The 230,686-nt window shown below is 72.2% G+C and carries 194 protein-coding genes and 5 pseudogenes (2 of these 199 cut by a window edge); 80 read left to right on the top strand and 119 right to left on the bottom strand.

Annotated elements, in window-relative coordinates:
- Positions 1 to 1,229 carry the final stretch of a PEP/pyruvate-binding domain-containing protein gene (locus tag O7608_RS17030; protein WP_289205516.1) on the top strand. 1,420 nt of this gene lie to the left of the window's left edge, so 1,229 of the gene's 2,649 nt are visible here — the last part of the coding sequence; its start codon lies beyond the left edge, outside the window; the stop codon is at positions 1,227 to 1,229.
- Complete coding sequence (locus O7608_RS17025; RefSeq protein ID WP_289205515.1) at positions 1,226 to 2,155, top strand: amidohydrolase family protein; 930 nt, start codon at positions 1,226 to 1,228, stop codon at positions 2,153 to 2,155. Before O7608_RS17030 ends, O7608_RS17025 begins: the two co-directional genes overlap by 4 nt.
- A gap of 47 nt (positions 2,156 to 2,202) precedes the next feature.
- On the opposite strand, the gene O7608_RS17020 is transcribed toward O7608_RS17025, so the two are convergent.
- Positions 2,203 to 3,357 (bottom strand): cytochrome P450, encoded by a 1,155-nt coding sequence (locus O7608_RS17020; RefSeq protein ID WP_289205514.1) that lies wholly within the window; start codon positions 3,355 to 3,357, stop codon positions 2,203 to 2,205.
- Positions 3,358 to 3,557: 200 nt separating this feature from the next.
- Between O7608_RS17020 and O7608_RS17015 the strand changes: the two genes are divergently transcribed.
- The 4 genes from O7608_RS17015 to O7608_RS17000 all read left to right on the top strand — a co-directional run bounded on the left by O7608_RS17015 (position 3,558) and on the right by O7608_RS17000 (position 8,279).
- Entirely contained in the window at positions 3,558 to 5,327 is a 1,770-nt protein-coding gene (locus O7608_RS17015; protein ID WP_289205513.1) for a fatty acyl-AMP ligase, read from the top strand.
- Between the two features lie 75 nt (positions 5,328 to 5,402).
- The gene (locus O7608_RS17010; RefSeq protein WP_289205512.1) at positions 5,403 to 5,594 is read left to right on the top strand and encodes a hypothetical protein; all 192 of its coding nucleotides are present in this window, start codon (positions 5,403 to 5,405) and stop codon (positions 5,592 to 5,594) included.
- 101 nt (positions 5,595 to 5,695) lie between these two features.
- Positions 5,696 to 6,295, top strand: coding sequence for a LemA family protein (locus O7608_RS17005; RefSeq protein ID WP_289205511.1), 600 nt, complete (start codon positions 5,696 to 5,698; stop codon positions 6,293 to 6,295).
- A 4-nt stretch (positions 6,296 to 6,299) separates the two neighbouring features.
- Positions 6,300 to 8,279 carry a M48 family metallopeptidase gene (locus tag O7608_RS17000; protein ID WP_289205510.1) on the top strand — a complete coding sequence of 660 codons (1,980 nt, stop codon included), beginning with the start codon at positions 6,300 to 6,302 and terminating at the stop codon, positions 8,277 to 8,279.
- 109 nt (positions 8,280 to 8,388) lie between these two features.
- Here the strand turns inward: O7608_RS17000 and O7608_RS16995 are convergent, their stop codons facing one another.
- Together O7608_RS16995 and O7608_RS16990 are read right to left on the bottom strand one after the other, a co-directional pair.
- On the bottom strand, positions 8,389 to 8,568 hold the full coding sequence (locus tag O7608_RS16995; protein ID WP_289205509.1) for a DUF397 domain-containing protein: 180 nt from the start codon (positions 8,566 to 8,568) through the stop codon (positions 8,389 to 8,391).
- Positions 8,565 to 9,419, bottom strand: a complete 855-nt coding sequence (locus O7608_RS16990) for a helix-turn-helix domain-containing protein (protein ID WP_289205508.1) — start codon at positions 9,417 to 9,419, stop codon at positions 8,565 to 8,567. Before O7608_RS16990 ends, O7608_RS16995 begins: the two co-directional genes overlap by 4 nt.
- 183 nt (positions 9,420 to 9,602) lie before the next feature.
- On the opposite strand from O7608_RS16990, the gene O7608_RS16985 reads away from it, so the two are divergent.
- Positions 9,603 to 9,974, top strand: coding sequence for a hypothetical protein (locus tag O7608_RS16985; RefSeq protein ID WP_289205507.1), 372 nt, complete (start codon positions 9,603 to 9,605; stop codon positions 9,972 to 9,974).
- Positions 9,959 to 10,591, top strand: coding sequence for a GNAT family N-acetyltransferase (locus tag O7608_RS16980; protein ID WP_289205506.1), 633 nt, complete (start codon positions 9,959 to 9,961; stop codon positions 10,589 to 10,591). Before O7608_RS16985 ends, O7608_RS16980 begins: the two co-directional genes overlap by 16 nt.
- Before the next feature lie 186 nt (positions 10,592 to 10,777).
- Here the strand turns inward: O7608_RS16980 and manD are convergent, their stop codons facing one another.
- On the bottom strand, positions 10,778 to 11,986 hold the full coding sequence (gene manD / locus O7608_RS16975; RefSeq protein ID WP_289205505.1) for a D-mannonate dehydratase ManD: 1,209 nt from the start codon (positions 11,984 to 11,986) through the stop codon (positions 10,778 to 10,780).
- A gap of 196 nt (positions 11,987 to 12,182) precedes the next feature.
- On the opposite strand from manD, the gene O7608_RS16970 reads away from it, so the two are divergent.
- A complete protein-coding gene (locus tag O7608_RS16970; protein ID WP_289205504.1) occupies positions 12,183 to 14,000 on the top strand; it encodes a carbohydrate-binding module family 20 domain-containing protein in 1,818 nt (605 codons plus the stop codon).
- A gap of 36 nt (positions 14,001 to 14,036) precedes the next feature.
- Positions 14,037 to 15,086, top strand: a complete 1,050-nt coding sequence (locus O7608_RS16965; RefSeq protein WP_289205503.1) for an LLM class flavin-dependent oxidoreductase — start codon at positions 14,037 to 14,039, stop codon at positions 15,084 to 15,086.
- Between the two features lie 183 nt (positions 15,087 to 15,269).
- Here the strand turns inward: O7608_RS16965 and O7608_RS16960 are convergent, their stop codons facing one another.
- Both O7608_RS16960 and O7608_RS16955 read right to left on the bottom strand, forming a co-directional pair.
- Positions 15,270 to 17,630, bottom strand: coding sequence for a rhamnogalacturonan lyase family protein (locus tag O7608_RS16960; protein ID WP_289205502.1), 2,361 nt, complete (start codon positions 17,628 to 17,630; stop codon positions 15,270 to 15,272).
- A 202-nt stretch (positions 17,631 to 17,832) separates the two neighbouring features.
- Complete coding sequence (locus tag O7608_RS16955; RefSeq protein ID WP_289205501.1) at positions 17,833 to 19,860, bottom strand: beta-galactosidase; 2,028 nt, start codon at positions 19,858 to 19,860, stop codon at positions 17,833 to 17,835.
- A gap of 131 nt (positions 19,861 to 19,991) precedes the next feature.
- Here O7608_RS16955 and O7608_RS16950 point away from each other — a divergent pair, with 131 nt between their 5' ends.
- Complete coding sequence (locus O7608_RS16950; RefSeq protein WP_289205500.1) at positions 19,992 to 22,298, top strand: TIM-barrel domain-containing protein; 2,307 nt, start codon at positions 19,992 to 19,994, stop codon at positions 22,296 to 22,298.
- Between the two features lie 145 nt (positions 22,299 to 22,443).
- Here the strand turns inward: O7608_RS16950 and O7608_RS16945 are convergent, their stop codons facing one another.
- On the bottom strand, positions 22,444 to 23,427 hold the full coding sequence (locus O7608_RS16945) for a carbohydrate ABC transporter permease (protein WP_289205499.1): 984 nt from the start codon (positions 23,425 to 23,427) through the stop codon (positions 22,444 to 22,446).
- A complete protein-coding gene (locus O7608_RS16940; RefSeq protein WP_289205498.1) occupies positions 23,424 to 24,482 on the bottom strand; it encodes an ABC transporter permease in 1,059 nt (352 codons plus the stop codon). The genes O7608_RS16945 and O7608_RS16940 overlap by 4 nt, the downstream gene beginning before the upstream one ends.
- A 155-nt stretch (positions 24,483 to 24,637) precedes the next feature.
- Between O7608_RS16940 and O7608_RS16935 the strand changes: the two genes are divergently transcribed.
- The gene (locus O7608_RS16935; protein WP_289205497.1) at positions 24,638 to 25,849 is read left to right on the top strand and encodes an RNA-guided endonuclease InsQ/TnpB family protein; all 1,212 of its coding nucleotides are present in this window, start codon (positions 24,638 to 24,640) and stop codon (positions 25,847 to 25,849) included.
- Between the two features lie 14 nt (positions 25,850 to 25,863).
- Here the strand turns inward: O7608_RS16935 and O7608_RS16930 are convergent, their stop codons facing one another.
- On the bottom strand, positions 25,864 to 27,546 hold the full coding sequence (locus O7608_RS16930; protein WP_289205496.1) for an extracellular solute-binding protein: 1,683 nt from the start codon (positions 27,544 to 27,546) through the stop codon (positions 25,864 to 25,866).
- Positions 27,547 to 27,881: 335 nt separating this feature from the next.
- Between O7608_RS16930 and O7608_RS16925 the strand changes: the two genes are divergently transcribed.
- The 4 genes from O7608_RS16925 (at position 27,882) to O7608_RS16910 (ending at position 35,175) form a co-directional block, all read left to right on the top strand.
- Complete coding sequence (locus O7608_RS16925) at positions 27,882 to 29,111, top strand: ROK family transcriptional regulator (protein ID WP_289205495.1); 1,230 nt, start codon at positions 27,882 to 27,884, stop codon at positions 29,109 to 29,111.
- 396 nt (positions 29,112 to 29,507) lie between these two features.
- Positions 29,508 to 32,456: a glycoside hydrolase family 3 protein gene (locus O7608_RS16920; RefSeq protein WP_289205494.1), complete on the top strand. Its 2,949-nt coding sequence runs from the start codon at positions 29,508 to 29,510 to the stop codon at positions 32,454 to 32,456.
- Between the two features lie 59 nt (positions 32,457 to 32,515).
- Positions 32,516 to 33,628, top strand: a complete 1,113-nt coding sequence (locus O7608_RS16915; RefSeq protein WP_421361549.1) for a LacI family DNA-binding transcriptional regulator — start codon at positions 32,516 to 32,518, stop codon at positions 33,626 to 33,628.
- Between the two features lie 65 nt (positions 33,629 to 33,693).
- Positions 33,694 to 35,175 carry a pyridoxal-dependent decarboxylase gene (locus O7608_RS16910; protein ID WP_289205492.1) on the top strand — a complete coding sequence of 494 codons (1,482 nt, stop codon included), beginning with the start codon at positions 33,694 to 33,696 and terminating at the stop codon, positions 35,173 to 35,175.
- Here the strand turns inward: O7608_RS16910 and O7608_RS16905 are convergent, their stop codons facing one another.
- The 4 genes from O7608_RS16905 to pyk form a co-directional block, all read right to left on the bottom strand.
- On the bottom strand, positions 35,176 to 36,081 hold the full coding sequence (locus tag O7608_RS16905; protein ID WP_289205491.1) for a sulfite exporter TauE/SafE family protein: 906 nt from the start codon (positions 36,079 to 36,081) through the stop codon (positions 35,176 to 35,178).
- A gap of 162 nt (positions 36,082 to 36,243) precedes the next feature.
- A complete protein-coding gene (locus tag O7608_RS16900; protein WP_289205490.1) occupies positions 36,244 to 36,705 on the bottom strand; it encodes an RrF2 family transcriptional regulator in 462 nt (153 codons plus the stop codon).
- A gap of 79 nt (positions 36,706 to 36,784) precedes the next feature.
- Positions 36,785 to 37,744 carry an acyl-CoA thioesterase gene (locus O7608_RS16895; protein ID WP_289205489.1) on the bottom strand — a complete coding sequence of 320 codons (960 nt, stop codon included), beginning with the start codon at positions 37,742 to 37,744 and terminating at the stop codon, positions 36,785 to 36,787.
- Positions 37,745 to 37,746: 2 nt separating this feature from the next.
- Positions 37,747 to 39,195, bottom strand: coding sequence for a pyruvate kinase (gene pyk / locus O7608_RS16890; RefSeq protein ID WP_289205488.1), 1,449 nt, complete (start codon positions 39,193 to 39,195; stop codon positions 37,747 to 37,749).
- A gap of 281 nt (positions 39,196 to 39,476) precedes the next feature.
- On the opposite strand from pyk, the gene O7608_RS16885 reads away from it, so the two are divergent.
- Positions 39,477 to 40,757, top strand: a complete 1,281-nt coding sequence (locus O7608_RS16885; RefSeq protein ID WP_289205487.1) for an endonuclease/exonuclease/phosphatase family protein — start codon at positions 39,477 to 39,479, stop codon at positions 40,755 to 40,757.
- Positions 40,758 to 40,822: 65 nt separating this feature from the next.
- On the opposite strand, the gene O7608_RS16880 is transcribed toward O7608_RS16885, so the two are convergent.
- Together O7608_RS16880 and O7608_RS16875 are read right to left on the bottom strand one after the other, a co-directional pair.
- Positions 40,823 to 41,434, bottom strand: coding sequence for a hypothetical protein (locus O7608_RS16880; RefSeq protein ID WP_289205486.1), 612 nt, complete (start codon positions 41,432 to 41,434; stop codon positions 40,823 to 40,825).
- Positions 41,431 to 42,483 carry a helix-turn-helix domain-containing protein gene (locus O7608_RS16875; protein ID WP_289205485.1) on the bottom strand — a complete coding sequence of 351 codons (1,053 nt, stop codon included), beginning with the start codon at positions 42,481 to 42,483 and terminating at the stop codon, positions 41,431 to 41,433. Before O7608_RS16875 ends, O7608_RS16880 begins: the two co-directional genes overlap by 4 nt.
- Positions 42,484 to 42,865: 382 nt before the next feature.
- Between O7608_RS16875 and O7608_RS16870 the strand changes: the two genes are divergently transcribed.
- Positions 42,866 to 43,573: a hypothetical protein gene (locus O7608_RS16870; RefSeq protein ID WP_289205484.1), complete on the top strand. Its 708-nt coding sequence runs from the start codon at positions 42,866 to 42,868 to the stop codon at positions 43,571 to 43,573.
- Positions 43,574 to 43,602: 29 nt separating this feature from the next.
- Here O7608_RS16870 and O7608_RS16865 read toward each other — a convergent pair whose 3' ends face one another.
- Both O7608_RS16865 and O7608_RS16860 read right to left on the bottom strand, forming a co-directional pair.
- Positions 43,603 to 45,336 carry a hypothetical protein gene (locus O7608_RS16865; RefSeq protein WP_289205483.1) on the bottom strand — a complete coding sequence of 578 codons (1,734 nt, stop codon included), beginning with the start codon at positions 45,334 to 45,336 and terminating at the stop codon, positions 43,603 to 43,605.
- Positions 45,337 to 45,404: 68 nt separating this feature from the next.
- A complete protein-coding gene (locus O7608_RS16860) occupies positions 45,405 to 45,581 on the bottom strand; it encodes a hypothetical protein (RefSeq protein ID WP_289205482.1) in 177 nt (58 codons plus the stop codon).
- On the opposite strand from O7608_RS16860, the gene O7608_RS16855 reads away from it, so the two are divergent.
- The gene (locus O7608_RS16855; protein ID WP_289205481.1) at positions 45,580 to 45,714 is read left to right on the top strand and encodes a hypothetical protein; all 135 of its coding nucleotides are present in this window, start codon (positions 45,580 to 45,582) and stop codon (positions 45,712 to 45,714) included. The two genes, O7608_RS16860 and O7608_RS16855, sit on opposite strands and share 2 nt — an antisense overlap.
- A gap of 409 nt (positions 45,715 to 46,123) precedes the next feature.
- On the opposite strand, the gene O7608_RS16850 is transcribed toward O7608_RS16855, so the two are convergent.
- Positions 46,124 to 46,684 carry a hypothetical protein gene (locus tag O7608_RS16850; protein ID WP_289205480.1) on the bottom strand — a complete coding sequence of 187 codons (561 nt, stop codon included), beginning with the start codon at positions 46,682 to 46,684 and terminating at the stop codon, positions 46,124 to 46,126.
- A gap of 141 nt (positions 46,685 to 46,825) precedes the next feature.
- Between O7608_RS16850 and O7608_RS16845 the strand changes: the two genes are divergently transcribed.
- Both O7608_RS16845 and O7608_RS16840 read left to right on the top strand, forming a co-directional pair.
- Complete coding sequence (locus O7608_RS16845) at positions 46,826 to 47,218, top strand: hypothetical protein (protein WP_289205479.1); 393 nt, start codon at positions 46,826 to 46,828, stop codon at positions 47,216 to 47,218.
- 17 nt (positions 47,219 to 47,235) lie between these two features.
- Positions 47,236 to 47,658 (top strand): HIT family protein, encoded by a 423-nt coding sequence (locus tag O7608_RS16840; RefSeq protein WP_289205478.1) that lies wholly within the window; start codon positions 47,236 to 47,238, stop codon positions 47,656 to 47,658.
- Between the two features lie 24 nt (positions 47,659 to 47,682).
- Here O7608_RS16840 and O7608_RS16835 read toward each other — a convergent pair whose 3' ends face one another.
- Positions 47,683 to 48,702, bottom strand: a complete 1,020-nt coding sequence (locus O7608_RS16835) for an SMP-30/gluconolactonase/LRE family protein (protein ID WP_289205477.1) — start codon at positions 48,700 to 48,702, stop codon at positions 47,683 to 47,685.
- Between the two features lie 91 nt (positions 48,703 to 48,793).
- On the opposite strand from O7608_RS16835, the gene O7608_RS16830 reads away from it, so the two are divergent.
- The 4 genes and pseudogenes from O7608_RS16830 to O7608_RS16815 all read left to right on the top strand — a co-directional run bounded on the left by O7608_RS16830 (position 48,794) and on the right by O7608_RS16815 (position 55,144).
- The gene (locus O7608_RS16830; protein ID WP_289205476.1) at positions 48,794 to 49,744 is read left to right on the top strand and encodes a LysR family transcriptional regulator; all 951 of its coding nucleotides are present in this window, start codon (positions 48,794 to 48,796) and stop codon (positions 49,742 to 49,744) included.
- 40 nt (positions 49,745 to 49,784) lie between these two features.
- Positions 49,785 to 50,135, top strand: a pseudogene (locus tag O7608_RS16825) (hypothetical protein); the annotation flags it as partial.
- 42 nt (positions 50,136 to 50,177) lie between these two features.
- Positions 50,178 to 52,073 carry a S8 family serine peptidase gene (locus O7608_RS16820; protein WP_289205474.1) on the top strand — a complete coding sequence of 632 codons (1,896 nt, stop codon included), beginning with the start codon at positions 50,178 to 50,180 and terminating at the stop codon, positions 52,071 to 52,073.
- A gap of 233 nt (positions 52,074 to 52,306) precedes the next feature.
- Positions 52,307 to 55,144: a glycosyl hydrolase family 95 catalytic domain-containing protein gene (locus O7608_RS16815; protein ID WP_289205473.1), complete on the top strand. Its 2,838-nt coding sequence runs from the start codon at positions 52,307 to 52,309 to the stop codon at positions 55,142 to 55,144.
- A 38-nt stretch (positions 55,145 to 55,182) separates the two neighbouring features.
- Here O7608_RS16815 and O7608_RS16810 read toward each other — a convergent pair whose 3' ends face one another.
- The 5 genes from O7608_RS16810 to O7608_RS16790 form a co-directional block, all read right to left on the bottom strand.
- Complete coding sequence (locus O7608_RS16810) at positions 55,183 to 56,904, bottom strand: phospholipid carrier-dependent glycosyltransferase (protein ID WP_289205472.1); 1,722 nt, start codon at positions 56,902 to 56,904, stop codon at positions 55,183 to 55,185.
- 301 nt (positions 56,905 to 57,205) lie between these two features.
- Positions 57,206 to 57,403, bottom strand: a complete 198-nt coding sequence (locus tag O7608_RS16805; protein WP_289205471.1) for a hypothetical protein — start codon at positions 57,401 to 57,403, stop codon at positions 57,206 to 57,208.
- Between the two features lie 603 nt (positions 57,404 to 58,006).
- Positions 58,007 to 58,594 carry an NUDIX hydrolase gene (locus O7608_RS16800; RefSeq protein ID WP_289205470.1) on the bottom strand — a complete coding sequence of 196 codons (588 nt, stop codon included), beginning with the start codon at positions 58,592 to 58,594 and terminating at the stop codon, positions 58,007 to 58,009.
- Between the two features lie 23 nt (positions 58,595 to 58,617).
- Positions 58,618 to 59,298, bottom strand: coding sequence for a type 2 periplasmic-binding domain-containing protein (locus O7608_RS16795; protein ID WP_289205469.1), 681 nt, complete (start codon positions 59,296 to 59,298; stop codon positions 58,618 to 58,620).
- 259 nt (positions 59,299 to 59,557) lie between these two features.
- A complete protein-coding gene (locus tag O7608_RS16790; protein WP_289205468.1) occupies positions 59,558 to 60,403 on the bottom strand; it encodes a helix-turn-helix transcriptional regulator in 846 nt (281 codons plus the stop codon).
- 227 nt (positions 60,404 to 60,630) lie between these two features.
- Between O7608_RS16790 and O7608_RS16785 the strand changes: the two genes are divergently transcribed.
- Entirely contained in the window at positions 60,631 to 61,572 is a 942-nt protein-coding gene (locus O7608_RS16785) for an SDR family oxidoreductase (RefSeq protein WP_289205467.1), read from the top strand.
- Positions 61,573 to 61,666: 94 nt separating this feature from the next.
- Here the strand turns inward: O7608_RS16785 and O7608_RS16780 are convergent, their stop codons facing one another.
- From O7608_RS16780 to O7608_RS16770, 3 genes are all read right to left on the bottom strand, one after another.
- Positions 61,667 to 63,343 carry a hypothetical protein gene (locus O7608_RS16780; protein ID WP_289205466.1) on the bottom strand — a complete coding sequence of 559 codons (1,677 nt, stop codon included), beginning with the start codon at positions 63,341 to 63,343 and terminating at the stop codon, positions 61,667 to 61,669.
- Positions 63,344 to 63,510: 167 nt separating this feature from the next.
- Complete coding sequence (locus O7608_RS16775; protein WP_289205465.1) at positions 63,511 to 64,152, bottom strand: response regulator; 642 nt, start codon at positions 64,150 to 64,152, stop codon at positions 63,511 to 63,513.
- Positions 64,149 to 66,389 carry a sensor histidine kinase gene (locus tag O7608_RS16770; protein WP_289205464.1) on the bottom strand — a complete coding sequence of 747 codons (2,241 nt, stop codon included), beginning with the start codon at positions 66,387 to 66,389 and terminating at the stop codon, positions 64,149 to 64,151. Before O7608_RS16770 ends, O7608_RS16775 begins: the two co-directional genes overlap by 4 nt.
- 132 nt (positions 66,390 to 66,521) lie before the next feature.
- Here O7608_RS16770 and O7608_RS16765 point away from each other — a divergent pair, with 132 nt between their 5' ends.
- Genes O7608_RS16765 through O7608_RS16750 form a run of 4 tightly spaced genes read left to right on the top strand, consistent with a single transcriptional unit; the run spans position 66,522 to position 69,523 of the window.
- The gene (locus tag O7608_RS16765) at positions 66,522 to 67,343 is read left to right on the top strand and encodes a S1C family serine protease (protein ID WP_289205463.1); all 822 of its coding nucleotides are present in this window, start codon (positions 66,522 to 66,524) and stop codon (positions 67,341 to 67,343) included.
- A 21-nt stretch (positions 67,344 to 67,364) separates the two neighbouring features.
- Positions 67,365 to 67,979: a hypothetical protein gene (locus O7608_RS16760; protein ID WP_289205462.1), complete on the top strand. Its 615-nt coding sequence runs from the start codon at positions 67,365 to 67,367 to the stop codon at positions 67,977 to 67,979.
- A 34-nt stretch (positions 67,980 to 68,013) separates the two neighbouring features.
- Complete coding sequence (locus O7608_RS16755; protein WP_289205461.1) at positions 68,014 to 68,490, top strand: hypothetical protein; 477 nt, start codon at positions 68,014 to 68,016, stop codon at positions 68,488 to 68,490.
- Between the two features lie 10 nt (positions 68,491 to 68,500).
- A complete protein-coding gene (locus O7608_RS16750) occupies positions 68,501 to 69,523 on the top strand; it encodes a zinc-dependent alcohol dehydrogenase family protein (RefSeq protein WP_289205460.1) in 1,023 nt (340 codons plus the stop codon).
- On the opposite strand, the gene O7608_RS16745 is transcribed toward O7608_RS16750, so the two are convergent.
- Both O7608_RS16745 and O7608_RS16740 read right to left on the bottom strand, forming a co-directional pair.
- The gene (locus O7608_RS16745) at positions 69,501 to 70,709 is read right to left on the bottom strand and encodes an NAD(P)/FAD-dependent oxidoreductase (RefSeq protein WP_289205459.1); all 1,209 of its coding nucleotides are present in this window, start codon (positions 70,707 to 70,709) and stop codon (positions 69,501 to 69,503) included. The genes O7608_RS16750 and O7608_RS16745 overlap by 23 nt on opposite strands.
- A 100-nt stretch (positions 70,710 to 70,809) precedes the next feature.
- Positions 70,810 to 71,754: an RNA polymerase sigma-70 factor gene (locus O7608_RS16740; RefSeq protein WP_289205458.1), complete on the bottom strand. Its 945-nt coding sequence runs from the start codon at positions 71,752 to 71,754 to the stop codon at positions 70,810 to 70,812.
- Between the two features lie 49 nt (positions 71,755 to 71,803).
- Between O7608_RS16740 and O7608_RS16735 the strand changes: the two genes are divergently transcribed.
- A complete protein-coding gene (locus O7608_RS16735) occupies positions 71,804 to 72,361 on the top strand; it encodes a dihydrofolate reductase family protein (RefSeq protein WP_289210926.1) in 558 nt (185 codons plus the stop codon).
- Positions 72,362 to 72,394: 33 nt separating this feature from the next.
- Here O7608_RS16735 and O7608_RS16730 read toward each other — a convergent pair whose 3' ends face one another.
- The 4 genes from O7608_RS16730 to O7608_RS16715 all read right to left on the bottom strand — a co-directional run bounded on the left by O7608_RS16730 (position 72,395) and on the right by O7608_RS16715 (position 76,043).
- Complete coding sequence (locus O7608_RS16730; RefSeq protein ID WP_289205457.1) at positions 72,395 to 73,066, bottom strand: MOSC N-terminal beta barrel domain-containing protein; 672 nt, start codon at positions 73,064 to 73,066, stop codon at positions 72,395 to 72,397.
- Positions 73,067 to 73,101: 35 nt separating this feature from the next.
- Positions 73,102 to 73,983 carry a hypothetical protein gene (locus tag O7608_RS16725; protein ID WP_289205456.1) on the bottom strand — a complete coding sequence of 294 codons (882 nt, stop codon included), beginning with the start codon at positions 73,981 to 73,983 and terminating at the stop codon, positions 73,102 to 73,104.
- Positions 73,983 to 75,110 (bottom strand): hypothetical protein, encoded by a 1,128-nt coding sequence (locus tag O7608_RS16720; RefSeq protein ID WP_289205455.1) that lies wholly within the window; start codon positions 75,108 to 75,110, stop codon positions 73,983 to 73,985. Before O7608_RS16720 ends, O7608_RS16725 begins: the two co-directional genes overlap by 1 nt.
- An 87-nt stretch (positions 75,111 to 75,197) precedes the next feature.
- Positions 75,198 to 76,043, bottom strand: a complete 846-nt coding sequence (locus tag O7608_RS16715) for an alpha/beta fold hydrolase (RefSeq protein WP_289205454.1) — start codon at positions 76,041 to 76,043, stop codon at positions 75,198 to 75,200.
- 148 nt (positions 76,044 to 76,191) lie between these two features.
- Here O7608_RS16715 and O7608_RS16710 point away from each other — a divergent pair.
- From O7608_RS16710 to O7608_RS32000, 7 genes and pseudogenes are all read left to right on the top strand, one after another.
- Positions 76,192 to 76,887, top strand: a pseudogene (locus O7608_RS16710) (transposase family protein); the annotation flags it as partial.
- Between the two features lie 198 nt (positions 76,888 to 77,085).
- Positions 77,086 to 78,015, top strand: coding sequence for an HNH endonuclease (locus O7608_RS16705; protein WP_289205452.1), 930 nt, complete (start codon positions 77,086 to 77,088; stop codon positions 78,013 to 78,015).
- Positions 78,016 to 78,143: 128 nt separating this feature from the next.
- Positions 78,144 to 78,404 carry a hypothetical protein gene (locus O7608_RS16700; RefSeq protein WP_289205451.1) on the top strand — a complete coding sequence of 87 codons (261 nt, stop codon included), beginning with the start codon at positions 78,144 to 78,146 and terminating at the stop codon, positions 78,402 to 78,404.
- Positions 78,405 to 78,424: 20 nt separating this feature from the next.
- Positions 78,425 to 79,063, top strand: a complete 639-nt coding sequence (locus O7608_RS16695) for a hypothetical protein (protein ID WP_289205450.1) — start codon at positions 78,425 to 78,427, stop codon at positions 79,061 to 79,063.
- Positions 79,060 to 79,761, top strand: a complete 702-nt coding sequence (locus O7608_RS16690; protein ID WP_289205449.1) for a hypothetical protein — start codon at positions 79,060 to 79,062, stop codon at positions 79,759 to 79,761. Before O7608_RS16695 ends, O7608_RS16690 begins: the two co-directional genes overlap by 4 nt.
- Before the next feature lie 173 nt (positions 79,762 to 79,934).
- Complete coding sequence (locus O7608_RS16685; protein ID WP_289205448.1) at positions 79,935 to 80,858, top strand: hypothetical protein; 924 nt, start codon at positions 79,935 to 79,937, stop codon at positions 80,856 to 80,858.
- Between the two features lie 288 nt (positions 80,859 to 81,146).
- On the top strand, positions 81,147 to 81,428 hold the full coding sequence (locus O7608_RS32000) for a hypothetical protein (protein ID WP_353850443.1): 282 nt from the start codon (positions 81,147 to 81,149) through the stop codon (positions 81,426 to 81,428).
- Positions 81,429 to 81,867: 439 nt separating this feature from the next.
- Here O7608_RS32000 and tnpC read toward each other — a convergent pair whose 3' ends face one another.
- From tnpC to O7608_RS16650, 4 genes are all read right to left on the bottom strand, one after another.
- The gene (gene tnpC / locus O7608_RS16670) at positions 81,868 to 83,283 is read right to left on the bottom strand and encodes an IS66 family transposase (protein ID WP_289205446.1); all 1,416 of its coding nucleotides are present in this window, start codon (positions 83,281 to 83,283) and stop codon (positions 81,868 to 81,870) included.
- 79 nt (positions 83,284 to 83,362) lie between these two features.
- On the bottom strand, positions 83,363 to 84,124 hold the full coding sequence (locus tag O7608_RS16665; RefSeq protein ID WP_289205445.1) for a transposase family protein: 762 nt from the start codon (positions 84,122 to 84,124) through the stop codon (positions 83,363 to 83,365).
- A 345-nt stretch (positions 84,125 to 84,469) separates the two neighbouring features.
- Entirely contained in the window at positions 84,470 to 84,766 is a 297-nt protein-coding gene (locus tag O7608_RS16655; protein WP_416631669.1) for a winged helix-turn-helix domain-containing protein, read from the bottom strand.
- Positions 84,767 to 84,830: 64 nt separating this feature from the next.
- Entirely contained in the window at positions 84,831 to 85,064 is a 234-nt protein-coding gene (locus tag O7608_RS16650) for a winged helix-turn-helix domain-containing protein (RefSeq protein ID WP_289205443.1), read from the bottom strand.
- Positions 85,065 to 85,336: 272 nt separating this feature from the next.
- Here O7608_RS16650 and O7608_RS16645 point away from each other — a divergent pair, with 272 nt between their 5' ends.
- From O7608_RS16645 to O7608_RS16635, 3 genes are read left to right on the top strand one after another with little or no spacing between them, the layout of a single operon-like run.
- Complete coding sequence (locus O7608_RS16645) at positions 85,337 to 85,678, top strand: hypothetical protein (protein WP_289205442.1); 342 nt, start codon at positions 85,337 to 85,339, stop codon at positions 85,676 to 85,678.
- Positions 85,675 to 86,463: a hypothetical protein gene (locus O7608_RS16640; protein ID WP_289205441.1), complete on the top strand. Its 789-nt coding sequence runs from the start codon at positions 85,675 to 85,677 to the stop codon at positions 86,461 to 86,463. The genes O7608_RS16645 and O7608_RS16640 overlap by 4 nt, the downstream gene beginning before the upstream one ends.
- Positions 86,460 to 86,993, top strand: a complete 534-nt coding sequence (locus O7608_RS16635; RefSeq protein ID WP_289205440.1) for a hypothetical protein — start codon at positions 86,460 to 86,462, stop codon at positions 86,991 to 86,993. Before O7608_RS16640 ends, O7608_RS16635 begins: the two co-directional genes overlap by 4 nt.
- Here O7608_RS16635 and O7608_RS16630 read toward each other — a convergent pair.
- Both O7608_RS16630 and O7608_RS16625 read right to left on the bottom strand, forming a co-directional pair.
- Positions 86,920 to 87,558: a TetR/AcrR family transcriptional regulator gene (locus O7608_RS16630; protein WP_289205439.1), complete on the bottom strand. Its 639-nt coding sequence runs from the start codon at positions 87,556 to 87,558 to the stop codon at positions 86,920 to 86,922. The genes O7608_RS16635 and O7608_RS16630 overlap by 74 nt on opposite strands.
- A complete protein-coding gene (locus tag O7608_RS16625) occupies positions 87,555 to 87,878 on the bottom strand; it encodes a DMT family transporter (protein ID WP_353850573.1) in 324 nt (107 codons plus the stop codon). Before O7608_RS16625 ends, O7608_RS16630 begins: the two co-directional genes overlap by 4 nt.
- Before the next feature lie 195 nt (positions 87,879 to 88,073).
- On the opposite strand from O7608_RS16625, the gene O7608_RS16620 reads away from it, so the two are divergent.
- Complete coding sequence (locus tag O7608_RS16620) at positions 88,074 to 89,159, top strand: hypothetical protein (RefSeq protein ID WP_289205437.1); 1,086 nt, start codon at positions 88,074 to 88,076, stop codon at positions 89,157 to 89,159.
- Between the two features lie 135 nt (positions 89,160 to 89,294).
- Positions 89,295 to 90,791, top strand: a complete 1,497-nt coding sequence (locus O7608_RS16615) for a cellulose binding domain-containing protein (protein WP_289205436.1) — start codon at positions 89,295 to 89,297, stop codon at positions 90,789 to 90,791.
- A gap of 61 nt (positions 90,792 to 90,852) precedes the next feature.
- Here the strand turns inward: O7608_RS16615 and O7608_RS16610 are convergent, their stop codons facing one another.
- The 7 genes from O7608_RS16610 to O7608_RS16580 form a co-directional block, all read right to left on the bottom strand.
- Positions 90,853 to 93,309 carry an ATP-binding protein gene (locus O7608_RS16610; protein WP_289205435.1) on the bottom strand — a complete coding sequence of 819 codons (2,457 nt, stop codon included), beginning with the start codon at positions 93,307 to 93,309 and terminating at the stop codon, positions 90,853 to 90,855.
- A gap of 166 nt (positions 93,310 to 93,475) precedes the next feature.
- The gene (locus O7608_RS16605) at positions 93,476 to 94,801 is read right to left on the bottom strand and encodes an ATP-dependent 6-phosphofructokinase (protein ID WP_281550542.1); all 1,326 of its coding nucleotides are present in this window, start codon (positions 94,799 to 94,801) and stop codon (positions 93,476 to 93,478) included.
- Between the two features lie 174 nt (positions 94,802 to 94,975).
- Positions 94,976 to 95,632 (bottom strand): hypothetical protein, encoded by a 657-nt coding sequence (locus O7608_RS16600; protein ID WP_289205434.1) that lies wholly within the window; start codon positions 95,630 to 95,632, stop codon positions 94,976 to 94,978.
- Positions 95,632 to 96,078: a hypothetical protein gene (locus O7608_RS16595; protein WP_289205433.1), complete on the bottom strand. Its 447-nt coding sequence runs from the start codon at positions 96,076 to 96,078 to the stop codon at positions 95,632 to 95,634. Before O7608_RS16595 ends, O7608_RS16600 begins: the two co-directional genes overlap by 1 nt.
- The gene (locus O7608_RS16590) at positions 96,075 to 98,489 is read right to left on the bottom strand and encodes a glycoside hydrolase domain-containing protein (RefSeq protein ID WP_289205432.1); all 2,415 of its coding nucleotides are present in this window, start codon (positions 98,487 to 98,489) and stop codon (positions 96,075 to 96,077) included. The genes O7608_RS16595 and O7608_RS16590 overlap by 4 nt, the downstream gene beginning before the upstream one ends.
- Before the next feature lie 183 nt (positions 98,490 to 98,672).
- The gene (locus tag O7608_RS16585; RefSeq protein ID WP_289205431.1) at positions 98,673 to 99,638 is read right to left on the bottom strand and encodes a hypothetical protein; all 966 of its coding nucleotides are present in this window, start codon (positions 99,636 to 99,638) and stop codon (positions 98,673 to 98,675) included.
- A 5-nt stretch (positions 99,639 to 99,643) separates the two neighbouring features.
- Positions 99,644 to 102,241, bottom strand: a complete 2,598-nt coding sequence (locus O7608_RS16580; protein WP_289205430.1) for an FtsK/SpoIIIE domain-containing protein — start codon at positions 102,239 to 102,241, stop codon at positions 99,644 to 99,646.
- 391 nt (positions 102,242 to 102,632) lie between these two features.
- Here O7608_RS16580 and O7608_RS16575 point away from each other — a divergent pair, with 391 nt between their 5' ends.
- Positions 102,633 to 103,643, top strand: coding sequence for a fascin domain-containing protein (locus O7608_RS16575; protein ID WP_289205429.1), 1,011 nt, complete (start codon positions 102,633 to 102,635; stop codon positions 103,641 to 103,643).
- A gap of 66 nt (positions 103,644 to 103,709) precedes the next feature.
- A complete protein-coding gene (locus tag O7608_RS16570) occupies positions 103,710 to 104,252 on the top strand; it encodes a hypothetical protein (protein ID WP_289205428.1) in 543 nt (180 codons plus the stop codon).
- A gap of 100 nt (positions 104,253 to 104,352) precedes the next feature.
- On the opposite strand, the gene O7608_RS16565 is transcribed toward O7608_RS16570, so the two are convergent.
- On the bottom strand, positions 104,353 to 105,036 hold the full coding sequence (locus tag O7608_RS16565) for a S1 family peptidase (RefSeq protein ID WP_289205427.1): 684 nt from the start codon (positions 105,034 to 105,036) through the stop codon (positions 104,353 to 104,355).
- Positions 105,037 to 105,281: 245 nt separating this feature from the next.
- Between O7608_RS16565 and O7608_RS16560 the strand changes: the two genes are divergently transcribed.
- The gene (locus O7608_RS16560; protein WP_289205426.1) at positions 105,282 to 106,025 is read left to right on the top strand and encodes a hypothetical protein; all 744 of its coding nucleotides are present in this window, start codon (positions 105,282 to 105,284) and stop codon (positions 106,023 to 106,025) included.
- A 92-nt stretch (positions 106,026 to 106,117) separates the two neighbouring features.
- On the opposite strand, the gene O7608_RS16555 is transcribed toward O7608_RS16560, so the two are convergent.
- From O7608_RS16555 to gltB, 3 genes are all read right to left on the bottom strand, one after another.
- On the bottom strand, positions 106,118 to 106,921 hold the full coding sequence (locus O7608_RS16555) for an SGNH/GDSL hydrolase family protein (RefSeq protein ID WP_289205425.1): 804 nt from the start codon (positions 106,919 to 106,921) through the stop codon (positions 106,118 to 106,120).
- A 258-nt stretch (positions 106,922 to 107,179) separates the two neighbouring features.
- Positions 107,180 to 108,664, bottom strand: coding sequence for a glutamate synthase subunit beta (locus tag O7608_RS16550; RefSeq protein WP_289205424.1), 1,485 nt, complete (start codon positions 108,662 to 108,664; stop codon positions 107,180 to 107,182).
- Entirely contained in the window at positions 108,657 to 113,291 is a 4,635-nt protein-coding gene (gene gltB, locus O7608_RS16545; protein ID WP_289205423.1) for a glutamate synthase large subunit, read from the bottom strand. The genes O7608_RS16550 and gltB overlap by 8 nt, the downstream gene beginning before the upstream one ends.
- A 145-nt stretch (positions 113,292 to 113,436) precedes the next feature.
- Between gltB and O7608_RS16540 the strand changes: the two genes are divergently transcribed.
- On the top strand, positions 113,437 to 114,483 hold the full coding sequence (locus O7608_RS16540; RefSeq protein WP_289205422.1) for a GNAT family N-acetyltransferase: 1,047 nt from the start codon (positions 113,437 to 113,439) through the stop codon (positions 114,481 to 114,483).
- A gap of 61 nt (positions 114,484 to 114,544) precedes the next feature.
- Here O7608_RS16540 and O7608_RS16535 read toward each other — a convergent pair whose 3' ends face one another.
- The 5 genes from O7608_RS16535 to trpC form a co-directional block, all read right to left on the bottom strand.
- Positions 114,545 to 115,744 carry an FAD-dependent oxidoreductase gene (locus O7608_RS16535; protein WP_289205421.1) on the bottom strand — a complete coding sequence of 400 codons (1,200 nt, stop codon included), beginning with the start codon at positions 115,742 to 115,744 and terminating at the stop codon, positions 114,545 to 114,547.
- 51 nt (positions 115,745 to 115,795) lie between these two features.
- A complete protein-coding gene (lgt, locus tag O7608_RS16530; protein ID WP_289210924.1) occupies positions 115,796 to 117,067 on the bottom strand; it encodes a prolipoprotein diacylglyceryl transferase in 1,272 nt (423 codons plus the stop codon).
- A 76-nt stretch (positions 117,068 to 117,143) separates the two neighbouring features.
- Complete coding sequence (gene trpA, locus O7608_RS16525) at positions 117,144 to 117,947, bottom strand: tryptophan synthase subunit alpha (protein WP_289210923.1); 804 nt, start codon at positions 117,945 to 117,947, stop codon at positions 117,144 to 117,146.
- Positions 117,944 to 119,191, bottom strand: coding sequence for a tryptophan synthase subunit beta (gene trpB / locus O7608_RS16520; protein ID WP_289205420.1), 1,248 nt, complete (start codon positions 119,189 to 119,191; stop codon positions 117,944 to 117,946). Before trpB ends, trpA begins: the two co-directional genes overlap by 4 nt.
- Entirely contained in the window at positions 119,188 to 120,069 is an 882-nt protein-coding gene (gene trpC / locus O7608_RS16515; RefSeq protein WP_282228184.1) for an indole-3-glycerol phosphate synthase TrpC, read from the bottom strand. Before trpC ends, trpB begins: the two co-directional genes overlap by 4 nt.
- Positions 120,070 to 120,456: 387 nt before the next feature.
- Here trpC and O7608_RS16510 point away from each other — a divergent pair, with 387 nt between their 5' ends.
- A complete protein-coding gene (locus O7608_RS16510; RefSeq protein WP_289205419.1) occupies positions 120,457 to 120,735 on the top strand; it encodes a hypothetical protein in 279 nt (92 codons plus the stop codon).
- Positions 120,736 to 120,766: 31 nt separating this feature from the next.
- Here the strand turns inward: O7608_RS16510 and O7608_RS16505 are convergent, their stop codons facing one another.
- From O7608_RS16505 to hisI, 3 genes are read right to left on the bottom strand one after another with little or no spacing between them, the layout of a single operon-like run.
- Entirely contained in the window at positions 120,767 to 121,471 is a 705-nt protein-coding gene (locus O7608_RS16505; protein ID WP_502959129.1) for a Trp biosynthesis-associated membrane protein, read from the bottom strand.
- Positions 121,468 to 123,021 carry an anthranilate synthase component I gene (locus O7608_RS16500; RefSeq protein ID WP_289205418.1) on the bottom strand — a complete coding sequence of 518 codons (1,554 nt, stop codon included), beginning with the start codon at positions 123,019 to 123,021 and terminating at the stop codon, positions 121,468 to 121,470. Before O7608_RS16500 ends, O7608_RS16505 begins: the two co-directional genes overlap by 4 nt.
- Positions 123,018 to 123,464, bottom strand: coding sequence for a phosphoribosyl-AMP cyclohydrolase (gene hisI / locus O7608_RS16495; protein WP_289205417.1), 447 nt, complete (start codon positions 123,462 to 123,464; stop codon positions 123,018 to 123,020). Before hisI ends, O7608_RS16500 begins: the two co-directional genes overlap by 4 nt.
- A 472-nt stretch (positions 123,465 to 123,936) precedes the next feature.
- On the opposite strand from hisI, the gene O7608_RS16490 reads away from it, so the two are divergent.
- Complete coding sequence (locus tag O7608_RS16490) at positions 123,937 to 124,878, top strand: superantigen-like protein SSL4 (RefSeq protein ID WP_289205416.1); 942 nt, start codon at positions 123,937 to 123,939, stop codon at positions 124,876 to 124,878.
- A gap of 40 nt (positions 124,879 to 124,918) precedes the next feature.
- Here O7608_RS16490 and O7608_RS16485 read toward each other — a convergent pair whose 3' ends face one another.
- Positions 124,919 to 125,302, bottom strand: a complete 384-nt coding sequence (locus tag O7608_RS16485) for a MerR family transcriptional regulator (protein ID WP_289205415.1) — start codon at positions 125,300 to 125,302, stop codon at positions 124,919 to 124,921.
- Between the two features lie 153 nt (positions 125,303 to 125,455).
- Between O7608_RS16485 and O7608_RS16480 the strand changes: the two genes are divergently transcribed.
- Genes O7608_RS16480 through O7608_RS16470 form a run of 3 tightly spaced genes read left to right on the top strand, consistent with a single transcriptional unit; the run spans position 125,456 to position 126,828 of the window.
- Positions 125,456 to 126,031 (top strand): TetR/AcrR family transcriptional regulator, encoded by a 576-nt coding sequence (locus O7608_RS16480; protein WP_289205414.1) that lies wholly within the window; start codon positions 125,456 to 125,458, stop codon positions 126,029 to 126,031.
- 45 nt (positions 126,032 to 126,076) lie between these two features.
- Positions 126,077 to 126,370 (top strand): YciI family protein, encoded by a 294-nt coding sequence (locus tag O7608_RS16475; protein ID WP_289205413.1) that lies wholly within the window; start codon positions 126,077 to 126,079, stop codon positions 126,368 to 126,370.
- Positions 126,367 to 126,828, top strand: coding sequence for a tetratricopeptide repeat protein (locus tag O7608_RS16470; protein WP_289205412.1), 462 nt, complete (start codon positions 126,367 to 126,369; stop codon positions 126,826 to 126,828). The genes O7608_RS16475 and O7608_RS16470 overlap by 4 nt, the downstream gene beginning before the upstream one ends.
- A gap of 58 nt (positions 126,829 to 126,886) precedes the next feature.
- On the opposite strand, the pseudogene O7608_RS16465 reads toward O7608_RS16470, so the two are convergent.
- Positions 126,887 to 127,306: pseudogene (locus O7608_RS16465) on the bottom strand (M23 family metallopeptidase); the annotation flags it as partial.
- A gap of 363 nt (positions 127,307 to 127,669) precedes the next feature.
- On the opposite strand from O7608_RS16465, the gene O7608_RS16460 reads away from it, so the two are divergent.
- The 3 genes from O7608_RS16460 to O7608_RS16450 all read left to right on the top strand — a co-directional run bounded on the left by O7608_RS16460 (position 127,670) and on the right by O7608_RS16450 (position 129,857).
- A complete protein-coding gene (locus O7608_RS16460) occupies positions 127,670 to 128,410 on the top strand; it encodes an ABC transporter ATP-binding protein (protein WP_289205411.1) in 741 nt (246 codons plus the stop codon).
- Complete coding sequence (locus O7608_RS16455; RefSeq protein WP_289205410.1) at positions 128,407 to 129,162, top strand: ABC transporter permease; 756 nt, start codon at positions 128,407 to 128,409, stop codon at positions 129,160 to 129,162. Before O7608_RS16460 ends, O7608_RS16455 begins: the two co-directional genes overlap by 4 nt.
- 80 nt (positions 129,163 to 129,242) lie before the next feature.
- Positions 129,243 to 129,857 carry a TetR/AcrR family transcriptional regulator gene (locus O7608_RS16450; protein WP_289205409.1) on the top strand — a complete coding sequence of 205 codons (615 nt, stop codon included), beginning with the start codon at positions 129,243 to 129,245 and terminating at the stop codon, positions 129,855 to 129,857.
- Between the two features lie 35 nt (positions 129,858 to 129,892).
- Here the strand turns inward: O7608_RS16450 and O7608_RS16445 are convergent, their stop codons facing one another.
- Complete coding sequence (locus tag O7608_RS16445) at positions 129,893 to 130,645, bottom strand: DUF2470 domain-containing protein (RefSeq protein ID WP_289205408.1); 753 nt, start codon at positions 130,643 to 130,645, stop codon at positions 129,893 to 129,895.
- A gap of 73 nt (positions 130,646 to 130,718) precedes the next feature.
- Here O7608_RS16445 and rpsD point away from each other — a divergent pair, with 73 nt between their 5' ends.
- Positions 130,719 to 131,330, top strand: a complete 612-nt coding sequence (rpsD, locus tag O7608_RS16440) for a 30S ribosomal protein S4 (RefSeq protein WP_289205407.1) — start codon at positions 130,719 to 130,721, stop codon at positions 131,328 to 131,330.
- Positions 131,331 to 131,367: 37 nt separating this feature from the next.
- Here the strand turns inward: rpsD and O7608_RS16435 are convergent, their stop codons facing one another.
- Together O7608_RS16435 and O7608_RS16430 are read right to left on the bottom strand one after the other, a co-directional pair.
- Positions 131,368 to 133,227: an ABC transporter ATP-binding protein gene (locus O7608_RS16435; protein WP_289205406.1), complete on the bottom strand. Its 1,860-nt coding sequence runs from the start codon at positions 133,225 to 133,227 to the stop codon at positions 131,368 to 131,370.
- Positions 133,224 to 135,161 carry an ABC transporter ATP-binding protein gene (locus O7608_RS16430; RefSeq protein ID WP_289205405.1) on the bottom strand — a complete coding sequence of 646 codons (1,938 nt, stop codon included), beginning with the start codon at positions 135,159 to 135,161 and terminating at the stop codon, positions 133,224 to 133,226. The genes O7608_RS16435 and O7608_RS16430 overlap by 4 nt, the downstream gene beginning before the upstream one ends.
- A gap of 166 nt (positions 135,162 to 135,327) precedes the next feature.
- On the opposite strand from O7608_RS16430, the gene O7608_RS16425 reads away from it, so the two are divergent.
- Positions 135,328 to 135,957 (top strand): TIGR03085 family metal-binding protein, encoded by a 630-nt coding sequence (locus tag O7608_RS16425; protein ID WP_289205404.1) that lies wholly within the window; start codon positions 135,328 to 135,330, stop codon positions 135,955 to 135,957.
- Positions 135,958 to 136,044: 87 nt separating this feature from the next.
- Positions 136,045 to 136,989, top strand: a complete 945-nt coding sequence (locus tag O7608_RS16420; RefSeq protein WP_289205403.1) for a bifunctional terpene synthase/polyprenyl synthetase family protein — start codon at positions 136,045 to 136,047, stop codon at positions 136,987 to 136,989.
- 58 nt (positions 136,990 to 137,047) lie between these two features.
- On the opposite strand, the gene O7608_RS16415 is transcribed toward O7608_RS16420, so the two are convergent.
- Positions 137,048 to 137,554, bottom strand: a complete 507-nt coding sequence (locus tag O7608_RS16415; RefSeq protein ID WP_289205402.1) for a septum formation initiator — start codon at positions 137,552 to 137,554, stop codon at positions 137,048 to 137,050.
- Positions 137,555 to 137,658: 104 nt separating this feature from the next.
- Between O7608_RS16415 and O7608_RS16410 the strand changes: the two genes are divergently transcribed.
- The 3 genes from O7608_RS16410 to O7608_RS16400 all read left to right on the top strand — a co-directional run bounded on the left by O7608_RS16410 (position 137,659) and on the right by O7608_RS16400 (position 140,207).
- Entirely contained in the window at positions 137,659 to 138,348 is a 690-nt protein-coding gene (locus O7608_RS16410) for a response regulator transcription factor (RefSeq protein ID WP_289205401.1), read from the top strand.
- Entirely contained in the window at positions 138,345 to 139,631 is a 1,287-nt protein-coding gene (locus O7608_RS16405) for a sensor histidine kinase (RefSeq protein ID WP_289205400.1), read from the top strand. The genes O7608_RS16410 and O7608_RS16405 overlap by 4 nt, the downstream gene beginning before the upstream one ends.
- Before the next feature lie 147 nt (positions 139,632 to 139,778).
- Positions 139,779 to 140,207, top strand: a complete 429-nt coding sequence (locus O7608_RS16400; RefSeq protein WP_289205399.1) for a PepSY domain-containing protein — start codon at positions 139,779 to 139,781, stop codon at positions 140,205 to 140,207.
- A gap of 103 nt (positions 140,208 to 140,310) precedes the next feature.
- Here O7608_RS16400 and O7608_RS16395 read toward each other — a convergent pair whose 3' ends face one another.
- Complete coding sequence (locus O7608_RS16395; protein WP_289205398.1) at positions 140,311 to 141,525, bottom strand: S8 family peptidase; 1,215 nt, start codon at positions 141,523 to 141,525, stop codon at positions 140,311 to 140,313.
- A gap of 301 nt (positions 141,526 to 141,826) precedes the next feature.
- On the opposite strand from O7608_RS16395, the gene O7608_RS16390 reads away from it, so the two are divergent.
- On the top strand, positions 141,827 to 143,653 hold the full coding sequence (locus O7608_RS16390; RefSeq protein ID WP_289205397.1) for an AMP-dependent synthetase/ligase: 1,827 nt from the start codon (positions 141,827 to 141,829) through the stop codon (positions 143,651 to 143,653).
- 25 nt (positions 143,654 to 143,678) lie between these two features.
- On the opposite strand, the gene yczR is transcribed toward O7608_RS16390, so the two are convergent.
- The gene (gene yczR, locus O7608_RS16385; protein WP_289205396.1) at positions 143,679 to 145,139 is read right to left on the bottom strand and encodes a MocR-like transcription factor YczR; all 1,461 of its coding nucleotides are present in this window, start codon (positions 145,137 to 145,139) and stop codon (positions 143,679 to 143,681) included.
- Between the two features lie 59 nt (positions 145,140 to 145,198).
- On the opposite strand from yczR, the gene yczE reads away from it, so the two are divergent.
- Positions 145,199 to 145,942 (top strand): membrane protein YczE, encoded by a 744-nt coding sequence (gene yczE, locus O7608_RS16380; protein ID WP_421360411.1) that lies wholly within the window; start codon positions 145,199 to 145,201, stop codon positions 145,940 to 145,942.
- Here yczE and O7608_RS16375 read toward each other — a convergent pair.
- Positions 145,884 to 147,401 carry a beta-N-acetylhexosaminidase gene (locus O7608_RS16375; protein WP_289205394.1) on the bottom strand — a complete coding sequence of 506 codons (1,518 nt, stop codon included), beginning with the start codon at positions 147,399 to 147,401 and terminating at the stop codon, positions 145,884 to 145,886. The genes yczE and O7608_RS16375 overlap by 59 nt on opposite strands.
- Positions 147,402 to 147,457: 56 nt before the next feature.
- Between O7608_RS16375 and O7608_RS16370 the strand changes: the two genes are divergently transcribed.
- A complete protein-coding gene (locus O7608_RS16370; RefSeq protein WP_289205393.1) occupies positions 147,458 to 147,934 on the top strand; it encodes a hypothetical protein in 477 nt (158 codons plus the stop codon).
- 33 nt (positions 147,935 to 147,967) lie between these two features.
- Here the strand turns inward: O7608_RS16370 and hisF are convergent, their stop codons facing one another.
- The 8 genes and pseudogenes from hisF to hisD all read right to left on the bottom strand — a co-directional run.
- Positions 147,968 to 148,750, bottom strand: coding sequence for an imidazole glycerol phosphate synthase subunit HisF (hisF, locus tag O7608_RS16365; protein ID WP_289205392.1), 783 nt, complete (start codon positions 148,748 to 148,750; stop codon positions 147,968 to 147,970).
- Positions 148,747 to 149,493 carry a bifunctional 1-(5-phosphoribosyl)-5-((5-phosphoribosylamino)methylideneamino)imidazole-4-carboxamide isomerase/phosphoribosylanthranilate isomerase PriA gene (priA, locus tag O7608_RS16360; RefSeq protein ID WP_289205391.1) on the bottom strand — a complete coding sequence of 249 codons (747 nt, stop codon included), beginning with the start codon at positions 149,491 to 149,493 and terminating at the stop codon, positions 148,747 to 148,749. The genes hisF and priA overlap by 4 nt, the downstream gene beginning before the upstream one ends.
- 26 nt (positions 149,494 to 149,519) lie before the next feature.
- A complete protein-coding gene (locus tag O7608_RS16355; protein ID WP_289205390.1) occupies positions 149,520 to 149,846 on the bottom strand; it encodes a hypothetical protein in 327 nt (108 codons plus the stop codon).
- Complete coding sequence (gene hisH, locus O7608_RS16350; RefSeq protein ID WP_289205389.1) at positions 149,839 to 150,528, bottom strand: imidazole glycerol phosphate synthase subunit HisH; 690 nt, start codon at positions 150,526 to 150,528, stop codon at positions 149,839 to 149,841. Before hisH ends, O7608_RS16355 begins: the two co-directional genes overlap by 8 nt.
- The gene (locus O7608_RS16345; protein WP_289205388.1) at positions 150,528 to 150,698 is read right to left on the bottom strand and encodes a CG2302 family histidine operon protein; all 171 of its coding nucleotides are present in this window, start codon (positions 150,696 to 150,698) and stop codon (positions 150,528 to 150,530) included. The genes hisH and O7608_RS16345 overlap by 1 nt, the downstream gene beginning before the upstream one ends.
- Position 150,699: 1 nt before the next feature.
- Positions 150,700 to 151,311, bottom strand: coding sequence for an imidazoleglycerol-phosphate dehydratase HisB (hisB, locus tag O7608_RS16340; RefSeq protein WP_289205387.1), 612 nt, complete (start codon positions 151,309 to 151,311; stop codon positions 150,700 to 150,702).
- A 95-nt stretch (positions 151,312 to 151,406) separates the two neighbouring features.
- A pseudogene (locus O7608_RS16335) lies at positions 151,407 to 152,489 on the bottom strand (histidinol-phosphate transaminase); the annotation flags it as partial.
- A 98-nt stretch (positions 152,490 to 152,587) separates the two neighbouring features.
- Positions 152,588 to 153,892 (bottom strand): annotated as a pseudogene (gene hisD / locus O7608_RS16330) (histidinol dehydrogenase); the annotation flags it as partial.
- A gap of 87 nt (positions 153,893 to 153,979) precedes the next feature.
- Between hisD and O7608_RS16325 the strand changes: the two are divergent.
- Entirely contained in the window at positions 153,980 to 154,681 is a 702-nt protein-coding gene (locus O7608_RS16325) for an LON peptidase substrate-binding domain-containing protein (protein ID WP_289205386.1), read from the top strand.
- Here the strand turns inward: O7608_RS16325 and O7608_RS16320 are convergent.
- Both O7608_RS16320 and dnaE read right to left on the bottom strand, forming a co-directional pair.
- Positions 154,596 to 155,381 carry a DUF2567 domain-containing protein gene (locus O7608_RS16320; RefSeq protein ID WP_289205385.1) on the bottom strand — a complete coding sequence of 262 codons (786 nt, stop codon included), beginning with the start codon at positions 155,379 to 155,381 and terminating at the stop codon, positions 154,596 to 154,598. The genes O7608_RS16325 and O7608_RS16320 overlap by 86 nt on opposite strands.
- 19 nt (positions 155,382 to 155,400) lie before the next feature.
- On the bottom strand, positions 155,401 to 158,937 hold the full coding sequence (gene dnaE, locus O7608_RS16315) for a DNA polymerase III subunit alpha (RefSeq protein WP_289205384.1): 3,537 nt from the start codon (positions 158,935 to 158,937) through the stop codon (positions 155,401 to 155,403).
- Between the two features lie 185 nt (positions 158,938 to 159,122).
- Here dnaE and O7608_RS16310 point away from each other — a divergent pair, with 185 nt between their 5' ends.
- A complete protein-coding gene (locus tag O7608_RS16310; protein ID WP_289205383.1) occupies positions 159,123 to 160,724 on the top strand; it encodes a glycosyltransferase family protein in 1,602 nt (533 codons plus the stop codon).
- A gap of 6 nt (positions 160,725 to 160,730) precedes the next feature.
- Here the strand turns inward: O7608_RS16310 and O7608_RS16305 are convergent, their stop codons facing one another.
- From O7608_RS16305 to mraZ, 23 genes are all read right to left on the bottom strand, one after another.
- The gene (locus O7608_RS16305; RefSeq protein WP_289205382.1) at positions 160,731 to 162,266 is read right to left on the bottom strand and encodes a MinD/ParA family ATP-binding protein; all 1,536 of its coding nucleotides are present in this window, start codon (positions 162,264 to 162,266) and stop codon (positions 160,731 to 160,733) included.
- Between the two features lie 178 nt (positions 162,267 to 162,444).
- Positions 162,445 to 163,284, bottom strand: a complete 840-nt coding sequence (locus tag O7608_RS16300; RefSeq protein WP_289205381.1) for a hypothetical protein — start codon at positions 163,282 to 163,284, stop codon at positions 162,445 to 162,447.
- Positions 163,285 to 163,341: 57 nt separating this feature from the next.
- Positions 163,342 to 164,283, bottom strand: a complete 942-nt coding sequence (locus O7608_RS16295; RefSeq protein ID WP_289205380.1) for an RluA family pseudouridine synthase — start codon at positions 164,281 to 164,283, stop codon at positions 163,342 to 163,344.
- Positions 164,284 to 164,285: 2 nt separating this feature from the next.
- The gene (gene lspA / locus O7608_RS16290; RefSeq protein ID WP_502959128.1) at positions 164,286 to 164,861 is read right to left on the bottom strand and encodes a signal peptidase II; all 576 of its coding nucleotides are present in this window, start codon (positions 164,859 to 164,861) and stop codon (positions 164,286 to 164,288) included.
- Positions 164,862 to 164,911: 50 nt separating this feature from the next.
- Complete coding sequence (locus tag O7608_RS16285; RefSeq protein ID WP_289205379.1) at positions 164,912 to 165,331, bottom strand: TraR/DksA family transcriptional regulator; 420 nt, start codon at positions 165,329 to 165,331, stop codon at positions 164,912 to 164,914.
- Between the two features lie 285 nt (positions 165,332 to 165,616).
- Positions 165,617 to 165,955, bottom strand: a complete 339-nt coding sequence (locus O7608_RS16280) for a DUF167 domain-containing protein (RefSeq protein WP_289205378.1) — start codon at positions 165,953 to 165,955, stop codon at positions 165,617 to 165,619.
- Positions 165,956 to 165,977: 22 nt separating this feature from the next.
- Positions 165,978 to 166,715, bottom strand: coding sequence for a hypothetical protein (locus O7608_RS16275; protein ID WP_289205377.1), 738 nt, complete (start codon positions 166,713 to 166,715; stop codon positions 165,978 to 165,980).
- Between the two features lie 52 nt (positions 166,716 to 166,767).
- A complete protein-coding gene (locus O7608_RS16270) occupies positions 166,768 to 167,571 on the bottom strand; it encodes a DivIVA domain-containing protein (RefSeq protein ID WP_289205376.1) in 804 nt (267 codons plus the stop codon).
- Between the two features lie 40 nt (positions 167,572 to 167,611).
- Positions 167,612 to 167,917, bottom strand: coding sequence for a YggT family protein (locus O7608_RS16265; RefSeq protein ID WP_282228229.1), 306 nt, complete (start codon positions 167,915 to 167,917; stop codon positions 167,612 to 167,614).
- Between the two features lie 24 nt (positions 167,918 to 167,941).
- Positions 167,942 to 168,655, bottom strand: a complete 714-nt coding sequence (locus tag O7608_RS16260) for a cell division protein SepF (protein WP_289205375.1) — start codon at positions 168,653 to 168,655, stop codon at positions 167,942 to 167,944.
- A 191-nt stretch (positions 168,656 to 168,846) separates the two neighbouring features.
- Complete coding sequence (locus tag O7608_RS16255) at positions 168,847 to 169,617, bottom strand: YggS family pyridoxal phosphate-dependent enzyme (RefSeq protein WP_289205374.1); 771 nt, start codon at positions 169,615 to 169,617, stop codon at positions 168,847 to 168,849.
- Positions 169,614 to 170,723 carry a cell division protein FtsZ gene (ftsZ, locus tag O7608_RS16250; RefSeq protein ID WP_282228232.1) on the bottom strand — a complete coding sequence of 370 codons (1,110 nt, stop codon included), beginning with the start codon at positions 170,721 to 170,723 and terminating at the stop codon, positions 169,614 to 169,616. Before ftsZ ends, O7608_RS16255 begins: the two co-directional genes overlap by 4 nt.
- A gap of 284 nt (positions 170,724 to 171,007) precedes the next feature.
- The gene (locus tag O7608_RS16245) at positions 171,008 to 171,817 is read right to left on the bottom strand and encodes a cell division protein FtsQ/DivIB (RefSeq protein ID WP_289205373.1); all 810 of its coding nucleotides are present in this window, start codon (positions 171,815 to 171,817) and stop codon (positions 171,008 to 171,010) included.
- A 128-nt stretch (positions 171,818 to 171,945) separates the two neighbouring features.
- The gene (gene murC, locus O7608_RS16240) at positions 171,946 to 173,376 is read right to left on the bottom strand and encodes a UDP-N-acetylmuramate--L-alanine ligase (RefSeq protein WP_289205372.1); all 1,431 of its coding nucleotides are present in this window, start codon (positions 173,374 to 173,376) and stop codon (positions 171,946 to 171,948) included.
- A gap of 22 nt (positions 173,377 to 173,398) precedes the next feature.
- Positions 173,399 to 174,505, bottom strand: coding sequence for an undecaprenyldiphospho-muramoylpentapeptide beta-N-acetylglucosaminyltransferase (murG, locus tag O7608_RS16235; RefSeq protein WP_289205371.1), 1,107 nt, complete (start codon positions 174,503 to 174,505; stop codon positions 173,399 to 173,401).
- A gap of 121 nt (positions 174,506 to 174,626) precedes the next feature.
- Positions 174,627 to 176,069 (bottom strand): FtsW/RodA/SpoVE family cell cycle protein, encoded by a 1,443-nt coding sequence (locus tag O7608_RS16230; protein WP_421361541.1) that lies wholly within the window; start codon positions 176,067 to 176,069, stop codon positions 174,627 to 174,629.
- Between the two features lie 353 nt (positions 176,070 to 176,422).
- Positions 176,423 to 177,547 carry a phospho-N-acetylmuramoyl-pentapeptide-transferase gene (gene mraY / locus O7608_RS16225; RefSeq protein ID WP_289205370.1) on the bottom strand — a complete coding sequence of 375 codons (1,125 nt, stop codon included), beginning with the start codon at positions 177,545 to 177,547 and terminating at the stop codon, positions 176,423 to 176,425.
- Entirely contained in the window at positions 177,544 to 179,019 is a 1,476-nt protein-coding gene (locus O7608_RS16220; protein ID WP_289205369.1) for a UDP-N-acetylmuramoyl-tripeptide--D-alanyl-D-alanine ligase, read from the bottom strand. The genes mraY and O7608_RS16220 overlap by 4 nt, the downstream gene beginning before the upstream one ends.
- A complete protein-coding gene (locus tag O7608_RS16215; protein WP_289205368.1) occupies positions 179,016 to 180,542 on the bottom strand; it encodes a UDP-N-acetylmuramoyl-L-alanyl-D-glutamate--2,6-diaminopimelate ligase in 1,527 nt (508 codons plus the stop codon). The genes O7608_RS16220 and O7608_RS16215 overlap by 4 nt, the downstream gene beginning before the upstream one ends.
- Positions 180,543 to 180,648: 106 nt before the next feature.
- Positions 180,649 to 182,949 (bottom strand): peptidoglycan D,D-transpeptidase FtsI family protein, encoded by a 2,301-nt coding sequence (locus O7608_RS16210; RefSeq protein ID WP_289205367.1) that lies wholly within the window; start codon positions 182,947 to 182,949, stop codon positions 180,649 to 180,651.
- 6 nt (positions 182,950 to 182,955) lie between these two features.
- Positions 182,956 to 183,531 carry a cell division protein FtsL gene (gene ftsL, locus O7608_RS16205; protein ID WP_289205366.1) on the bottom strand — a complete coding sequence of 192 codons (576 nt, stop codon included), beginning with the start codon at positions 183,529 to 183,531 and terminating at the stop codon, positions 182,956 to 182,958.
- Positions 183,528 to 184,676 (bottom strand): 16S rRNA (cytosine(1402)-N(4))-methyltransferase RsmH, encoded by a 1,149-nt coding sequence (gene rsmH / locus O7608_RS16200; RefSeq protein ID WP_502959127.1) that lies wholly within the window; start codon positions 184,674 to 184,676, stop codon positions 183,528 to 183,530. The genes ftsL and rsmH overlap by 4 nt, the downstream gene beginning before the upstream one ends.
- A 263-nt stretch (positions 184,677 to 184,939) precedes the next feature.
- Positions 184,940 to 185,371, bottom strand: a complete 432-nt coding sequence (mraZ, locus tag O7608_RS16195) for a division/cell wall cluster transcriptional repressor MraZ (RefSeq protein WP_289205365.1) — start codon at positions 185,369 to 185,371, stop codon at positions 184,940 to 184,942.
- A gap of 492 nt (positions 185,372 to 185,863) precedes the next feature.
- On the opposite strand from mraZ, the gene O7608_RS16190 reads away from it, so the two are divergent.
- Genes O7608_RS16190 through O7608_RS16180 form a run of 3 tightly spaced genes read left to right on the top strand, consistent with a single transcriptional unit; the run spans position 185,864 to position 188,575 of the window.
- Positions 185,864 to 187,084, top strand: a complete 1,221-nt coding sequence (locus O7608_RS16190) for a Mur ligase family protein (protein WP_289210919.1) — start codon at positions 185,864 to 185,866, stop codon at positions 187,082 to 187,084.
- Between the two features lie 40 nt (positions 187,085 to 187,124).
- Complete coding sequence (locus O7608_RS16185) at positions 187,125 to 187,823, top strand: type 1 glutamine amidotransferase (RefSeq protein ID WP_502959216.1); 699 nt, start codon at positions 187,125 to 187,127, stop codon at positions 187,821 to 187,823.
- Entirely contained in the window at positions 187,820 to 188,575 is a 756-nt protein-coding gene (locus tag O7608_RS16180) for a TVP38/TMEM64 family protein (RefSeq protein WP_289205364.1), read from the top strand. The genes O7608_RS16185 and O7608_RS16180 overlap by 4 nt, the downstream gene beginning before the upstream one ends.
- Here the strand turns inward: O7608_RS16180 and O7608_RS16175 are convergent.
- Positions 188,559 to 189,386 carry an NAD-dependent epimerase/dehydratase family protein gene (locus O7608_RS16175; protein ID WP_289205363.1) on the bottom strand — a complete coding sequence of 276 codons (828 nt, stop codon included), beginning with the start codon at positions 189,384 to 189,386 and terminating at the stop codon, positions 188,559 to 188,561. The two genes, O7608_RS16180 and O7608_RS16175, sit on opposite strands and share 17 nt — an antisense overlap.
- Positions 189,387 to 189,465: 79 nt before the next feature.
- Here O7608_RS16175 and O7608_RS16170 point away from each other — a divergent pair, with 79 nt between their 5' ends.
- Positions 189,466 to 189,888, top strand: coding sequence for a winged helix-turn-helix transcriptional regulator (locus O7608_RS16170; RefSeq protein ID WP_289205362.1), 423 nt, complete (start codon positions 189,466 to 189,468; stop codon positions 189,886 to 189,888).
- 60 nt (positions 189,889 to 189,948) lie between these two features.
- On the opposite strand, the gene leuS is transcribed toward O7608_RS16170, so the two are convergent.
- From leuS to O7608_RS16130, 8 genes are all read right to left on the bottom strand, one after another.
- On the bottom strand, positions 189,949 to 192,789 hold the full coding sequence (gene leuS, locus O7608_RS16165; RefSeq protein ID WP_289205361.1) for a leucine--tRNA ligase: 2,841 nt from the start codon (positions 192,787 to 192,789) through the stop codon (positions 189,949 to 189,951).
- A gap of 283 nt (positions 192,790 to 193,072) precedes the next feature.
- On the bottom strand, positions 193,073 to 193,459 hold the full coding sequence (mnhG, locus tag O7608_RS16160) for a monovalent cation/H(+) antiporter subunit G (protein ID WP_289205360.1): 387 nt from the start codon (positions 193,457 to 193,459) through the stop codon (positions 193,073 to 193,075).
- Positions 193,456 to 193,671 carry an MrpF/PhaF family protein gene (locus O7608_RS16155; protein WP_421361537.1) on the bottom strand — a complete coding sequence of 72 codons (216 nt, stop codon included), beginning with the start codon at positions 193,669 to 193,671 and terminating at the stop codon, positions 193,456 to 193,458. Before O7608_RS16155 ends, mnhG begins: the two co-directional genes overlap by 4 nt.
- A gap of 38 nt (positions 193,672 to 193,709) precedes the next feature.
- A complete protein-coding gene (locus O7608_RS16150; RefSeq protein WP_289205359.1) occupies positions 193,710 to 194,183 on the bottom strand; it encodes a Na+/H+ antiporter subunit E in 474 nt (157 codons plus the stop codon).
- On the bottom strand, positions 194,180 to 195,856 hold the full coding sequence (locus O7608_RS16145) for a monovalent cation/H+ antiporter subunit D family protein (protein WP_289205358.1): 1,677 nt from the start codon (positions 195,854 to 195,856) through the stop codon (positions 194,180 to 194,182). Before O7608_RS16145 ends, O7608_RS16150 begins: the two co-directional genes overlap by 4 nt.
- Positions 195,853 to 196,326 carry a sodium:proton antiporter gene (locus tag O7608_RS32185; RefSeq protein ID WP_502959126.1) on the bottom strand — a complete coding sequence of 158 codons (474 nt, stop codon included), beginning with the start codon at positions 196,324 to 196,326 and terminating at the stop codon, positions 195,853 to 195,855. The genes O7608_RS16145 and O7608_RS32185 overlap by 4 nt, the downstream gene beginning before the upstream one ends.
- A complete protein-coding gene (gene mbhE, locus O7608_RS16135; RefSeq protein ID WP_289205357.1) occupies positions 196,323 to 199,196 on the bottom strand; it encodes a hydrogen gas-evolving membrane-bound hydrogenase subunit E in 2,874 nt (957 codons plus the stop codon). The genes O7608_RS32185 and mbhE overlap by 4 nt, the downstream gene beginning before the upstream one ends.
- Before the next feature lie 78 nt (positions 199,197 to 199,274).
- Positions 199,275 to 199,940 (bottom strand): universal stress protein, encoded by a 666-nt coding sequence (locus O7608_RS16130; protein ID WP_289205356.1) that lies wholly within the window; start codon positions 199,938 to 199,940, stop codon positions 199,275 to 199,277.
- Between the two features lie 512 nt (positions 199,941 to 200,452).
- Between O7608_RS16130 and O7608_RS16125 the strand changes: the two genes are divergently transcribed.
- The 3 genes from O7608_RS16125 to O7608_RS16115 are packed head-to-tail and all read left to right on the top strand — an operon-like array spanning position 200,453 to position 205,299.
- Positions 200,453 to 201,520 (top strand): AAA family ATPase, encoded by a 1,068-nt coding sequence (locus tag O7608_RS16125; protein WP_289205355.1) that lies wholly within the window; start codon positions 200,453 to 200,455, stop codon positions 201,518 to 201,520.
- Between the two features lie 3 nt (positions 201,521 to 201,523).
- A complete protein-coding gene (locus tag O7608_RS16120; RefSeq protein ID WP_289205354.1) occupies positions 201,524 to 202,822 on the top strand; it encodes a DUF58 domain-containing protein in 1,299 nt (432 codons plus the stop codon).
- Complete coding sequence (locus O7608_RS16115) at positions 202,819 to 205,299, top strand: transglutaminase TgpA family protein (RefSeq protein WP_289205353.1); 2,481 nt, start codon at positions 202,819 to 202,821, stop codon at positions 205,297 to 205,299. Before O7608_RS16120 ends, O7608_RS16115 begins: the two co-directional genes overlap by 4 nt.
- 330 nt (positions 205,300 to 205,629) lie before the next feature.
- On the opposite strand, the gene O7608_RS16110 is transcribed toward O7608_RS16115, so the two are convergent.
- The 3 genes from O7608_RS16110 to O7608_RS16100 all read right to left on the bottom strand — a co-directional run bounded on the left by O7608_RS16110 (position 205,630) and on the right by O7608_RS16100 (position 208,211).
- Entirely contained in the window at positions 205,630 to 206,016 is a 387-nt protein-coding gene (locus tag O7608_RS16110; protein ID WP_289205352.1) for an SCO2097 family morphological protein, read from the bottom strand.
- Between the two features lie 264 nt (positions 206,017 to 206,280).
- Positions 206,281 to 207,465, bottom strand: coding sequence for an alkaline phosphatase family protein (locus O7608_RS16105; RefSeq protein WP_289205351.1), 1,185 nt, complete (start codon positions 207,463 to 207,465; stop codon positions 206,281 to 206,283).
- A complete protein-coding gene (locus tag O7608_RS16100) occupies positions 207,462 to 208,211 on the bottom strand; it encodes a methyltransferase domain-containing protein (protein ID WP_289205350.1) in 750 nt (249 codons plus the stop codon). Before O7608_RS16100 ends, O7608_RS16105 begins: the two co-directional genes overlap by 4 nt.
- Positions 208,212 to 208,362: 151 nt before the next feature.
- Between O7608_RS16100 and O7608_RS16095 the strand changes: the two genes are divergently transcribed.
- Together O7608_RS16095 and O7608_RS16090 are read left to right on the top strand one after the other, a co-directional pair.
- Positions 208,363 to 208,695 (top strand): PadR family transcriptional regulator, encoded by a 333-nt coding sequence (locus O7608_RS16095; protein ID WP_282228259.1) that lies wholly within the window; start codon positions 208,363 to 208,365, stop codon positions 208,693 to 208,695.
- Entirely contained in the window at positions 208,692 to 209,750 is a 1,059-nt protein-coding gene (locus tag O7608_RS16090; protein ID WP_289205349.1) for a DUF1700 domain-containing protein, read from the top strand. The genes O7608_RS16095 and O7608_RS16090 overlap by 4 nt, the downstream gene beginning before the upstream one ends.
- On the opposite strand, the gene O7608_RS16085 is transcribed toward O7608_RS16090, so the two are convergent.
- The 7 genes from O7608_RS16085 to O7608_RS16055 all read right to left on the bottom strand — a co-directional run bounded on the left by O7608_RS16085 (position 209,722) and on the right by O7608_RS16055 (position 222,088).
- The gene (locus O7608_RS16085) at positions 209,722 to 213,048 is read right to left on the bottom strand and encodes an error-prone DNA polymerase (protein WP_289205348.1); all 3,327 of its coding nucleotides are present in this window, start codon (positions 213,046 to 213,048) and stop codon (positions 209,722 to 209,724) included. The genes O7608_RS16090 and O7608_RS16085 overlap by 29 nt on opposite strands.
- On the bottom strand, positions 213,041 to 214,594 hold the full coding sequence (locus O7608_RS16080) for a DNA polymerase Y family protein (protein ID WP_289210917.1): 1,554 nt from the start codon (positions 214,592 to 214,594) through the stop codon (positions 213,041 to 213,043). Before O7608_RS16080 ends, O7608_RS16085 begins: the two co-directional genes overlap by 8 nt.
- A gap of 65 nt (positions 214,595 to 214,659) precedes the next feature.
- Positions 214,660 to 215,367 (bottom strand): DnaE2-dependent mutagenesis accessory factor ImuA', encoded by a 708-nt coding sequence (imuA', locus tag O7608_RS16075; protein ID WP_353850570.1) that lies wholly within the window; start codon positions 215,365 to 215,367, stop codon positions 214,660 to 214,662.
- 233 nt (positions 215,368 to 215,600) lie between these two features.
- Positions 215,601 to 216,053: an SAV_6107 family HEPN domain-containing protein gene (locus O7608_RS16070; RefSeq protein WP_289205347.1), complete on the bottom strand. Its 453-nt coding sequence runs from the start codon at positions 216,051 to 216,053 to the stop codon at positions 215,601 to 215,603.
- Between the two features lie 471 nt (positions 216,054 to 216,524).
- The gene (locus O7608_RS16065) at positions 216,525 to 217,145 is read right to left on the bottom strand and encodes a C39 family peptidase (RefSeq protein ID WP_289205346.1); all 621 of its coding nucleotides are present in this window, start codon (positions 217,143 to 217,145) and stop codon (positions 216,525 to 216,527) included.
- Between the two features lie 505 nt (positions 217,146 to 217,650).
- Positions 217,651 to 218,496 carry a hypothetical protein gene (locus tag O7608_RS16060; protein ID WP_289205345.1) on the bottom strand — a complete coding sequence of 282 codons (846 nt, stop codon included), beginning with the start codon at positions 218,494 to 218,496 and terminating at the stop codon, positions 217,651 to 217,653.
- A gap of 175 nt (positions 218,497 to 218,671) precedes the next feature.
- On the bottom strand, positions 218,672 to 222,088 hold the full coding sequence (locus O7608_RS16055; RefSeq protein ID WP_289205344.1) for a hypothetical protein: 3,417 nt from the start codon (positions 222,086 to 222,088) through the stop codon (positions 218,672 to 218,674).
- 100 nt (positions 222,089 to 222,188) lie between these two features.
- Between O7608_RS16055 and O7608_RS16050 the strand changes: the two genes are divergently transcribed.
- From O7608_RS16050 to O7608_RS16030, 5 genes are all read left to right on the top strand, one after another.
- Complete coding sequence (locus tag O7608_RS16050; protein ID WP_289205343.1) at positions 222,189 to 222,548, top strand: PadR family transcriptional regulator; 360 nt, start codon at positions 222,189 to 222,191, stop codon at positions 222,546 to 222,548.
- Complete coding sequence (locus O7608_RS16045) at positions 222,545 to 224,800, top strand: hypothetical protein (protein ID WP_289205342.1); 2,256 nt, start codon at positions 222,545 to 222,547, stop codon at positions 224,798 to 224,800. Before O7608_RS16050 ends, O7608_RS16045 begins: the two co-directional genes overlap by 4 nt.
- 256 nt (positions 224,801 to 225,056) lie before the next feature.
- On the top strand, positions 225,057 to 226,685 hold the full coding sequence (locus tag O7608_RS16040; RefSeq protein WP_289205341.1) for a Cas10/Cmr2 second palm domain-containing protein: 1,629 nt from the start codon (positions 225,057 to 225,059) through the stop codon (positions 226,683 to 226,685).
- Positions 226,685 to 229,180, top strand: a complete 2,496-nt coding sequence (locus O7608_RS16035) for an RAMP superfamily CRISPR-associated protein (RefSeq protein ID WP_289205340.1) — start codon at positions 226,685 to 226,687, stop codon at positions 229,178 to 229,180. Before O7608_RS16040 ends, O7608_RS16035 begins: the two co-directional genes overlap by 1 nt.
- A protein-coding gene (locus O7608_RS16030) for an RAMP superfamily CRISPR-associated protein (protein WP_289205339.1) crosses the window boundary here: on the top strand, positions 229,177 to 230,686 show its 5' portion. Its footprint extends 188 nt past the window's final position; 1,510 of the gene's 1,698 nt are visible here — the first part of the coding sequence; it begins with the start codon at positions 229,177 to 229,179; the stop codon falls past the right edge of the window. The genes O7608_RS16035 and O7608_RS16030 overlap by 4 nt, the downstream gene beginning before the upstream one ends.

The following is a 230,686-nucleotide window of genomic DNA, read 5'->3' as shown; positions in this document are numbered from 1 at the left end:
TGGCGGCGGCGACGGCGTTGACCGTACTGGCCCGGCTGGCCGACGACAGCCCCGAGGTCCGGCGGTGGCTGGCCGACGCCGGACCGACCCTGGTGCGTGCGACCGCCGATCCGGGTGCGACCGCCGATCCGGGGCCGCCGGACGCGCGGTTCGCCGCCGCGTTGGCCGACTACCGGCACCGGTACACCCACCGGACCCTCGGCTTCGACCTGACCGAACCGACCATCGCCGAACAGCCGGCGGTGCTGCTGGCGATGCTGCGGGCCCAGCTGGAGCGCCCGTACGACCTGGCGGCCCGGCGAGCGGCCGGCGACCGTACGGTGACCGACGCCCTCGCGCAGGCCCGGACCGCGCTCGCCGGGCGGTCGGCGGCCGACCGGCAACGGTTCGAGGCGGCGTACGCCGCCAGTGTGCTCAGCGGCCCGGTCCGCGACGAGAAGGCGTACCACGCCACCTCGGTCTGGGCGCTGCTGCGCTACACGGTGCGGGAGTTCGGCCGCCGCCTGGTCCGGCGGGGCGCGCTGGACCGGGTCGACGACGTCTTCTTCCTGCGCCTGCGCGAGATCCGGTCGGCGCACGGCGGCGGCGCGGCGGACGGCACCGCCGACGGCGCGGCCACCGGCACCGCCGACGGCGCGACGGACTCGTCGGCGGACTGGTTGGCGATGGTGCGGCGACGACGCGGCGAGCACGCCTGGGCGCTGGCCAATCCGGGACCACCGGCCTACGGCACACCCCCGACCGGGACCGGCGACGACGAGCCGCCACCGCTGTCGCCGGCGGCGCAGCGGGCCGCCCGGGTCGCCGGCTACGCGATGGGTCTGCTGGTCGGGCACCGCCCGCCGGCGGCGCAGGCGGACCGGTTGTCCGGCCTGGCCGCCTCGACCGGCCGCTACCGGGGACCGGTCCGGGTGGTCCGCACCCTGGCCGACTTCGACAAGGTACGGCCGGGTGACGTGCTGGTCTGCCCGGAGACCACCGCGCAGTGGTCGATGCTGTTCTGCGTGATCGGTGCCCTGGTCACCGACCGGGGCAGCATCCTGTCGCATCCGGCGATCCTGGCCCGCGAGTACCGGATCCCGGCGGTGGTCGCCACCGGCGCGGCCACCGGTCGGCTCCGCGACGACGACGTGGTGCTGGTCGACGGATCCGCCGGCACGGTGCTGCTCGACGGGTCCAGCCCGGCATCGGCGACAGCCGGTGCCGCCACGTCGGGCTCGCGGTCATGAGCGCCGGGCGCGTCGACGTGCACCATCACGCGATTCTGCCGGCCATCGCCCGGCTGATGCGCGAGCACGGTGCCACCTTCACCCTGCCCTGGTCGCTGCCGCAGACCTGGCAGGTGCTGGCGGACAACCGGATCGACGTGGCGCTGGTGTCCAACCCGATCCCGGCCGGATTGTTCAGTGACGTCCAGGTGGCGGCGCGGTTCAACCGGGCCGCCAACGAGGCGGTCGCCGAGTTCGTCGCCGCGCACCCGGGACGGTTCGGGCTGCTGGCCGCGCTGCCGATGCCGTACGTCGACGCGGCGTTGGACGAGGTGGCGTACGCCTTCGACACGTTGCGGGCCGACGGGGTGGTGCTGATCGCGCACGCCGGCGACGCCTACCTGGGTGCGCCGCTCTACGACCCGGTGCTGGCCGAGCTGAACCGCCGCCGGGCGGTGGTCCTGGTGCACCCGATGACGCTGCCCGGCGGACCGGTCGACGGCGTACCGCCGGTGCTGGCCGATTTCCTGCTCGACACCACCCGGGCGGCGATCAGTCTGATCTGGACCGAGGCGCTGGACCGCTACCCCGACATCAGTTTCATCCTGGCCCACGGCGGCGGCTTCCTGCCGTACGCGGCGAGCCGGGTCGCCGCGCTCGGCGAGGCGTTCTACGACGTACCCGCCGCGCGGGTGCGCTCGGCGCTCGGCCGGTTCCACTACGACCTGGCGCTGACCGCCCCGTCCGGCCTGCCCAGCCTGCTCGCCGCCGTCGGGCCGGACCGGATCCTGTACGGCACCGACTGGTCGGCGGCACCGGAGCCGGTGGTCGCCGCCGGTGGTCGGGCCATCGACCGGCAACTCGCGGCGCTGGATCCGGCGGCCCGCGCGGCGATCGAGCGGGACAACGCGCTGCGGCTGTTCCCCCGGCTGGGCACCACCGGGTGACCGGCCTCACCGGGTGCAGCCTCCTCAGGTGACCGGCCGCCAGCGCCTCACCAGGTGACCAGCAGCTGGGCCGGGCCCCGGGTGGCCAGCCCGGTCCACCAGCGGACCGGATCGGGACCGTCGGCCAGCCGCAGCCCGGGCACCCGGTGCAGCAGCCGGTGCAGCGCGATCCGCAGCTGAGTACGGGCCAGGGCGGCGCCCAGGCAGTAGTGGGCACCGTGGCCGAAGGTCAGATGCGCGCGGGCACCCGTACCGGCGGGCGGGCCGTCGCCGGCGGTGTCCCGGTTGGCGTGCAGGATGGACACCACGACGGCCTCACCGGCGCGGACCGTGACCGGCCCGAGCGCGACGTCGGCCAGCGCCACGCGCGGGAAGGTCATCGGGGTGGCCGGCAGTCGGCGCAGGTGCTCCTCCACGACGGCGGCCACCCGGGTCTCGTCGGGGGCGGTGCCGAGCGCCGCCGGATCCAGCAGGTGGGCCAGCACGCCGAGGCCGAACTGCCCGACGGTGGTCTCGTAGCCGGCGGTCAGCACCGCCAACGCGAGGTCGACCAGTTCGGTACGGGTCAGCGCCCCGGCGTCGTGGGCGGTGATCAGCCCGGTGAGCAGGTCGTCGCCGGGTTGCGCCCGACGCTTGTCGATCAGCCGTGACATGTACGCGTACAGCGTGAACGCCCGTCGGGCCTTGTCCCGGGCGCCGGTGGCGGTCACGTCGAACAGCACACCGGCCCACTGCTGCACCTGCGGCCGGTCGGCGGCCGGTACGCCGAGCAGGTCACCGATGACGGCGACCGGCAGCGGCACCGCCACCGCCGCCATCAGGTCGGCCGGCGGGCCGGCCGCGATCATGGCGTCCAGCAGTTCGTCGGTGAGCCGCCGCACCCGTACGGCGTCGGCGTCGACGCGGCGCGGCCCGAAGGCCGCGCTGACCTGCCGGCGGAGTCGGGCGTGGGCGGCACCGTCCATGCTCATCATCGAGCTCGGTGCCGGGTTGGCGGTGTTGACCCGGGGCGCGCCGGCGGCGGCCGCCGCGGCCCGGCTGAACCTCGCGTCGCCCAGCACCGCCCGGCCGAGCCGCAGGTCGGTGACCACCCAGACCTGATCGCCGGTGGGGGTGGACACCCGTACCACCGGTGCCGGGTCGGTGAGATCGACCAGGGCCGGGAGCGGGCCGAACGAGTCGGCCGCGGCTGTCGTGGTCACGGCGGGGCCTCCTGGGTGCCGGTGGCCCCTATCGCAACCGGCCACGCCCCAGGGCCGGTCCAGTCCGGCTCGGGGTGCGCCGCGCGGCTGCCCGGTCGAGTCCGCTGCGGGCGTCGCCACCAGTCGCCGTCGCGCCGCCCTCGAGATCCGACCGGGATGGTGCATGCAGGCCCGTCGGTCGAGTGCGAGGGAGATCCGCCGTGCGTACACCTGTGGTCGCCGAGGCGCGGCCGACCCACACCCTGGCCGGTGACCTGCTGGACCGGGCGCGCCGGCACGGTGCCCGGCACGCCGTCGAGTTCACCATTGGTGACGGCCGGTGGTCGACGGTGACCTACGCCGAGCTGGCCGGGCGGGCGGCCGCGCTGGCCCGGGTGCTGCCGGCGGCGGGTACGGGCGACCGGCCCCGGTTCGTGCTGATCATGCTGCCCAACGGGCTGGACTACGTGGTCAGCGTGTACGCGTGCCTGCTGGCCGGAGTGGTCGCCGTACCGTTCTATCCGCCGAGCGTGCTGACCGCCCGCACGGCCCGGGTGTTCAGCCAACGGCTGCAGGAGATCCACCGCGACTGCGCACCCGATGTCGTGGTGCTCGCCGAGGATCAGGCCGGGTTCGTGGCGGACGCGCTGGCCCCGGCGTACCGCGACGGGTCCGGACCGGTGCTGATCACGGCCGGTGAGCTGCCGGCGGCGGTGGACCCGGCCGGGGTGGCGGTGCGCGCGGGCGGCGCGGACCTGGCGGTGCTGCAGTACACCTCCGGTTCGACCCGGACCCCCAGCGGGGTGATGCTCAGCCACGACAACCTGGTCGCCAACGTCCGGGCGCTGGCGGCGAAGACGTCGGCGGCCGAGGGCGAGGCGGCGGTGTCCTGGCTGCCGCTGTTTCACGATCTGGGCCTGATCGGGATGCTGTTCGGCGCGGTGCACGCCGGGATGACGCTGCATCTGACCACCCCGGCGGCGTTCGCCCGCCGGCCGGTGCTCTGGCTGGAGATGATCGACCGGGCGCGGGCCTGCCTGACGATGGCACCGAACTTCGCCTTCGACCTGGCGGCGCGGGCCAGTGGCCGCAGTGACCGCCGGCTCGACCTGTCCAGCCTGCGGCTGGCGGTCAACGGTGCCGAGCCGGTGCGGCACAGCACCGTCGCCGCGTTCACGTCGGCGTTGCGCGACTGGGGGCTGCGTCCGTCGGCGGTGGTCCCCGGGTACGGCCTGGCCGAAGCGACCCTGTCGGTGACGGTGGGTGACTATCGGCGGCCGCCGCGCCTGCTGCGGGTCTGCGCCGACCGGCTGCGGCGCGACGGCGTGGCGGTGCCACCGGGCGACGATGATGCGGTCACCGTGCTGGTCGGCTGCGGGACCGACGTGGTCGACACCGAGTCGGTGATCGTCGATCCTGACCGGCTGACGCCGTGCCCGCCGGGGACGGTCGGCGAGGTCTGGGTCACCGGGCCGGGGGTGGCGGGCGGTTACTGGGGCCAGCCGGAGCGCTCGGCCGCGACGTTTCGCCCCGGGCCGGCGGACGACCGGCGACGGTTCGTCCGTACCGGCGATCTCGGCGTCAAGATCGACAGTACGTTGTACCTGGTCGGCCGGGTCAAGGACATGATCATCCAGCGTGGGGTGAACCACTGCCCGCAGGATGTGGAGTACGCGGCGGAGTGTGCCCATCCGGCGCTGCGCCCCGGCGGCACGGTCGTGTTCGGCACCGAGCCGGACGGCAGCGGCCCGGTGGTGGTCCTCTGCGAGTTGGAACGCTACCTCGGCGGTCCGGCGTACCCGGCGATCCTGGCCTCGGTCCGCGCGGCCCTGGCCGAGGAGTTCGGCCTGGACATCGCCACGGTCGGCCTGGTCCGCAAGGGCCAGGTCCCGAAGACGACCAGCGGCAAGGTCCGGCGGCGGGCCAGCGCGCAACGCTGGCGGGAGGACGGCTTCACGGTGCTGGCCCGCTCGCCGGCGGCCGTCGGCTGAGGCCGCCCCGGACCCCGTACCAAGAGGCCGGCTGCCCGCTGCCGGGAGGATTCGACCTGCCGTGGATGGGGAAGGTTGACCGACGGACGGTCCCGCTACCCGGAGGTCACCATGCGTTCTCTGCTCATCGCCGTCGCGGTCGTCGCGGTGGTCCTGCTGGTCCTCGGCGCGGTGCTGGAGGCACTGCGGTTCCTGCTGGTCCTCGGCCTGGTGGCGCTGGTGGTGGCACTGGTTCTCGGATTCGTCGGCAACCGCACCCGCACCTGAGTCGACCAGCGGAAATCACCGTTCGTGCAGGTGACGTAGGCTCGCGGGCAACAGCAGCAGGTGCGGCAGCGGCAGTGCCGGCGCGGCGGGAGCAGGAGGACATGGAACTTGTCATCGGACTTTTCTGCCTGATTTCCATCATCGTGGTGGCTTTCGGCGGGTACGCCGTGATGGTGTACAACGGCCTGGTCACCGCGCGGAACGCGTACCGCAACGGGTTCGCCCAGATCGACGTCCAGCTGACCCGGCGCCACGACCTCATCCCCAACCTGGTCGAGGTCGCCAAGGGGTACATGAAGCATGAACGCGAGGCGCTCGAAGCAGTGATCGCCGCCCGCAGCGGCGCGGTCCAGGCGCAGGGCGCCGCCACCGGTAAACCGGGCGATCCGGCCGCCATGCAGCAGCTCGCCGGCGCGGAGAACATGCTGACCCAGAGCCTGGGCCGGCTCTTCGCCCTCTCCGAGGCGTACCCCGACCTCAAGGCCAACCAGAACATGATGCAGTTGACCGAGGAGCTGACCTCCACGGAGAACCGGGTCGCCTTCGCCCGGCAGGCGTACAACGACGCGGTCATGACGTACAACAACAAGCGGGAACGCTTCCCCGGCAGCATCGTGGCGAACATGTTCTCCTTCGGCCCGGCCGCCCTGTTCGAGGTCGACGACCCGCAGCAGCGGCAGGCTCCCCAGGTGAACTTCTGACCGGATGAACTTCTTCGAACGCCAACGCCAGGTCCGCCGGGTCTCCGCCCGGCTGGTCGCACTGTTCATCGTCGCTGTGGTGGGCATCGTCGCCGTGGTCGACCTGGCCGCGGTGCTCGTCTTCGACGCCGCGTCGATGCCACCGGCCCAGCTCGCCGGCCTGCTGGTCGTGACCAGCCTGGCGACCGTCGCGGTGATCGGCCTGGCGGCGCTGGTGCGCACCGTCACGCTGCGCGGCGGCGGCGGGCGGGTCGCCCGGGAACTCGGCGGCGTGCCGGTGCCACCGGACACCACCGATCCGCAGCTGCGCCGCCTGCGCAACGTGGTGGAGGAGATCGCCATCGCGTCGAGCGTGCCGGTGCCGGAGATCTACCTGCTGCCGCGTGAGGAGGGGATCAACGCGTTCGCCGCCGGCTGGTCGACCTCCGACGCGGCCATCGCGGTCACCCGGGGCACCCTGGAACGGCTCAACCGCGACGAACTGCAGGGCGTCATCGCCCACGAGTTCAGCCACGTGGTCAACGGCGACATGCGGCTGAACATCCGGTTGATGGGGCTGCTGTTCGGCATCCTGTTCCTGGCGGTGATCGGGCGCGGGCTGCTACGCACCGGATTCGTCAGCGGCGGCCGCTCCCGCGGCGACAACAAGGGCGGCAACCCGCTGCCGCTGCTCGGGCTCGCCATGGTCGCCGCCGGGTACGTCGGTGTGCTGGTCGGCCGGCTGATCAAGGCGTCGGTGTCGCGGCAGCGCGAGTATCTCGCCGACGCCTCGGCGGTGCAGTTCACCCGGCAGACCGCCGGGCTCGCCGGCGCGCTGAAGAAGATCGGCGGGCTGCCGTCCGGGTCGGCGCTGGCCAGCCCGAAGTCCGAAGAGGTCGGCCACATGCTCTTCGGCTCCGGATCCCGGATGTCGGCGCTGTTCGCCACCCACCCGCCGATCGTCGACCGGATCCGGGCGTTGGAGCCGAGCTTCGACCCGGCCGAGTTGTCGGCGTTGGCGCGGCGCTGGGCCGCCGCACCGCCGTCCGGGCTGGCCGAGGACCGGGCGCTCGGGCTGACCGGCGGCACACTCAACGGCACCCCCGGCGGTGCACCCAACGGCCCCGGCGGCACACCCGACGGCCCCGCCGGTGCCGCGTTGCCCGCCGACGACGCCCGGGTGCCGATGGACCCGGCCCAGGTGGTCGACCGGATCGGCGCACCGCCGGCGAGCGCCTACCAGCACGCCGCCGACCTGCTCGCCCGGATCCCGCCGGAGCTGGCTGAGCAGGCCCGCCACCCGGACACGGTGGGGCCGTTGATCCTCGGCCTGCTGATGTCGGCCGACCCGCAGGTCCGCACCGGCCAGCACGCCGCCGTCGCCGCGCGGTACGGCGCCGCGCTCGCCGACGCCGCCTGGCAGGCCGGTGCGCGCACCGCCGGCCTGCACCCGATGCTGCGGCTGCCGCTGGCGGAGATCGCCTTTCCCGCGCTGGCGCAGCGGTCACCGGCCGACCGCGACGCGCTCGCCGACGCGATGGCCACCCTGATCCGGGCCGACGGGCGGATCAGCGTCTTCGAATACTGCCTGTCCCGGCTCGTCGGCGACGAGCTGCGCGAATCGCTGCGGCCATCGTCGCGGTCGGGCCACGGACGCCGTACGCTGCGCGCCAGCCAACCGGCCGTGCAGACGCTGCTCAGCGTGCTCGCCCAGGCCGGGCACCCGGATCCGGCCGCCGCGCAGCAGGCCTTCGCCGCCGGTGCCGCGCACGCCCTGCCCCAGGCATCCGCCCGGTTCACCCCGCCTGCGGGCGGCGTACTGGAGCTGGAATCGGTCTGGCCGGTCCTCGACGAGCTGCGCCCGGCGGAGAAGTCCCGGCTGGTGGCGGCGGCGGTCGCGGTGATCGGCCACGACGGGGTGATGACCGTGCCGGAGGTCGAGTTGCTACGGACGATCTGCCTGATCCTGCACAGCCCGCTCCCCCCGCTGCCGGTGCCGGCCTGACCACCACTCACCGCCGGACATGGCGTGTCCTAGGTGGGAGCCCCACCCGGCCCGTCACCGATGGGCGGGACTCCCTTAGACCTACAACCGATCACCTATTGCAGCTGGCTCAGTGTTTGGTGGGTACGTTGGTGATGAACGACCGCCAGACGGCCGGCGTGAAGGCAAGGGTGCCGCCATCGCGGTCCTTCGTGTCCCGCACGTACACCCGGCCTGGGATGTTGTCCGCCACCTCTAGGCAAGCCGTGGTGTCGGATCGGGTTGACTTGTGCCAGTTGGCACCGCTCATGTCCACTTCTCGGCCATCCTCACGATTAGTTCCCTGGTTTGCCGGCTCGAATGAGTATGCGCGCGGATGCACTCCCAGTCCCGATCAAGCTCCGCGACGTCGTCTGGTGACTCGACTACCTTGCCTCCCAGCCGACCCTCCGCGTATCCGACCCCTCTCGCTTCCACAGTGGCGATAGCGAACGGGCCGTCGAGACCAGGGTAGGCCCCGGTGGCGGTCGGCACCACATGGATGATCACGTTTGGTCGGGTCGCAGCCACAGCAAGCGCGTTCAGCTGCTCCCGCATCACATCGGCATCGCCGACCTCCCGGTGCAGGACGTTCTCGTCAAGCACTGCCACCAAGCGGCATGGCTCCGGCTCCCGGTTGAGAATCTCCTGGCGGCCCAGCCGGGTAGCGATAGCCGCATCCTGTTGAGGACCGACGACATCGTACGAGGCGAGCAACGCTCGGGCGTACGCTTCCGTCTGCAGCAGGCCCGGCACCACGAGTGGTTGGAACAGCCGAATCATGCTGGCGCGAGCTTCATAGTCCACAAACTCGCGAAACCAGACCGGGTCCTGTTCACCGACAACGAACTCTCGGTAGAACTTCATGAACGTGGTGCCGAACACCTTGTCCACCATGCCCAGGTAGTTGGGCAGGGCAGGTCGCTCGCCGCGTTCGATCGAGCCGACGTGCTTTGCGGAGAAGTGGACCCGCTCGCCCCACGACTCCTGGGTAAGGCCCATCGACTCACGCACTCGACGTAGCTCCGATATCAGATACTCGCTACCGCTCACAAGCCCTTCACTTCCCTCGGCTTCCCTCGTGATGACCAATGCGTTGGCGGCATCGGCGTCCCGCCGCACACGGGGTCACCAGACATGTTCCGCCAACCAGGATTCCGAGTCCAGGGTGGATGTGTCGACAAGTTGCCTATACAAAAGGATCTTGACTGTGCGAAGTAGCGACGCAATCGACGAACAAGCTTCAGCTGGACCTTGGAAACGCCTGCTTCGTGGGTCGATACGTGGTGCTCGGATGAGCCGGCGGTGGTCGCGGTGAAAGAGCAGTTGCGGGACCTGGCCGCCGCCGGTGGTGGGGTGCTGGTCGTCCGCCACGACGGGCAACCTCGGGTCGACCGGGTCGGGTGTGCTGCGTACCGCGATGTTTCCGGTGCGGACCCGGCGGCCGACAGCGGTAGCGGTGGTCATGTGGCGGTGCGGCCGTCGTGGTCGTGTGCCGGCTGCGGCGAGGCGTGGCCGTGTGCGGTGGCGCGGGTCGAGTTGGCGGGGGTGTTCGGGCCGGTCGCGTTGGCGACGTACGCGGTGGAGCGGATGACCGAGGCGGCGTTCGACCTGCCCGACGTGACGGCGGCGGAGTTGTTCGACCGGTTCCTGGTGTGGACGTGGCGGCCGTGCTGACCGTACGGGCCGCGACGGCCGCCGATGTGGAGCCGTTGGGGGAGTTGTTGGCGCAGGCGTGTGTGGTGGATCCGGTGGTGGCGTGGCTGATCAATGATCACGCGCTGCGGTATCTGACGATGCACCAGTTCTTCACCGCCGAGCTGGAGTTCGGCGTACGGCACGGGATCGTCGATGTGGTCGGGCACTGCGACGGGGTGGCGATCTGGTATCCGCACCCGGCGGACCGGCTGCTGGGTGCGGAGCATCAGCGGCGCCGGTTGCGGTCCTGCGGTGACCGGCACGGACCGTACGCGCACTACACGTTCACCGCCGGCCGCCTCGAACCGACCGGCCCGCACCACCACCTGGCGTTCCTGGCGGCGGCACCCTGGCTGAGACGCCAAGGGATCGGGTCGACGCTGCTGGCCGCGCATCATGCCCGGCTCGACCGGATCGGGATGCCGGCGGTGGTCGAGGCGAGCAGCGTACGGCAGCGGGCGTTCTACGAACACCACGGCTACCGCGTCGTACGGGTCGCGCACCTGCCGGCGGGCGGGCCGCCGTTGTGGGCGATGCGCCGCTCCGGCGACCCGGTCGGCCAACCGCCGATGGCCGCAGCACTGCGCGTCGGCTGACCATGTCCATCGACACCGCATCGAGGTGAGGCCTCTCCACGTCACGAGGCAGGATTGACGTGGACAGGCCTCACCTCGATGGTGGACGGCGAGGGCACATCGACACCTGGGCGGGACAGGTGGTCCCCTGGGGTGATCGGGCTGGACGTGGCCACCGGCCGCCGTCTGTGGCAGTCGCGCGCGGCGTCACCAGTTGTGCATCGACCCGTCGGTGAGGCGGTTGACCGGCAGCGACGCCGGCGCGTACGGGTAGCGCGCAGCCGCCTCCTCGTCGATGTCGACGCCGAGCCCGGGTTCCTCGCCGGGGTGCAGGTAGCCGTCGGCGTAGTGGTACGAGTGCGGGAAGACCTCGTCGGTGGCCTCGGTGTGCCGCATGTACTCCTGCAGGCCGAAGTTGGGGATGCTCAGGTCGACGTGCAGCGCGGCGGACATGCAGACCGGCGACAGGTCGGTGGCGCCGTGCGAACCGCTGCGGACGTGGTGCAGCGCGGCCAGGTCGAAGATCCGCCGCAGGTGGCTGATCCCGCCGGCACGCACCACCGTGGTCCGTACATAGTCGATGAGCTGTTCTTTGATCAGCTGCTGGCAGTCGAAGATGGAGTTGAAGACCTCGCCGACCGCGATCGGGGTGGTGGTGTGCTGACGGATCAGCCGGAAGCCCTCCTGCAACTCGGCGGGGACCGGGTCCTCCAGCCAGGTCAGCCGGTACGGCTCCAGGTCCTTACCGAGGCGGGCGGCCTCGATCGGGGTCAGTCGGTGGTGGACGTCGTGCAGCAGTTTCAGGTGCGGGCCGAACTCGTCGCGGACCGCCGCGAAGACCTGCGGGGTGTGCACCAGGTAGCGTTCGGTGGACCAGGTGGTCTCGGTGGGGATCGCCGCGTCGGCGGGCTCGTAGAACATCCGGTCCTTGCCGACCCCGTACGTCGCTGGCAGGCCGGGTACGGCGGTCTGCACCCGGACGGCCCGGTAGCCGAGGTCGACGTAGCGGGCCACCTCGGCGAGCACCTCCGGGACGGTTTCGGCATTGGCGTGGCCGTAGACGGTGACGCCGTCGCGGCAGCGGCCGCCGAGCAACTGGTAGACCGGTAGTCCGGCGACCTTGCCCTTGATGTCCCACAGTGCGGTGTCGACGGCAGCAATCGCGCTCATCGTGACCGGACCGCGCCGCCAGTACGCCCCCCGGTACAGGTACTGCCAGGTGTCCTCGATGCGGGCCGCGTCGCGCCCGATCAGGGTCGGCACCACGTGGTCGCGCAGGTAGCTGGCGACGGCCAGTTCGCGGCCGTTGAGGGTGGCGTCGCCGACGCCGGTCACCCCGTCGTCGGTGACGATCTTCAACGTGACGAAGTTACGTCCCGGGCAGGTCACGATCACCCGGGCATCGACGATCCGCATCAGCCTGACTCCTCCGCTCGGCGACGGCGTCGGCAACGGCGTCAGCTGCCGCTCGCCCGCCCGCAGAGGCTATCCGAACTCTTGACGTGGCGTTCATCTATCTCTACGTTGGCCTGCAAGAGTTTCCAGCAAGTTACAGACTTCTTGCAGCAATGGAAGTAAGGGCTTGCGGACCATCACCGCCTGGAGGAAACCCGTGCCCACCGACACCACCCGCCGACGACGGCTACTCGTCGGACTCGCCGCGCTCACCCTGCTGGTGAGCACCGCCGTCGTCACCGCCGGCGCCGCCACCCGGACCACCACCGCCGACGCCGCCCCGCAGGGCGACCGGGACGTCACGGCGGTGCTGTTCTCCTGGCGCTTCGACTCGATCGCCCGCGAGTGCCGCGACACCCTCGGCCCACTCGGCTACGGCTACGTTCAGGTCTCCCCGCCGCAGGAGCACATCCAGGGCGGCCAGTGGTGGACCGCGTACCAGCCGGTCAGCTACACGATCGCCGGTCGGCTCGGCGACCGGGCCGCGTTCAGGTCGATGGTGGACACCTGCCACGCCGCCGGGGTCAAGGTGATCGTCGACGCCGTCGTCAACCACATGAGCGCCGGATCGGGCACCGGCACCGGCGGTACGGCGTACGGCAAGTACACCTACCCCGGCATCTACCAGGAACAGGACTTCCACTCCTGCCGCAGCCGAATCGCCGACTACCGCAACCGCTACGACGTGCAGGAGTGCGAACTCGTCGGCCTGTCCGACCTGAACACCGGCAGTGACTACGTGCGTGGCCGGATCGCCGCGTACCTGTCGGACCTGCTCTCTCTCGGCGTGGACGGCTTCCGCATCGACGCCGCCAAGCACATCGCAGCGGCCGACCTGGCCGCCATCCGGTCGAAGATGAGCGACCCGAACGCCTACTGGGTCCAGGAGGTCATCCACGGCGCGGGTGAGGCGGTGCAGCCCGAGGAGTACCTCGGCAGCGGTGACGTGCAGGAATTCCGGTACGCCCGGGACCTGCGCCGAATCTTCCTCAACGAACGCCTCGCCTACCTGCGCGACATCGGCCCCACCTGGGGTTACCTGCCCAGTGGTCAGGCCGGCGTCTTCGTCGACAACCACGACACCGAACGCGGCGGTGACACCCTCAGCTACCGCGACGGCTCCACGTACACCCTGGCCAGCGTCTTCACCCTGGCCTGGACGTACGGGTCGCCGCACGTGCACTCCGGCTACGAATTCAGCGACTTCGACGCCGGCCCGCCCAACGGCGGCACCGTCACCGCCTGCTACGCCGACGGTTGGCGCTGCCAGCACAAGTGGCGGCAGATCGCCAACATGGTCGCCTTCCGCACCGCCGCGCACGGCACCGGTGTCGTCAACTGGTGGGACAACGGCAACAACCAGATCGCCTTCGGCCGGGGCAACCGCGCCTACGTGGCGATCAACAAGGAAGGCTCGACGCTGACCCGGACCTTCCAGACGTCGATGCCGGCCGGCACCTACTGCGACGTGCAGCACGGCGACCCCACCCCGGGTGGCGGCTGCACCGGGCCGACCGTGACGGTCGACGCCGCCGGCCGGTTCACCGCCAGCGTGCCGGCCAACGACGCGCTCGCGATCCACGTCGGCGCCCCGGCCGGGCCGGGCACCGGGCCGACCCCGACCCCGACCGGCAGCCCGACCCCGACCGGCAGCCCGACCAGCACGCCACCGCCGAACGGCACCAGCACGGCCGCGTTCGCGGTGACCGCCACCACCAGCTGGGGGCAGAACATCTTCGTCGTCGGTGACCTCAGCGCGCTCGGCGGCTGGGACCCGGCGCGGGCGGTGCCGCTGTCGGCGGCCAGCTACCCGGTCTGGCAGGGCACGGTCAGCCTGCCGGCCGGCACCACGTTCGCGTACAAGTATCTGCGCAAGAACCCGGACGGCACCGTCACCTGGGAGAGCGGAGCCAACCGCAGCGCCACCGCGCCCGCCGGTGGGGCGGTCACTCTCACCGACACCTGGCGCAACTGACCAGGGCGTACGGGAAGATCGCGGCCGGGTGCCGGGTTGGGCTGGAGTGTGATCGACGTACCGCTCTCCGTCCTCGACCTGGCCCCGGTCGCCGCCGGCGGCACCGCCGGCGAAGCCCTGCGGCACACCACCGAGCTGGCCCGCCGGGTCGAACAGCTCGGCTACCGCCGGTTCTGGGTCGCTGAACACCACAACATGCCGGCCATCGCCAGTGCCGCGCCACCTGTGCTGCTCGCCCACCTGGCCGCCGCCACCTCGACGATCCGGGTCGGCTCCGGTGGGGTGATGCTGCCCAACCATCCACCGTTGGTGGTCGCCGAGCAGTTCGGCACCCTGGAGGCGCTGCACCCTGGCCGCGTCGACCTGGGCATCGGCCGGGCACCCGGCACCGACCAGGCCACCGCCCTGGCGCTGCGGCGGACGATGGCCGGGCTCAACGCCGAGGCGTTCCCGCAAGAGCTGGCCGCCCTGATCGGCTACTTCCGGGGCGATCCCGGCCCGATCACCGCCACGCCGGGCGCGGGGCAGATGCCGGCGATCTGGCTGCTCGGCTCCAGCGGCTTCAGCGCCCAACTGGCCGGCACCCTCGGTCTACCGTTCTCCTTCGCCCACCATTTCAGCCCGGCCAACACCTTGGCGGCGCTGGCGCTGTACCGGCAGCATTTCCGCCCGTCGCAGTGGTTGGACCGGCCGTACGCGATGGTCGCGGTCAACGTGGTCTGCGCCGACACCGACGAGCAGGCCGAGTGGTTGTCCGGCCCGGCCGGGCTGTCGTTCCTGCGGCTGCGCTCCGGCCGGCCGGAGCCGCTGGCCAGCCCGGCGGAGGCCGCCGCCTACCCGTACACCGAACATGAGCGTGAGTTCGTCCGGCAGCGCCGCGACGGTCAGGCGATCGGTTCGCCGGACACCGTCGCCCGGGCGTTGACCGAGCTGCGCGGGCGCACCGGAGCGGACGAGCTGATGCTGACCACCCTGGTCTACGACATCGCCGACCGGGTGCGCTCCTTCGAGCTGGTCATGGCGGCGGTCGGGCGGACGGGCGTCGGTGCCGCAGGGCACCGCGACGCCGACAATGATGATCAATAGCTGGAAACAGGAGTTTCATCAGCTGGTCACCGCCGCGCGATGGTCGCCTGGCACTCTTTGAGTCAGGTGATGGTTCGACGCACGAGATCACGCGTGGGGTGGATGTCGTCGCGTCCGCCGCAGGGGGTCCGGGTTCCGGTCCCCCCTGCGGCGCATCTCGCTTCCCGTTCCCTCGCTACCCGGTCACGGCAGGTAGACGTTCGGCACCGGCGGCGTCGCCATGTTGTTGCCGATGAAGAACGACGGGTGCGGCGGCTGGTTGTAGGCGGTGTTCTGCCAGGCGACCGCGACCCGGTACTGCGGGTCGTGCATCAAGGTGTGCACGCGGCGGTCGGTGGTGTGCGGCGTGGCGTAGATCCGCAGCGCCCGGGAGTCGGACGTCCGCCAGATCACCTCTTCCCGCCAGTCGCCGAACAGGTCCGCCGACAGCGCCGGGGTGGCCTTGGTGCCGTTGTTCGACGCCACGTCGGCACCGGTGAGCAGCCGGGTGTCGCCGGAGGTGCCGTACTTGTCGATCCGGGTCTGGTCCAGCAGCTCGCGGACCGGGTCGCCGTCCCACCAGATCACGAAGTTGGCCGACGACGGCTTGCGCCCGACGTTGGCACCGGACGGCGACCGCAGTTCGCTGACCGCCGACGACCAGGACTCGGCGCCGGCGCTACCGGCCCAGATGTCCGCCGACACGCCCCGACCGTTGTCGCCGCCGGTGGCGGTCTGCCAGATGATCTGCCCGGTACGCGCGTCGATCAGCGCCGACGACGGCTTCGCCCCGTCCTCCTGGACCTTGAAGTACTCCAGCCCGGCCCGGCCCGGGTCGAGGTCACCGACGTGGCCGGCGTCGCCGTGGTTGAGGCTGGTGTTCCACAGGCCGCGACCGTTGTCGTCGATGGTGGCACCACCGAAGACGATTTCGTCGCGGCCGTCGCGGTCGACGTCGGCGATGGACAGCGAGTGGTTGCCCTGCCCGGCGTACCCGCCGTTGCCGGAGGTGTTGGAGTCGAACACCCACCGCTGGGTGAGGCTGCCGTTACGGAAGTCCCACGCGACGACGACGGTCCGGGTGTAGTAGCCCCGCGACATGATCAACGACGGGCGCTGGCCGTCCAGGTACGCCGTACCGGCGAGGAAGCGGTCCACCCGGTTGCCGTACGAGTCGCCCCACGACGACACGGTGCCCCGGGCCGGTACGTAGTTGACGGTGGACATCGCCGCGCCGGTCTGACCGTTGAACATGGTCAGGAACTCCGGCCCGGACAGTACGTAGCCCGACGAGTTGCGGTAGTCGGCGCTGGCCGAGCCGATCACCGTGCCCCGGCCGTCGCGGGTGCCGTCGGCGGTCTTCATCGCCACCTCGGCCCGGCCGTCGCCGTCGTAGTCGTAGACCTGGAACTGGGTGTAGTGGGCACCGGCCCGGATGTTGCGGCCCAGGTCGACGCGCCACAGCCGGGTGCCGGTCAGTTCGTACGCGTCGACGTAGACGTTGCCGGTGTAGCCGGACTGGGAGTTGTCCTTGGCGTTGGACGGATCCCACTTGAGCACGATCTCGTACTGCCCGTCACCGTCGAGGTCGCCGACGCTGGCGTCGTTGGCCGAGTAGCTGTACCACTCCCCCGACGGCGTGGTACCACCCGGTGGCACCTGCAGCGGCACGTCGAGGTAGCCGTTGGCGAAGGTCAGCGAGGCCGGCGACGGGGCCTGTTCGGTGCCGTCGACCACCGCGCGCACCGTGTAGCTGGCGTTCGACGCGGCACCGGGGTCGTAGTGGTTGGTCGAGCCGGTCACCGGCGATGAGGTGATCCGGGTGCCGCCCCGGTAGACGTGGAAGCCGAGGTTGGCCGGCTCGGTGCCCAGCAGCCGCCAGGAGACCAGGTTGCCGGAGCCGGACCGGACGCTGATCACGCCCCGGTCGAGCCGTTCCATCTGCTTGGCTCCCGGGCCCGGCACCGGCGGCGGGGTCGTCGGCGGTGGCGCGGTGGTCGGGGGCGCCGTGGTGGGCGGCGGTGCCGTGGTCGGGGGTGCCGTGGTCGGCGGGGCGGTCGTCGGCGGGGCGGTCGTCGGCGGGACGCCGGTGGTCGGGGCGACGCCGCCGGTGCAGGCGGTTCCGTTGAGTGCGAACGCCGTCGGGACCGGATTGCTGGTGGTCCAGGAGCCGTTGAAACCGAATTCGGTACGGGCGTTGGTGGCCAGGTTGCCGTTGTAGCTGACGTTGTCCGCGGTGATCTGGGCACCGTTGGCGACGACCGTGGCGTTCCATGCCTGGGTGATGGTCTGCCCGGCGCCGAAGCTCCAGGTCAGCCGCCAGGAGGTGAGCGGATCACCGAGGTTGGTGACGGCGACGCTGGCGCCGAAGCCGCCCGGCCACTGGCTGGTGATCCGGTAGTCGACGGCGCAGCCGGCGGCAGCAGCCGCCGAGCTGGCGACGACCGTGGTCGCGACACCGGCACCGGCGGTGAGCGCGGCCACGGTCAGCACCGCCGACAGCGACCGGCTCGACGATGATCCACGGGCAGGAGGGGACAGGGATGGCGGACGGGCACGACGCATGGAGGTCTCCGGGAGCGGACGGGCGCCACCGTCTGACGGACGGCCCGGCTGCCCGGCCGGGGTACGCCGGTGGCGCGTGCTGGATCAGGGTCGACCGGTGCGACGGTCGAGAAGGGTCGGCTCCCGTGCGGCCATCGTAGGGCAATCGCTTTCCTTCGATCAATGACCTGGTCCGAACAGCGGACCACCATTGTGAAACGGTTCAGTGCGCGCGGCGTCGGCGACGTCGCGGCGGCTGTTCCCGCAGCACCATCACCCCTCCTTCGGCGATGCGCACCGCCCCGCTGACCACCCTCGCGCTGACCAGGTCCTCGCCCCAGACGTCGACCTCGACCGGAGTGGCGCCGTGGTTGAACACGAACAGCCAGCGATCGTCGCCGGCCACCTTGCGGACAGCTTCGACCCCGGCCGGCGCGCCCGGCAGCACCGGCAGCACGCCCGCCTCGGCGGCGATCACCGCGAGCAGGTCGCGGTAGCCGTCGTCGTCCAACCGGGTGGACAGGTACCACGCCGTCCCGGCACCGACCCGGCGGCGGGTGACCGCCGGCTGGCCGGCCAGCACCCCGGCGGCGTAGCGCAGCACCGGGTCGGCGTCGGGCGCGGTGAGCCGTTCCTGCCAGAGCCGACCGGTCCGTCCGCCGGTCAGCCGTACCGTCGCCGCAGGCTCCAACGGCAGGAACTGTTCGGCCCGTACGCCGAGCAGGTCACGCAGCGCCCCGGGGTAGCCGCCGAGGCGCACCTGGGCCGCCGGATCGGCCACCCCGGACAGGTAGCTCACCACCAGATGTCCACCGTCGTGCACCCACGCGGCGACGGCATCGGCGACGGCGTCGCTCATCAGGTACAGGGCGGGCAGCACCAGCATCCGGTAGCCGGTCAGATCGAAGGTGGCCGCCGTCGGGCAGACCACGTCGGTGGTGACGCCGCACCGCCACAGGGCCCGGTACGCGGCGGCCACCTCGTCGGCGTACGAGATGTGCCGCGACGGCATGCCGGGATGCTGCAGTGCCCACCCGCTGGCGGCGTCCCAGCTGATCGCGGCGTGGGCCGCCACGGTGCCGGCGTCGGTCTCGGCCAGCCCGGTCAGCAGTTCGCCGAGGCGGGTCGTCGCCTGGAAGGTCCGGCTGTCGGCACCGGCGTGCGGGACCATCGCCGAGTGGAACACCTCCGCGCCGCCGCGCGGGGCCCGCCACTGGAAGAACATCGCGCCCCGGGAACCCCGGGCGACGTGGGCGAGACTGTGCCGCAGCATCCGGTCCGGTTCCTTGCCGGCGTAGACGCCCTCGGCGTACCGGTAGATCAGGTTCGGGGCGCTCTCCATCAGCAGCCACGGCCGGCGGCCGGCCCAGGACCGGGCCAGGTCGGCGGCGAACGCGGTCTGCTCCTCGGCGCGCCCGTCGGTCTCGCCCGGGTAGTGGTCGATGGCGACCAGGTCGACCTCGCTCGACCATCGGGCGTGGTCCACCGGCACCCAGTCGGCCAGGACGTAGTTGGTGGTCACCGGCACGTCCGGGGTGGCCCGGCGCAGCACGTCACGCTGCTCGACGTAGGCGGCGAGCAGTTCGTCGGACCAGAACCGTCGGAAGTCCAGCACCTGGGTGGGGTTGGCCAGGTACTGGGTGGCGCGGGGTACGTCGACCTGCGCCCAGTCGGAGTAGCTCTGGCTCCAGAACGAGCCGGTCCACGCCTGGTTGAGGCCGTCGAGGTCGCCGTAGCGCTCCCGCAGCCAGCGCCGGAACGCCGCGGCGGCGTGCGGGCAGTGGCAGATGGTGCCGTACTCGTTGTGCACGTGCCACATCGCCAACGCCGGGTGGTCGCGGTAGCGCTCGGCGAGCATCGTCGCGACGGCGCGGGCCGCGTCCCGGTACGCCGGGGCCGCCGCGCAGTAGGTGTCGCGGCTGCCGTGGTGCAGCCGTACGCCCTCGGCGGTGACCGGCAGCGCGTCGGGGTGGGCCAGGGAGAACCAGGGTGGCGGCGCGGCGGTGGGGGTGGCCAGCACGACCTTGACGCCGCCGTCGTGCAGCAGGTCCAGTACCCGGTCCAGCCAGTCCACGACGTACCGGCCAGGCTGTGGCTCCAGCCGGGACCAGGCGAACACGCCGACGGTCACCAGGTTGACCTGGGCCTTGCGCATCAGCGACACGTCCTCGACCCAGGTGGACTCCGGCCACTGCTCCGGGTTGTAGTCCCCGCCGTAGCAGAGTCCGTCGAGTCCTTTCGGCCAGCGCATCGGCGCTCCCTCCGGCGTTGACAGTTTGTTGGGTTACCAAAGAAACTAATTTAGCCGCCGCCGCTGCCGGCCGCTCCATCAGGGAGCGTCGCGCGCTCGCAGCGCCCTCGGGTGCCGGAAAAGGAGACCGCATGCCGTACCGTCCACCTCTGGTCCCCCACGAGACCTTCGTCGCCGACCCGCCCGACCTGCCGGTCCGCGCACCCGGCGAGCAGGGCCTGTCCGCGCTGGTACGCGCCGAGGTGGTCGGCACCGACGGCTGCGGGGTCACCTTCAAGGGCGCCACCGCCGACGGCGACTCGGTGACGGTCTCCGTCAGCGCCGCCGGCGACGGGGTGGTCCGGGTCCGGCTCAGCGCCACCCCCGACGCCCGCAGCCGCTCCGCCCGGGCGATCCCACTGGTCGACGCCCGACCGCACCCGGCGACGATCACCGCCAGCGACGACATGGTCCGCGTCGACGCCGGCGCGGTCGTCGCCGAGATCCGGCTCGACCCCTGGCACCTGCGGTTCCTCGACCCGCAGGGCCGGGTGCTGCTGAACCAGAACCGGGGCGAGCGCGACATCAGCGGCCGGTTGCGTACCCTGCCGTTCGGGCGGTCCCTGGTGGACGGGGCCGTCGCGGCGTACCACGAATGCTTCGACGCCCCCGGCGACGAACGCTTCGTCGGACTCGGCGAGAAGTTCACCCGGCTGGACAAGCGCGGCCAGCGGGCGCTGATGTGGAACTTCGACGCCTTCGGCGCGGAGTCGGACCGCTCGCACAAGAACATTCCGCTCTACCTGTCCGACCGGGGCTACGGCGTGCTGGTCGACAGCGGGATGCCGGTCGAGTTCGACATCTGCGCGTCGACGCACAGCTGCGTACAGATCCTGGTGCCGGACGACCTGATCGACTACTACGTGATCGCCGGACCCACCCCCGCGCAGATCCTGGACCGCTACGACGGGCTGACCGGCCGACCGGTGCTGCCACCCAAGTGGGCGTTCGGCACCTGGATCTCCTCCGGGTTCTACGTGGACACCCAGGAGCTGGTCCTGGAGCGGGCCCGTCGGATCCGCGCCGACGGCATCCCCTGCGACGTGCTGCACCTGGACTGCTACTGGCAGGCCGACGGCGCCTGGTCCGACCTGGCCTGGGACGCGACGAACTTCCCGGACCCGGCCGGCATGCTCGCCACCCTCGCCGAGCAGGGGTTCAAGGTCAGCCTCTGGATGAACCCGTACATCATGACCGGCAGCCCGGTCTTCGCGCAGGCCGACGCGGCCGGCTACTTCCTGCGCCGCGCCGACGGGTCGACCTACATCGCCGACGTCTGGCACGGCTCCTACCCGGTCTGCGGGATCGTGGACTTCACCAACCCGGCGGCCACCGAGTGGTTCACCGGGCTGCTGCGTGACCTGCTGCGCCAGGGCGCGATGGTGTTCAAGACCGACTTCGCCGAAGGGGTGCCGGCCGACGCGTTGGCGCACAACGGGATGACCGGCGTCGAGCTGCACAACGTCTACACCCTGCTGTTCAACGACGCGGTCGCGGCGGTCACCCGGGAGGTCGCCGGGCACGGCATGGTCTGGGCGCGTTCGTCGTTCCTCGGCGGGCAACGGCACCCGGCGCAGTGGAGCGGCGACGTCAACGCCACGTACCCGGGGATGGCCAGCACGCTGCGCGGCGGGTTGTCGCACGGGTTGTCCGGCGTACCGTTCTGGAGCCACGACGCCGGCGGCTTCCACGGCACCCCGACCCCGGACCTGTACGTACGGTGGGCGCAGTTCGGTGCGCTGTCGCCGCTGGTGCGCTTCCACGGCACCACCAGCCGGCTGCCGTGGGACTTCCCCGACGACGCCGCGCACGAGGCGGTCGAGGCGATCCGGCTGCGGTACCGGTTGATGCCCTACCTCTACTCGGCGGCGGTCGCGGCGTCGCGCACCGGCGCGCCGATGCTGCGGGCCCTGCTGGTCGACACGCCGGCCGACCCGGCCGCGTGGGGGGCCGAGTTGGAGTACCGGCTCGGCACCGACCTGCTGGTCGCCCCGATGATCAACCCGGACGGCCAGCGGCAGGTGTACCTGCCGGCCGGCGAGTGGGTCGACTACTGGACCGGTGAGACCCACTCCGGTGGGCGGTACCTGGCGGTGCGGGTGCCCCGGGAGCGGATTCCGCTGTACGTACGCCGGGGCGCGCTGATCGCCACCACCGAGGTCGGTGACGTGGTCGGAGACGGCCCGTTCACCGACGTGACGCTGGTCAGCTGGGGCGGCGTCGACGCCGAGACGGTGGTCAGCGACGTCGACGGCGACACGACGGTGCGGGCGGTCCGCGACGGCGACACGCTGCGGGTCACGGTGGACGGACCGTTGGCGGTACGCCGGGTGGAGGTCGTCGCGGTCGCCGGCACCGACGCCCCCACCACCATCGTGCTCGACGGCGTCACCGACTGAGACCGACGCCGACCCCGACCCCCATGATCCCGACGCCAACCCCCATGATCCCGACGATCTTGCGCTCATCGCGAGGATTTGTCCGAGTTGTCCATCGATAACTGCAAGATCGTCGGGATCATGAAGGGGGTGGGCGGGGTGACGGTCAGCCTTTGACGGCACCGGTGATGACACCCTTGGTGAAGTGCCGCTGCACGAACGGGAAGATGATGATCGCCGGCAGTACGGTGATCACCACCACCGCCATCTTGACCGCCAGGGTTGGCGGGTAGGCGCTGACCCCGGGGATGTTCACCGGCGCACCGGTCACCGAGGGCGACTGCCCGGCCAGGATGTAGCTCTGCAGCACCCGCTGGATCGGCCACTTGTCGTTGTCGTCGATGTAGAGCACCGCGTTGAAGTAGGCGTTCCAGTAGCCGACGGCGTAGAACAGGCCGACCACCGCGATCACCGCCCTCGACAGCGGCAGCATGATCTGCCAGAGGATGCGGAACTCGCCGGCGCCGTCGATGCGGGCCGCGTCGATCAGCTCTCCCGGCACGTTCATGAAGAACGCCCGGATGACGACCAGGTTGAACACGCTGATGGCGGTCGGCAGGATCAGCGCCCAGAGGCTGTTCTTGAGCCCCAGACCGGTCACCACCAGGTAACTCGGCACCATGCCGGGATAGATGAGGAAGGTCAGGAGGAACAGGAACAGCAGCGGGCGGTGCGCGAGGGAGTCACGGCGGGACATCCCGTACGCCGCCAGCACGGTCAGCACCAGGCTGAAGGTCGTGCCGACGACGGTGACCAGGGTGCTGACCCAGACCGCCCGGCTGATCTGGCCGCCGGAGAAGATGTTCACGTACGCCGACAGGTCGATCTCGCGCGGCACCACCACCATGCCGCCGGCGGCGTTGATGGTGTCGCGGGAGGCGAGACTGGTCACCAGGACCGACCACATCGGAAAGAGCACCGCCAGCACCATGGCGGTCAGCACGACAGCCTTGACGCCCTGGCCGACGACGCTCGGCGGTTCCTCCCAGACCGGGCGGGCCGGGGCACCCCGGCGGCGGCGCCCCGGCGGCGTACCGGCCGGGTCGGGTCCCGGCCGACGGCCGCGGATCAACTGGTTGGCGATGCTCACCTGGAATACACTCCCTGCTCGCCGAGGCGGTGCGCGAACTTGTTCGCGGCGATGATCAGGACCAGACCGATGACGCCCTTGAACAGGCCGGCGGCCGCGCCCATCCCCCACTGCTGCGGGATGATCGCCTGGTAGTAGACGTAGGTGTCGAGCACCTCGGCGGCCTGCCGGCCGACCGCCTCACGTTGCAGGATGAACTGCTCGAAGCCGACGCTGAGCGCGTCACCGAGCCGCAGGATCAGCAGCAGGACGATGACCGGCCGCAGGCCGGGCAGGGTGATGTGCCACAGCCGACGCCAGCGGCCGGCCCCGTCGGCGGCCGCCGCCTCGTACAGGTTCTGGTCGATGGCGCTCAGCGCCGCGAGGAAGATGATCGCGCCCCAGCCGACGTCCTTCCACACCGACTCGGCGGTGACCAGGACGATGAAGGTGTCCGGGTTGCTCATGATGTTGAGTGGCTGCAGGCCCGCCTCGCGCATCCGCTGGGCGAGCAGACCGGCACCGCCGAGCATCTGCATGAAGAAGGTGACCACCAGCACCCAGCTGAAGAAGTGCGGCAGGTAGACGACGCTCTGGACGATGCCGCGGATGCGGCGCGACAGGATGCTGTGCAGCAGGATCGCCAGCAGGATCGGCAGTGGGAAGAAGAAGACCAACTGGAACGCGGTGATGGTCAGCGTGTTGCGCACCGCGTCCCAGAACGCCGGGTCCCGGAACAGGGTCTCGAAGTTGCCGAAGCCGATCCACTCGCTGTAGACGAACGCCTCGAAGGCGTTGTCGCCGACCCAGGGGTTGTAGTCCTGGAAGGCGATGACGTTGCCGAGGGTCGGCAGGTAGTGGAAGACCAGGAGCAGCAGCGCGGCCGGGGCCGCCATCGCCAGCAGCGGCCAGTCGCGGCGCAGCCGGGCCCGCAGCGGCACCGTCCGTCGGCGGGTGCGGCGGCTGTTCGGGGTACGGCGGGAGCGACGGTCGCCGGCCGGGGTGGGCTGGTCCGGCGACCGCCGGCTCCGGTCGTCACCGGAGCCGGCGGTCACGGACGTCTCGACCGAGGTCATCGGATTCCTTCCGTGGATACTCCGGTCTTCAGGCCGGGCAGGAAACGGAACTCCCGCGCAGCGTGACCGGGATCGCCGGTCCGCTGCCGGGGCGGATCGGCGTCCATCCACCCGCCGCCCCAAGCCTCGCCGATCGAATCGCTAGACTGTGGACTGTGTCCAGGACCGTGAAGCGGGCGTTCAGGTACCGCTTCTACCCCACGCCGGAGCAGGCCACCGAGCTCGCCCGGACGTTCGGCTGTGTCCGGCTGGTCTACAACAAGGCCCTGGCCGCCCGCACGCAGGCGTGGACTCAACGCCGGGAACGGGTCACCTACCACGACACCTCGGCGATGCTCACGTCGTGGAAGAAGACCGACGAGTTCGCGTTCCTCGCCGAGGTGTCGTCGGTGCCGTTGCAGCAGGCGCTGCGGCACCTGCAGACCGCGTTCACCAACTTCTGGGCGAAACGGGCCCGGTACCCGACGTTCAAGTCGAGGAAGCGGTCGCGGCGGTCGGCGGAGTACACCGCCAGCGCGTTCCGCTGGCGGGACGGCCGGCTGACCCTGGCGAAGATGACCGCACCGTTGGACATTGTGTGGTCCCGGCCCCTGCCCGCTGGTGTGTCGCCGTCGACGGTGACGGTGTCGCAGGACCCGGCGGGCCGCTGGTTCGTCTCCCTGCTCTGCGACGACCGGATCGAACCGGCCCCGGCTTCCTCCGACGCGGTCGGGGTCGACGCCGGCCTCGACAGCCTGTTCACTCTCTCCACAGGGGAGAAGGTCGCCAACCCGAGGCACGAACGCCGCGACCGCGATCGGCTGGCCCGCGCCCAGCGAAACCTCGCCCGTAAGGTCAAAGGCTCGGCGAACCGGGCCAGAGCACGGCTGAAGGTGGCCCGGATTCATGCCCGGATCGCCGACCGCCGCCGCGACCACCTGCACAAACTCACCACTCGGCTCGTTCGTGACACCCAAACGATCGTGATCGAGGACCTGACCGTCCGTAACATGATGGCCAATCACCGTCTGGCCCGCGCCATCTCCGACGCGGCCTGGCGGCAGTTCCGCACCATGCTGGCCTACAAGGCCGACTGGTACGGCCGGGACCTGGTGGTAGTCGACCGCTGGTTCCCGTCGACCCGGCTGTGCTCCGCCTGCGGCGAACTGGCCGAGCGGATGCCGTTGACCGTCCGGTCGTGGACCTGCCGATGCGGGCAGACCCACGACCGGGACGTCAACGCGGCCCGCAACATCCTCGCGGAGGGGCTCTCCGTGATTGCCTGTGGAGGCGGTGTAAGACCTCACCGGGAGTCCTCCTCTCGGACGGGGCGGTCGTCGGCGAAGCAGGAACCCCCTGGGGCGACCCAGGGAATCCCCGTCGGTTAGGGCGGGGAGGATTGTCAACGATTATTGTCTTCGAGCGCCTTGCGGAAGAAGTCGCGCCCCTCGTCACCGCCGCCGCTGCGCCACTCCTGGGTGATCTGCTCGAGGTCGCTGGTCGGCCGCCGGCCCCGCAGTACGTCGAGGATCTTGTCCTCGGTCGGCTGGCCGACGCGGGAGTAGTTGGCCGGCAGCTCCAGCTTGATCCCCGCCCACTGGTTGGGTTCGAGCCACTTGACCGTCTCGTTGGAGTACGCGAGCAGCGCCTCGACGAAGCCAGGGACGTCGGCGGTCTGCACGATCGCCGGGTACCGTCCGACCAGGAAGGTGTACTGGTCGGCGATCTCCTGGCGGCCCAGCTCGGTCAGCTCCGGGCTGCCGTCGGCGCCGGTGGTGTGGTGCTGGCCGGCGACGCCGTACTGGCGCAGGTGGTACTCCTCGGTGCCGAACGGGGCGGCGCACCAGTTCAGCACCCGCAGGATCTCCTCGACCCGTTCCTTGCCCAGGCCCTTCTTGACGAACGTGTAGAAGACCGGCTTCTCCTCGCCCCAGGCGACCGGGTCGCTCTGGCCGTCGGCGTGGAAGATCGGCACCGGCCGCATGTCGAACGTGGGGGTGATCTGCCGCTGCTCGGAGTACATGCCGCGCCAGGCGCCGACACCGTCCTCGTAGCAGATCATCCGGCCGCTGTTGAACAGCTGCTTGGCGTCGGCGGAGCCACGGCTCTCGACGATGTCCGGGTGCACCAGGCCCTCGGCGAACAGCCGGGTGGTGAACTCCAGCGCCTCGCGGTACTCCTCGGTCTCGTACTTGAACTCCAGGCCACCGCCGTCGGTACGCCGCCAGCCGCCCTGCGCGCCGGGTACGCCGTAGAACATCTGCACCATGTTGAACACCGAGCCGAACGCCCAGACGCCCTTCGCAGGGTCGGTCATCGCCTTGCCGAACTCGTACAGTTCCTCGATGCTTTTCGGGGCCTGCACGCCGGCGGCGTCGGTGAGGTCCTTGCGGTAGAACAGTGCGTACGGGAACGGGCCGTCGGTGGGCCACGGCACCGCCGCGAGCCGGCCGCCCCAGACCGCGTACTGCCAGGCTCCGGTGGGGAAGCTCGCCAGGTGCGGGTACGCCAGCGCGGCGTCCCCGGCGAGGTGCTCGGTGAGGTCCTCGAACAGCGCGCTCACCGCGTCGGAGAAGCGCGGGATCTTGTCGATCTCCCAGTTGGGGGCGCAGAGCAGGTCCGGTACGTCGCGGGCGCCGAGCGCGGCGCTGAGTTTGTCGGCGTACGTGTTGCCGTCCTGGACGCTGAAGTCGATCGGCACGCCGAGTTGGGCGTTGACGGCCTGCAGGTACGCGTTGCGGTCCAGGCCGGGCGGGGTCGGGCCCCACCAGGGGGTCATCGCGGTGAGCTGCTGGCCGCTGCTGGCGGGCGTCTCGGTGACCGCCTTGACCAGGTTCGTGGGGTACGTCAGGTAGCCGTCGGCGATCGGCCGGACCCCGGCGATGTCGGGGGTGATCAGGTCGACCGGCTGGTACTTGGGCAGTACGGCGCTGATCGAGTCGACGTTGGTGGCCGTGCCCTGGGTGCCGGCCGGCCGGCTGCAACCGGTGAACAATCCGCCGCCGGCGACGGCGGTGGCACCCAGGCCGAGCAGGCCCAGGAATCGACGTCGATTGGTGGCCGCGCCCGCGAGGGATGGATCCACGGCGCGCTCCCTTCGGTGATCGGGCGAACGGTCGCCCGCGAGAAACAGGGACGATTCCGCTCGGAGTGGGGGGATGTGTGGGTGCGATTCGCACGCTAGAGTTAGTTCGTCTGGTGACTAAACAAAGTAGCCGACGGTGACAGGTGCCACAAGGGAGACCGACATGACGGGAAGCAGCGACGGCGGCGCACCCGACGCCGGCCCGCGTCCGGCACCTCGGCGCCGACCCGGCGGCCGGCGGATCGCTCGCCGGCACCCGGCCCGACGTGCGGCACCTCGGCGCGTCCGCACGGGCAGCGGCCTTGCCGTGGCGGCCGGGGCGTAACGTGATCACCATGCAGAGCGGCCCGCAGCCGGCGGACCTCACTGACGTACGCGCCACCAACCTCGCCGTCGTGCTGCGCTACGTCCGCACCCACGCGCCCTGCTCCCGGGCGGACATCGCCGGCGCCACCGGGCTCAACAAGGCCACCGTCTCCAGCCTGGTGGCCGACCTGATCGACCGGCGGCTGGTTCGCGAGACCGGGCTGACCGAGCACCGGATCGGCCGGCCGGCGACCATGCTGGTGATCGACGGCGACGCGTACGCCGCGATCGGCATCGAGATCAACGCCGACCACCTCACCGCCGTGGCACTCGACCTGGCCGGCGGCGAGGTGCTCTCCTGGCGGCGGGCCTTCACCGGTCTGGCCGCCACCCCGGGTCGGGCGGCCAGCACGGTGGCCGCGCTGGCCGGCCGGGCTGTCGCCCGGGTCACCCGGCAGGGCCGGCAGGTGCTCGGGCTGACCGTCGGGGTGCCCGGTCTGGTCGATCACGACGGCCGGGTCTGCCTCTCCCCCGAGCTCGGCTGGCGCGACGTGGACCTGCGCGCCGACCTCGTGCGGGCGCTGCGCGGGCCGACGTACGAGGTGATCGTGGACAACGACGCCCAGCTCGCCGCGTTGGCCGAGCACCGGCACGGACCGTACGCCGGCACCGCGAACCTGGTGCACCTGACCGGCGGGGCCGGTATCGGCGCCGGGCTGGTGGTCGACGGCCGGCTGCTGCACGGCGGCCGGGGCTTCACCGGCGAGATCGGCCACCTGCAGCTCGACCCGACCGGGCCGCCCTGCCGCTGCGGGGCGAACGGCTGCCTGGAGGCGCTCGCCGGCATTCCCGCCCTGATCCGTCGGGTGCTGCCCGACGCCGAGATCGACGGTCCGGTCACCGACTTCGCGCCGGAGATCGAGCGGGTCCGGGCGGCGGCCCGCGCCGGCCAGGCACCGGCCCTGGCCGCGCTGGCCGAGATCGGCCGGCATCTCGGCACCGGCGTGTCCATCCTGGCGAACCTGATCAACCCCGAGGTGGTACTCCTCGGTGGGTACTTCGTGCCGCTCACGCCGTGGCTGTTGCCGGCCGCGCAGGAGCAGCTCACCGCGCGTACCGTGGCGCCGCAGGCGGGGGGCACCGTGCTCGCGGCGTCCACGCTGGCCGGTGGCGCGGCGGCCGTCGGTGGCGCGGCGCGGGCCATCGCGGCTATCGACAACGGCCGGATGCCGACCCCGGTGGGCAAGTCCGCCGGCTGATCCGCGACTGCCCGGGTCGGCGCCGCTCAGCCGGCGAAGAACAGCCGCCGGCGGAGCACATTCGCCGGCGGAGCACATTCGCCGGCGGAGCGCCGCTGATCGGCCGTCGACCGCGGCCCGTCACCGACATCAATTCGTGGCGGGCCGGCTCTTGACCGCCGACGCTGATGGATGTCAACCTCAAAGGGCTCCACGGTTAACACGTGCGAAACGCGGTCAGCGGTGGGGCGTTTTTCAGGACGGTCGTCGAAGCGCTTCGAGCCAACGCTTCCCGGGCAGGCGGCTACCCTCCACTTCGTACTGACGCCTGCCCGCACCCCGGGCCCACGAAGCGGTTCGCCGGACCACTTCCGTCCCGACGCGGGCGCCCTCGCCGATCCCGGAAGGCGTTCCACCATGAGCGACAGCATGTTCCGCGACCCCGAACTGCCGGTCACCGCCCGGGTCACCGATCTGCTCGGCCAGCTCACCCTCGACGAGAAGATCGCCCTGCTGCACCAGCACCAGGCGGCGGTGCCCCGACTCGGCCTGCCCGCCTTCCGGACCGGCACCGAGGCCCTGCACGGCGTGGCCTGGCTCGGCCCCGCGACGGTGTTCCCGCAGGCGATCGGGCTCGGCGCGACCTGGGATCCGGACCTGCTGCGGGAGATCGGCGAAGCGGTCGGTGAGGAGGTCCGCGCGCTGCACCACAAGGATCCCGTCGGTATCGGCCTGAACGTGTGGGCCCCGGTGGTCAACCCGCTGCGCGACCCGCGCTGGGGGCGCAACGAGGAAGGGTACGCCGAGGACCCCTGGCTCACCGGCGAACTGGCCACCGCGTACGCCCGGGGGTTGCGCGGCGACCACCCCCGCTACCTGCGGACCGCGCCCACCCTGAAGCACTTCCTCGGCTACAACAACGAGACCGACCGGGCCACCACCAGCAGCAACCTGCCGCCCCGGGTGCTGCACGAGTACGAACTGCCCGCCTTCCGGGCACCGCTGGCCGCCGGCGCGGCAGTGGCCGTCATGGCCTCGTACAACCTGGTCAACGGCGCTCCGGCGCACCTGAGCCCACTGATCGACGGCGAGCTGCGCCGCTGGAGCGCCGACGACGTGCTGGTGGTCGGCGACGCCGGCGCCGCCACCAACATCGCCGGCGTCCAGGGGTTCCGCCCCGACCACGTCGCCGGCTACGCCGCCGCCCTGCGGGCCGGCATCGACAGTTTCACCGAGGACGACACCGACGCCGCGCCGACGATCGGGCGGATCAGCGCCGCGCTGGCGCAGGGTCTGCTGACCGAGGCCGACATCGACCGGGCCGCGCGGCGCGTCCTCGCCGTACGGATCCGGCTCGGCGACCTGGACCCGGCGGAGGCGAACCCGTACACGGCCGCCGGCACCGACATGATCAACTGTCCGGCCCACCAGGAGTTCGCCCGGATCGCGGTCCGCGAGTCGGTCGTGCTGCTGCGCAACGCCCCGGTCGGTCCGGCCGGGCAGCCGCTGCTGCCGCTCGACGCCGACCGGATCCGGCGGGTCGCCGTGATCGGGCCGCTGGCGGACACCGTGCAGACCGACTGGTACTCGGGAACGCTGCCGTACGCGGTGACGCCTCGCGCCGGGCTCGCCACCCGGCTGGCCGGCGCGACCGTACTCCACCACGAAGGGGTCGACCGGATCGCGCTGCGGGTCGGTGCCGGCACCACGTACCTGCGCGCCAGCGGCCGGGCCGACGGGGGACCGGTCACCGCCACCGCGCCGGAGGCGGTCCCGGACAGCTGGTTCGACGTGTTCAACTGGGGCGACGGGGTGATCGCGCTGCGCGGCGTCGCCAACGGCCGCTATCTGGCCGCAGACGACGACGGGGTCCTGGTCGACGACCGTACCGGCCCCGGCGGCTGGGTGGTCAACGAGACGTTCCGGCTGGTCCGCACCGACGACGGCCGTACGGCGCTGCATCACCTGGCCCGCGACCGGTACGTGATGATCGACCCGGACGGGTTGCTGCGGGCCGACGCCACCAGTGCCGACGCGGCGGCGGCGTTCACCGTCGAGCTGATCAGCGACGGTGCCCGGGAGGCCGCGACGCTGGCCCGCGAGTGCGACGTGGCGGTGGTGGTGCTGGGCAACCATCCGATGGTCTGCGGGCGGGAGACCGAGGACCGCACCGACCTGGCGCTGCCCACCGCCCAGGCGGCACTGCTGCGCGCGGTGCACGCCGCGAACGCGCAGACCGTGCTGGTGCTGACCAGCAGCTACCCGTACGCCGTCGACTGGGCCGACCAGCACGTCGCGGCGATCGTCTGGTCGGCCCACGGCGGGCAGGAGCACGGCACCGGGCTGGCCGAGGTGCTCTGCGGCGACGCCGATCCCGGTGGCCGGCTCACCCAGACCTGGTACCGCGCCACGGCGGACCTGCCCGACCTGCTCGACTACGACATCATCGCCGCCGACGCGACCTACCTGTACTTCCGGGGCGAACCGCTGTACCCGTTCGGCCACGGCCTGAGCTACACCACGTTCGCCTACGACGACCTGCGACTGTCCGCCGCGCAGGCGGGGCCCGCCGAGGAGGTCGAGGTGACCGTCACCGTCACCAACACCGGCGGGCGTACCGGCACCGAGGTCGTCCAGCTCTACACCCGGCAGCGCACCTCGCGGGTCAAGCAGCCGCTGCGCCAGCTGCGGGCCTTCCGCAAGGTCCGGCTGGAGCCGGGCCAGCGGGAGCGGGTACGGTTCCGGCTGGCCACCGCCGACCTGGCGACCTGGGACGTCACCCAGGGGCGACGGGTGGTGGAGTCGGCCCGGCACACGGTGGCGGTCGGCCGGTCCTGCACCGACCTGATGGCCACCGCGACGCTGACCGTACGGGGCGAGCGGATCGGCCCCCGCGACCCGCTCGCCGGCCCGCTGTGGGCGGTGGACAACGACGACTACGCCGCGGTGGCACCGACCGACCAGGTCGACGGCCGGGTGGCGGTCAGCGCGACACAGGACGGCGGCTGGCTCGCCTTCACCGATGTCGACTTCGGACCTGGCCCGACCACGGTGACGGCCCGGGTGGCCCAGCGCAACGTGCTCTGTCGCGGCGGCACCGACGACGCCACGACCGGCCGGGCCGTCGACGCCTCGACCGTGACGTTGCGGCTGGACGACCCGCTGACCGGTCCGATCGCCGGTACGCTGCGGGTACCCGTGACGGGAGGCCGGCACGACTGGGCGGACGTCGACACGCCGCTGCACGGTGTGTCCGGAGTTCGAGATCTGTATCTGCTGTTCAGTACGGCAGGCGCTACGGTGAGCTACCTGAACTTCGTCGGTGCCCCGCCCAGCGGCCGCGCCGGGGACGAAGGGGGAGCTTAGTGTCCACGCGGTCACTACCACCGGACGGTGGACCGGCCGGCACCGGCAAGCGGCCCGACATGGTGACGATCGCCGACGTCGCCCGGCACGCCGGGGTCGCGGTCAGCACCGTGTCCTATGTGCTCAGCGGCAAGCGGGCGATCTCGGCGTCGACCCGGGAACGGGTGCTGGCCAGCATCCACGCGCTCGGCTACCACCCGCATGCCGGGGCCCGCGCGCTCGCCAGCCGACGGGCCAACGTGATCGCCCTGGTGCTGCCGTTGCGCTCCGGCATGCACCTACCGGTCCTGATGCAGTTCGCCACCAGCGTGGTCACCACCGCCCGGCAGTTCGACCACGACGTACTGCTGGTCACCGCCGACGAGGGCCCGGCCGGCCTACGGCGGATCGCGGCCAGCGCGATGGTCGACGGCATCGTGGTGATGGACGTCGAGATGCGCGACCCCCGGGTGCCGTTGCTGCGCGAGCTGGAACGGCCCAGCGTGCTGATCGGTTTCCCGGCCGAGGCGTCGGGTCTGACCTGCGTCGACCTGGACTTCTATCGGGCCGGTGAGGTGTGCGTCGGGCACCTGGCCGCCCTCGGTCACCGGCGGATCGCCCTGCTCGGCGCCCCGTCGGTGGTCTACGAACGGGAGACCGGGTTCGCCCACCGGACCCGGGCCGGGGTCACCGAGAGCGCCGCCCGGTACGGCGTCGACGCCGTCGCCCAGCCCTGCGAGGAGAACTACGACGCCGTCCGCCGGGAGCTGGCCGGGCTGCTGCACCGCAACCCCGGGCTGACCGCGCTGGTGGTGCACAACGAGGCGGCGGTGGGCCACGTGCTGGCCGCGTTGCCGACGTTGGGCCGGCAGGTGCCGGACGACATCTCGGTGGTGGCGATCTGCCCAGACGAGGTGGCCGAGCGCTCCGGTCCGGCGCTGACCTCGGTGCTGGTGCCGGCCGAGGAGGTCGGTCGGCAGGCGGTGGCCCTGCTGATGCGCAAGGTCGACGGCGAGTCCGTCCCCGCCGCCACCCTGCTCGACCCACGGCTGACCGTACGGGCCAGCACCGGCCCGGCCGTCGAGGCGCGGGCCGAGGTGCCCCTGCCGGGGGCCCGCCGACCGGCGGCCCGGCCGGGGCGGGGCGCCCCGTCGACCCGGCGGGCGGCTGGTGCCGGCACCGGCACCGGCTGAGCCGACCGGGTCGATCTGTGCGGACCGGCTTGTCTACCGGGCCGATTCTTGATCGACTCGACGTCGTGGCGGACGACACCGAGAACCCGACGACCCCTACGGCACCGCAGATGGCCGCCGACGACTTCCGGCGGTACGGGCACGCGGTCGTCGACTGGATCGCCGACTACTGGCAGACGGTGGAGCGACACCCGGTCCAGTCGACCGCCGCACCCGGTGCGGTGGCCGGGGCGCTGCCGGCCGCCCCGCCGGAGCGGGGCGAGCGGTTCGACGCGATCCTCGCCGACCTCGACCGGGTGGTGGTACCCGGCCTGACCCACTGGCAGCATCCGGGCTTCTTCGGCTACTTCCCGGCGAACACCTCCGCACCGAGCGTGCTCGGCGACCTGGTCAGCGCCGGGCTCGGTGTCCAGGGCATGCTCTGGGCGACCAGTCCCGCCTGCACCGAGTTGGAGACGGTGGTCATGGACTGGCTGGCGCAGTTGCTGGAGCTGCCGCAGCGGTTCCGGTCGGACTCCGCCGGCGGCGGGGTCATCCAGGACTCGGCCTCGTCGGCGACGCTGGTGGCCACCCTGGCCGCGCTGCACCGGGCCAGCGGCGGCGACTGGCGCGCCGTCGGCACCGCGACCAGCACCGCGCCCGGCACCGGCGGTTACACCGTCTACACCTCGACCCAGGGGCACTCCTCGATCGAGAAGGCGGCCCGGATCGCCGGCGTCGGCGACCGGGGCGTCCGGCTGGTCGACGTCGACCCGGTGACCCTGGCGATGCGCCCCGACGCGCTGCGTACGGCGATTGCCGCCGATCTGGCCGCCGGCCACCGGCCGGCGATCGTGGTCGCCACCATCGGCACCACCTCGACCACCGCGATCGACCCGGTGACGGAGATCGGGCGGATCTGCGCCGAGTACGGGGTCTGGCTGCACGTGGACGCCGCCTACGCCGGTGCGGCGGCGGTCTGCCCGGAGCTGCGCTGGACGCATGCCGGCCTGGAGTGGGCCGACTCCTACTGTTTCGATCCGCACAAGTGGCTGCTGACCGGCTTCGACTGTGACGCGTTCTGGGTGGCCGACCGGGCCGGGCTGGTCGAGGCGTTGACGGTGATGCCGGAGTATCTGCGCAACGCGCTCACCGAGTCGGGAGCGGTCCTCGACTACCGGGACTGGCAGGTGCCGTTGGGTCGCCGGTTCCGGGCCCTCAAGCTGTGGTTCGTGCTGCGCTGGTACGGCGCCGAGGGCCTGCGGGCGCATGTGCGGGCCGGGGTGGCCCACGCCGCCTGGTTCGCCGACCAGGTGCGGGCCGACGACCGGTTCGACCTGGTGACCGCCGGCCCGTTCGGGTTGGTCTGCTTCCAGCTGCGGGACCAGCCGGACGAGGCCGCCGAGGCACTGCTGCGGCGGGTCAACGCCGACGGGCGGGTGCTGCTGACCCACACCCGGGTGGCGGGCCGGTTCACCCTGCGGTTGGCGGTGGGTGGGCCGCGTACCGAACGCCGGCACGTCGCCACCGCCTGGCAGTTGATCTCCGATTCCGCCGAGGCGAGGTAGTCAGCGCACCGGTACGGGCTCGTCGTGATCCGGGTGCGTGGCGACGGCCTGGTCGGTGCGTCGTAGCACCCGCAGAGCCAGCCGGATGGCGACCACCCAGGCGACGAGGACGGCACCGTACACGGTGTAGCGGACGGCGTCGGGGGCGTCGAACGCGCGTAGCAGGGTCCGCGAGTTGGTCAGCACGATGAGTCCGCCGACCGCCGCGCCGAGCAGTTGGGCGGGCACGATCCGGACCAGGTAGGCGGCGATCGGTGCGGCGATCAGGCCGCCGACCAGCAGCGCGCCGACGATCGGCAGGACGAAACCCTGCGAGCCGAGGCCGATCAGGAAGCCGATGCTGGCGGCCGCCGCGACGAGGAACTCGGAGGTGTCGACCGAGCCGATCACCTTGCGGGGCTCCATCCGGCCGGAGACCAGCAGCGCCGGGGTGGCCACCGGCCCCCAGCCACCGCCGCCGGTGGCGTCGATGAAGCCGGCGGTCAGGCCGAGTGGGGCGAGGAACCGGCTGCGCAGCGGCGGGCGTTCGCGGCGGGCGGTGACCGGTCGGGCGAAGCGGACAAGCAGGTACGTACCGAGGGCGAGCAGGATGCCGGCCATCCACGGGCCGGCTGCCTCGGTGGAGATCGAGCTGAGCAGGGTGGCACCGGCGAAGGCACCGATCGCCCCGGGTACGGCGATCCGCGCCACCACCCGCCAGTCGACGTTGCCGAAGCGCCAGTGGGCGGTACCGGAGGCCAGGGTGGTGCCGATCTCGGCCAGGTGCACCGAGGCGCTGGCCGATGCCGGTGCGATGCCGGCGAGCAGTAGCAGCGTGGTGGAGGTGACCCCGTACGCCATCCCGAGCGCGCCATCGACCAGTTGCGCGAGGAGTCCGACCAGGGCGAGGACCAGCAGTTTACGCACGGCACACCTACTTCAGCGATCAAACCTACCGAGTTAGTAGAGAATGCGCCCCACGGCGTGCTCCTGTCAACCGGCAATATCTGGTCAGCCCGACCCGCGACGGTCAGCCGCGCAGCGACCGGGGTGGCTTTGGGCGCGGCAGCGGTGGCCGCAGGTGAGCCGTCAGATCCAGGCGCGCGGGTCGGCGGCGAGGTCACGCACCCGGTCCGGCAGGGTGCCGGTGGCGACGTCGGCGACCGAGACCGATTCGAGGATCTCCCGTTCGCTGGCCCGCAACGCGATCCAGACCTCCTGCAGCGCCGCGGCCGCGCCCTGGTAGCCCAGATCCTCCGGCCGGTGACCCCGCACGTGGGCCAACGGGCCGTCGATCACCCGGATGATCTCCGCGAGGCTGATCTCCTCGGCCGGCCGGGCCAGCCAGTACCCGCCGTCGGGCCCGCGCTGCGCCTGCACCACACCGGACCGGCGCAGCTGCAGCAGGATGCTCTCGAGAAACTTCGCGGGAATCCCCTGGGACCGGGCCACCTGCTCGGCGGTGAGCACCGTCCGGGTCGGGGTGCCGGCGACGAACGCCAACTCGGCGATGGCGCGCAACGCGTAGTCGACCCGGGCGGAGAGACGCATACCTCTCAGGTTACGGCACTGTTTCCGGATCACGGCCCACGCCGGGCGGCCCAACCCGGGCAGCGGCGCACGCGGGGCGTCACCCGCCGACCCGGCGGAGCAACCCTTCCTGTACGGCGGTGGCGATGTGCCGGCCGTCGCGAGTGAACATCCGGCCGGTGGCCAGGCCACGCCCGCCCGCCGCCGACGGGCTCCAGCAGTCGTAGAGGAACCACTCGTCGGCACGGAACGACCGGTGGAACCACAGGGCGTGGTCCAGGCTGGCACCGACCACCCCGCCCGGACCCCACACCTCGCCGTGCACCGACAGCACCGAGTCGAGCAGCGTCAGGTCGGAGGCGTAGGTGAGCACGCAGGCGTGCAGCAGCGGGTCGTCGGGCAGCTTGCCGTCGACCCGGATCCAGACCCGCTGGTACGGGTCGGCCGGACGGTCACCGGGCGCGACCAGCCCCGGCTCACCGACGTAGCGCACGTCCATCGGACGCGGGATCACCGCCCAGACACCGAGCCGTTCGGGGTAGCGGGCGAGCCGCTCCGCCATGGTCGGCACCGCGTCCGGCGGCGGTACGTCCGGCGGCTGCGGCGCCTGGTGCTCCAGCCCTTCCTCGACATGGTGGAACGACGCCGACATGAAGAAGATCGGCTTGCCATGCTGGTAGGCCACCGAGCGGCGGACCGAGAACGATCGGCCGTCGCGGATGTTCTCCACCTCGTAGTCGATCGGCTGGGAACTGTCGCCGGGACGGACGAAGTAGCCGTGCAAGGAGTGGACCAGCCGCTGCGGATCGACGGTGCGACCGGCGGCGACCAGCGCCTGCCCGGCGACCTGCCCACCGAAGACCCGCTGCGGACCGACCTTCGGGCTGATCCCCCGGAACGTGGCCGGACCGGTCGGGGCCAGGTCGAGCACTTCGAGCAGGTGGTCGACGGCCGCCTGACCGCTGACCGGGCCGACCTGCCCCGCGTCCGACGGTGCGGAGCCGGCCGGGACCTGCGGAGCTGAGCCGGCCGGGACCTGCCCGGCCGGCTGGTCGCCCATGGTCACTGCAACGCCCGGGCCGCCGCGGCGTCGACCAGGGTGCCGAGCTGGTGCACCCGCAGCGTGTTCGTCGAGCCGGGCGTGCCGACCGGACTACCGGCGACGATCACCACGTACTCGCCGGGGTTGGCCCGGCCCAGGCCGAGCATGGCCTGGTCGACCTGGCGGAACATGTCATCGGTGTGCTGCACGAACGGCATCAGGAAGGTCTCCACGCCCCAGGAGAGGGCGAGCTGGTCGCGCACCTCGGCGACCGGCGTGAAGGCCAGCAGCGGCAGTTCGCAGTGCAGCCGGGACAGCCGACGCACCGTGTCACCGGTCTGGGTGAAGGCGACCATCGCCCGAGCGCCGATCGCCCGCGCGATCTGCGACGCCGCCGAGGTGAGCGCACCCCCGTGGGTACGGGGGTCGTGCTGCAGCCGGGGCACCGAGATCGAGCCGTTCTCCGTCGTCGTGACGATCTTGGCCATGGTGCTGACGGTGAGCACCGGGTACTTGCCGACGCTGGTCTCCCCGGAGAGCATCACCGCGTCGGTGCCGTCGAGCACCGCGTTGGCCACGTCAGAGGCCTCCGCCCGGGTCGGCCGCGAGTTCTCGATCATCGAGTCGAGCATCTGGGTGGCCACGATGACCGGCTTGGCGTTCTCCCGGCACAGCTGCACGGCCCGCTTCTGCACCAACGGGACCTCGTCGAGCGGCAACTCGACGCCCAGGTCGCCACGGGCGACCATGACCCCGTCGAACGCGTCGACGATGGCCTCCAGGTGGGTGACCGCCTCCGGCTTCTCGACCTTGGCAAGGACCGGGCGACGGATGCCCTCCTCGTCCATGATCGAGTGGACCAGCTTGATGTCCTCCGGCGAGCGCACGAAGGACAACGCGATCATGTCGGCGCCCAGCCCGAGCGCGAACCGCAGGTCCGCGGCGTCCTTGTCCGACAGAGCGGGCACGCTGACCGCGACGTTCGGCAGCGAGACACCCTTGTTGTTGCTGACCGGCCCACCCTCGACGACCAGCACCCGGATGTCGGGGCCGTCGACCGCGCTGACCTCGACGGCGACCTTGCCGTCGTCGATCAGCAGCCGGTCACCGGGGCGGACCTCCTGGGGCAGCTTGCGGTAGGTGCAGGAGACCCGCTCCCGGCTACCGAGGATGTCGTCGCTGGTGATGACGACCGAGTCACCGGTCCGCCACTCGTGCGGCCCGTCGGCGAACCGGCCGAGGCGGATCTTGGGCCCCTGCAGGTCGGCGAGGACGGCGACGGCCCGACCGGCGGCCTGGGCGGCCTCCCGGACCAGGCGGTACACCTGCTGGTGGTCGTCGTGGCTGCCGTGGCTGAAATTCAGCCGGGCCACGTCCATGCCCGCTTCCACCAGCCCACGGATCCGCTCCGGGGACGCAGTCGCGGGGCCAAGCGTACAAACGATCTTTGCGCGGCGTGTCACGCCCATGAGGCTAGTCTCTCCCCTTGATCGACCGATCGGCCGACCCTGTCAGATGTCCGAACGAAAGTGCCCACCAGCGCCCGGCGCTCCGCGGGACATCGTACTGGGACGGGCGCGGCGGCAGCGGTGGACCGGCGGGCATCGACGACCGCGTCATCAGGGTAGCGCGCCTGTTGACCATCGCGGTACGCCCGGCCGGGCGACGCGGCATCCGTTCGGCGGTCGTTCTCGCCCCCGTCACATTGATCCGGTTGACTGGTCGCCACCTCGACCGGAAGGCTGGCACGGTGACTCAGCGGCGACACACACCGACGGTGACCGGGCTGGCGGCGGTGCTCGCCGCGGTCCTTGCGACCGGGCTGGCGCCTGGGCCGGCGAGCGCCGGTCGGCCGACCATGGCACCCCGGCCGGTCAGTGCCGGCGGGCCGGACGACGTCCGGTTCGCCACCTTCAACGCCTCGCTCAACCGGGCCGCCGCCGGTGCCCTCGTGGCCGACCTGTCCACCCCCGGCGACCGGCAGGCAGCCAACGTCGCCGAGGTGATCCAGCGGGTCCGCCCCGACGTCCTGCTGATCAACGAGTTCGACCACGACCCGCAGGGCCGGGCCGTGGACCTGTTCCAGCGCAACTACCTGTCCCGGGGGCAGGGCGGTGCCGCGCCGATCCACTACCCGTACCGGTTCAGCGCACCGTCGAACACCGGCGTGCCCTCCGGGCACGACCTCAACCGCGACGGTACGGTCGGCGGCCCGGACGACGCGTACGGCTTCGGCGCCTTCCCCGGCCAGTACGGCATGGCGGTGTACTCGCGGCACCCGATCGACCTGCGGTCGGTGCGCACCTTCCAGACGTTCCGCTGGCGGGACATGCCGGGCGCGCTGCTGCCCGACGACCCGGCCACCGACGAACCGGGCGACTGGTACTCCCCCGCCGCCCTGGCCGATCTGCGGCTGTCGTCGAAGAGCCACTGGGACGTGCCGGTGCGCGTCGGCCGGCAGACCGTGCACCTGCTGGCCAGCCACCCCACCCCGCCGGTGTTCGACGGCCCGGAGGACCGCAACGGCCGCCGCAACCACGACGAGATCCGGTTCTGGGCCGACTACGTCCGGCCGGCCCGGTCCGGCTACATCTACGACGACCGGGGCCGCCGGGGCGGACTCCGACCGGGGGCCCGGTTCGTGATCGCCGGCGACCTCAACTCCGACCCGTACGACGGCGACAGCCTGCCCGGCGCGGCCCGGCAGCTCACCGGACACCCGCTCATCGACGACCGGCGGCCGCCGGCCAGCGCGGGCGGCCCGGCGGCGGCGCAGCGCCAGGGCGGCGCGAACCTGACCCACGTCGGCGACCCACGCTTCGACACCGCCGACTTCGCCGACGGCACGCCGGGCAACCTGCGGGTCGACTACCTGCTGCCCGCCCGGGGCCTGCCGGTACGCGGTGCCGGGGTGTTCTGGCCGACACCGGACGACCCGCTGTTCCGGCTGGTCGGCGACTACGACCCGGCGCTGCCCGGCGGGTTCCCCACCTCGGACCACCGCCTGGTCTGGCTCGACGTACGCCGCTGACCGGGTCAGGTGCGCCGCTGACCGGGCCGCGCGTGCCGCTGCGCACGCGCGGCCGACCGCCCAGGTCAGACGCAGGTGCCGCAGACCGGGTCGGGCGTGTGGTTACGCGTCGGGACCATCACCACCGGGATGTCGCGGACCCGTACGTCGTCGGTGCCGATCGGGACGACCGTGGTCACCCGGGGCAGCCCTGCCGTGTCGAGCCCGACGCAGGCCAGCCGGACCCGCCCGTCGAGCAGTACGCAGTGCGCCTGCGGATGGTCGGACTCCGACAGGGTGTCGGTCCGCACGTCGACGGTGGTGGTGAACCACGTCGGCCCGGTGGCGGCACCGTAGGCACGCAGCGGCGGATTCACCGTGTTGAAGGTCGCCTGACGACCGGTGTAGGTGAGCGTGGCGAACCGGGCACCGGCCGGCAGCTCGGCGCAGGGCTCGATCCACCCGGTCAACCGCACCCGGTTCACCGGGAACGGTCCGCCGACCGGCTCGACGGCGTGGCCGGTGAAGGCGGCGGTGGCGCACGACGCCGGGATCCAGGTCACCGTGCTCGCGCCGGCCGGCATCCCCGGCAGGCAGGCCAGCAGCGCGGCCAGCACGACGACGAACGCGGTGCCGCGGACCGTACGGCGCCCGACCGTACGGCGAGGTCCGGGCCGATCGGCCACAGTCGGGGTCATTGGGGACTCTCCTCGGTGTCGGTACGGCGATGCGGTGCCGCGGTGTGGGCCGCACCCAGGGCCAGCCCGAGTTGGAACCGGTTCGTCACGCCGAGCCGCTCCATCAGCGACCGGAGCACGTTCGACACCGACCGGGGGCTGATCCGCAGCTCCCGCGCGGCGGTGACGTCGGTGTGCCCCTGCGCGAGCAAAGCGACCAGCGCGCGCTCCCGGGGGTTGAGGTCGATCTGCGGCACAGCGCACTCCTGCAGGCTCTCGGCGTCGTTCCAGTGCTGCTCGAACAGCGCCACGAGCGCGGCGACGATCGGGGGTTGCGCCACCTCGAGGTAGCCGCGTTCGACGTCGTCGGGCGCGACGGGGAAGAAGGCGTACCTGCGGTCGACGACGAGCAGCTTGACCGGCAACGTCGCCGCCATGCGGTACTCGGGCAGGCACTGGGCCGGCTCCGACCGGTGCCGCACCACCGGTCCGGGCTCGGGTGGCTGCACCCCGAGGATCCGCATCCGCACGCCCCGGTCCAGCAGGGTGCGGTCCATCGGCGCGGCCGAGCGCAGCGCCTCGGCGTCGAACGTCTGCTCCGGGTGCATCGCGACATGCTCGTGGCGGGCCACCGCGACGAGTTCGGCGAGCCGGGCCCGGGTCGCCGCCCGGCTGGCCAGATGTCGTACGCCGTCGCCGAGTTGGTGCACGTCGACCCCGAGGGTGTCGGCGAGCCGGCGGACCGGCGCGGGACGTGTCGGGCCGGGCGGGATGGTCGTCGTCGGTCGGCGCACCGGTTCGGCCAGCGCCGACGGCGGCCTGGCCGCCCATCGCGGGTCTGCCGAGGTGGCGGACGGCCGACGGGCCACCGCGCCGATCGCGGCGAGTTCGTCGAGTGCGGCACCGACCCGGCGACGCGCCATGCCGAGCTCGCCGGCCACCTCGGAGACCAGCGCCGGGCCGGACCCGAGCAGGTGCCGGTAGATCAGGTCGGCGTCCGGGGAACGCCCACGACAGGTCAGTGACGGTACGGCGGTCCCGACCGCCGAGGGCCAGCGTGACTGCGGCATGGTCTTCCACCTCCCCCATGTGCCTGACCATGCAATCAGCAGATCGTCAGGGCGACAAGATCGTGACCTGACCGTGCCCGGAGCTTGCGGGATCCCGCAGCCCGGCGGATACCGGCCGCGACCCGACCGCCGCGCGCACCGTCGCCGTGACCGAGTCGGGCCGTGGTGCCCGGCGCGCCCGGCCCCCGATGCCGAAGGGTACCCGGCGACGCACGGTGCGTCCGTCCGCAACGGACACCTTCGCGATCACGAAGGTTTCGGCCTCGACTGATCTACCGACGCCATTTCCTTGAGCCGCGCCACGGCGCACCGGTAGACCAGGCAGTGGACGACCGACGGGACCGCGCGTGCCGTTGGCAACCGCCGGCAGAGGAGATCCTCGATGGCACACGTGGTCAGCGTGCTGACCGTCGCACCAGGCGTGGGCAGCAACGAGGTCTGGGACCTCGACAACGGCGAGACACTCGACTTCGGCACCTGCCGGTGCGGCGGCTGCCGTCGCACGGTGACCGTGTACGTGCCGGGCCCGGCCGCACTGCGGGGGCGCATCGTCGCCCATCTGGACCACTGGCGGGTCGACAACCCGGGCCCGACCAGCTTCCTCGTGGAGGACCTGGAACAGCCGCACAACACGATCACCGTCGTCGCCGGCCGGGCCGCCGTGGTCATCCCCTTCGAACTGGGCCGGGTACGGGCCGGTGCCGTCGCACTGCTGACCGTGTTCGGGCCGGAACCGGCGGCCGTCGACGTCTCGACGGTGCCGGCCTGCCCGTCCGATGGCGCGCGGGACGCCGGTGACCTGACCCCCGGTACCGGCTACTTCGAGGTGTTGCGGGTGCTGTGCGAACCCCGGCTGCGTGGCGAGTTCCACCGTCCCCTGGCCACCTCGGCGGAGATCGCCGCGACCCTCACCGGCCGGGGCAGCCCGATCAGCGCCCGGGCCGTCGACGCGCACATCTGCTACCTGGTCGGCAAGCTGGGACTCGCCGGTGTCCACGACGGGCTGCGTGCGCACCGGAGCTGGCGTAAGGAGGCCCTGGTCAGCGCCGCGCTGCGGTGGGGGCTGGTCGGCCCGCAGCACCTGCCGTGAACAGCCGATGCCGTACCGTTGCCCGGTTGTCACGTCGCGGCCCCGCGCACCCCGTCCCACCAGGCCCCGGCGCAGCCGGTCGCGGCGATCTGCCGTAGTCGCAGTCCCGCGTACAGGTCGATGAGCCCGTACTCCGGCACGGACCAGGCGGCTCCGCTGGCGTAGCCGGCGAGCGCGGATTCGGCGACGGCGGCCAGCCGCCGCCGGACCGGATCCGTCGACGGTGCCGTACCCGCCGCGTCATCGAGCAGGCAGACGACTTCGGCACCGCGCCAGACCTCGGTGGCCCGACCGGTGGCGATGCCCCGCCGCGCCGCGTCGATCAGCTGGTCCGGCTGCGGCAGTCCGGTCGGCACCTGGCAGGCGGCGGCCGCGACGTGCAGCAGCGCCGCGTAGTCGATGCCGACCCCGTCGGCGAGGTCGTCGACGACCCCGCCGGTCAGCTCCCGCAGGTGCTCCGCGCGTCGCTGCGCCCGGGCACAGTCGCCGGTCACCGCGTAGGCGTGCATCGTGACCGCCGCGTGGTGCAGCCCGTCGAACGTCACGTCGTCGAGCAGCCGCGCCGACAGCTGCGGCACCGCACCGGGGGTACGCAGCCCGAGCGCTTCGATCACCGCGTCGACCGCGAGTCCGTCCGACGGAGCCGGTCGCGGCGTCACCGACAGGTCGACACCGAGCAGCGCGCCGGTCGCCGGGGCGAGCACCGTGGTGAGCCCGGCACTGTCCACCGCGTACGGCACCCGGCCGACGGTCAGCAGGGCCATCTGCACCCGTCGCAGCAGTGCCGGCGGATAGCGCGGCGGTGCGGGATGCAGCAGGTCGAAGAAGGCCAGATCGTCGGGGTCGAGCCGCAGGGCACCGGCGTCGGCCTGCTGCTGCAGTGTTTCGACCGCCCGCCGGTGCAGCGCCGTCAGGTCGCCGGGCGGGCGGTGACCGGCGTCGGCCACCGTCGCGACCTCGACGAGCAGCGCCAATGTCCGCAGGTCGCCGCCGCCGATCTCGCCTCGGGAGCGGATGGCACCGAGGTAGCTGCCGACGGCGGTGTCGGCCGCGCCGGTCACCAGGCCTGGGTCGCCCTGGCACAACGGCCGGGCCGGCGTCGCCGGCAGCCAGCCGAAGGTGGTGTCCTCGCCGAGCCGGACGGGATCGGCCAGCCGCGCGGCCAGTTCGGCGCAGCTGCCGCGCGGCGGTGCCAGCGTCCGGTCACCGGCCAGGTGCCCGAGGCGCATCGCCCACAGCCGGTGCACCCCGGTCAGCTGCGGCGACCGGGCCAGCGCCGCGACCCTGGCCGCCACCGGCGGTGGGGTCGGCAGCGGCTCGTGACCGGCGGCGGCCAGGTCCCGGTTGAGCCGGTCCCACTGCCAGATGGCGAAGTACGCCGGATAGTCGGCGCTCTCGTCGCTGGCGACCGAGGGGTACCGGTCCAGGTAGGCGGCCCAGTCGGCGGTGGTGAGGCCGCGTACCCGGGCGAGCAGACCGGGATGGAGCTGGCCCCGGCGCTGCAGCGCCCCGGCGGCGGTCATCACGTGCCGCAGCTGTGGGCCGCCCTGCGGGTAGAGGACCTCCGCCGTGTCCGGCTGGCGGACCACCAGTGCCTCGAAGGCCTGCGCGATGTCAGGCGGGCCTGGCGGGGCCGCCGGCGCGCTGGCGGAGTGGTGGACGGTGAGTACGGCGGCCGTGGCGACCAGCGCCGCCGCCACGGCCAGGGCGACGACCAGTGGGGCCGACGCCAGGCGGCCCGACACCCGGGACGTACGCGACATGGGGATCCCTTCACCGATCGGCGACGGCCGAGGTGACGCGCACCCCGGCCGCACCCGCGCGCGGACTTCTAGCTCGACTTGCTGGCGTACGCCACGGTGTATCGGGTGTTGTTGCCGTTGATGAACCGGGCCTCGGCGTTGTAGTAGAACTTGTCGCTGCCGGAACCGACATAGATCCAGCCGGCCTGACTCACCCTGCGGTAGCTGCCCGACCCGGAACCGGAGTGGTAAGCCTTGCCGTTCATGACACCACCGCTGACCGTGCAGCCGGGCGGCCAGGAGATGGTGCAGCTGGTGAGGCTCGTGCCGGTGAGCTGCCAGGATACGGACACCCGGATGTTGCTGATCGTCACCGGGCTGGTGCCGCTGCATGTGTAGGAGTGTGCCTGGCCCCAGTTGTTGCCGACGACGAGTCGCTTCGACTGGAAGTCGACCGTGCCGCCGGTGACGACGTAGCCGCGGGCCCCGGACTTGAAGACTTGTAGGCGTACCAGCTCTGCGCCGCCGCGTTGGCCGGCGCGGCGACGACTCCCATGCCGACGGCCACGGCGACGGCGGCGAGCAGGCCGATGGCCGCCCGCCTGATCCGATGTCTCATGGTGAGCATCCCTTCTCGACGTCCCGGCCCGGTGGTGGGCGGGTGGACGGTGGAAGGCTCGCAGCGATCCGGCAGGCGGGTAATCCGCGACGTCACGGAGCTCTGGTGCTTGGCGTTCGGTCGTCCGGTGTGATAGATCCCGACGCGGTCGGTGTCGTGGCAGCCGGGGGGCCGGTCGGTGCCGCCGACTCAGTCGGTGCCGGTGGCCGCCAACGAGCCCGGCGGCCGGACGTCGCGGGACGCGATCGCCGACGTCGGGATCCGCGCCGGCCGCACCCCCATGTCGCGGCGCGCCCACCGGTAGAACTCGGCACGGGCCTGCCGGTAGTCGGCGAAGCCCTCCCGCCAGGCCTGCTCGTCGACGGGCTCGTCACCGGTGGCGAAGGCCTCCAGCCGCCACAGGGTCTCGGTCAGCGTCTGCGCGGCGGTGATCGTCGGTTCGTCGGCGAGCAGCAGGACCGACTCGAACTGCACCGAACGGTCCGACTCGGCCTGCCCGAGCAGGGCCAGACCCTCGTCCCGCCCGATCGGGCTGATGGCGGTCACCACGCCCCGGCTGGCCAGCACCCGGGAGGAGAGCAGCGCGATCCGTTTGGCGGTGGCGGCGAACTCGACGTAGCCGGCGAGTCGGCGTTCGTCCCACCGTACGGCCTGCTCCCGTTGCCAGCGGCTGCGCTCGGTCAGCCCGGTGCCGACGTAGGTCAGCACCCCGCCGACGACCACCGCGAGTATCGTCGGTAGATGCTCCACGAGCGACATCCTGGTCCTTCCCCGGTGGCCGGGCTTCAGAGTAGAAGGCGAGGTCGAGGGACGCCGTCCACTGCTGCCGGGACGCACGGGCCCGCCCTGCTGGCCCTCGGCTGCCTGCTGGCGCTCGGCGCGTGCACGTCGGTGCCGACCGGCGCAGCGGCGCCCGGGGCGGTCCCGGCACCGCCGGTGCGGCCATCGGTCACCGCCGCCCCGGCGCCGACGCTGGCCGCGCTGCCGGACCCGGCCACCAGCGCCCGGCCGGTGGTCGCCGTCACCGCCACCCGGGGGCCGGCGACGCTCGGCACCGTCGAACTGCACCCCGGGCAGCTGTGGATCAGTCTCGACTGCGTCGCCGACGACGGCCCCGGCCAGCTGGCGGTGATCCTGGAGTCGGGGTCGCGGATGGACATCGACTGCCCCGGCGACGAGGTGTACCTGACCCGCAACCTCGATCAGGACCACCCCGGCGGGCCGACCGGCATCCGGGTCGAGGCCGGCCCCGACGTGCGGTGGAACCTGCTGATCGAGCAGTGACCGGCTAGCCTGCGACGATGACCACCTGCGTGTTCTGCCGGATCGTCGCCGGGGACTCCCCCGCCTGGCGGGTCGTCGACTCCGCCGCCGGCGTGGCGTTCCTGGACACCCGTCCGGTGTTCCGTGGACACGTGCTGGTCAGCCCGCGTCCGCACGTGGTCACGCTGACCGATCTGCCGCCGGCCGCGCTGCCGGACTACTTCGCGCTGGTGCAGCGGGTGGCGGCGGCGGTCGAGGCCGGTCTCGGTGCGGGCGGCACCTTCGTGGCGATCAACAACCGGGTGTCGCAGTCGGTGCCACATCTGCACACCCACGTCGTACCGCGAACCAAGGGCGACGGGCTGCGCGGCTTCTTCTGGCCGCGCAGCCGCTACGCCGACGACGCCGAGGCCCAGTTGTACGCCGAGCGGATCGCCGCCGCGCTGCCGCCGACCGCCTGATCAGCCCTGCCGGCGACCGCCTGATCAGCGGATCGTCAGCCGGACCACCGTGTACGGCAGCACCGGGTCGCTCGCCCCGTACTGGAAGTTGACCACCAGCAGGTCCCGGCCGTCGAACGCCGCCGTCGACGGGCCGTGCAGCCGGGGGTCGGTGACCCGGGCCAGCAGCGTCGCCCGACCGGCGGACGGGTGCAGCCGCAGCACGTTGACCGTGTTGCCGTCGCCGTCGAGGTTGCTGACCGCGTACAGCAGGTCGCCGCGCATCAGCAGGCCGTCGCCGTGCACCGTCGCGCCGCCAAGGTCGATCGCGGAGACGGTACGTCGCCGCAGGTCGACGCGGTGCAGCGCACCGTCGTTGTAGTCGGCCACGATCAGGTACCGCTGGTCGGGGGTGACCACCAGCCCGTTGAGGTTGAACCCGTCGTCGTAGTCGATGCTGGTGCCCCGCAGGTCGAGGAACGGCCGCAGCGGTACGGTCATCCCGCCACCGCCACGCAACTGCCGGGCGGTGATCCGGTAGAGGGTGGGCTGGAACGAGTCGGTGACGTAGACGTCGCCGTTGGCGGCCAACGCCACGTCGTTGAGCATCGGGTTCGCGGTGCCGGTGGCGAAGCGGTGCAGCAGGGCGCCGCTGCGGGTGTCGTAGACCCAGACGTAGCCGGTGCCACCGCCGGCGACGATGAGCCGCCCGGCGGCGTCGACCTTCATGCCGCCGGCCGTGGTGCGGCCGTCGGCGGCGTTGCCGGGCAGCCAGACCGAGGTCCGCGACGAACGGACGTCGCCCCGGTAGATCCGGCCGTCGGTCAGGCTGCTGACGTAGAAGTACGGCCCACGCGGGTCGCGGGCGATACCTTCGGGGTAGGCGTCGTCGCCGGCCAGCACGTAGCTTCCGGGCCGGTGGTGCTGGTGCTGGTGGTGGGATGCCGCCGAGGCGATGCCGTCGGCGATCGGTGCGGCCACCGCCGGGGTCGTCGGCCCGGCGGCGAGTACGCCGGCCGTCGCGGCGACGGCGGTGGCGGCGGCGAGCAGTCGAGTGGTGTGCACTGTGGTCCTTCCGGTTGTCGGTCGATTCGAGCCTCACCGGCGGAAACACCCACAACAAGATCGCCTGGGTATGGCGGGATACCGTGCTGGTATGTCGGTCGATCTGCGGGTCATGCGCTACGTCGTCGCCGTCGCCGAGGAGGGCAGCTTCGAGGGCGCGGCACGGCGGTTGCACATGGCGCAGCCGCCGTTGAGCCGGCAGATCCGCGACCTGGAACGGCAACTCGGCGTACCGCTGTTCGACCGGCGGCCGACCCGGCTCACCGACGCGGGCGCGGCCTTCGTGGCGTCCGCCCGCCGGGTGCTCGACGACGCCGAGTCGGTGGTACGGGTGACCCGGGCCGCCGGCAGCGGGCAGACCGGGACGGTACGGCTCGGGGTGGTCGCCAGCGCCGCCGCCGAGGTGCTGCCCCGTCTGCTGGCGGCGCTGCGGGTGACGCATCCGCAGATCACCGTACGGACGCAGGAGGCGTGGCCGGCCGAGCTGGATGCCGGGCTGCGGGCCGGCCGGTTCGACCTGGTGCTGACCCGGGGGCTACCGGCTCGATCCGATGTAGACAGGTGCACCGTACGCCGGGAACCGTTGGTCGCCGTCGTCGACGCCGGGCATCGGCTCGCCCTGCGGACAGATGCCGGACCGGACGACACCGGACCGGACGGCGTCGGGTTGGCCGACCTGGCCGGCGGTCGGCTCAGTCTGCCCCCGGAGGAGTTGGCACCGGGATACCGGTCCGCCGTCCTGGCCGCCTGCGTCCGGGCCGGGGTGGTCGTCGAGATCGCCGACTGCGCACAGCTGGGGTGGCGGCGGGTCGGGCTGGCCGACGAGAACAGTTTCGCGCTGGTACCCCGGTCCCTCGCCACACTGCCCACCATGGACGGCGTGGTCCTCCCGTTGACCGACGAGGTGGCCGCCCCGGACCTGGAGCTGGTGTGGCGGCGGGACGCGACGCCGCCGGCCGGGCTGGCACTCGCCACGGTCGTCGGACGGCTCACCCGCGACCAGCGCCGGAAACGGCGGGCCGCCACGACATCGCTGGCGTGACCCGGCAACCGCCCCAAGTTCGGCGAGGAGCGTTCTCATCGTGGATCGTCGATGTTTTCCTGTCCAGAACGGATCGAATCCTGGGGAGGAGCAACTCGAATGGTGTCGAAACGAGCCGGGGTGCTGGTGGCGGCGACGCTGCTGGCCCTGGCACCGGCCGTACCGGCGGTCGCCGCCGTACCCGAAGCGACGGTCCACGCGGTCGGCGGCCCGACCGCGGTCGCCAACTCCTACATCGTCGTCCTGGCCGACACGGCCGCCGCCACCAGCACGGTGGACCGTACCGCCCGGGCGGTCGCCGACCGGCACGGCGGCACCGTCGCCCGCAACCTGGCGCCACGCCCTGCACGGCTTCGAAGCGCACCTGACGCCGCGCCAGGCCCGCCGGCTCGCCGCCGATCCCCGTGTCGACTCGGTCACCCAGAACCACACCGTGACCGCCGCCGACGTGCAGACGCCCGCACCCTCCTGGGGGCTGGACCGCATCGACCAACGCAGCCAGCCACTCGACGGTAGCTTCAGCTACCCACGGGTCGCGCCGGTCGTCCGGGCGTACGTCATCGACACCGGGATCCGGATGTCGCACACCGAGTTCACCGGCCGGGTCCGGGCCGGGCGCGACACCATCGACAACGACGACGACCCGACCGACTGTCGCGGGCACGGCACGCACGTCGCCGGTACGGTCGGCGGCACGACGTACGGTGTGGCCAAGAACGTGGAGCTGGTCGCCGTACGGGTGCTCGACTGCAACGGCAACGGCAACGTCGCCACCGTGATCACCGGCATCGACTGGGTCACTGCCGATCACGATCCGGGTGAGCCGGCGGTGGCGAACATGAGCCTCGGTGGGCCCGCCTACGCCCCGATGGACGAGGCGATCGCCCGCTCCACCGCTGACGGCGTCACCTACGTCGTGTCCGCCGGCAACGACAGCGGCGCCGACGCCTGCGGCTACTCCCCCGCCCGGGCCCCGCAGGCGATCACCGTCGCCGCCACCGGCCCGGACGACACCCGCGCGGCGTTCTCCAACATCGGCGGCTGCGTCGACATCTTCGCCCCCGGTGTCGACATCGTCTCCGCCGGCATCACCGACGACACCGCCGCCCGTCCGGCCAGCGGCACCTCGATGGCCGCTCCGCACGTCGCCGGCGCGGCCGCGCTGATCCTCGCCGAACACCCCGACCACACCCCGGCCCAGGTCACCGCCGCGCTGCTCGACCGCGCCACCCCCGGCGTGGTCGGCAACCCCGGTGCCGGCACGACCGACCGGCTCCTCTACGTCAACGACACCACCCCCGGCCACGACTTCACCCTCGCCGCCGGCCCGGCCCAGGCCACCGTCACCGCCGGCGGCACCGCCGCCACCACCATCACCGCGACCGTCACCGCCGGCACGGCGCAACCTGTCGCCCTGAGCGCCGCCGGGCTGCCTCGGGGTGCCACCGCCACCTTCACCCCGTCCACCATCGACTCGACCGGCACCACCACGCTGACCGTCTCCACGACTGCCATCACCGCCGCCGGCACGTACCCGGTCGTGGTCTTCGGCACCGGCGCCACCGCCACCCGGATGGTCAGGTTCACCCTCACCGTCGAGGCGCTCCCGGGTTGCGTCGGGTCGAACGACACCGACATGCCGCTGCCGTTGTTCGGCGGGACCGTCGACGTGCCGATCACCATCGCCGGCTGCGCCGGCACCGCAGCCCACAACAGCACCGTCGCGGTCAAGATCGTGCACAGCGGAATCCATGATCTGCAGGTGGACCTGTACGCCCCGGACGGCACCCGGCACTTCCTGCTGTCCCGCACCGGTCTGGGGACAGGTCCGGACGTGGACCACACGTTCACCTACGACCTGTCCGGCTCCACCGCCAACGGGACCTGGATCCTGCGGGTCATCGACGGAGGCCCGATGGGCACCGGGTTCTTCGATTCCTGGACGCTCGACCTCGCCGGAGCCGACCTGCCCGTCCCGGTCTGCGGCGGCCAGGCCACCGCCGACGTGCCGATCGGGGAGCTCAGCACCGTCGAGAGCCCGATCACGGTGACCGGATGTTCCCGGGCCGCGAGCCGCAACAGCTACGTGGACGTCCGCGTGGTGCACCCCTGGTCACGGCATCTCAGTTTCGACCTGGTCGGCCCGGACGGGCAGGTGTTCGGGCTGCAGGGTGTCAACGGGATGGGGATTCCGAACATGTTCCGGACCTTCGTGGTTGATCTGTCCGGGTACCCGAGCGCCAACGGCACCTGGAAGTTGCGGGTCGCCGACCACTACTGGGGCGAGTCGGGCCCGGCGTACATCGACGGCTGGCGGCTCACCATCTGACCCGAAGCCGTTGACACCCATCGATCTATTTCGTTAGCGTTAACAACGACGGACTTCATTGGGGAATGAGGGATCGGTCGGCCCGGTCTCCGCCGTACGGCCTCGGGCAGGGGTCGGTCGGTGAGAGCGCGCACACGGGCTGTCCGGCCGGTGTCGTCGCGGGCCCGCCTCCTCGCGCGGGCCCGCGACGGCCCGTCTGACCGTCCTTGGCACCCGCACCCCTGGAGACCACGATGCCTGACGTCACCCGACGGAGACTCCTCACCGCCGGCGCGGCCGGCGCGGGGGCCATGCTGCTGCCGACGGGATGGACGGCCCTCGCCCGCGCCGATCCGGCGACGCCGGCACAGGTGCTCGCCGCCGGTGACATGGCGCTCTGGTACGACGAGCCCGCCGGCACCGACTGGCTGCGCGCGTTGCCCGTCGGCAACGGCCGACTCGGCGCGATGGTCTTCGGCAACGTCGACACCGACCGGCTGCAGCTCAACGAGGACACCATCTGGGCGGGCGGCCCGTACGACTCGGCCAACCCGCGCGGTGCCGGCGCGCTGGCCGAGATCCGCCGGCTGGTCTTCGCCGACCAGTGGAGCCAGGCACAGAACCTGATCAACCAGACCATGATGGGCACCCCCGGCGGACAGCTGGCCTACCAGCCGGTCGGCAACCTGCGGCTCGCCTTCGGCAACGCCAGCGGGGTGTCGCAGTACCACCGCGCCCTCGACCTCACCACGGCGGTCGTCACCACCAGCTACGTCCAGAACGGTGTGCGGTACCAGCGGGACGTGTTCGCCAGCGCCCCCGACCAGGTGATCGTCGCCCGCCTCACCGCCGACCGGGCCAACGCGATCACCTTCACCGCCACCTTCGACAGCCCACAGCGGACCACCGTCTCCAGCCCGGACTCCAGCACCATCGCGCTCGACGGCACCTCCGGCACCATGAAGGGCGTCACCGGCAGGGTGCGGTTCCTCGCCCTGGCGAACGTCGTCGCCACCGGCGGCACGGTCAGCAGCTCCGGCGGCACCCTGCGGGTGTCCGGCGCCACCAGCGTCACGGTGCTCGTGTCGATCGGCTCCAGCTACGTCGACTTCCGCACCGTCGACGGCGACTATCAGGGCAGCGCCCGCAACCGGCTGGCCGCCGCCCGTACCGTCGGGCACGACCAGCTGCGCAGCCGGCACCTGGCCGACTACCAGGCGTTGTTCAACCGGGTGTCGATCGACCTGGGCCGTACGGCGGCGGCCGACCAGCCGACCGACGTCCGGATCGCCCAGCACGCGAGCGTCGACGACCCGCAGTTCTCCGCGCTGCTGTTCCAGTACGGCCGGTACCTGCTGATCTCCTCGTCACGGCCCGGCACCCAGCCGGCCAACCTGCAGGGCATCTGGAACGACTCGATGACCCCGCCGTGGGACTCGAAGTACACGATCAACGCGAACCTGCCGATGAACTACTGGCCCGCCGACACGACGAACCTGTCCGAGTGTTTCCTGCCGGTCTTCGACCTGGTCCGGGACCTGGCGATCAGCGGCGCGCGGACCGCGCAGGCACAGTACGGCGCGGGCGGCTGGGTGACCCACCACAACACCGACGGGTGGCGGGGCTCCTCGGTGGTCGACGGCGCGTTCTGGGGCATGTGGCCCACCGGCGGCGCGTGGCTGGCCACCCTCGTCTGGGAGCACTACCAGTTCACCGGTGACGTCACGTTCCTGCGCACCAACTACCCGGCGATGAAGGGCGCGGCCCAGTTCTTCCTCGACACCCTGGTCACCCATCCGACGCTGGGATACCTGGTCACCAATCCGTCGAACTCCCCCGAGATCGCCCACCACGGCGACGCCAGCGTCTGCGCCGGGCCCACCATGGACAACCAGATCCTGCGGGACCTGTTCGACGGGGTCGCCCGGGCCAGCGAGGTCCTCGGCGTGGACCCGACGTTGCGGACCCAGGTACGGGCGGCCCGGGACAGGCTGGCGCCGATGCGGATCGGCTCCCGGGGCAACATTCAGGAGTGGCTGGCCGACTGGGTCGAGCCGGAACGCAACCACCGGCACGTCTCCCACCTCTACGGGCTGCACCCCGGCAACCAGATCACCCGGCGGGGCACGCCCCAGCTGTTCGAGGCCGCCCGCCGGACCCTGGAAATCCGGGGCGACGACGGCACTGGCTGGTCACTGGCTTGGAAAATCAACTTCTGGGCCCGGCTGGAGGACGCCGCCCGGTCCCACAAGCTGCTGCGTGACCTGGTCCGCACCGACCGGCTGGCGCCGAACATGTTCGACCTGCACCCGCCGTTCCAGATCGACGGGAACTTCGGGGCGACCTCCGGGATCGCCGAGATGCTGCTGCAGAGCCACAACGGCGAACTGCACCTGCTGCCGGCGCTGCCGACCGCCTGGCCGACCGGGCAGGTGGCCGGGCTACGGGGCCGGGGCGGTTACACGGTCGCGATGGCGTGGCGCGCCGGCCAGGCCGACGAGTTTCACGTCCGCGCCGACCGCGACGGCACCGTACGGCTGCGGGCCCGGCTGTTCACCGGCAGCTTCACCCTCACCGACGTCGACGACGGCAGCACCCCGGGCAGCACCCGGCCCGAGACCGACGTGGTCGCGTTCGCCGTCCGCGCCGGACACACCTACCGGCTCGCCCGCCCCGGCGCGTCGCCGTCACCGACGCCGACCCTGTCGCCCAGCCCGTCCCCGTCGGTCTCGCCCAGCCCGTCCCTCTCCCCGACGCCGACCCCGAGTCCGAGCAGCTCTCCCCCGTCGTCCGGAGCGCGGGCGACGTACGCGGTCACCGGCTCGTGGCCCGGCGGCTTCCAGGGCGAGGTCACCGTGACCGCCGGGACCGCACCGATCCAGGGCTGGGCCGTCACCTGGACCTTCACCAACGGTCAGGCGATCAACCAGCTCTGGAACGGCACCCACACCCAGAGCGGCGGGAACGTGCGGGTCACCAACGTGTCCTACAACGGGTCGCTGCCCGCCGGCGGCTCCGCCACCTTCGGCTTCCTCGCCAGCGTCAGCGGGACGAACAACCCACCGACCAACATCACCTGCACGACGACCTGACCACGCGGGTGCGGACCGGCCACGACGATGCTCCGGGGTCAGCGGCGGTAGATCGTCATCGAGTGACCGACCTGGTCGATCGGCTCACTGCTATCGATCAGCTCGCGCAGCTGCCCGCCGGCCGTCGCCACCCAGGTGTTCGACACCACCAGCAGGCCGCGTACCTCATCGGGTGCCGCCTCCCGTGGATCGGATGCGGTGATGCCGTAGTACTCCGGCACGCCGGCACCCTTGTAGGCCAGCCACACCTGCTCGTCCGGGTAGCGCTGGCGCAGCCGGTCCGCCAGCCGGCCCAGGTCCTGCCCCCAGTCCACATTCGAGTCATGCAGGTGCTGGTACGTCCGGGCCGGGCCGCCGAACGCCTCGTTGGCGTAGGGCAGATAGAACGGGAACGCACGCACCGAACTGACCGCGACCAGCACGACCAGCACCGCCGCCACCGGCCGGGCGACCCGGGCGGCGACGGTCGGCCACCGTACGGCCGTCACGGCGGCAGCGGCGACGGCCAGGAAGACCGGGATGAAGATCGCGTACCGCACACCGAGGTCGCGCGAGCCGGTCATCGCGGCCGCCATCAGCACGGCCGCCGGCACCAGCAGGTACGCGGCTGCCGGGCGCAGCCGGGGCACCGCCAGCAGCGCGGCCGCACCGACCAGCCACAGCACCAGCGCGGCGAGCGGCGTCTTCACCAGCAACGCGGCCGGCAGGTAGTACCAGAGGTGGCCGGAGTACGTCTCGCCAAACAGATAGCCGCCCCACGCCCAGTCCTCGAAGCCGAACTGGATCAGCATGCCGTCGCGGAACGAGCCGGGAAACGGCAGCCAGTCGACGACCGTGGCACGTAACCCGTCCACTGTCGGCAGCGTGTCGGGTGCTGGCCGCTGCAGCCGGGGGTCGACGACCAGGTAGCTGGCCCACACGGTCGCCACCGCGAGCAGCCCGGTCCCGCCGGCGCCCGCGCCGGCGTCGGCGAGCCGGCGGACCCGGGGCAGCGTCGGCCGGGCGTGCCAGGCCGACCAGGCGGCCAGAGCCAGGAGTACGGGCACCGCCGCCAGCGCGCTCATCTTGGTGGCCAGCGCCGCCCCGAGTGTCAGGCCGGCGGCTGGCAGATACACCCAGGGCCGTCGCCGGGACCGCCACAGCAGCCAGGCCGAGGTGAGCAGGAACCCGGCGGCCGGCACGTCGAGGGTGGCCAGGGAGCCGTGCGCGATCACGTCGGGGGTGAAGGCGTACACCGCCAGGGCCACCAGGGCACCAGCCCGGCCGGTCAGGTCCCGGGCGAACGCGAAGACCACCAGCCCGAAGCCGAGGGTGAGCAGGATCATCGGCAGCCGGGCCAGCAACAGCAACCGGTCGGCGTCGTTGCCGGCCTCGTACAGCACGTGCCGGCCGAGGTCGGACTGGTTGCCCCGGAAGGTGGAGTCGATGTGCGGGTCGGCGAACACCAGGCCGGCCCCGATGATCAGCTTGCCCAGCGGTGGATGCTCCGGGTTGACCTGCAGGCCGCCGCCCTGCTGGTACAGCGCGGCCGCGCCCACGTACACCGGCTCGTCGATGGTCGGTGCCTGCGCCAGTGCGGTGGTCACCATCGCGAACGCCATCTGGCCCAGCAGCACGACCACGACCAGCGGATACCACCAGCGCCGGTGCCGCCGCAGCCACCCGGTCCGGTCCGAGTCCTGCTTCGCTGGCGCTGGACGGTCATCCGAGACGATGGGTACATCCTGGTCGAGGACTCCCGGCTTGCGCAAAAGACTCACGGGCAGCCAGCCTACCCGGCGACTCTGCTGCGACCGTCCTGCGCGGACCGGCCAGAGACCGTCCTGCCGGTGCTGTCGCGCCGAAGGGGCCTCCGGACCCTTGATCCTGTTCCGGCGTGATCCTCCTGTGGGATTTTGATCCTCCAGGAGGATAAGACTGGGACGAAGTTGGTCCCCGCAGTCCGCTGGCGGCCGTCGGTCACCCCGTCAACAGCCCGCAGGCGGTGGACGCCACACACCGGCGGGCCCGGTGACTTGCTCGAGCAGTCACCGGGCCCGCCGGATCATCGTGGCCGTCGGGTCAGGCGCAGATCGCCTGGATCGCCAGGCCGTCGGTGGGAACACCGGTCAGCGACAGACGGACCGAGGTGAGCCCGGCGTCCGGGTACAGCGAGCTCAGGAAGGTCTGCCCGGCGGCACCCGGTTCGGTCGACCCGCCGACCGAGTGCACCTTCCCGGTGCTGGAGGCACAGGAGTAGCTCGGCCCGGCGCGCCGCACCGGAGCCGGCCGAGGTGGTACGTGGGTTCCTGACCACCCGGCTGAGGCGAGGCGCTGGCCGCCATCGAGTTCCCGGCGGAGGCCGAGCAGGCCGCGACACAGTTGGCGAACGCCGTCGGGGCCGGCAAGAACCTGATGGTGAACCGGCCGGGTATTTCACGAGATGCCCCCATGGCGTCCATCCTCGACGATCTGCGGCCCAGGATCGAGGCCGCAACAGCCGAACGCGAACAGGCGTTGCGCGAGGCGTTGGGCAGCCCCGTAGCGCGCACGCCACGCCGTGGGACGCCAACTGGCGTACGGCCGACTGGGAGTCCGGACAGCGCTGCCGTCCGCCGGTGGCGACCCTGGGTCCGCTCGGATCTCGGGCGGGCCCAGGATCGCCGATCGGATCGTCAGCCGCTGGACTCGGCCGGCGAGCCGCAGGCACTCAGCGCAACCCTCGCCCCGACCAGCAGGGGAACTGCCAGTCGAGGCGATCGTCGGGTCAGCATTGACTTTAGACGCCGCCGAATTCCCATCGGTCGCGGTGCGCGGATGGCAAGCTCAGCCAGTCACCACGCGCGTACGGCTCGGAGGGTCGATCTCCGGGCCACCCGCCCACTACTCCGGCGCGAACTGCTTGTACTGTTGACAGAAGAAACCGTAGAACCAGTCGGTCTGCTTATCCTGCTTCCACGATTTGATCAGCTCGGCCTGGTCAGAGCTGTTCCAGATCTCGACCGAGGCCAGCTCGTTGGTCGATGGACACTTCGGGTATGTCGCGACCAGCGCCGACCAGCTGGTGATGGTACGATTTTTGACCTTTTCGACAGCAGAGGCGGCCTGCCCCAGGTTTTCGGCGATCTCTGCCCTCATCCGCTCCAGCTCCGCATGATCTGACACCTCCAACGTCAGAAACGCTCGAACCTTCCCGTACTTCTCCGCGAAAAACTGATCAGCGCTCTTTTCCAAGTCAACACCGGTTTCCTCACGGAATTCCCGTATCCCCGCCGCCACGAGACCCTGTCCGCTATCGCTGGCATCACGCAACCCACCTGGCAGCGCATACAGTCCAGCCCCATTGAGCTTGGCACCGTCAGGAATCAGTTTTCCTTCAAAAAAGTATCCTTTGTCCCTCTTCTTGACCACCAGCAGATAGATACTTTTCCGATCTTCCGCAAGCGCGTTTATTAGCACATACACCTGCATGCCCTCTCCGTCCTTTCTTTCGCTCAGGCCGAGGCCGGCGATCCGAGCGTCTCCGCGAACTTCATGTAGATTTGCTTGGTGGTCTCGATCTGCTGAATGAACGGCATGCTATTGGTGTCGAACACGGCGGCGAGCTGTCGCTCGTACATGTACAGGAAGGTGTTCAGGTGCACCTTGCTGAGGTCGACTGTCGACTTGACGGCAGAGAACGCACTCACCGACTCAACGTTGCTCTTCAATCCTGCAACGGCGATTTTGCGGCGCCACGACCGCAGGTCGATGCGGATGATCGACATTCCCTCGGTGAGCAGATAGTACTGGTGCAGCGAGTCCTCCGATGCCTCGCCCGCACCCAGGAAAGCACTGAGCGCAGTGGAGATCAGGGATGTCACGCCGTTGATGATGCTGTCGGCACTGCCGGAGCAGAAGCCGCGCAGCGCGCTCGACACATTTTCCGAGATGTTGGCATCCAATCCCTCCTTGGCGTACGCATGATGTTGCTCCGCGATGGCGAGGATCGATTCGATCGGCACGGTCCGATTCTCGGCGGTGCCAGCCGTACGCAGATCCGCCAGGATCTGCTGGGTCATGGCCCGCCCTTTCTCCTCAGCCAGCGATGCGAGCGCATCCAGTAGCGCCCGTTCTTTGGCGACCTCGTCATCGTTTCCGACAATCCTGTTGGCGGCAGCACGAATTGCACCCACCACGCCCACCTTCCGTCACGGACTCGCGTGACCGGCCAACGCGACGCCCCCAGGAGTTCTATTCCGGCCGACAATTAACACTATATGAGTCAACAAAGCTCGTTCATTGACGAGCGGAAACTTGGGGACACTTGCGTCGATCCGACAGCCCGGACGCTGCAATCCGATTGCCGACCCGCACCAGGGCCCGATCCTGCCGGACGCCCACGACCCGCCCACGACCCGGCCGGCACCCGCCTGGCGCAGCCGGCCAGGTCGCTCAGCTGAGCGACTGGGCGCCGATGACGGACAGCAGGTGCAGCTTGTCGTGGCTTTCGCTGCCGGGGATGGCGGTGTAGACCATCAGCGAGTGGGCCTGACCGGGGTCGACCAGCCGCTGGCAGGTCAACTCCAGTGCGCCGACCTGCGGGTGGACGAAGTGTTTGACGTCGTGCGGGCGGACGCCGATCTCGTAGGCGTCCCATGCCTGGCGGAACTCCTCGTTGCTGTCCAGGAGCAGCCCGGCCAGGTGCGCGGCCTGGGAGTCGGGGCCGCGCAGCGTGACGATCTGCCGCAGGCCCGAGGCGTACATCCGGGTCAGGAACGGGTGTTCCTCCGGCGCGTAGCGGTCCCGGGCGGTCGGGTCGGTGAACCACCGGTAGCCCGAGCTGCGGGCCGGACCGGTGAACCGGGTGGTGTCGCCGGTGAGGGCGACCCCCAGCGGGGTCTGCCGCAGCGTCTCGCCGAGCTCGGTGACGATCTCCGCCGGGGTGTCGGCCAGCCGGTCGAGGACCCGCAGCAGGCCGGGGCTGATGTGTTCGTTGATCCCGCCGCCGCCACGGGCCGGTGGTTGGTGTCCGGCGAGGCGGAACAGGTGGTCCCGTTCGTCGAGTGACAGGTGCAGACCCTGGGCGATCGAGGCGAGCATCTGGCCCGACGGCTGCGGCCCGCGTTCGCGCTCCAGCCGGGAGCAGTAGTCGGTCGACATGTGACACAGGGCCGCGACCTCCTCCCGCCGCAGCCCGCTGGTGCGTCGGCGGGGGCCGCGCGGCAGGCCGACGTCCTCCGGTTGCAGCGCCTCGCGGCGACTGCGGAGAAACTCGGCCAGCCCGGCGCGGTCGATCATCAGAGTGCCTCCTTCGCTGTTCTGCCTCGTTTCTACCGTCCGTGGCCGGCGGGAACCACGGATCGCCGATCCGCCCCTGCGGCGGGACCGACGGGCCGCCGGCCGACACAGCGGCGGCAGGGGGCCGCCGGCCGGTGGGGGGCGGCCGGAGCCGGGGATCGGCAGGCCGTGGTTGCGGTGCCGGCGACGCCTGAGGATCGGTGGGTACCCGACGAAGGAGACGCACCATGGCACGGCGAACGATCGACATCACGATTCCCGACCTGTCCGGGAAGCGGGCGCTGGTCACCGGCGCGAGTGACGGGATGGGTCTGGTGATCGCCACCCGGCTGGCCGCCGCCGGCGCAGAGGTGATCATGCCGGTGCGGAATCGCCGCAAGGGTGAGGCGGCGATGTCGGTGATCCGGTTGACGGCCCCGCGCGCCGACGTCTCGCTGCGCGACCTCGACCTGTCGTCGCTGGCGTCGGTCACCGCCCTCAGCGAGACCCTGCTCGCGGAGGACCGACCGATCCACATCATGATCAACAACGCCGGGGTGATGACCCCGCCGCACCGGCAGACGACGGCGGACGGGTTCGAGCTGCAGTTCGGCAGCAACCACCTCGGCCACTTCGCGCTGGTCGGCAACCTGCTGCCGCTGCTGCGGGCGGGGCGGGCCCGGGTGACCTCGCAGGTCAGCATCGCGGCCCGCAGCGGCACGATCAACTGGGACGATCTGGACTGGGAGCGCACCTACCACGGGCAGCGCGCCTACAGCCAATCCAAGATCGCGTTCGGGTTGTTCGGGCTGGAGCTGGACCGCCGCAGCCAGGCCGAGGGCTGGGGCATCACCAGCAACCTGTCCCACCCCGGGGTGGCTCCGACCAGCCTGCTCGCCGCCCGCCCGGAGGTCGGTCGCGCCAAGGACACCCCGCAGGTACGGCTGATCCGTGCCCTGTCGGCCCGGGGCATCCTGCTCGGCACCGTCGAGACCGCGGCCCTGCCCGCGCTGCTCGCCGCGACGTCGCCCACCGCGAAAGGCGGTGTGCTGTACGGGCCGAGCGGCCTGGGCAACCTGGGCGGCCCGCCCGTGGAGCACCGGACCTACTCCCCGCTGCTCACCGAGGACGCCACCCGGGTGTGGCAGGTCTCGGAGCAGCTCACCCGGACCAGGATCCCGGCTGCCTGACGTCACCGAGGTGACTCAGCCGCCGGGTCCGGCGGACCAGGTCCGCCGGACAAGTCCGGCGTACGGTGACACGGACCCGACGGCTGATGCACGGCTACCCGGTGAGCTGCGCGGCGTCGCCCGGCCCGGTCGGCGGCGGGTCACTGCCGACGATGCGCCAGTCGCCGTTGATCGGCGGCAGAGCCAGGTCTGCCTTGAGGATCGTGATGCCGAAGATCTTCAGGCGCAGCGACAGCGCCCCGGTCAGGTCGAATCCGGCGTAGAGGCCCCACTGTGGTGGCGCCACGGTGGCGTCGACGGCCGCCCGCAGGTACGGGGCGAACTGTCCGGTGACGCCGGCGGCGTCGTACAGCAGCACGGTGAGGTCGGCGCCGATGGTGGCCCGGAAGTCGCCCCGGCCGGCGATGGCCGGCACGAGGTTGCCCTGGGTCGTGGATTCGTGGCGGTTCAACGTCTTCCAGCCGGTCCGCGAGTCGTAGGCCGCGCCGAGCGCGACCTCGCCCACGGTCGACTGGACGGCGTCGATGCTCAGGTCGCCGGCGGCGGTCAGCCGGTAGAAGTAGGTCAACTCGACCGTCAGCACGACCGGCACCGGCCCGATCCACAGGGTGTGGTTGAGCCGCACCTCGGCGAAGGGCAGCCGCAGGGCCTGCTTGCCGGTGTCGGTCAGCCCGTCGAGCTTCGCCTGGACCTGCCAGCCGTACCGGTAGGTGCCGCCGACGCCGACCTCGGCCTGGTAGGGCCGCTGTCCGTCGACGTTCTTCCGGCCGTACGAGAAGATCAGCTCGGGGGTGAAGCCGACCCAGCCCTTGAGTACGGGAGTCGCCGAGTCGACGCCGGTGATGCCCGGCACCCCGGGCAGTGGGATGTCCATCACCAGCATCAGCCCGCCGTCCTCGGTGCGGACCGGGCTGAACACCTGGCCGGGTGGCAGGGTCGGGACGTCGACGACGATGTCCGTGCTCTGATCGGTCGCTGGTACGGGTGGGGCCGGCGGGGTCTGCCCGGCGGGTGGGTCCGGTTGCGACGCCTCCCCCGACCCGGGGGTGGCTGTCGCGGGGTCCGGGCCAACCGGGCCGGATGTGGGTGTGGGTGTGGGTGTGCTGGGCTCCGGTGGGTCGGCTGGGGCCGGGTCGCCGCCGGGTGTCTGGTCCGGTCCGATGGGCGCCCCGTCGGTCGGTGCCGGCCCGGTCGGTGCCGAGTCGGTCGGTGCCTGTGACGTCGCGGGTGACGTCGCCGGTGGGTCCGTCGACGGCTGGTCGCCGCTGTCGCCGGTGGTCGGATCGTAGACGACCGTGGCCGATTCGACCCCGGCGACCAAGGGTGTGACGGTGATGTCGATGTCGTCGGCCTCGACGGTCTCGCGGACCTCGGCGACGCCGAGCGCGTCGGAGAGGGTCGCCTCGCCGAACGACACCTCGATCCGCTCGTCGACCTCCTCGACCTCGTCGACTGTGAACAGCGCCCCGTACGGGGCCGCCGCCGTCGGCGGGCTGGCGATCACATCGCCGGGTCGGATGTCCACCGGAGCCGCTTCGATCCGGTCGTCCGGGGTGAGTACGGCGGTGCCGGCTGCCGGGTCGTAGCCGGTCAATTGCACGGCGCTGGCGTAGCTGGTCTGCTCGGGCGTGCCGTCGCCGCTGTCGGGGGTGGTCCGGGCCACCGTCACGGGGGCCGGTGCCGCGTCGGGCACCGCCGGACCGGTCGGGCCACCAACACCGATCCCGGCGGCGATCAGCGCGACCCCGGCGACCAGGGACACCGCCGCCACGGAGGCGATGCTTCTCGCGGCCGTCGACCGGGGTACTACAGAGGAAAGTCGCACGACGCTCCTTCACACATAGGAGTTACCTACCTGCGAGTAACGCCCGGTCGGGTCATCCAGTTCAGCGCGCACCTGCCGGTCACGTCACACCGGCCGGCGGCGATCGATTCCGGTCAGAGTTCGTCGGTGGTGATCAGCCCGTCCTGCAGGGCCCGGGCCACCAGCGCGGCCTTGGTCGGTGCCTCGCGGCCGACGTTGGCGTACTTGACGCGGACCCGTTCCAGGCAGGAGTTGACCCGGTGCACGGTCAGACGCAGCCGATGGGCGACCATCTCCTTCGACTCGGAGTGGAACCATTCGATCAGCACCTGATGTTCACGTGGCGACAACCGGGGACGTTGCGGGCGTTCGTCGGTGCCGAACGCGCCGGCCAGCGCCGGCGGGGTGTACGGCGTACCGGCCGCGGCGGCGGTGATCGCGGCGACCAGGTGATCGGCGCCCTCGGCCTTGGTGAGGTAGGTGAACGCACCGATGTCGAGGGCGGTCAGGGCGCTGTCCCGGTCGTCGCGCATGCTGTAGACGACGACCTGACGGCCGGCGTCGACGAGCCGTTTCAGATCGCCGTACGCCGGTCCGGTGACGTCGAGCTGCAGGTCGAGGACGACGACGTCGGCGCTCGCGCCGGGGTCGAGCCAGGCGACGGCGACGGTGGGGCCGGCGTCGACGACCTCGATCGGCGGATCGGCCAGTGCGCACCAGGCACGCACCCCGGCGACGACGACGGGGTGGTCGTCCACGACTACCGCTGTGATCATTGTTCTCCTTGCCAGGTGGCCTGGATCCAGCACCGACCGCCGGTGACCATGGTGGACAGCTGTACCCCGTCGGCGGCGGGCGGCGGCGGCGGGCAGACGGCGACGACGCTGACGGTCACCGACCGGCCGGTGCTGGCCACGGTGAGCCGGGCCGCCGTGCCGCTGCGGGCGGTGGCGAGGGCGGCGATCGCCGGTTCGACGAGTCGGCGGCGCACCGGCGGCGGCAGCTCGGGCCGGGTGCCCCGGTCGGCGAAGGTGACCGTGACACCGTTGCGTTCGGCCAGTTCGATGCAGGCCCGCAGCTCGTGGGCGAGGGAGTCGGCCGTGCCGGTGTCCTCGGCGATGAGCCGGCGCATCCGGGCGGCTTCGGCGGCGCAGGACCGGCGGACCGCCTCGTCGCCGGGGTCAAGCTCGTCGCGGGCCAGGCCGTCGAGCAGCGGTACGGCGGTGGTCGCCAGCGCCGCCATCCGGTCGGCCCGGTCGGCGTGCAGGTGCCGGGCGACCGCCTCGGCGGTGCGTACCCGTTCGGCGGCGGCCAGCGCCTTCGCCGACGAGGCCGCCATGGAGCGCAGCACGGCGGCGATCATCGCGATCGCGAGTTGGAAGGCGAGCACCGCCCAGGTGGCGCTGACCGCGCCGGCGACGCTCAGCGCAGCCTCGCCGGCTCCGACGGCCTGCCCGAACGTCATCAGATACTGGGCGGCGAGGACGGCGGCGAAGGCGGCGACCCGGGTGTCCATCATCAGCAGCACGACCTGCCAGCCGGCGTCGCCCTCCGACCAGTGCGCCGGGCCGAGCAGGTACTCCGGGTGTACCGACGACGTCGCCAGCGCGGACAGCCCGAAGACCAGCGCGAGCAGCGGCAGCCGCCACCGGCCGAGTGGGCGGTCACGCCAGGTGGCGACACCGACGACCAGGGTCACCGCCGCCAGGCCGGCCCAGGTGAGCAGCTGCGGCCAGAGCGAGACGTACGCCTCGCGGCTGGCCAGCAGCCGGGGCAGGTCGAGCAGCAGCAGGATCGCCAGGCTCAGCACGACGACGGCCCAGCGCAGTCCCCGTTGGAACGAGGCGGCTATGACGTCCTGGTCGCTGCCGACGACCTCGGACGCCGACCGGGGGCAGGTCAGGGTGACGGTGGTGCCGTGGCCGGGGCGGGCGTCGATCCGGGCCTGACCGCCGACGCGGGTCATCCGCTCGACCAGGGAGCGGGTCACCCCGTACCGGTCGGGGCGGACCCGGGCCGGGTCGAAGCCGACGCCCCGGTCGACGATCGACACGGTGACCTGGTCGGGGTCGCGGTCGATCCGGATCTCGGCCCGGTCGGTGCCGGCGTGCCGGGCCACGTTGGTCAGCGCCTCACGGACGCTGCGGCTGAGCGCCACCGCGTCGGCGGCCGGCAGCGACAGTCGGTCGGGGGTGTGCCAGGTGACCTGCACCGCGGCGGTGGCGGCGGCGTCGTGCAGCAGCGGGACCAGCTCGGTCTCGCCCTGGGCGGCGTCCGCCGAGCGTCGCAGTTCCCGCAGGTCGCGGTGGGCCTGTGCGGCGAGCCACGGCGAGTTGCCGGTCAGTACGCCGTTGCCGACCATCAGCAGGGTCGCGGCGGCGGTGTCGTGCAGCGCCGCGAGGTACTCCCGTTCGTCGCGGCGGCGGGCCGCCGCGATCGCCGCCGCCCGGCGCAGCTGCGCGGCGCGGTCGACGGCCCGGTCGGCGGCGCGGGCACCGCGCCGGACGAACCGGTACAGCCCCCAGGAGAGCGCCGCCTGCGCCGCCGTCCACGGCCCGATCGCCGGGTCGGCGAGCCAGCCACCGGGGTCGGCCAGGGTCGCGCCGACGAAGTACGCGGCCACGATCGCGGCGGTGCCGCTGGCGAGCAGCGGCCAGTCGACCTGCCACGGGTAGGTGACGACGACCAGATTCACGACGACGAGGACCCAGGTGGATCCGCCGCGCGGATCGGACACGACGGTCCAGCTCTGGGTGAGGCAGGCGCCGCAGACCACCGCGACGTCGACCAGCGGCAGCCAGCGACGGGCCCGCCGGGAGCCGCGGGCCAGGGCGACGGCGTAGCCCAGGCTCCAGGCGTTGAGCGTCAGCACCACGGCCACGGCCATCGCCCGGTCGGGCGCGGTGCCGAGGGCCAGGTAGACCGCGCTGGACAGTCCGATCACGACGGTACGCAGACCGAGCGCGTACCGCAGCCCGTGACGGAGAAGCCGCTGTTCCACCGCGCCCGGCACGGCCCTGATCGTATCGACGCCGCGCCACGCTCCGCAGCGCCGACGGGGGTCGAACGACCATCACCGACCCACCACCAGCACAACTACTCTCAATGACACGGGCGGGACGGTGAGTAGTCGCATGGGGGTGTCATGGCAACGGGGATGCTGCGCTGGGCGGCCGCGACAGGAGTCACGGTCGTACTGATCGCGCTCACGGTGACCGTCGCCGTCCAGGCGGGGCAGATCGATCAGCTACGGGACGATCTTGTCGGGGCGCAGCGGACCGCACAGGAGTCCGCCGACGGCACCGACGAGCGGCTGGACAGCCTGGACGGCCGGCTCGCCGCGGTCGAGGACGACAACCAGCAGGCCTTCGACCCGCCGGCGGTCGCGGCCGCCGTGCTGCCCAGCGTCTTCCAGGTGATCGCCGACGACTTCTCCGGCAGCGCGTTCGCCGTCGCCCGACCTGGGGAGGCAGCGTCCGGTGAGAGCGCGTCCGGAGGCACCGGCCGGACCAACGTCCTGACCGCCTTCCACGTGATCGAGTCGGTGTGGACGGCCGACGACAGGTCGGTACAGCTGGAACAGGACGGCAAGCGGTACACGGCGGTGATCGCCGACGTGGACCCGTCACAGGACATCGCCCTGCTGAGGGTCGACGCCGTCTACGCCGGTCTGCCCGCCGCCGTCGGTCCGCCCGGCCCCGGCGAGAGCGTCCTGGTCGTCGGCGCACCGCTCGGACTCACCCAGACCATCACGACCGGCGTGGTCAGCGCCGTCCGGGACCGCACCGACGGCCCCGGGTCGGTGATCCAGTTCGACGCGCCGGTCAACCCCGGCAACTCCGGCGGTCCGGTCATCAACACCCGCAAGGAGGTCGTGGGGATCGCCAACGCGAAGGCGCGGGACGCGGAGGGCATCGGGCTCGCCGTACCGATCCGGACCGCCTGCGAGACCTTCCACGTCTGCTGATCGATCTCATCGGAGGAACCAATGTCGTACCCGTACGGGCCGGACGACACGCCGTACCGTCCCCCGACGGCCCCCGCCCCTGCCCCGGCCCCACCGATCTCCGCCCCGCCAACCCAGCCCTTCCCGGTGCAGCCGTCGTACGCGCCGGTCTCGCCGCCGGTGCCGCCGTACACGCCGGCAGCCGCGCCGGCAGCCGCGCCGGCCCAGTCGTACGCGCCGGCACCACCGCCGGCCGCCCCGAAGGGGCGCGCCACCATCGCGCTGGCCGTCGTGTCGGTGCTGCTGCTCGTCCTCGGCGCGGTCGGCTTCGGCCTGTACGTCGACGAGCGCGGTGAGCTGCGCGACACCCGGTCCGACCTGACCAGCCAACTGCAGGAACAACGCGACATCGTCACCGAGCAGGAGGAGAAGATCGCTGAGACCGAGGCGCGGGTGGGCGAGCTGACCACCGAGCTCGACACCACCAAGGAGAACCTGGCCGGGGTCACCGAGGAACGCGACGTGCTGCTGCCGTGCATGCGACGGGCGCAGGAGATGTTCGACGCCGCGCGGGCCGGCAACGAGAGCAAGATCGAAACCGCCCTGCGCCAGGCCGACACCGCCTGCAGCAGGGCCCAGGCCGGAGTGGACTCCTGAGTTGACGATCACGAATGAACAACGCCGCTCGCCGGTGACGGCACTCCTCGTGGCCGGCGCAGTGGTCGTGATACTCGCCGTGGTCACGGTCGTGCTGGTGGTGGCGGTGACCAGGGGCGGCGGACCCGCCGACGAGTTCGAGCAGGCCGCCGAGCGGTTCCACAGCCGCTACGAACCGTTGGCGCGCCAGCTCGAGACCAACCTGGACCGGGCCGGTGCCGGAATGTTCGACCCCGGACTGGCGACCGCGCAGCAGGACGCCCGGGCCCTGGCCGACCTGTTCGACGAGTACGGCACGGCGCTGGCCGCCATCGAGTTCCCCGCCGACGCCGAACAGGCCGCGACCCAGCTGGCGAACGCCGTCGAGGCCGGCAAGATCCTGTGGGTCAACGCCGCCGGGTTCTTCGACAAGGGTCCGATGGAGTCGATCCTCGACGAGCTGCAACCGCAGACCGAGGCGACGATCGCCGACCGCGAGGAGGCGCTACGTCAGGCGCTCGGCGGCGGGTAGCGTACGCGGCATGCTCGGAACGGTTCTCCATGCCCCCGGTGACGTGCGGGTGGAGCAGCGCAGGGATCCGCAGATCGTCGCACCCACCGACGCGATCCTGCGGCTGACGGCCACCTGTGTATGCGGATCCGACCTGTGGCCGTACCGGGGAATCGAGAAGATCACCAGGCCACGGCCGATGGGCCACGAGTACGTCGGCGTCGTCGAGGAGGTCGGCGCCGAGGTGCGCGGCGTCGCGCCGGGGCAGTTCGTCGTCGGCTCGTTCATCGCCAGCGACAACACCTGCGAGATCTGCCGGTCCGGCTACCAGACGCACTGCGTACGGTCGGAGTTCGCCACCCCGACCGGCGCGCAGGCCCAGTACGTGCGGATCCCGCTGGCCGACGGCACCCTCGTCGCCACCTGCGACGCCCCGGACCCCGACCTGCTCCCGAGCCTGCTCGCCGCCTCCGACGTGCTGGGCACCGGCTGGTTCGGCGCGGTAGCCGCCCAGGCCGGGCCGGGCCGGACGGTCGCCGTCGTCGGTGACGGCGCCGTCGGCCTGCTCGGCGTCCTGGCCGCCCGGCAGCTCGGCGCGGACCGGATCATCGCGATGAGCCGGCACCCGGACCGGCAGAAACTCGCCCTGGAGTACGGCGCGACCGACATCGTCGCCGAACGCGGCGACGACGGTGTCGCCCGGATCAAGGATCTGACCGACGGCCTCGGCGCGCACTCGGTCGTCGAAGCCGTCGGCACCCGGGAGTCGCTGATCCAGGCGATCCGCGCCGCCCGGGCCGGTGGGCACGTCGGCTACGTCGGCGTCGCCCACGACGTGCGGCTGACCGGGATGGAGCTGTTCCAGTCCGGCGTACACCTGCACGGCGGCCTCGCCCCGGTGCGCCGCTTCCTGCCCGATCTGATCGACCGGATCCTGCGCCGGGAGATCGACCCGGGCAGGGTCTTCGACCTGACGCTGCCGCTGCGGCGGGCCGCCGACGGCTACCGGGCGATGGACGAACGCCGCGCCATCAAAGTCCTGCTCCAGCCCTGACCGGGTCGACATGACGGTGGCGGGTCGGCAGCCCGAGCAGCGGGTTGGCCACGCCCCAGGCGGCGCCCCGGCAGACCAGTTCCTTGTAGGCTGCGGCGGGCCGGCCGGTCAGCACCGCCGGCCTGGCCCGGTCGTCGGCGGTGACGTACTGGATCAGGCCGTCGCGGCGGCCCAGCGAGACGCACTGGTTGTAGTAGCGGATCGGGACGGTCGGCAGCTTCCCGCCGGTCAGTCGGGCGGCGATGGCGTCGGCGGCCTGCCACGCGGTCGGCACGCCGGAGGCGCACGACATCCGCAGCGGCTTACCACCCGGGCCGATCACGAAGGCGGCGTCGCCGACGGCGGAGACGTCCGGGTGCGACACCGACCGCATCATGTCGTCGACGACGATCTGGCCGCTGTCGGCGAGCGTCAGTCCGGTGGTACGGGCGATCGGGTGGACGGCGAACCCGGCGGTCCAGACGGTGACCGCAGCCGGGACGGCACCGCCGTCGGCGGTGGTGACCCGGTCGGCCTCGACGCTGACGACGGCGGTGTGCTCGTGCACGGTGATGTCGAGCCCGGCGAGGACCTTGCGCAGATGCGCGCGGCCCTTCGGCGAGAGGGTGCCGCCGAGGCCGTCGCGCACGGCGAGGGCGACGTCGAGGTCGGGGCGGGCCTCGGCGATCTCGGTCGCGGCTTCCAGGCCGGTCAGGCCGCCGCCGACCACGATGACGGGTTGCCCGGCGGCGAGGCCGGCCAAGCGCTGCCGCAGCCGCAGCGCGCCGGGCCGGCTGGCGATCTCGGCGGCGTGTTCGGCGACGCCGGGGACGGCTCCCGGGTTCCAGCCGCTGCCGAGGGCGTAGACGAGGGTGTCGTAGCCGAGCACATCGGTGCCGCCGGTGCCGTTGCCGCCGGCTGTGTCGCCGTCGCTGGCGGTGACCGTGACGGTTCCGGCGTCGACGTCGACACCGGTGACCTTCGCGATCCGCAGCTCGACGCCGGTGCCGGCGAACATTTCCCGCAGCGGTCGGGGCTTGAGGTCCTGGCCGGTCGCCAGCTGGTGCATCCGTACCCGCTCGACGAAGTCGGGCTCGGCGTTGACGACGGTGACGGCGACGTCGTCGCGGTGCAGCCGCCGGGCGAGGCGGCCGGCGGCAACGGCTCCGGAGTAGCCGGCGCCGAGGACGATGATGCGGTGTCGCATGTCCTGCTCCTGTCTGTCTGCACGGGGTGTGACAGCACCTGAACCGGGCAGCCCCGCGATTGCTGACGCGGCAGCGGCGTGAAGCACCTCACACGCTGTGTCAGAAGGCGGTGAACAGCGGTTCCCCGTGGTCGACGGCCGCCCAGGACGCGGTGGCCCGGTGCAGCTTGTCCGGGTTGACCTGGCTGTGGATCGCGGCCACACCGTCGGCGGTGACCTGCAGACAGATGACGCCGATGACCCGGCCGTCGACGACGACCACGACAGCCGGGTCACCGTTGGCGGTCCACGCGTACAGCTCGGGCGTGCCGCCGAGCAGGGCGCGTTTGGCCGGGCCCGGGGTGAACAGGCCACGCAGGAACTTCGCGACCGCGACGGCACCGACCACCGGGGCGACCCGGGCCGGGACGTGCCCGCCGCCGTCGCCGATCGAGACGGCGTCGCCGGTCAGCAACTGAACCAACGGCTCGACCCGGCCGCTGGTGGCGGCGGCCAGGAACTCTTCGACGACCCGCCGGGCCGCGGCCCGGTCGACCTCGGTGCGGGCCCGGCCGTCGGCGAGGTGCCGCCGGGCCCGGTGCAGGATCTGCTGGCTGGCGGCTTCGGAGACGCCGAGGATGCCGGCGATGTCGCGGTGCGGGTAGTCGAACGCCTCCCGCAGGACGTACACGGCCCGCTCGTGCGGCGACAACCGCTCCATCAGGGCCAGGACGGCGTACGACACGGATTCGCGCTGTTCGACGGTGTCGGCCGGGCCGAGCATCGGGTCGCCGGCGAGCAGCGGCTCCGGCAGCCACTGACCGACGTACGTTTCGCGGCGGGCCCGCGCGGAGGTCAACTGGTTGAGGCACAGGTTGGTGAGGACCTTCGTCAGCCAGGCCTCGGGGACGTCGATCCGGTCGACGTCGGCGGCCTGCCAGCGCAGGAACGTCTCCTGTACGGCGTCCTCGGCCTCGCTGGCGGAGCCGAGCAGGCGGTAGGCGATCGCCCCCAGGCGCGGCCGGGCCGCCTCGAACCGGTCGACGTCGTCCCCCGTCAGGGCCATGGCCCCGATCGTAGGCCCGGCCGTCGACCGGTCGTTAGACTCGCCGGCCATGGGCCTGCTCACCTTCAGCTTCAACGTCACCCTGGACGGTTGCGTCGACCACCAGGAAGGGATCGCTGACGACGAGACGCGCACCCTCTTCACCCGTCTCATGGACGAGTGCGGAGCCATGCTGTGGGGTCGCGTCACCTACGAGATGATGGAGGGCTACTGGCCGGCCGTCGCCCGCGGCGACCAGGCCGCGCCGCCGGCCATGCGCGAGTGGGCGGTCAAGCTGGAGACCAAACCCAAGTACGTGGTGTCGTCCACCCGTACCGACTTCCCGTGGACCAACAGCCACCACATCGCCGGCGATCTGCGTGCGGGCGTGCAGAAGCTCAAGGACGCGACTCCGGCCGGGGTCCTCGTCGGCAGCGGCACGCTCGCGACCGAACTGGACCGGCTGGACCTGATCGACGAGTACCAGCTGCTGGTCCATCCCAGGATCGCCGGCCACAGCCCGACGCTGTACCAGGGTGGGCTGCCCGGCACCCGCCAGCTCGAACTGCTCTCGGCGCAGCCGCTGCGCAACGGCGCGGTGGCCCTGCACTATCGCCGCGCCCGCTGAATCACCGGGTACGGTCAGCAGAACTCGACCGGGTCACCGGAGTGGATGACGCCGGCCTCCAGTGGGCGGGCGTACACCCCGGCGCACGGCAGAACGCCGACGCCCGCCAGGCGCAGCCGGCAGCTCGACGACGATGTTGGGCCGGAAACGCCGGCTGTCGACCGGCCGACCCGAGTGGGCCGCGAGGCCGGCCAGCGTCGCGGTCGTAATCAGATGCAGAGGCGCGAAGTCGAAGAACGTGCCGGGTGGGGAGCCGGCGGCCAGCACGGAGCTGGCGGTCTGCGCGTGCGACAGGTCGTCGTCGGTGCGTACCTGGTCCGGGTCCATCCGTTCGATGGTCGTGCCCGGCGCGGCCCGGTCGAGCAGCCGCACGTCCCGGCCCAGCAGCGTGGACAGCGCCGGATCGGGGCGGCCGGTCACCGTCACGGTCCCGGTCGTACCGTCCGCCATGATCAGCCGGACCGCCGGGGTGCCGGCGGCGTCGGGAGGCAGCAGCGTGGACCGTACGGTCAGCATGTCCCGCCACAGCCGCGGGTTCTTGGCGCTGGCCACCTTGCCGGTGACACAGTCGAGCACGGCGAACGCGCGGTCACCGGCGATGCCGGCCTCGTTGACGTACGCCCGGTCCAGGTTCTCTCCCAGCATCGACTTGACCGGATAGCGCGACAGCTGCCGCACCGTGCCCACCCGACGATCGTGACCCATGCCCAGGAACCTAGCCGAGGATCTGTAGCAGTCGGTCAGCTCCTGGTAAGGTTCGTGACGAGGGTGCGCAGCCAGGGCTGCGCGAGTGCGTGGTCGCGTCCCACGGCGCGGGCGACGGCGTGGCGGCCCGCCCGACTACGGCCGTACGCCACCAGCGCGGCGGCCTCGGCAAGGGCCTGCCGGGTACGCTCGTCACGGCCGGGTCCGGTGTCTTCGGCCAGCCACCGGTCGGGGTACAGCGAGCGGGTCAGCTTCACCTGATGGTCACCGAAGTACGACCACACCCACGGATCCAGCGACACGTTGGTCACGGCTGCGGCGGGCAGCGTCCGGGTCCAGTCGGCGTGCTGCTGCCAGCGGTACGTCTTCGGGCTGGTCCTGGTCCGGCGGGTGACGCCGACGAAGCGCAGCTTGCGGCGGATGACCGGCCATGGCTCGCGTTCGGCGTCGATCCAGTCGCGCAGCAGGGTGAACAGTTCGGTGAACGTCGCACCCCGATGCACGACGTCTACCAGGACCGCCGGCCGGTCCCGTCGGGCCAGCGTGTGTGGCGTCAGCCCGACCGCGGCGAGGAACCGTCGCCCCTGGGCCACCTCGGCGCGGGTCAACGGACGCCGCCGCCACCGGCTCCCGGACCTCACTGCCGGGCGCTGGAACGACAGCGGCAGCCGATGCAGTCGCTGGACGCCGACGAGTCCGGCGAGGACTCCGCCGAGCAGGTCGAACATCGAGTCCAACGATCTGCCGACGAAGTACAGGTCACCGTTTCCGCTGCGGGCCAGCACCTTCCCGGTGCAGGTGACGAGCTCATCGAGGAACCACAGGTCCGGCGGCGCGGCACCGTCGAGCAACGTTCCGAGTTGGTCCGGTGTGACCAGATCCCACCGGAACGGCAAACTCTCCTGCCAGGTCCGCACTACCAGGTGAAGCCGACCGTGAACGGGGTGTTGACCGGGCTGCCAGCGCTGTTCAGGCAGGTCACGCCGACGTTCATGTCGGTGGTGCCGACCGGGTGCCAGTACTGCACGTGGCAGTGCGCGTCCTGATAGCCGAGCGCGTACGCCACGGCGTGCCCGGAGTAGTCGATGATCTGCGGGAAGACCATCTCGTACCGTCCGGTGCCGGTGCGGGTGACGGCGTAGTCGCCGCTCACCGAGCTGTCGTTGGTCCAGGTGATCGCCGGTGCCGGCCCACCCGACGGGTACGTGTCGTCGACCGTCGCCAGCGCCGTCGGGGCGATCTGCTGCAGCAGGTTGTGCACGGTCCAGGTGATGGTGAACCGGGAGTCGACAAAGGCTCCGGAGGCGTCCCGGCACCGCACCCGGGCGATCCCGTCGGCGAGGTACGAGTCCACCTTGCACTTCACGGCCGCCGACGTGTAGGCGGTGATCTGGTAGAACGTGGTCTGCGTCTGGGCGGCCGAGGCGGGCAGCTCCACCGCGTACGAGCCGGGCGCGTCCCGCGCCACCCACGGGGTGCCGCCGCCGGCGTCGTAGCGGTACCAGCCGCTCGGGGTGTACATCGGCGAGGTCGGATTGTTGGACCAGAGGTACGACACGCCGTCGACGGCGAGCGTGGAGCCGCTGGCCTCGACGAAGTTCGCCACGAAGTACGCGTCCTGCCGGGTGCCGCTGGCCCCGAAGCAGTAGACGTTGACCAGCAGATCGGCGCCGGACGGATACCAGGAGCCCACGGTGCAGAATCGGGCCGCCGCGCCGTACGCCTGGGCGTGGACCACTCCCCCGCCGCCGGTCACCAGCGAGCCGAGCCCACCGAAACGCACCTGGTAGGCGCCGGCACCGGACCTGGTGACGGTGATCGGCCCGCCGCCGGGATTCTTGGCGTACGAGTAGTAGGTGTGGCCGCCGGAGGTCCACGTCGGCACCGTGTAGCTGGCGACGGTGGGGCTGCTGACCCACACGTAGCCGGTGACGGCCGGGGTTGCGGCCGCCGAAGCCGGCGCTGCCACCGCGACGGTGGCGACCGCGCCGACCGCTGCAGCACCGAGGACGGTCGCGATTCGTCGGAGAAGCCCACTGATCATGGCCCCGACGCTAACCACCGCCGTCAACCGTCCGCGCCGGTCACCTCGCGTCCCGGGTGACCGGCTGACCCAACGGACCGATTCCGATCAGCCCACTGCGGTGACGATGTCGGCGACCTGCTGGGGCATGGACAGGAAGGGCGTGTGGGACGCGTCGAGCGCCTCGACGGACGTCGGGTTGTCGGGGAACGCGGCGTCCGCGTCGACGATGAACTTCTGCTGGAGCGCGGGCCTGATCGCCATGTCCTGGGCGCAGGTGACGTAGGTGCGGGGGACGGAGCCCCAGCCGGACCGGGTCAGGGCGGTGGCGCCGAGCGCGATACCGGCCGGCGCGTCGGGGGTCAGCAGTGCGATGGCCGCGTCGGCAGAGTCTGGATCGATGTCGCCGAAGAACACGCTTCGAAGCTGCTGACGGTAGCCGGGCTCGACGGACCCGACGTCCAGCCTGAGCGCACCGACCGCGACGGGGTCCGCGCACAGCGACGGCCCGATGAGTTCGCCGGCGTTCTCCGGCATGTCGATGTAGGCGATCGCCGGTAGGCCCGACGCCGGCATGAACGCCGTCAGGTACACGGCGTGGGCGACCAGCTCGGGTGCCTGCTCGGCCACCCGGGTCAGCACCGTGCCGCCCATGCTGTGCGCCACCACCGTCACCGGGCCGCCCCGGCCGACCTGCTTGAGCTGCGCGACGAGCAGGTCCCCGGCCTGGTCGAGGTCGACGGCGGCCACCGGGGAGACCTCGGTGGCGATCGCCTGCGGGTCGAACGGGCGCGCGTAGACCGAACGGGGCCGCCGGGCCCGCAGGCCGTGTCCGGCCATGTCCACCGCGACACTGGCCCGCCCGGTCGCCGCGACGCGGGCGGTGACTTCACTCCAGCACCAGGAGCCGTGCCAGTATCCGTGCAGGAACAACAACGGTGTCGACGTACTCATAGGAATCCCTCTGTGAGACGCGCTCAGCTGATCGGTGGAACCGCCGGGCCAGGGGTGTCGACGACCCGCCGTGAGCGTACTCTTCCGTACGACGCCTCCGCAGACGAACCGAGCCCCCTGCTCACAGCCGAACTGCCAGCCGCCGCAGCAGGCGTACGTGCTGCGGGTCGCCTCGACGTGCGTGATCCAGACGCCGTCCGGTGACAGGCTGACCTGCGCGCAAGCCGTTACGGAACTCGCCGGCAGGCGCGGTCGTGGCTGGCAGGTCCGCTCGGCCGGTGCCGGGTCGAAGGGACACCGCTGGTACGCGTGGGCGTGGATCGCCACCGCCTCACCCCGCCACCACCTCCTCGTGCGCCGTCACCTGGCCACCGGCGAACTGGCGTTCCACTACTGCTTCGTGCCCGAGGGGCAACCGGTGGTCGTGTCGCGGCTGGTCCGCGCCGCCGGGCTGCGGTGGCCGGTCGAGGAATGCTTCGAGTTCGGCAAGGACCACTTCGGCCTGGACCAGTGCCAGGCCCGCCTCCACGACGCGATCGCCCGGCACACCGTACTGGTCATGGCCGCTCTCGCCGTCTGCGCGGTCACCGCCGCGCGGTTACGCCACCGCACCGACAGCCAGGCACCCCCACCGGCCACACCCGACCAGCCGCCACCGGCCGAGCCCGGACTGATCCCACTGACCGTGCCCGAGATCGGACGGCTTCTCGCCGACGTCCTCCACCACCCACAACCACCCGACCACGCCCTCAACTGGCTGACCTGGCGACGACGACACCAGGCCCGCGCCCGCTGGTTCCACCAACGCACCCGCCTCAACCGCGAATACGCCCTGGTCAACTAGCAAATGGCGGCTGCCGTACTAGGCCGGCTCCGTAACGCTTGCGCGCAGGTCAGCCGATGACCCGACGACAAGCTCCCTGGTGAACGTCGAGGCGACCCGTCCGGCGAGCAGCGCCAGCCGCACCCCGATCGGTGCACTCTCGACTGTCAGCCGGTCGGCCCATATCGTGCCGCGCCGCCCGCCGAGCAAGATGGCCGGGTGAAGGCGTTCGTGGGGGTCACCGACGGCGAGTGGCGCAGCTTCCTCGCCGCCCGGCCGCAGATCAACGAGGTCAACTTCTGGCGGCCGGGCGGCGGCAGTTTCAAGGTCCTCAATCCCGGCGAGCCGTTCTTCTTCAAGAGCCGCTACCCGCACAACCGGATCGTCGGCGGCGGCTTCTTCAGCGGGTTCGCGAAGCTGCGGCTCTCGGAAGCCTGGGGACTGTTCGGCGAGGCCAACGGCGCGGGCTCCCTCGCCGACATGGCCCGCGACATCGGCAAGTACCGCAAGGATCCGATCGGCCCTGGCGAGGACCCGGTCATCGGCTGCATCTTCATCCGCGACACGGTCTTCTTCCCCGAGGGCCGGCAGCCGGAGCCGCCGCCGGAGTTCTCGCCGAACCTCACCCAGGGCAAGACGTACGACCTGTCGTCGGGCACGCACTTCGAGTACTTCGAGCACCTGACGAAACTGCTGCTCGGCGGGGAGGTCCACGTCGACCCGGAGGGTGCCTGGCACCGGCCGGGGCCGGTGTTCGGCGACCCCCGGCTCCGGCCACAGCGCCTCGGGCAGCAGTCGTTCAAGGCGGTCGTGCTCGACACATACTCCCGGCGCTGCGCGATCACCGACAGCAAGCTGCGGCCGGCGCTGCAGGCCGCGCACATCCGCCCGGTGGCCGCCGGCGGCGAGCACCGCATCGACAACGGCATGCTGCTGCGGGCCGACGTACACATCCTCTTCGACCAGGGCTACCTGGGCGTCGACCCGAAATACCGACTGCTCGTCAGCCGACGCCTGCGCGACGACTTCGGCAACGGCGAACAGTTCTACGCCCGCGCCGGCACCCAGATCGCCGTACCCGAGCAGAAGGCCCGCCGCCCCGACCACGGCCTGCTCGAATGGCACACCGACACAGTCTTCAAGCGCTGACACTGCAGCCCACCCGGCAGTCTGTCCCATGGTCCGTGCACCGGGTGCCTACCGGAGGTCATGGCTCCCGTTGTTCACTCGCTGTACGGTCAGGGTAGCCAAGACGGTCCGATGGGGAGGATGTCGGCGTGAGTTCGGTTGAAGAGGTCAAGGCGGGGGTCGCCCGGTTCGGTGACGAGGTCGGCCAGCAAGTCGGCGCGATCCGGGCCAGCGCGGAAGCCCTCGACCGCAGTACGGCGGCGCTGCGCGGCATCACCAGCGGGTCCAGCCACTCGCAGGTGTCCGAGACGATCGCCAAGGTCGAGCAGGCGAAGCAGAAGCTGGCCGAGGCGGCGGCGCTGACACAGAGCGCGATCGAGTCCAGCCGTGGCTACACCGCGAGCTTCTGACCGGCTGGGAGGATCACCTGATGTCGACTGTGATCGTGCCCGCGGGGCTGAGCATGGGTCCCCGCTACCGGTACGTCCGCCCGCCGGACCCGACGCCGGAGTGCTACGAGGTGCATCTCGGTGACGACCTCGTGGAGCTGACCGAAACCGAGGCCGCCGTCTGGGCCGCCGCCTTCCTCTACCCGGACCAGCACGCGAAGCTCACCGTCAACCGCGATTCCCTGGTACGCATGCTGGAAACCGCCCCGAAGCCAGAGCCGCACGCCGCACGCTACGTCGACGACCTCATCGCCCGTGGCCTGCTCGTCGAGTTCGACCCCGACGGCGACCTGCAACCGGTCTTCAGCCGCCACAAGCTGCTCCCCCTCGCCCAGGGCCTCGGCACCACGCCCGAGGAACCCGACCTGCACCGCATCGGCGTCGGCGACAAGGCGGCGGTCGCGGTGCCCATCCAGGTCTACACCCAATGGTCGTACGCCTTCCTGCACGCCAACTTGTGGGATGCGTGCGCCTTCTACGCCGACCAGTCGGAGGAGGAAGCCGCCGGCGAGAAGCTGATGGACCTGACGGCGGCGGGGGTAGCCCGCGACGTGGCGATCAACCTCCCGATGATGGTCGTCACCGGATGCGCCTTCTTTGACCCGGTCGTCCAGACATGAGGTACGGCCGGAAGCAGCGCAAGGGCCAGCAGCAGGCCGAGACCTTCGGCCAGCAGTTCCGCCGGGAGTTGTCGAAGGAGTCACTTGGCAAGCTGGCCGAGCTTGGCGGTGCAGCCGTTGGCATGCTGCTGGGGTTGGCCTCGACGAAGGCCGGTCTCCCCGTGCCGCCGTCGACAGCAGCGACCGGTGGCGCGATCGCGGGCGCGATGCTCGGGATCCTGGGCAAGTCCGCCGCTGGTACGGCCGTCGACCGCATGATGAGCCGGAAGGCCGACGAGGGCAAGCAAGAGACATCGGGCGGCAAGCCACCAACGCCGATCCTGGGTACGGGTAAGCCGAAGCAGGTCCTTCGAGCCGTCGATCCGGCGAGACAGGAGCCGCGACGCGCACCACCACACCGGCCGCGTCGGCTGACCCAGCCTCGCGCCGGGTCGGAGCCCGGGTCGGCCGGCGGGTACATCGGGAGGCTCCGACAGATCCTCGACGAGATCGAGACCCAGCAGGCCAAGCTGGCAAACGTTGCGAACGCGATGCGGGCCAGCCAGCTCGGCCTAGCGCAACTGCTTGCCGGCGGACGGCAGGACCGCACGCAGGAGATCTACACGTGGGCCGAGCTGTCCCGCGCCAACATCGAAGACGCCGCCGTCCTCACTCACCAGGCCAAGGAGAGTCTGAAGGGATATCTGTCCAACCTGTAACTTGCTGGACCGAGCAGTGCTCCGAGCGCGGCAAATCTATGGCAACTCATGGCAATATCAGCAGAGAGGAGCCCCAGGTGGAGGCAGCCGATCTCAGGCGTGTGTAAACTCGCGATGTGGCTTCAAATGATCCCCCAGAGTGGTCAGCACTGGTTGCAGCCAACCTAGTGAGAATGGACGAGATCCCAGAATGGGAAGGGCTGGGCATATCGCCAGCCGAATTCAGGAGAATGAACCGCACAGTCGGCACCGCCATGCCAACCCCCGCCCGCTGCAAAGAATGGATCGAAGCGGGAATACCAGCAGAACACATTCGGGTATACGAGTACGCCCAAGCGTCGCCAGCAACCATCGCTCCACACGGTTCGCAGTTGGCCAATCAAAATCCATGGGAAATCGTTAGGGCGATGGGCCTTTTGGCCGACTCCGAGGCGCAAGTGCCAATCGAAATCATTGCCGAGTATGTAGAGGGGGGCGATCCGCCGCACACTGCGGTCTTCCTAGAAGGCGATCAATACCCCATGACCGAGCCAGCGCTGTATCGAGCAGTCGATCCGCCCCACGCCCGCTTCCAACGAGTAGCCGCTCCACCCATCTCGTGGTCGGTCGCGGCGACGGTTATCCGATCTGGCCGATCCACTGACTCACTCTTCACACTGCCATCCCTCCTCGCCGCTCCCAATGCGCCAGTGATGGGTGCATGTCACAATCGACAACGTATCAATCGACTTCTCGCAAGGACGCCTCCCGGCCATGACGAAGCAGGAATTCCCTGGCACGTCGGCGCCCTCTACCCAGCACCCTACGATCCAGTCTACGACTATGACGAATTGATTGGCATTGCAACACAAGAGGGACACGTCGCGTGTCTAATGCCGGGATATTTCTACCTCAGATCGCTCATTGAGGCACTAGCCGACAATGGCATTTACTTCGTCGTGCCGATTGTCGGTGAATCCGACCTTCGCTCTGACCCCGATTCAGAACCCGATCTTGGCGTCCGGTTTCATCGGTACCGCGAGCTCAAACCGCTGCTCGAAAACTCGACACCACCCGGAATCAATTGGAGGTGGCCCGCGTGGCGCGGCCGTCGATGATGGTTGCCGCCGCATCGATACTCAACCCCGTTTGAGTATCGTCCGAGCTATGCACGGACAGCAGATGCGGATGCGCTGACCAACCTGCTACACATCTCAGTTGAAACGTCCGTTAGCGCGCGCTTTCCAGAGCTCCTGGCGTGCTTCCTTGGTATCCAAGGACTCTAGTCCGCGAACCGCCCAGGAGCGCAGCGAAGGATCATCCCCATACATCTGATCCACCAGGATCGGCAACGCCTTCGCCGATCGCGCCTGCCCTATAAGCTCCAAGAGCCAACATCGCAAACCATGATCATCCCGCTCGGCCACAAACTCAGCGATCAACTCGTCGACATGCTCAGCAGCGTGCTGCAGGAGAAGGTGGAAGCCCTCTTCCCGAGCCTGCGGATCGCGACGACGCATCAACCGCATCGCCTGGCGAAATCGAGCCGTCACGCACTGAAGACTATCGCCTACCGGCTTTCGGAGCGGGCGGCTCACTCGTGGCAGACCTCCACGCAGGAAGCGTTCGTTCCGGTCGGTGACGAAGACACAACGCCGGGCACGCCGACGACCAGGCCCCCGGCCTGAGCGCGATCATGGCGTTGCGGACGACGTTCGCCGATACGTTGTGCTCAGGGCAGAGCTGCGACGTCGACGGCAGCTCGGCGCTCGGCGGCAGGTCGCCGGGCGCAATCAGCCTGCGGGTGTGGGCGACAAGCTCGACCCACCTGGCGCTCGGCGGCACCGTCGATACCCCCTAATCAGCACTGTCGCCAACTCGGCTCAGGTACCGGACGCACAACCTGGTGTCGGGCCGCGTCGAGGACTTGGCCGACCCAGGGTGCGCGCTCCTTCCTCGGCAGGAGCAGGAGCGACAGGCTTATAGCAGGCCAAAGATCAGGCGTTGTCCGATCGATCGGCGACGAACACGCCGAGGCCCTGCCTGCCGACGAGTTCGCCGGACTCGATCATCGAGTCGACGGCACGGCGTACGGTTGCCGAGGTCGTCGAGTGGTAACTAATCAGGTCAGTTGGTGGCGGGGATCCATGGTCGGCCGGAGGTCAGTTGCGTGAGTGCGTCAAGTAGATTGACGCCGTGTTTGCCCGCGGTGGCGAGGTAGGACCGCAGATGGCAGAAGTGTTCCGCGCCGGTGAAGGTGCGCATGGCGCCGGATATCTTCTGTCGGACCTTGACCATGCGGACCTCACGCTCGGCCGCGTTGTTGTCGAACGGACATCGCAGGTCGTACGCGAACCGCAGGTAGTCATCGATACGCTCGTGCATCCGCCGGGCCAGGGCGTGGAGTTTGCGCCCGACCGGGGCCCGCGCACCGGCGTGCTGCTTGACCCCGACCAGCGCGGCGTGGCGGAACGAGGCGACCCCGACGGCGAGGACGTCCACCGGCACCCGGTCCCGGCCGGCGGCGCGAGCGGCCTCGGCTGCGGTCTTGAGGTCCAGCAACGCCCGGATCGCCTGCCCCGCCCAGGTCGCGTCCGGATCGAGCTCACCAGCGGCCACCAACTCACGCAGCAGATGCGCGCAGCACAACGCATGCGTCACGCCCGGGTAGCAGTCATACGGCGCCCACGCGTCATGCACGGCGACCCCGGCGAACGACGGCAGCACCCCACCGCCGTCCATCGCCTCCCGGCCACGACGGCGGTGCACGTACAGCAGGCTCAACCTGTCGGTCGACACCGAATGGACCCAGTGCAGACGACCGGCGACCCGGAACCCGGTCTCGTCGAAGTGCGCCAACCGCGCCCGGGCCAACGCCCGGCGCACCACGGCCAGGAAGTCACCCTCCAGACGACGCGCGGCCCGGGCGGTCAACGCCGCGACACTGCCCTGCGAGACCGGCACCCCGAACAGATCACCCACCGCCCGCGCGACACGTTTCTGCGCCCCGAACTGCGCGACCAGCAGATACACCACGACCGCCGCCAGCCGGGGACCGTACTGCACCGGCGCGTCCACCCCGACGGGCGCGTCCGCACAGGTCACCGCCGCACACCTACACCGCCGCGCCACGAGACGATGCTCGACCACCCGGGCAGCGACCAGCGGAATCTCGAACACCTGACGCCGGGTCACCCCGACAACCGCCGCACCAGCCAGGCCGTCACCACACCCGCCACACACCACCGGCTCATGGACAACCGTCTCGTCCGGCACGTCGACCTGCCGCAACGTCTGCCCCCGGTGACCGTCCTGACCACCCACGCGGCGTCCCGACCGGCCCCGCAACGACCTCGGCGCGGGCTTGTCCAACCCCTGCGCCGACGGCGGGAGATTCGAGTTCCTCGGCGTCTGACCCAACCGACGCCGCAACTCGGCGTTCTCCGCCTCCAAAACCGCGATCCGCGCATCCCGCTGCGCGACGGCCTCCTCCAACGCCACGAGCCGCTCCAGCAGCTCCACGATGGATGGCACGTCAGGCACCCGGACATCCTGCCCAACAACCCCACCAAGATCAAACCAGCCCGAACCGGCCGACCTGATTAGTTACGTCGAGTGAGGTCTATTCACAGGCGATCCTGTAGAAGTGCAGCCCGATGGCACAGGAGATCGTTTCTGTGAAGGTCGCGAGCGGTCTGCGGTAGTCGGTGTGCAGGATTCTCCAGGTCTTCAGATTCGCGATGACCTGTTCGACGACCCAGCGGATCTTGTTGACCTGCCTGTTGTATTCCTTCTGCCACTCTGTGAGCTCGCCGCCCTTGGGCTTCTTGTACGGGGTGATCATGCCGTTGCCGACGTATCCCTTGTCGCCGATCCAGCCTGCAGGATTCAGGCTGACGAGAACACCGGTGTCGTTGATCGCGTACGAGTCGTGGTGGTTGCCGGTGACGGGATCGGAGACCCAGACGAGCGCGCCGTCGAGGGTGCAGGCGACCTGGACGCTCATGCCCGTGGTCTTGTGCTTGCCGGAGTACAGACAGCGGTCCGTGCGCCATGACCAGCAGGGGAACAGGGTGCCGTCGACGATGTACTGGACGGTCGGGTCGAGCTCGTCGGCGGTCGGCACGAACCCCGCCAGCACGCGGTCGAGGACCGGGGTGATGGCGGTGACCGCCCGTGAGATCGTCGACTGGGAGACGCCGTGCGCCTCGGCGATCTCCGCTTGGACGCGGTTGCGCCGCATGTAGGTCAACGTGACCACGAGGGCGCGGTAGAGGCCGAGGATCGGTGGCCACGGTTCCATGCCCAGGTTCCGGCATTCGGCGCGGACCAGCACGCAGAGGTCGCGGATCTGATCGGTCGTGAAGCCGGTGGTATGATACATGTTCGGCGGTCCGCTTTTCTTTGGTTGTTGTGTGGTAACTCCATCCTATGGGAGGGCGGGCCGTCTCATTTATCAGGGGGTCCACTGTGGGCTATCGAGGCCCTGCTGAATAAGCCTCAGTGTTGCTCCATCAGCTTCCGAGTGGTCGGAATCCGGTCGCCCGGCTTCAACAGCCCTGCTTTGACCTGCGCACGGAGGTCATCACGGATCGATTTCCAAAGGGGCACAGCGTAAGGCATGATCCGAGGTCACCACTCCAAGCACCCGAGTAGTTGGGCAACGAACCCAGCGTAGCCAAGACCACGGCCAGTCGAGCCGTTCGCAGGTACAAACGCAGGCTTCCAGCTACGACCCACCGGTGGCCTCGTTGGCATCGACGACGAAGACACCGACACCGGGTACACCGACGACCAGGCCTTCGGCCTTGAGCGCGATCATGGCGTTGCGGACGACGATCGCCGACACGTTGTGTTCGGCGCAGAGCTGCGACGTCGACGGCAGCTTCGCGCCCGGCGACAACTCGCCGGTCTCGATCTGCTTGCGGATGTGGACGAGGAGGCCTACCCACTTGGCGCTCGGCGGCATCGCCGGCCCTCCCCTGATCAGCGCTGTCGCCAACTGGGCCGGTAGCGGCCGACCCATCAGGCCACCGTCAATACCCCGCCCGCCGCAAGAGTCCGAAGCCCACCTTATCGATCGGCAGGGGTCAGACCTGCGTCTCGTTCGGGTCGGCGACGAAGACGCCGACACCTGGCACGCCTTCGACGACGCGCTCGACCTTCAGCGTGTTGATCGCTTGTCGGACGACGATGGCCGAGACGCCGTGCTCACGGCCAAGCTCGCTGGTCGATGGCAGCTTGTCGCCTGGAGCAAGCTCTCCGGTGGCGATCTTGGCGCGGATGCCGTCGGCAATCTGCGCCCACTTCGGTTTGGCGGGCATTGTCTACTCCCAGATCTGCACCTCACATTCGACCATGAATCAGTGGGTATGGCAAGTGATGACCTGCGAACTTGCTCGTACATCACTTGTTATATACGATGACCGAGCAACCCGCTCCCAGGTCTGCAAACCCGGAGCCAGTTGCGCCGCAAGAAGCCCGGTCGGCCGGCGCCGCCTGTCGGTCGGCCGGGTGCGTCAACCTGCCCGCCACCTGCGACAACAGTCGCATCAGCGGCGGGTGCCATCTCCACGCGTACGGGAGGCAACGTCCGGTGACACCCGACCCCCGCCCCACCCCGACCGTCCCACCACCACCCACCCGGCTGCGCCCGGCCGGCGACCAGCGCTCCGCGACCTACTACACCCGGTACGCCCGCAGCCGCGTCGTCGAGGCGCAACGCACCATCGACAGTCACACCACCTCGGCGTACACCGGCTGTTGTCTCGGCTGTGGACGGCCCGGACCGTGCGCGGACCTGACCGAAGCCGAAACGACGATGCACCGCTACCACCGACTGCCGTTCCGCCGGCCCGGCGCGACCCTGCTCGACCCCGGCCGGGTCGCCGACACCCCCGACCGGCCCCGCTTCTCCTGGCTGAGCAGGTCGGCATGAGCACCCGGGAGTACGCCGCCGACGCCGCAGCCCTGCAGGTCGCCGCCGACACGATCGGCGCGCTCCGGGCGGTCTGCCTGGCCCTGGAGACCGCCGTCACCCACGTCACCGAGCAGCTTGGCGACGCCCACACGCTCGCCCCGGACGCCCGGCTCGCCGTCGACCGCTACGAGGAAGCCCTGCACCAGGCGTGGGAGGCGTACGGCGAAGTCTTCGACGCCGTCACCGTCGCCCGGCCGCAGCTGCCCGGCAGCCGCCCGGTCGGCGTCGCCACCATCATGCGCGGCCTGCGGACCGCCCGCGAGCACGCCACCCACGCCGCCGGCACCACCGGCGACGCCCGACCCCGGGTGGTGGCCGCCGCCGACCGCCTCGCCCGCAGCGACGACCCGTACGCCCAGGCCGCCGCCGCCCGGCTGCGCACCGCCCTGGCCCGCCTCGACCAGCTCGGCGGCAGCCTCGGCGTCGGCACCGGCGCCCTCGACCGCTACTTCAACGCCCTCGCCAACGGCGACGACCCGCCGCACCAGCGGCTGCGCCGGCTGGCCGCCCGACGCCCGCTCACCGGCACCCCACCCGCCACCGCCACCGCCGACGGCGATCCACCCGACGACGGCGCCGACTCCGCCGGGCGGCAGCCACCGACCGAGGTACGCGGAGTCGCCGCCCGTACCGCCGCGTCGCTGGTCGCCACCGGCCGCCACCACGTCAGGTTCCGCACCTTCTGGCAGCTCGTCCGCCACCACATCTGGGAAGACGCCTTTCGCACCTGGAGGAGCCGGTGACCAGCGCACCCACCGCCGCCCTGACCTACCTGGTCGCCGGGCAGACCGGCGCACACGAACGCCAACTCGCCCGCTTCGACGACGACCAGTGGCAGGAATACCTCGACCTGCTCAGCGGACTGTTCGTCCTCACCGTGGACCGACGCTTCCGGCCCGACGAACCGGCCCCGGTGATCCGCTTCGTCGCCAGCGTCCGGGAGCGCTTCGACCCGGCCGGCACCGCCATCGACCCGACCGTGGCGGAAACCCTGATGTACGCCGCCCTCGGCCAGCACGACACCCTGCCCGCCACCGCCGAGACCATCACCGCGCAGACGCTGCTGGTCGTCGCCCTGGTCACCGACGAAGGGCTCAGCCCTGCCGGGCTGGCCGACCTGATCGACGACACCACCACGATGATCGCCGCCGAGCCGGACGACCAGCCGGCCGCTGTCACTCCGGACGGGCCGGCCGCCGTCACCCCCGACGGGCAGCCGGCCGACCAGCAGCAGCCCGACGACCACGAGCAGCAGCCGGCTGATCCATCCTGACCAGGGCGGCGATCGACGACTCGACGGCGGCGGTGTCCAGCGGCTCACCGATGGCGAAGTGTTGTAGCAGGACACCGTCGACGAAGACGGCGACCGCGTACGCCGCGCGGTCGCCGGTCAGCGGTGTCAGGATCTCGCAGAGACGGTCCCGCCAGGCGCGGGCCAGTGGCCGCAGCTCGGGGCTGCGGGCTGCGGCCAGGTACAGCTCCAGCTCGGTCAGTGCCCGGCCCCGGTCGGCCAGGTACTCCCCGATCAGCCCGGTGAGCCGGGCCGGCAGCTCGGTGCCGTCGCCGAGCTGATCGGCCCAGCGGCTCAACTCGGCCTCGACGTCCGTCTGCGCCTGCCGCAGCCCGGCCACGATCAGATCGGCCAGGGTCGGAAAGTAGTAGGTGGTCGCCCCGAGCGGGACACCGGCGCGGGCGGCGACCGCCCGGTGCGTGGTCCGCCCGATGCCGACCTCGGCGACCACCTCCAGGGTTGCGGCGGCCAGCGCCCGGCGGCGACCCTCCGGATCCCGGGGCCGCGCCGGACGGCGGCTGGCCGCGCCACCCGGGTCGGCGGTCAATGGGCACCGCCCAGGTTGAGCACCACCACACCGGCGATGACCAGCCCGATCCCGGTCACCTTCGCCAGGGTCAACGGCTCACCCAGGAACGTCGCGCCGATCGCGGCGATGGCCGCCGTGCCGAGCCCGGCCCACAGCGCGTACGCAACACCGACCGGGATCGTCTTCACCGCCTGGGCGAGGCAGGCGAACGCGGCGACGTACGCCGCGACCAGGGTGAGCGTCGGCCACAGCCGGGTGAACCCGTGGGTCGACTTGAGCAGACTCGTCCCGATCACCTCAGCGGTGATCGCGGCAGCGAGGAACACGTACGCCATGATCGTCTCCTGTTCTTGTACACACGTACATGTACAAGCGTACAAGAAAGGGGGTGGGCCGGCAGCGGACATCCCCGGCCGACCGCCGGGTGAGTAGCCGCCGCACGGATTTGAGCGGCGCGCTACTCACGCCAACCTCCGGGATCCGGTGCTGGACTGTGCCTGGTTTCGCCACCTTCAGCCCCACGAGGATGATCGATGTTCACCACTGCGTTAGCCCGAATCCGGAGCCTGCTGGCCGCCGGGATCGTCACCGGAGTGATCGCGACGGCGGGTGCGGTGACCCTCGCGGCACCGCCGGCCACCGCCGGCGGCCCCACCCTGGTCCCGCTCGTCACCTTCTTCAGCCCCGCCCGGGGCGACTACTTCACCACCAGCCAGTCGGCGTGGACCTGCAAGTACTTCCGCCTCGCCGGCTGCGCGCCCGACCCGCTCTACCACAGCGTCGGCATCCAAGGGCACGTCTTCAACCCCGACAACCCCCGGCCGGCCGGCACCACCCCGCTCTACCACTGGTGGAGCCCCGACCGCGCGGACAACTTCCTCACCACCGACCCCAACTGGGCCGGCAACGTCGGCGACCGCAAGACATCCGGCCACGAGTACACGCTGTTCCGGATCGAGGGGTACGTGCCGATCGCGCTACCAGTCGGCGGCGGGATGGCCTTCTACAGCTACTGGAACCCCGCGACCGAGGACAACGCCGCCCTGGCGACCTGGAACCGCGTCACGGGTTACAGCTCGCCCGCAGCCGGTTGGGGCCTGTACCGCCGCGAAACCGGCTACCTGCTGCCCCCGGAGTCGTCGACCCTGCGGAGATGCCAGCCGCCCATGACCACGCCGAACCACACGTCCGACCCCTGGTCCGCCGCCGGCAACCTGGTGAACCCCTGGTTGGCGGAGCATGGCCTGGAGGACGGCGACGCCCTGCGCGTCGACGCGACCGGGGAGATCAGGACCGACTTCTGGGGCAACGTCAAGCCGGTGCACGGGTACTCCTGGCAGCACGCCGTACCCGGCTACCCGGCGCCCGGTGAGCCTCCCTACTCGCTCATCGGCTCGGTGACGGCCGGCGCGACCTTCGTCAGCGGACGCGGATGGTACGAGGCCGGCAGCTGGTTCCCGATCGTCGGCACCCGGGACACCGGCACCCCGTCGACCTCGCCGTGCCTGCTCTACGAAACAGCCGGGCAGGTAGGCGGCAGGTTCCAGGTCACGATCAACGACAACAACCTCAGTGACAACGGCGGAGCCGCGACCGTGACCGTACGCCAGTGGTGGTGAGCCGACCTCGGCCCGGCCATGTGCCGGTACGTAACTACCGGCAGGACGCCCGGCAGGATGACTCCTGCCGGGCGTCCTGCCTGTCTCCCCACATCAGACGTCGCTTGACTGATCGTCATGGCATCAGTTCGAACAGTGACCACCCTTGCGGTGGTCGTCGCAGCGATGGTCGGCACGACCGCGCTCACCGGTCCCACCTCCGCCAGCGCCGAGGCCCACCAGCCGGAGCCGGCCGGGACCACCGAGTCCATCCTCGACCTCATCCCGGCACCGACCCTGGACCGGATGGTCGCCCAGGCTCCGCTGGTCGACGCGGCCAACGTGATCCGCACCGCGGTCGACCGTGCGCCGGGCCGTGGCTACGCCGGCATCGGCCTGGTCGACGACCAGGTCACCCTGTGGTGGAAGGGAGAGCCGCCCGCCGACATCGCCGCGGCCGTCGCCGCCGCCCGCCGCACCGCGCCGGTCGAGGTGGCCGACGCCACCTACTCCCGCGCCGAACTGCGTACGGCAGCCGCCCGGATCGCCCCGGTAGTGGAGGCCGACCCGACCGACGCCAGCCACTCGGTCCGGCTGCGTACCGATGGCACCGGCATCGAGATCGGCGTCGACTACAGCTCGAGCACCGAGCTGCCGACCCTGCCGGAGACCGGTGTCCGTACCACCTTCGTCGAACGCGACCAGATGGTCGAACGGTCGCGGACCGACGACGACGCACCGTTCGACGGCGGGGCCGGCATCGGGCCCGCCGGGCCCTGGTGCACCGCCGGCTTCGGCGTACGTGACGCGGACACCACCGCCGGCTACATCCTGACCGCCGAGCACTGCGGGTCGATCGGCTCGGTCTGGCACACCGGCTGGGACACCACCACCGGCACCGGCACGCTGATCGGCTACGCGGTCGACAGCAACGACGACCACGACACGATGATCATCTCGACGTCGGCACCCGGCGACCACATCTACGTCGGCGGTCAGCACGACGAGGTCCGCGCCGAAGTGGTCGGCTGGACCGAGGTCTTCCCCGGTCAGCTGCTGTGCCAGTCCGGGTACACCTCGGCGGGAGTGCTCGGCGGACCCATCTGCAACCTGCGGGTCGACTACCACTACACCGACATCGAGGACCTCGTCGAAGCCACCCAGCTCGACGGCCACGACTCCGCCCGGGGCGGCGACAGCGGCGGCCCGGTCTACTTCGTCAACCCCGACGGCACCGTGCTCGCCGCCGGCACCACCACCCGGTCGGCCGGACCGGGCTTCGGGTTCCAGGACTTCGCCACCGCCCGCGACGACTACGGCAACCTGGTGCCGGCGACGGCGATCGCCAGCAGCTGCCGGGTCTCCTTCGTCGTCACCGACTCGTGGGGCACCGGCTACACCGCCAGCGTCACCGTCTACAACGACGGCCCGGCCGTCAACGGCTGGTCGGTGGGCTGGACATTCCCCGGCGGGCAGCTCCTGCAGGGTCACTGGAACGGCGTCTTCCAGCAGACCGGATCGGCGGTGACCGTCACCAACGAGAGCCACAACGCCGCCATCCCGACCGGCGGTGCCGTCAACTTCGGCTACACCGCTGACGGCTCCCCCGCCACCCCGACACCCTTCACTCTCAACGGCACTACCTGCAACTGACCCTGCCCACTGGCGCCGGGCCCTGCCGCATCACCGGCGGGGCCCGGTGCGCGTCCGCAGATCAGGGCTCGGCCAGTTCGAGTCGCAGCGTGGCGCGCAGGGCCCGCACCTGCGGGGCGTCCAGTTCGCCACAGCGGTCGAGCGCCCGCTGGCGCAGCAGGCGGGCGGCGGCCCGGTCCGAGGCCGCGCCGGCCAGCGCCGCGAGCGCGTCCAGCGTCTGTGCCTCCCACCACGGGCAGGACAGTGCCGCGTAGAGGGCCAGCGCTGCGCGCAGCGCCTCGGCCGCCGCGTCTGCCTCACCCAACGCCGCGAGCACGAGCCCGTACCGGTGGACGGCGCTGGCCTCGCTGAACGTCGCGCCGCACCGGTTGAACACCCGCCGGGCGCGGGCGTACTCGTCGGCGGCCTCCCGCAGCCGGCCCATCCCGGCCAGATCCGCCCCGAGACTCATCATCGCGCCGGCCCGGGCCACCGCCGCGCCGGTCCGGCTGAGCCCGGTGCCCCGGCCGTGGAACGCCAGCACCTCGCGGTGCAACTCGGCCGCTTCGGCGAACCGGCCGAGCGCGGCCAGCGACCCCGCCTGCGCACTCGCCGCGCTCTGCTCGCCGAGGGCGTACCCGATCTCGCGAAACAGCCCGACCGCCCGGCGGCTGTGGTCGACTGCCGACTCGGCGCGGCCGGTGCGGACCAGGACCGCGGCGGTGTAGGTCAGTGCCCACGCCTGCTCCCGGCGGTCCCCGATCCGCCGGGCCAGGTCCAGCGCCCGGTCCAGGGTGGCCAGCCCGTCGAGGTTGCGGTCCTGGCAGAAGTACTGGGCCCAACCCAGGAAGTTCAGCAGTACGGCCTCGTCGCGAGGGCTGCCGACGGCTCGGGCCGCGGCGACCGCCAGCGCGAAGATCTCTTCCCAGGGGTGCCGGTGACTGTTGGCGTCGGAGTACCAGTGCAACGCCCTGGCGACCGCGACCACGTCGGCGTGTCGGCCACACCGGGCGGCGTAGCGCAGCGCCGCCAGCCAGTTGCCGGACTCCCGGTTCAGCCAGTACGCCGCCGCCCGATCGTCGTCGAACGGGGAATCGGCCCGACCGGCATCGAACGGGGAATCGGGCCGCCCCGCGTCGAACGGGGAGTCGGCCCGACCGGCGTCCGGTTCGAACATCACCCCGGCCTGCCGGGTACGCAGCAGCAGCCAGCCGATCATCCGTTCGTGCGCCGCCGTCCGGCGGGTCTGCGGTTCCTCGGCGTCGAGGCGTTCCTTGGCGTAGAGCCGGACCAGGTCGTGGAACTGGTACCGGTCGCCGAGGGTCAGGAGGAGACCCGCCTCGACCAGCTCCTCCAGGGCCGTCGACGCGGTCTCCTCGTCGATGCCGGCCACGACGGCGACCAGCGCGGGTGCGAAATCGGTGCCGGGGATCAGTGAGGCCCGCCGAAACACTCGCGCGATCACCGGGTCCAGTTGCCGGTACGAGACCTCGAACGCCGACCGCACGCCCAGGTCCCCGGCGGTCAGGACGGTCAGCCTTCGACGTTCGTCGCGGAGCAGGTCCACCAGCCACGCTACTGACCATTGTGGTCGGCTGGCGAGCCGGTTGCCGGCGATCCGCACGGCCAGCGGCAGCTGTCCGCAGAGGGTGACGAGTTGGTCGGCGGCGGCCGGCTCGGCGGCGATCCGGTCGGCGCCGACGATCGCCGCGAGCAGCGCTCGACCGGCCGCCGGGTCAAGCAGGTCGAGCGGCTGGCGGACCGCGCCGGCCAGGCCGGCCAGCGGACGCCGACAGGTCACCAGCACGAGGCATCCCCGCCCGGCCGGCAACAGTGCACGTACCTGTGCCTCGTCTGCGGCGTTGTCCAGGATCACCAGCAGCGGCCGGTCCCGGGTCAGGGTGCGGAACAGGCCGCCCCGCTCGGCCGGCGACACCGGCACCCTGCTGTCCGGCACCCCGAGCGACCGCAGCAGCCCGGCCAGCGCCTCGGCCGGGTCGAGGGGTCCGTCCGGCGAGGCGCTCTGCAGGTCGACGAAGAGCTGGCCGCCGGCGAAGGCACCGCTGAGCCGATGTCCGGCCACCACGGCGAGACTGGTCTTACCGATCCCCGGCGGCCCGTGCAACACCACCACCGAGGCGGTGTCCGAACGCCCGGCGGCAACCTCGGTGGCCAGCGCCGCGAGCCGTTGCAGGATCTCCGTCCGGCCGGTCAGGTCCGGGACCGCGGAGGGCAGTTCCCCGGGTACGACCACCGCCTGGCCCTCGTGCGGCACCGTGCCGCCCTCGCGCGGCTGCCGCTCGGCCCGGGCCAGGGCGACGAAGCGGTCGCGGTCCGCCCCGGCCAGCCGCAGGGCATCGGCGAGCAACACCACCGTCCGTCGTTGCGGGCTGCGCACCCGGCCGCGCTCCATTTCCCGGATGCTGCGGACGCTGGAACCCGCCGCCTCGGCAAGTTCCTCCTGGGTCAGCTTCCGCTCCAAGCGGAGGGTTCTGAGCAGGTCTCCGAACTGGTCATGCTGCACCTGACCGGTAGGCATGTTTCCCCAACCACTCAACGCCCTGGCGCACCTGACGTGCGTCGTTGCCCGCATGTACGTAACCAGAATCGACGACAATGCGCACATAGTGTGATCACAGCGATGACAGATCAGTGACGAATCACCGGGGCCCGGCGTGCGCCGGCACGGGCTTCCCGCCGCTCGATCAGGCAATCAGCGGCGGCTGACCGGTGGCCTCCAGGACCGACAGCCACAGGTCGCCGTGCGGGTCGACCTGGTTGCGGGTGCTCACCGTCAACGGCATCGGCACGTGCACGAACCTGCCCCGCCACCGACCCACCACCAGGTCGGTCCGACCGGCCATCGCCGCGTGCACCGCCGCATGCGCCAACCGAATACAGTAGACACTGTCGTACGGGTTCGCCGGCACGCCACGGATCGTGTAACTCGGGTCGATGTACTTCACACTCGCCTCGCGCCCGGCCCCGGCGAAGTCCTCGACGATCCGCTGCCGCAGGTACCGGCCGAAATCGTGCAGCCGCAGATTGCCGGAGGCGTCGTGGCCGACAGGTTCGCCGGCCAGATGCTCCTGGCCGGCGCCCTCGGCGGCGACGACCGTCGCGTGCCCCCGGTCGGCGACCCGCCGACGCAGGTGCGTCAGGAAACCACCCGGGCCGTCCAGGGCGAACGGCACCTCAGGCACCAGGACGAAATCGGCGTCGTGGGTGGCCAGGGCCGCGTAGCAGGCGATGAAACCCGAGTGCCGGCCCATCAGCTGTACGAGCCCGATCCCGCCGGGGAACGCGGTGGCCTCCACATGGGCGGCCCGGATCACCTCGGTGGCGCGTGCGACGGCCGTCTGAAAACCAAAGCTCTGATCGATGTACGGGATGTCGTTGTCGATCGTCTTCGGCACCCCGACGACGGCGACCGGCCGGCCCCGCCGGGCGAGCACCTCGGTGATCCGTGACGCGCCGCGCATCGAACCGTCGCCACCGATCACGAACAGGATGTCGATGCCGAGCTCGTCGAGGGTGTCGGCGATCTCCTCCGGATCCTGGTTGCCCCGCGACGTACCGAGGATCGTGCCGCCGTACTCGTCGATCCGGTCGACGACCGCCGGGGTCAGCGGGACGGGGTCGTGGCCGTACCGGGCGACCAGCCCTTGATAGCCGTTGCGGAAACCGACGATCTGGCGCACCCCGTAGCCGGTGGTCAGCTCCAGCACCAGAGCCCGGATGACGTTGTTCAGGCCGGGGCAGAGCCCACCGCAGGTGACGATCCCGACCCGGGTGCGGGCCGGCTCGAAGAAGATTTTCTGTCGCGGTCCGCCCGGTTCGAGACTGGGCAGCTCGTCGATGGGCAGACCCCGGCCGGTGAGCATCCCGACGGTGTCGTCGAGCAGCACCCGGTCGGACTCGTCGACATAATGCCAGCTGGTGTTGCGCCCGAGCAGCAGTCGGGCCAGCGGCGAGTCGAACAGGCACCCGCCCAGCGTCCGGATCTCCAGTCGCACCGGCTCGTCGGCCATCCACCCATGGTCCCGGCCATAGTTTTCAACGGCGTTACCGACCAGCACCCTCGGCCGGTCGGACCACGGCGATCCGCTCAGCTGACGGGCGGGGCCACCGGGTAGCCCGAGGCCGGCAGACACTCACCCTGGCTCCATCGGAAGGCAGACTCGGGCTCGGGCATGGTCCCGGTCCTATGAACCGGCGAAGGACCTGGCCCTGGCTCGCCGGGCCGGGTCGAAGGCATCGATCGCCCCGGGACCCTGACCGCCCGGACTCGCCGCCCAACCGTTGATCCTCCTGGCGGCCCAGGTCACCCGTTGGTCCTGCGGACGGTAGGCGATCTCGAAGTGCGACTCCTTGGGTAGATCGAAGTCACCACCCCAGGCCACCACGCCAGCCAACTCGGCGAGGATGTCCCGGACCACGACGATTTCCCGGGGGTACAGACCGCCCCGGACTCCCACCGGGTACGCCAGCGGTCGGATCGCCAACGCCGATCCGGACAGGTAGTTCGACTCGTAGGCCGCCCTCAGGCTGGTCCGCGTGCTGTGCCCGTGGACGTCGCCGGCCCGGAGCTGGTCGATCTCATAGTGGAAGCGACGGGCGACGTACGTCAGGATCACCGCCGCGGGTCCGTCGGCGAGCGCGACCGCATGGCCGCTGCCCTCGATGTCGTGCCAGCCGGCTGACCTGAGCACGGGCCAGCCGTTCACCGAGCGGTCGCGCTCCCAGGTCCCGGGTGTCGTCGGCGCGGCCTGGGCGGCACCGGCGGTACCGGCGGCGGCCACGGCTGCTCCGGTCACCGCCGCAGCGCCGAGTAGCTGACGGCGCGACAAGGAGTTACCCATCAGTGCCTCCGTTCCTTTTCCGATATCCGCTTCAGCCGGGGTGCGATCACCCAACAAAGGCCGACCATACTGATCACAAAGAGCACGGAGAGCACCACGATCGTCGGATTCACCCAGACCGGGACCAGATCGTAGTCTGCGTTGCATTTGTTGCTGAGCGGAAAGACGCGGAACCGGTCGTCCCGATGCGCTTCCCAGTAGGCGGCGTCGAACGGCTGGTGGTGGACGAACCTGCAGGTGTCTTCGCCGTTGAGCCCGCCCGAGACGAAACCACGAAGCCACACGAGCACCGTCAGGAAGAAGGATGCCCAGGCAGCGTGGCCGAACCAGGCCGGCCGCTTCCAGGTGCCCGCGCGCAGCCCTCGGATCAGCCGCCAGACACTGAACGCGGGGATCGCGAGGAGCGGAAGGCACGGAAGCAGTGCCGCAGCTGATTCGAACGTCATCGGCGCTCTTCCAGCTGCTGCGACGCCCGCGTCAGGTACTTCTGGTGATTTGCCCGGTAGTTGGACTCCATCCGCGACTCCGTGCCGATCCTGGTCAACATCGTGTCGGCGAAGCCCTGCACGAAGCCGTCGAGCTTGTCGCCACCGCCGGGCAGATTGATCAGTACGGTCGGCAGCATGGCACCCGCCGTCGCGATGAGCTGCGTACGCGCGATGCCGAGCGTGGTGTCGGTCGCGGTCAACGCGTTGTGTGCGGCGAACCGGCAGTTCTCCACCGTGGTCCAGCGCTGCGCGAAGAAGTTGTTGAACCGGCGCAGACCACCACCGCCGTTGTAGTGGTCCCGGACGGCCTGGACGATGGTCCGGCCGGACCTGACCGCGCGAGCGATGAGGTAACCATCTGCGTCCTCGATCAGATCGTTGAACCCGAAGGACGACTCGACGCCAGGGATGGCCAGTCGGGCCTCGCAGAATGCCCGGCCCGACGCGTACTGCTCCTCGGAGTTGCGCCAGTCCGCGTAGAACGTCATGAGGTCCCCGCCCCACCCGGCGACGTCGCCGCCGTTTGCGGCCTTCTGGTTACTCTCCTGCGGCGTCACCAGGTGCCCGTTCGCGGTCGCCATCATGTGCTCGGCGCCCAGATCGTAGCCGGTGAACGGGTCGGTGAACCACTTCATGACGGACATTCCCCGCGCGTTGGCGTAGCTGACGAATCCCTCGTCGTAGCCACCGATGAGGTACCACCAGCCCAACTGGTTGAGCGGGTCCCGGCTGCCGTACTCGGCGTGGCGGACGTACTCCATCACCAACTGGGAGGGTGACCTGTCGCCGCCATAGGAGACGGCGAGAGCGTACAGCTGCTCGATGTAGTCGATGAACGTGTCGGCAGGCCCGGCGGAGTCGTTGACCGAGCTGGTTCCAGGGTCGGATCCGTGTCGCCACACGTTGCGGTCCAGGTCGAAGGAGTCGCTGCCGTTGACGACGACGAACTCCTTGATCTGGTTGAACGACCAGTTCGGTGGCAGCGTGAACCCGAGGTTGCCGGAGAATCCCCACGACATGCCGGAGACGAACGAGTACCGGGCGAAAGTGCGGTTGGTGACGTTCCAGCAGACGTTCCGGGATCCGTACACGCCGTGAATGTAGCGCTTACCACGGCTGGCCAGGCCGGCGACCACTCCGTGGAAGTACGGGACGATCGCCGAGTCGATCTCAGCCTGTGTGGCGTCGTAGTCCACGGCGAAGTAGATGACGGTACCCTTGTTGAAACCGTAGCCGACGGCCAGACTGTGGGCGTTGAGGGCGTGCTGGTAGCCGATGCCGTAGCTGAAGTCGGACAACCGCCGCCCATCGTCCTGGTAGATGGGAAAGACCCGCAGCCCGGCGGCGAACATCGTCTGCAGTTCGCCGGGCTTGATCTCCTTGTCCAGGGTCGACCCGGGCGGGTCGTACAGGTATCGACCGACGATTCGGTAGCCGTTGTTCCACAACCAGCTGGCGCGGGACGCGGTGATCTCGTAACGGGTGTCGGAGCCGGTCGCTGGCCGGTCCGGATCCCCCATCGACACCAGCAGCTGGCACCAGGTCTGGTAGTCACCGGCACCGTTCTCGGTCAGCTGAGAAAAGCGTTGGAAGGCCCGGACGAAGTCGGCGAGGGCCGCGTCGTAGGTCGTGCGCCGGTTCGTCCGGTAGTCGCCAATCGGCTCGTTGAACACACAGGCAGCGGAGAACAGCTCGACGAAGATGCCGGAGTCGCCCTGCCGGACCTGGTTCGCGCGTAGGCCGGCCTGGGTGCCGGGCCCGAAGTTGCCGTTCGCGTCCAAGCCGAGCTCGTACTGGATGGCGATCAGCAGAGCCCGTTGCACGTCGCGGGAGTAGATGCCGTCACAGGGGCCGATGAGGTAGGCGGGCCGCTGCCAGTAGCGTCCGTTCAACCAGCGCTGGATGTCCCGGATCTTGTCGGTGCCGCCCGCCACCACGACGTAGGCGTCCATGTTGAGGATGCACTTGGCGATGGTCGCGTCGACCGTACCGTCGCCGTCGGGAATCCCCATGTTGGACCGCAGACTCTTGACCGCGGCGACGGTGACGCCGGTGTACCAGCCGTAGCTTGCCGGTTCGACCCCCCAGTAACCTTTGCAGAACAGGCCGTGCTGCAGGATGGCGACGATGTTGCGGTTGCGGTCCCAGCCCGCGCCGATCGGACCGAGCGCCTGGAACCTGGACGTCGTGGTAGGACCGAAGCTGGCCACCACCGGGCTGATCCCGAGCTCGTGCTGTAGACCCATGACCAGCGAATACATCGTCGACCAGCCGGTCCGGCCGTCTTCGGGACAGCGTACGTAGCCGGGCACCCCGCCGTACGTCGCGTTGACCCACTGCTGCGCTTCCAGGACCTTCGGATCGGCCACGTTGTCTCCCCTGTTCGACGTCGGGACGAACACCCTGCCGGTCGTTGGGCACGGCCGCCTTGGGCACGGCAGTCTTCCATAGCCTCAAAACAGACTCGTATCGATGCTTGCTGATAATAGACTATACGCACACCTTTGCCCCGAGTGGGAAGACACTGTGGCCGGACAACGGCAGTGCCGTACTCAGAACTCGTCGAGTTGGAGGAAGACCAGCAGCAGGAGGATCGAGGCGGCAGCGCCGGCGAAGCTGATCAAAAACCCCAGCTTCGGGAACCGGGGGCCGCCGTCGGTCTCCAGCCGGGACCGCCCCCACTTGCTGATCACGAAGTACGCGGAGAAGAACCCCATCGCCGGGAACCCGGTGCAGGACCAGATGAACTTGGTGCTGACGTCGACGCGGGCCGCGAACGGGTTCAGGAAGATGGCGAACTGCAGCGCGGCGACGACGGCGGCGAACCCCAGGTAGACGGTGACCGCCCGGGCCAGCGGTGAAAAGCCGGGCAGCAGCGGCGGGCGGGCCGCCGCCTGCTCCGCCTCGGTCGCTGCAGCATCGGCCTCGTCGAGCTGGCGGCGGGCCGCCTCCAGCTCCTGCTCCGCGTCCGGCGGGAAACCGCCGACGGCCGCCGGGTCACCGGAGACCGGCACGGCCGAGACCGGGCCGGCCGCGCCCGCTCCGACGCCGTACGGCTGCACCTGCCCGGCCTGCGCGGACGGCCCGAAAGCCCCGGCGGACATCGGCACCGGCTGTTCGCTGGTGGCCAGCTCGGGCCGGCGCGGCGGTGGCAGCCCGGCCGGCCCCGGCATCGCCTGACCCGGCATCGCCCGGCCCGGCGGTGGCGGTGGCGGTGGCGGCCACGGGACACCGGCCGGCGAGGCACCGTACCCGCCGGATCGTTGCTGGCCCGCCGCGTTGCCGGCAGCCGGGTTCGCCGTGATCGGCGGCGGCGCGGGCGGTGCCGGCTCGCCGGCGGCCTGGGCGATCGCCGCCAGCCGCTGCCACTGGGCGTACAGCCGCTGACCGAGCTGGTCGGCGTAGCCGGTGAGCCGCTGTCGACGGGTCTGATGCTGCGCCGAGCCGGCCTGACCGGTGCGGTGCAGCTCGTGCAGGTGCCGGGCCAGGGCGGCGTACTCGTCGAAGTCGCTGCTCACCGCGCTCAGCCTTCCTCGTCCAGCTCGCGGCCGGGCAACGCGAACGGCACGATCAGCCGGGTCCGCTGGTCGTGCCGGTCGATCAGCAGCGCCCGGTTCGGCCGCGGCCGGTACGCCAGGTCGTGGGTGCCCAGGTAGGAGCCGAGCTCACCGCCGGGGACGTTCATCGCCACCAGGCAGGCCAGGTCGTCGCGGTTGTGTGAGCCGCCCAGGTCGTCGGCGAGCCGCCGTAGCCCACGCCACCAACCCAGCAGATGGACGCCGTGACCGGGCCCCTGGCGCAGCACCACCTGCAGGTCGTCCAGCCCGGACTTGTACATCTCGTCCTTCGCGCCGAGCACCCCGGCTGCGGCGTCCATCCCGAACACCACCAGGTACGTCCGACCGTCGTCGGCGGGCGCGGCGGTGCCGTCCGGGGTGGCCAGTCGGCGCAGCTCCTCACGCAGCTCGGCGGCGGTCAGCCGGGTGATCGAATGTCCGAAGGTGTGCAGCGCGTCGGCGGTCTCCTCGGCGACCTCGTCGGCGGAGGCGACCAGCGGGGCCAGCAGGAACCGGGCGTGGCCGGGCGGCTCCTGCCGGGCCAGGCTGACGGTGGCGGCGTGCAGCACGTCGGCGGCGTGGCCGGTGGTGCCGACCACGGCGATGTGCCGACCCGGAGTGGCGTCCAGCGGGAACACCGCCGAGCTGAGGTCCACGTCGACCTGCCGGCCGACCAGGGCGAGGGGGCGCCGTCCGCCGGGGGCCAGTGAGCGGTACGTGGGGTCACCGTCGAGGTGCGCCGCCTCGTACCCCTTGAAGATCGCCGGTGGGCGGGAGCCGGCGGCGCGGGCCTGCCACAGCTCGTGGCGCAGGGTGGCGATCCGCCGGGCTCCACTGTGCGCGTCCGGGAACCGGATGACCGTGTTGGCACCGGCGATGCCGGCCGAGACGTTGACGATCGCCTGCCCGACCGGCAGCCCACCGGCGGCCTGGTTGAGCGGGTCGAGGACCCCGTTTCCGCCGGGCAGCGCCACCCGCAGCGGGAACTGGCCGAAGATCGAGTCGGTCTTGCCGTAGAGGGCTTCGATGCCGGACATGCTCTGGCTGGCCAGGACCAGGTGTACGCCGTACGACCGGCCCTTGCGGGCCAGCTCCTCCAGCAGGGCGGCGGCTTCCCGGGCGACCGAGTCGTTGCCCTCGAACAGCACGTGGAACTCGTCGATCACGGCGACGGTACGCGGGGTCGGGGTGCCGTCGCGGGGCAGGTCGGCCAGTTTCGTCACGCCGTGGCGTTTCATCGCCGCCGCCCGCCGGTTCAGCTCGCGGCGCAGCTCCCGCAGCACGGCGACGCCGTACTCCCGGTCGGACTCGATGCCGACGGCGCGGGCGTGCGGGATCCACGACGGGTCCCGGCCGGTCGGCACGAACTCGGTGAAGCTGACGCCCTCCTTGAAGTCGAGCAGGTAGAGGGACAGCTCGTCGGGTGCGTAGCGGGCGGCGAGGCTGTAGAGCAGGTCGAGCAGGAAGACGGTCTTGCCGGAGCCGGTGCGGCCACCGACGAGCCAGTGCGGGGTGACGTCGTCGAAGGCGAGAATCGCCGGTTCCCGGCCGGCCCGGCCGACGATGGTGTGCAGGCCGGCGGTGGCCGACTCGGTCCAGATCCGGGGTGGCAGCAGGTCGGCGAAGTCCAGGGTGGAGCCGCGTCGGTGGATCTCGCCGAGCCGGCCGGCGAGGGCTTCGACCACCCGGGCCGGCGGGTCGCCGTCGAGAGCGACGGGCGCGGCCAGGCCGGTGCCGTCGGCGCTGAACGGCTGCCCCGGTGGGTCGCCGACGAAGGCCCGGTTGCCGTCCAGCCGGACCGGGGTGGTGGCACCGAGTGTCGGCGGCGCCACCCCGGTGCCGGCCGGCGGGTAGCCGGCGACGATCACGCAGACCCGGGCGGACGCCCCGGCGTGGGTGAGCGCGGCGAGGCGCATCAGCTCCGCCCGGCCGTCGGGCAACGCCCCGGCGACCACCACCAGCAACTCCCCCGCTGCCTGGCCTGCGGAGCCGGCCCGGTCGCCGCTGCGGGCCTGGGCGGCCCGGACGTGCTGGTCGGCGTCGTCGAGGCGTTCCTTGGCTTCGGCGTCGGTGGCGGCCGGCGGTGCCAGCACACCGGCTTCGACCAGGGGCCGCAGCGGCAGGAACGTGGCACCCATCGACGTGGTGTCCAGCGCGGTCACCCGTACCGTGCCGGGTGGAGCGGCCGCGAGCAGCCGGACCACCAGGCTGCGCAGCAGCGCGGCGACCTTCGGTTGCCGGGCGTCGGCGTCGATGGCCAGGTGCGCGCCGGCCCCGAGGGGCACCAGCGCCGGGAACTCGACCGGGTCGCCGGTGCCGGCCAGCCCGACGGGGCGGGCCAGGCCGACCCGGACCGGGGCCGGGCCGACGGCCAGGTCCCGGGTGGCGCTGGTGGCCCCGGTGGTGAGGGCTTCGCCGACGCGGCGCAGCCGGTCGGTGACGTCGCCGAGGTCCGGGGCGGCCGGGGCGGAGCTGTCGTCGATCGCCCGGCGGGCGGTGGTCAGGTGGGTCACGGCCTGTCGATGGGCGGCGACTGCCCGACGGTACGCGGCACCGAAGCTCATCGGGCCGGACCCGGAGTCCGGGGCGGCCCGGACCTGGTGACAGCGTCACAGCCCAGAACCCCATGCAGTCCGTACACCCACACCCCCACCTGCAGTCGGGTAGTGACCAGAACACTATCCGAGTCCGCTTCCTCCTGTTGACCCGGCCCGCACCGCATGCGCTCCTGCGCGACTCAGGTGGGGTTCAGCGCCACATGATTCACCTCCGTAAATCGATCAAGCAGAGACATGTAACATTGGCGAAATTGTTCAAGATCAATTTGTCAACCCCCCGGGATGAGTCACCCTCCAGACACTTGCTGTAATCGCTTGATGATTTACAGTAATTAAGCCCTGCCATCAGTTGCGTCGATGACGATCATCGGCCCTGCAACACGGATAGGAGACGACCATGCCCCTGTCAGCGGCCGATCTTGCCGTGATCGGAGAGACTCCGATCACGATACGATCGACAGCGTTCTCGAACGTCTATCTCCGACTCGACGGTCGAGGAGTCACATCCGAGACCGAGAATGGCGGCGGACTGGTGAACTGCCAGTTCAGCGTCGGCACCCCCGGGCCGTACGAAAGGTTCAAGATTCGTCCACAGGCCGACGGTACGTTCTCGGTCGAATCGGCTGTCTTCCCGAACGTATGGCTCCGCATGGACAGCCGAGGGGTCACCGCGCAGACCCCGAACGGCGGCGGCCTCGTCAACGCCAGATTCAACGCCAACGGCGGTCCCGCCGAGAAGTTCCGGCTCCACCCCCACGCAGGCGACGCGTTCTCCTTCGAGTCGACCCTCACGTCGAACGTGTTCCTCAGGATGAACGGCACCGGCGTTACCACAGCCACCGACAACGGCGGCGGTCTCGTCAACTGCCAGTTCAACGCCAACGGCGGGATCCACGAGAAGTTCGTCATCTCGATGATCGATCAACGACTCGAATTCGCCATGCAGCGCCAGGAGCAGGGCATGTGGTGCTGGTCGGCGGCCACCGTGAGCCTCGCGGCCTACTACGACCCGAGCACCCACTGGACCCAGTGCACCCTCGCCAACGCGGAGCTCAACCGGAACGACTGCTGCGTACCTGCGGGTTCTGAGTCACCCGGCAACCAGGGCCGGTGGCCGGACACGGCGCTGCAGCGCGTCGGCGTCCTTCGTCGACGCGAGAACCGCGCCCTGACCCCTGCCGAGATCGGAGCCGAGATGGCTGGCTCGACCCCGATCGGATTGAACACCTCCTGGCGGGGCGGCGGCGGGCACATCCTGGCGATCCGTGGACGTTTCTTCCTCGACGGGGAAGAATACGTCAGTGTCGCAGACCCGTGGTACGGCGACTCCGACGTGTCGTACAACACCTTCCGCAACGCGTATCAGGGAAGCGGGACCTGGAACGTCAGTTACAAGACCCAGCGCTAGGAGATCGACATGCCACTCGAAATGCCGGATCCGCCGAGCGGCGTACGCGACCGAATCCGGTCGAGGATGCGCACTTTCGCGGACGCCTCCAAGTTCTCGACCAAGGCTCTACGCAACGCCCGGAAAGATCAGCTCGAATTGTCGACGCCGCACCAGGTCTACGTGCTGGGGCTCGACGACATCATCGCCGGTAACGGGTTGGACAGCGCGCAACCGGTGGGCTGGCGTTACCTGATCGAGGAAGCCGGACAACCCATCGCCAGCGCCGAGACCGCTTCCACGCCGGACGGCACCGAACAGATGTCACAGTTCACCGAGGGACCGTTCGTCGCGTCGACCAACAAGGCGCTGAAGGGCGTACTCAAACTGGCCACGCTCAAGACCGGCCGCTACGAGCTACGCCTGCTACGGGTCCCCGCCCTGTACGTTATGGCGCTGTGGCTGCATCTGCCCCGACGGGATCTGATCATTCCGCTGGAACCGTCGCCGGTCGGGAAGGAAGACCGGGTGGTACCGGCGGACGAATTCCTGAGTGACCTGGCGGACAAGGCCAGGACCATGCTTCCGCCCGATCCGTCGGAAGCACCAGGGACGATACCCGGCTCCTGACCCCGCAGGGTCTCGTCGTCGACGGCGGACCCCGTAGTGGTCCGGTCCTCGTGCTGCGGGGACCGGACCACTACCACGGTGGCGATCGGCACAGTGTGGGTCAGACGCCGGCGACCGCTGCGATCCAAGCTCGGCTGGCGGCGATCGAGGCATAGTTCTGCGAGGTCGATCCGTTGGAGTTCGAACAGACACCGACCTGTTGTCCGGCGTAGAACTGCGGACCACCCGAGTCGCCCTGCCAGGCGATTCCGGTCGCCGGGGAGCTACGGATTGCCGGTCCTTCGTACGCGTCCCGGCCCCGCACCGAGACGACCTGCACCGAGGCCGTCTTCAGCTGTGCCGACAGGTCGCAATTCAGGCACGAGCGGCCCCAGCCGTAGATGGTGTTCGTCGAGCCGACTGGCGGATCGCTGGTGGCGAGCGTGACGTACGTGGTGCTGATCGGTGTGCTGAGATACAGCAGCCCGATGTCGTACAGGTATCCGTCTTGCGAGTAGGTCGCGCTGACCGCGCTCACCTGGCCGCCGGTGGCGTGATGGACACTGCCGACCCGAACCGACATCGAGCCGCCGATGCAGTGCTCGGCAGTGAGCACCCAGCGGGAAGCGATGATCGAGCCGGAGCATCTGAACGAGCCGTCGCTGTAGACAGCGGCCGCCCAGGGTGCCGACGAGACCGTGTCGCCGCCGATGATCTGCTGCGGTGCGGCGGCGGCTGTCGATGGAGTCAGGGCAGCACCGACGAGTGCCGACGCGACCACTGCCAGGAGATTACGGATACGCAAGACGGCACTCCTCACTGAGCAGACACCCAGCCAGGCATCGGCCCGCACCACAGATCCCGGCAACGATCTTATCGACGACAAGATCGATACACAACATGCATTGACCTGCGCTGATAGCCGCAGAGTCGACGGGATGCCGGTCCAGCGTGGTCGATTCCCCGAGTGGACGGTAGCGCCGCGCTGATCCCGAAGTGCTCCTAGTATCCGTGATAGGAGTGTCCCGACAACCGTCGAAAGTGCGATCGATGCGACCTGACGACGACGGCACCGACGACCAGGAGACCGGACACGGTGCCCGCGGGGATTCGGACCGCGACGAGAAGTTGCGCCGGTTCGCCGACCGGCTCGACAAGCCGCTCGGCGTCCTCGGCGTACTGTTCCTGCTCCTGGTGATCGGGCAGTTCGTCACCACCCACCCACCGACGGCCGTCGTGCTGGGCGTCGCCAGCTGGGTGCTGTGGGTGGTCTTCGTCGCCGAGTTCGCGCTCCGTGCCTGGTTGGGCCGGCACCACCCCGGCCGGTTCTGGCGACGCAACTGGTGGCAGCTGCTCTTCCTCGCCGTACCCGTGCTGCGGTTCGCCCGGGTGGCGCTGGCGCTGCGGACGGCCCGCGCCGGCGCTGCGATCACCGCCGCCGTACGGGGCTCGCGCTCCGCCGGCCGGTTGCTCACCGACCGGCTCGCCTGGCTCGTCGCGGTGACGGTGAGCCTCATCCTCGCCGCCGGCCAACTGCTCGTCGTCGCCGGCTCCTACCCGAGCTACGCGCAGGCGCTGCACGACGTCACGCTCACCACGATCACCGGTCAGCGGATGGCCGCGCGGGACCCGTTCGCCCAGGTTCTGGAGCTCATTCTGGCCGCGTACTCGGTCGTCGTCTTCGGCACCCTGGCCGGCGCGCTCGGTGCCTACTTCCTCAGCAACCGGCCGACCTCCGACGGCGGCGACAACGACGACCGGGACGGTGCCGGTGCCGGTGCCGGTGCCGGCTGACCTGATCGCGCGACTGACGCCGGTCGCCAGTTGCGGCGGGCCGGTCCCCGTGGTGCGGTCGGGGACCGGACCGCCAGGTACGAGCAGTACCGTCAGCCGGTGACCGAGTTGAGCGCGGCCAGATAGCCGTCGCGGTAGCCGGCGGCGTTCGGGTGGTACGCGGCGATCAGCGCGGAGAAATCGTTGATCCACGGGGTGGCACCGCAGACCCCGTGCCCGGCGAACTGGCTCCGGGTGTCCACGAAGGTCGCACCGGCGGCGGCGGCCCGGTCGGCGGTGACCTCGGCGAGCAGGTCGGCGGCGTCGTTGATGATGGTGCGCTTGGTCAGGCTGACGGCGAACAGCCCGCAGTTGCGGACCTCCTCGAACAGTCGCGGGTAGCCGAGCACGATCAGCTCGGCGTTCGGGGCCCGCTGTCTGATCGCGGCGTAGGTGGCGTCGAGCCGGCCGGGCAGCTGGCTGGTGGCGAACTGGCGGGCCCGGTTGACGGCGCTGGCGCAGGACGATTCGCTGCCGAGCCGGCAGTTGAGCACGACATCGGCGAACCCGGCGTCGTTGCCGCCGATGGTGATGGTGACCATCGTGGTGTTGGCATCCAGTACGGACAGTTGGTTGTCGAGCACGTCGGCGGTGACAGCGCCGCCGCAGGCGACGAAGCGGAAACTTGCCGGCGAGTTGGCCGCCGCCCACAGTGGGGCGTACGACCGGTTGCTGCGTAGGCAGGTCGTCTCGTAGGGGGCGGCGCCGACGCCGGAGGAGAACGAGTCGCCGAGGGCGGCGTAGTGCACGGCGGGGGCGGCATGGGCGGGTACACCGGCCGCGAGGGTGCCGGCGCCGACGGCACCGAGGGTGACGGCCAGCGCGAGCGCGGCGCGGGCCAGGGGGCGAAGGGTCATGGACGGACCTCACGAAGGACGGGGGGATCCTTGGGGCCGCGCGCGTGGCCATGGGGAGCAACTGTTGTTACTAGCCGGTAATGCTATCGAAACATCTGCATTCCCGGAAGAGCCCTCACCTCACCATGATCGCGATTCCACCCCCATGATCGCGACGATCTTGCACTTATCGATAGACAAATCGGAGAAATCTTCTCGATAAGTGCAAGATCGTCGCGGAGTCAGGCGTCGCGGAGTTGGCGTCGCGGAGTCAGGCGGTCAGCGGGGAGTGGTCGCGAGGGGCTGCATGGTGGGGGTCACCGGGGCGGGGAGGTCCCCCACCCCGCCGAGGTAGGAGTGGATCGCGGCCGCCGCCGCCCGCCCCTCGGCGATCGCCCACACGATCAGCGACGCGCCCCGGTGCATGTCCCCGGCGACGAACACGCCCTTCGTTGCGGTCTGCCACTGCCCGTCGGAGTCGACCGCACCGCGCCGGTTGCGGACCAGCCGCAGCTGCTCCAACAGCGGCTGGGGTTCGGTGCCCTCGAAGCCGATCGCCAGCAGCACCAGGTCCGCCGGCAGCTCCCGCTCCGATCCCGGGACCACCGTCAGGATCCGCTCGCCGTCGACCTTCGTCACCGTCACCTCGGCGATCCGCACCGCCTTCACCGCGCCGGTGCCGTCGTCGACGAACTCCTGCACGGCGACGGCGAACACCCGCTCGCCGCCCTCCTCGTGCGCCGGGTACTCGCGCAGCACCCACGGCCAGGTCGGCCACGGGTCCCGGGCCTCGTCACGGGCGCTCGGCGGCTCCGGGTACAGGTCCAGCTGGTACACACCGGCCGCGCCCTGGCGGTGCGCCACCCCGAGACAGTCGGCGGCGGTGTCCCCGCCGCCGATGATCACCACATGCTTGCCGGCAGCGTCGACCGCCGGCTGCCCCGCCCCGGCGGCCACCACCCGGTTCGACTCGACCAGATGCTCCATCGCCAGGTGCACCCCGCGCAGCGCCCGGCCCGGCGTCGCCGGGGTGTCCCGGCCGGCGAGCGCGCCACAGGCCAGCAGCACCGCGTCGTGGTCGGCCCGCAGCTGTGCGGCGGTGACGTCGACCCCGATGTTCACCCCGGTACGGAACTGCACCCCCTCGGCCGCCAACTGGGCCATGCGCAGGTCGATGTGCTGCTTCTCCAGCTTGAAGTCGGGGATGCCGTAGCGCAGCAGCCCACCGATCGCGTCGTCGCGTTCGAAGACGGTCACCGCGTGCCCGGCCCGCGCCAACTGCTGCGCGGCGGCGAGCCCGGCCGGACCGGAGCCGACCACGGCGACCCGCCTGCCCGACGGCGCCGGCACCTCCTGCGGAGTGATCAGTCCGGCGTCGACCGCCCGGTTGATGATCTCCACCTCGACCTGCTTGATGGTCACCGGTGCCCCGCCGCCGATGCCCAGTACGCAGGCCGCCTCACACGGTGCTGGGCAGAGCCGGCCGGTGAACTCCGGGAAGTTGTTGGTGGCGTGCAGCGACTCGATCGCCGCCGCCCAGCCGCCGGTGCGGACCAGGTCGTTCCAGTCCGGGATCCGGTTGCCCAGCGGGCAGCCGTCGTGGCAGAACGGGATCCCGCAGTCCATGCAGCGGGTCGCCTGCTCGCGGATCAGCTCGTCGGTGGCCGGCGGGTAGACCTCCCGCCAGTCGGAGATCCGCACCGGTACGGGGCGGCGCTGCGGCAGCCGCCGGTCGAACCGCAGGAATCCGGTCGGGTCAGGCACGAGCCACCTCCATGACGGCCTCATCCACGTCACGGCCGGCAGCTTCGGCGGCCCTCATCGCTTCCAACACCCGCTTGTAGTCACGCGGCACCACGACGGCGAACTCCTCCACCGCCTCCGGCCAGCGCTTGAGCAGTGCCTCGGCCACCGCCGAGTCGGTCTCGGCGAGATGCCGCTCGACCAGCTCCCGCAGCATCGGCTCGGCCTGCGCCGACACCGGCTCCAGGTCCACCAGCTCCCGGTTGACCAGCCGCTCGTCGAGCCGCCACAGGTACGCCGTACCGCCGGACATGCCGGCGGCGAAGTTGCGCCCGGTGGGGCCGAGCACCACGACCGTACCGCCGGTCATGTATTCGCAGCCGTGGTCGCCGACGCCCTCGACGACCGCGACGGCGCCCGAGTTGCGCACCGCGAACCGTTCGCCGACCCGCCCGCGCAGGAACAGCTCACCGGCGGTGGCCCCGTACAGGATGGTGTTGCCGGCGATGATCTGCTCCTCGGCACCGGCGCCGCCGGGGGCGGCGAACGGTGCCGCCGCGTCCGGGCGGACGACCAGCCGGCCGCCGGAGAGTCCCTTGCCGACGTAGTCGTTGGCGTCGCCGTGCAGCCGCAGCGTCACCCCACGCGGCAGGAACGCCCCGAACGACTGCCCGGCGGTGCCGGTGAGGGTGAACTCGATGGTGTCGTCGGGCAGCCCGGCCCCGCCGACCCGGCGGGTCACCTCACCGCCGAGCATCGCGCCGACGCTGCGGTGCTCGTTGCGTACCGCCACCGCCGCCTGGACCGGGGTCCGGTCGGTCAGCGCCGGGCCGGCCAGCGCGATCAGCTCGTTGTCGAGTGCCTTGTCCAGTCCGTGGTCCTGGGCGCGGATGCCGCGCAGCGACGCACCGGCCGGCAGGGTCGGCACGTGCAGCACCGCCGACAGGTCCAGCCCCTTGGCCTTCCAGTGGTCCACCGCCGGGGCGGTGTCGAGCAGGTCGGCCCGGCCGATCGCCTCGTCGATCGACCGGAAGCCCAGCTCGGCGAGGTAGCCGCGGACCTCCTCGGCGAGGAACAGGAAGAAGTTCTCCACGAACTCCGGCTTGCCGGTGAAGCGTTCCCGCAGCACCGGGTTCTGGGTGGCGATACCGACCGGGCAGGTGTCGAGGTGGCAGACCCGCATCATCACGCAGCCCTCGACGATCAGCGGGGCGGTGGCGAAGCCGTACTCCTCGGCGCCGAGCAGGGCCGCGATCAGCACGTCCCGGCCGGTCTTGAGCTGCCCGTCGACCTGGACGGTGACCCGGTCGCGCAGCTTGTTCAGCAGCAACGTCTGCTGCGCCTCGGCCAGGCCCAGCTCCCACGGGGTGCCGGCGTGCTTGAGCGAGTTCAGCGGTGACGCGCCGGTGCCACCGTCGTGGCCGGAGATCAGGATGACGTCGGCCTTGAGCTTGGCGACGCCGGCGGCGACGGTGCCGACGCCGATCTCGCTGACCAGTTTGACGTGCACCCGGGCGGCCGGGTTGACGCACTTGAGGTCGTGGACCAGCTGGGCGAGGTCCTCGATCGAGTAGATGTCGTGGTGCGGTGGCGGCGAGATCAGTCCGACGCCGGGGGTGGCGTGGCGGGTCTTGGCGATCCACGGCCACACCTTGTTGCCGGGCAGCTGCCCGCCCTCGCCCGGCTTGGCGCCCTGGGCCATCTTGATCTGCAGGTCGTCGGCGTTGACCAGGTATTCGCTGGTGACGCCGAAGCGGCCGGAGGCGATCTGCTTGACCGCCGAACGCCGGGTCGGGTCGTAGAGCCGCTCGACGTCCTCGCCGCCCTCGCCGGTGTTGGACCGCCCGCCGAGGCGGTTCATCGCGACGGCGAGGGTCTCGTGCGCCTCGGCGGAGATCGACCCGTAGCTCATCGCTCCGGTGGAGAAACGCTTGACGATCTCGCTGGCCGGCTCGACCTCGTCGAGCGGGACCGGCTCGCGTACCCCGGTCCGCAGGGTGAACAGCCCGCGCAGCGAGCCGGCGCGTTCGGCCAGTTCGTCGACGGTGGCGGTGTAGCGGCGGAACACGTCGTACTGCCCGGAGCGGGTGGCGTGCTGCAGTAGGAACACCGTCTCCGGGTTGAACAGGTGCATCTCGCCTTCGCGCCGCCACTGGTACTCGCCGCCGACGTCGAGGCGTCGGTGCGAGCGTTCGGCGCTGTTGGCCGGGTAGGCGCGGGCGTGCCGGGCCGCGATCTCGGCGTGGATGCCGGCCAGGCCGACGCCGCCGACCGTGCCGGGGGTGCCGGCGAAGTAGCGCTCGACGACCAGCGGGTCCAGGCCGACGGCTTCGAAGACCTGCGCCCCGCAGTACGAGGAGACCGTCGAGATACCCATCTTCGACATGATCTTCAGGACGCCCTTGCCGAGCGCCTTGACGTAGTTGCGGATCGCGACGGTGGACTCGATGCCGGGCAGCGCGCCGGTGGCGATCAGGTCCTCGACCGACTCGAAGGCCAGGTACGGGTTGACCGCGGCCGCGCCGTAGCCGATCAGCACGGCGGCGTGGTGCACCTCGCGGCAGTCGCCGCTCTCGACGACCAGCGCCACCTGGGTGCGGGTCTGCTCGCGGACCAGGTGCTGGTGCACGGCGGCGGTGAGCAGCAGCGACGGGATCGGGGCCAGATCGATCGTGGAGTCCCGGTCGGAGAGCACGAAGATCCGTACGCCGTCCTCGATCGCCTCGGAGACGTGCCGGCAGATCTGGGTCAGTCGGGCCTTGATGCCCTCGGCGCCGTCGCGCAGCGGGTAGAGCCCGGAGACCCGGACCGCCTTGAACCCGGGCAGGTCGCCGTCCTCGTCGATCGACAGGAGCTTGGCCAGCTCGTCGTTGTCGATCACCGGGTACGGCAGCACGATCTGGCGGCAGGACGCCGGCCCGGGGTCGAGCAGGTTGCCCTCCGGGCCGATGGTCGACTGCAGGCTGGTCACCATCTCCTCCCGGATCGCGTCCAGCGGCGGGTTGGTGACCTGGGCGAACAGCTGGTGGAAGTAGTCGAACAGCAGCCGGGGCCGGGTGGACAGCGGCGCGATCGGGGTGTCGGTGCCCATCGACCCGATCGGTTCGATGCCCTTGCGGGCCATCGGCGCGATCAGGATCTTGAGCTCCTCCTCGGTGTAGCCGAAGGTCTGCTGGCGGCGCTGCACCGAGTCGTGGGTGTACACGGTGTGGTCGCGCTCGGGCAGGTCGTGCAGGTCGATCAGCCCGGCGTGCAGCCAGTCCGCGTACGGCTCGGCGGCGGCCAGCTCGGCCTTGACCTGCTCGTCCTCCACGATGCGCCCGGCGGCGGTGTCGACCAGGAACATCCGCCCGGGGCGCAGCCGGCCCTTGGCGACCACGGTCGCCGGATCGAGGTCGAGCACCCCGGCCTCGCTGCCGAGCACGACCAGGCCGTCGCTGGTACGCCACCAGCGGCCGGGACGCAGGCCGTTGCGGTCCAGCACCGCGCCGACGATCTCGCCGTCGGTGAAGGCGACCGACGCCGGGCCGTCCCACGGTTCCATCAGGCTGGCGTGGAAGCGGTAGAAGTCGCGCTTGGCCGGGTCCATCCCGGGGTCGTTCTCCCAGGCCTCCGGGATCATCATCAGTACGGCGTGCGGCAGGCTGCGCCCGGCCAGGTGCAGCAGCTCGAGGACCTCGTCGAAGTTGGCCGAGTCGGAGGCCTGCGGGGTGCAGACCGGGAAGAGCCGGCGGATGTTGCCCGGGATGTTCGGCGTGGCCAGCAGCGCCTCGCGGGCGTTCATCCAGTTCTTGTTGCCCCGGATCGTGTTGATCTCGCCGTTGTGCGCGATGAAGCGGTACGGGTGGGCCAGCGGCCACGACGGGAAGGTGTTGGTGGAGAACCGGGAGTGCACCAGGGCGATCGCGCTGGCCACCCGCTCGTCGCGCAGGTCCGGGAAGAACTCCGGCAGCTGGTCGGGGGTGAGCATGCCCTTGTAGACCATGGTACGGCCGGACAGTGACGGGAAGTACGCCGGCACGCCCCGCTCGGCGCTCTCCCGCTCGGCCTGCTTGCGGACGCAGAACGCCACCCGGTCCAGGTCCAGCCCGGTCAACGGGGTGCCGGCCGGGCCGGCGGGCGCGTCGGTGAGCCGGTGCGCGGCGAGGAAGAGCTGGCTGATCCGGGGGCGGGCGGCGTCGGCGGTCTCGCCGAGCCCGTCGGGCTGCACCGGCACGTCCCGCCAGCCGAGCACGTCGGCGCCTTCGACCAGGGCGTACTTCTCGACGATGCGGCGGACCCGGGCTTCGTCGGCCGGGTCGGTCGGCAGGAAGACCAGGCCGGTGGCGTACTGGCCGGACGGCGGCAGCGCGAAGTCGACGACGGCCCGCAGGAACTCGTCGGGGACCTGGATCATGATGCCGGCGCCGTCGCCGGTGTTCTGCTCCGCGCCCCGGGCCCCCCGGTGGTCCAGCCGGCACAACGCGGCCAGGCCCTTGGCCACGACGTCGTGGGAGCGGCGACCGTTGAGGTCGGCCACGAAGGCGACACCGCACGCGTCGTGTTCGCGGGCCGGGTCGTAGAGACCCTGCGCCGGCGGCGGTGCGGCCTGCGGCCGGGACGCCTGCGGCGGGCAAGGGTGCGGTCCCTGCGGGTACGGAAGAACCACCGGGCCTCCTGTCGTCACTCGCGCATGAACAGATTCGGGACGACGTCGGCCCTGGAGAGTTTATTGAGTCTACGTGAGGGGCCACCGGACATCACCAGTGCGAATTGATCACACGTCCACAGTATGGGACGTGTAGTCTCACAAGGTGGCCAACCAGGAAGACCGACTCCTCGATCGGCTGGACCGGTTCTGCGATGCCGTACCGCGTGCCGCCGCCCGCCCCGAAGAGCTGGGCAATTATGTACTTTTCGTCCGGCTGGAGGAAGCCGGATGGCCGTTCTACGCCCGCCCGCGCCTGGGCGTCGCCACCCCGCCGGCCGCCGCCGACATCACCACCGTACGCGCTCGACAGCGCGAACTGGGGCTTCCCGAGTCCTTCGAATGGATCCACGAGATCCGGCCCGACCTGCTCGCCGTGGCCCGCGCCGCCGGCCTGGGGGTCCACCAGGCCCCGCTGATGGTGCTCGACCCGGCGGCCCTGCCCGCCGACACCCCCGCAGACCCGCCCGCCGTACGGCTGCTCGACCCGGATTCGCCCAGTTTCGAGACCGATCTGGCCACCTGGTTCGCGGTCACCCAGGCCGCCTTCAACCCCGTCTCGGCCGCCGACGGACCGCTGCCGACCACCGGCACGGATGCACCCGAGATTGTTACAGTGACATTTCCCACTGTCGACAGTGGTGATCGGGCATCGGGTACGCAGTGGTCGACAACCGGCGCGACGGCCGTCGCGCCCGCTACCGCCGGAGCGGACGCCGCGTCCGGCGCCACACCCGCATCGACTTCCCAAACCGGTCAGGCCGCGCAGGCCGGCCCGGCTGCCGGCCCGGCTACACCGGCCACCGCCCTGTTGCCGGCGGCGGTGGTCCGCCACGAGGGCGACGCGATTCGCTCCGGCCGCCTCCGGATCGCGCTGGCCACCCTGCCGGGGCGGGTCGACCCGGTCGCGGTCGGCTCGGTCAGCCGGGTCGACGACGTCGCCGAGATCGTCGGGGTCGGCACCCTACCGGCGGCACGCCGGCAGGGCCTCGCCTCCGCCGTCACCGTGGCCCTGGCCCGCCGGGCCCTCGCCGACGGCGTCGAACTGGTCTTCCTGGCCGCCGGCAGCGACGACGTCGCGATGCTCTACCACCGGCTCGGGTTCCGCCGCGTCGGCACCGCCTGCATCGCCAACCCGACAGCCACCGTCTGAAACAGCCAACCCGACATCCACCTCTGAAACGACAGCAACCGGTCGGGACCGAGGGGACCGGTCAGGACGGTGGTGGACTCCACCGGTCGGCGGTGGCCGCGACGTTGCCCAGCAGCCGAGGGCTGATCGTGCCGAGCGTGGCGTCGCGGGCCCGCAACGCCAATCGCCCCCGGGCCTGCAGCACCGCCGCCATCCGCCGGCTCTGCCGCACCATCGCCACCGCCCGGGGCCGCCGCAGCCGGCTGTACGCGGCCACCGCGTCGGTCAGCTGCGGGCCCGGCACCGCGTCGCGGACCACCGCGCACAGCGTCGCCGCGTCCTCGAACGCCAGGCAGGCGCCCTGGCCCAGGTGGTGCGACATGGCGTGCGCCGCGTCGCCGAGCAGGACCACCCCGCCCGGACCGGCCGGGAACCCGTACGAGGGCGGCAGTGGCCGCAACTCACGGACCTCGGCCTGGACCAGGTCCGCCGGTTCGGTCGCGGCGAGCAGCTCCCCGACCGGACTCGGCCAACCGGCGAACCAGCGGCGCAGCAACGTCAACTGGGTCGCTGGCGGCTCCGGCCGGGACGCGCCGGCCGCCGTCGCCACCCAGTAGATGCCGCCCCGGCTGGAGCCGCCGGCCGAACCCCGCTCGCCCAGCGACGCCGACACGAACCGGTACCCGGCACCGAGGATCTCCCCCGAGATGCGCTCCGGCGGCAACTGCGGAGCCCGGTACCAGGGGACGACCGCCCGCCAGGCGGCACACCCCGAGCTGATCACCGTACTGGCCGGGGCCAGCGCCGGGCGCAGCGTGCTCTGCGCGCCGTCCGCCGCGACCACCAGGTCGGCCTCGACCACGCCCCGGCCGGTGGTCACCGCCGGCCGGTCCGTCGAGGCCGGACGCAGGCCGCGCACCGCCACCCCGGTACGGATCTCCACCTGCTCGCCGAGTCCGGCGATCAACGCGTCGTGCAGATCCTCCTGATGCACCACCACCGGGATCCGCTCACCGGCCTGCGGACGCGGCTGCACCAGCCACTGCCCGTCGGGCCGGCGGACACCGTGGTACGACAACCCGGTGGCGATCGCGTCGAGCCCACCGCCGAGGCCGAGCGCCTGCAACGCGCGGATCCCGTTCGGCCAGAGCACCAGGGCGGTGCCGGCCGACCGGATCCGGTCCTGCCGCTCCAGGAGCGTGACCCGCCACCCCGTCCGGGCCAGCGCGCCCGCGACCGCCAGCCCACCGACACCGGCCCCCACCACGACGGCAGTACGCATCCGCCCCGCCTTCCCGGATCGATCGTCAGGCCACCTGAAGCGGTGGCCCGGTCAGCGCCCGGACGTGTCCGGCTTCTTCTCCGTGACGGCCACGGTCTCCCCGGCCGGTGCCGGTTCATCCGAAGACGCATCCGCCGGTGCCGGCTCCGCTGCCGGCTCATCCGCAGATGCCGGCTCCGCTGCCGGTGCCGACGCGTCCCCGGTCGGCGCGGTGCCGGTGCGCAGGTACTCGGCGTACTGCGCCTCGTCGACCACCTGGTAGCCGCCGACGACCTCGGTGGTCGTCGGCTTGGCGGAGACGTCGACCTGCGACACCGCGCCAGCGGAGTCACCGGAGCGGCCCGATCCGGGCGTGTCCGCCCCGGCCGACCCGCCGGCCGTACCCGCCGTACCTGCCGCGCCGGCGGCGGGTAGCGGCGGCAACGGGTCACCGGCGGCGTCCAGCGGGATCAGGAACTGCTGCGGGCCACGGACCCGGACCAGGTACGCCAGCGCGCCGAGGAAGACCAGCACCGAGGTCCACACGTTCAGCCGGACCCCGAAAATCTCGTTGGCGGTGTCGGTGCGCATCATCTCGATCCAGAACCGGCCGGCGGTGTAACCCATCACGTACACCGCGAACGCCCGCCCGGCACCGAGCTTCCAGCGGCGCTCGGCCAGGATCACCAGGCCGGCGACGCCGACGTTCCAGATCGCCTCGTACAGGAACGTCGGGTGGTACAGCCCCGGCTCCAGCACCGGGTTGCCCTCCGGATCCCGCAGCGCCTGGCCTGGGTTGGCCCGGTCCATCTGGTGCACCTGCAGCCCCCACGGCAACGTGGTCGGGCCGCCGTACAGCTCGTTGTTGAACCAGTTGCCGACCCGCCCGACCGCCTGGGCCAGCGGCAGCCCCGGCGCCAGCGCGTCGGCCACCACGGTCAGCGGGATACCGAGCTGGCGGGCGGCGAGCCACGCACCCACCGCGCCGCCGGCGACCGCGCCCCAGATGCCGAGCCCGCCCTGCCAGATGTAGAGGGCCTCGATCGGGTTGCCGTCGGCGCCAAAGTACTCCTGCGGCGAGCTGACGACGTGGTAGAGCCGGGCGCCGATGATGCCGGCCGGCACCGCCCAGATGGCGATGTCCAGCACCGCCCAGGGTCGGGCCCCGCGCTGGCGGAGCCGGTACTCGGTGACCGCGCAGGCCACGACGATGCCGGCGACGATGCAGAGCGCGTACGCCCGGATGGGTATCGGACCAAGCTGCCAGACCGCCGTGGCCGGGCTGGGGATTGCGGCGAGAGTCACGGATGCACACGCTACCGTCGCGACCTGTCCACCCGGCACCCCGGTCGGGGTGGGAAAACCCGCGTGTCTCACCCCGGGCACCGCCGACCCGGGGGTCAGCGGGTGACGGCCCGGGTCAGCGGGTGACGGCCCGGACCCCGTCGGCGAGCTCGCCGCTGAGCTGACGCAACGCGGCCAGCCCGGCCGCCAGGTCGGGGGCGTCGAGCAGGCAGCGGATCAACGCACTGCCGACGATCACCCCGTCGGCGAAGGAGCCGACCTGGGCCGCCTGGGCACCGTTGCCGACCCCGAGGCCGACCCCGACCGGCAGGTCGGTGACCGCGCGCAGCCGGCGGACCAGCGTCGGTGCCGCGTCCGAGGACTGCTCGCGGGCGCCGGTGACGCCCATCAGGGCGGTGGCGTAGACGAAACCACGGCAGTGGCGCACCGTCATCGCCAACCGGTCGTCGGTCGACGACGGCGAGACCAGGAAGGTCCGGTCCAGGCCGTACGCGTCCGACGCCGCCAGCCACTCGTGGGCCTCGTCGGGGATCAGGTCCGGGGTGATCAGGCCGGTCCCGCCGGCAGCGGCGAGGTCCCGGGCGAACGTGTCGACCCCGTACCGCTCGATCGGGTTCCAGTAGGTCATCGTGACCACCGGGGCACCGGTGGCGGCGACCGCCTCGATGATCCGCAGCGCGTCGGTGATGCGTACCCCGCCGGCCAGGGCGATGTCGCTGGCCCGCTGGATCACCGGGCCGTCCATCACCGGATCGGAGTACGGCAGCTCGACCTCGATGACGTCGACTCCGGCGTCGACCATCGCCCGCATCGCCGTGATGCTGTCGTCGACCGTCGGGAAGCCGGCCGGCATGCAGCCGACCAGGACCGCCCGGCCCTCGGCGCGGGCCTTGTCGAACGCGACCGTGATGCTCATCAGTCCTGCCCGTCGAGGATGCCGAAGTACGCCCCGGCGGTGTGTACGTCCTTGTCCCCCCGGCCGGAGAGGTTGACCACGATCGTCGGCGTCCGGCCCAGCTCGGCCGTCAACTCGGGAACGATCTTGATCATGCCGGCGAGGGCGTGCGCGCTCTCGATCGCCGGGATGATCCCCTCGGTACGGCAGAGCAGCTGGAACGCCTCCATCGCCTCGGCGTCGGTGACCGGCCGGTAGTGCGCCCGGCCGGTGTCGTGCAGCCAGGCGTGCTCCGGGCCGACCGCCGGGTAGTCCAGCCCGGCCGAGATCGAATGCGAGTCCAGGGTCTGCCCGTCGGCGTCCTGCAGCAGGTAGGTACGGGCGCCGTGCAGCACCCCGGAGGATCCGCCGGTGATGCTGGCCGCGTGCCGACCGGTGGCCACCCCGTCGCCACCGGCCTCGAACCCGTACAGCCGGACCTGGTCGTCGCCGACGAAGGCGTGGAAGATCCCGATCGCGTTGGAGCCGCCGCCGACGCAGGCCGCCACCGCGTCCGGCAGTGCCCCGAGGGTCTCCAGGCACTGCGCGCGGGCCTCGTCGCCGATGCCGCGCACGAAGTCACGCACCATCGCCGGGAACGGGTGCGGCCCGGCGGCGGTGCCGATCAGGTAGTGGGTGTGGTCGACGCTGGCCACCCAGTCGCGCAGCGCCTCGTTGAGCGCGTCCTTGAGGGTGCGCGAGCCGTTGGTGACCGGCACCACGGTGGCCCCGAGCATCCGCATCCGGGCGACGTTGAGCGCCTGCCGTTCGGTGTCGACCTCGCCCATGTAGACCACGCACTCGAGGTCCAGCAGGGCGGCGGCGGTGGCGCTGGCCACCCCGTGCTGCCCGGCGCCGGTCTCGGCGATGATCCGGGGCTTGCCCATCCGCCGGGTCAGCAGCGCCTGACCGAGCACGTTACGCACCTTGTGTGCGCCGGTGTGGTTGAGGTCCTCGCGCTTGAGCAGCACCGTCGCGCCGACCTGGGCGGAGAGCCGTTCGGCCCGGTACAGCAGGGACGGGGTGCCGGCGTAGTCACGCAGCAGCCGGGCGAAGTCGGCCCGGAACCCGTCGTCGGCCATCGCCTGCCGGTAGGCGACGTCGAGCTCGTCGAGGGCGGCGATCAGCGCCTCCGGGACGAACCGGCCGCCGTAGCGGCCGAAGTGACCCGTGCCGTCGGGCAGCTCACCGGGGTGGGCACCGGCGGCGGTGCCGGCCGGGGCGCTCACCGGACCGGCCGTGGGGTCGCCGGGTGGTTGCCCGCGTTGACCAGTTCCGCGACCGCGTCCCGGGGGCTCTTCTGGGTGACCAGGCCCTCGCCGACCAGGACGGCGTCGGCACCGGCCGACGCGTACCGGATCAGGTCGTGCGGCCCCCGCACCCCCGACTCGGCGATCTTGACGACGCTGTTGGGCAGCCCGGGTGCGATCCGTTCGAAGACCGACCGGTCGACCTCCAGGGTGCGCAGGTCCCGGGCGTTGACCCCGATCACCTGGGCACCGGCCTCCAGGGCCCGGTCGGCCTCCTCCTCGGTGTGCACCTCGACCAGCGCGGTCATGCCCAGCGACTCGATCCGCTCCAGCAGCCCGACCAGGACGTTCTGCTCCAACGCGACGACCATCAGCAGGACCAGGTCGGCACCGTGCGCGCGGGCCTCGTGCACCTGGTAGCTGGAGACGATGAAGTCCTTGCGCAGCACCGGCACGTCGACCGCGGCCCGCACGGCGGTCAGGTCGTCCAGTGAGCCGCCGAACCACCGGCCCTCGGTGAGCACGCTGATGCAGCGGGCACCGCCAGCGGCGTACTCGGTCGCCAGGTCCGCCGGATCCGGGATGTCGGCCAGCGCACCCTTCGACGGCGACGACCGCTTGACCTCGGCGATCACCCCGACCCCGGGCTTGCGCAGCGCCGCGCACGCGTCGATCGGCGGCGGTGCGGCGGCGGCGAGCTCACGGATCCGACTCAGCGGCACCAGTTCCTCGCGACGCTTCAGGTCGGCCCGGACGCCAGCAAGGATCTCATCGAGAACGCTGAGTGCCGGCGCCGCCGGTCCGGCGCTGTCTTCCTGGTCAGCAGTCACCAACGGACTCCCCTCTCCGGGTGTCATGCGCCCGATGCTAGGCGGCGGCGCAGGGTAACCAGAGCCGGGGGTATGGCGCGCCTCACGAATTGGACTGGGGCATAATGTCCAACCTTTTGTGTCAACGACATCACCCACCGTGCTCACGCGCCGACCCGACCGGCCCATGCCTGCGGAATCTCCGCGACTCCATCGACATTGATCTTAGCCTGCCGGCCGGTCACGGCCCGCTGTGGCACAGATCAACATCGGCGGTACGGACGTCACCGGTACACCGGGGCGATAGTTGACACAGGCGTCACCGCCGACAGTTGACCTGCGGGTCACCGTCGCGAAACAGGCCCCGGTCAGCATGGAGTTCGGGCAGACTGGTCGGCGGTAGCCGCCGGCCGTGCAACCACCCTGGGGGGCACCATGAGCACCACGTCACGAGACACGACCGTCGACCTGATCGCCATCCCCCGCGCCGTCGTCGCCCTGGCCGCCGAGGTCGCGCACTCGGTGGAGCGCGCCGTGGTGGGCGACCACAGGGTGCGTACCGCGCAGGGCAACGCCTGGGAGGCCATCTGCGCCGACCGGGCCCGCGCCCACCAGCGTGACGAGATCCGCCGGCTGGTCGCGACGCTGGCCAGCGGCCGGCCGGCCGAGACGCCGGCCACCACCGACCGCAGGGAGACCAGCCCGGCGGCGTGACCGGCCGCTGCCCGGCGTCGTCGGCGGTCGGTCAACGCGGCCCGTCGTCGCTGGTCGGCCGCTGCGGGGCGTCGTCGACGGTCGGGTCCTCACCCCGGTCGAGCGCGGCCCAGGTGTCGAGCGTCGACCTCGGCACCGACGCCTCCGGCCGGTCGACCGCCGGGCGGGTCGCCGTCGCCCCGGGTGCCGTCCGCTCGTACCGGGCCCCCATCGCCGGCCAGCCGCCCGACCGCAGCACCGTCGTCAGCCCGCCGGCGGCCGACAGCAACGCCCCCGCCATCGCCAGGACCGGCCAGTGCGGCGCGGTCGAGGCCGTCTCCGCCGCCGACCGGGCCACCGGGGTCACCCCGACCAGCACCGCCGCCGCGCCCGCCAGCACCGCCACGCCGACGGCGGCGAGCAACGCCCCGATCAGCCGCCTGACCACTCCCCGGCTGGCCAGCACCGCCCCCGCACCGGCCAGCCCGACCAGGGCCAACGCCGGCAACCACGGCAGTACGTCGGCCCCGGTGCGCACCACTTCCACGGCGGGCAGCGGCTCCGGCCGTACGGTCACCTCGACCGCCCACGCCTGCCGGGCGGCGTACCAGGTCAGGCCGGCACCGACCAGGCAGGCACCGACGGCACCGGCCAGCTCCCGACGGACGCCGGGCGACCGCGAGCCGGCCCCGTCGTCGGCCGTCGGGCCCGATCCGCCAGCGGCAGGTCCGACGCCGTCCGGCCCGTCGTCGGTCACCGGGCCGGACGCAGGGTCTCGGCGGCGGCGATCGCGACCAGCACCGCCGCCGCCTTGCTCTGGGTCTCCCGTTCCTCGGCCACCGGGTCGGAATCGGCGACGATCCCCGCGCCCGCCTGCACGTAGGCACGACCGCCCCGGATCACGGCGGTCCGGATCGCGATCGCCATGTCGAGGTCGCCGCCGAAGCCGAAGTAGCCGACGGTGCCGCCGTACAGGCCCCGACGGGTGGGTTCCAACTCCTCGATGATCTCCATCGCCCGTACCTTCGGCGCACCGGACAAGGTGCCCGCCGGGAAGCTCGCCGCCAACGCGTCGAACGCGGTGCGGTCCGTACGCAGCTCGCCCACCACCGTCGACACGATGTGCATGACGTGGCTGTACCGCTCGACCGTGGCGAACTCCGGCACCTCCACGGTGCCGGGACGGCAGACCCGGCCCAGGTCGTTACGACCCAGGTCGACCAGCATGACGTGTTCGGCGCGTTCCTTCGGGTCGGCCAGCAGTTCGGCGGCGAGCGCCGCATCCTCCTCCGGGGTCGCCCCCCGTCGCCGGGTGCCGGCGATCGGGTGCAGCAACGCCCGCCGGGTGCCCTCTTCGGTGACGGTGACCTTCAGATGCGCCTCCGGCGACGACCCGACCACGTCGAAGTCGTCGAACCGCAGCAGGTACATGTACGGGCTCGGGTTGGTGGCCCGCAGCACCCGGTAGACGTCCACCGGGTCGGCCGAGGTGTCCCGCTCGAACCGCTGCGCCAGCACGATCTGGAAGCACTCGCCGGCCCGGATCGCCTCCTTGGCCTGCTCGACCGCCTTCGGGTACTCCCCCGACGAGGTGCGGCTGTGCACCGCCCCGACACCGGTCGGAGTGTCGAGCACGGACACCATCGGCGGATTGGGCCGCGACAGCGCGGTGGTCATCGCGTCCAACCGGCCGATCGCGTGGTGGTAGGCGGCGGCGACCGTGGCGGCGTCGGCCGCCTCCGGCAGTACCGCGTTGGCGACCAGGATCGCCGTACCGTCGTAGTGGTCGAGCACCACCAGGTCGGTGGCGAGCATCAGTCCGAACTCGGGCAGCCCCAGCTCGTCGGCGGTCAGCTCGGGCAGCCGCTCCAGCCGGCGGACGAAGTCGTAGCTCAGGTAGCCGACCAGGCCGCCGGTCAGCGGCGGCAGCCCGGCGGCGACGTCGGGCACCGGCGGCGGGCCGGTCAGCGCCGCGACCGTCGACCGCAGGACGTCCACCGGGTCGCCGCCGTCGGGCAGCCCGTCCGGCGGATCGCCGAGCCAGCGGACGGTGCCGCCGGACTCGGTCAACGTCGCCGCGCTGCGCACCCCGACGAACGAGTACCGCGACCAGGCGGTGCCGGCCGAGCCGGCGCCCTGCTCGGCGGACTCCAGCAGGAAGGTCCCGGGCCCGCCGGCGAGTTTGCGGTACACCCCGACCGGGGTCTCGCCGTCGGCCAACAGCCGGCGGGTGACCGGCACCACCCGACGCTGCCGGGCCAGGGTCGTGAAGGTCTGCGCGTCCGGGCTGACCGTTCCGGTCGTCATCGGCCCTCCTCGGCGGGGGTGATCGTGCCGGTCACCGGCAGTTCGTCGAAGAAGCAGTTCGGGGCACCGGTGTGGCAGGCGGCACCGACCTGCTCCACCGCGACCAGGACGGCGTCGCCGTCGCAGTCGATCCGCACCGACCGCACGTACTGGTGGTGCCCGGAGGTGGCACCTTTGACCCAGTATTCCTGGCGGCTGCGCGACCAGTAGGTGGCCCGGCCGGTGGTCAGTGTGCGGTGCAGTGCCTCGTCGTCCATCCAGGCCATCATCAGCACCTCACCGGTGCCGTGCCGCTGCACCACGGCGGCGATCAGGCCGTCGGCGGTGCGGCGCAGTCGGGCGGCGATGGCGGGATCCAGGGCGGACGGCCGCGACGGGTCGCCGTCGTCGGGCCGTTGCGCGGTGGTGGCGGGTCCGGCTGGCGGTTCATCGGGTACGGGCACAGTGCCCGATTGTTCCGTACGGCCGGACCGGTGTGGTGCCGCGTCCCGTCCCAGGTGTCGTAAGCCCGACACCGGATGACCGGATCCGACGGTTCGGGGGCTGTGCCGCCGCGGCCGGAGGAGTACCTTGACGAAGCGCCGCCACGGTCGAGGTCTACGGGCCGATCCCATGCCCCGCACCGGTTCCGGCACCTGTCGACAGCACTGCACCCGGGGTCTGCCCGGGCGGTCGACGTACGTCCGGCCGGGTCCGTCGGCCCCGTCCGGTGCGGCGAGTCGGCGCACCACCCCAGCCACACGCCCGTGCGGGTGACGACCCGGTTGCACCGCCGACCGGGCACCCGCCGACGCGGACGGAGGAATCTCGATGCAGCCCATGGCCACCCCTCAGCCTTCGGGGGCGGTGGAGTCGGGGGACGCCGCCCCCGCCCCTGTTCCCGTGCACGGCAGACCGATCCCGGCACCACGACCGATGTCCGCCGGACATGTGATCAACGAAGCGACGACCGAGATGCCGGTGATCGCGCCGCCGTCGGCGGACCGGCAGAACCCGAGCCCGCTGCCCCCGATCGCCACGCAGTTGCTCGGTGGCGCCCCGGCCGACGACCCGGAGTCCGACGATTCGCCGTCGACCACCGCCCAGGGGCCGCAGGGGCCGACGGACGACGCGCCGGAGTCCACCGATCAGCAGCCGACCGACGTGACACCAGCGGCGAACGTCGCCGACACGACCCTGCCTGCGGATCCCGGTTCACCCGCCGAACCTGACGGCTCCGCCGACGACGACTCCGCCGCTGAGCAGACGGGCGACGACGCGACGGTTGCGCAGCCCGAGCCGACGGCGCAGGCGGAGCCGGCGGGCTCTGCCGACGACGACCCGCACGACGCCGACGACCCGGTCGATGACGACGACCCCGAGGCCGTGACGGCGCACGGCGACGCCGGTGATCTCTCCTTCGACGACGACGAACTCGACGACGAAGACGTCGAGCTCGAGCTCGAGGACGACGACGAGCCCGAGGACGACGAGGACGAGGACGACGACGAAGACGATGACGACGAGGAGCCGGCTGACTTGATGACCGCAGTGGATGACACGCAGCCGGAAGTGACGTCGGCGCGGCGGCCGGGCGACGTGTCGTTGCCGCCGATCACGATCTGGACCGAGGCCGCCGCCGACGACCTGCGCGACGAGTGGCACGAGATCAAGGCCCGGTTCGTCGACGAACCGGACGTCGCCCTGGCTCAGGCCCAGGCGCTGGTCGGACACACCGTCCGGACGCTGGCCGAACGTCTCCTCGCCGAGCAGAACGAGCTCGACCCCCACCGGCACAGCGCGACGCCGGACACCGAGTCGATGCGGGTGGCATTGCGCCAGTACCGAGAGTTCCTCGACCGCCTGTTGGCCATCTGACGTGGTGAGGTGGGCGTGGCGGGTACCCGCCACGCCCACCTCACCGCTCGTCCACGAGTTTCCGGTAAGCGTCGATCTTGTGATCGAGGACGGCCAGATCCTCGTGCAACTGCCCGATCCGGGCGAGGACAAGTGCCCGGTGCCGCTCGAACAGGTAGATACGTTGCGGCAGCGTGTCGTCACCCTGCCGGGCGAGTTCGGTGTACCGGCGCATGTCACGCACCGACATCCCGGTGCGCCGCAACCGGGTCAGCAGGATCAGCCAGCCGATGTCGGTTTCGGTGTAGCGGCGGCGACCCGCCGCGTCCCGCCCGACCGGGGCGACCAGCCCTTCCTGCTCGTACCACCGCAGGGTGTGCGGGCTGAGCCCGACCCGCGCGGCGGCCGCGCCGACGGTCAGGGAGTCGCCGGCCGATGTGTTCATGACGCCCAGGGTGGCAGGCGGACGCCAGCAGCACCGTGCACCGGACGCAGCCTTCCGGCGGTGACCACTTGACACCCGCTGGGACGGTTGTCCTAAAGTGCCTCGTAGGACATCCGTCCTAGCGATCCGGCCAGCTGAGGGAGGATGCGGTCGATGGCAGCGAGCGCGACCCGCGCCCAGATCGTCGCAGCGGCCGACCGGCTCTTCTACGAACAGGGTTTCGAACACACCTCGTTCACGACGATCGCCGAGGTGGTGGGACTGTCCCGAGGCAACTTCTACTACCACTTCAAGACCAAGAACGAGATCCTGGCGGCGGTGATCGCGTCCCGGATCGACGCCACCCGCGCGATGCTGCGGCAGTGGGAGGACGAGGCGGCCGAGCCCATGGAGCGGATCCGGCGCTTCATCCGCATCGTGCAGACCAACCGGGCGGACATCCGCGACTTCGGCTGCCCGGTCGGCACCCTGACCGCGGAGCTGACAAAACTGCGACACCCGTCACGGCCGGAGGCGACCGCCCTGTTCACGGTGTTCCGTGACTGGCTGACCGCGCAGTTCGCGGCGCTCGGCCACGGGGAGGGCTCGGACGCGATGGCGCTCCATGTGCTGGCCTTCAGCCAGGGCGTCGCCACCCTGACGAATGCCTTCGGCGACGAGGACTTCGTCCATCGCGAGGTCGCCCGGATGGAAGCCTGGCTGGCCACCTGCGGCAGCCGAACCACCTGACCGCACCGGCAGGTCCCCTTACCCTGCCGTCACGAGAGAGAGCCGATGTTCATCGTGTTGCTCCGGTTCGCCGGGAACAAGGCCGCCGCCGGCGAGTACCTGTCCGAGCACCAGCAGTGGATCACGCAGGGCCTGGATGATCAGGTGTTCCTCCTGGTCGGCGGGATCCAGCCTGGACTCGGAGGCGCGGTGCTGGCGCACAACGTGACGCTGCCGCAGTTGCAGCAGCGGGTGGCGGCGGACCCGTTCGTCATCAACCGGGTCGTGGACGCCGAGATCCTGGAGATCGCACCGGGCATGACCGATCCACGGCTGGACTTTCTGGTGCCGGCCCGGTGACCTCCGACGAGATGCTCGCCCTAATCAACGAGGGCGTCCAGTTGCACCATCAGCAGGGCCAGCCGGCCGCCGCCCGCGACCTGTTCACGCGGATCTGGGCCGAGATCGGCGGCGAGCGGGGCGATCCGTTGCACGTCTGCGTCCTCGCGCACGCGATGGCCGACGTGCAGGACGACGTCGGTCAGGAACTGCGCTGGGACCAACGGGCCCTGACCGCTGCCGACCGGCTCACCGACGACCGGGTCGCCCGGGCAGGGGTGCCGCTGTCGGTGGCCGCCCTGTATCCGTCGTTGCACCTCAACATCGGCGAGTGCTACCGCAAGCTCGGTGATCCCGACCGGGCCCGGGAGCACCTGCGGCAGGCCCGGGCCGGGATCGGTGCGCTCGGTGACGACGGGTACGGGCAGCTGATTCGGGACGGTCTGGACCGGCTGACGCAGCTGCTGGGCGATGGGTGACCGTCGGCTGCCGGGCGGCGGTCCGCCCGGCAGCCGACGGTGTCGGCAACCGGCCGGGTCAGCAGCCGAGATCCACGCCCCGGGCGGCCATCCACGGGCCGGGGTCGATCTGGTTCCACAGCCCGGCGTGCACCTCGAAGTGCAGGTGCGGACCGGTCGAGTCACCGGTGGAACCCTCGTCGCCGACGCGTTGCCCGGCAGCCACCACGTCACCGGCGGAGACTGACGCCGCGCTCAGGTGGGCGTAGTGCGTCAGGTGCCCGTCGCCGTGGTCGATCAGCACGGAGATCCCGTACCCGGAGTAGAGCCAGCCGCTGTCGACGACCGTTCCGGCCCCGGCGGCGTACACCGGGGTGCCCTCGTCGGCGGCGAGGTCCAGGCCGGCGTGCTGGGTGCCCCAGCGCGGCCCGAAGCAGGAGGTGGTCTCAGCGCCGGGCATCGGGTGCGCCCAGCCGGTGTCCGCCGCGTGTGCGGCGGTGGCGGCGCCGGCCACGCCGCCGAGAGCCATCGTCGCGGTCAGTGCGACCCGGCCGAGCAGGGTCCGGCGCAGCCGGGTCCGTACGCCGGCTCGATGCTGATGGCGGGCATGGTCACGGTCGGTAGGGGGTTTCATCACGCCTCCGTAGCTAACTGCGGTATGTGGCGGGACACGGCGTTTGCCGCTATCCGCGCCAGCTGCTGGTGATGGACCTGAGCGAGTCCAACGACCAGCAGCTCAACGGCCATGCCGGGCGGTGGCGGTGAGCTGCGCCACGGGCCCCGCCGGAAATAGCCACTGGCGTCACGGTCAGTAATTCATCTACCGTTGAGTTCAACGCATGATGAATTACTGGAGGCAACCATGGAGCCCGTCATCGAGGTCACCGACCTCGTGGTCGACCGGGGCCGCCGCCGCGTGCTGCACGGGATCTCGTGCACCGTCGGGCGCGGCAGCGTCACCGGCCTGCTCGGCCCGAGCGGCAGCGGCAAGAGCACCCTGATGCGGGCGGTCGTCGGCGTACAGACCGTCCGGTCCGGGCAGGTCCGTGTCTTCGGCCGACCGGCCGGGGCAGCCGCGCTGCGGCGTACGGTCGGGTATCTCACCCAGGCGCCCAGCGTCTACGCCGACCTCACCGTCCGGGAGAACGCCCGGTACTTCGCCGCGCTGTACGGCCTGTCGGCGGCCGACGCCGACCGGGCCGTCGCCGACGTCGGCCTGGCGTCCGCCGCCGGACAACTGGTGGCCGACCTCTCCGGCGGTCAGCGCAGCCGCGCCTCGCTGGCCTGCGCCCTGGTCGGCCGCCCCGACCTGGTCGTGCTCGACGAGCCGACGGTCGGTCAGGACCCCGTCCTGCGGGCCGAACTGTGGGCGCGGTTCCACGCCCTCGCCGCCGCCGGCACCACCCTGCTGGTCTCCAGCCACGTGATGGACGAGGCCGGCCGGTGCGACCGGCTGCTGCTGATCCGTGACGGCCAACTGATCGCCGACGACACCCCGGCGGCGGTCCGCGCCGCCGCCGGCACCGACGACCTGGACGAGGCGTTCCTGCGGCTCATCCGCCAGCACCAGTCGACCGACGCGACCCGAGGAGCAGACCGGTGAACCCGACGATCCTGGCCGCCACGGTCGGCCGCGTCCTGCGTCAACTGCGCCACGACCGGCGTACCGTCGCCCTGCTGGTCGTCGTGCCGGCGCTGTTGCTGACCCTGCTCTACTACATGTACGGCGACCAGGACCCGGCCACCGGCGGGCCGGCGCTGTTCAACCGGGTCGCACTGGTGATGCTCGGCGTCTTCCCGTTCGTGATCATGTTCCTGGTGACCAGCATCGCGATGCTGCGCGAACGCACCAGCGGCACGCTGGAACGACTGCTCACCACCCCGCTGGGCAAGCTCGACCTGCTGTTCGGCTACGGCATCGCGTTCGGGCTCGCGGCGGCGGTGCAGGCCACCGTGGCCAGTGCTGCCGCGTACTGGCTGTTCGGCCTGACCACCGCCGGATCCGCCGCCCTGGTGATCACCATCGCGGTGCTCAACGCGCTGCTCGGGGTGGCGCTCGGCCTGCTGTGCAGCGCTTTCGCCCGCACCGAGTTCCAGGCCGTACAGTTCATGCCGGTGGTAGTGATCCCGCAACTGCTGCTCTGCGGGTTGTTCGTCGCCCGCGACCAGATGGCAGGCTGGCTGGAGGCGATCAGCAACGTCCTGCCGTTGTCCTACGCCGTGTCGGCGTTGACGGAGGTCGGGGCGCACCCGGAGCCGACCGCGACGCTCTGGCGTGACCTGGGCGTGGTCGCCGGGGCGGTGGTTGCCGCGCTGGTGCTCGCCGCCGCCACCCTGCGTCGGCGCAGCGGCTGAGGGCGGCACCGGCCGAGGGACGAACCGGCGGCTGCTGACGGCACAGCGGCGCGGCGACTGCGACAGGAGTGGCAGGACCGATGGCACGACGTACCGGGCGGCGACCGGGCAACCCCGACACCCGCGAGGCGATCCTGACCGCCGCCCGGCAGACCTTCGGTGAGCGAGGCTTCGACCAGGCGTCGGTACGGGCGATCGCGGCCGCCGCCGGTGTCGATCCGGCACTGGTGCACCACTACTTCGGCACCAAGGACAACCTGTTCCTGGCCGCGATGAACGCGCCGGTGGACCCGGCCGAACTGCTGCCACAGGCGTTCGCCGGCGGCCGGGAGGAGGTCGGGCAGCGGCTGGTCCGGCTGGTCCTGGGGGTCTGGGACTCGCCGGCCGGGGTCGCCGCCCTGGCACTGCTGCGCTCGGCGTTGAGCAACGACTGGACCGCCCGGCTGATGCGCGAGTTCGTCACCACCCAGATCGTCCGCCGGGTGCTGGGCCAGCTCGACCTCGACCCGGCGGAGCTGCCGCTGCGCACCGCGTTGGTGGTGTCGCAGATGGCGGGCCTGCTCGTGACCCGCTACGTGCTCCGGCTGGCGCCGCTGTCCACCATGGCGGCCGACGAGGTGGCGGCAGCGGTCGGGCCGACGATCCAGCGCTACCTCACCGGCACCGTCACCACGGCGGCGCCGCCCGACCGCTGACCGCCGGGTGCACGCGGCGGTGGGTGCACCGGGCGTCAGGCGGCGGTGGGTGGGGCGCAGCAGCGGCGGCAGAGCACCGGGTGCAGCAGCCGGGCGAGTTCGGCGCGGTCGCGGACCGGGGCGGGAAAGGCCAGCCGGGCGCGGGGGCCCTGCGGCCCGAGCGCGACCACGAAGCCGTACCGGTCCATCCGGACGACCTGTGGCTCTGCGGCCAGCGACCGGTGCCCGGCGTCGCGCAGCTGCCGACGGATGAACGCGGTCATCTCCGCCCGGTGGTGGTCGGCGAGGTCGACGAGCAGGTCCGACTCGATGCCGCCGAGCGGGTCGGGTTCGGCGGCGGCGTACTCGTCGGGGTCCACCTCGGTGGTGACACCGCCCCGCTGCAGCCGGACCTCGGCCACCTCCATCCGGAACATGGTGGCACCGTGTCCGACGTCGAGCAGGTCGGGGCAGGCGTGTACGTCGGCGAAGTCCAGTGCGGCCATCCGGGCGGCCGCGCCGTCGAGCGGGCTGACCCAGCCGGATACCCAGACCTGGCCGTGGGTGGGCGAACCGGCCACCGGCGGTACGTCGGTCGCCTCCAGTACGACCGCGACGTCGTCGGCTCCGTCGACCGGTCGCAGGGCACCGGCGATCGGGTCGGACCCGGTGCTGAGCAGCAGGATCCGGCCCATCGGGTCGGTCGCGTGCCGCACGGCGATCGGGCCGGGCCGGCAGGCGACGTGCGCCGTGCCGGGCAGCCGGCCCGCGGCCAGGGTGCGGGCGATCTCTGCGGGGCTGGGCTGCATGACACGGACCTCCGAGATCAGTTAGGCTCACCTTAGTGAGGGCAGGCTAACCTACTGATCCGGAGTCGTCCACGTGAACCACCCACGACCCAAGGCGCGCATCTCCCGCGCCCTCGGCATCCCGCTGACCCGCAAGTGCACCAAGTACTTCGAGCGCCGCCCATACCCGCCCGGCGTCCACGGCCGGGCGCGACGCAAGCCCTCCGACTACCAGGTCCGGCTCCTGGAGAAGCAGCGGCTGCGCCACCAGTACAACGTCAGCGAGACCCAGCTGCGCCGCGCCTTCGACGACGCCGTACGGGGTGCCGGCAAGACCGGCGAGGCGCTGGTCAGCCTGCTGGAACGCCGCCTCGACGCGGTCGTGCACCGGGCCGGCCTGGCCCGCACCGTCTACCAGGCCCGCCAGCTGGTCGCGCACGGCCACTTCAGCGTCGACGGGGTCAAGGTGGACCGGCCGTCGTACCGGCTGCGCCCCGGCCAGGTGGTCGAGGTCCGCGAACGCAGCCGCACCAAGCCGCCGTTCCAGCTGGCCGCCGCCGGCGCCCACACCGGCGACGGTCCGACCGCGCCGTACCTGTCGGTCAGCCTGAGCGAGCTGACCGCCACGCTGCTGCGCGAACCGGCCCGCAGTGAGGTGCCGGTCGTCTGCGACGAGCAGCTCGTGGTCGAGTTCTACTCCCGCTGAACCTCGGCACCTGACGGGCACCAACCGGGACGGGTGGTCAGCGGGTCTGCTCCAACCAGGACGCGAACAGCCGCGCGTAGACAGAATCGGCGTCGGCGAGCAACCGCTCGTGCGGGCCCCGCTGCACCACCCGCCCCCGGTCGACGACGATCACCTCGTCGGCGGCCTGCGCGGTGGACAGCCGGTGGGCGATCGTCAACGTGGTCCGCCCCCGGGTCACCGCGTCCAACGTGCGCTGCAGCCGGACCTCGGTCGCCGGGTCGACCGCGCTGGTCGCCTCGTCGAGCACCAGCAGATCGGGGTCGGCGACGTAGGCCCGGACCAGCGCCACCAGCTGACGCTCCCCCACGCTCAACGCCTCGCCCCGCTCGCCGACCGGCGTGTCCAGCCCGGCGGGCAACCCGGCCACCCAGTCCGACAGGCCCAGCTCCCCGAAGGCGGCGGCGAGCCGCTCGTCGGTCAGCTCCGGCCGGGCGAACCGGACGTTCTGCGCCACCGTCGCGTCGAACAGGAAACCGTCCTGCGGCACCATCACCACCCGGGACCGCAACGACTCGAACCGGACCTGGTCCAACGGCACCCCGGACAGCAGCACCCGGCCGGTGGCCGGATCCATCAACCGGGTGAGCAGCTTCGCGAAGGTCGTCTTGCCACTGCCCGTCTCCCCGACCACCGCCACCCGTGTCTTCGCCGCGATCTCCAGGCGTACGTCGGCCAGCACCGTCGGGCCGCCCGGATAGGCGAAGCTGACATCGTCGAACCGCACGTCCAGCGCGCCCCGGGGCAGATCCACCCCCTCGTGACCGGGGTCGGCCACGTCGGGCGCGATGTCGAGTACGTCGAGCACCCGGCGCCAGCCGGCGATGGCGTTCTGCGCCTCGTTGAGCACCTCGGTGGCGATCTGGACCGGCTGGATGAACAGCGTCACCAGGAACAGGAACGCGGTGAGCTGACCGACGGTCAGGCCACCGTCGACGCCCATCCGTACTCCGACCACCACCACCCCGGCCAGGGCCAGCCCGGCGGCGATCTCCCCGACGGAGAAGCCGATCACGCTGGTCCGCAACGCCCGCTGCTGGGCCCGCCGCTGCCCCTCGATCGCCTCGTCGAGTCGACGCGCGGTACGGCCGGACACCCCGTACGCGCGGATCACGGCCGCGCCGACGACGCTCTCGGCGACCGCCGCCAGCAGGGCGCCGGTCCGTTGACGGACCACGCCGTACGCGGCGGCGAGTCGCCGTTGGAACGCCCGGATGATCAGCAACGCCGGGATGAAGGCCGCCAGGACCACCAGGGTGAGCTGCCACGAGTACACGGCCATCACGGTCGCGGTGACCACCACCTGCCCACCGCTGATCAGCAGGATCACCCCGCCCCACTGCAGGAACTGGGTGATCTGGTCGACGTCGCTGGTGACCCGGCTGACCAGCGAGCCGCGCCGCTCCGACTGCTGGTGCAGCATCGACAGGTCGTGCACGTGCCGGAACGCCCTGGTCCGCACCGCGGCGAGCGCGGTCTCGCTGACGGTGAACAGCCGGCGCATCATGAAGTACCCGGCGACGGTCGTCCCGGCCAGCACGGTGGCGGTCAACGCCACGATCAGCCCGACCACGCCGATGTCCGGACCGCCCGGGGCACGCAGACCGTTGTCGATGGCCTGCTGTACGGCGACCGGGATGGCGGCCCGGCCGACCATCGACGCCAGGGCCAGGGCGAGCGTCCCGGCCAGCCCGGTGCGCAACTCCGGCGACAGGGCCAGCCCGCGCCGCAGGGTCCGCCAGGTCGACTCGGCCGGGGGCTCCCCGGCACCGCCGGATGCCGGTACGGCACCGCCGCCGGGCGGCACCGCCGGCTGCGGGCGTCGTCGGCCGCCCTGGTCCACCGTGGGAGCGCTCATCGGTTCACCTCCACCGGGCGCGACGCGTCGTCGGCCGGCCCGGTCGGGTCGACGCCGCCGGCCCGGTCCCGTTCCCGTTGCGCCTCGGCCTGCTCGTACGCGGTGACCAGGTCGGCGTAGCCGGGGCAGCGGGCGAGCAGCTGCTGGTGCGTACCGGTGTCGACGACCCGGCCCTGGTCGAGGAAGACGACCTCGTCGGCGAGGGCGATCGTGGCGCGGCGGTAGGCGACCACCAGGATCGACGTGGCGATCTCCGAGGTCCGCAGCGCGGCCAGGATCGCCGCCTCCACCCGGGGGTCGACGGCGCTGGTCGCGTCGTCGAGCACCAGCAGCCGGGGGCGGCCGGCCAGGGCCCGGGCCAGGGTGAGGCGCTGGCGCTGCCCGCCGGACAGGGTGGTGCCCCGTTCCCCGACCATCGTGTCGAGCCCGTCGGGCAGCGCCGCGATGAACCCGTCCGCCTCGGCCAGCCGCAGCGCCGCCCACACCGACTCGTCGGTCACGCCGTCGCGGTCCAGTGCGACGTTGGCCCGGACCGTGTCGTCGAAGACGAACGGCACCTGGGCGACCAGGGAGATCGTGCGGGCCAGCGATTCGGCGGTCAACTCCCGCAGGTCGACGCCGTCGACGGTCACCGTACCGGCGGTCGGGTCGACCAGCCGGGCCGCGAGCGCCGCGATGGTCGACTTGCCGGAGCCGGTCGGCCCGACCAGGGCGACGGTGCGCCCGGCCGGCACCGTGAACGACACGTCGTGCAGCACCTGCGGTGCGGGCCCGGACGCCGCGTCGTCGGCGGCGCGCGTCGCGGTGTCCGGTGTGTCCGACCGTGCGTCCGGGGAGTCCGGTCCACCGGTGGCGTAGCTGAACCGGATCCGGTCCAGGACCAGGCTCGCCGCGTCGGTAACGGCCGCCGGCACCGCTTCGGCGCCGTACGGCATCTGCCCGGTCGCGGTCAACACCCGGTGCACCCGGTCCCAGCCGGCGACGCTGCGCGGCAGTTCGGCGAGCACCCAGCCGATGGCTCGGACCGGGAACGCCAGCACGGTGAACAGGAACGCGACGCTGACCAGGTCGGCGACGCTGATCGCGCCCTGCTGCAGCCGGTATGCGCCGACCAGGAGCACCGCCAGGGTGCCGAGACTGGGCAGGGTCTCCAGCAACGGGTCGAACATGCCCCGCAGCCGGCCGACGGCGATCAGCGCGTCGCGCAGCTCGGCGGCCCGGGCGGCGAAGCGGACCGTCTCCTGGCCCTCCCGGCCCATCGTCTTGACCACCAGCGCGCCGTCGAAGCTCTCGTGCGCGATCGCGCTGACCTCGGCCCGCAACTGCTGGGCGCGGACCTGCCGGGGGGCCATCCGACGCGAGTAGACGACGTTGAGGGCGAACAGCGCGGGGAACACCGCCAGGCCGACCAGGGCCAGGACCCAGTCGGTGACGAACAGGGCGCCGATCGCGGCCACCAGCATCACCACCGTGCCGACGGCGAACGGCAGCGGTGCCACCGGGAACCAGGTCGCCTCGACATCGGAGTTCGCGTTCGACAGCAGGGTGCCGGTCGGGTGCCGCTGATGCCACGCCATCGGCAGTTCGAGGTACCGGCGGGTGACCCGACGCCGGTACGACGCCTGCAGGCGGTACTGCATGAACCCGGCACCGAGCCGGCGGCCGAAGATCCCGCCCACCTTGACGACGCTCACCGCCAGCAGGGCGGCCGCTCCGGCGGCGAGCAGACCGGTCTCGGCCCGCCCGGACTCGATCGAGGGCACGACCACCTCACCGACGATCGCCCCGACGACGTACGCACTGGCGATGGTGAGCAGCCCGAACACGACACTGCCGCCGACCCCGACGGTGAACAGCCCCGGCTGCTCGCGGATGCCCTGGCCGAGCACCCACAGCCCACGCAGCAGCACGTCACGGCTTGTCCTATTGGCCACACTTCCCCCGCAGGTAAGTTCCGAACATCAAATCTTGTCCTTACCACCCGACGATGCCAGCCGACGGCGACGAGTGTGGCGACCGCCACAGCAACGGCGACGGCCGGACGGGGCGGATCACCCGGCTCCCCCGCCACCGGGTCACGGCTGCACCTAGGATCGGTTCATGGCCCGGTTCGCACAGATGGAACGTCAAGCCCTTGCCGACCTGTTCCTCACCGTCGGTCCGGACGCACCGACGATCAACGAGGGCTGGACCACCCGCGACCTCGCGGCACACCTGGTGGTGCGGGAGCGCCGGCCCGACGCCGGGCCCGGGATCTGGCTGCCGGTGCTGCGCAGCTACAGCGAACGGGTCCGCACCGAGTACGCCCGCCGGCCCTTCCCGGAGCTGGTCGCGCTGGTCCGGCAGCCGCCGGTGTGGAGTCCACTGAGCAACCCGCTCACCGACGAACTCGCCAACCTCATGGAATTCTTCATCCACCACGAGGACGTCCGCCGCGCCGTACCCGACTGGACCCCCCGGGACGTCCCGCCCGGCGAGCAGGCAGCGCTGTGGAAGCGGGTCGCCGCGCTGAGCCGGCTGCACCTGCGCCGGTTCACCGGGGCGGTCCGGGTCGTCGCCGACGGCTACGGCGAGGTGAGCACCGGCGGCGGTGGCGAGCCGGTGCTGATCAGCGCCCCACCCGGCGAGCTCGTGCTGTTCCTGACCGGTCGGCAACGGGTCGCCCGGGTCCAGGTCGACTGCCCCGCGGTGCTCGAAGAACGATTGCGTAACGCCGGGTTCGGCTTCTGAGGACGGCACTCGCCGCCACGGGCGCGGACCGCGATGATGATCACGCTGGTGCGCCACCCCTCCCCTTGGCGCCCGGCCGGAGGTCACATGCCCGCGTTCGCGCCGACATCGGTGGTGGCGCCGCCGTTCCGTCCCCGGACGAACCCGCATCTGCCGACCCTCGCCGCGCAGTCGATCCAGTGGGCCCAGCGGTTCGCGCTGACCGCCAACGCCTCCATCGCGGCCCGGCTGGGTCAGGCCAACGCGGCCGAGCTGGCGGCCCGCGCCGCACCCGGTGCCGAGCTGACTCACGCCCAACTGCTCAGTGACCTGATCACCTGGCTGTTCGCACTGGACGACGTCTGCGACGAAGACGGCGGCGGTGCCGACCCGTGCCGGATCTCGCCCCTGATCAGTCCACTGATGCAGGTGCTGGAGCGGTACGGCGTACCGGCCGCCGGGTCGGCGACGGACCAGGAACCGCTGGCGGCGGCGCTGGCCGACCTGTGTCACCGGGTCCGCCGGCTGCGCCGGCCCGGGGCCCTGTTGCGCTTCACCGCTTCGCTGCACCACTACCTCTTCGCACTGCTCTGGGAAGCCAGCAACCGCCAGCAGGGTCGGGTGCCGGCGGTGGCCGAGTACATCCAGATGCGCCGGCACACCGGCGCCGTACTGCCCAGTTTCGCGCTCACCGACCTCGCGGAAAACGGACTGCCGCATTCCCGTCACCGGGTTGACCCACGGCTCGCGGAATTGAACACTGTCGCGGCCGATCTGGTCTGCTGGTGCAACGACCTGTTCTCCTACGCCAAGGAGCACCACCAGGATCCACACAACCTGGCTGTCGTCATCGCGCACGAGACCGGCCGGGGCGCGGCGGCGGGGCTGGCCGAGGCCAGCACCCGGTTCACCGACAGCCTGGCGCTCTATCTGCGGCTGGAGGCGGAGGTGCTGATCGACGCGCCGCCGGCGGTGGAGCGCCTCGTCGCCGCCCGGCGGCACTGGATCCGGGGCACCTACGACTGGTCGGTCAACTCGCACCGCTACCGGTGAGCGGGCCGGACGCGGCGGCGCGGGCCGGACGCGCCGGCGACGCGCCGGGAGCCGGGCGTCAGTCGTCCAGTTCCCAGGTGACCTGCGGACGACCGGCGGCACAGACCACGGTCACCTCGTACTCGCCGGCCGCGCCGACGAAGCTCACCTCGGCGTCGTCGTCGGGACCACGGTCCACATCGCTCGCGGTGTAACCCTGTGCCGGCGCCCAGGAGACCAGGCGGGCCAACGCGCCGTCGCAGGCGACGACCACGGTGCCGCCGGGGGTCGCCGCGACCTGCGCCTCGGCGGTGTCGCTCGGCGACGGCGACGGCGGGTCAGGGCTGGTCGCCGGACCGGCCGGCGGGCCGGTCGGTGCCGGAGTCGGCGGCACGGTGGCCGATGCCGAGGGCGTCGGCGAGGCGGCCGCGAGCTGGCGGGCGATCTCCTGCTGATCGAGCACCTCACCGGCCGGGCCACCGGTCAGCCCCTCACCGACCACCCGCAACGCGGCCAGTCCGATCATGGTGGCCGCACCGACGGCGAGGCACCAGCCGGCGACGGCGAGCAGCACACGACGGGTCACCTCGCTGACTATGCCCGCCGGTGGGTTAACGGCAGCGCCGGGGGACCCTAAAGAACCGTTAACGGGTGCCGCCACCAGCGCCGGCGCCAGGTAGCGTGCCTGTCGTGGCCCGGCTGCTGGTGATCGAGGACGACCTGGCGATCCGTACCCCGCTGATCCGGGCCCTACGCGACCGCGGCCACGCCGTCGCGGCCGCGCACACCGCGATGGCCGGCCTGACGCACGCCCTCGACGACCGGCCCGACCTGGTCGTGCTCGACCTCGGCCTGCCCGACCTGGACGGGTTGGAGATGCTGCGGATGCTGCGGGCCGTCAGCCGGGTCCCGGTGATCATCGCCACCGCCCGCGACGACGAGGCCGAGATCGTCCGGGGGCTCGACGCCGGTGCCGACGACTACGTCGTCAAGCCGTTCACCGCCGCCCAGCTCGACGCCCGGGTGCGGGCCGTGCTGCGCCGGGGCGCCGGCGAGTCGGAGGAACCTGCGGTGCACGTCGGTGAGCTGCGCATCGACGTACGGTCCCGACAGGCCAGCCTGGCCGGCGCGACGCTGGAACTGACCCCGCGCGAATTCGACCTGCTGCACTACCTGGCGGCCCGCGCCGGACAGGTGGTCTCCAAGCGGGAGCTGATGACCGAGGTCTGGCAGGTGCCCTACGGCGGCGCCGACAAGACCGTCGACGTCCACCTGTCCTGGCTGCGCCGCAAACTCGGTGAGACCGCCGGCGCGCCCCGCTACCTGCACACCGTGCGCGGCGTCGGGGTACGCCTGGACGCCCCGGACGGCGTCGGGTGAGACGCCGGCTCACCCTGCTGGTCGCCGCCACCACGACCCTGGTGCTGGTGGCCTTCCTGGTGCCGCTGGCGCTGCTGCTGCGCACCGTGGCGCAGGACCGGGCGATCATCGCCGCCAGCGCCGACGTGCAGTCGATCGTCTCGCTCGTCGGCACCGCCGACGTCGCCACCCTGCGGCTGACCGTCGAGCAGCTGGCCGCCACCGCCGACCGGCCGGTCACCGTCTACCTGCCCGACGGCACGGTCCTCGGTGACCAGGTGCCGGCGACGCCGGCGGTCCGGCTGGCCGGCACCGGCCGCAGCCTCACCGCAGCCGACGCCCAGGGCCGCGAGATCCTGGTCGCGGTGCAGGGCCGCCCCGACGGTACGGCGGTGATCCGTACCTTCGTCTCCGCCGCCGAGCTGGACCGGGGGGTCGGCCGGGCCTGGGCCGTGCTGGCCGGGCTCGGCCTGGGCCTGATCCTGGTCGGGGTCCTCGTCGCCGACCGGCTGGCCCGCCGGTTGGTCGCGCCGATCACCGAGCTGTCCGCCGTGTCGCACCGGTTGGCCGGTGCCGAACTGTCGGCCCGGGCGCAGCCCGGTGGCCCTCCCGAGCTACGGGAGGTGGCCGGGGCGTTGAACCACCTGGCCGGGCGGATCCAGGAGCTGCTGCGCGACGAACGCGAACGCGTCGCCGACCTGTCGCACCGGCTCCGTACGCCGCTGACCGCGCTGCGGTTGGAGGCCGAGTCGCTGCCCGACCCGGCGGAGGCGGCCCGGGTCACCGCCGCGGTGGACTCACTCGAACGGGCCGTCACCGGGCTGATCCAGCAGGCCCGCCGACGCAGCGCCGCTCCGGCCGGGCCGGGCGGACGGCCTGCGGTCGCCGACGCCGCCGTGGTGGTCCGCGACCGGGTCGAGTTCTGGTCGGTGCTGGCCGAGGACACCGGGCGTACCGTCCGACTCGACCTGGCCAGCGGCCCGCTGCCGGTCGCCGCCGACGCGGAGGAGCTGGCCGCTGCGGTGGACGCCCTGCTCGGCAACGTCTTCGCGCACACCCCGGACGGCACGGGGTTCGCGGTCACCCTGGCCGTGTCCGATGACGGCGCGGTGCTCACCGTCGCCGACGCCGGCCCGGGTCTGCCCGAGGGGCTGGCCCGGCGCGGGGTGTCGCAGGCCGGATCGACCGGACTGGGCCTGGACATCGCCGCCCGGGTGGCCCGGGCCAGCGGCGGCCGGCTGGCGGTGGCGGACGGGTCGCCGGGCGCGGTGGTGACGCTGCGACTGGGCCGGCCACGGTCCTGACCGGCGCGGGCCGATGGTCTTAACCCGTCCTTAGTGCTCGCACAGCGCGACGCTATCCGGCGGTGGACGAACCTTGCTGTCAACGACGACAACAGGAGGTACGAGATGGCTCGCAGGTCAGTGATCGTAATGGCCGGAGTGGGTGCGGTGGCCGCACTGGCGGTGGCCGGTACGGCGGTCGGCGCGGCCGCCCAGAACGTGACCGGTTCGGCCCGCGCGGTCAGCGCCACCAGCGGCACCGGTCCGGCCACGGCACCGCAACCGGCCGCCACCGACACCCCGACCGCCCCGACCGCATCCGGTGCCGCCGGCGCCACCGAGGTGGTCGGGGTCGAGCAGGCGAAGCGGATCGCGCTGGCGCACGTCGGGGAGGGCCGGGTCACCGAGATCGAGCGGGACCGGGAGCACGGCCGGCCGGTCTGGGAGGTCGAGGTCAGGGCCGAGCGCGTCGAGTGGGACCTGGACATCGACCGGGAGACCGGCGAGATCCTCGACGTCGACCGCGACGACGATGACGATGACGATGACCGGGACGACGACGACCGGCGTGACCGGGACGACCGACGCGACGACTGACCGGTCGGCGCGCCCGGACAGGGTGCGGCCCCCGGGCGCTGGGGGTTCCCGGGGGCCGCGCGCTCTGCTCAGTTCGTCGGGTCGGTCGAACTGGTCACGAAGGTCAGTTGACCACGAAGAGCAGGCGGTTCGGAGAGCCGCTGCCCGCGCTGGTCACCACACCGGTGGTGGCGTTGCTCACCAGCGAGCTGGTGACCTGGGCCGGGCTGTAGGACGGGTTGGCGGCGAGCACCAGGGCGGCGGCGCCGGCCGCGTGCGGCGCGGCCATCGAGGTGCCGCTGATGGTGTTGGTCGCGCTGTTGCTGTTGTACCAGGGCGCGGTGATCGACGAACCCGGCGCGAAGATGTCCAGGCAGCTGCCGTAGTTGGAGTAGGACGCGCGCGCGTCGGTGCTGGTGGTGGCGCCGACGGTGATCGCGTTGGCGACCCGGGCCGGCGAGTAGCTGCAGGCGTTGCGGTTGGAGTTGCCGGCCGCCACCGCGTAGCTGACGCCGGAGGAGATCGAGTTGGCCACCGCGCTGTCCAGCGTGCTGCTGGCGCCGCCGCCGAGGCTCATGTTGGCCACGGCCGGCTTGCGGGCGTTGGAGGTGACCCAGTTGACCCCGGCGATGACGCCGGCGGTGGTGCCGCTGCCGGAGCAGTTGAGCACCCGGACGGCGACCAGGCGCACGCCCTTGGCAACGCCGTACGCGCTGCCGCCCACGGTGCCCGCGACGTGGGTGCCGTGGCCGTTGCAGTCCTCGGAGGTGCCGCCGAAGGCGTCGTAGCCGCGGCTGGCCCGCCCACCGAAGTCGTTGTGGGTGGTCCGGATGCCGGTGTCGATGATGTACGCGGTGACGTTGGTGGCCGTGCTGGGGTACGTGTAGGCGCTGTTCAACGGGCGGTTGCGCTGGTCGATGCGGTCCAGACCCCAGGACGGCGGGTTGGTCTGGGTGGCGGCGATCGACACGACGTGGTTCTGCTCGACGTACGCCACCGAGGAGTGGGCGGCCAGTCGGCGGGCCTGCGACGCGGTGAGGGTGGCCTCGAAGCCGTTGACGGCGGCACCGAACACCCGCTCGACGGATCCGCCGTACTGGCCGGCGAGGCTGCCGGCCCGGTCGGCGACGGCGGCGGTGCGTGCCGAGGTCGCCTTCGCCGCGACGGCGGAGTCCTTGAGCACCACGATGTAGCTGTCCGCGACCGCGGTGGCGCCACCGGCGAGCTGGATGTCGCCAGCGGGCGCGGCGGCGGCCGGGTTGCCGATCAGCGCGGTGGCGACCGCGGCGGCACAGCCGGTCAGCAGCAGCCGTCGGCTGTGTGTACGGAGAACGGTCATCCCTGTCCCTTCCTCAATCCGGACACCCGCGTCGGCTTGTGGCCGTCGGTCACGGGTGGACGATCGGGATATCGATCGATGGGATCGTATGCGGGGATAGTGGTCAGCCTTCTATACCGTTATGGCCATACCGTCGACGTCCGGTCGGCCGATGCCCGGGCACGACCGGTGGATGGCGGGGCGGGAACCGCAGCGTGCGGCCCAGCGGGACTAGCCGAAGGGCCGCCGTGGCACTACTGTTCGGTAACACGGAATTAACGTGACGGCGCTCACTATCACATATGCGGAGGCGACGCACCCGATGGCTCTCCACGTACCATATCGGTCGATTCCCGACATGTTCCTGCAGCGGGTCGCCGCGACCCCCGACAAGAACGCATTTGCCTCGCCCGCTGCGGGCGACTCGGGTCTGACCTGGTTGACCTGGAGTCAGGTCGCCGCGCGGACCAAGGCGATCGCCGCAGGCCTGTACGGCCTCGGTGTCGGCAACGAGGACCGGGTGGCCATCCTGGCCGGCACCCGGCTCGAGTGGGTGCTCGCCGACCTGGGGATCATGTGCGCCGCCGGGGCGACCACCACGGTCTACCCGACCACCGAACCGGCCGACGCCACCTTCATCATCGGCGACTCGGGATCCAAGGTCCTCATCGCCGAGAACCCCACCCAGGCCGGCAAGATCACCGGTGCCGAGCTGCCCGCGCTGACCCATGTGGTGCTGATGGACGGCGAGCCCGACCCGGCCGCGGCCGTCCCCCAGCTGACCCTGGCGCAGCTGGAGGAACGCGGCGCCCGGGCGCTGGCCGACGAACCCGGGCTGATCGAGCGGATCGCCACCACGATCGAGCCGGAGCACCTGGCCACCCTGATCTACACCTCCGGCACCACCGGCCGCCCCAAGGGCGTCGAACTGCTGCACCGGGGCTGGTGCTGGGAGGCGGTGGCCCAGGCCGACCTGGGCATCATGAACCCCGACGACCTGCAGTACCTCTGGCTGCCGCTGTCGCACTCGTTCGGCAAGACCCTGCTCTGCAGCATCATCCACGTCGGACTTCCCACCTACGTGGACGGCCGGGTGGACAAGCTGGTCGAGATGCTGGCGGTGGTCCGCCCCACGCTGATGTGCGCCGCCCCCCGGATCTTCGAGAAGGTCTACAACAAGGCGGTCACCACCGCCCACGACGCCGGCGGCGCCAAGGCCAGGATCTTCAACTGGGCGGTCGGCGTCGGCCGGCAGCGGGTCGCCCTGCAGCAGGCCGGCACACCGGTGCCGGGCGGGCTGAAGCTCAAGTACGCGATCGCCGAGAAACTGGTGTTCAGCAAGCTCCAGGCCCGCCTCGGCGGGCACATCCGGGTGCTGGTCTCCGGCTCCGCGCCGCTGAGCCCGGACATCGCCGAGTTCTTCGCCGCCGCGAACCTGCCGATCTGCGAAGGATACGGGTTGACCGAGGCGAGCGCCGCGAACTTCGTCAACCGACCGGTCCAGATCAAGATCGGTACGGTCGGCCAGCCACTCGGTGACCTGGAGTGCCGCATCGACGACGACGGCGAGGTCCTGCTACGCGGCGCGCCGGTGATGCGCGGCTACCACAACCTGCCGCAGGAGACGACCGAGGCGTTCACCGAGGGCGGCTACTTCCGCACCGGCGACATCGGCGTGCTCGACGACGACGGCTTCCTCACCATCACCGACCGCAAGAAGGACCTGGTCAAGACCTCCGGCGGCAAGTACGTCGCGCCGTCGCACATCGAGGGGCTGTTCAAGGCCACCTGCCCGTACACCTCGCAGGCGGTGGTGATCGGCCAGGCCCGCAACTACTGCACCATGCTGGTCACCCTGGACCCGGACGCCATCGCCGGCTGGGCCGCCGGTGGCCCGCTGGCCGGCCGGCCGTACGCCGAGATCGTCGCCTCGCCGCAGGCGCACGCGCTCGTCGAGGGGTACGTGGCCGAACTCAACAGCAAGCTGAACCGCTGGGAAACCATCAAGAAGTTCACTATCCTCAATCGGGACCTGACCATCGAGGACGGCGAGATGACGCCGTCACTCAAGATCAAACGCCGGATCGTGGAGAGCAACTTCGCCGCGGAGATCGACCGGATGTACGCCGGTCAACTCGCCGAGATCTGACCGTGGGGTCGGGCACCAGCCGCCGTCAGGCGATCATGGCGGGTTCCCGCCACTGGCGGCGGCTGGTGCGGTCAAGGTCGTAGCGCACCGCGGCGATCCGGCGGACCGCGTCGGTCAGCACCGGCACCGGCAAGGTGAACGGTAGCCGCAGGAAGCGCTCGAGGGTGCCGTCGATGCCGAACCGGGGGCCCGGCGCCAGCCGGACCCCGGCCTCCTCGGCGGCCCGCGCCAGGGCGCTGGAGATCGGACCGTCCAGCTCCGCCCAGAGGGTCACCCCGCCGTGCGGCACGGTGACCCGCCACTCCGGCAGCGCCGTGCCCAGCTCGGCCAGCAGCGCGTCCCGCTGCGCGGTCAGTTGCGCCAGCCGGGCCGGCACGATCTGGTCGGCGGCGGCCAGCAGATGCACCCCGACCAACTGGTCGAGCACCGGCCCGGCCATGTCGACCCCGACCCGCAGGGCCGCGAGCCGCTGCACCAGCGGCGCCGAGGCCCGCACCCACCCGATCCGCAGGCCGCCCCAGTACGGCTTGCTCATCCCACCGATGGAGATCACCCGGGAGTGCCGGTCGAAGACCGCGGTCGGCGGCGGGACCACGGTGCCGTCCAACGGAAGGTCTACGAACGACTCGTCCACCACCAGATCGGTGCCGCTGGCGTGGGCCGCCGCGACCACCCGCTCCCGCAGCTCGGTCGTCATCAGGTGACCGGTCGGGTTCTGGAACTCCGGGATCAGGTAGGCCAGCCGGGGGCGTTCCTGCCGGATCGCGCCGAGCAGCAGGTCGGCGTCCCAGCCGCCGTCCGGGCCGGTGGCCAGCCCGTGGGTGGCGATCCGGGCCCGGCGGGCGGCCAACGCGGCGAGCGCATTCGGGTACGTCGGCGACTCCACCAGCGCCGGCGCACCGGCCGGCAGCAGCAGGCGCAGCACCAGGTCGAGCGCGTGCTGGGTGCCACCGGTCACCATGATCTGCTCGGCGCTGGTGGGCAGGCCGCGCCGGGTGTAGCCCTGGGCGATCGCCGCCCGCAGCTCGGCGAGCCCGGTCGGAAAGTAGCCGGCGTGCTGCAGGTAGCGGGGCAGATCCTCGGCGGCGGCCCGGGCCGCCGGGACCAGCTCGGGCGGCGCGGCCAACGCCGCGTATCCCAGGTCGATCATGTCCAGGTCGGTCTCGGCGGTCCACAACCCGGTGCTGGCGACCTGATGGCCGCTGGGCAGCGTGGTCCAGCTACCGGCCCCCCGGCGGCTGGTCAGGTGCCCGCTCTCGCGCAGACTGCGGTACGCGGCGGTGACCGTGGTCCGGCTGACCCGCAGCGCTTCGGCGAGCTCCCGCTCGGCCGGCAGCCGCACCCCGAGCGAGAGCCGCCCGTCGGCGAGCAGACCGCGGACCGCGCCGGCCAGGGCGGCGTAGTCCGGATTGCGGCGCCGGCCCGGCAGCGCATGCCAGTGCCCGAGCAGCCGCGCCAATTGGCTACCCCGAACGATCACTGCCATAGCCACCCACTCCTGATTGGCCCTAGGTATCCGCCGGATTGGCCACCAGAGTGGCATGCGTGATGAAAATTGGCAATGGGCGTGGCGCGGGCCGTCGGCTCCCCCGCCGACTCGGCCAGCTCTACCTCGGTCTGGTCCTGTACGGCGTCAGCATGGCGATGATGATCGAGTCCCGACTCGGACTGAACCCGTGGGACGTCCTGCACCAGGGCCTCGCCGGACAGACCGGGCTCAGCTTCGGCACCGTCACCGTGATCACCGGGGCGGTCGTGCTGCTGCTGTGGATCCCGCTGCGGCAACGCCCCGGCCTCGGCACCGTCAGCAACGTACTGGTCATCGGGATCGCGGTGGACGTCAGCCTGGCCCTGCTGCCCGGCCCGGCCGCGATCGCCGCGAGGGTGCCACTGCTGGTCAGCGGCATCGTGCTCAACGGCCTGGCCACCGGCCTGTACGTCGGCTCGCGGCTCGGCCCCGGCCCCCGCGACGGGCTGATGACCGGCTGGGTGGCCCGGCACCCCGGGCACTCGGTCCGACTGGTCCGTACGGTGATCGAGGTCGCCGTCCTCGGCGCCGGCTGGCTGCTGGGCGGCACCGTCGGGCTCGGCACCGTGCTCTACGCCGTCGCGATCGGACCACTGGTGCAGCTGTTCCTCCCGCTGTGCACGGTGGCACCGCGCGATGCCGACGGCCCACCGACCCCGTCGGTGCCGTCCGCCGACGACCCGCCGACGGCGGCGGAGCCGCTCAGTCCAGCGGCCGGTAGCCCACCCCGAGCTGATCGAGCCGGCGCAGGTGGACGGTGAGCCGGTCGCGGAACTCCACCCACGTACCGGCCGGCACCACCCCGTCGACGTCCACCGCCACCGGCCCGGACCAGCCCACCTCGGCCAGCGCCGCCAGCCGCGGAAACGCCCGCCACAGCACCCGCTGCGGCGTCGGCAGGTACTCGCTCCACAACTGCCCCTGCACCCCGAGCACCTCGCCCGGCTGGAACCCGTACACCGTCTCCAGCGGCACCGTGCCCGCGATCGCCAGCGGCTCGGCCGGACCGTCGGACTCGGCCCAGTCGAAGTAGGTGTGGGTGTACGGCGCGGCGACCACCGGCAGCCCGGCCGCCCGGGCGGCGTCGATGCGGTCGGTGCCCCGCCAGGCGAAGACCGTCGCCCCGGCCGGGGCACCCCGGTCGAGCAGTTCGTCCCAGACCGCGATCCGCCGCCGGTGTCCGGCCAGGTGCGCGGCGAGCTGCCCGGTCCACCAGCCCTGCAGGTCGGCGACCCGGGGCAGCCCCAGCGCGGCGGCCCGGGCGGTCGCCGCCGGGCTGGCCGCCCACTCCGCGCTGGGCACCTCGTCGCCGCCGACGTGCACGTACTCGAACGGAAACACGTCGACCACCTCGTCGAAGATGTCGCAGACGGCGGCCAGGGTGGCCGGTTCGAGGTTGAGCACGTGGGTGGAGATGCCCCAGGTGGTACGGACCGCCAGCTGGCGGGTGTGGTCGTTGCCGAACTCGGGATAGGCGGCGATCGCCGCCTGGGCGTGCCCTGGCAGGTCGATCTCCGGCATGATCCGGACACCGCGCCGGTGCGCGTACGCCACCAGGTCACGTAGGTCGGCCTGCCGGTACCAGCCGCCGTGCGGCACCCCGTCGCCGCGGCCGTCGCGGGCGTGGCCGGCCGGTGAGGCGGCCCGGTACCCGCCGACCTCGGTCAGCCGGGGGTAGCGACGCACCTCGAACCGCCAGCCCTGGTCGTCGGTCAGGTGCAGGTGCAGGGTGTTGAGCTTGTGCGCCGCCAGCAGATCGACGTAGCGGTAGAGGAACGGCAACGGATGGCACCAGCGGGCAACGTCCAGCAGGGAGCCTCGCCAGGCGTACGTCGGCACGTCGACGATCTCGACCGCCGGCAGTCGCCACGGCACCCCGCGTACCGGTGCGGCGGCGTACACCTGCTCGGGCAGCAACTGGCGCAGCGTCTGCACCGCCCAACGGAGCCCGACCTCGGTGGCGGCCTCCGCCCGTACCCCGGAGGGGTCGACGGTGAGCCGGTAGCCTTCCGCGCCGAGCTGCGCGGCGTCCACCGTCCGCATACTGATCATCCCGCCGGCACCGGCCGCCGGACCGTCCGGCAGCGGCAGACCGGTGGCCGGGGTGATCAGCTCCCGCAGCAGGTCAGCGATGCCGTCGGGGGCCTGTACGCCGGTCGACGCGGTGAGCGTGAAGTCTCCGGCCGAACGGACCAGCCGGGTAGGACGCGGCAACAACATGTCCACAGCCAAGCACAGGAGTACCGTCCGCGCGGCCGACACGGCATCATGGTCGGATGACGGACGAGGGGTGGGCGTGGTCCGACGCGTGGATCTTCGTCTCGCTGGTCATCGCGGGCAAGGTCGGCCGGCACCGGCGATCGCCGGACAGCCGCCGGCCGGAGGGCGTCCGTCTGGTCGACATACTGGCCACCGCAGAGCACCTCAACCAGGCGATCCCCACCCGCGAGGAGATCGAGACCGGCGTACGGCGACTGGTCGGCGCGGATCTCGTGTCGGTACGCGACGGCTGGTTCCAGGTCACCGCCGCCGGCGAACGCCTGTGGCGCGACCGGCCCCGCAGCGGGCTGACCACGACGGTGGACAGTGTGCACGGCGTACTGAACCGCCGGTACCCCACGACCGACGGTGACTGGCGCCTCGACGACCAGGACCACGCCGCCGCGATGGTCGAGTACACCGGGCGGTTCCTGCCGCCCGCGCCCCGACGGTCGGTGGAGAACCCGGCCACCGTCCATCCCGGACCAGGCTGAGGCCGACCGCGCGACGGCCTGCGGCGTCAGAGGTCAGCGCACCGGGTGGCCGGCGGCCCGCAGCTCCTGCTTGACGGCCCCGATGGTCAGCTCACCGAAGTGGAAGACGCTGGCGGCGAGGACCGCGTCGGCGCCGGCCGCGACCGCCGGCGGGAAATGCCCGGTCGTGCCGGCCCCGCCGCTGGCGATCACCGGGATGTCGACCGCCGCCCGGACCGCGGCGATCAGCTCGACGTCGAAGCCGCTCTTGGTGCCGTCGGCGTCCATCGAGTTCAGCAGGATCTCCCCGGCGCCCAGTTCGGCACCCCGCCGCGCCCAGGCCACCGCGTCGATGGCGGTGCCCCGCCGCCCGCCGTGGGTGGTGACCTCGAAGCCACTGGGCGTGTCACCGCTGGCCACCGTGGTCGCGCCGGCGCGCCGCACGTCCAGTGACAACACCAGCACCTGCCGACCGAACCGGTCGGCGATCTCCGCGATCAGCTCCGGTCGGGCGATCGCCGCCGTGTTGACGCCCACCTTGTCCGCACCCGCGCGCAGCAGCGTGTCCACGTTGGCCACGGACCGCACGCCGCCGCCGACAGTGAGCGGGATGAAGACCGACTCGGCGGTCCGGCGGACCACGTCGAGCATGGTCCCCCGGTCGTCGGAGGAGGCGGTCACGTCGAGGAAGGTCAACTCGTCGGCCCCGGCGGCGTCGTAGGCCGCCGCCAGCTCGACCGGGTCGCCGGCGTCGCGCAGATCGACGAAGTTGACCCCTTTGACCACCCGGCCGGCGTCGACGTCGAGGCAGGGGATCACCCGGACGGCGACGGTCACGACCGGCCGCCCGTGGCGTCGGCTTCCCGCAGGGTGGCGAGCGCCTCGGCGACGGTGAACGCACCGGCGTAGAGCGCCTTGCCGGCGATCACCCCTTCCACCCCGACCGGTTCCAACGTCGCCAACGCCCGCAGGTCGTCCAGGGTCGACACGCCACCGGAGGCGATCACCGGCGCGTCGGTGCGGGCACACACCTCCCGCAACAGGTCCAGGTTCGGTCCGCGCATGGTGCCGTCCTTGGTGATGTCGGTGACCACGTACCGGGCGGCACCCGCCTTGTCCAACCGCTCCAGGACCTCGAACAGGTCGCCACCGTCGCGGGTCCAGCCCCGGGCGGCGAGGGTACGGCCCCGTACGTCCAGCCCGATCGCCACCCGGTCGCCGTACTCGGCGACGACCCGGTCGCACCAGAGCGGATCCTCCAGCGCGGCGGTGCCGATGTTGACCCGCGCCGCGCCGGTGCCCAGGGCGGCGGCCAGCGACTCGTCGTCACGGATCCCGCCGGACAGCTCCACCGCCACGTCGATCTGCCGGACCACCTCGGCCAGCAGGTGGGCGTTGCTGCCCCGACCGAACGCGGCGTCCAGGTCCACCAGGTGGATCCACTGCGCCCCGTCACGCTGCCAGGCCAGCGCCGCCTCCAACGGGTCGCCGTAGGAGGTCTCACTACCGGCGGCGCCCTGGACCAGGCGGACCGCCTGGCCGTCGGCGACATCGACGGCGGGAAGCAGGGCAAGCGTCACGGAGATCTCCTCGAATGATGATGGAATCAGGTACGCCGGCCGAGGGCGATCACCACGGCGGCCGGCGCGACGAGCAGCAGTACGGCGATCAACAGCAGACGCAACGCCAGGTCCGGCACGGCCAGCCAGATCACGGCCAGCACCGCCACGGTGAGCACCGCGATCCCGGCCCGCTCGGCGCGGCTGCGCCGGATGAACAACCGTCCGGTACGGCCACCCGGCCGGCGCGGGGTGAGCCGCTGCAGCGCCGCCCGGCGACGCTGCCGACGCGAGGTACGGCGGACCTGCGCCGCCCGCTCCCGCTGTGCCTCGGCCAGCCGCTGCTCGCGGCGGCGGGCCCGTTCCTTACTCACCGGACACCCCGGGTGGGCCGTACTCACCGGACGGGCCGGCCGGCACCGACGTGAGCGTGGCCAGCCAGTTGCCCAGCAGGGTGGCTCCGGTCGCGGCGGACTTCTCCGGGTGGAACTGGGTCGCCGACAGCGGGCCCCGCTCGACCGCCGCCACGAACCGCCCCTCGTGGTCGGCCGTGGTGGACAGGGCACCCACCGCGTCGAGCGGGTCGGTGACCAGTGCCGCGTACGAGTGCACGAAGTAGAACCGGGCGTCGTCGGGCAACCCGGCGAACAGCACGCTGCCGGCCGGCACCGCCACGGTGTTCCAACCCATGTGCGGCACCCGCTGGGCAGGCAGCCGGCGTACCCCGCCCGGCAGCAGACCGAGGCCCTTGGTGACCACGCCGTGCTCCTCCCCGTACTCGAAGAGGATCTGCATGCCCACACAGATGCCGAGCACCGGCCGACCGGCGGCGACCCGCCGGGCGATCACCGGGGCGGCCCCCAGGTCGTCGATGCCGGCCATGCAGGCGGCGTACGCGCCCACTCCCGGCACCACCAGGCCGTCGGCGGCCTCGGCGGCGGCCAGGTCGGCCGTCACCGTCACCTCGGCTCCGGCGGCGGCCAACGCCCGCTCGGCGGAGCGCAGGTTACCGGAGCCGTAGTCGAGCACCACGACACGCGGCGGACGCGGGGACATCAGTCACCTCCGGGAAGCAGCCAGAACACCCCGCCGGCGGCAGCCAGCACGGCGAGGACAGCCGCCAGGGCGACGGTACCCCGGCCGGCGCCCTGGCGGTGCAGCGACCAGGCACCACCGACGAGCACCCCGGCGAGCGCGAACAGCGCCACCGGCAGGAAGCTGCCCACGTTACAACGCGCCCTTGGTGCTGGGCACCGTCCCGGCGGTACGCGGGTCGATCGACACGGCCTCGCGCAGCGCCCGGGACACCGCCTTGAACTGCGTCTCGACGACGTGGTGGGCGTCCGGGTGCCCGCCGTCGCGGGCCGCCCGCAGCACCGACACATGCAAGGTGATCAGCGCGGAGTGGCCCAGCGACTCCCAGATGTGCCGGGTCATGCTGGTCGGGTAGACCGGCCCGATGTACGGCGCCAGCACCGGCTCGTCGTGCACCACGTACGGCCGGCCGGACAGGTCGACCGCCGCGCGGACCAGGACCTCGTCCATCGGGATGGTGGCCGAGCCGTACCGGCGGATGCCGGCCTTGTCGCCCAGCGCCTGACGCAGCGCCGTGCCCAGCGCGATGGCGGTGTCCTCCATCGTATGGTGCGCGTCGATCTCCAGGTCGCCGACGGTCTGCACGGTCAGGTCGAAGCCGCCGTGCCGGGCGATCTGGTGCAGCATGTGGTCGTAGAAGCCGACCCCGGTGCTGATGTCGGCCGCACCGGTGCCGTCCAGGTCCAGCTCGACCAGTACCTTCGTCTCGGCCGTGGTGCGTTCCACCCGCGCGGTGCGGCTCATCGGGTCACTCCGTTCCCGGTCGTGGCGGCCAGGTCCCCCGCCGCCGTCAGGTCTGTGGTCGCGGCCAGGTCCCCCGCCGCTGTCAGGTCTGTGGTCGCGGCCAGATCGGTCATCGCGGTGAGGAAGGCGTCGGTCTCGGCCGGCGTGCCCGCCGTCACCCGCAACCAGCCGGTCAGCCCGACGTCGCGCACCAGCACGCCCCGCTCCAGCAGCGCCTGCCAGGCGTCACGCTGGTCACCACCGACGGAGAACAGCACGAAGTTGGCGTCGCTGTCGGCCACGGTCGACCCGAGCTGACGCAGCCGCGTGACGATCCGGTCCCGCTCCTGCTTGATCGCCGCGACGGTGCCGAGCAGCAGGTCCCGGTGCGCCAGCGCCGCCCGCGCCGCCGCCTGGGTCAGCGCCGACAGGTGGTACGGCAGCCGGACCAGCTGTACGGCGTCCACCACCGCCGGGTGCGCCGCCAGGTAGCCGAGCCGGCCACCGGCGAACCCGAACGCCTTGCTCATCGTCCGGGTCACCACCAGCCGGGGGTGCGCCGGCAGCAACTCCAGGGCGCTGCGGGTGCCGGGTCGGGCGAACTCGGCGTACGCCTCGTCCACCACCACCATGCCCGGCGCGGCCGCGAGCACCGCGTCCACCACCGCCGGGTCCAGCGCGGTGCCGGTCGGGTTGTTCGGCGAGCAGAGGAAGACCAGGTCCGGCTGGTGGGCGGCGACCTGCGCGGCGGCGTCGGCCGCAGTCAGCCCGAAGTCCGGGCCGCGCCGGCCGTCGACCCACCGGGTGCCGGTGCCCAGCGCCAGCAACGGGTGCATCGAGTACGCCGGGGTGAACCCGAGCGCCACCCGCCCGGCACCGGCGAACACCTGCAGCAGCTGCTGCTGGATCTCGTTGGACCCGTTGGCGGCCCACACCCCGGCGGCGCTCACCCCGTGGCCGAGGTAGTCGGCCAGCTCGCCGCGCAGCGCCACCGCGTCGCGGTCCGGGTAACGGTTCAGCTCCCGCAGCTGGGCGGTGACCGCCGTGCTGATCGCCTCGACCACCACGTCCGGCAGCGGGTAGGAGTTCTCGTTGGTGTTCAGCCGCACCGGTACGTCCAGCTGCGGGGCACCGTACGGGCTGCGGCCGCGCAGCTCGTCGCGGATCGGCAGATCGTCGAGGCTGACCGGGGCGCTCATGCCGACCCCTCCGGGCCGGCGGTGCCGGCCGTGGCCACGGTGGCCGTACCCGACGCCCCCGCGCCCGCCGTGGCCTGCCCTGCCGTCGTCGGATCGGTGAACCGGGCCTGGACCGCCTGGCCGTGCGCCGGCAGGTCCTCGGCCCGCGCCAGGGTCACCACGTGACCGGCCACGTCCCGCAGCGCGTCGGCGTCGTACTCGACGATGTGCACGCCCCGCAGGAACGACTGCACGCTCAGCCCGGAGGAGTGCCGGGCGCAGCCGCCGGTCGGCAGCACGTGGTTGGAGCCGGCGCAGTAGTCACCGAGCGAGACCGGCGAGTACGCCCCGACGAAGATCGCCCCCGCGTTGCGGACCCGCAGCGCCCACTGCCGGGCGTCACGGGTCTGGATCTCCAGGTGCTCGGCGGCGTACGCGTCGACCACGGCCAGTCCGGCGTCGAGGTCGTCGACGAGCACCGTCCCGGACTGGGTACCGCCCAGCGCGGTGGCGATCCGGTCAGTGTGCCGGGTCGCCGGCACCTGCCGGGCCAACTCCCGGTCGACCGCGTCGGCCAGCTCCACCGACGGGGTGACCAGCACGCTGGCGGCCAACGGGTCGTGCTCGGCCTGGCTGATCAGGTCGGCGGCGACGTGCACCGGGTCGGCGGTGTCGTCGGCGAGGATCGCGATCTCCGTCGGGCCGGCCTCGGCGTCGATGCCGACCACCCCGCGCAGCAGCCGCTTCGCGGCGGTGACCCAGATGTTGCCGGGCCCGGTGATCACGTCGACCGGGGCGCACCGGTCGGTGCCGTCCGGGTCGACGGCGGCACCGTAGCCGAGCATCGCGACGGCCTGGGCGCCGCCGACGGCGTACACCTCGTCGACGCCGAGCAGGGCGCAGGCGGCGAGCACCCGGGCGTCGGGCAACCCGTCGTTGTCGCGCTGCGGCGGGCTCGTCACCACCAGCGAGGTCACCCCGGCGACCTGGGCGGGGACCACGTTCATCACGACCGTCGACGGGTACACCGCCAGGCCGCCGGGCACGTACAGCCCGACCCGGCCGACCGGCACCCACCGCTCGGTGACGGTGCCGCCGGGCACCACCTGGGTGGTGACCTCGGTACGCCGTTGGTCGGCGTGCACCCGCCGGGTCCGGTCGATGCACTCCAGCAGCGCGGCCCGCACGTCGTCGTCGAGGTCGCGTTCGGCGGCGGCCAGCGCCTCGGACGGCACCCGCAGCCGGGCCGGGCTGACCCCGTCGAACCGCTGGGCCGCGTCCCGGATCGCCGGGTAACCATGGTCCCGGACCGCCTCGACCAGCGGGCGGATGCGCTCGACCGCCACGGAGACGTCGAGCTGGGCACGGGGCAGCAGGTCACGCGGGTCACGTGACCCGCCGCGCAGGTCGATCCGGTTCAGCACGCCTGCGAGTCTAGGCCGCCTCCCAACCATCGGACGCTGGCCGTCCAGCCGACGGGACGGTGAGTGTCACCACGCTACGCTCGACCAGTGGGTCAGCGGCTACCGATCTTTCCGCTCGGGACGGTGCTCTTCCCCGGGCTGGTGCTGCCTCTGCACGTCTTCGAGGAGCGCTACCGGGCGCTGGTCCGCCATCTGACCAGCCTGCCCGAGGGGGTCACCCGGGAGTTCGGGGTGGTGGCGATCCGGCGCGGCTGGGAGGTCCTACCGACAGCCGGGCCGCCGGGGGCGCCCACCCCGACGGCGGTCAGCCTGCACGACGTCGGCTGCACCGCCGAGTTGCGGCAGGTCACCGAGCTGCCGAACGGCCGGTACGACATCGTCACGGTGGGCCGGCGGCGGTTCCGGGTCACCGAACTGGCCGACGAGGGTACGCCGTACCTGACCGCGTCGGTGCGGTGGCTGCCGGAACCGGCCGGTCAGGAGATCCTGGCCGACCGGCTGGCGCCGCAGGTCCTGGCGCTGTTCCGGCAGTACCTGGAGCTGGTGCGCACCGACTCCGCGGAGATCACCGAGCAGTTGCCGGAGCAGCCGACGGTCCTGTCCCACCTGGTCGCGGCCACTGCCGCGTTGACCATCGGGGAGCGGCAGGCGTTGCTGGCGGAGCCGGACACCGCCCGTCGGCTGGGGGCTGAGCTGCGGATGCTCAATCGGGAGGTGTCGCTGCTGCGCCGGGTGCGGGCGGTGCCGGTTCCGCTGCCGGAGCTCGCGGTGCCGGCGAGCCCGAACTGACCGGCGGTGCCTGCGCACCGGATCCGCCCTCGACTGTCGGCGGGTCTGCCGTCGGTGCGTCGGGGCGCAGGTCCGGGTAGCGGGACCAGCCGGCCAGCATCGTGTAGACCAGTGCGGCACCGAACGCCGGCGCGAAGAAGGCACCGTTGAGTGCGGGCAGCACCCCGAACCACAGGTCGATGTCGCCGGCGTGCAGATCCGGGGGGCGGCTCAACGTCGCCCCGACCTCGGCGGCCTCCAACGCCTGCCGGTAGCCGGCCAGGCCGATCTGCCGACCGAGGGCCCAGGCGACCGCCGCCGCGCCGAGCCCACCGATGGTCACCGCCAGCAGCCCGGCCGGGCCGCGCCGACGTGGCGGCAGCGCCCAGGCACAGATCCCGGCGAGGATGCCGAACCCGAGTCCGAGCAACGCGAACCAGCCGTCGGCGGCAACGAAGTACTCCGGGTCGCCGCCCCGTACCGCCGCGCCCTGCTCGGTCTTGACCACCGGCACCCAGGGCGTCAGCGTCGACCAGGCGAGCCCCAGCAGTACGCCGCCGAGCACCATCGCCGCGACGACGAGGACCGCCGGACGCCGCCACGGTGCCGCTCGGCCGGAGGTGGCCGCGACCGTGGCCCCGGGATCCGTCGGCGTCGGCGTCGGTAGGTCGACGGACTGGCCGGGTTCACCGGACTGGCCGGGTTCGGACGGGGAACTCACCCGGTGATCCTCTCAGGTCTCAGCCGGCTACGGCGGCGGGCCCGAGCAGTGCCTTGAGGTCGGCCATCAACGCCGTGGTGGGGGCGACCCGGTGCGGTCCGAGGCGCAGCAGGGTGGCGCGGCTGCCGTTGACGAGTTTGACGTGCACCTCGGCCGAGCCGGGATGGCTGGTGAGCACGTCGCGCAGGCTGTCCACCAGGGGCGGGGTGCAGCGGGCCGGTGACAACGCGATCACGATGGGCTTGATCTCGTCCGCGGCGGTGATCTCCGGCACGGACAGGTCCATCGCCATCAGCCGGGGCTGGTCGTCGCGCCGGTCGACCCGGCCCTTCACCACGACGATGGCGTCCTCGGCGATGTACTGGCCGACGACCTCGTAGGTGTTGGGGAAGAACAGCACCTCGACCGCGCCGCCGAGGTCCTCCAGGGTCGCCGACGCCCAGGCCCGGCCCTGCTTGGTGATCCGGCGTTGCACCCCGGACAGGATGCCGGCCAGGTTCACCACGCTGCCGTCGGCGACGGCGCCGTCCTCGGCCAGGGCCGCGATGGACATGTCCGCTGCGGCGGCCAGGACGTGTTCGACACCGAACAGCGGGTGGTCGGAGACGTAGAGGCCGAGCATCTCGCGTTCGAAGGTGAGCAGGTCGGTCTTGTCCCACTCGCCCTCCGGGATCGGCGGGGTGACCACCATCGCGCCGCCAGCGGCGGAATCCGCCGCCCCGAAGGCGTCACCGAACAGGTCGTACTGGCCCACCGCCTCGTTGCGCTTGAGGTCCATGAACGAGTCGATCGCGTCGGCGTGCACGGTCAACAGGGCTTTGCGGGGGTGGTCGAGGGAGTCGAACGCGCCGGCCTTGATCAGCGATTCGACGGTACGTTTGTTGCAGGCCACCGCGTCGACCTTGCGCAGGAAGTCGTAGAAGTCGGTGTAGGCACCCTTTTCCTTACGGGCGCGGGCGATCGCGTCGACGACGTTCGTGCCGACGTTGCGGACGGCAGCCAGACCGAAGCGGATGTCGGAGCCGACCGCGGTGAACCGGGCACCGGAGGCGTTGACGTCCGGCGGCAGCACCTTGATCTTCATCCGACGGCACTCCGCCAGGTAGACGGCGGCCTTGTCCTTGTCGTCACCGACGCTGGTCAGCAGGGCGGCCATGTACTCGGCCGGGTAGTTGGCCTTCAGGTACGCGGTCCAGTAGGAGACCAGCCCGTAGCCGGCGGTGTGCGCCTTGTTGAACGCGTAGTCGGAGAACGGGACCAGGATGTCCCACAGCGTCTTGATCGCCTCGTCGGAGTAGCCGTTGTCCCGCATGCCCTGGGAGAACGGCACGTACTCCTTGTCCAGGATCTCCTTCTTCTTCTTGCCCATCGCCCGCCGCAGCAGGTCGGCCGCGCCCAGGGTGTAGCCGGCCAGCTGCTGGGCGATCGCCATGACCTGTTCCTGGTACACGATCAGGCCGTAGGTGTCACCCAGGATGTCGGCGAGGGGTTCGGCGAGCTCGGGGTGGATCGGCACCACCGGCTTGCGGTTGTTCTTGCGGTCGGCGTACTCGTTGTGCGCGTTGGCACCCATCGGACCGGGCCGGTACAGCGCCAGTACGGCGGAGATGTCCTCGAAGTTGTCCGGCACCATCGAGCGCAGCAGCGCGCGCATCGGCCCGCCGTCGAGCTGGAACACCCCAAGCGTGTCGCCCCGGGCCAGCAGCTCGTAGGCGCGCTTGTCGTCCAGCGGCAGCTCCTCGAGCACCAGGTCCAGGCCCCGGTTGTCCTTGATCCCGGCCAGGCAGTCGTCCATCACCGTCAGGTTGCGCAGGCCGAGGAAGTCCATTTTCAGCAGGCCGATGGACTCGCACGCGCCCATGTCCCACTGGGTGATGATCGCCCCGTCCTGCTCCCGCTTCTGGATCGGCAGCACGTCCACCAGTGGGTCGCGGGACAGGATCACCCCGGCGGCGTGCACGCCCCACTGCCGTTTGAGGCCTTCCAGCCCCTTGGCCGTGTCGACGATCTTGCGGACCTCGCCGTCGGACTCGTACAACGACCGGAACTCGACCGCCTCCGGGTAGCGCGGGTGTTTCGGGTCGAAGATCCCCGACAACGGGATGTCCTTGCCCATCACCGGCGGCGGCATGGCCTTGGTGATGCGGTCACCCATCGCGAACGGGTAGCCGAGCACCCGCGCCGCGTCCTTGATCGCCGCCTTCGCCTTGATCGTGCCGTAGGTGATGATCTGCGCGACGCGTTCCTCGCCGTACCGCTCGGTCGCGTACCGGATCATGTCGCCGCGGCGACGCTCGTCGAAGTCCATGTCGATGTCCGGCATCGACACCCGGTCCGGGTTGAGGAAGCGTTCGAACAGCAGGCCGTGCGGGATCGGGTCCAGCTCGGTGATGCCCAGGGCGTACGCGATCAGCGCCCCGGCCGCCGACCCACGACCGGGGCCGACCCGGATCCCCTCCCGTTTGGCGTAGTCCACCAGGTCGGCGGTGACCAGGAAGTACCCCGGGAACCCCATCTTGATGATCACGTCGAGCTCGTACTCGGCCTGTTTGCGGTGCCCCTCGGGCACCCCGCCCGGGAACCGGCGCTCCAGTCCGCGCAGCACCTCGGCCCGCAGGAAGGACTCCTCGTTCTCCCCCGCCGGTACGGGGAACTGCGGCATCAGGTCCCGCGAGGCGAACAACGCCGAATAGTCGCCGATCTTTTCGGCGACTTCCAGGGTGTTGTCACACGCCCCGGGCACCTCGGCGTCCCACAGTTTCCGCATTTCCGCGGCCGACTTGAGGTAGAAGTCACGCGCGTCGAACTTGAACCGTTTCGGATCCGCCATGGTCGACCCGGACTGGACACACAGCAACACCTCGTGCGCATCCGCGTCCCGCTCATGCGTGTAGTGCAGGTCATTGGTGGCGATCGGCTTGAGGTTGAGTCGCTTACCGAGCCGGATGAGGTCTTCCCGGATCCGGGTCTCGATATCGAGACCGTGGTCCATCAGCTCCAGATAGAAATTGTCCGCACCAAAAATGTCACGGAATTCCGCAGCCGACGCGCACGCCTTTTCGAAGTCACCGATCCGCAACCAGGTCTGCACCTCGCCGGAGGGGCACCCGGTCGTTGCGATGATCCCCTTGGCGTACTCGTGCAGCAGCTCACGGTCCGCGCGAGGCTTGTAGAAGTAACCCTCCAAGCTGGACCGCGAGCCCAGGCGGAACAGGTTTCGCAGGCCGTCGGCGTCCGCCGCCAGCATCGTCATGTGCGTGTACGCACCACCGCCGGAAACGTCGTTCTCTCCGCCGTCGGCCCACCGCACCCGGGTCCGGTCACGCCGGTCCGTCCCCGGCGTCAGGTATGCCTCCAGGCCGATGATCGGCTTTACTCCGGCGCCGGTCGCCTGCTTGAAGAAATCGTACGCACCGAAAAGGTTCCCGTGGTCGGTCATCGCCAACGCCGGCATTTCCAGCCGATTCGCCTCGGCGAACAACTCTTTCAACCGGGCCGCACCGTCGAGCATTGAATACTCTGTGTGCACATGCAGATGCACGAAGGAATCGGACACCGACCGGCCCCCTTCTCCCGTCCCGGCGACAACCACGCGACCTTACCCGACCACCCCCGACCCGGGGCGACGGCACACCGCACCCGCCGGTCACGACGGCGATCCGCGACCTCAGATGGCGACAGGCCGGGCAACGCGGGGGACACCGGACACCGAACCGACACCTCAGGCATTACGGTCTGTGTGTGAGCGATTACCCTCAGAGGAGACCGCTGCTTTCCCGCGTCGCGGCGACCGGTGCTGAGGTGCTGGTCAGCCTCGGCGTCGCAGGCGGGTTCCTGGTCTGGAGCAGGACCATAGAAGTCGACCCGCTGGATCGCAAGGGCCAGGTAGCCGGCCTGGCCGCCCTGCAGTTGCGGTTCGCCGTACTGGCCGCACTACTGGTCGTGGCGATGGTGGTGGCGCACCGGCTGCTGGCCCACGCCCACCACGGGTACGCCGTACGGATCGGCTGCGCCGCCGTGGCCGGGCTCGGCACCGGCCTCGTCGCCGGCGGCGTCGCCGTCGCGCTGAACGGCACCGAGATGTCGCTGTGGGCCGGCGGCGGTGACTACAGCTGGATCCTCGCGTGGACCGCTGACCTGTGGTCGGGACGCGGCATCTCCGACCACTACCCACCCGTGGTCTTCTGGTTGATCGGCGCCTGGGCCCGGATGACCGGCCAGCCGCACGTGCTGGCCCTGCAGGACCTGCAACTCGCCGGCACGGCACTGTTCGGCCCGGCCGCGTACCTGGCGTGGCGACTCGTCCTACGCCCGGTCCCGGCGGTGACGATCGGCATGCTGGCCATGCTGCCACTGATCGAGCCGGTCAAGCCGTACCCACAGATCACCCTGGTGATGCTCGTCCCGGTGCTGGTCGCGTTCCTGTCGGCGGTCCGCCGCGCCGACACCATGAGCCTGCGACGGGCGGCGCTGACCGGCCTGCTCGCCGGAGCCGGCTTCGGCCTGCTCTTTCTGCTCTACTCCGGCTGGTACGTCTGGTGCGCCGGCGGCATGCTGCTGGCGGTGCTCCTGCTGGCCCCCTGGCGGCACGGCTGGCGCCCGGTGCTCGTCCTCGGCGGCACCGCCGTCGTCGCCTTCGTCGCCGTCTCCTGGGTGCATCTGCGAGGGCTGCTCGCCCCCACCGGCGGAACCTCCGACAACTACTTCTACTTCGACACCGACACCGAGCCCGCGTACATCGCGATGTGGCGCAACGACCGCCCGGCCGACGTCGGACCCGTCTGGCCTCCGGTCGGCGAACTCGGCGGCGTCGGCCTGTTCACCCTGCTGCTCGCCGCCGGCCTGGCGCTGGCACTGGCGCTGGGCTGGCGACGCAGTGTCGTCGTCGCTGTCGGTGCCTGCGCGGCCAGCGCCTGGTTCATGCGGATGTGGCTGGCCAGCGAGCAGTGGCAGACCCAGACGGTACGGCTGTACCCACGGACCACCGCCGTGGTGCTCTACTGCCTGCTGATCCTCACCGGCTTCGGAGTGCTGCTCGCCGTCCGGCAGTGGCGTCGACGTAGCGCCACCACCGGCACCGCCACCACCGGCGGGCCCGACGCCGGCCGGTCGACGGCACCGGTCGGGTTGCTCCTGGTGCCGTTGCTGTTCGTGCTCGCCTCCGCCGGATCCGCCACCGTGGACCGCTACATGCCGGACGAACGCTCCGACCATGCCGGCTTCTTCTCCTGGACAGCCCACACGCAGAACTATCCGGACGGCCGCTGCTCCCGCTGGGGCGTGGCGCACGGTTGCGTACCGTCGACCGGCGGCACGGCGAGCGAACGGCCGGCGAGTGACTGAGCCGGGTCAGCGTACGAAGGGCTCCAGCATGACCGAGGCGGCCTGCAGCCAGGCCTGCCGCGTCTCCGGCTGCAACTGCGGGTACTCGATCGACGACCCGGTCTCCAGGGCCGGGTCGTAGGGCACCACCGCGACCGCCCGGGTCCGGGTGGCGAAATGCCGCCGCAGATCCTCCAGCAGCGGCGCCGGCCCCGGGGTGGGACAGGAGAGCAGGGTGACCGCGTTCTCCACCAGGTCACCCATCCCGACGTCGTGGAGCAGATCGAGCATCCAGTCAGCGGTGAACGCCGCGTCCTCGCGGGGCACGCAGGTGACCACCAGCTGGTCGGCGGCCTGCAGCACCGTCTGCCAGTTGGCGCTCTCCACGTTGTTGCCGGTGTCCACACAGATCACGTCGTGGGTACGGCGCAGCAGCTCCAGCACCCGCCGCACGGTCTGCGGGTCGAGCCGCTGCGCGAACCGCGGGCTCTCCTCGCCGGCCAGTACGTCGTACGAGCCGTCGGAGGCGTGCCGCAGGTAGTCGTCGAGCCGGTCGGTCAACTCGTAGCCGTGCGCGGACTCGATCTCCACCAGGTCGGTGATCAGGTGCCGGATGGTCCGGGCGTGCCGGGCGCTGCCCGCACGCAGCCCCAGCGTGCCGCGCAACTCGTTGTCGTCCCAGGCGAGCACGCCGCGCCCGCGCACACTGCCGATGGTCGCCGCCGCCAGCACCGTCGCCGTGGTCTTGTGCACCCCGCCCTTGGGGTTGGCGAACGCCAGCACCCGGGGCATCCCGAGGTTACGCCGCAGGACGCTGGCCGCCCGGTCGACCTCGGCGTCCGGCTGGCTCTCCCGCCACTCGATCCGGGCCGGATAGCCGCCATCGGCACCGCCGGGCGGCCCAGGCTCGGGTCGACCGCGTACCGGCGGGGGCGGGGTGGGCGTGAACCCTGGCTGCGACCGCCCCGGATGGCCCGACGGTGGACCCGGTGGCGGCCCTGGGCGTCCCGGTGGTGGGCCGACGACCTGGCCGGGCCGAGGGCCGACCTGGCCCGGTGACGGGCCGGGTTCGGGCGGGGCGGGCCGAACTGGCCGCACCGGGACGGCGTCCCGGTCCGGCACGGTGCCGGGTACCACCGGATAGGCCGGCGCGTAACCGGCCTGCGCCCCGCCGGGCGCGAGTGCTGCGTAGCGGCCGGCCCCCGGCATCGGCGGTCCGGTGTCGTACGGGTAGCCGCCCACCGGCGGTGGACCCGGGTCGTAGGGGCGGCCGCCGGCCGGCGGCGGGACCGGTTCGAACAGGCTCGGAGCCGACGGGCGGACCGGCTCGGCCGGTCGGTCCGGTCCGCCGGACCCGCCGTCGGGGCGTCGGCCAGGACCGGAGCCGTGCGGTGCCGGCGCTGCGGCCTGCCCGTTGTCCTGTGGCCGGGTGCCGGTGCCGTTGCGGTCGTCCACCTCGGGGTGCTCGCCGGTCCGGCCACCGAGGCGGGCGCGGTCGAGCAGCGCCCGCCAGCGCGGCGGTGGTTCCGCAGGACGGCCCCAGCCGTTCTCGGTGCCCTCCACGGCTCACCCTCCCCAGCGCTATCGGTCCCCGCCTGACAGGCTACGAACCAAATCCCGTCAAGGCCACACCGCCGGAGGCTATTGGTGCCTCGGCACGACAACTCCACTGGGCGCTGGTGACCGTCCGTCACGATCACCAGGCCGCGATGCCCCTGCGGCACCCCGGGGTAGCGTACGGTCACCCACCGGCCGGTCGCGCACCGGCAGGTGTCTCGGCCGGCACCACCTCGTCGTGCTCGGGCAGCGGCGGCAGGAACACGGTACGTTCCAGCCGCCGGACCTCGGGCGCGGGATCGACCGCCCGTACCTCCGCATGCCCGGTCAGGTCCCGCAGGACGTCCGGGCCGCCACGGACCACCGCCGCGTACCCGCACGCGCAGTACCGTCGGTAGGCCTCGGCCTCGGCGGTGGCGACCCGGGCACCCGTGTCGTAGAGCTTCCACAGATCCAACTCGGCTGCCCGACCCAGTTCGGCCACCCGGCGCCGGTAGTCGGCGGCCTCCCGGGTCTTGCGCTGCGCGACCTGGTCCATGCCGGTCAGCACGTCCTCCGGCAGCCGGTACGCCGGCATCCGGACGACCTGGGTCTGTTCCGACCCCAGCGGCACCCGCAGATACACCTCCACGACCGACACTCCGGACAGGACCGATGCCAGCCGGCCCGGCGGGAGATACTCACTGAAGGTGACCAACGCGTACCCTTCGCCCTGCGTCGCCGTCGGTGCCGGACCGGCGGCCATGGTCGCGAGTTCGCTGCGGGCCGCCTGCAGGTAGTCCGTGATGGACTCGCCCTCGGCCACTCCGACCTGGACGACGCCGTCGACGGTCGGCAGCGCCGCCGCTCCCGGATCGTGGTCGACCGCCCACAGCGCCGTGGCGGCCACGACGCTGACCGACGCCGCGGCCACCCCGGCCAGCAGGTGCGGCCGTACCGGTCGGTGTGCCAGCCCGGCCACGGCCTCCGCCAGCACCGGCAGCAGCCTCCGGTCGATCCCCCGCAACAGGTCGCCGGCACGCACGGACGACTCCCTCCCGATGGTGGGATGGACAGTGGACAGACGCGTGCGCGGGCAGACTCACTCGCCGAGTACGGCGAGAGCACGCTTCAAGTCGTCAGGATAGTCGCTGTGAAAGCGAACTTCCTCCGCCGTACGGGGGTGTAGGAAACTGAGCGCACGGGCATGCAGCCACTGGCGGGTCAGTCCGAGTCGGGCGGCGAGTGTCGGATCGGCACCGTACGTCAGGTCACCCACGCACGGATGCCGCAGGGCCGAGAAGTGCACCCGGATCTGGTGGGTACGACCGGTCTCCAACCGGATCCCGACCAGGCTGGCCGCGGGAAACGCCTCGATCGTCTCGTAGTGGGTGACGCTGGGCTTGCCGCCGGACACGACGGCCCAGCGGTAGTCGTGGTGGGGGTGCCGGTCGATCGGCGCATCGATCGTGCCCCGCAGCGGATCGAGGTGGCCCTGCACGACGGCGTGGTAGCGCTTGTCCACCTCGCGTTCCTTGAAGGCGCGTTTGAGCACCGAGTAGGCGTGCTCGCTCTTGGCCACCACCATCAGCCCGCTGGTGCCGACGTCGAGCCGGTGCACGATGCCCTGGCGTTCAGCGGCACCGCTGGTGGCGATGGTGTGCCCGGCCGCCGCGAGCCCGGCGAGCACTGTCGGGCCGGTCCAGCCCGGGCTCGGGTGCGCCGCGACCCCGACCGGCTTGTCCACCACGACGATGTCCTCGTCGGCGTGGACCACGGCCAGGCCGTCCACCGGTTGCGCGACGACCGTCGGCGCGAGGGCGGGTGCCGGTAGCACCACTTCCAACCAGGCGCCGGCGCTCACCCGGTCGGCCTTCTGCCGGGTCACCCCGTCCAGCGCCGCGTCGCCCGACTCCACCAGGGCGGCCGCCGCCGTCCGGGAGAGCCCGAACAGTCGGGAGACGGCCTGGTCCAGCCGGAACCCGTCGAGGCCCTCGGGCACCGGCAGGCTCCGGCGCTCGCCGGGTCGGGCGGAGATGGTCATCGTCAGGCCCCTCGCGTCAGTCGTCGGCCGTCGCGTTGGCGACCGGTCAGTTCCAGCAGTACGGCGAGGACCACCCCGACCACCAGGGCGCTGTCGGCGACGTTGAAGATCGGAAACACCTGGCCACGCGGGTCGAAGACGCTGAACATGTCGACCACGTGGCCGAGGAACGGACCGGGTGCGCGGAACATCCGATCGAGGAAGTTGCCGAGTGCGCCACCGAGGATCAGCCCGAGCGCCACCGCCCACGGTGTCGACCGCAGCCCCCGTGCCAACCAGCCGATCCAGCCGACCACGACGACGGTGACCAGGGAGAAGATCCAGGTGTAGTCGGCACCGAGGCTGAACGCCGCGCCGGGGTTGCGGATGAGCGTCAGGTAGAGGACACCGCTGACGACCTCGACCGGCTGGCGGCCGGTGAGCGCGCTGAGTGCCCACTGTTTGCTGCCGAGGTCGACGAGCAGGGCGACGACCGCCACCGCTGTGAGAAGTCCCACCGCACGCCGGGTGCCGTGGGTCTCAGCGACAGCGGGTCGCTGCTGCGGATCCGCGGTCAGCTGTCTCTCCCCCTCGGTCACGTCGGCGGCGTCCGCCGAGCGGCCTCGGGTCGATCGACCGACCCGCCCGACTAGCGCCGCTCCTCAAGTTGCTTGCAGGTCACGCAGAGGGTCGCCGAGGGGAAGGCCGCGAGCCGTTCGACCGGGATGTCCGTGCCGCACCGCTCACACCAGCCGTAGTGTCCCTCGTCCAACCGCTCCAGCGCCCGCTCCACCTGGTTGATGCGGTCCAGGATGTTCCTGGCGAGAGAAATCTCCTGCTCCCGCTCGAACGTCTTGGTGCCGGTGTCGGCCTGGTCGTCGCCGGCCGAGTCGGTCAGCCGCTCCCGCTGCAGCTCGGTGATCTCGCTCAACGTCTGATCATACTCGGTGCGCAACTCGTCCCGTCGGGCCTGCAGGGCGCTACGGATCTTGGTGGTCTCCGCCGCGCTGCGCGCCGGCCGGGCCGCCGGCCTGCGGGCGGCGGTCTTCGTGTCGACTGGCTTGGCCATCGTCGCTCCCTCGGCCGCGTCACCGGCGGCAATCGGCAGTGCTCCGGCGGACCGTCGGAGCCGCTGCCGACGCCCGGCCGCGGAGCACCGTCGGGTGCGCAACAGGTCCGTTGCACACTCCGGAGATTCGCAAGGATACGGAACGTGAAGGCTTCCGACAACAATGCCGCCTTCTTTGCCCCGTTTTGTATGGCTTTACCTGCCGTACAAAAGGTTTTTTCTCGACCAGATATCAGCAAAGCGGGCACATCGTGATCGATGCTCCACACCCTAGTGGTCCGACCGTCAGCTGTCCCGTAGTTGCGCGACGCGGGCAGTGAGCCGGTCGGCCTCGTCGGCCACCGCGACGGCGAAGACCTTGTCACGGCTCGTCGCACCGGTCTGTACCGTGACCCGGCGGGCCGGTACGTCGAGCGCGGCCGCGAGCGCGCGGCGGGCGGCCTCGGTGGCGCGACCGTCCACCGCCGGTGCCGACACGGCTATCACCAACGCGGGACCGCGCGGGCCCGGATGGGACCCGCCGACGCGGGACCGCGACGACCCTGGCTTGACCCGTACGGCGACCGACAGGCTGGTCGACGCGCGATCGGCACGACGACCGCCACGATCAGGCGGGGACGGCATGGACCCGACGCGGCCGCACCGGTCAGACCCGGCCGGCCTCGGTCAGCAGCGCCCGGTCCGGCCCGCACAGACTGCACGGCGTGAAGCCGAGCTCCAACGCCTCCCGTACGGGCAGCGGCTCCCCTGGGCGGGTCACCAGGTGCACGCAGTCGGACAGGTGGTACCGGGGCCGGCCGTCGACCACGATCACCTCGGCCTCGATCCGGGCCAGGACGGCCCGCTCGGCCTCGGCCGTCTGCTCGGCGGCAGGTTCGTCGGGCGGGTCGACCTCGACCTCGACCGGATCGTCGCCCACCGCCCCGGTGCCCGGGGACGCGCCCGTCTGCGAACCGCCGGTCGGCTGCCGGCTGGCCGGCACCGTCGCCGTGGCATCCGGCACTGCAGTGCCCGGCACCGTGTCGTCCAGCACCGTCGCCGACGCCGGCGGGAAGGTCACCGCCGGGTCCGGCACCGTTCGCGCCGCCCCCGCAGGGGTGGCCGCCGGCGGGAAACCGGAACGCGCCGGCGGCGGATCGGCGACGTACGGCTCGTCGTATCCGACCGGCCAACCGCCGGCACCGGGCGTGCTCAATTCGGCGTCGGCCGCGTCGGCGTCGGCCGCGCGGGCCGCAGCCGCCTGGCGGGCACCGACGACGAGGGCGACCGCAGCGAGCAGGCTCGCCACGATCGAACCGACCAGCAACATGCTGGAACCGCCCGCCAGGCCGAGCACGAGCAGCGTGACGGCGACGAGGATGAGCAGCAAGCTTGCAACGATCACGGCTCACCCCCGCCGCACTGTCCCTGGCGTATCCCCCGCAGCCGACTCGGCCTCAGCGGCCGGCCTCAAGAGCGCTCGACCGGCTACCGCCGTAGGAGCTGGCCAACCCGGCGGTGGCCAGACCACCGGAGCCAGCGGCGGAGCGACCGCCCTCGACCCGACCCATCTCGGCCTCCAGGCCCTGGCCGCGACCGTCGAGATCGCGCAGCTGGCTCTCCAGGTACGCCTTGAGCCGGGTCCGGTACTCGCGCTCGAACTGCTTGAGCTCCTCGATGTGCTTCTGCAGCGCGGTCCGCTTGGCGTCGAGCCCGCCCATCGCCTCCTGGTGGCGCTGCCGCGCGTCGCGCTCCAACGCGTCGGCCTTGGCCCGCGCCTCGCGGGTGACCTCCTCGGCCTTGGTCCGGGCGTCGGTGAGTAGCTTGTCGGCTTCCCGGCGCGCGTCGGAGACGTGGTCGTCCGCGGTCCGCTGGGCCATCATCAGCACCCGCAGCGCCTGCTGCTCGCCGTCGCCGCCGACACCGCCGGGGCCGCCGGTCGACCGGACCTGCTCCAGCTCGGCCTGCATCGCGCGGGCGGCCTGCTCGGCGGCGGCCTTGTCCCGCTGCACGCGGTCGAGCTGCGCCTTGAGGTCGTTCAGCTCCGCCGCGAGCCGCGGGTCGCCGCCGGGACCGGCCGGGCCGCCCCGCCCGCCCCGCTCCACCTGGGCGCGCAGCTCGTTGTTCTCCTCGATCAGACGGGCGAGCTCACGCTCGACCTCGTCCAGGAAGGCGTCGACCTCCTCCTCGTCGTACCCCCGCTTGCCGATCGGAGGTTTTTTGAAGGCGACGTTGTGGACGTCGGCCGGGGTTAGCGGCATCGAAACTCCTCGGGTCAGTTGCGGCCGCGTAGCGCGCCGGTCAGTTGGTTGCCCTGATCAGCGGCTCCACCACGAACGTGATCAGCACGAACAGGATAACCAGGAGCACAAGGGAGGCCAGGTCGAAGCTCACGGTACCAATTCGCAGTGGTGGGATCACCCGCCTCAACGCTTTGAGAGGGGGATCAGTGACGCTCCACACCGATTCCATTCCGGCGGCGGCCCCCCGCCCGGGTTGCCACCGCCGACCGTACTGAAGCACCGCACTCAGGACAAACCTCGCCAACAGGGTCAGCAGAAACACGTACAGCAGCAGATACAGGACTTGGAACAAGATCGACAACACGGCAGGCCAGGTCCTCGTCTGGGGTTAGCTCAAGCTGAAAAATCCACCCTCGGCTATCTTGGCCTTGTCCTCGGCGGTGACCTGGACGTTGGCCGGTGAGAGCAGAAACACCCGGTTGGTGACGCGCTCGATCGTACCGCGCAGACCGAAGGCCAGTCCGGCAGCGAAATCAACCAGTCGGCGGGCATCCGCCTCGTCCATCTCGGTGAGGTTGATGATCACCGGGGTGCCGTCGCGGAAGTGCTCGCCGATCGTGCGGGCCTCCCGGTAGGTCGTGGGGTGCAGCGTGGTGATCTGGTAGCGCTGCTCCTCCTCGGCGACGACCACCCGCTCGCGCACCACCGGCTGTGGCGCGAGAGCCAGGTTGTCCCGGGTCTGGTACGTAGGGGTCGACGCCTGGTCGGCACCGCCCCGGGTGATCGAACGCACACTGGACCGTTCGGACCGTTCGGACCGCTCCGGCTCGCCGCCCCGGGCGTCCCGGTCGGCCAACCGGTGCTCCCGCTCGGCGGCGCGGGCATGCAGCCGGTCCGACGGCCGCAGCCGCTCCACCGTCGGGCGGGCGCGCGGCGGCGGATCGTCCGGCTCTTCGTCGTCAGCGAACTCGTCGGCGTACCTGCTGTCGCGGTATCGCGACTCACGGTAACTGGCCTTGTCGTACCCGCCGTCGTCGTAGCCCCGGTCGTCGTCCTCCTCGACCAGGCCTAGCCAGACCCCCGCCTTGCGCAGTGCACCCATGCCGCGCCCCTCCGTCCGCCGTACGGCACGCGCCCCCGCCGTGCCGCTGTCGCGCGTGAACACCGCTGCGTGCCCACCGGTCCGAGTCGTCCCCCCGTCGGTGTCCCTCTTACCCGGTCACCGACGTCGACCCCCGACTACGAGGGGTCCGCCCCGAACAACACTGATGTAGTTTGGTACCCGCCGTCAGGCTACCGTAGCGTTGGGCGGTTTCCGAGCAACGCACTTCCGACACGGACGTGTGTCGCACCGGCGGCGATCGCCGCTTCGAGGTCCCCGCTCATCCCGGCCGAGATCACCCGTGCCTGCGGCACCGCCGCCGTGAGCTGGGCGGACAGCTCGGCCAGTCGGGCGAATGCCGGCTCGGGCGGCCGACCCAGCGGTGCCACCGCCATCAGGCCGGCGAGTCGCAGATGCGACTGCGCCGTGACGGCATCGACCACCGGCCAGAAGCCGTGGTCGGAGTCGGTGGAATCGATCAGCACCCCACCACGTCCCGCGACGCCGTCCAGACTGACCTGCACGAGTACGTCGAGCAGCCGGGGCGTCGTCCGGCCGGCGGCGGACTCGGCAGCAGCGGCGACGTCGAGCGCCCGGGCCAGCGCCACCCGGTCCACCGACTGCACCACGTCGGCGTACCGGACGACCGACCGGCACTTGTTGCGCTGCAGCTGACCGATGAAGTGCCAGCGCGGTGTCGGCACCGACGGATCGGCGGCGAGCGCCGCCGCCTTCGGCGCCGCCTCCTGGTCGCGGTTCTCCCCGACGTCGGTGACACCGAGTTCGGCGAGCAGCCGCACGTCGCTGGCGGGACAGGTCTTGGTCACCGCGATCAACGTCACCTCGGCGGGGTCGCGGCCGGCCGCCACGGCGGCGGCGGTGACCCGGGCCCGGACCGCAACGAGCGCGTCGGCCAGCTCGGCCCGCCGGTCCCCGTCGGTACGCCGGTCGCGGCTGGTCACGAGCCGTTCTTCAGGAAGTCCGGCACGTCCACGTCGTCGAAGAGCACCCGGCGGGTCTGCGGGGTCGGCGGCTGGGGGGCCGGCGCCACCGCCGGGGCGGCCGGCGACACCGGGCTCGCGGGCACCTTGCGCGGACCTTCGGCCGGCTTGTACGCCGGTGCCCCGCCGTCGAACCCGGCGGCGATGACGGTCACCCGCACCTCGTCGCCGAGGGCGTCGTCGATGACCGCGCCGAAGATGATGTTGGCGTCGGCGTGCGCGGCGTCGGTGACCAGCTGGGCCGCGTCGTTGATCTCGAACAGCCCGAGATCGGAGCCACCGGCGATGGACAGCAGCACCCCCCGGGCACCGTCCATGCTCTGTTCCAGCAGCGGGCTGGAGATGGCGGCCTCGGCGGCCTCGACGGCCCGGTTCTCGCCCCGGGCGCTACCGATGCCCATCAGTGCGCTGCCGGCCCCGCTCATCACGCTCTTCACGTCGGCGAAGTCCAGGTTGATCAGACCCGGTGTGGTGATCAGGTCGGTGATCCCCTGGACACCGGAGAGCAACACCTGGTCGGCCTGGCGGAAGGCGTCCATCATGCTGATCCCCCGGTCACCGAGGGCCAGCAGCCGGTCGTTCGGGATGACGATCAGCGTGTCGCACTGGTTGCGCAGCTCCTCGATGCCGGCCTCGGCCTGCACCTGGCGGCGCTTGCCCTCGAAGGAGAACGGCCGGGTGACCACACCGATCGTCAGCGCGCCGAGCTTACGGGCGATGTTGGCGACCACCGGAGCGCCGCCGGTACCCGTACCGCCACCCTCACCGCAGGTGACGAAGACCATGTCGGCGCCCTTGAGCACTTCCTCGATCTCGTCACGGTGGTCCTCGGCGGCGTTCTTGCCGACGTCCGGGTTGGCCCCCGCGCCGAGGCCCCGGGTCAGCTCGCGGCCGACGTCGAGCTTGACGTCGGCGTCGCTCATCAGCAACGCCTGGGCGTCGGTGTTGATCGCGATGAACTCGACGCCCTTGAGGCCAACCTCGATCATCCGGTTGACGGCGTTGACGCCGCCTCCGCCGATGCCGACGACCTTGATGACCGCCAGGTAGTTGTGCGGAGGTGTCATCGGGGTGCCTTCCCTTCGAGATTGGCGGGCGCCGGCCTGACCCGGTTGGACCACGGAGGACAGACCCGTCGTACACGAGAGCGCGGGCGGAACCCTAACCCTCTACTAGAGGCTCAGGGCTATGTCAACCACTGCGCCTCTCGTGGCAACGTAAGCGCACGTACGGCGTGATCCAAGGACCACGACGGCGTGTCGCCCGGTGCACCGCACCGAGTCCGACCCGGCACCCCGTAATGTACCTTCTGCACGGAGCCGTCCTGAAATCACGCGAACGGCACGCCGGGTCAGCGGATCGTCACCACATCCGGTGCGCTGACATCCATGACGGTGTCCGCGCGTTCCAACAGCGCGTCCGCCACCTGCGCCTTGACCTCATTGTCGGTGGCGTCACCCCAGATCACCACCCGGTCGTCGGCAAGGCGCAACTGGATCCCGGCCGGACCGCTCACCTCGATCTCGACGAGCAGCTCCCGCAGGGGGGCGGTCAGCGCGCCGAGCACGCTCACCGCGTCACGCGCCAGCCCCTGGTCGAACTCCGCAGCCGTCAACCGGATCACCGCCAGCCCGTCCGGGCGGGTGGCCACGGTCCGAAACGCCACCCCGGCGGCGTCGACGACCAGGTACCCGTCGCCCTGCGGCACCACGGCCGCCGGCACCCGCTCCACCACGGTGATCACCAACGTGCCGGGCCAGTCACGGCTGGCCACCGCACGCTCCACCGCCGCCAGGGCGGCGACCCGGTCGGCCACCGCCGTCAGGTCCACCCGGACCAGCGGCGTGCCGACCGGCACGTCGGCGGCGGCCCGTACGGCGTCCTCGGTGGTCACCACGGCCCCGGCGACCTGCACCCGGTCCACGCCGAACACCGAGGTCGCCGCGACCACCCACCACCCGGTCAGGGCAAGCACCAGCACCACACCCGCGACCGCCCAGGGCAGCGCCGCCCGCAACCGACGGCGCCGGGCCCGACGCATGAACCGGCGGACCGACGGCGGTACCGCCTCCCGACTCGCCCGGACCAGCCGCCACCGGCGGCCCGGCCGGGATCCGGTGCGTGACTCGCCGTCGGAGCCGCCACCGGAGCCGGTCCGCACCCCGGAGACACCACCGCTCGGAGACCCGGTCGACCGCCCGCCCGGGCGGGCGGCACCGGATCGGGGTACTCCCGGTCGGCCGGCCGCCGCCCGACCGAGGCCGGGTCGGCCCGGTCGGCCGGCGGGCGTCATCCGGCGTCGGCCGCCGCAGCCAGCGCGGCCAGCAGTTCGTCACCGAGCAGGGAGATCGGCGGAGCACCCATGGTGACGACGACGTCACCCGGACGGGCCCGGCGGACCACCTCACCCGGGACGTCCTCCCAGGAGGGCACGAAGACCTTGCGGTCGTCGGGCAGCGGCACCGCCGCGGTCAACGACACCCCGCCCTCGCCAGGTTCACGGAGCTCACCGGGGCCGAACACCTCCATCACGATCACCTCGTCGGCGATCGACAACGCCTCGGCGAGTTCGGCCTGCAGGTCCCGGGTGCGGTAGACCCGGTAGGGCTGGAACACCACGACGAGCCGACCGTCACCGGCGACCTCCTGCATGGTGCGCAACGCCGCCGTCATCGAGGTCGGGTGGTAGGCGTACTCGTCGTAGACCGTCACCCCGGCGGTGCTGCCCTTGCGCTCGAACCGGCGCCGGACCCCGGGGAACGCGCCGAGCGCGGCGACCGCCGCGCCGATGGGCACACCCAGGCGCAGGGCGGTGAGCACCGCCGCCGCGCTGTTGAGCCCCAGATGGCGCCCCGGCACCGGCAGGACGATCTCACCGAGCGGAGCACCGTCCAGGGTGGCCTGGTAGCGCACCCCGGCTGCGGCGGACCCGATCTGCGACAACCGCAGGTCCGCGTCGGCGGACTCCCCGTAGGTGTGGACGGTGCGGCCCTCGTCGCGCAGCGCCTCGGTCAGCGCTCGGGTGCCCGGGTCGTCGGCGCAGGTCACCACGAAGCCGTCCGGGTCGGTCAGCCGGGCGAACTCGGCGAACCCGGCGGCCAGGCCGGCCAGGTCGCCGTAGGTGTTCAGGTGGTCGGCGTCGATGTTCGTGACGATCGACACGTACGGCCGGTAGAGCAGGAAGGACCGGTCGCTCTCGTCGGCCTCGGCGACGAAGTAGTCCCCCGTACCGTGATGGGCGTTGGATCCGACCTCGGAGATCTCCCCGCCGATCACGAAGGACGGATCCTCGCCGGCCTGCTGCAGGATCAGGGTGACCATCGAGGTCGTGGTGGTCTTGCCGTGGGTGCCGGCCACCGCGATGGTCCGCCGGCCGGTCATCGCGGCGGCCAGCGCCTCGGAACGGTGCAGCACCCGCAGCCCGCGCGCCCGGGCGGTGGCCAGTTCGACGTGGTCGGCCGGGATCGCGGTCGAATAGACGACGGTGTCCACGCCGTCGAGGTTCGCCGCGTCGTGGGTCATGTGGATGGTGCCGCCGAGCGCGCGCAGCCCGGCCAGCGACGGCCAGTCCCGCAGTTCGCTGCCGGTCACCGGGATGCCACGGGTGAGCAGCAGGCGGGCCAGGCCGCTCATGCCGACCCCGCCGACACCGATGAGATGTACGGTGCCCAGGTCCTCGGCGGCGAGAGTACCGGCCGGGGCGAACTCGGTGGTGTTCACGTGGTCACCTTCCCATCGCGGGTCATCGGGACACCGCCTCGTAGACGAAGTCGAGCAGTGCCTCGTCGCCGTCGCGACGACCGTACGCGGCCGCCGCCGCACCCATCGCGGCCAGCCGCTGCGGATCCCGGGCCAGCGGCACCACGACCTGCTCGATCCAGGCCGGGGTCAGCTCGGCGTCGTCGACCAGCAGCCCACCGCCCGCCTCGACCACCGGCAGGGCGTTGCGCTTCTGTTCCTGGTTGCTGTGCGGGTACGGCACGTAGACGGCCGGCAGCCCGATCGCGGCCACCTCCGCGCAGGTCATCGCCCCGCCCCGGCACACCATCAGGTCGGCGGCGGCATACCCCAGCTCCATCTCCGACAGGTACGGCAACGTCACGTACGGCGCCGGAAGATCGCTGGGTACGGAGATCGGCTCGTTGCGCGCGCCGATCGCGTGCAGCACCTGCACACCCGCGCGGGCCAGCTCCTTGGCGGCGCCGGAGACGGCCAGGTTGATCGACCGGGCCCCCTGCGAGCCGCCGGAGACGAAAATGGTCGGCAGGTCGGGGCGCAGCCCGAAGTGGGCGCGGGCGGCGGCCCGGGCGGCGGCCCGGTCGAGTCCGGCGATGCCCCGGCGCAGCGGCACACCGACGACCCGCGCCTGACGCAGCGACTCGGCCTGCACCGGCTGGTGCGGGAACCCGACCGCGACGTGCTTGGTGAACCGCATCCCCATCCGATTGGCCACCCCCGGTGGCACGTTCACCTCGTGCACCACGATCGGCAGCTCACGCCGCCAGGCCGCCAGGTACGCGGGCACCGAGACGTAGCCGCCGAACCCGACGACGACGTCGGCCTGCACCTCGTCGATCACCTTGCCGGCGGCGCGGGCGGCCTTGAACATCCGGTCCGGAGTACGCACGAGGTTCATGTTGACCGACCGGGGCAGCTGATGTGCGGGGATCAGCCGCAGATCGTAGCCGTGCGGCGGAATCAGTTCGTTCTCCAGCCCCTTGGGGGTGCCGAGACAGGTGATCCGGACGCTCGGATCGTGTCGGCGCAGGCAGTCGGCGAAGGCGAGCAACGGGTAGATGTGCCCGCCGGTACCTCCACCCGCCAGTACCACCGATCGCAGCGGACCCATCAGTATCTCCTCTCGCTCGCTCCGGTGGACACGGCGGCCGGCGTGTCGCCGACGGCGAGCGCGACACCACCGACGGTACGTGCGGACCGCCGGGCCCGGGCACGCCTTTCGCGGGGGTACGTTAACGCCCGTCCCGGCGCTTCGGCGCACGGGGCGTCGCCGACCCGCCGGAGCTGCCGGAACGCGCCTGGCGATCGGCCTGCCCCGGCGGGCGCGGCGCGACCCCGGGCTGGCGTGACTGGCCGGGCTGGCGTGACTGGCCGGGCGCGACGCCGGTCATCCGGGGCTTCGCCGGGTGCCGGCGACGCGGCAACGGCGGCAACGGGGCCCAGAGCAGGCGGACCCAGCGCGCCGGTGGGCGGGCGTTGAGCGCCCGCGCGGCGTCCGGCTCGGCCCGGGCGAACGACGCCAGCATGCCGATCGCGGCCAGGGTCACCACCAGTGCGCTGCCACCCGCCGAGATGAACGGCAGCGGGATGCCGGTGATCGGCAGCAACCCGACCACTCCCCCGATGTTGATCACCGCCTGGCTGATCAGCCAGCTGGCCGCAGCGGCCGCAGCGAGCCGGCGGAACGCGTCGTCGACCCGCCTGGCGATACGCAGCGCGGTGTACGCCAGGACCGCGAACAGGGCCAGCACCACGACGCAGCCGACCACACCGAGCTCCTCGGCGACGATGGCGAAGATGAAGTCGTCCTCGGCCTGCGGCAGGTAGCCCCACTTCAACCGGCTGGACCCGAGCCCTTCACCGAACCAGCCGCCGTTGGCGATGGCGTACCGGGCCTGTAGCGCCTGGTAGCAGTCGTCGACGCACTGGTCCGGCGGGGTGAAGAACGACGTGAGCCGGGCAAGCCGGTAGTTGTCCGCGTCCTGGGCACCGGAGCCGGCACCCTGCCAGGCGGCGGCGATCAGCAGGCCGATGCCGGCCAGGCCGACCGCGCCCAGCGTGGCGAAGATCCGCAGCGGGACGCCGGCGGCCCAGAGCAGCCCGACGACCAGCGCCAGGATGCAGAGCATAGTGCCCAGGTCGTTGTAGCCGACCAGGAGGAACAGCAGGCCGACGGCGGGAAACAACGGGATCGCCAGTTGCCGCCACTGGCCCAGGTCGGCACCCTTACGGGCGATCACGTCGGCACCCCACAGCACCAGCCCGAGCTTGGCCAGCTCGGAGGGCTGCAGCTGGAACGAGCCGAAGTAGAGCCAGAGCAGGTGGGCACGGACCGGGCCGATCTGGGCCTGCGGCCAGCCGGCGAGCGAGGCGAGCAGCAGCATCCCGTTGAGCACCAGCAGCAACGCGACGGAGGCGCCGAGGATGACGATGCCCAGTGCCCGGAACGTACGTCCGGGCAGTCGCTGACACAGCCAGAAGGCGACCAGACCGATCACCGCGAAGGTCGCCTGGCGGCTCAGGACGCTGAACGCGCTGCCGTCGTCGATGTAGGCCTTGATGCTGGTCGCGGAGAAGACCATGGTCAGGCCGATCATCAGCAGCAGACCGCTGCTGAAAATCAGCAGATAGTACGAGGCGAGCGGTCGGGCCAGCATCCCCCGCAGGGCGGCCAACCCACCGCCGAGGTCCCACCCTCCGCCGCCGGTCGGCGACGACACGGGCTGCCCGGACGGGGCCGACGGCCGCTGGCCCGCCCCGGTCCGGGTCGACGAGCCCTGGCCCGGACCGGTCGCCCCGGTCCGGGGTGTCGCGGTCGCCGTGGTCCCGGCAGCAGGCTGGTCCGGATCGCCGCTCATCCGGACCGCCCCTTCGTCCCGCGCATCGGTCCATCATCGGCGGTGCCGCCGGTGCCGGCACGGCATCACGGCCGACCCCGGCGTGTCGTGACGATCAGATCGTCACCGGTGACCGTCGGTCAGCGGCGGCCGGCACCCGCCGGGCGGTCCGGTCGGCCCGTCACGGCGAGTCAGCCCATCACGGCGAGGAACTCGCTGTAGAACAGGCCCAGCCCGATCGCCACCCCGATCCCGGCGATGATCCAGAACCGGACGACGATGTTGACCTCGCTCCACCCCGCGAGCTCGAAGTGGTGCTGCAGCGGCGACATCCGGAACACCCGCTTGCCGGTGGTCCGGAACGAAATGATCTGGATCACCACCGACATCGTGATGATCACGAACAACCCGCCGATGATCAGCAGCAGCAGCATGGTCCGGGTGGCCATCGCCATCCCGGCGATCAGCCCGCCCAGGCCGAGCGCTCCGGTGTCGCCCATGAAGATGCGCGCCGGTGAGGTGTTCCACCACAGGAAGCCGACACAGGCACCGGCGGCGGCCCCGGCGATCAGCGCGATCTCCAGCGGGTCGCGCACCTGGTAGCAGTACTCGGCCGTGTAGTTGGGGTCGGCACACCAGTGTCGGTACTGCCAGAACGCGATCAGCGCGTACGCGCCGAGGACCATCACCGACGCTCCGGTGGCCAGCCCGTCGAGCCCGTCGGTCAGGTTCACCCCGTTGGTCGTCGCCATCACCACGAAGATGAAGATGACCACCGACACGGCCTTGCCGACGTCGAGGGCGTCGATGTCCCTGATGAACGAGATGGTGGTGCTGCCGACCGTCTCGGTGTTGGTCGCGTCGCCGGTGGAGTCCACCATCGTGCTCGGGAAGTAGAGCGCGATGATGCCGAAGACCGCGCCGACCAGGATCTGGCCGAGCAGCTTGCCACGCTTGTTCAACCCGGCGCTGTTGCGCTTGCGGACCTTGAGGAAGTCGTCGATGAAACCGACCGCGCCGGAGAAGACCAGCAGGCCGAGCAGGACCAACGCGGTGATGGTCGGCCCGATCTGGGCGATCTGCTGCTCCGGCAGGGTGGTCAGGGCCAGGTGCCCGGCAACGTAGGCGATCACCGTGGCGACGATGAAGACCACACCGCCCATCGTCGGCGTGCCCTTCTTGCCCTGGTGCATGGCCGGGCCCTCGGCCCGGATCGGTTGGCCGGCCTTGAGCCGGGTGAACACCTTGATCGCCACCGGCGTACCGAACAGTGACACCAGGAACGCCACGGCCGCCGCGACGATGACAGCCCTCACGCCGTCGCCTCCCCGGCACCGTCGCGCAGCGCGTCGGCGACCTCCCAGGTGCGGTAGCGCGAGCCTTTCACCAGAACCACGTCGCCGCCGGCCAGTTCCTGCCCGAGCAGGTCGATCGCTGCCTGTTGATCGGTGACCAGCACCGACTCCCCTTCCCACGTCTGCACCGACGCCGCTCCCTGTCGGATCGGCGCGGCCTGCTCACCCACCACCACCAGCCGGTGCACGCCGAGCTCGGCGGCGAGCCGCCCGACCTCGGCATGACCGGACTGCTCGTACTCGCCCAACTCGGCGAGGTAGCCGAGGACCGCGAAGGTCCGCCGCCCCTGGCCGAGGTCCGCCAACGCGCGCAACGCCGCCGCGGTGGAAGCCGGATTGGCATTGTAGGAATCGTCGATCACGGTCACGCCGTCCGGTCGGTCGAACACGTCCATCCGGCGGGTCGACACCAGCCGCAGCCCGCCGATCGCGGCGGCGAGCTCGGCCGGCCCGGTCATCCCGAGCTCGATCGCGACGGCCGCCGCCAACAGGCTGTTGCCGACCTGGTGACGGCCGCTGACGGCGAGCCGCACCGATGCCGTACCGCCCGGGGTGACCAGCTGGTACGTGGCCCGACCCCGGTCGTCGACGGTGACCTGCTCGGCACGGACCGTCGCCGCCGCATCCTCGCCGGCCAGCACCACCCGGGCACCGGTCCGGGCGGCCATGCCCGCCACCCGGGGATCGTCGGCGTTGAGCACCGCCACGCCGTCCGCCGGCAGCGCCTCGACCAGCTCACCCTTTGCCGTGGCGATCGCGTCGACGGAGCCGAACTCGCCGATGTGCGCGACCCCGACGTTGATCACGACCCCGATCCGGGGTCGGGCGATCTCGCAGAGGTGGCGGATGTGCCCGACTCCCCGGGCACCCATCTCCAGCACCAGGAAGCGGGTCTGCGCGTCGGCCCGCAACACCGTGTACGGGTGCCCGAGTTCGTTGTTGAACGACCCGGCGGGTGCCACCGTCGGCCCCAGTGCCGTGGCGAGCTGGGCGATCAGGTCCTTGGTGGTGGTCTTGCCGGAGGACCCGGTGATGCCGATCACGGTCAGCTGCGGCAGCCGGTCCAGCACGGCCCGGGCCAGCGCCGCCATGGCGACGAGCGGATCGTCGACCAGCACCATCGGCACCGGCCGGGTCACCACGGAGCCACCGCCCGACGCCGCGACGTCGGTCGACGCCGCGTCGTCGGTCGGGCCGTCGACGGCCACGTCGACCGGGCGGGTGCCGAGCACGGCGACCGCACCGGCGGCGATCGCGGTCGCCGCGAAGTCGTGCCCGTCGACCCGTTCCCCGGCGAAGGCGACGAACAGCCCACCGGGACCGATCTTGCGGGAGTCGAACTCCACCCCACCGGTGACGCGGACCGCCGGGTCGGCCGCGTGCAACCGCCCGCCGACCGCTGCGGCCACCTCGGCCAGCGTCATCGGGATCACGGCTGACCCACCAGCGCGCCGAAGCGGGCGGTCAGCGCCGCCGAGAGCTCCACCCGGTCGTCGAACGGCAGGATCTGGCCGTCGATCTCCTGGCCCTGCTCGTGCCCCTTGCCCAGCAGGGCTATCACGTCGGCCGGCGCGGCCAGTCGGACCGCCTCGTCGATCGCGGCACGCCGGCCGGCGACCTCCACCACCTCGGCACCGACGGCCTCGTCCGCCCCTCGGCGCAGCTGCGCCCGGATCACCGCCGGGTCCTCGGTACGGGGATTGTCATCGGTGACGATCACCAGGTCGGCACCGCGTGCGGCGGCCTGCCCCATCGTCGGACGCTTGCCCCGGTCCCGGTCACCGCCGGCGCCGATGACACAGATCAACCGGCCACGCCGGGACTGGCTCAGCCCGCGCAGCGCGGCCAGCACTGCCACGATCGCGTCGGGTTTGTGGGCGTAGTCCACCACGCCGAGCACCGGGCCGGGCGCGTCGACCTGCTCCAGACGGCCCGGAACGCCGGGGCAGGCGGCGACCCCGGCGGCGGCGGTCACCGGGTCGACGCCCAGCGCGACCAGGGTGGCGATGGCCAGCAGGGCGTTCGCCACGTTGTGCCGCCCGGGCAGGCCCACCCCGGCCTCGATCGACACCCCGTGCGGACCGAGGGCGATGAAGTGCTGCCGGTAGCCGTCGTCGCTGATCGCGGCGGCCCGCCAGGTCGCGGCGGCGTCCCCGGCGGCCGAGTAGGTGACCGTGTGCGGGCGGCGCAGCGGCGTCAACGCCGGGTCGTCGTGGTTGAGCACCTCGACCGCGCAGCGGCCGTCGAACAGCCGGGCCTTCGCCGCGAAGTAGTCGGCGGCGTCGGCGTGGAAGTCCAGATGGTCCGAGCCGAAGTTGGTGTAGCCGCCGACGGCGAACCGCACCCCGCCGACCCGGTCCAGCGCCAGCGCGTGGCTGGACACCTCCATCACCATGCTGGCCACGTCCCGTTCTGCGGCCACCGCCAGCATCGCGTGCAGGTCGGTCGCCTCCGGCGTGGTCCGGGCACTGGCGACCACCAGGTCGCCGAGCCGGGTCTCCACGGTGCCGATCAGGCCGGTGCGCTGGCCAGCGGCCCGCAGCCCCGCCTCCACCAGGTACGCGGTGCTGGTCTTGCCGGCGGTCCCGGTCAACCCGATCATCGCCAGCCGCTGGCTGGGCGCGCCGTAGACCGTCGCGGCGGCCGGCCCCAGGACGGCCCGGGGGTCGGCCACCACCAGGGCTGGCACCGTGGCGGCAGCCGCCGCCGCGGCACCGGCCGGATCGGTGAGCACGGCGAGGGCCCCGCGCGCGACGGCGTCGGCGACGAACTCGGCGCCGTGCCGCCGGGCTCCCGGCAGCGCCGCGTACAGGTCGCCGGGGCGGACCTCGCCGCTGGCGTGGGTGATTCCGCTGATCAGCGGGTTGTCGCCGACCGGTGGCGGCACTGCCACCGAGGCGGCGAGTTCCGCGAGCGGAACCGGACGATTGGTGCGGGGTCGTGGATTGCCGGGCACGGCGCTAGACCCTACCCGGTCCACGGGCGCAGACCGCGCAGCGGCTTACCGGTCGCACCGCATCGCGCGTCGTTTCGCCCGTACGGATGAGTTCCGGTGCAGGTCGTCACGGGTGCACCACGAACTCCGGTGGCGCCGTGCCGCTGGGCGGCACCCGGTAGTGCAGCAGGGTGAAGCGCATCATGTCGCGAAACGCCGGTGCCGGGATCTCCCCGCCGCCACCGCCGGGTACGTGCGCCACCACGGCGATGACGTACCGGGGGTCGTCGGCCGGGGCCATGCCGATGAACGAGGCCACCTCGCCCGGCTGCACCCGGCCTTCGGCGATCAGCCGGCCGGTGCCGGTCTTGCCGGCCACCCGGTAGCCGGAGACCGCCGCGGCGGTGCCGGTGGCACCGGGGATGGTGGTGACGCCCTCCATGATCGTGCGGAGCGCGGCGGCATTGTCCGCGCTGAGCACCCGTCGGGTGGTCGGCGGCGCGGCCGGCGTGCGCTCGCCGTCGTCGTCGACGATCTCCCGGATGATCCGTGGCTGGACGTAGACGCCGTCGTTGGCGATGGTGGCGTAGGCCGCCGCCATCTGCAGCGGCGTGGCGTCCACCGAGTGCCCGAGCGGCACCGACCCGTACGACGACGCGCTCCACTCGTCGATCGGCAGCACCCGGCCACCCGCCTCGCCGGGCAACCCGACGCCGGTCGGGCTGCCCAGCCCGAACGCCTCCTGGTAGGCGTACAGCCGCTCCGGACCGAGCAGATCGGCGATCTTGATCGTCCCGACGTTCGACGAGTAGGCCAACATCCCGGCCAGGCTGGTCTGCACGCCGGCCTCGATCGGTCGGGTGTCCCGGAAGGTGGTGTCGCCCTTGCGGATCGTCGGGCCGAGGTCGAAGGTGGTCTCCGGCTCGATCAGGCCCTCCTCCAGGGCCGCGCCGAAGACCAGCGCCTTGTGCACCGAACCCGGCTCGACGGTGAAGGTGGTCGCGATGTCCTGCCGGTCGGCCGGGTCGCTGGACCAGGCGTCGGCCGCGTTGTACGTGGGGTGGCTGGCCTGGGCCAGCACCTCACCGGTGTGCGCGTCGAGCACCACGGCGGCACCCACCCCGTCGACGTACGCCGACATCGCGGAGCTGAGCAGGCGCTGCACCTCGAACTGCAGGTCGCGGTCGATGGTGAGTACCAGGGAACTGCCCGGCTGCGGTTCGGTCTCCTGCCGGTAGCCGCCCGGGATCTCGGCCAGCCGCAGTTCCCGGTTGCCCTGTTCGGCGACGCGCTGGCCGTTCACGCCGCGCAGCACCTCGTCGTAGCGTGCCTCGAGGCCTTCCAGTCCGTTCATGTCCGTGCCGACGAAGCCGATCAGGTTGGCGGCCAGGTCGTTGCCCGGCACCTCGCGACGCTCGTCGTAGTCGACACCGATGCCGTCCAGCTCCAGTGCCAGCACGGCCTCGGCCACCTCGACGTCGACGCCCCGCGCGAGGAACTCGAAGCGCGACTCCTGCCCGTCCGGACGGGTCTGCGGCACCAGCCGCTCCAGCAGCGTCGACCTGGGGATCCCGAGCAACGGGGAGAGCGCCTCGGCGGCCGCCGGTGGATCCTCGACCAGACCCGGATCGGAGTAGACGAGCCGGGCGGCGACGCTGTGCACGAGGACCGCACCGGTGCGGTCGTAGATGCTGCCGCGTGGCGCCGGCACCACCACCGGGGCGCCGATGCGGTCCCGTACACCGCCGTCGGCGTAGGCCGGCGCGTCGACGACCTGGAGCACGACCAGCCGGATCCCGATCACCGCGAACATGGTGAGGGTCAGGAAGGTGCCCAGCCGCAGCCGCCGACGCGGGTCGGCGAGCCGGGGCAGGCTCCGGCGACGACGAGCGGGGCCGTCCCGGCGGGCCGCGCCGGCCCGGGAGGCGGTCGCGGTGGCGCGCCGCTGGGTGCCGGGCCGGGGCGCGGCGCCACCGGCCCGGCGGGCAGCACCCGCGCCGGTCCGCCGGGTGGTGTCGCCCGACCCGGTGCGCCGACCGGCGGCCGGCTCCGCCCGGCGACCGGCCGGCTCGCCGCCACGCGGGGTGCCGCCGGTGGCGCCCGACCGGTTCGGGCCGCCGGTGGTGGTCCGGCCGCCGTCGAGCACCTGCAGCGCCGGCCGGAACGGGTCGCGGCTGCGATCGGCGGCCCGCCCGGTACGTCGCTGTTCGGCCGACTCCCGCACGGTCCGGCCACGGGGGGTGTAGGCACGGGCGTCGGCGATGCCGCCGAGCGCGGTGCCGTCCCGTGGGGTGGCCTCCCGGCCGGTGCCACCGGTCCGGCCGGTGCCGCGCCGGGTGCCACCACCGGTGCCGGTGCCCGGTGTAGCGGATCCGCCGCGCCGGGAACCCTGCGGTTCCCGGCGCGGCGGATCGGCACGGTCAGCCACGCTGGCCTACTCCCCTGCCCCCTGTGGGCTGGTGATCGCCGGCTCACCGGTGGCCGGCTGCGGTACGCCGATCACCCGCCCGTCCGGCAGTCGGATGAACGCCGGCGGACCGGACTCGACCAGGCCGAGCTTGCGGGCCTGGGCCGCCAGGTTGTTCGGTGCCTCGTACTGCGCGATCTCCTTCTTCAGCTGCTGCTCCTGCACGTCCAGGCTGGACTGCTGCTGCTGCAGCGTGCCGATCCGGATCGCGTTCTCGTTGATCTTCGTGTTCACCAGCAGCACGCCGAGCACCCCACCGACGACGACCACCAGGATCATCGCGATGAACGGTGCCCGGGGCACCGCGACCGGTGCCGGCGGCGCCACCCGCAGCTGCGGCGGCCCGGCCGGTGCCGTGGTGTCCCTGACCCGGACCTGGTCCGCGGTCATGGGCTGCTCCTGCAGCGCAGCGCTGCCCTGGGTCGCGTAGCCACCCGTCGAGGTGGTACGCCGCGCCGCGGTCCGGCCCCCCGACCGCGGTGCGCCTGCCCGGGCGCTGCGCTGACCGACCTGCCCCGAGCGGTCGCGCTTGTCTACGTTCATCTCCCCTCCCCCTGTTCTTTCGCGTCGCGACCCCCATCGCGACGTCGCCGCCGGCCGGTTGCTCCGTCCGGTGTGGTCCGCCCGGGCGCCGCCGCGCCGGGCCGGTGGTGCGTGGGTGCCGGGCGGGGCCGTTCGCGGGCGGCCCCGCCCTTGTCCCGGGTGGCGGTGCCCACGTCGGCCACCGCCGTCTGTCCGATGCGCTCCGCCGCTCGTAGCCGCACCGACGCCGCGCGTGGGTTGGCCGCGATCTCCGCCTCGCTGGCCAGCTCGGCGCCCCGGGTCAGCAACCGGAACGTCGGGCCGGTGCCGGGCAGTTCGACCGGCAGCTCCAGCGGTGCGCTGCTGCGTACCCTGCCCGCCAGTGACTGCTTGGTGATCCGGTCCTCCAGAGACTGGTAGGACATGACCACCAGGCGGCCACCGACGTGCAGCGCGTCCAGCGCGGCTGGCAGTGCTCTGCGGAGCACTGCCAGCTCCTCGTTTACCTCGATCCGCAGTGCCTGAAACGTTCTCTTCGCGGGGTTTCCCCCAGTTCTTCGGGTAGCGGCCGGAATGGCGGTCTCCACCAGCTCCGCCAGCCGCGCCGACGAGGTGATCCGCCGCCGGGTCCGTTCCCGCACGATCGCCGAAACGATCCGGCTGGCGAACCGCTCCTCGCCGTACTCGCGCAGCACCCGCACCAGGTCGCCGGGGGGATAGTCGTTGACGATCTCCTCGGCGGTCCGGCCACGGCTCTGGTCCATCCGCATGTCCAGCGCCACGTCCCGGGCGTAGGAAAAACCGCGGTCGGCGGCGTCGAGCTGCAGCGACGACACCCCGAGATCGAACAACACGCTGTCCACCCGGGACAGTTCGAGCTCGTCGAGCACCGTGGGCAGCTCGTCGTAGACCGCGTGGACCAGGTGGACCCGGTCGGCGTACGCACCGAGCCGGTCCCGGGCGTGCGCCAGCGCCTCCCGGTCCCGGTCGAGCCCGACCAGGGTCACCGAAGGAAAGGCCGCCAGGACCGCCTCGGCGTGCCCGCCGAGCCCGAGGGTGGCGTCGACGTGTACGGCTGCCCGGTCACCGCGACCGAGCGCGGGAGCGAGCAGCTCGAGACACCGCTCGAGCAGCACCGGTACGTGCGTACCGCGAAGCTCCCCCATGTCGACCCCCAGTGACCCTGCCTGCCGTCTTGTCCGCGCCCGGTTGCCCGTGTCGCCGCCCGTCGTACCGCCAGATCCCCATCCGCTCTACTCCCGCCCACCGGCGAACCGTTGCTGGAAACACGCGCCTGGCGCCGGGGAAGTGGCGCCAGGTGCGGGAGCGGCTGGAGATCTCGCAGTACGTCGGGCGACCGGTGCCGACTGGTGGCTCTCGCGTCAGCCACCGCCGCCGGCCGCCGCCAGCGTGTCGACCATCCGTTGCCCTACAGCCCGCCGGGCAGCACCCCCTCCTCGATGTCCGCGAAGTCGTCCTCGCTCTCGGAGAGGTAGTGCTCCCAGGCCTGCCGATCCCAGATCTCGACGCGGCTGCTGGCACCGATCACCACCAGGTCACGGGCGAGGCCGGCGTACTCGCGCAGATGCGCCGGGATGGTCACCCGGCCCTGCTTGTCCGGCACCTCGTCGTGCGCGCTGGCGAAGAAGACCCGGCTGTACGCCCGGGCCGCCTTGTGCGTCATCGGCTGGGTGCGCAACTGGTCGGCGATCCGCTGGAACTCCGGCATCGGGAACACGTACAGGCAGCGTTCCTGTCCCTTGGTGATCACGACACCTCCCGCCAGCTCGTCCCGGAACTTGGCTGGAAGGATCAACCGGCCCTTGTCGTCCAGGCGCGGAGTATGGGTGCCGAGAAACACGGCCCAACCCCCCTTGCCCTTGTACGGCATTCGCGGTGCCGCATCCCCCGGGGCCGGCGGGCCCTCCCGGCCCCGCCATTGCGCCCCACTCTACTCCACTTCCCTCCACCTGCAACCAGAATCGCGGCCGGAACACGCCCAATTGCTCGACAAAACCGCACGTCAATCGGGGTGGTGCCAGGTGGAGGGCACGGCGACGCGACGCCGGTCCACTTTCCGACAGGGACCGTCGAATTCCCGCCCGGTACGGCGTTGCCGAACGGATTCACCCCCCGGACGGCCAATTCCGCCCACCCGCGCACCCGTTCCGCCCACCCGCGCACCCGGCGGGCGGCGGCGGTGGAGGAAAGTGGAGTGCCGCACGGGCGGGTCCGGACACCGGGCACGCACCACCGCAGGGGCCGCACCGCACCCCGCACGGGCCAACCGCCTGCGTGCGTCGATCGCCGCCGGGTGGGGTCCGGTAACCTCGCTCGCGTGACGGACGCGAAGATGCCTCTGCGGGCGAAGGTGGCAAGTTCGGTGTCGCGCACCGCTGCGGCGTTGTCGCGGGCCGCTGGACGCGGCGACGGTTCGGTGATCGGCGGCTGGCTCGGACTCAAGATCGACCCGGAGCTACTGGCCCACCTGGCCGCCGGTCGGGCGATCGCGCTGGTCTCCGGCACCAACGGCAAGACGACCACCACCCGGCTGGCGGCCGCGGCGGTCGGCGTCCTCGGCCGGGTCGCCACCAACTCGTTCGGTGCCAACATGCCCACCGGCCACACCTCCGCGCTGGCCAAGGCCGGCGTGACGCCGTACGCCGTGCTCGAAGTCGACGAGCACTACCTGGCCCAGGTGCTGGAGGCCACCAACCCCCGGGTGGTCGCCCTGCTCAACCTCTCCCGCGACCAGCTCGACCGGGCCAAGGAGGTGGCGATGATGGCCCAACTGTGGCGGGTGGCGCTGGCCGAGCACCAGCACGTCAAGGTCATCGCCAACGCCGACGACCCGATGGTGGTGTGGGCCGCCGCCACCGCCGGTGCCGTCTCCTGGTTCAGTGCCGGCCAACGCTGGCACGACGACTCCTGGGTCTGCCCGGAGTGCGGTTCGGCAATCCAACGCGCCGAGAACCAGTGGTGGTGCAACGGCTGTCCGCTGCGGCGCCCGGATCCCGAGTGGGTGGTCGACGAGGACGGCGTCATCGACCCGACCGGCGCCTGGCACAAGGTGGTGCTGCAACTGCCCGGGCAGGTCAACATCGGCAACGCGGCCACCGCGCTGGCGGTGGCGGCGGAGTTCGGCGTACGGCCGGTGGACGCGGTGACCCGGCTGGCCGCGGTGACCTCGGTCGCCGGCCGGTACGCCCAGGTGGTCCGCAACGGACGTAACATCCGGCTGCTGCTGGCCAAGAACCCGGCCAGCTGGCTGGAGGCGTTCGACATGGCCGAGCAGGCACCGACCCTGTTGTCGATCAACGCCCGGGATCCCGACGGGCTCGACACCTCCTGGTTGTTCGACGTCGACTTCTCGCCGCTGCGCGGCCGGCAGGTGCTCATCACCGGCGACCGGGCGTTCGACCTGGCCGTCCGGCTGGAGATCAACGACGTACCGTTCCTGCACGTGGCGACGCTGAACGCGGCGATCGCCTCGGTCCCGCCGGGGCGGCTGGAGGTCATCGCCAACTACACCGCATTCCAGGACATCCGAGCGGAGCTGGACCGTGTCAACTGAGTCCTTCCCGGCCATCGGCCCGTCGATCGGCGGGCCCAGCGTGCTGCGACTGGTCTGGATCTACCCGGACCTGCTGTCCACCTACGGCGACCGGGGCAACCTGCTGATCCTGGCCAAGCGGGCACAGCAGCGCGGGATCCCGGTCGAGCTGACCGAGATCCGCTCCGACCAGGCGGTGCCGCAGGCCGCCGACATCTACCTGCTGGGCGGCGGCGAGGACGGCCCGCAGGCGCTCGCCGCGCAGCGGCTGCGCGCCGACGGCGGGCTGCACCGGGCGGTCAGCCAGGGTTCGGTGATCTTCGCGGTCTGCGCCGGCTACCAACTGCTGGGGACCTCGTTCTTCGCCAAGGGCACCCGGTGCACCGGGCTGGAACTGCTCGACCTGCACTCCGACCGGGGCCCCAGCCGGGCGGTCGGCGAACTCGCCGGCGACATCGACCCCCGGCTCGGTCTGCCGCCGCTGAGCGGCTTCGAGAACCACGGTGGCCGCACCCACCTGGGCGCCGGCGTGTCGCCGCTGGCCCGGGTCACCGCCGGGGTGGGCAACGACGGTGCCAGCGAAGGTGCCTGGCGCGGCAACATTCTGGGCACGTACGCGCACGGCCCGGCGCTGGCCCGCAACCCGGCGCTGGCCGACCTGCTGCTGCGCTGGGCGATCGGTGCCGCCAGTCTGCCGCCGCTCAACGACATGTGGGCCGACCGGCTGCGGGCCGAACGGATGGCCGCGATCCGGGTATGAGGCGACTGCGGCAGGCGCTGCGCGAACCGGCGGTGGCCCGGTTCGCGGCCCTGCTCGCGCTGATCGCCGGCTGCGGACTGCTGGTCCTGCTGATCCCCCGGCCCGACCTGGCGGCCCTGTCCGGCCTGCCGGACCGGCTCGGCATGGCCGCACCGGTGCTGGCCGTGGTCGGCGGCGCGCTGCTGCTGACCGTCCTGGTGCCCCGGACCTTCATCACGCTGACCTGGGGTGCGCTGTTCGGCCCGGTGGCCGGGGCCGGCTACAGCCTGGCCGCGGCGACGCTGGCGGCGCTGATCGGCTTCGGTGTCGGCCGCTGGCTCGGCCGCGAGTACGTCGCCAGCCGCACCTCGGCGGCGCCGGCGGGCGGCCTGGCCGGCCGGACCGGTCGGGTCCGGCTGCGGCTGGCCCAGCTGGACCGGTGGTTCACCACTCAGAGCGTGCTGGGCGTGGTGACGGTCCGGCTGCTGCCGGTCAGCGGCTTCGGGATGGTCAGCCTCGGCTACGGCACCACCGGGGTACGGCTGACCCCGTTCCTGATCGGCAGTGTGCTCGCCTCGACGCCGACCGCCGTCGGCTACGCGGTGCTCGGCGCGGCCGTGGTCGCTCCCGGTGAGGTCAACTGGCTGGCCGCCGCGCCCGCCGGGCTGGGCGCGGCGGCCACCGTCGTCCTGCTGGTGCGGTGGCGCCGCGCGGTCCGCGCCAGTGCCGCCGCCGCCCGCGTCCCCGACCACGACGTCACCGCGCCGGCGTAGCTGGACCGGGCCGGGACGACGCCGCCACGGCCGCCGCGACGTCGAGTGGATCGGCCGGGTCGCGACCGAGCAGCCGGACGAGATCGTCGCCGCCGGCACCGAGCATCCCGTGTCGCACCGCGCTCGCGATCGACACCAGCATCGGCGGTTGGAACGGCAGCAGACCCGCTGTGTCCGCCAGCCGGGCGCGGTACGCCCCCAGACCGATGGTGCGGTGTCCGACGCCGAGCCGGGCCGCGACCTCATCGGCGGTCACCGGCCGGCCGACCAGGTCATAGCGGCGGCCGGCATGCTCCGACGCGGCGACGGCGACCAGCGCGGCGGCCTCGGCCAGGTCGGCCCGGGCGACAGCGGCCAGGGACCCGGTGCCGAAGGCCGACTCCAGCCCCTGCGGGCCCCAGGTGAGCAGCGCTCCGAACAGTTCGGCGTACAGCCCGTTGCGCAGTACCGTCCAGCCCAGGCCGCTGGCGGCCAGCAGCTGTTCGGTGACCCGGTGGGCCAGCGCGAAGCCGAGATGGTCGCCCGCCGTGGTCAGGCTGGTGTACACCACCTGGTCGACCCCGTCGCGGACGGCGGCGTCGACGACCGCCCGGTGGCGGGCGATCACCTGGTCGTCCTCGGCGTAGCCGGCGGAGACCAGCACCAGCGTCCGGACGCCGCGCAGATCGAGGTCGGCCGGCCGGTCGAAGTCCAGGTGCCGCAGACCCGGGCGCGGTGACCGGCTGGCACCGGTGACCGGTGCCCCGCTGCGGCCCAGCCGGTCGACGATGGCCGCGCCGAGGTGTCCGGTGGCACCCGTGACAAGGATCATTGAGGACGTCCTCCTGCTCGCCGTAGCTTCCTGCGGCGATCGTCCCGTCCCCTGTCGGCACCGACAAGAAGGCACTCTCATGTCACCCACGCACACCGTGGTAACCACCCCGGCCGCACAGCTGGAGCCGTGTGGGCGCGCCGAGCATCCCGACTGCGGCATCCGCGACGTGCTGGACCGGCTCGGCGACCGGTGGTCGGTCCTGGTCGTGGTCGAGTTGGCGGCCGGGCCCCGGCGCTTCCGCCAGCTGCAACGGTCGATCGACGGCATCTCGCAGCGCATGCTCACGCTCACCGTCCGCCGGCTGGAGCGGGACGGGCTGGTGGCCCGTACCGTCTATCCGACCGTCCCCGCCCAGGTCGACTACCGGCTGACCGACGTCGGCGCCAGCCTGACCCACCTGGTCAAGGCGCTGGCCGACTGGTCACTCGCGCACCGACCGGTGATCGCCGCCGCCCGCCAGCGCTACGACGACCGCACCGGCGAGCACCCGGCCGGCTGAACCCGGGCCGGCCCGCAGCTGACGCTGCGGGCCGGCACGCCGGCACCAGGAGCCCTGGCCTCAGGGGACCACGCTGACCATCCGGCCCGGGACCACGATCACCTTGCGCGGCGTACGGCCGCCCAGGTGTTCGGCGACGGCGGCCAGCGCGGCGGTCCGTACCTCTTCCTCGGCGGCCTCGGCCGGCACCTCCACGCGCCCCCGGACCTTCCCCGCCACCTGCACCGGGTAGGTCACCGACGCGGCCCGCAGCAGCGCCGGGTCGGCCACCGGGAAATCGGCGTACGCCAGCGAGCCGGTGTGGCCCAGCCGCTGCCACAGCTCCTCCGCCACGTGCGGGGCGAACGGCGCCAGCATCAGGACCAGCGGCTCGGCCGCCTCCCGGGGCGTCGCGGGCAGCCGGGTCAGCGCGTTGGTCAGCTCGATCAGCTTCGCGATCGCCGTGTTGAACCGCAGCCCGTCCATGTCGGCGCGGACACCGTCGACGATCCGGTGCGTCAGCCGGCGGACCTCGTCGGCGGCGGGCGCGTCGGTCACCCGGGACGCGCCGGTGTGCTCGTCGACCAGGGCCCGCCACACCCGCTGCAGGAACCGGTACGAACCGACGACCGCCCGGGTCTCCCAGGGACGGGAGACCTCCAGCGGGCCCATCGACATCTCGTACACCCGGAACGTGTCGGCGCCGTAGGCCTCGCACATCTCGTCCGGGGTGACCACGTTGCGCAGGCTCTTGCCCATCTTGCCGTACTCGCGGTCGACCGCGACGTCGCCGTGGAACCAGCCGCCGTCGCGTTCGGTCACCTCGGCCGCGTCGACGTAGGCGCCCCGCGCGTCGGTGTACGCGTACGCCTGGATGTAGCCCTGGTTGAACAGCCGGCGGAACGGTTCGACGCTGGAGACGTGCCCCAGGTCGAACAGCACCTTGTGCCAGAACCGGGCGTACAGCAGGTGCAGCACGGCGTGCTCGACACCGCCGACGTACAGGTCGACGCCGCCGCAGTCGGTCGCCGACGCCGGCCCCATCCAGTACCGCTCGTTGGCCGGGTCGACGAACGCTTCGCTGTTGGTCGGGTCGGCGTAGCGCATCTCGTACCAGCAGGAGCCGGCCCACTGCGGCATCGTGTTGGTCTCCCGGCGGTAGCGCTGCCGGCCGGCGGGGGCCCCCGGCACCCCGGTCAGGTCCAGCTCCACCTCGACCCACTCGGTGGCCCGCGACAGCGGCGTCTCCGGGTCGGACCCGGCGTCGTCGGGGTCGAAGGTACGCGGCGAGAAGTCGTCGACCTCGGGCAGCTCCAGCGGCAGCATGCTCTCCGGCAGCGGGATCGGCAGACCGGTTTCGTCGTAGACGATCGGGAACGGCTCGCCCCAGTAGCGTTGCCGGCTGAACAGCCAGTCCCGCAGCCGGTAGGTGACCGCGCCCCGGCCGTGGCCGCCCGCCTCCAGCCAGGCGATGATCCGTTCCTTGGCCTCGGTCACCGCCAGGCCGTCGAGGAAGTCACTGTTCATCGCCGGCCCGTCACCGGTGTACGCCTTGCCGGTGAAGCCCTCCGGCGGCGTCACCGTCCGCACGATCGGCAGGTCGAACACCTCGGCGAAGTCCCAGTCCCGCTCGTCCTGGGCGGGCACCGCCATGATCGCCCCGGTGCCGTAGCCGGCCAGCACGTAGTCGGCGATGAAGATCGGCAGTCGTGCGCCGTTGACCGGGTTCGTGGCGTACGCACCGACGAAGACCCCGGACTTGTCCCGGCTCTCGGCCTGCCGCTCGGCGTCGGTGCGGCCGGCGGCCTGCTTGCGGTACGCCTCGACCGCCTCGGCCGGGGTGGCGTGCCCGCCGGTCCACGCCGGCCGGGTGCCCTCCGGCCAGGCCACCGGCACCAGCGCATCGACCAGGGTGTGCTCGGGAGCCAGCACCATGTAGGTGGCACCGAAGACGGTGTCCGGGCGGGTGGTGAAGACCTCGATCGGCGCGGCGTCGGTCGGGAAGGTGATATGCGCACCGGTGGACCGGCCGATCCAGTTGCGCTGCATCAGCTTGATCGGCTCCGGCCAGTCCAGCAGCTCCAGGTCGTCCAGCAGCCGGTCGGCGTACGCGGTGATCCGCATCATCCACTGACGCAGGTTGCGCTTGAAGACCGGGAAGTTGCCACGCTCGGAGCGGCCGTCGGCGGTGATCTCCTCGTTGGCCAGTACGGTGCCCAGGCCCGGACACCAGTTGACCGGTGCCTCGGAGATGTACGCCAGCCGGTGTGCGTCGACCGCCTCGCGCTGCTCCCGGTCGGTCAGCTCCGACCAGGCCCGCCCGTCGGGGGTGGCCCGCTGCCCGGACTCGTACGCGGCGATCAGCTCGCTGACCGGGCGGGCCCGGCCGGCGTCGGCGTCGTACCAGGAGTTGAAGACCTGCAGGAAGATCCACTGAGTCCAGCGGTAGAACTCGACGTCGGTGGTGGCCACCGACCGCCGGTCGTCGTGGGCCAGCCCCAGCATGCGCAGCTGGGCCCGGTACCGCTCGATGTTGGCCTCGGTGGTGGTCCTGGGGTGCTGACCGGTCTGCACCGCGTACTGCTCGGCGGGCAGGCCGAACGCGTCGAAGCCCATCGCGTGCAGCACGTTGCGCCCGGCCATCCGCTGGTAGCGGCCGTAGCAGTCGGTGCCGATGAAGCCCAGCGGGTGACCGACGTGCAGCCCGGCCCCGGAGGGGTACGGAAACATGTCCAGCAGGAAGAGCTTGTCGGCGCCGGCACGCGGATGCTCCGGGTCGGCCAGCGGGCCGGTCGGGTTGGGCGCGTGGAACGTACCGTCCTGTTCCCAGCGCTGCTGCCACCGCCGTTCGATCTCGCCCGCCATCGCGGCGGTGTACCGGTACGGGGGGATGTCCGCTCCGGTCTCGGCTGCCTCGCTCATCGTCGGTCGCCACCTCAGGTATCGGTCGTGGGCTGTCATCTGTCGGTTCGGGGGCCGGGCGTCGGCCCGGGTCCGGGGGTACCCGGGCATGAAAAAACCCCTCGCGCAGGAGGGGTCGCCGTGCTGTCGCCACCGGGCGGGGGCCGTCGTGGGTCAGGCCTCCGGGTGGGTCAGCACGGCCGGAGAAGGAGCAGGAAGGCACCGGCCATACCGGCAGTCTACCGGTACCCGCAACTCACATCGACGGGCCTGCCGAGGTCCGCCGTACCCGTCGCGGGCTCGCTCAGTCGCGGCCCCGACCGGGCTGGGTCGCGGTGTCGTCCAGATCCGTTCCGGTCCGCGCCGCCGGCTCGGCGAGGTCGTCGAACCGGCTCTGCGCCGACATCGGCGTACCGGACCGGTACGCGGCCCGGGCCAGCGCGTACCCGCCGACCGGGGCGGTGAGCAGCTGCAGAAGGATGGCCACGGTCACCACGACAGCGGTACGCGGGCTCGGCAGCAGGGTCAGCACGCCGAGCAGGATCAGGGTCAGGCCCAGGCTGGCCGCCTTGGCGACGGCGTTCATCCGGTTGTAGATGTCCGGTAGCCGCAGCAGCCCGACCGCGGTGATCCCGATCAGCAGGGTGCCGGCGCCCAGTAGCACCGTGGCGAGGATCGTCGAGACGTTCACCGGCTCCTCCGTTCCACCAGGCGGGCGAGCGCGACGGTCGCCAGGAAACCGACCAGGGTCGCGGTCAGCACGAGGTCCAGCAGGGCAGGGATCCGCAGCCGGGCGGCCAGGACCGCGACGGCGGCGATGAAGACGAAGAAGCCGAAGTCGAGCGCGGCGGCCCGGTCGGCGTCGGTCGGCCCGACGACGAGCCGGACGATCGCGGCCAGCATGGCCGCCGCGAGTACGCCGAGGACGAGATCGAGTCCGGTCACGACGGGTTCACCTCCGGTCGTACCTGGTCGCCGACGTCGCCGGGGTGGTCGCCGGAGCGCTCACCGGACCGGTCGCCGGTGTCGCGGACCGGCCGGACCGCGGGCAGCATGCGGTCCTGCAGCCGGGCGAGTTCGGCGCGGAAGGTCTGCGGGTCCTCCGCGTGCATGCCGTGGACGAACAACGTCGGCGGGTCCTGGCGGATCGCCACGGTCAGCGTCCCCGGGGTGAGCCCCACCGCCAACGCCATCAGCACGACCTCGGTCGGGGTCCGGGTCCGCAGCCGGATCTCCACGATCCCCGGCGACAGACCGCTGCCCGGGGTGACGATCTCCCGGGCGACGACGAGGTTGGCGACCACCAGTCGTACGGCGAAGTAGCCGATGAACCGTGACACCCGGACGGCCCGCAGCGCGAACCGCCCCGGCAGGCTCGCCCGCCAGCCGGTGCCGGTGCCGCCGCGCCCGCTCATCGCCCGGTCACCGCCTCGACGTACGCCTGCGGGTCGATCAGGCCGGCGGCGGCCACGGCGGCCAGGTCGAGCAGGGGCGCGGCGGCCGGACCGAGCAGCAGGGTGGCCACCGTCAGCGCCAGCGCCGGCAGGGTCATGGCCGCCCCGATCCGCGCCGGCGGCCGAACCCCGACCTGCTCACGGACCCCGACCTGCTCACCGGCATCGACCGGGGCACGGACCCCGGCCTGCTCACCGGCATCGACCGGGGCGCGGACGTCGACCTGCTCACCGGCGCTGACCGGGGCACGGACACCGGCCGGGGCGTCCGGCTCGGGCCGCGCCGCCGAGCCTGCGGAGTTGGGTGCCCGGGTGACGCCGGCCGGGCCGGCCGGACCCGACGGCGGCTCGCCCCAGAAGACCAGGTCCCAGATTTTGATCATCGAGATGAGCGTGCCCAGGCTGACCACCACCGCGACGGTGAAGATCAGGTAGTCGCCGTCGGCCGCCGCCGCCCGCAGCAGGAGGAACTTGGCCAGGAATCCGGAGAACGGCGGCATCCCGGCCAGCGACAGGGCCGCGCCGACGAACGCGAGTGCGAGCAGCCGGTGCACCGCCGCGAGACCGCCGAGCCGGTCCAACCGGTCGGTGCCGTAGCCCACCGTCACCGCTCCCGCGCACAGGAACAGGGCCGCCTTGACCAGGATGTACTGGACCAGGAAGAAGATCGCGGCGGTCAGCGCCGCCGGGCTGAACACCGCCAGCCCGATCAGCAGGTAGCCGATCTGACTGACCATGTGGAAGGCCAGCACCGTACGCATGGTGTGCTCACCGAGCGCGCCCAGCACCCCGATCACCATCGTGACCGAGGCGGCGAGCCCGATGAGCCACTGGTACGGCACGGCGCCGTCGTAGACCACCGCGACGATCCGCAGGATCGCGTAGACGCCCACCTTGGTCAGGATCCCGGAGAACAGCGCGGTCACCACCGGGGGCGCGTACGGGTAGCTGCGCGGCAGCCAACCGTGCAGCGGCACCACGGCGGCCTTGACCGCCAGGGCCAGCAGCACGACCGCCCCGGCGATGGCCAGTCCGCCCGACCCGCTGGCGCCCGCACCGGCCAGTTCACCGAGGTCGACGGTGCCGGCAACGGCGTAGACCAGCCCCACCCCGGCCAGGAAGATCGTCGAGGCCAGCAGATTGACCGTGACGTAGACCCGCCCGGCGGTGATCCGCTCCCGCCCGCCGCCGGTGGTCAGCAGCACGTACGAGGGCACCAGCATGACCTCGACCATGACGAAGAGGTTGAACAGGTCGGCGGTGAGGAAGGCCCCGTACGCGCCGGCGCTGCTGATCAGCACCAGCGGTACGAAGTAGGGTCGCCGGTCGTCACCGGATCCGGCGGCGAACACGCCGCAGGCCAGTTGCACCGCCGCCACCGTGACGATCAGCAGGGCGCTGAGCGTGTCCGCCGCGAGGCTGATCGCGATGCCGGCCGGCCAGCCGCCGATCCGTTCGGCGACGACGTCGCCGTCGCGAACATCGGCGAGCAGGAGGACGCCGACGACCACCACGACCGCTGAGGTCGCCAGCCAGCCGGCCCGGTGCAGCACCGCACGCCCGGGCAGCGCGGTCAGCAGCCCGGCGACCACCAGCGGCAGCACGATCGGAAGCACCAGCGCCGTGCCGTTCATCGGCCCTCCCGCTTCCGGTCGGTGCCGGCGGTTGCGTCATCCCGGGCAAGTTCGTCGGTGACCGCTCGTGGTTCGGTCAGCACCGGCTCGCCCGGCGCGCCGGCCGCCGGCCCGGCCGGCGGGGCCGGCCGCTGCGCTGCCGGAGTCGGCGACGGCTCACCGAGTTCGAGATCGGGCCGGTCGCGCTCAGGTGGGCTGGCCAGGGTGAGGGCGAGCAGGTACACGGTGATCCCGAAGGTGATGACGATGGCGGTCAACGCGAACGCCTGGGGCAACGGGTCGGCGGTGGTGGCAAGGTCCACCTCGCCCAGCGGTGGTTCCCTGCGCCACAGCCCGCCGGCGGCCAGCAGCAGGGCGTTGACGGCGTGCCCGAGCAGGACGAATCCGATGATCACCCGGATCAGGCCCCGGTGCAGGATCAGGTACACCCCGGCGGCGGTCAGGATGCCGACCATCAGCGCCACGGTCATCGTGTCGGCACCTCCTGGGTGGCCCCGGTGGGTGCCGCCGCAGCCGTGGCGGATCGTCGCGGCTCGACGACCGGCCGCACGTCGGTCGCGCCCAGCCGGTCCACCGCCGCGGTGACCAGTCCGACCACCATCAGGTAGATGCCGACGTCGAACAGCGTCACCGGGGTGACGGACAACCCGAGCGCCGACACCGACGGGGTGTGCTGCGGAGTGAGGAACGGCTCGCCGAGCAGCAGCGCGGACAGCCCCACGGCCAGGCAGGTCAGCAGCCCGACGGCCAGCAGCGGAGCCGGCCGTAGCCAGCGCCGCACGGTCGCCCGGCTGCCCCCGTAGGCCAACTGCCCGAGACCGATCGCGGCCCCCGCGACCAGCGCGGCGATGAAGCCACCGCCGGGTTCGTCGTGGCCACGCAGGAACAGGTACGCGGAGACGACGAGCATCACCGGGGTGAGCAGCCGGTGCGCGAACCGCAGTACCAGGTCGGGGCCGCCACCGCCGGTGCCGCCGGACCCGTCGGTCGCGCCGGTGCCGCCAGCCGCGCTGGACGCGCCGGTACCGTCGGGGCCGTCTCCGGCGCGGCCGACCTGGCCGGCCCGGAACAGTCCGATCAGGCCGAGCGCCACGGCGACCAGGACGCTGGCCTCGCCGAGGGTGTCGAACGCCCGGAAGTCGACCAGGATCACGTTGACCACGTTCTCGCCGCCGGTCTGCGGCTCGGCGGTACGCAGGAAGTAGTCCCCGGCTGTCGACAACTCCCGACGGCCGGTCAGGGCCAGCGTGGCCACGACGGCGACGATGCCGGCGGCGGCCGCGAGCGCGCCAGCGAAGAAGCTCACCGGTTGCCGCCCGGCCCCGGGCAGCCGGGCCGGCAACCGCCGCAGCACGAGCATCCCGACCACCGCGGTCAGCACTTCGACCAGCATCAACGTCAGCGCGACGTCCGGCGCGCCGGCGAGCAGGAACCAGGTGGCGACCAGCAGGCCGACCAGGCCGAGCAGCGCGATCGCGGCCAGTGCCGAACGGACCGTCACGATCCCGGCGGTCGCCACCGCCACGAGCACCAGCAGTGGCCAGTCGCCGACGGCGGGGCCCGTGGGCGGCCACAACGGTGACGGCGGCGACGACGCGAGCGCCCAACTGCCGACCGCGCCCAGCAGCACCAGCACCAGCACCGGTCGGAACAGGTGGGCACCGGGCGAGTCGTAGCGGGCCGGCCGGCCGACCAGATGGCCCAGCCGCAGCAGCGCCGCGTAGCCGCGGTCGAACATGGTCGCGCCGGCGGGTGGCAACGGCACCGCGTGCACGATCCGGTCGACCCGGGCGCGGGCGGCGAACAACGCGAAGCCGAGCCCGACGGTCAGCACCGACAGTCCCAGCGCCGGGGTGAACCCGTGCCAGAACGCCACGTACGGTGGTTCCCCGCCCGGGTCGGCGTTGCGCGCGGCCCGGTCGATCAGCGGGCCGAGCAGGGCGGCGGCCGGGCCGAGCACCAGGCTGAGCAACGCCGCCACCCCGGCCGGGGCGAGGAAGGTCAGCGCCGGCTCGTACAGGTCGGGTTGCCGGGTGGGCCCGGCGAAGGTCTCGTAGACGATCCGCGCGCCGTAGGCGAAGGTCAGCACCGACGCGGACACGGCCAGCACCTCGGCGGTCGGGCTCAGCCAGGGCTCCACCCCGGTCGTGATCAACGCTTCGAAGATCGCTTCCTTGCTGACGAAGCCGAGCAGCGGGGCCAGCCCGGCCATCGACATCGCCGCGAGCCCGGTCAGCGTCGCGGTCACCGGCATCACCCGCCGCAGCCCGGACAGCTGACGGATGTCGCGGCTGCCGGCCTCCCGGTCGATGATGCCGACGAGCATGAACAGGGTGGCCTTGAACAGCGCGTGGGCCACCGTGTGCAGCACGGCGGCGGCCAGGGCGGCCGTGGTGCCGACCCCGATCACCCCGACCAGCAGGCCCAGCTGGCTCACCGTCGAGTAGGCCAGCATCGCCTTGAGGTCGTGTTGGCGCAACGCCAGGAAGGCACCGAGCACGGCGGTCCCGAGCCCGCCGAGGACCAGGGTGATGGTCCAGGCCGGCTGGTCGGCGTAGATCGGCGAGAAGCGGATCAGCAGGTAGATGCCGGCCTTGACCATCGTGGCCGCGTGCAGGTACGCGCTGACCGGGGTGATCGCCACCATCGCGCTGGGCAGCCAGAAGTGGAACGGGAACTGCGCCGACTTGGTGAACGCCGCCACGATCAGCAACGCCCCGACCGCCCAGGCCGCCGGGGAGGCGAGCAACCGGTCCGGGTGAGCCAGAATCGTGGTGAGGTCACTGGTCCCGAGGGTGCCGGCCAGGACCACGACGGCGGCCAGCAACGCCAGTCCGCCGCCGGCGGTGACCAGCAGGGCCCGGGTCGCCGGCCGGGCCGCCGCCGGACTGGCCAGGCCGATCAGGAAGAACGAGCAGAGCGTGGTCAGTTCCCAGAACAGGAACAGCAGCACCACGTCGGACGCGAAGACCAGGCCGAGCATCGCGACGGTGAACAGGGTCAGCAGCGTGTAGAGGCTGGTGTACCGGCTGTCCGGGGTGAGATAGCGCGGGCAGTACATCATGATCAGCGCGCCGACGCCGAGCACGAGCAGCCCGAAGACCATCGACAGGCCGTCCAGACGTAGCGCGAACGCCACCTCCAGTGACGGCAGCCACGGCGCGGTGACCGCGATCGCGCCGTTGTCGAGCATCACCGGCATCCGCGAGGCGAGCAGTCCGCAGCTGACCAGGTAGCCGAGGGCGAGCGGGTATCCGGCGTCGCGGCCGAGCAGGCGGGTGAGCAGTGGTGCGGTGGCGGCGAGTCCGGTCAGCAGGACCAGCACCGCGACCATGGTCAACGCCGAACTCCCCTACCGCGGCCAGCGCGACGGTGCCCGTAGCAGGTCGTGGTGCCCGTAGCCGTGGCGCCCGCCATCTCAGGCGTCCTCGGTGGCGGCGAGCAGGACCGGCCGGTCGGCGTGGCGCAGCACCTGGTCGGCGACGCCACCGAGCAGCCGGGTGGACAGCCCGCTGCCGCGCCGCCCGATGACGATCAGGTCGACGTCGTTGCTGCGAGCGGTGTCCAACAGCGCCCACGCCGGGGTGCCGGTGAGGATCTCCGTACGGCTCGCCCCGGCCCGGCCCCCGGCGGACGCCGCGCCGGCCCGGTCCCGCAGCACTTCGCGGGCGTGGGCAAGGTCCTCGTCCTCCTCGTCGGTCCGCTCGTCCGGGTCGACCTGGGGTGCCAGGTCCACGACCGTGGCCAGGATCAGCTCGCCGACCCGGTCGCCGAGCACCTCTCGGGCGGTGCGCAGCGCCCGGTCGGCGTCGGCGGAGCCGTCCACCCCGACCAGCACCCGCGGGCCGGTGCCGGGGTGACCGGGCCGGCCCGGTCGCCCCGGCGTGGCCCGGGTCTCCAGCCGGGCGGTGCCGGTGGCGCCGCGTTCCATCGCGATCGGGACGAACAGCAGTCCGAGCACGGCGCCGAGCAGGTACCAGTACCAGGCGCGGCGACCCCGCCGGGTCATGAACACCGCGACCGCGGTGACTCCGGAGAGCACCCACACCGCGACGACGACCGCCACGTACCCGGCCGTGGACATCCGACTCCTCTCCGTACCGCCCGCCAGGGGCGGCACCCGCGTCCGGCGGACCGGATGACCTGGACCGCGTGGGATGTCGTGAGGTACTGCCCAGTCCGTGCCACGGTGAACCCTGCTGTCCGTCACGTCCCCTTCAGCCCGCTGCCGGCAACGACCGCACCACTAGCACCCTCAGGTCGGCAATGATCACGGACGGTTACCCGGACCGATCCGGTTCATGTCCGACGAGGGCCTGGTCCTGCGGGTCGTCGGACCGGTTGAACCCGCGCGGTCACCGTCACGTACTCCAGTCGGGAGGCGGGTTCCGGCTGCCCGGGCCGGACCGGGTCATCCTGTGGATGGCGTGGCGGCGGGCGGCCGGGTCATCCTGTGGATGGCGTCAGGTAGGAGAACGGATAGCCTGAGAGGCGTGTGGGGTACCTGCGGCGGGTGGCGACGGTGCCCCACGTGACCCGGCGGCGAGGCGACCGGACCGACCGGTACGCCGACGCCGCACGACGAGGAGGAGGGTCGTGACCCAAGACACCTGGGACGATCTGGGTGCTCCGTTGCCCCATGACGAGTTCCGCACCGTGACCGACGCGATCGTGGCCAACATCGAGCAGGTCATCGAGGGGAAGACCGCAACGGTCCGGTTGGCGCTCGCCGTCCTGCTCGCCGAAGGCCACCTCCTGATCGAGGACGTTCCCGGCGTCGGCAAGACCAAGCTGGCCAAGACGCTCGCGCGGTCCATCGACTGTTCGGTACGCCGGATCCAGTTCACCCCCGACCTGCTGCCCAGTGACGTGACCGGGGTCAGCGTCTACAACCAGGACAACCACGACTTCGAGTTCAAGCCCGGAGCGGTCTTCGCCAACCTGGTGGTCGGTGACGAGATCAACCGGGCGTCGCCGAAGACGCAGGCCGCGTTGCTGGAGTGCATGGAGGAGCGGCAGGTCACCGTCGACGGCACGACCTACGAGCTGCGCACCCCGTTCATGGTGATCGCCACCCAGAACCCGATCGAGATGGAGGGCACCTATCCCCTGCCGGAGGCGCAGCGGGACAGGTTCACCGCCCGGATCGCGATGGGCTACCCGGATCCGAGCGCCGAGTTGGCGATGCTCGACGGGCACGGCGCGGTGGACCCCATCCACCAGCTGCGGCCGGTCTCGGACGCCAACGGCGTACGGCAGCTGATCGCGACCGTCCGGGAGGTGCACGTCGCCGACCCGGTCAAGCAGTACGCGGTGGACCTGGTCACCGCGACCCGGGAGTCCCCGGAGCTGCGGCTGGGCGCGTCGCCCCGGTCGACCCTGCAGCTGCTGCGCACCGCCCGCGCGGTCGCCGCGCTGGAGGGCCGCGACTACGTGCTCCCCGACGACCTGCAGGCACTGGCCGTACCGGTGCTCGCCCACCGGCTCATCCCGACCGCCGAGGCGCAACTGGCCCGGCGTACCACCGACGCGATCATCGCGGAGCTGGTCCACCGGCTGCCACTACCGCACGAGCGGCAGCGGCCGGCGGCAGCGGCGTACGACGGTCGGCCCTTCGGTGCCGAGGGCGTGGCACCGGTGCCGTTCGATTCCCGGGGGCGCTGATCGATGCGTGAGGCGCTGCGCGGCCTGACCACCCGCGGCCGGTCGTTCCTGGCGGCCGGCACCGCGGCGGTCGTGTCGGCGCTGATCCTCGGCGAGAAGGACCTGCTGCGGGTCGCCATCCTGTTGGCCCTGCTCCCGCTGCTGGCCGCGGCCTACGTGGGCCGCAGCCGGTACAAGCTGGCCTGCACCCGCTCGTTGGAGCCGCACCGGGTGCCGGTGGGTGCCAACGCCCGGGTGGTCCTGCGCCTGCACAACCTGTCCCGGTTGCCGACCGGCACCCTGCTGCTGGAGGACCGGCTGCCGTACGCCCTGGGGACCCGCCCCCGGGTGGTGCTGGAACGGCTCGGTGCCCAGCAGGCGAGTTCGGTGGCGTACACGGTGCGCGCCGACGTCCGGGGCCGCTACGAGGTCGGACCACTGGTGGTCCGACTGACCGACCCGTTCGGGTTGTGCGAGTTGACGCGGGCGTTCCCCAGCGTCGACCGACTCACCGTGATCCCGCAGGTCACCGCGCTGCCGACGGTCCGGCTGGCCAGCGAGTACGCCGGTTCGGGCGACAGCCGGGCCCGGTCGGTGGCGGTACACGGCGAGGACGATTCGGCGACCCGGGAGTACCGGCGCGGCGACGACCTGCGCCGGGTGCACTGGAAGTCGACCGCCCGCACCGGTGAGCTGATGGTGCGCCGGGAGGAGCAGCCCTGGGAGAGCCGGGCCACCGTGGTGCTCGACACCCGGGCGTACGCCCACCAGGGTGACGGGCCGACGGCCAGCTTCGAATGGGCGGTGGCGGCGACCGCGAGCGTCGCCGTACACCTGCGCGGCAGCGGTTACCGGCTGCGGCTGGTCACCGGCCTCGGCGTCGACACCGACGCCACCGAGGCCGACGGCGACGGCCTGCTGCTGGACTGTCTGGCCGACGTCACCGCCAGTCAACGCAGCGACGTCGCGACCCTGGTCGAGCAGATCCGTCGCCGGTCGGACAGTTCACTGGTGGTGGCCGTACTCGGCGCGTTGACCCTGCCGGAGGCCGAGTTGCTGGCCGGGCTGCGGGGCAACCGGTCGACCTGTATCGCGCTGCTGGTCGACAGCCACAGCTGGCTGAACCTGGGCGAGGCCGAGCGGGCCGAGGTGGCCCGGACGCAGGGGGCGGCGGCGCTGTCGCTGTTGCAGAGCGGCTGGCGGGTGATCGGAGTGAACCACGGCGACCAGTTGCCGTCGTTGTGGCCGCAACTGGCCCGTGGGCCGCAGGGCTTCGCCTGGCGGGCGGCGTTGGCCGAGACGGTAGCCGGAGGTGTCAAGTGACCGGCCGCAGACACCTGGGTCTGGTCGCCGCGGCGGCCACCCTGATGGCCGCCGCCCCGATGGGGACCATTTTCGCCAGTTGGACCTGGTTGGTGCAGTGTGCGATCACCGTCGCACTGGTGTCCGGGGCCGGCCTGCTGGCCCGGACGCTGGGCGGGCCGGCCTGGCTGCACCCGGTGGCCATGGTGGGTGCCCTGCTGCTCGGGCTGACCTGGCTGTTCCCCAGCGGCGACGAGTTCCTCGTGGTGCTGCCCTCCCCTGCGACGTTCGCCCACTTCGGCGGACTGTTCGCCCAGTCCGCGCAGGACGTGCACGCCTACGGCGTACCGGTGCCCGACGGCGACGCCCTGCTGTTCATCACCGCCCTGGGTATCGGCGCGGTCGCCGTCGTCGTCGACGTGCTGACGGTGACGTTGCGCCGGCCCGCGCTGGCCGGTCTGCCGATGCTGGCCATCTACTCGGTGCCGGTGGCGATCTACGTGGACAGTGTCCCGGCGGTGCCGTTCGTGGTGGGCGCGGTCGGCTATTTGTGGCTGCTGATGGCCGACAACGTCGACCGGGTACGCCGGTTCGGCCGACGGTTCACCGGCGACGGCCGCGACGTCGACGTGTGGGAGCCGTCACCGCTGGCCGCCGCCGGCCGTCGGCTGGCGCTGGTCGGTGTGGTCGTCGCGGTGGCGGTCCCGGTGGCGATCCCCGGGATGACCTCGGGACTGCTGACCAATCTCAGCGGTGCCGGGGTGGGCGGCACCGGCCTGGGCACCGGACCGGGTCAGGTGAACCTGTTCGCGGCGTTGAGCGGCCAGCTCAACCAGAGCGAGGTCACCGAGATGCTGCGGGTGACGACGAACGATCCGGATCCGGGGTACCTCCGGATCGGGATCGCCGACGAGATCAGCCAGGAGGGCTTCGCCAACCGGTCGCCGGGCGGACGGCCGGGGTCGGCGTTGTCGCTGCGCGACCCTCGCGAAGATCCCCGGCTGCTCACCACCGGGGTGACCCGGGAAGAGTTCGAAGCGACGGTCGAGGTCGCGCAGGGCTTCAACATGGCGTTGCTGCCGACGTACCCGGTGCCGGTGCGGATGCGCGACGTGGACGACAGTTGGGCGTACGACCGGATCGCACAGGTCGTCTTCTCCGGCCGGTCCCGGGCGCGGGGCATGACCTACGGCTTCGACTACGTCCGTTCCTCGTACACGCCGGGCGCGCTGCGCCGGTCGCAGCCGCTGCCGGCCGACGACGACCTGCGGGTACGGCTCACCGAGGTGCCGCAGGTCCCGCAGGTCACCGCCCTGGTGGCGGAGCTGACCGCAGGCGCGCGGACCGACTACGACCGGGTCCGGGCCATCTACGACCATTTCTCCCGCGACAACGGCTTCACCTACAGTCTGGCCACCGAGGGCGGCACGGCCAGCCAGGACATCGTCAACTTCCTCGACAACAAGGTCGGTTTCTGTCAGCAGTACGCGGCGGCGATGGCCTGGCTGGTCCGGGCGGCGGACATCCCGGCCCGGGTGGCGTTCGGCTTCACCAACGGCTCCCGGCAGGTGGAGAACACCTACACGTTGACCAACCTGAACCTGCACGCCTGGACCGAGGTCTACTTCGACGGGCTCGGCTGGGTGCCGTTCGATCCGACGCCGGCGGCGAGCGTGCCGGGGTCGGTGCGCTCCGAGTGGGCGCCGGACGTGGACGCCCCCGACGACGCCGGTCCGTCCGCCGGGCCGACCGCCGGGCCGACCGACGGTCCGTCGGCGGCGCCGCTGCCGCAGACCGATCCGGGCAACGTCGACCCGGGTGACGAGGGCCTGGCCGGGACGTCGACCACGCCGACCGGCCCGACGTGGCCGCTGTGGACGTTGGCGGCGGTGGCGGTCCTGCTGGCGCTGGCGGCGGTGCCGGCGGCGCGGCGGGCCACCGTACGTCGCCGACGGCTCAGCAGCACCCTGGGCGCTGCTCCCGGCGCCGTCGCCGACCCGGCGTCGGCTCCCGGCGGCGCGGCCGGCCCGGTCATGACGGTGACCGGCGCGGACGCGGGGGCGGCCCGGGAACATGCGCACGCCGCCTGGAACGAACTGATCGACACCATGGTCGATCTGCGGGTACCGGTGGACCGGTCGGAGACCCCACGGGCGACCGCCGAACGGCTCGCGGCGATCGGGGCGGTCCGCGACGGCGGGGCGACCGACGCGGTACGGCTGCTCGGCCGGGCCGAGGAGCGGGCACGGTACGCCCGGCAGCCGATGCAGGGCGGGGCGTTGGTCGAGGCGCTCGACCGGACCCGAGCGGCGTTGGCGGCGGGTGCCAACCGTCGGACCCGGCTGCTGGCCCGGCTGCTGCCGCCGTCGGTGCTGCTGCACTGGCGCGCCCAGATCACGGACACGTACGGGCGGGTGGTCGGGGTGGTCGGGCAGTGGCGCGACGCCGTCGCCCGGTTCAGCCCACGCCGGCTGTTGGCGAGCCGGCTGGGTCGCTAGTTCTCCGGCGGACCGGGCCGGACCACTTTCGGGAATCCGGCAACCTGCGGCCGGCCGGCCCGGCATAATCGCCCTCGTGCCACAGCGGCGATCCGTCGGACGCGGTCTACGGACCGGCGGGACAGTGCGCGCTCCGATCCGGGGCGCTGCTGCGGCATGCCCGATCGTGACCAGTGCCCGGGGCGGCCCGGCACCGGGCACGCCGACGCTGGGCGGCACGGCACCGGGCACGCCGACGCTGGGCAGCACGGCGGCGCTGACCCTGGTCGCGGGAACGACATCACCGCCCGGGACGGATCCGGCCCGGGCGGCAGAGCTCCGCCGGTCAGGTCAGCGGTGGCCCTCCGGCCGCTGGCGCCAACGCTCCTCCAGCCGGTCGATCAGCGATGACCGTCGTCCGCTGCGGGTCCTGCGGCTCGTCGTCCCGCCGACCACCCGCAGATCGGGTGCGCTGGACTTGCGCTGGGACTGCATGGCGAACGCCGCAGCGCCGAGCATGACCACGAAACCGGCCACGCCCAGCAGCGGCACTTTGCTCACTGTGCCGTAAACGACCAGGGCAAGGCCAATGATGATCACACCGGCAGCGACGAGCAGGCGACGCCGCGTGTGGAAACGCGGGTCGCTGGCGCGCACGGCCGAGGCGAATTTGGGGTCCTCGGCAAGCGACCGCTCGATCTGCTCGAACAGCCGCTGCTCGTGCTCCGAGAGCGGCACGGCACTCCTCCCCGGTCACCGTTGGTCGGCCCGGTCGGACCGACAGACCGTGGCAGCCAACCGGCTGCTTACCCGCAAGTCTACGAGGGGGTTCGCGGGTCGGAAAGCCGGACGACGGACCGCCTAGGTTGATTTTCCGTCCGGTGGACGTCATCACCTGGTAACAGCGTAGCCGCCCGTTCCCACTACGTCCCGTCCGCCCTTCGGCCAGCACGAGCAAACCAGCCGATCTTCCCGCGATCGGGGCGATCCACCGCGTTGCCGTCACCCGGTGGTGACCAGCAGTGGGATCGCCAGCTCCACCTCGGTCGTCCCGCCGTGGAATCCGACGAGCGCCGCCGTACCGGGTTCGGTCGCGGTGGACAGCACCACGAACCGGTCCTGGCAGGTCACCACGACGTCCCCGATGCGGGCCCGGTGTGCCGACGGCACCGGGCCGAACCAGCCCGCTTCGATCAGCGCGTCACGTTCGGCCACCTCGGCGGCCGGCCCCAGCACCCCCCGCCAGGCGGCCACCACGTCGGCCGTGGCACCCGGTCGGGTGTGCAGGTAGCGCACCCGGGGCTCACCGGCCACCACCCGTACCCCCGCCTGCAGTCGGGGGTCGGCGTCCAGATCGACCCGGTACGCCGGCCCGGCCGGCACGTTGAGCTGGCCATGGTCGGCGGTCACCAGCAGCGCCGCGTCCGACGGCAGCCCGGCGACCACCCGGCCGATCAGCCGGTCCAGCCCGGCAGCGGCCACCTGCCACTGCGGCGAGTCGACCCCGAAGACGTGGCCGGCCCGGTCGAGATCCGGGTGGTATCCGTAGACCAGTGCCGGCCCGTCGGCGGCGGCGACCGCAGCGAGCAGGCCGGCCGCCAGATCGTCGACCCCGTCGGCACCTCGGAAGGTGCCGCCCCGGTTGGCCGCGACGGTCAGCCCGCTGCCGGCGAACTCACCCCGGCTCACCACGGTGACGTCGATGCCGGCGGCCGCCGCCCGCTGCCAGCAGGTGGTCAGCGGCTGCCACGAGGTCGGGTCCGGGTCGTCGGTCCAGTGGGTGTGGGTCAGCACCCGGTCGGTGCCGGGCACCAGACTGCGGAAGCCGAGGACCCCGTGCGGGCCGGGTGGGGTGCCGGTGCCGAGGCTGACCAGGCTGGTCGGAGTGGTCGACGGGAAACCGGTGGTCAGGCGGCGGGCGTACCGGCCGGCGGCCAACTGCGCCAGGGCCGGGGCGTGTCGACCGGCGGTCGGCAGCTGGTGCCAGCCGAGGCCGTCGATCAGCAGCACGACCACCCGCCGTACGCCGGCCAGCGGGTCGGTCAGTCGCAGCTGGTCCACCGCACCGGGCACCCCGAGGACGGCGAGCACACTGGGCGCCACCTCGGCGAGGCTGGCCACGCCGTACTCGGGTCGGGCCGGGCGCAGCAGGTGCGCCGGGGTGGCCGGCGGCTCGGCGTCGCTCATGCCGTGGGGCGCCGGGCGAACAGGTGCAGCTGGGTGGCGAGGTCCTGGTAGGGCGGGTGGGCGGCGGCGGCGAGTTCCAGGTCGAGCACCGCCTGCGGGTCGCCCTCGGCGACGGCAGCCGGCAGCAGATCGGCCAGTACGCGTACCCCATGGGTCTGTTCGACCTGGAGCCCGGCGGCGACGAGCAGCGCGACGGCGCTGGCCGCGTCGTAGCGGCGGCGCAGGGTGTCGCGCGGGCCGGCGGTGCCCTGCGGGTCGGTCAGCAGCGCGGCGGCGAGGTCCAGGTGACCGTTGACCGCCCGGGCCAGCACGGCGGCGGCCCGGCCGGCGACCAGGACGCTGGCCGCGCCGCCGGGGCGCAGCGCGGCGGCCAGGGACTCGACCACCCGGGCCGGATCGTCGACCACCTCAAGCACGGCGTGGCACAGCACCAGGTCGGCGCTGGCCGGCGCGATCAGGTCGCCGAGCGCGTCACCGTCGCCCTGCACGGCCCGGATCCGCTCGGCGACGCCCGCCTCGGCGGCGCGGCGGGTCAGGGCGGCCAGGGCGTCCGGGCTGGCGTCGACGACGGTGACCTGATGGCCGGCTTCGGCCAGCGGTACGGCGAACCCGCCGGTGCCGCCGCCGACGTCGACGACGGTGAGGGTGCGGTCACGGTGGCGGTCCAGCTCCTGCCGCAGCACGGACCAGACGACGGCGGTCCGGGGGCTGACTGTCGGGCCGCTCGGGATGTGTGTGCGCTCCACCCGCGCGAGCCTATCGGCCGGCACCGCCGGCGCGCCCGGCGCGGCCCGCCGGTCGACCGTCCGCCGCCGACCCACTCCGGTCGCCGGCTCATTCCGCCCGCCGGTACTGCGCGATTGACGGTATATCGGATTGCGCAGTAGTCTGCACACCGTGGATACCACCCAGCTTCTCAAAGGGGTGCTCGACCTCGCCGTCCTCGCCGTGCTGCGGCACGACGACGGCTACGGCTACGACATCCTGCGCCGGCTGCGCACCGCCGGATTGACGGAGGTCGGTGATGCCTCGGTCTACGGCACGCTGCGCAGGCTGTTCCAGGCCGGCCTGCTCACCACCTACGTGGTCCCGTCCGAGGAAGGGCCGCACCGCAAGTACTACTCACTCAACTCCGCCGGCCGCGACCAGCTGACCCGCTCGGGTAAGAACTGGCGCGACTTCGCCGCGACCATGGACGACCTGCTCGACGATCGGGGGGTGGCGGCGTGAACGCCACGACGCAGATGGAGATCACGCGCTACGTCGAGCAGGTCCGGGCCGCCCTGGCGGACCTGCCGACGACGGTCCGCGACGAGCTGCTCGAAGATCTACCCGAGCATCTGGCCGAGGTGCTGGCCGAAGGCGACGGCACGCTCGTCGACCGACTCGGCGACCCGACGGAGTACGCGGCGGAGCTGCGCGCCAGCGCCGCGTTGGACACCCCTGCGACGACGCCGGGGTTCGGCCACCGGGTAACCGCCGCCTGGCAGAGCGCCCGCAGCCGGCTGGGCCGGGCCGACCACCGCGTCGGGCCGCTGCTCGGCTACGGCACCGCCAGCGAATTCCTGCGACTCTTGCGCCCCGCCTGGTGGGTGCTACGCGGCTACCTCGCCGCGATGCTCTTCGCCTACCTCACCTCCGGCAACCCGCCCGGGCTCTTCCCCCGGCCGGGCGGCAGCCTCGTCATCGGTTTCCTGGCCCTCGTCGGCTTCGTGATCGGCTCGGTCTGGCTCGGCCGCCGCCAGGCCGGGTTGACCCGGTGGCCCCGCCGGACGCTCACCGCCGCGACCGCCATCATGCTGATCTTCGGTGCGGTCACCGTGGCGGAGGTCGACGGCCGGTCCCGCAGCAGCACCCCCGGGCCGGTCTACTACCAGCACGATCCGTACCCGCAGATGCTGGACGTGTACGTCTACGACGGTCAGGGGCGGCTCGTCGAAGGCGCCCGACTGTTCGACGAGAACGGCCAACCGATCTCCCTCGGCGATCCGTACCGGTGCGTAGAATCCGTCGGCGACCTGGACTTCTACTCACAGGACGGGCAACCCGTCCCGCCCCCCGCGCCCAGGTACGAACCGCAGTACGTCTACCCGTTCTGCCCCGAGCTGGCACCGTTCAGACTGCCTGTCTCCACCCCGACGCCGTCGGCACCGGTGCGGATGGCGCCGAGCGACCTTCCGTTGACCCCGCTGACCCCGACGCCCGACCCCTCGGAGCCCGCCGCCGAGCCATCAGCGCCGGCGGCCGACCCGACGGTCAGCGGAAGTCCCGGGACGCCGGACTGACCGGGGTGGTGACCGCGTCCAGCCGGTCGGCGACCAGGTTGAGCACCCCTTCGGCCTTCTCCAGCCGGCCCCGCACCAGCAGCGCGGCACTGCTGCGGGCCACCGTCCGGTAGCGCAGCCACAGCCCGGGTGAGCAGGTCACGTTGAGCATCCCGGTCTCGTCCTCCAGATTGACGAACGTCACCCCACCGGCGGTCGCCGGGCGCTGCCGGTGGGTGACGATGCCGCCGACCCGGACCCGGGTGCCGGCGTCGACCCGGCCCAGCTCGGCGATCGGCACCGCCCCGGCGGCGGCCAGCCGGTCCCGGACGAACCGCACCGGGTGGGTGTCCGGCGACAGCCCGGTGGCCCACACGTCGGCCATCAACGCGTCGACCTCGTCCAGACCGGGCAGGGTCGGCGCGGCGACGCCGACGGCGACGCCGGGCAGCCGGTCGGCACGTTCCTGCGCGGCGGCCCCGGCCCCCCACAGCGCCTGCCGGCGGGTCAACCCGAAACAGGCGAACGCGTCGGCGGTGGCCAGCACCTCCAGCTGGGCGGCGGTCAGCCCGACCCGGCGGGCCAGGTCCGACATGTCCTGGTACGGCCCACGCGCGGCCCGCTCGTCCTCGATCCGCTGCGCCAGGTCGTCACCGATGCCGCGTACCGCCGACAGGCCGAGGCGCACCTGCGGGCCGCCGACCCCCCACTGGTGCGGCGGCTCCCCCGGCGCGCCACCCCACCGGGTGCGGGCGTCGACGACCAGGGTGGCCGCCGCGCCGCTGGCGTTGACGTCCGGCCGGTGCACCCGCACCCCGTGCCGGCGGGCGTCGTCAACCAGGGTCTGCGGCGAGTAGAACCCCATCGGCTGGGCGTTGAGCAGCGCGGCCAGGAACGGGGCCGGGTGGTAGCGCTTGAGCCAGGCGCTGGCGTACACCAGGTAGGCGAAGCTCATCGCGTGACTCTCCGGGAACCCGAAGCTGGCGAACGCGCTCAGCTTCACGTACAGGTCGTCGGCCAGCTCACCGGTGATGCCCCGGCCGGCCATCCCGGCGTACAGCCGGTCGCGGATCGCGGCCATCCGAGACGCCGACCGTTTCGACCCCATCGCCCGGCGCAGCTGGTCGGCGCCGGCGGCGTCGAAGCCGGCCAGGTCGATCGCCAACTGCATCAGCTGCTCCTGGAACAGCGGCACCCCGAGGGTCTTCTCCAGCGCGTTGCGCATCAGCGGATGCGGGTAGGTCACCGGCTCCTGGCCGTTGCGCCGACGGATGTACGGGTGCACCGAGCCGCCCTGGATCGGGCCGGGCCGGATCAACGCCACCTCGACGACCAGGTCGTAGAAGCAGGTCGGTTTCAGCCGGGGCAGGGTGGCCATCTGGGCGCGGCTCTCCACCTGGAACACCCCGACCGAGTCGGCCCGGCACAGCATCGCGTACACCTCGGGGTCGTCCAGCGACATGGCGCTCAGGTCCAGTTCGGAGCCGATCAGGTCGTGCGCGTCGTGCAGCGCGGTGAGCATGCCGAGCCCGAGCAGGTCGAACTTGACCAGGCCGACGCTGGCGCAGTCGTCCTTGTCCCACTGCAGCACGGTGCGCCCCGGCATCCGGGCCCACTCCACCGGGCAGACCTCGATCACCGGCCGGTCGCAGATCACCATCCCGCCGGAGTGCACGCCCAGGTGCCGGGGGAAGGTCTGCAGCTCGTCGGCGTACGCCACCACCTGCGCCGGAATGTCCGGCCCGGCGGCCGCGACCGCACCGTAGTGGTCGATCTGCTTGCTCCAGGCGTCCTGCTGGCCGGGTGAGAACCCGAACGCGCGGGCCACGTCACGCACCGCCGACCGGGGCCGGTACGAGATCACGTTGGCCACCTGGGCGGTGTGTTCCCGGCCGTAGCGGCGGTACACGTACTGGATGACCTCCTCGCGGCGACCGGACTCGATGTCGACGTCGATGTCCGGCGGGCCGTCGCGTTCCGGGGCGAGGAACCGCTCGAACAGCAGCCGGTGGCGGACCGCGTCGACGTTGGTGATCCGCAGCGCGTAGCAGACCGCCGAGTTGGCCGCCGACCCCCGCCCCTGGCAGTAGATGTCCTGCTCACGGCAGAACGCCACGATGTCGTGCACGACCAGGAAGTAGCCGGGGAAGTCCAGCTTGTCGATCATGTCGAGTTCGTGGTCGAGCTGCCGGTACGCCTCCGGGTGGGCCTCGCGGGGGCCGTACCGTTCCAGCGCGCCCCGCCAGGTCAGCTCCCGCAGCCAGCTCATCTCGGTGTGCCCGGCCGGCACCGGATGGTCCGGCAGCCGGGGGGCGACCAGCTGCAGGTCGAAGGCGAGCTCGGCGCCGTAGCCGGCGGCCCGCGCCACCGCACCCGGGTAGCCGGCGAACCGGGCCGCCATCTCCGCCCCGGAGCGCAGGTGGGCGGTGCCGGCGGCGGGCAGCCAGCCGTCGATGTCGTCCAGGCCGCGTCGGGCCCGGATCGCGGCCAGCACGGCGGCCATCCGGTGCCGCGCCGGCGCGGCGTAGTGCACGTTGCCGCTGGCCACCGTCGGCAGGCCCCGGCCGTGGGCGAGCGCAGCGAGGGCGTCGTTGCGGTCGCCGTCGGACGGATCGCCGTGGTCGGTCAACTCGACCGCGACGCCGTCCGCGCCGAAAAGCGCCACCAGCCGGTCCAGCTCCGCGCCGGCGGCGGCCACCCCACCGGTACGCAGTGCCGCCGGCACCGGCCCTTTGCGGCACCCGGTGAGCACCAGTACGTGGTCCCGCAGCTCGGCGGCGACCTGCTCCAGGGTGCCGTAGTCGGGTCGGCCCTTCTCCCCGCCGCGCAGCTGCGCCCGGGAGATGACGCGGGCCAGCCGGGCGTACCCGGCCGGGCCACGGGCCAGCGCCAGCAGGTGCCGCCCGGCCGGGTCCGGCTCCCCGGTACGCGGCACCGCCCGCCGGTCGCTCTGCTGATCCCCGGCGGTGAGGGACAGCTCGGCTCCGAACACCGTCGCCAGCCCGTGGGCGGCGGCCGCCTCGGCGAAGCGGACCACCCCGTAGAAGCCGTCGTGGTCGGTGACGGCCAGCGCGGTCAGCCCCAGCCGGACCGCCTCTTCGACCAGCTCCTCCGGGTGGCTGGCCCCGTCGAGAAAGCTGAAGTTGCTGTGGCAGTGCAGTTCGGCGTACGGCGTGACCGGCCCGGCCCCGACGGCGTCCGGCGGCACGAGTGGCACCGGTGGCGGCACGTACGGTGCCCGTTTACGGGTCCAGCCGGGCGCGTCGCCGCCGTCGCCGTCGACCGCGAGCGGGTCGACCACCATCGGGTCGTCAGTCATAGATGGCCTCCACCACCCATCGCCCGTCGGCGCGGGCGATCAGCAGGGCGCTGCCGTCGGCCAGGGCGACCTGGAACCGGGCCCGCCGGCGGGCCTCGGCCGGCGCCCACCAGCGTTCGTCGATCGGCCACGGGCCGGCCCAGCCGGTGACGTCGACCGGGGCGGCGGAGTCGACGGCCAACCGGGCCGGTACGGCGCTGAGCGTCAGCCGGGCGTCGACGGTGACCGGGGCACCGGTCGCGTCGTACACCTCGGCGGGCAGCGGGGCGGGCAGCACGATCGCCGGGGCCGGTGGCGGCAGCCGACCCGGCCAGGGCGGTTCGCCGGGGCGGGCCGGCACCCGTTCGTCGCCCCACGGGACGAAGCGGACCTGGTCGACCGGGGACCGGCCGCCGCCGGGCACGGCGGTCAGCACCGACTCCGGGCCGAGCAGGCCCTGCACCCGGCTGAGCGCCCGGTGCGCGCGGGCCCGTTCCTCGCCGGTCCCACCCCACAGACCGGGCTGCAGCGCGGTCTGGGCGAGCACCCCGTCGGGGATCAGCCGCAGCCGGATGATCCCGGCGGTCGGCGCCGGCGGTAGCGCGGCGTCGCCGGCACCCGGCCGGCGGGCGGTGGCACCGGTCAGCCAGCCGTCGAGCTGCCAGCGCAGCCGGTCGGCGATCGCGGCGGCGGTGAGCACACCGTCGTGCCGCCAGACCCGGTGCAGTTCCTGGCCGTGCGCGGTGACCGCGTCGATGCCGAGCCGGGTGCAGGCCAGGCCGTGCCCGGCGAGCCGCTCGTGCAGCTGTTCGGCCAGGGCACGGGCGGCGAACGCCGCCACGTCGACCCGGTCGAGCGGGTCGTCGTAGTCGGCGGTGACGGCCAGGTCCGGTGGCGGTCGGCGGGGGGTGAACGGCTGTTCGTCACGGCCGGTGGCCAGCCGGTGGGCCAGGGCCGCGTCCGGACCGAACCGGGCGAGTACGTCCCGGGCCGGCAGGGCGGCGAAGTCGCCGAGGGTACGCAGGCCGAGCCGGCGCAGCAGGTCGGCCAGGTCGGGTCGGCCGAGTACCCGTAGCGGCAGGCCGGCCAGGAACGTCGCGCTGGCGCCGGGGTCGACGATCCGGCCGACCCGGGCGGCCAGCCCGGCGGCGAAGCTGCCGTCGGCGACCCCCACCTGGCATTCGACCTCGCAGCTCTGCGCGACGTGTTCGACGATCTGCTCGGCCGCCCGGTCCTCGCCGCCGAAGTAGCGGGCCGGGCCACGGGCGGCGACCATGCATGCTCCGGCGCGGAGCACCTCGACACCGGCCACGATCTGCTCGACGGCGGTGACGACCGGTTCGAACGCCCGCGCGTCGCGGGACGGGTCGTGGTCGACCACGGTGAGGCCGGGGCAGCGGCTCTGCGCCTCCCGACGGCGCAGTCCCGGGTGTACGCCGTCGGCCCGGGCGGCGGTCGAACAGGCGATCACCCGGTTGGCGTGCAGCACCGCCACCGGTGCGGTGGCCGGCACCCCGTCGACGATCTCGGCGGCGGTCACCGGCCAGTCCGGGCACCAGAGCACCATGGCCCGGGTGGCGGCCCCGTCGGTGCGGCTCGTCCCACCCGCACCACGGTCGGCCCGGGGGCGGCTCATCCCCGCCGTACCACGGTCAGCTCCGGCCGCCCCGACCGGCGCGGCGGACCGGCCGGGACCGGCGATGCGGTGGCGGTGCCGGGCAGCCAGACCTGCACCTGCCGGGGTCGGCTCATCGCGCCCCGGCCCCGGGCGGCGATCACCATCTCCCGGCGGCGCAGCCGCCCCCGACCCGAGCCGAGCCCTTCCCACCGGCCGCGTACCACCTGCAGGGTCACGTCGGCGGCGTCCCACCGGCCGCAGGGCACCAGCACGCAGCCCCGCTGTCGGGCGCGGGCGGCGAGCCGGCCGGTGACCTGCGGCGTCACGGCGGCGGGGGCGGCGACGACCACCACGTCCACACCGTCGATCAGCGCGGCGACCACCGTCGGCCAGTCCGGGCCGGGGTGCGGGACCAGCGCCAGCCGGTCCAGGGCGATGCCCAGCTCGGCGGCGGCGCCCGCGCCCAGCGCCGGCACCCCGACGACGGCGCACCACAGGCCGGCCCGGGACACCTCGGCGAGCAGGGCCAGCAGCAGGGAGGTGGCACCGAGCCGGGCCGACCGGTGCGGCAGGACGTTGACGGTGGAGCCCCGGCGCAGGCCGCGCCCGGGGAGCAGGCCGGTCAACGGGGCCGGCACCGGCAACGCCCGGTCGATGCCGGGTGCCGGCCCGGTGTCTGACGCCGGCCCGGTGCCCGGTGCTGCCGCGCTACCGGGTGCCAGCGCGGTGCCGGGGGCTGTCGCGGTGTCGGCGGGGTACGCCGCGACGGTCGCCCCGGCCAGGGCGCTCGCCGGACGGACCAGCCCGGCGGCGACCGCCGCCAACGCCGCCGTCCCGGCCACCATCCGCCCCGCCATCTCTGCCTCTCCCCCGTGTTCTCGTCCGTACGTGGTACGCGCGCGTCGTCCGCCGCCGGCACCACGGATGCCGGCGGCGGGGTGTCGCGTCAGTTAGGTCAGGCGGCCAGCCCGTCGAGGGCGGGTTGGCTGGCCACTCCGAGGGTGTCTTCGACCAGACAGACGAACTCCGTGGCGGCGCGCAGCAGGTCGTCGGCTTCCCGGGCGGTGACCACCCGGGGGATGCCGGCTTCGGCGGCGGCCCGTTTGCTCGCGCCGGCGGCGAAGAAGGTGGCCCACTCGGTCAGCTCGGGGGCGACCATCAGCAGCAGGGTCCAGACACTGGTGACCCGGTGGCGGCGGGTCGGCGCCGGCCGGGCGCGGGCGGCGAGCATCGCCGCTGCGGCCCGCAGCGCCGCCAGGTGGGCCGCCGCGTAGCGCAGCCCGTCGGGGCGGGTGGCGGCCGCCTCGGTCAGCCCGTGCCGGGCGAGAGCGAGCAGCTGAGCCGGGGTGCGGTTGGGCAGCAGGTGCGCCGGCACCATGGGTGCCTGCGGGCTCGGGCTGGTCGGCATGGGTCACTCCTCCACGCGTGTCACCTGTCGGGTGCCCGCCCACGGAGGAAGACGTCGGACGGGGCGTCGCCGGTGCGGATACGGATGCTTCCCCACACCGCATCCGCACCGGCGATGCTGGCGGGGTCCGTTGCCCGCCGCCCGGGGGTCGGGGGCGGCGGGCAACGGTCCTGCCTTGTGGCGCTGGACCCGCGAAAGTCCAGTGCCGGGGTGTGCGGCTCGCGGCGCCGCACTGCCGGGACTCGCGCCGCGAATCGCTCCTCCCGGCTGGTCAGGACGGGGAGCCCGAGGGCGGGACTGTCGCGGACCGGCGGACCCGACCAGCGGCAGCACCTTTGCCGAACACCCGTTTATCGAACACCCGTTCTAACCACTTCTCACAGTACACCCTGCCGCCGACAAAAACGCAACGTCGGACACGCCGCTGGCCGGGTCCCCCGCGGGGGACCCGGCCAGCGCACCTGTCACCAATCAGGAGGAGTAGCCACGCGCGGCGACCCAGTCAGCCAGCGCGTCGAGGTCCATCCAGTACTCCTGGCCCTCGAAGTACGGGTCGGCGATCTTCACCGTGTCACCACCGTCGCGGTAACCGGTCACCGTCAGGTAGTGCCCACCCTCGTACGAGTGCGCCACCCCGTCGACGTCGGTCGCCGTACCCATGATGTTCGCGACCACGGCCCGGTCGTCGTCCACGGCCTCACGCACGTCGGCCCGCAGCTTCTCCACGTGCTCCGGCTTGGCGGCGTCCGCGCCGATCGCGGTCGTCTCGTACTCGTCGTCACCGGTCATCTCGTTGAGCACCCGGGTCGTCTCCTCGGCCGAGTCGGTGCCGGCCTCGGTCGTACCCAGCTTGCCCGCCACCTCGTCCTGTGACGGGGCCTTGCCCTGCGCGGTCAACGCGATCCGCGTCGCCGCCGGGCCGCAGTAGTAGAAGTTCGGCTGCGCCTCGTACTGCACCCGCACCTCACGCGCACCACCGTCGGCGGCACCCGGGCCAGCAGCCTGCGCCGCAACGGCGGGAGCGGCCACGACACCACCAGCGGTCAGCAGACCGGCAACGGACAGCAGAGACTTACGGAAGATCGTGTTCATGGCAGAATCTCCGTTCCGAGGGGGATGAACCGGACACCGATCCCACGCGGGCGATGAACGGTCACGAACGGGACAGAACAGAACACGTACCAGAAAGTCGAGAGAACGACGCCGTCGACCGGGCTACCGGCCTTCTGCGCGGCGCGACCATGTACAACCGCGTCGACCGGCCGATCATTCCCCGCCCGCCGGACCCGACGGGCCGGAGCGTCGACCAACCACATGGTCACCGGCACATGGCCACCATCGCCACATGGTCACCGTCCGTCACGAAGCGCGAACGGAATACCACGTCAGACGATATACCTCACGGGAATGATTATTCCTCACAGGTATACCGCTCGACCGCAAGTGCCGGTCCGCCGGGGCGGGTGGGCGGCACGGGCAAGCCGGCCCGGGCACGACGATCGTTGTGCGCTACTCGGTCCAACGCCGGGATCCAACGCCGCCCGGCCGGCCGATGTTCCCCCGAGCCCGGGTGCCTCGGACGCCCGCCGGACCCCGGTCAGTCGCCCGGCTTCTTCCACAGCACGTACTCCAGCTGCAGCGGGCCCTGCTCACCGTCGACCGACGTGCGCTGGGTGAGGGTGCCGTACCGGCCGTCGCTGGTCCGGATGCAGTAGACCGGAAACAGCCGCCGCCACCGGTTGCCGCTGAACATGCCCTGGACGACCTCCTCGTCGTTCCAGGCCGAATCGGGCAGCGACGAGCAGCCGCCGAGGGTGGGCGTACCTTCGTTCCAGTCTGCGGCCTGTGCGCCGTTACGCAACGCGGCCTGGCCGCCGGTCAGCGAACTCCAGGTGCCGGCGAACCGGGGCTCCACCAGATCCACCGCCGCAGCGAACTCCGGATCCTGCTCCGGGTCGCCGAACCGCCCGGTATCGAGGTCGTAGTGCAGATCGTCACCGGTGAAGACGAGCCGGTCACCGGCGTACACCGGTTCGCTGTCCAGCGCGTCGGTGATCACGAGCGTGGAGTCGACGGTCGGGTCGGCGGTGATGGTGATCCGGTTCTGTTCGATCTCGGTGACGAACCGCCCGTCCATGTCGATCCGCAACTTGCGGGTGGTGTCGATCCGGAAGACACTCACCCGCTGCGTACCGTCGATCGTCTGGTTGATCATCAGATAGGTGGCGTCCTGGTCGGCAGCCTGCTCGCGGGCCGCCTCCTCGGTGGCGTAGATGCCGACCTCGGCGACGATCCGGTACGGCGCCGGCAACGCCGCCACCGACTCCTTGGCGATCTCGACGACGATCGGCATGACCGCCTCCTCGAAGGCGGCCAACCGTTCGTCGTCGCCGCAGCCGGCGACGGCGGTCACCGTGACGACGGACGCGACGATCCCGGCCACCGCCCGGACCCACCGGCCCGACCCGAGACCTCCGTACGGCCACGATCGTCCCGTTCGCTGCACGCGCACCTACCGCCTCTCCGACCACACCGGCACCGACCTGCCGATTCGCTGATCATGGTGAGGTGACCGCGCAAGGTCAACGCCCGGTCGGGCGCGGCAAGCGGCCGCCCGGTCAGCTCAACCGGCCCACCATCGCGATGTCGAGGGCCGCCGACCGGACGTCCGGCTCCGGATGGCGGCGCAGCCGGTGCAGCGGCGACCGCCACGGCGTCGACCAGCCGTACCGGTCACCGGCCCGGACCAGCGCCACCGCGAACAACCCGCCGGCCAGGTCACCCCGGTCGGCGAGCGCCCCGACGACGGCGGTCAGCACCGCCGGCTCCCAGCTGCCCTCGGCGCGGCGGACCTGGTCGGTCAACGTCTCGGCGAGCCGGCCGGCGAGCACCGGACGGTCGGCGACCAGATCGGCGAGCGCGGCCAACTCGGCGACGACCGGGGTCGCGGTCGGTGCGGCCAGCGGCACCAGGTGGGCGAGCAGCCGGGCCGTCTGCGGGGTCAAATCGGCAAAACCGGCGAGGGTACGCGCGGCGGCCCGCACCGCCGTCCGGTCGGTCTGCGGGTCGGCGTCGCGGCACCAGCGCGCCGCCGCGTCGACGATCCGGTCGAGGCGGCGCCGGGCCGGCCGGTCCCCCGCCGGGTCACCCGGTCGGTCGTCGACGCGGTCCAGCCGGGCCAGCGCGGCCACCGCGACCACCAACGGCGACCGGTCGCCCGCCTGCGGTGATCCGTCGGCTGCCGCTGTCGCTCCGTCGAGCAGCCGGATCACCACCTGCATCGCCGACGCCCACCGGTACGGGTCGTCCAGGTCGGTCAGGGCGGTGACGGTCAACCCGGTCAGGTCGGGTGCCCAGCGGGCCCAGACCGGCAACGCCACCCAGGCCAGCCGGGCCGCTTCCGGATCAGGGTTGCCGGTGGCGGCCACGACCAGGGCGGCGTACCGAGGACGGTCCGACTCGGCGATCGTCGACGGTGCCGCGTCCAGCAGTGCCGACACCTCGCCCCGCGACGGCGCCGCCGAATCGGGCCGGCCGACACCAGCCGCCCCGGCCAGGATCGCCCAGCTGGCCGGCACGTCGGGCCGCTGCCGGGCGGCGGCGACCGCGGCGGCCCGCACGTCGGGGTGCTGGTCCACCCGCCGGTACGCCGCGCTGACCACGTCGAACGCCTCCGGCGGGCCGTACCGGGCGAGCAGCCGCAGCGCCTGCTTGCGGCTGGTCACCTTGCCGGTGCCGAGGGCCACGTCGGTCAGGGTGGCGACCAGCGTCGACGGTGCCACGAGCCGGGCGGTACGGCCGGCCGCGTAGACGGCGACCCGGGCCCGGTCGTCGTCGACGTGCCGCAGCAGCACCGGCAGCGCCTCGTCCGGCCGGTCGGTCCAGGCCAGCGCGGCCAGCGCCGCCTCGGCGAGGGTGACGTCCGCCGCGTCGAGATACCGGGTGACGACCGCCCGGCCGGCACCGGGCACCGGGGCGGCGGAGCTGATCGCCCGTACCCGATGGTGTTTGGCCATGCTCCGGTCGGCGGCGATCGACGCCAGCAGGTCGGCGTACGCCTGCTGGTGGCGGGGCAGCCACCGGGCGACCCGGTGCGCCGGGCCGGGCACCCAGCGGGCACCGGCGGAGAGGAACTTGCCGGTCCGCTTACCGGGCGGCGTGGTGAACACCTCGTCGAGCAGGTCGGTGCGGCGGGTGCAGATCGCCTGCCACACCTCGTGAACCTCCACCGTGGACGCATCGACGGCGAGCACCTCGCCGACCCGGTCGGCCCGGGTCGCCGGGTCGGCCAGCCACAGCGTCACCGCCCGGCGGAACACCGACGACACCACGCCGGGGTGGATCGCCCGGCGCAGCAGCCGCTGCAGGTGCGGCAGCCGCCAGGCGCGCCGACCGAGCGACCAGGCGACGGCGAACAGCGGCTCGTACCGGTCCCGGGCCGCCGCGCCCTCGATCCACGGTGCGATCCGGGTGAACAGGTCGTGCTCCTGGCCCCGGCGCAGCACCTGGTCGAGCCGGCCGAGGAACGGCAGTTGCCGGCCGTCGTACAGCGTGTCGAAGGTCTGCAGCGCCCAGCCGACCAGCGCCGGGTCGGCTACGTGCCGGCGCAGCACCTGCCCGGCCAGCCCGCCGATCGCGGTCAGACTGGCCGACGAGGTGTCCCGGGCGGCCACCGCCTGGGTGACGACGTCGGTCAGCGCCGGCACTATCGCCGGCGTGAGCAGGCCGACGACCTGCGACAGCGCGGTGAACGCGCGGGCCCGTACCGGGTCCTGGTCGTTGCGCAGCCGGCGCAGCTGTTCGACGGCGGCGACGACGGCCGCCGGGTCGCCACTGCGCCCGGCGGCGTCCAGCAGCAGCGCGTAGCCGGTGCCCCGGGCGGTGGCGTCCGCGCGCCGGGCCGCCGTGACCAGCGCCGACTCCGCCACGGCCCAGGGCAGGAACGCGGTGTACGTCAGCGTCCAGTCCTCGCTGGCCCGGACCCGGTCCAGGTCGAGTATCCGGCGGACCTCCCGGTGCTGCCAGTGGCGGGGCAGCACGGTCAACAGTTGCTCCGACAGCAGCACGTCGGCGGTGTCCACATCGGCCGTCACCGCGTCGTACAGCTCGCCCCGACGGGCCGGGGCCAGCGCGGCGAGCAGCCGGGCGAAGGCACGGTCGGTGCCGCGCAGCCGTACCCCGAGCGGCACCAGGTCGGTCAGGTCGGCGTCGCGCAGCCGGTACAGCAGGCCGGACGGCAACGGCCGGCCGCGCAGCCAGCCGGCCCGCGCCGGGGCGGTGAGCAGCCGCAGGGTCCGGGCCGGATCCGCGCCGGCCAGTACGCCGTACGCGGTCGTCGCGCCGGGCAGGCTGGTCGTCGGGGCGTACCGCTCCAGCAGGTCGAACACCCGCGTCGGATGCCGCTGCGCGGTGTGCAGCACGGCGTCGTCCCAGTCGTGCCACCAGTCGTCGCGGGCGGCACCGGACCGGGCGGCGAGTTGCGTCTGCGCGAAGTCGAGCAGCACGGTGGGGTGCCGGCGGGCCAGCGCGGTGCCGTTGGCGATGGCGTACGACAGCTCTGGCAGCAGCCGGGCGACGGTGTCCGCGCCGCAGGCGGGCAGCAGGACCGCGGCTTCGCCGTCGCCGTACCGGGCGCGGACCGGGTCGATCAGCGCGTCGGCGAGGTCGGCGCGGCGGGCCGCCCGCAGCGTCCGGTACGCGGTGCGCCGCAGGTCGGCCGGGGCATCGTGCAGCAGCGCCGCCACCTCGGCGGGGTCGGCCCAGCTGGAGCGCAGGTACGCGGTGACCGCGACCGCCCGCAGCCGGCGGTCCGGGTCGACGAACCCGGCCCGCACCGTCGCCCGGTCGTCGACGATCACCGCCATGGTGAGCCCGAGGAACCGCTGGTGGGCGTCGCCGCGCGCCAGCTCGGCGAGTACGGCGGGCAGGTTCCCGGCGGCGGCCAGTCGGCGGGCGTGTCCGGCCAGGGCGGACATCCGGGCCCGGTGGGTCAGCGGGTCGAGTGCGGCGAGCAGTTCGGCGGTGGGGTGCGGCACCGGATGATCGTCCCAGCCGCCGGCAACCGGATATCCGTCAGCGACATCGATCTGCGGCGGGACCTGGACCCCTATGTAGATGTCCGAGTATGCTGCCGGTATGACGCGACCGGTCCAGATCACCACCGGGGTGGCCCGGGTGTTGGCGGCACTGCTCGACGACCCCGGCACCGGCCGCTACGGCCTGGAGCTGATGCGGGCCACCGGGCAGCCCAGCGGCACCCTCTACCCGATCCTCAACCGGCTCCTGGCCGCCGGCTGGGTGTACGCGCAGTGGGAGCAGATCGACCCGGTGGCCGAAGGCCGCCCGGCCCGGCGCTACTACCAGCTCACCCCGGACGGCCTGGCCGCCGCCCGCACCGAGCTGGCCGCGCTCTACGCCACGCTGCGCCCGCACGCACCCGGGCACGCCGACCCGGCCACCGGCCGACCCGGCACCGTCTCCCCCGAACCCGCGTGACCAGCATGCTGAGCCGGCTGGTCCACCGGGCGTTCGTCGTCGCGGCCCGCCGCTGGCCGGCCGCCGACCGCGACGAACTGATCCGCGAATGGCTCGCCGAGTCGTACATGCTCGGTCACGAACCGGGAGTTCCCGTGCCGGTGCGCGCCTGGCGGCAGGTCCGGTTCGCGGCCAGCCTCGTCTGCGCCAGGCGATCCGGGATCGACTCCGTCAGCGCGGTCCCGGTCGACCGAGTCGAGCGGACCGCGCTGCACGTCGTCGCACTGTTCCTCGCCCCGCTGGCGGCGGCCATCCTGACCATCCTCGCCAACGGACCACTGTGGATGGCCACCAGCACCGGCGACGACCTGCCGTCGGTCCTGACCCTGCTCCACCGCGCCGGGCACGTCGCCGCCGGGATCGGCTGCGGCGTACTGCTCGCCGACCGGATGCGCCGACGGCGGGGAGCACCAGTCAGCGGGCCGTGGTGCGTCGCCGCGACGATCCCGGTGCTGGCCGGGCTGATCGTCGCCGGATCGGCCGTACGCCACCTGGCGATCACCCTCACCGGACCGACAGTTACTGCCGCCGGCACCGGTCCGGCGGGCACCGACGTGGGCACAGCAGTCGTCGCCGGGACGCTGATCCCGTTGACCGTCGTGGTGGCGACCCTCGCCCGCCGCGCCACCCGGTGGGCGCTCGCCGCCGCCGTACCGGGCACCGCCGCCATCACACTGACCGCGACCGTGCTCGTCGCCGGGCCGGCCGGAGCGCAGACACCGTTGCCGATCCCGCCGGGAATCCTGCTCGGCACCGTCGCGCTGTCCCTGGCGTACACGGTGCGGGCGGTCCGGCCACGACCGCCGACGCCGCCGCGACCACGTCCGACCCCGGCCCCACGCCTGCTGGTGGCGACGGTGCCGGTCATCGGTGGCGGACTGATCGTCGCCTACCTGTTCACCCCGTACGGCTGGTGGGCGACGCTGCCCACACCGGTCGTCACGGTCGCCACCCTCGCCACGAACGCGTTCTGTTTCGCCGTGGCGCACTGGGTGGTCGTCCGGATCCCGGCGAGCCGGCCCGACCCGAGCTGGCCGGAGGTCGTTCGCGGTCAGCCGGAGTCCGGCCCGCTGCGCCGGTCCTGGCGGGAGATCCTCGCCTGGGGCGGCGCGGCGGGCGCGGCGATCGGCTGGGCGGTGGCCCTCGCCTACCTGACCCCGAACATCGGGCTGCAGACGCCATGGCCGCACACCGACGCGGCGCCGGCCGGCTGGGCCGAGTGGGACACCTCGACCGGCCGGGTCTGGATGCAGGATCTGCAGATGTACGCCATCTGCTGCGTCGCGGTGTGTCTGGCGGCCGCCGCCGCGTACCGGCGCGCCTCGCTGCTGCCCGCGCTGGCCAGCCCGGTCGTGCTGCTCGCCGCCACCGTCGGGGTGGTCCGGTCCGGTTGGCACACCCCGGTCGCGCTGCCCTGGCTGGCCGCCGGGGCGCTGCTGCTCACGATCGCGGCGTGGTGGGCGACCGATCACCTCGCCCCCACCCGTCGACGCACCCCGGAACGCGACATGTTGCTGATCGCGCGGCTCGCCGTGCTGGCCGCGTTCCTGGTCCCGGGAAACTACCTCTACGGCGTCTTTCTCAGCGACGGGCCACCGGTCCCGGTGGTGGCGCTGACCGTGACCGTCGGCCTGTCGACCGTACTGGCGATCGTCGCCAGTGCCGCGGTGACCGCGTCCTCGGCGCGGACCCCGATCAGGACGCTGCCCGAGACCACCGCGGCGGCCTGGTCGCTCACCGTCGGCGCCGGCGCGGCCGTGTTCAGTACGGCGCTGTTCAGCGGCGCCACGACGGCGTCGCCGGTCAGCTACGTCCTGCTGGCCGTCGCGCCGGCGCTGGCAGTGCCGGCCGCCGCGCTGACCATCGCGGCGATCCGCGCCCCACGAGTAGGTCGCACGCCGAAGGCGGGCCGTGTCACAAGAGCACGCCGCGTCGGCGCTGGCATTGGGCTCGGCGTGGTGCTGTTGACCGCCGGATACGTGGCCCTGATCTGCGGCGTGGTCTTCGCGCTCGGGGTCGGCCAACTGATTCCCTGGCTGGAGTACCAGCAGAGCTACGACCCGATCGGCTATCTGCCCGGTGGGGTCGCGCTCGGTCTGCTGCTGGCCTTTCTCACCCCGTACCTGGTCGAACCGTGGGGAACGTATCCGGCCCGGGCACCGATCCCGGTGCCGGTGCCGTCACCAGCCGTCGCCGAATCGACGGCGTCGTGATCCACTTCGCGCTCTCGAACGGCGGCTCGGCGTGTCGAGTCGATCAGCCGAAGTAGATCACTACTGGCATCCCGGCCCCGGTTGGATATCGCCGTCGCCGGACGACTGTCCGAAATTCGGCTGAGGGTCCACTGCGCTCGGGCGGCCGCATCGGATATGTTTGCCGGCTGCCCTTCGACGCAGCGGTGGACCGGTATACCGGGTTCACCTGTCCGCCGGTGTCTGATGCAGACGCCGCGACGACAGAGGGGAACCGATGAGCAGCCAGTCTCCAGCGAGCGGTAAGCGCCGGCACTGGGTGGTGATAGAGACCGGCGCCAATCAGGCGTACGTGTTCGCCAGCAACAAACAAGCGGTGAACGTCGGTGCCAGCGAATTGATCTTCCAGGCTGGCACCGGGTGGGTGAAAGATGCCGTCGACAAGATCAACGAAGGATGTCCGGAACCGGTCGTCGAGATAGTTGTGGCCGCCTCCGGCAAGGCGCTGCTGCTGGCCGCCGACGCGCACACCGGCAGGGCGGTCGTGCAGGCGGTCACCCGTCGGGCTCTCGATGACGCACCTGGCCTGGAAATCTGGGGCACCGTCGACCCGGATCCGGTCACCGACGACGCCGACCTGAGCCCGGCGCTGACCCGGGCGTACCAGCGGCAGGCGGCGTGGCGCAGCCGCCGACCGTCGCCGCTGCTGCGGCACCCGACGCTGCCGTTCACCCGGCCCTGTCACTACTCGGGGCAGCCGTCGACCGCGATGGGCGAGGAGGGCGGCACCCCGCACCCGAGGGCGGCCAGTGTGGACGCGGCCTGGCGGCGACGCGACGCCGGCCGGGACCGGATGGCCGGAAAGCTCGGCAACGAGGCGGTCGTCGACGCCACCAAGCTGGCCGACGGGGTGAGTCACGCGGGTTGGGTGGCGGTGATGCACGCCGACGGCAACGGCATCGGCGGCGTGTTCCGCAGCATCGCCGACTCCTACGCCGGCGAGGAGTTCCTGGCCAACCTGGGTGCCTTCAGCCGGGCGCTCGACGAGGTGACGGTCGCCGCCCTGCGGTACGCCGTCGCGCAGGTCACCGACCGGACCGGCTGGCTGCTGCCGCTGGTCGTCGGCGGCGACGACGTGACCGTGGTGATGGACGCCCGGCCGGCGTTCGAGGTGACCGCGACCTTCGTGGCGAAGTTCGCCGAGACGGCCGCCGGGCACGAGGCCATCTCCCGGGTACTGGCCGACGTCGGCCACCCGGGGCTGACCGCGTGCGCCGGGATCGCGTACGTCAAACCGCACTACCCGTTCAGCGAGGCGTACGGTCTGGCTGAACAGTTGTGCGGCTCCGCCAAGCAGATCAAGCGGGTCGACGAGCGCTGCGGCGCGCTGGACTTCCATGTGCTGCACGACTCGGTCGGGCAGAGTCTGGCCCGGATCCGGGCACCGCTGACCGTGCCGGATGGCGACGGCGGCGTGGCTGAGTCGCGGCTGTGGCCCGGGCCGGTGGTGATCGGTGCGCCGCAGCCCGGCGGCTGGGCTGACGCGCACGACGTCACCCGGCTGCGGAAGGTGCTCGAGGCGCTGGGCGGCGAGGACGACCCGCCCGTACTGGCCCGTGGCGCCCTGCACCGGTTGCGCCAGGCGCTGCTCGCCGGCCGTACCGAAGCGGTCCGGGCCAGCGACCAGGTCGGCGTCTGGGCGGCCGACCCGGCCGCAGCCCGGTCCTTTCTGGACGAAAATCTGCTGGTCGCGGAGCCGTCGGCGGATCGCCCGGTCTCGTTCAGCCGGATCCCCGGCGCGGTCGACCTGATCGACATGGCGGCCGGCACCGCACCGCACGCCGGCCGGGAGTCCGGCCGCCCCGGCAACGGCGCGCCGCAGACCCGGCAGGAGGTGGCGGCCTGATGAGCGGCCCGGACCCGATCAACGACACCGGCGCCGGTCTGCGCAACGGCCGGCCGTTCACGGTCACGGTGGTGTTCCTCAGTGACTGGGCGTGCGGCACCGGCACGGCCCGGCACGGCGCGGTGGACCGCGAGGTGCAGCGCGACGCCGACGGGTTGCCGATGCTGCGCGGCAAGGCACTCACGGCGGTGCTGCGCGACGCGGCCGAGACCGTCGCCGTCGGCCTGGCCGACGGCGCGGCCGACGGCATCTGGTACGCCTGGGTGGAGGCGGTGTTCGGCAGCCAGCCGGGCGCGTCGTCGCGACAACGCCTCGACCCCGGCGGGCAGTTCCGGCCGCAGCCACGCACCAGCCCGGTCCCGGCGGCCCTGCAGGGCCGGCCGCTGCACCTGCCCGGCCCGGTCCGGGCGGCGATCGCCGCGCTCGACGAACGCAGCCGGGTGCTGGCCCGGGAGGCGGCCGTGCTGCTGCGCCCCGGGGTGCAGATCGACGTCGACCGGCACACCGCCGCCGACGACACGTTGCGCGTCGAGGAGCGGGCGGCGGTCGGGTTGACGGTGACCGCCGACTGGCAGCTGACCTTTCCTGGGCTCGCCGTCGGCGCGCCGGTGCCGTGGGAGGCGGAGCTGCTGTTGCGGGCCGCGGCCCGGCTGGTCGACGCGATCGGCGGCAAGCGTCGCCGGGGTGCCGGCCGCTGCCGGGTGACCATCGCCGGCGACGAAGCGGCAGGTGACGACGCAGCACGTGACGACGCAGCCGGCACCGAATCAGCCGGTACGGACGTAGCCGGTGAGCAGGTCGGTCGTCGGCTGGGGGCGCTGCTGGAGCGGGTCGACCAGGCCCGGTCCCCGGCCGAGGTGGTGCCGTCGGCTGTCGCCGACCCGGCCGGCGCGACCCTGGGCGCCCGGATGTCCGACCCGCCGGTGCACCGGCACGATCTGCGGATCACCACGCTGACTCCGCTGCTGGTGGCCCGGGGCGTGCTCGGCAACATGGTGCTGACCGAACGGTTCGTGCCGGGCACGTCGCTGCTGCCGATGGTGGCAAAGGCACTCGGTGAGCAGGCGACCGAGCTGATCACCGGCGGGCGGGCGGTGGTCACCAACGCCACCGTCGAGATCGCCGGCGAGCGGTCGCTGCCGCTGCCGCGCGCCCTGCACCGGCCCAAGGACGCCGACCAGGATCAGCAGCTGGTCAACCTGCTCACCCCACGCGCCGACGACAGCCAGCGGTTGCGGCCGATGGTCGGCTTCTGCGTCGCCGACGGTGCCGGCGGCATCCGCATCGCCGAGGTGGACCTGGTGACGCAGGCGCACGCCGTCGTCGACGACGGGCCGCAACGGCCGACCGAGGACTCCGGCGGACTGTTCGTCTACGAGGCGATCGCCGCCGGCACGGCGCTGCGCTGCGAGTTGTGGCTGCCGGCCGACGCCGACCTGGACACCGACTGGCTGGACGGGGAACACGCGATCGGGCGGTCCCGCAAGGACGACTACGGGCGGGTCAGGGTCGACGTACTCGCCCCGGGCACGCCCGCCCTGGCCGCGCGGGGCACCGTGACCGACAGTCGGCAGCTGGTCGTCTGGCTGCTGTCGGACCTGTTGCTGCGGGGGCCGGCCGGTGAGCCGGTGACCGACCCGCAGGCACTGGCGGCCACGCTCGCCGAAGCACTGCGGGTGGACCTGACGTTGCCCGACGACAGCCCCGACCGCCTGCCGGCGGGTTTCCTCACCACCCGCCGGGTCGAGTCGTGGCAGCGCCGCTGGTCGATGCCGCGCCCGTCGCTGACCGGGCTGGCCGCCGGCAGCGTCGTCCGGTTCGACATGATCGGTGTCCCCGACGAGGAGGCGTTGCACCGCGTCGAGGCGACCGGGGTCGGGGATCGCACGGCCGAGGGCTACGGCCGGTTGGCGCTGCAACCCGTACTGCTCGACCGGACGACCGTCGCGATGGCGGCGGAGCCGGCAGCGGAGCCGGCAGCGGTGTCCCGGTCCGCCGGCCCGCAGACGCCCGCCGGGCGCCCTGGCGCCACGCCGGCGCTGGTCACCGAGCTGGTCCGCCGGGGCTGGCGGCGGGAGCTGCACCGGACCGCAGCGGTACGGGTGGCCGACGACGCGCTGCGCGACCTGCTGGTGCCGCCGGACGTGTCGATGGCGCAGCTCGGCGCGCTGCGTACCCTCGCCGACCGGCTCACCGCAGGCGACGACCCGGCCCAGGTGCGGGGCTGGATCGCGGCGACCCGCCGCAACCGGGCGCGCCGGGAGTCCTGGGGCGTCGAGCGGCTCGACCTGCTGGACCGGTTGGCCTCCGGCGACGAGGTGCTCTGGTCGCATCTGGGGGTCCGCCCGCCGACCGGTGTCGCCGACGAACTGCACCGACCGGCCGCCGGCTGGCTGCTCGCCGAGGTGGTCCGGGCCGCTGTCGAGCGGCGCCGCAGCACCCGGGGGCAGGACAGTCCCGCCGCCAACCACCACCCTGAGGAGGTGCCGGCATGAGTCGCCGGGTGATCAGGCGCTGGGAGCTGACCGGCTCCCTGGTGGCGCAGGCGCCGCTGCACATCGGCGGCCTGGACGCCGGGCCGGCGCAGCTGGTCCAGGCCCGCGACGGCGCGGGCCGACCGCTGCTGCCGGGCACCGCGCTGGCCGGGGTGATCCAGTCCGCGCTGCGCGCCGACGGCGTACCCGACCACCGGTTGTGGGGGTTGCCGCCGGAGCGCGACGGCACCGGCGGAGAAGCCTCCTGGGTACGGGTCGACGACGCCTGCGCCGTCGGCACGCCGTACGTCGAGGTGCGCGACCACGTGTCGATCGACCGGGTGCACGGGGTGGCCGCCCGGGGGCATCTGTTCAGCCGCGAGGTGCTGGCCGCCGGCACCCGGTTCGCGTTCCGGATGGTGGTCGACGCGCCGGCCGGCGCCGACGCCGCCACGGCGGAGGACCTCGTCGGCGCGGTCGCGGCCCGGCTACGCGGTCCGGGGATCAGCGTCGGCGCGGCCGTCACCCGTGGGCTCGGTCTGGTCCGGTTGACCGACGCCGTACTGCGGGAATCGGATCTGGTCAGCCGGGCCGGGATGCTCGCCGCGCTGCGTACCGGCGGCGAGCCGGTCGACCTGCCGGCCGCCGACCCGGACGAGGTGCCGCCCGGGGTGCTGCGGTTCGTCGTACCGTGGCGTCCGCACGGACCGCTGGCGGTGCAGGTCAGCTCGGACGGCGACGTGGTCAGCGCGTTTCCGCTGACCGGACATGACGGTGAGCACACCCGGCTGGAGCTGCCGGGCAGCTCGATCAAGGGGGTGCTGCGCAGCCACGCCGAACGGATCGCCCGTACGGTGACCGGTGCCTGCACCCCGGAGAAGTTCCTCGACCAGATGCGGGCCGACGGGCTGGGGCCGGTGGCGGCGCTGTTCGGCACCGCCGCCGCCCGCGACGGCGACGATCCGACGCTGCCGGCCGGCCGCCGGGGTGCCCTGCGGGTGGCGACCTGTGTCAGCACCGCCGCCCTGCCGACGGCGCAGTGGGAGGCGGTACGCCTGCTGCAGCGACGCCTCGCCGACACCGTCGACCACGATGGAGCCGAGCCGCCCGGCGACGACGGCTCCGATCCGCCCGGCGACGACGGGCCGCAACGCACGGCCGATCAGGTACGGGCCGCGTTGGGCACGCTGCAACGCGCGGTCGACGAACTCAACGACTCCGTCGACGGGATCCGGTTCACCATCGCCCATCACGTGGCGGTGGACCGCTGGACCGGCGGGGCGGCCGAGTCGTTGCTGTTCGCGACGGTCCAGCCGCATGCCACCGACGCGGGCGCGTGGCAGCCGATCACGCTCGACCTGGCGGTGGACCGGCTCGACCAGGATCCGACGACGACCAGCGCCCACGCCACCGCCAGCGCCGACGACGACCGGCGGGCGGCGCTGGCGTTGCTGCTGCTGGTGCTGCGGGACCTCTGCGACGGCTGGATCGGCTTCGGCCACGGCACCACCCGGGGCTCGGGCGGGG

The organism is Solwaraspora sp. WMMA2056, assembly GCF_030345095.1.
Classification (GTDB): Bacteria; Actinomycetota; Actinomycetes; order Mycobacteriales; family Micromonosporaceae; genus Micromonospora_E.
Note: the sequence above shows the minus strand (reverse complement) of the source record. Positions and strands in the feature narration are given on the sequence as shown.

Excerpts from the sequence above, each read along its gene's own strand:
- O7608_RS17025 (WP_289205515.1), top strand. The coding sequence starts at position 1,226 with ATGAGCGCCGGGCGCGTCGACGTGCACCATCACGCGATTCTGCCGGCC.
- O7608_RS17005 (WP_289205511.1), top strand. The coding sequence starts at position 5,696 with ATGGAACTTGTCATCGGACTTTTCTGCCTGATTTCCATCATCGTGGTG.
- O7608_RS17000 (WP_289205510.1), top strand. The coding sequence starts at position 6,300 with ATGAACTTCTTCGAACGCCAACGCCAGGTCCGCCGGGTCTCCGCCCGG.
- O7608_RS16995 (WP_289205509.1), bottom strand. The coding sequence starts at position 8,568 with ATGAGCGGTGCCAACTGGCACAAGTCAACCCGATCCGACACCACGGCT.
- manD (WP_289205505.1), bottom strand. The coding sequence starts at position 11,986 with ATGCGGATCGTCGATGCCCGGGTGATCGTGACCTGCCCGGGACGTAAC.
- O7608_RS16960 (WP_289205502.1), bottom strand. The coding sequence starts at position 17,630 with ATGCGTCGTGCCCGTCCGCCATCCCTGTCCCCTCCTGCCCGTGGATCA.
- O7608_RS16955 (WP_289205501.1), bottom strand. The coding sequence starts at position 19,860 with ATGCGCTGGCCGAAAGGACTCGACGGACTCTGCTACGGCGGGGACTAC.
- O7608_RS16950 (WP_289205500.1), top strand. The coding sequence starts at position 19,992 with ATGCCGTACCGTCCACCTCTGGTCCCCCACGAGACCTTCGTCGCCGAC.
- O7608_RS16940 (WP_289205498.1), bottom strand. The coding sequence starts at position 24,482 with ATGACCTCGGTCGAGACGTCCGTGACCGCCGGCTCCGGTGACGACCGG.
- O7608_RS16925 (WP_289205495.1), top strand. The coding sequence starts at position 27,882 with ATGCAGAGCGGCCCGCAGCCGGCGGACCTCACTGACGTACGCGCCACC.
- O7608_RS16920 (WP_289205494.1), top strand. The coding sequence starts at position 29,508 with ATGAGCGACAGCATGTTCCGCGACCCCGAACTGCCGGTCACCGCCCGG.
- O7608_RS16915 (WP_421361549.1), top strand. The coding sequence starts at position 32,516 with ATGGTGACGATCGCCGACGTCGCCCGGCACGCCGGGGTCGCGGTCAGC.
- O7608_RS16900 (WP_289205490.1), bottom strand. The coding sequence starts at position 36,705 with ATGCGTCTCTCCGCCCGGGTCGACTACGCGTTGCGCGCCATCGCCGAG.
- O7608_RS16895 (WP_289205489.1), bottom strand. The coding sequence starts at position 37,744 with ATGGGCGACCAGCCGGCCGGGCAGGTCCCGGCCGGCTCAGCTCCGCAG.
- pyk (WP_289205488.1), bottom strand. The coding sequence starts at position 39,195 with ATGGGCGTGACACGCCGCGCAAAGATCGTTTGTACGCTTGGCCCCGCG.
- O7608_RS16880 (WP_289205486.1), bottom strand. The coding sequence starts at position 41,434 with ATGACCCCGACTGTGGCCGATCGGCCCGGACCTCGCCGTACGGTCGGG.
- O7608_RS16875 (WP_289205485.1), bottom strand. The coding sequence starts at position 42,483 with ATGCCGCAGTCACGCTGGCCCTCGGCGGTCGGGACCGCCGTACCGTCA.
- O7608_RS16870 (WP_289205484.1), top strand. The coding sequence starts at position 42,866 with ATGGCACACGTGGTCAGCGTGCTGACCGTCGCACCAGGCGTGGGCAGC.
- O7608_RS16865 (WP_289205483.1), bottom strand. The coding sequence starts at position 45,336 with ATGTCGCGTACGTCCCGGGTGTCGGGCCGCCTGGCGTCGGCCCCACTG.
- O7608_RS16855 (WP_289205481.1), top strand. The coding sequence starts at position 45,580 with ATGACACCACCGCTGACCGTGCAGCCGGGCGGCCAGGAGATGGTGCAG.
- O7608_RS16860 (WP_289205482.1), bottom strand. The coding sequence starts at position 45,581 with ATGAACGGCAAGGCTTACCACTCCGGTTCCGGGTCGGGCAGCTACCGC.
- O7608_RS16840 (WP_289205478.1), top strand. The coding sequence starts at position 47,236 with ATGACCACCTGCGTGTTCTGCCGGATCGTCGCCGGGGACTCCCCCGCC.
- O7608_RS16830 (WP_289205476.1), top strand. The coding sequence starts at position 48,794 with ATGTCGGTCGATCTGCGGGTCATGCGCTACGTCGTCGCCGTCGCCGAG.
- O7608_RS16815 (WP_289205473.1), top strand. The coding sequence starts at position 52,307 with ATGCCTGACGTCACCCGACGGAGACTCCTCACCGCCGGCGCGGCCGGC.
- O7608_RS16800 (WP_289205470.1), bottom strand. The coding sequence starts at position 58,594 with ATGCAGGTGTATGTGCTAATAAACGCGCTTGCGGAAGATCGGAAAAGT.
- O7608_RS16790 (WP_289205468.1), bottom strand. The coding sequence starts at position 60,403 with ATGATCGACCGCGCCGGGCTGGCCGAGTTTCTCCGCAGTCGCCGCGAG.
- O7608_RS16785 (WP_289205467.1), top strand. The coding sequence starts at position 60,631 with ATGGCACGGCGAACGATCGACATCACGATTCCCGACCTGTCCGGGAAG.
- O7608_RS16775 (WP_289205465.1), bottom strand. The coding sequence starts at position 64,152 with ATGATCACAGCGGTAGTCGTGGACGACCACCCCGTCGTCGTCGCCGGG.
- O7608_RS16765 (WP_289205463.1), top strand. The coding sequence starts at position 66,522 with ATGGCAACGGGGATGCTGCGCTGGGCGGCCGCGACAGGAGTCACGGTC.
- O7608_RS16760 (WP_289205462.1), top strand. The coding sequence starts at position 67,365 with ATGTCGTACCCGTACGGGCCGGACGACACGCCGTACCGTCCCCCGACG.
- O7608_RS16750 (WP_289205460.1), top strand. The coding sequence starts at position 68,501 with ATGCTCGGAACGGTTCTCCATGCCCCCGGTGACGTGCGGGTGGAGCAG.
- O7608_RS16745 (WP_289205459.1), bottom strand. The coding sequence starts at position 70,709 with ATGCGACACCGCATCATCGTCCTCGGCGCCGGCTACTCCGGAGCCGTT.
- O7608_RS16740 (WP_289205458.1), bottom strand. The coding sequence starts at position 71,754 with ATGGCCCTGACGGGGGACGACGTCGACCGGTTCGAGGCGGCCCGGCCG.
- O7608_RS16735 (WP_289210926.1), top strand. The coding sequence starts at position 71,804 with ATGGGCCTGCTCACCTTCAGCTTCAACGTCACCCTGGACGGTTGCGTC.
- O7608_RS16730 (WP_289205457.1), bottom strand. The coding sequence starts at position 73,066 with ATGGGTCACGATCGTCGGGTGGGCACGGTGCGGCAGCTGTCGCGCTAT.
- O7608_RS16720 (WP_289205455.1), bottom strand. The coding sequence starts at position 75,110 with ATGATCAGTGGGCTTCTCCGACGAATCGCGACCGTCCTCGGTGCTGCA.
- O7608_RS16715 (WP_289205454.1), bottom strand. The coding sequence starts at position 76,043 with ATGAGTACGTCGACACCGTTGTTGTTCCTGCACGGATACTGGCACGGC.
- O7608_RS16695 (WP_289205450.1), top strand. The coding sequence starts at position 78,425 with ATGTCGACTGTGATCGTGCCCGCGGGGCTGAGCATGGGTCCCCGCTAC.
- O7608_RS16690 (WP_289205449.1), top strand. The coding sequence starts at position 79,060 with ATGAGGTACGGCCGGAAGCAGCGCAAGGGCCAGCAGCAGGCCGAGACC.
- O7608_RS16685 (WP_289205448.1), top strand. The coding sequence starts at position 79,935 with ATGGACGAGATCCCAGAATGGGAAGGGCTGGGCATATCGCCAGCCGAA.
- O7608_RS32000 (WP_353850443.1), top strand. The coding sequence starts at position 81,147 with ATGATCATCCCGCTCGGCCACAAACTCAGCGATCAACTCGTCGACATG.
- O7608_RS16665 (WP_289205445.1), bottom strand. The coding sequence starts at position 84,124 with ATGTATCATACCACCGGCTTCACGACCGATCAGATCCGCGACCTCTGC.
- O7608_RS16655 (WP_416631669.1), bottom strand. The coding sequence starts at position 84,766 with ATGGGTCGGCCGCTACCGGCCCAGTTGGCGACAGCGCTGATCAGGGGA.
- O7608_RS16650 (WP_289205443.1), bottom strand. The coding sequence starts at position 85,064 with ATGCCCGCCAAACCGAAGTGGGCGCAGATTGCCGACGGCATCCGCGCC.
- O7608_RS16640 (WP_289205441.1), top strand. The coding sequence starts at position 85,675 with ATGAGCACCCGGGAGTACGCCGCCGACGCCGCAGCCCTGCAGGTCGCC.
- O7608_RS16620 (WP_289205437.1), top strand. The coding sequence starts at position 88,074 with ATGTTCACCACTGCGTTAGCCCGAATCCGGAGCCTGCTGGCCGCCGGG.
- O7608_RS16610 (WP_289205435.1), bottom strand. The coding sequence starts at position 93,309 with ATGCCTACCGGTCAGGTGCAGCATGACCAGTTCGGAGACCTGCTCAGA.
- O7608_RS16605 (WP_281550542.1), bottom strand. The coding sequence starts at position 94,801 with ATGGCCGACGAGCCGGTGCGACTGGAGATCCGGACGCTGGGCGGGTGC.
- O7608_RS16600 (WP_289205434.1), bottom strand. The coding sequence starts at position 95,632 with ATGGGTAACTCCTTGTCGCGCCGTCAGCTACTCGGCGCTGCGGCGGTG.
- O7608_RS16595 (WP_289205433.1), bottom strand. The coding sequence starts at position 96,078 with ATGACGTTCGAATCAGCTGCGGCACTGCTTCCGTGCCTTCCGCTCCTC.
- O7608_RS16580 (WP_289205430.1), bottom strand. The coding sequence starts at position 102,241 with ATGAGCTTCGGTGCCGCGTACCGTCGGGCAGTCGCCGCCCATCGACAG.
- O7608_RS16575 (WP_289205429.1), top strand. The coding sequence starts at position 102,633 with ATGCCCCTGTCAGCGGCCGATCTTGCCGTGATCGGAGAGACTCCGATC.
- O7608_RS16570 (WP_289205428.1), top strand. The coding sequence starts at position 103,710 with ATGCGCACTTTCGCGGACGCCTCCAAGTTCTCGACCAAGGCTCTACGC.
- O7608_RS16560 (WP_289205426.1), top strand. The coding sequence starts at position 105,282 with ATGCGACCTGACGACGACGGCACCGACGACCAGGAGACCGGACACGGT.
- O7608_RS16555 (WP_289205425.1), bottom strand. The coding sequence starts at position 106,921 with ATGACCCTTCGCCCCCTGGCCCGCGCCGCGCTCGCGCTGGCCGTCACC.
- O7608_RS16535 (WP_289205421.1), bottom strand. The coding sequence starts at position 115,744 with ATGCGTACTGCCGTCGTGGTGGGGGCCGGTGTCGGTGGGCTGGCGGTC.
- trpC (WP_282228184.1), bottom strand. The coding sequence starts at position 120,069 with ATGACACCCGGAGAGGGGAGTCCGTTGGTGACTGCTGACCAGGAAGAC.
- O7608_RS16510 (WP_289205419.1), top strand. The coding sequence starts at position 120,457 with ATGAGCACCACGTCACGAGACACGACCGTCGACCTGATCGCCATCCCC.
- O7608_RS16500 (WP_289205418.1), bottom strand. The coding sequence starts at position 123,021 with ATGACGACCGGAACGGTCAGCCCGGACGCGCAGACCTTCACGACCCTG.
- O7608_RS16490 (WP_289205416.1), top strand. The coding sequence starts at position 123,937 with ATGTCCGCCGGACATGTGATCAACGAAGCGACGACCGAGATGCCGGTG.
- O7608_RS16485 (WP_289205415.1), bottom strand. The coding sequence starts at position 125,302 with ATGAACACATCGGCCGGCGACTCCCTGACCGTCGGCGCGGCCGCCGCG.
- O7608_RS16480 (WP_289205414.1), top strand. The coding sequence starts at position 125,456 with ATGGCAGCGAGCGCGACCCGCGCCCAGATCGTCGCAGCGGCCGACCGG.
- O7608_RS16475 (WP_289205413.1), top strand. The coding sequence starts at position 126,077 with ATGTTCATCGTGTTGCTCCGGTTCGCCGGGAACAAGGCCGCCGCCGGC.
- O7608_RS16460 (WP_289205411.1), top strand. The coding sequence starts at position 127,670 with ATGGAGCCCGTCATCGAGGTCACCGACCTCGTGGTCGACCGGGGCCGC.
- O7608_RS16450 (WP_289205409.1), top strand. The coding sequence starts at position 129,243 with ATGGCACGACGTACCGGGCGGCGACCGGGCAACCCCGACACCCGCGAG.
- O7608_RS16445 (WP_289205408.1), bottom strand. The coding sequence starts at position 130,645 with ATGCAGCCCAGCCCCGCAGAGATCGCCCGCACCCTGGCCGCGGGCCGG.
- O7608_RS16435 (WP_289205406.1), bottom strand. The coding sequence starts at position 133,227 with ATGAGCGCTCCCACGGTGGACCAGGGCGGCCGACGACGCCCGCAGCCG.
- O7608_RS16425 (WP_289205404.1), top strand. The coding sequence starts at position 135,328 with ATGGCCCGGTTCGCACAGATGGAACGTCAAGCCCTTGCCGACCTGTTC.
- O7608_RS16420 (WP_289205403.1), top strand. The coding sequence starts at position 136,045 with ATGCCCGCGTTCGCGCCGACATCGGTGGTGGCGCCGCCGTTCCGTCCC.
- O7608_RS16395 (WP_289205398.1), bottom strand. The coding sequence starts at position 141,525 with ATGACCGTTCTCCGTACACACAGCCGACGGCTGCTGCTGACCGGCTGT.
- O7608_RS16390 (WP_289205397.1), top strand. The coding sequence starts at position 141,827 with ATGGCTCTCCACGTACCATATCGGTCGATTCCCGACATGTTCCTGCAG.
- yczR (WP_289205396.1), bottom strand. The coding sequence starts at position 145,139 with ATGGCAGTGATCGTTCGGGGTAGCCAATTGGCGCGGCTGCTCGGGCAC.
- O7608_RS16375 (WP_289205394.1), bottom strand. The coding sequence starts at position 147,401 with ATGTTGTTGCCGCGTCCTACCCGGCTGGTCCGTTCGGCCGGAGACTTC.
- O7608_RS16370 (WP_289205393.1), top strand. The coding sequence starts at position 147,458 with ATGACGGACGAGGGGTGGGCGTGGTCCGACGCGTGGATCTTCGTCTCG.
- hisH (WP_289205389.1), bottom strand. The coding sequence starts at position 150,528 with ATGTCCCCGCGTCCGCCGCGTGTCGTGGTGCTCGACTACGGCTCCGGT.
- hisB (WP_289205387.1), bottom strand. The coding sequence starts at position 151,311 with ATGAGCCGCACCGCGCGGGTGGAACGCACCACGGCCGAGACGAAGGTA.
- O7608_RS16295 (WP_289205380.1), bottom strand. The coding sequence starts at position 164,283 with ATGACCATCTCCGCCCGACCCGGCGAGCGCCGGAGCCTGCCGGTGCCC.
- O7608_RS16285 (WP_289205379.1), bottom strand. The coding sequence starts at position 165,331 with ATGGCCAAGCCAGTCGACACGAAGACCGCCGCCCGCAGGCCGGCGGCC.
- O7608_RS16280 (WP_289205378.1), bottom strand. The coding sequence starts at position 165,955 with ATGCCGTCCCCGCCTGATCGTGGCGGTCGTCGTGCCGATCGCGCGTCG.
- O7608_RS16270 (WP_289205376.1), bottom strand. The coding sequence starts at position 167,571 with ATGCCGCTAACCCCGGCCGACGTCCACAACGTCGCCTTCAAAAAACCT.
- O7608_RS16260 (WP_289205375.1), bottom strand. The coding sequence starts at position 168,655 with ATGGGTGCACTGCGCAAGGCGGGGGTCTGGCTAGGCCTGGTCGAGGAG.
- ftsZ (WP_282228232.1), bottom strand. The coding sequence starts at position 170,723 with ATGACACCTCCGCACAACTACCTGGCGGTCATCAAGGTCGTCGGCATC.
- murG (WP_289205371.1), bottom strand. The coding sequence starts at position 174,505 with ATGGGTCCGCTGCGATCGGTGGTACTGGCGGGTGGAGGTACCGGCGGG.
- ftsL (WP_289205366.1), bottom strand. The coding sequence starts at position 183,531 with ATGAACGTAGACAAGCGCGACCGCTCGGGGCAGGTCGGTCAGCGCAGC.
- rsmH (WP_502959127.1), bottom strand. The coding sequence starts at position 184,676 with ATGGGGGAGCTTCGCGGTACGCACGTACCGGTGCTGCTCGAGCGGTGT.
- O7608_RS16190 (WP_289210919.1), top strand. The coding sequence starts at position 185,864 with ATGCCTCTGCGGGCGAAGGTGGCAAGTTCGGTGTCGCGCACCGCTGCG.
- O7608_RS16180 (WP_289205364.1), top strand. The coding sequence starts at position 187,820 with ATGAGGCGACTGCGGCAGGCGCTGCGCGAACCGGCGGTGGCCCGGTTC.
- O7608_RS16175 (WP_289205363.1), bottom strand. The coding sequence starts at position 189,386 with ATGATCCTTGTCACGGGTGCCACCGGACACCTCGGCGCGGCCATCGTC.
- O7608_RS16170 (WP_289205362.1), top strand. The coding sequence starts at position 189,466 with ATGTCACCCACGCACACCGTGGTAACCACCCCGGCCGCACAGCTGGAG.
- leuS (WP_289205361.1), bottom strand. The coding sequence starts at position 192,789 with ATGAGCGAGGCAGCCGAGACCGGAGCGGACATCCCCCCGTACCGGTAC.
- O7608_RS16155 (WP_421361537.1), bottom strand. The coding sequence starts at position 193,671 with ATGCTGGCCGCGATCGTCCGGCTCGTCGTCGGGCCGACCGACGCCGAC.
- O7608_RS16150 (WP_289205359.1), bottom strand. The coding sequence starts at position 194,183 with ATGAGCGGGCGCGGCGGCACCGGCACCGGCTGGCGGGCGAGCCTGCCG.
- O7608_RS16145 (WP_289205358.1), bottom strand. The coding sequence starts at position 195,856 with ATGAACGGCACGGCGCTGGTGCTTCCGATCGTGCTGCCGCTGGTGGTC.
- O7608_RS32185 (WP_502959126.1), bottom strand. The coding sequence starts at position 196,326 with ATGACCGTGGCGCTGATGGTCGGCATCCTGACCGCCGCCGGGGTGTAC.
- O7608_RS16130 (WP_289205356.1), bottom strand. The coding sequence starts at position 199,940 with ATGTCCACGGCCGGGTACGTGGCGGTCGTCGTCGCGGTGTGGGTGCTC.
- O7608_RS16120 (WP_289205354.1), top strand. The coding sequence starts at position 201,524 with ATGCGTGAGGCGCTGCGCGGCCTGACCACCCGCGGCCGGTCGTTCCTG.
- O7608_RS16105 (WP_289205351.1), bottom strand. The coding sequence starts at position 207,465 with ATGAGCGACGCCGAGCCGCCGGCCACCCCGGCGCACCTGCTGCGCCCG.
- O7608_RS16085 (WP_289205348.1), bottom strand. The coding sequence starts at position 213,048 with ATGACTGACGACCCGATGGTGGTCGACCCGCTCGCGGTCGACGGCGAC.
- O7608_RS16080 (WP_289210917.1), bottom strand. The coding sequence starts at position 214,594 with ATGGTGCTCTGGTGCCCGGACTGGCCGGTGACCGCCGCCGAGATCGTC.
- O7608_RS16070 (WP_289205347.1), bottom strand. The coding sequence starts at position 216,053 with ATGCCGACCAGCCCGAGCCCGCAGGCACCCATGGTGCCGGCGCACCTG.
- O7608_RS16065 (WP_289205346.1), bottom strand. The coding sequence starts at position 217,145 with ATGAACACGATCTTCCGTAAGTCTCTGCTGTCCGTTGCCGGTCTGCTG.
- O7608_RS16050 (WP_289205343.1), top strand. The coding sequence starts at position 222,189 with ATGACGCGACCGGTCCAGATCACCACCGGGGTGGCCCGGGTGTTGGCG.
- O7608_RS16040 (WP_289205341.1), top strand. The coding sequence starts at position 225,057 with ATGAGCAGCCAGTCTCCAGCGAGCGGTAAGCGCCGGCACTGGGTGGTG.
- O7608_RS16035 (WP_289205340.1), top strand. The coding sequence starts at position 226,685 with ATGAGCGGCCCGGACCCGATCAACGACACCGGCGCCGGTCTGCGCAAC.